Source organism: Microbulbifer maximicatervae (SeqCode), from assembly GCF_052467225.1.
Window position 1 is genome coordinate 20001 of record NZ_CP174303.1, and the last position, 230686, is coordinate 250686.

Annotated in this window: 182 protein-coding genes and 2 tRNA genes (2 of these 184 only partly in view); 84 read left to right on the top strand and 100 right to left on the bottom strand. The window is 51.5% G+C overall.

Annotated features, from left to right (window positions below; translation table 11 throughout):
• A protein-coding gene (gene tyrS, locus ACJJIZ_RS00110) for a tyrosine--tRNA ligase (RefSeq protein WP_444912061.1) crosses the window boundary here: on the bottom strand, window positions 1–554 show its 5' portion. 751 nt of this gene lie to the left of the window's left edge; only the first 554 of its 1305 coding nucleotides appear in the window; the start codon lies at window positions 552–554; its stop codon lies off the left edge, out of view.
• 276 nt (window positions 555–830) lie between these two features.
• Here tyrS and ACJJIZ_RS00115 point away from each other — a divergent pair, with 276 nt between their 5' ends.
• Both ACJJIZ_RS00115 and ACJJIZ_RS00120 read left to right on the top strand, forming a co-directional pair.
• Entirely contained in the window at window positions 831–2210 is a 1380-nt protein-coding gene (locus tag ACJJIZ_RS00115; protein WP_444914838.1) for an OapA family protein, read from the top strand.
• Window positions 2211–2225: 15 nt separating this feature from the next.
• A complete protein-coding gene (locus ACJJIZ_RS00120) occupies window positions 2226–3335 on the top strand; it encodes an anhydro-N-acetylmuramic acid kinase (RefSeq protein WP_444892707.1) in 1110 nt (369 codons plus the stop codon).
• Between the two features lie 23 nt (window positions 3336–3358).
• Here the strand turns inward: ACJJIZ_RS00120 and erpA are convergent, their stop codons facing one another.
• The 4 genes from erpA to argC form a co-directional block, all read right to left on the bottom strand.
• A complete protein-coding gene (erpA, locus tag ACJJIZ_RS00125) occupies window positions 3359–3712 on the bottom strand; it encodes an iron-sulfur cluster insertion protein ErpA (RefSeq protein ID WP_108731633.1) in 354 nt (117 codons plus the stop codon).
• Between the two features lie 162 nt (window positions 3713–3874).
• Window positions 3875–4318 carry a bactofilin family protein gene (locus tag ACJJIZ_RS00130; protein ID WP_282934417.1) on the bottom strand — a complete coding sequence of 148 codons (444 nt, stop codon included), beginning with the start codon at window positions 4316–4318 and terminating at the stop codon, window positions 3875–3877.
• Window positions 4319–4351: 33 nt separating this feature from the next.
• Window positions 4352–5095: a DUF6776 family protein gene (locus tag ACJJIZ_RS00135; RefSeq protein ID WP_413664271.1), complete on the bottom strand. Its 744-nt coding sequence runs from the start codon at window positions 5093–5095 to the stop codon at window positions 4352–4354.
• A gap of 53 nt (window positions 5096–5148) precedes the next feature.
• Window positions 5149–6195 (bottom strand): N-acetyl-gamma-glutamyl-phosphate reductase, encoded by a 1047-nt coding sequence (gene argC / locus ACJJIZ_RS00140; protein ID WP_444916171.1) that lies wholly within the window; start codon window positions 6193–6195, stop codon window positions 5149–5151.
• 176 nt (window positions 6196–6371) lie between these two features.
• Here argC and ACJJIZ_RS00145 point away from each other — a divergent pair, with 176 nt between their 5' ends.
• The 7 genes from ACJJIZ_RS00145 (at window position 6372) to hemB (ending at window position 13996) form a co-directional block, all read left to right on the top strand.
• On the top strand, window positions 6372–8117 hold the full coding sequence (locus tag ACJJIZ_RS00145; RefSeq protein ID WP_444914839.1) for a chloride channel protein: 1746 nt from the start codon (window positions 6372–6374) through the stop codon (window positions 8115–8117).
• A 33-nt stretch (window positions 8118–8150) separates the two neighbouring features.
• A complete protein-coding gene (gene hemJ / locus ACJJIZ_RS00150) occupies window positions 8151–8573 on the top strand; it encodes a protoporphyrinogen oxidase HemJ (RefSeq protein ID WP_282934420.1) in 423 nt (140 codons plus the stop codon).
• 82 nt (window positions 8574–8655) lie between these two features.
• A complete protein-coding gene (gene thiD, locus ACJJIZ_RS00155) occupies window positions 8656–9441 on the top strand; it encodes a bifunctional hydroxymethylpyrimidine kinase/phosphomethylpyrimidine kinase (protein ID WP_413664269.1) in 786 nt (261 codons plus the stop codon).
• A gap of 180 nt (window positions 9442–9621) precedes the next feature.
• Window positions 9622–10905 (top strand): glutamate-1-semialdehyde 2,1-aminomutase, encoded by a 1284-nt coding sequence (gene hemL, locus ACJJIZ_RS00160; protein WP_282934422.1) that lies wholly within the window; start codon window positions 9622–9624, stop codon window positions 10903–10905.
• A gap of 159 nt (window positions 10906–11064) precedes the next feature.
• A complete protein-coding gene (locus tag ACJJIZ_RS00165) occupies window positions 11065–12237 on the top strand; it encodes a benzoate/H(+) symporter BenE family transporter (RefSeq protein ID WP_444914840.1) in 1173 nt (390 codons plus the stop codon).
• 9 nt (window positions 12238–12246) lie between these two features.
• Window positions 12247–12873 (top strand): GntR family transcriptional regulator, encoded by a 627-nt coding sequence (locus tag ACJJIZ_RS00170; RefSeq protein ID WP_444895298.1) that lies wholly within the window; start codon window positions 12247–12249, stop codon window positions 12871–12873.
• A 112-nt stretch (window positions 12874–12985) separates the two neighbouring features.
• Window positions 12986–13996 carry a porphobilinogen synthase gene (gene hemB / locus ACJJIZ_RS00175; RefSeq protein WP_444912057.1) on the top strand — a complete coding sequence of 337 codons (1011 nt, stop codon included), beginning with the start codon at window positions 12986–12988 and terminating at the stop codon, window positions 13994–13996.
• A 43-nt stretch (window positions 13997–14039) separates the two neighbouring features.
• Here hemB and mrcB read toward each other — a convergent pair whose 3' ends face one another.
• Entirely contained in the window at window positions 14040–16622 is a 2583-nt protein-coding gene (mrcB, locus tag ACJJIZ_RS00180) for a penicillin-binding protein 1B (RefSeq protein WP_444912056.1), read from the bottom strand.
• Window positions 16623–17007: 385 nt separating this feature from the next.
• On the opposite strand from mrcB, the gene ACJJIZ_RS00185 reads away from it, so the two are divergent.
• Entirely contained in the window at window positions 17008–18006 is a 999-nt protein-coding gene (locus ACJJIZ_RS00185) for an adenosine kinase (protein ID WP_444914841.1), read from the top strand.
• Window positions 18007–18057: 51 nt separating this feature from the next.
• Here ACJJIZ_RS00185 and ACJJIZ_RS00190 read toward each other — a convergent pair whose 3' ends face one another.
• The 4 genes from ACJJIZ_RS00190 to ACJJIZ_RS00205 all read right to left on the bottom strand — a co-directional run bounded on the left by ACJJIZ_RS00190 (window position 18058) and on the right by ACJJIZ_RS00205 (window position 21822).
• Window positions 18058–19851: an EAL domain-containing protein gene (locus tag ACJJIZ_RS00190; protein ID WP_444914842.1), complete on the bottom strand. Its 1794-nt coding sequence runs from the start codon at window positions 19849–19851 to the stop codon at window positions 18058–18060.
• 179 nt (window positions 19852–20030) lie between these two features.
• Entirely contained in the window at window positions 20031–20600 is a 570-nt protein-coding gene (locus ACJJIZ_RS00195) for a YajG family lipoprotein (RefSeq protein WP_444914843.1), read from the bottom strand.
• 35 nt (window positions 20601–20635) lie between these two features.
• Entirely contained in the window at window positions 20636–21097 is a 462-nt protein-coding gene (locus ACJJIZ_RS00200; protein ID WP_413664261.1) for a copper chaperone PCu(A)C, read from the bottom strand.
• Window positions 21094–21822: an N-acetylglucosaminyltransferase gene (locus tag ACJJIZ_RS00205; RefSeq protein ID WP_444914844.1), complete on the bottom strand. Its 729-nt coding sequence runs from the start codon at window positions 21820–21822 to the stop codon at window positions 21094–21096. Before ACJJIZ_RS00205 ends, ACJJIZ_RS00200 begins: the two co-directional genes overlap by 4 nt.
• A gap of 129 nt (window positions 21823–21951) precedes the next feature.
• Between ACJJIZ_RS00205 and ACJJIZ_RS00210 the strand changes: the two genes are divergently transcribed.
• From ACJJIZ_RS00210 to coq7, 11 genes are all read left to right on the top strand, one after another.
• Complete coding sequence (locus tag ACJJIZ_RS00210) at window positions 21952–23745, top strand: protein-disulfide reductase DsbD family protein (protein WP_444914845.1); 1794 nt, start codon at window positions 21952–21954, stop codon at window positions 23743–23745.
• A gap of 259 nt (window positions 23746–24004) precedes the next feature.
• Window positions 24005–24460 (top strand): type II 3-dehydroquinate dehydratase, encoded by a 456-nt coding sequence (gene aroQ, locus ACJJIZ_RS00215; protein ID WP_444914846.1) that lies wholly within the window; start codon window positions 24005–24007, stop codon window positions 24458–24460.
• A gap of 22 nt (window positions 24461–24482) precedes the next feature.
• Window positions 24483–24950: an acetyl-CoA carboxylase biotin carboxyl carrier protein gene (gene accB / locus ACJJIZ_RS00220; RefSeq protein ID WP_282934436.1), complete on the top strand. Its 468-nt coding sequence runs from the start codon at window positions 24483–24485 to the stop codon at window positions 24948–24950.
• A 15-nt stretch (window positions 24951–24965) separates the two neighbouring features.
• Window positions 24966–26306 (top strand): acetyl-CoA carboxylase biotin carboxylase subunit, encoded by a 1341-nt coding sequence (gene accC / locus ACJJIZ_RS00225; RefSeq protein WP_444914847.1) that lies wholly within the window; start codon window positions 24966–24968, stop codon window positions 26304–26306.
• Between the two features lie 150 nt (window positions 26307–26456).
• A complete protein-coding gene (gene prmA, locus ACJJIZ_RS00230; protein ID WP_444914848.1) occupies window positions 26457–27338 on the top strand; it encodes a 50S ribosomal protein L11 methyltransferase in 882 nt (293 codons plus the stop codon).
• A gap of 75 nt (window positions 27339–27413) precedes the next feature.
• Entirely contained in the window at window positions 27414–28649 is a 1236-nt protein-coding gene (locus ACJJIZ_RS00235) for a DUF3426 domain-containing protein (RefSeq protein ID WP_444914849.1), read from the top strand.
• A 205-nt stretch (window positions 28650–28854) separates the two neighbouring features.
• Window positions 28855–29847 carry a tRNA dihydrouridine synthase DusB gene (dusB, locus tag ACJJIZ_RS00240; protein ID WP_444914850.1) on the top strand — a complete coding sequence of 331 codons (993 nt, stop codon included), beginning with the start codon at window positions 28855–28857 and terminating at the stop codon, window positions 29845–29847.
• Complete coding sequence (fis, locus tag ACJJIZ_RS00245; protein ID WP_020411495.1) at window positions 29844–30152, top strand: DNA-binding transcriptional regulator Fis; 309 nt, start codon at window positions 29844–29846, stop codon at window positions 30150–30152. Before dusB ends, fis begins: the two co-directional genes overlap by 4 nt.
• A gap of 143 nt (window positions 30153–30295) precedes the next feature.
• Window positions 30296–31867 (top strand): bifunctional phosphoribosylaminoimidazolecarboxamide formyltransferase/IMP cyclohydrolase, encoded by a 1572-nt coding sequence (purH, locus tag ACJJIZ_RS00250; protein ID WP_444914851.1) that lies wholly within the window; start codon window positions 30296–30298, stop codon window positions 31865–31867.
• A gap of 191 nt (window positions 31868–32058) precedes the next feature.
• Complete coding sequence (gene purD / locus ACJJIZ_RS00255; RefSeq protein ID WP_444914852.1) at window positions 32059–33363, top strand: phosphoribosylamine--glycine ligase; 1305 nt, start codon at window positions 32059–32061, stop codon at window positions 33361–33363.
• A 56-nt stretch (window positions 33364–33419) separates the two neighbouring features.
• Window positions 33420–34064 carry a 2-polyprenyl-3-methyl-6-methoxy-1,4-benzoquinone monooxygenase gene (coq7, locus tag ACJJIZ_RS00260; protein WP_108731610.1) on the top strand — a complete coding sequence of 215 codons (645 nt, stop codon included), beginning with the start codon at window positions 33420–33422 and terminating at the stop codon, window positions 34062–34064.
• 84 nt (window positions 34065–34148) lie between these two features.
• Here coq7 and ACJJIZ_RS00265 read toward each other — a convergent pair whose 3' ends face one another.
• Entirely contained in the window at window positions 34149–34556 is a 408-nt protein-coding gene (locus tag ACJJIZ_RS00265) for an OsmC family protein (RefSeq protein WP_282934442.1), read from the bottom strand.
• Window positions 34557–34857: 301 nt separating this feature from the next.
• On the opposite strand from ACJJIZ_RS00265, the gene crp reads away from it, so the two are divergent.
• Complete coding sequence (crp, locus tag ACJJIZ_RS00270) at window positions 34858–35508, top strand: cAMP-activated global transcriptional regulator CRP (protein WP_051089460.1); 651 nt, start codon at window positions 34858–34860, stop codon at window positions 35506–35508.
• A 78-nt stretch (window positions 35509–35586) separates the two neighbouring features.
• Here the strand turns inward: crp and trpC are convergent, their stop codons facing one another.
• From trpC to ACJJIZ_RS00310, 8 genes are all read right to left on the bottom strand, one after another.
• Window positions 35587–36384: an indole-3-glycerol phosphate synthase TrpC gene (trpC, locus tag ACJJIZ_RS00275; RefSeq protein WP_444916172.1), complete on the bottom strand. Its 798-nt coding sequence runs from the start codon at window positions 36382–36384 to the stop codon at window positions 35587–35589.
• Window positions 36378–37427, bottom strand: a complete 1050-nt coding sequence (trpD, locus tag ACJJIZ_RS00280) for an anthranilate phosphoribosyltransferase (protein WP_444914853.1) — start codon at window positions 37425–37427, stop codon at window positions 36378–36380. The genes trpC and trpD overlap by 7 nt, the downstream gene beginning before the upstream one ends.
• 73 nt (window positions 37428–37500) lie before the next feature.
• Complete coding sequence (locus ACJJIZ_RS00285; protein ID WP_444914854.1) at window positions 37501–38079, bottom strand: anthranilate synthase component II; 579 nt, start codon at window positions 38077–38079, stop codon at window positions 37501–37503.
• On the bottom strand, window positions 38076–38939 hold the full coding sequence (locus ACJJIZ_RS00290) for an ion transporter (RefSeq protein WP_444914855.1): 864 nt from the start codon (window positions 38937–38939) through the stop codon (window positions 38076–38078). The genes ACJJIZ_RS00285 and ACJJIZ_RS00290 overlap by 4 nt, the downstream gene beginning before the upstream one ends.
• Window positions 38926–40437 (bottom strand): anthranilate synthase component I, encoded by a 1512-nt coding sequence (gene trpE, locus ACJJIZ_RS00295; protein WP_444914856.1) that lies wholly within the window; start codon window positions 40435–40437, stop codon window positions 38926–38928. The genes ACJJIZ_RS00290 and trpE overlap by 14 nt, the downstream gene beginning before the upstream one ends.
• Window positions 40438–40668: 231 nt before the next feature.
• The gene (gene rpe, locus ACJJIZ_RS00300; RefSeq protein WP_444892691.1) at window positions 40669–41331 is read right to left on the bottom strand and encodes a ribulose-phosphate 3-epimerase; all 663 of its coding nucleotides are present in this window, start codon (window positions 41329–41331) and stop codon (window positions 40669–40671) included.
• 19 nt (window positions 41332–41350) lie between these two features.
• On the bottom strand, window positions 41351–42058 hold the full coding sequence (locus ACJJIZ_RS00305; protein ID WP_444914857.1) for a nucleotidyltransferase family protein: 708 nt from the start codon (window positions 42056–42058) through the stop codon (window positions 41351–41353).
• Between the two features lie 29 nt (window positions 42059–42087).
• Window positions 42088–43170 carry an aminoglycoside phosphotransferase family protein gene (locus tag ACJJIZ_RS00310; RefSeq protein ID WP_444914858.1) on the bottom strand — a complete coding sequence of 361 codons (1083 nt, stop codon included), beginning with the start codon at window positions 43168–43170 and terminating at the stop codon, window positions 42088–42090.
• Between the two features lie 295 nt (window positions 43171–43465).
• Between ACJJIZ_RS00310 and ACJJIZ_RS00315 the strand changes: the two genes are divergently transcribed.
• From ACJJIZ_RS00315 to ACJJIZ_RS00335, 5 genes are all read left to right on the top strand, one after another.
• On the top strand, window positions 43466–46075 hold the full coding sequence (locus tag ACJJIZ_RS00315) for an LPS-assembly protein LptD (RefSeq protein WP_444914859.1): 2610 nt from the start codon (window positions 43466–43468) through the stop codon (window positions 46073–46075).
• Complete coding sequence (locus tag ACJJIZ_RS00320; RefSeq protein ID WP_444916173.1) at window positions 46075–47415, top strand: peptidylprolyl isomerase; 1341 nt, start codon at window positions 46075–46077, stop codon at window positions 47413–47415. Before ACJJIZ_RS00315 ends, ACJJIZ_RS00320 begins: the two co-directional genes overlap by 1 nt.
• Window positions 47416–47491: 76 nt before the next feature.
• Window positions 47492–48475 carry a 4-hydroxythreonine-4-phosphate dehydrogenase PdxA gene (pdxA, locus tag ACJJIZ_RS00325; protein WP_444914860.1) on the top strand — a complete coding sequence of 328 codons (984 nt, stop codon included), beginning with the start codon at window positions 47492–47494 and terminating at the stop codon, window positions 48473–48475.
• 149 nt (window positions 48476–48624) lie between these two features.
• A complete protein-coding gene (rsmA, locus tag ACJJIZ_RS00330; RefSeq protein ID WP_444914861.1) occupies window positions 48625–49425 on the top strand; it encodes a 16S rRNA (adenine(1518)-N(6)/adenine(1519)-N(6))-dimethyltransferase RsmA in 801 nt (266 codons plus the stop codon).
• Window positions 49426–49452: 27 nt separating this feature from the next.
• The gene (locus tag ACJJIZ_RS00335; RefSeq protein WP_444914862.1) at window positions 49453–50265 is read left to right on the top strand and encodes a symmetrical bis(5'-nucleosyl)-tetraphosphatase; all 813 of its coding nucleotides are present in this window, start codon (window positions 49453–49455) and stop codon (window positions 50263–50265) included.
• Between the two features lie 114 nt (window positions 50266–50379).
• Here ACJJIZ_RS00335 and ACJJIZ_RS00340 read toward each other — a convergent pair whose 3' ends face one another.
• From ACJJIZ_RS00340 to galE, 3 genes are all read right to left on the bottom strand, one after another.
• Window positions 50380–50946, bottom strand: a complete 567-nt coding sequence (locus ACJJIZ_RS00340; RefSeq protein WP_444914863.1) for a hypothetical protein — start codon at window positions 50944–50946, stop codon at window positions 50380–50382.
• A complete protein-coding gene (locus ACJJIZ_RS00345) occupies window positions 50943–51704 on the bottom strand; it encodes a hypothetical protein (RefSeq protein ID WP_444914864.1) in 762 nt (253 codons plus the stop codon). Before ACJJIZ_RS00345 ends, ACJJIZ_RS00340 begins: the two co-directional genes overlap by 4 nt.
• 350 nt (window positions 51705–52054) lie before the next feature.
• Window positions 52055–53083 carry a UDP-glucose 4-epimerase GalE gene (gene galE, locus ACJJIZ_RS00350; RefSeq protein WP_444914865.1) on the bottom strand — a complete coding sequence of 343 codons (1029 nt, stop codon included), beginning with the start codon at window positions 53081–53083 and terminating at the stop codon, window positions 52055–52057.
• A 339-nt stretch (window positions 53084–53422) separates the two neighbouring features.
• Here galE and ACJJIZ_RS00355 point away from each other — a divergent pair, with 339 nt between their 5' ends.
• The 3 genes from ACJJIZ_RS00355 (at window position 53423) to ACJJIZ_RS00365 (ending at window position 58450) form a co-directional block, all read left to right on the top strand.
• Window positions 53423–55345: a PrkA family serine protein kinase gene (locus ACJJIZ_RS00355; protein ID WP_413664238.1), complete on the top strand. Its 1923-nt coding sequence runs from the start codon at window positions 53423–53425 to the stop codon at window positions 55343–55345.
• A 238-nt stretch (window positions 55346–55583) separates the two neighbouring features.
• Window positions 55584–56861, top strand: coding sequence for a YeaH/YhbH family protein (locus ACJJIZ_RS00360; protein ID WP_413664237.1), 1278 nt, complete (start codon window positions 55584–55586; stop codon window positions 56859–56861).
• On the top strand, window positions 56861–58450 hold the full coding sequence (locus tag ACJJIZ_RS00365) for a SpoVR family protein (RefSeq protein ID WP_444912041.1): 1590 nt from the start codon (window positions 56861–56863) through the stop codon (window positions 58448–58450). Before ACJJIZ_RS00360 ends, ACJJIZ_RS00365 begins: the two co-directional genes overlap by 1 nt.
• Window positions 58451–58526: 76 nt before the next feature.
• Here the strand turns inward: ACJJIZ_RS00365 and ACJJIZ_RS00370 are convergent, their stop codons facing one another.
• Window positions 58527–59099, bottom strand: a complete 573-nt coding sequence (locus ACJJIZ_RS00370) for a helix-turn-helix domain-containing protein (RefSeq protein ID WP_413664235.1) — start codon at window positions 59097–59099, stop codon at window positions 58527–58529.
• Between the two features lie 532 nt (window positions 59100–59631).
• On the opposite strand from ACJJIZ_RS00370, the gene ACJJIZ_RS00375 reads away from it, so the two are divergent.
• From ACJJIZ_RS00375 to ACJJIZ_RS00395, 5 genes are all read left to right on the top strand, one after another.
• Window positions 59632–60852: a multifunctional CCA addition/repair protein gene (locus ACJJIZ_RS00375; protein ID WP_444914866.1), complete on the top strand. Its 1221-nt coding sequence runs from the start codon at window positions 59632–59634 to the stop codon at window positions 60850–60852.
• Complete coding sequence (locus ACJJIZ_RS00380; protein WP_444914867.1) at window positions 60836–61573, top strand: pteridine reductase; 738 nt, start codon at window positions 60836–60838, stop codon at window positions 61571–61573. Before ACJJIZ_RS00375 ends, ACJJIZ_RS00380 begins: the two co-directional genes overlap by 17 nt.
• A gap of 87 nt (window positions 61574–61660) precedes the next feature.
• Window positions 61661–62356: a response regulator transcription factor gene (locus ACJJIZ_RS00385; RefSeq protein WP_444914868.1), complete on the top strand. Its 696-nt coding sequence runs from the start codon at window positions 61661–61663 to the stop codon at window positions 62354–62356.
• The gene (locus tag ACJJIZ_RS00390) at window positions 62340–63584 is read left to right on the top strand and encodes a sensor histidine kinase (RefSeq protein WP_444914869.1); all 1245 of its coding nucleotides are present in this window, start codon (window positions 62340–62342) and stop codon (window positions 63582–63584) included. Before ACJJIZ_RS00385 ends, ACJJIZ_RS00390 begins: the two co-directional genes overlap by 17 nt.
• Before the next feature lie 205 nt (window positions 63585–63789).
• The gene (locus ACJJIZ_RS00395) at window positions 63790–64848 is read left to right on the top strand and encodes a type 1 glutamine amidotransferase domain-containing protein (protein WP_444914870.1); all 1059 of its coding nucleotides are present in this window, start codon (window positions 63790–63792) and stop codon (window positions 64846–64848) included.
• A 21-nt stretch (window positions 64849–64869) separates the two neighbouring features.
• Here ACJJIZ_RS00395 and ACJJIZ_RS00400 read toward each other — a convergent pair whose 3' ends face one another.
• On the bottom strand, window positions 64870–65331 hold the full coding sequence (locus ACJJIZ_RS00400) for a winged helix-turn-helix transcriptional regulator (RefSeq protein WP_444914871.1): 462 nt from the start codon (window positions 65329–65331) through the stop codon (window positions 64870–64872).
• Between the two features lie 415 nt (window positions 65332–65746).
• Between ACJJIZ_RS00400 and ACJJIZ_RS00405 the strand changes: the two genes are divergently transcribed.
• A complete protein-coding gene (locus tag ACJJIZ_RS00405) occupies window positions 65747–66859 on the top strand; it encodes an NADH:flavin oxidoreductase (protein ID WP_444914872.1) in 1113 nt (370 codons plus the stop codon).
• 68 nt (window positions 66860–66927) lie between these two features.
• Here the strand turns inward: ACJJIZ_RS00405 and folK are convergent, their stop codons facing one another.
• Genes folK through tsaD form a run of 3 tightly spaced genes read right to left on the bottom strand, consistent with a single transcriptional unit; the run spans window position 66928 to window position 68890 of the window.
• Window positions 66928–67419 carry a 2-amino-4-hydroxy-6-hydroxymethyldihydropteridine diphosphokinase gene (folK, locus tag ACJJIZ_RS00410; RefSeq protein WP_444914873.1) on the bottom strand — a complete coding sequence of 164 codons (492 nt, stop codon included), beginning with the start codon at window positions 67417–67419 and terminating at the stop codon, window positions 66928–66930.
• A 2-nt stretch (window positions 67420–67421) separates the two neighbouring features.
• Window positions 67422–67811, bottom strand: coding sequence for a dihydroneopterin aldolase (gene folB / locus ACJJIZ_RS00415; RefSeq protein ID WP_020411528.1), 390 nt, complete (start codon window positions 67809–67811; stop codon window positions 67422–67424).
• Window positions 67812–67840: 29 nt separating this feature from the next.
• Window positions 67841–68890, bottom strand: a complete 1050-nt coding sequence (tsaD, locus tag ACJJIZ_RS00420) for a tRNA (adenosine(37)-N6)-threonylcarbamoyltransferase complex transferase subunit TsaD (RefSeq protein ID WP_444914874.1) — start codon at window positions 68888–68890, stop codon at window positions 67841–67843.
• Window positions 68891–69063: 173 nt separating this feature from the next.
• Here tsaD and rpsU point away from each other — a divergent pair, with 173 nt between their 5' ends.
• From rpsU to ACJJIZ_RS00465, 9 genes are all read left to right on the top strand, one after another.
• On the top strand, window positions 69064–69279 hold the full coding sequence (gene rpsU / locus ACJJIZ_RS00425) for a 30S ribosomal protein S21 (protein WP_020411530.1): 216 nt from the start codon (window positions 69064–69066) through the stop codon (window positions 69277–69279).
• Window positions 69280–69476: 197 nt separating this feature from the next.
• Window positions 69477–69923 (top strand): GatB/YqeY domain-containing protein, encoded by a 447-nt coding sequence (locus tag ACJJIZ_RS00430; protein WP_108731584.1) that lies wholly within the window; start codon window positions 69477–69479, stop codon window positions 69921–69923.
• Window positions 69924–69938: 15 nt separating this feature from the next.
• A complete protein-coding gene (gene dnaG, locus ACJJIZ_RS00435) occupies window positions 69939–71903 on the top strand; it encodes a DNA primase (RefSeq protein WP_444914875.1) in 1965 nt (654 codons plus the stop codon).
• Between the two features lie 195 nt (window positions 71904–72098).
• Complete coding sequence (gene rpoD, locus ACJJIZ_RS00440) at window positions 72099–73967, top strand: RNA polymerase sigma factor RpoD (RefSeq protein WP_444914876.1); 1869 nt, start codon at window positions 72099–72101, stop codon at window positions 73965–73967.
• Between the two features lie 90 nt (window positions 73968–74057).
• On the top strand, window positions 74058–74477 hold the full coding sequence (locus ACJJIZ_RS00445) for a diacylglycerol kinase (protein ID WP_444914877.1): 420 nt from the start codon (window positions 74058–74060) through the stop codon (window positions 74475–74477).
• A gap of 284 nt (window positions 74478–74761) precedes the next feature.
• A tRNA-Ile gene (locus ACJJIZ_RS00450) sits at window positions 74762–74838 on the top strand.
• Between the two features lie 258 nt (window positions 74839–75096).
• A complete protein-coding gene (locus ACJJIZ_RS00455) occupies window positions 75097–75636 on the top strand; it encodes a Tse2 family ADP-ribosyltransferase toxin (RefSeq protein ID WP_108731580.1) in 540 nt (179 codons plus the stop codon).
• A complete protein-coding gene (locus tag ACJJIZ_RS00460; RefSeq protein ID WP_444914878.1) occupies window positions 75620–75862 on the top strand; it encodes a hypothetical protein in 243 nt (80 codons plus the stop codon). Before ACJJIZ_RS00455 ends, ACJJIZ_RS00460 begins: the two co-directional genes overlap by 17 nt.
• A 363-nt stretch (window positions 75863–76225) precedes the next feature.
• On the top strand, window positions 76226–77239 hold the full coding sequence (locus ACJJIZ_RS00465) for a zinc-dependent alcohol dehydrogenase family protein (RefSeq protein ID WP_444914879.1): 1014 nt from the start codon (window positions 76226–76228) through the stop codon (window positions 77237–77239).
• Window positions 77240–77297: 58 nt separating this feature from the next.
• Here ACJJIZ_RS00465 and ACJJIZ_RS00470 read toward each other — a convergent pair whose 3' ends face one another.
• Window positions 77298–78242: a GlxA family transcriptional regulator gene (locus ACJJIZ_RS00470; protein ID WP_444914880.1), complete on the bottom strand. Its 945-nt coding sequence runs from the start codon at window positions 78240–78242 to the stop codon at window positions 77298–77300.
• A gap of 511 nt (window positions 78243–78753) precedes the next feature.
• Here ACJJIZ_RS00470 and ACJJIZ_RS00475 point away from each other — a divergent pair.
• Window positions 78754–79842, top strand: coding sequence for a hypothetical protein (locus ACJJIZ_RS00475; protein ID WP_444914881.1), 1089 nt, complete (start codon window positions 78754–78756; stop codon window positions 79840–79842).
• Between the two features lie 128 nt (window positions 79843–79970).
• Complete coding sequence (locus ACJJIZ_RS00480; RefSeq protein WP_444892674.1) at window positions 79971–80246, top strand: hypothetical protein; 276 nt, start codon at window positions 79971–79973, stop codon at window positions 80244–80246.
• Window positions 80247–80308: 62 nt separating this feature from the next.
• On the opposite strand, the gene ACJJIZ_RS00485 is transcribed toward ACJJIZ_RS00480, so the two are convergent.
• The 5 genes from ACJJIZ_RS00485 to pepB form a co-directional block, all read right to left on the bottom strand.
• Window positions 80309–81025, bottom strand: coding sequence for a CARDB domain-containing protein (locus ACJJIZ_RS00485; protein ID WP_444914882.1), 717 nt, complete (start codon window positions 81023–81025; stop codon window positions 80309–80311).
• A gap of 293 nt (window positions 81026–81318) precedes the next feature.
• A complete protein-coding gene (locus tag ACJJIZ_RS00490; RefSeq protein ID WP_444914883.1) occupies window positions 81319–82365 on the bottom strand; it encodes a DUF3667 domain-containing protein in 1047 nt (348 codons plus the stop codon).
• Between the two features lie 67 nt (window positions 82366–82432).
• The gene (locus ACJJIZ_RS00495; RefSeq protein ID WP_444914884.1) at window positions 82433–83587 is read right to left on the bottom strand and encodes a DUF3667 domain-containing protein; all 1155 of its coding nucleotides are present in this window, start codon (window positions 83585–83587) and stop codon (window positions 82433–82435) included.
• Window positions 83588–83819: 232 nt separating this feature from the next.
• Window positions 83820–84974, bottom strand: coding sequence for a DUF3667 domain-containing protein (locus ACJJIZ_RS00500; RefSeq protein ID WP_444914885.1), 1155 nt, complete (start codon window positions 84972–84974; stop codon window positions 83820–83822).
• A 232-nt stretch (window positions 84975–85206) separates the two neighbouring features.
• Window positions 85207–86496 (bottom strand): aminopeptidase PepB, encoded by a 1290-nt coding sequence (pepB, locus tag ACJJIZ_RS00505; RefSeq protein ID WP_444912019.1) that lies wholly within the window; start codon window positions 86494–86496, stop codon window positions 85207–85209.
• Window positions 86497–86661: 165 nt separating this feature from the next.
• Here pepB and ACJJIZ_RS00510 point away from each other — a divergent pair, with 165 nt between their 5' ends.
• Complete coding sequence (locus ACJJIZ_RS00510; protein WP_444914886.1) at window positions 86662–88080, top strand: hypothetical protein; 1419 nt, start codon at window positions 86662–86664, stop codon at window positions 88078–88080.
• Between the two features lie 57 nt (window positions 88081–88137).
• Here the strand turns inward: ACJJIZ_RS00510 and ACJJIZ_RS00515 are convergent, their stop codons facing one another.
• The 11 genes from ACJJIZ_RS00515 to ACJJIZ_RS00565 form a co-directional block, all read right to left on the bottom strand.
• The gene (locus tag ACJJIZ_RS00515; RefSeq protein ID WP_444906538.1) at window positions 88138–88503 is read right to left on the bottom strand and encodes a thiol-disulfide oxidoreductase DCC family protein; all 366 of its coding nucleotides are present in this window, start codon (window positions 88501–88503) and stop codon (window positions 88138–88140) included.
• A gap of 35 nt (window positions 88504–88538) precedes the next feature.
• A complete protein-coding gene (locus tag ACJJIZ_RS00520) occupies window positions 88539–89006 on the bottom strand; it encodes a cupin domain-containing protein (RefSeq protein WP_413664211.1) in 468 nt (155 codons plus the stop codon).
• A gap of 53 nt (window positions 89007–89059) precedes the next feature.
• A complete protein-coding gene (locus ACJJIZ_RS00525; protein WP_444914887.1) occupies window positions 89060–90463 on the bottom strand; it encodes a rhomboid family intramembrane serine protease in 1404 nt (467 codons plus the stop codon).
• 138 nt (window positions 90464–90601) lie between these two features.
• Complete coding sequence (locus ACJJIZ_RS00530) at window positions 90602–92764, bottom strand: mechanosensitive ion channel family protein (RefSeq protein WP_444914888.1); 2163 nt, start codon at window positions 92762–92764, stop codon at window positions 90602–90604.
• Window positions 92765–92863: 99 nt separating this feature from the next.
• Window positions 92864–93448 (bottom strand): DUF6515 family protein, encoded by a 585-nt coding sequence (locus tag ACJJIZ_RS00535; protein WP_444914889.1) that lies wholly within the window; start codon window positions 93446–93448, stop codon window positions 92864–92866.
• 116 nt (window positions 93449–93564) lie between these two features.
• The gene (locus ACJJIZ_RS00540; protein ID WP_444914890.1) at window positions 93565–94821 is read right to left on the bottom strand and encodes a PepSY-associated TM helix domain-containing protein; all 1257 of its coding nucleotides are present in this window, start codon (window positions 94819–94821) and stop codon (window positions 93565–93567) included.
• 77 nt (window positions 94822–94898) lie between these two features.
• On the bottom strand, window positions 94899–96998 hold the full coding sequence (locus tag ACJJIZ_RS00545; RefSeq protein ID WP_413664207.1) for a TonB-dependent siderophore receptor: 2100 nt from the start codon (window positions 96996–96998) through the stop codon (window positions 94899–94901).
• Window positions 96999–97236: 238 nt separating this feature from the next.
• Window positions 97237–98355 (bottom strand): efflux RND transporter periplasmic adaptor subunit, encoded by a 1119-nt coding sequence (locus ACJJIZ_RS00550; RefSeq protein ID WP_444914891.1) that lies wholly within the window; start codon window positions 98353–98355, stop codon window positions 97237–97239.
• Window positions 98352–101447, bottom strand: coding sequence for an efflux RND transporter permease subunit (locus tag ACJJIZ_RS00555; protein ID WP_444914892.1), 3096 nt, complete (start codon window positions 101445–101447; stop codon window positions 98352–98354). The genes ACJJIZ_RS00550 and ACJJIZ_RS00555 overlap by 4 nt, the downstream gene beginning before the upstream one ends.
• Before the next feature lie 232 nt (window positions 101448–101679).
• Window positions 101680–102495 (bottom strand): LytR/AlgR family response regulator transcription factor, encoded by an 816-nt coding sequence (locus tag ACJJIZ_RS00560; protein WP_413664204.1) that lies wholly within the window; start codon window positions 102493–102495, stop codon window positions 101680–101682.
• Window positions 102496–102499: 4 nt separating this feature from the next.
• Window positions 102500–103588 carry a sensor histidine kinase gene (locus ACJJIZ_RS00565; protein WP_444914893.1) on the bottom strand — a complete coding sequence of 363 codons (1089 nt, stop codon included), beginning with the start codon at window positions 103586–103588 and terminating at the stop codon, window positions 102500–102502.
• A gap of 121 nt (window positions 103589–103709) precedes the next feature.
• On the opposite strand from ACJJIZ_RS00565, the gene ACJJIZ_RS00570 reads away from it, so the two are divergent.
• The gene (locus ACJJIZ_RS00570; RefSeq protein WP_444914894.1) at window positions 103710–104180 is read left to right on the top strand and encodes an EVE domain-containing protein; all 471 of its coding nucleotides are present in this window, start codon (window positions 103710–103712) and stop codon (window positions 104178–104180) included.
• Here the strand turns inward: ACJJIZ_RS00570 and ACJJIZ_RS00575 are convergent.
• The 7 genes from ACJJIZ_RS00575 to ACJJIZ_RS00605 form a co-directional block, all read right to left on the bottom strand.
• Window positions 104177–104368, bottom strand: a complete 192-nt coding sequence (locus ACJJIZ_RS00575; RefSeq protein WP_413664201.1) for a DUF3094 family protein — start codon at window positions 104366–104368, stop codon at window positions 104177–104179. The genes ACJJIZ_RS00570 and ACJJIZ_RS00575 overlap by 4 nt on opposite strands.
• A gap of 109 nt (window positions 104369–104477) precedes the next feature.
• Window positions 104478–106259 carry an acyl-CoA dehydrogenase C-terminal domain-containing protein gene (locus ACJJIZ_RS00580; RefSeq protein ID WP_444914895.1) on the bottom strand — a complete coding sequence of 594 codons (1782 nt, stop codon included), beginning with the start codon at window positions 106257–106259 and terminating at the stop codon, window positions 104478–104480.
• 175 nt (window positions 106260–106434) lie between these two features.
• Complete coding sequence (locus ACJJIZ_RS00585; RefSeq protein WP_444914896.1) at window positions 106435–106800, bottom strand: HIT family protein; 366 nt, start codon at window positions 106798–106800, stop codon at window positions 106435–106437.
• A 118-nt stretch (window positions 106801–106918) separates the two neighbouring features.
• Entirely contained in the window at window positions 106919–107233 is a 315-nt protein-coding gene (locus ACJJIZ_RS00590; RefSeq protein ID WP_413664198.1) for an HIT family protein, read from the bottom strand.
• Between the two features lie 142 nt (window positions 107234–107375).
• Window positions 107376–108383 (bottom strand): S66 family peptidase, encoded by a 1008-nt coding sequence (locus ACJJIZ_RS00595; RefSeq protein ID WP_444914897.1) that lies wholly within the window; start codon window positions 108381–108383, stop codon window positions 107376–107378.
• A gap of 83 nt (window positions 108384–108466) precedes the next feature.
• Window positions 108467–109357 (bottom strand): hypothetical protein, encoded by an 891-nt coding sequence (locus tag ACJJIZ_RS00600; protein ID WP_444914898.1) that lies wholly within the window; start codon window positions 109355–109357, stop codon window positions 108467–108469.
• Window positions 109354–110451, bottom strand: a complete 1098-nt coding sequence (locus tag ACJJIZ_RS00605) for an amino acid--tRNA ligase-related protein (protein WP_444914899.1) — start codon at window positions 110449–110451, stop codon at window positions 109354–109356. The genes ACJJIZ_RS00600 and ACJJIZ_RS00605 overlap by 4 nt, the downstream gene beginning before the upstream one ends.
• Window positions 110452–110611: 160 nt before the next feature.
• Between ACJJIZ_RS00605 and ACJJIZ_RS00610 the strand changes: the two genes are divergently transcribed.
• Window positions 110612–111211 carry a 3'-5' exonuclease gene (locus ACJJIZ_RS00610; protein ID WP_444914900.1) on the top strand — a complete coding sequence of 200 codons (600 nt, stop codon included), beginning with the start codon at window positions 110612–110614 and terminating at the stop codon, window positions 111209–111211.
• A 65-nt stretch (window positions 111212–111276) separates the two neighbouring features.
• On the opposite strand, the gene bioD is transcribed toward ACJJIZ_RS00610, so the two are convergent.
• Window positions 111277–111975, bottom strand: a complete 699-nt coding sequence (gene bioD / locus ACJJIZ_RS00615; RefSeq protein ID WP_413664193.1) for a dethiobiotin synthase — start codon at window positions 111973–111975, stop codon at window positions 111277–111279.
• A gap of 181 nt (window positions 111976–112156) precedes the next feature.
• Between bioD and ACJJIZ_RS00620 the strand changes: the two genes are divergently transcribed.
• Window positions 112157–112696, top strand: coding sequence for a L,D-transpeptidase family protein (locus tag ACJJIZ_RS00620; protein WP_413664192.1), 540 nt, complete (start codon window positions 112157–112159; stop codon window positions 112694–112696).
• 46 nt (window positions 112697–112742) lie between these two features.
• On the opposite strand, the gene bioC is transcribed toward ACJJIZ_RS00620, so the two are convergent.
• The 3 genes from bioC to bioB are packed head-to-tail and all read right to left on the bottom strand — an operon-like array spanning window position 112743 to window position 116523.
• Window positions 112743–114287 carry a malonyl-ACP O-methyltransferase BioC gene (bioC, locus tag ACJJIZ_RS00625; protein ID WP_444914901.1) on the bottom strand — a complete coding sequence of 515 codons (1545 nt, stop codon included), beginning with the start codon at window positions 114285–114287 and terminating at the stop codon, window positions 112743–112745.
• A complete protein-coding gene (gene bioF / locus ACJJIZ_RS00630; RefSeq protein WP_444914902.1) occupies window positions 114284–115477 on the bottom strand; it encodes an 8-amino-7-oxononanoate synthase in 1194 nt (397 codons plus the stop codon). The genes bioC and bioF overlap by 4 nt, the downstream gene beginning before the upstream one ends.
• Window positions 115474–116523: a biotin synthase BioB gene (bioB, locus tag ACJJIZ_RS00635; protein ID WP_413665834.1), complete on the bottom strand. Its 1050-nt coding sequence runs from the start codon at window positions 116521–116523 to the stop codon at window positions 115474–115476. Before bioB ends, bioF begins: the two co-directional genes overlap by 4 nt.
• A gap of 180 nt (window positions 116524–116703) precedes the next feature.
• On the opposite strand from bioB, the gene ACJJIZ_RS00640 reads away from it, so the two are divergent.
• Together ACJJIZ_RS00640 and ACJJIZ_RS00645 are read left to right on the top strand one after the other, a co-directional pair.
• Window positions 116704–117396 carry a ComFC family protein gene (locus ACJJIZ_RS00640; protein ID WP_444906553.1) on the top strand — a complete coding sequence of 231 codons (693 nt, stop codon included), beginning with the start codon at window positions 116704–116706 and terminating at the stop codon, window positions 117394–117396.
• Between the two features lie 159 nt (window positions 117397–117555).
• Complete coding sequence (locus ACJJIZ_RS00645; protein WP_444906554.1) at window positions 117556–118701, top strand: beta-ketoacyl-ACP synthase III; 1146 nt, start codon at window positions 117556–117558, stop codon at window positions 118699–118701.
• Between the two features lie 135 nt (window positions 118702–118836).
• Here ACJJIZ_RS00645 and ACJJIZ_RS00650 read toward each other — a convergent pair whose 3' ends face one another.
• Window positions 118837–119325, bottom strand: coding sequence for a DUF1203 domain-containing protein (locus ACJJIZ_RS00650; RefSeq protein WP_444912000.1), 489 nt, complete (start codon window positions 119323–119325; stop codon window positions 118837–118839).
• A gap of 96 nt (window positions 119326–119421) precedes the next feature.
• Window positions 119422–119967: a PadR family transcriptional regulator gene (locus ACJJIZ_RS00655; RefSeq protein ID WP_444906556.1), complete on the bottom strand. Its 546-nt coding sequence runs from the start codon at window positions 119965–119967 to the stop codon at window positions 119422–119424.
• 242 nt (window positions 119968–120209) lie between these two features.
• Between ACJJIZ_RS00655 and alaE the strand changes: the two genes are divergently transcribed.
• The 5 genes from alaE (at window position 120210) to ACJJIZ_RS00680 (ending at window position 124820) form a co-directional block, all read left to right on the top strand.
• On the top strand, window positions 120210–120707 hold the full coding sequence (gene alaE / locus ACJJIZ_RS00660) for an L-alanine exporter AlaE (RefSeq protein WP_413664185.1): 498 nt from the start codon (window positions 120210–120212) through the stop codon (window positions 120705–120707).
• A 40-nt stretch (window positions 120708–120747) separates the two neighbouring features.
• On the top strand, window positions 120748–121449 hold the full coding sequence (locus ACJJIZ_RS00665; RefSeq protein WP_444906557.1) for an aspartate/glutamate racemase family protein: 702 nt from the start codon (window positions 120748–120750) through the stop codon (window positions 121447–121449).
• A 374-nt stretch (window positions 121450–121823) separates the two neighbouring features.
• Window positions 121824–123197, top strand: coding sequence for a response regulator (locus tag ACJJIZ_RS00670; RefSeq protein ID WP_444914903.1), 1374 nt, complete (start codon window positions 121824–121826; stop codon window positions 123195–123197).
• Between the two features lie 168 nt (window positions 123198–123365).
• Window positions 123366–123719 (top strand): DUF4870 family protein, encoded by a 354-nt coding sequence (locus ACJJIZ_RS00675; protein WP_444914904.1) that lies wholly within the window; start codon window positions 123366–123368, stop codon window positions 123717–123719.
• A 381-nt stretch (window positions 123720–124100) separates the two neighbouring features.
• Window positions 124101–124820, top strand: coding sequence for a cysteine hydrolase family protein (locus ACJJIZ_RS00680; protein ID WP_413664181.1), 720 nt, complete (start codon window positions 124101–124103; stop codon window positions 124818–124820).
• A gap of 562 nt (window positions 124821–125382) precedes the next feature.
• Here ACJJIZ_RS00680 and ACJJIZ_RS00685 read toward each other — a convergent pair.
• On the bottom strand, window positions 125383–126690 hold the full coding sequence (locus ACJJIZ_RS00685; RefSeq protein WP_444914905.1) for an NAD(P)/FAD-dependent oxidoreductase: 1308 nt from the start codon (window positions 126688–126690) through the stop codon (window positions 125383–125385).
• Between the two features lie 1119 nt (window positions 126691–127809).
• Entirely contained in the window at window positions 127810–129684 is a 1875-nt protein-coding gene (locus ACJJIZ_RS00690; RefSeq protein ID WP_444914906.1) for an MFS transporter, read from the bottom strand.
• Window positions 129685–130006: 322 nt separating this feature from the next.
• Here ACJJIZ_RS00690 and ppc point away from each other — a divergent pair, with 322 nt between their 5' ends.
• Window positions 130007–132670, top strand: a complete 2664-nt coding sequence (gene ppc / locus ACJJIZ_RS00695; protein WP_444914907.1) for a phosphoenolpyruvate carboxylase — start codon at window positions 130007–130009, stop codon at window positions 132668–132670.
• A 71-nt stretch (window positions 132671–132741) separates the two neighbouring features.
• Here the strand turns inward: ppc and ACJJIZ_RS00700 are convergent, their stop codons facing one another.
• Window positions 132742–133986, bottom strand: coding sequence for a DUF945 family protein (locus ACJJIZ_RS00700; RefSeq protein WP_444914908.1), 1245 nt, complete (start codon window positions 133984–133986; stop codon window positions 132742–132744).
• A 683-nt stretch (window positions 133987–134669) separates the two neighbouring features.
• On the opposite strand from ACJJIZ_RS00700, the gene ACJJIZ_RS00705 reads away from it, so the two are divergent.
• From ACJJIZ_RS00705 to ACJJIZ_RS00715, 3 genes are all read left to right on the top strand, one after another.
• Complete coding sequence (locus tag ACJJIZ_RS00705) at window positions 134670–135056, top strand: hypothetical protein (RefSeq protein WP_282934530.1); 387 nt, start codon at window positions 134670–134672, stop codon at window positions 135054–135056.
• Between the two features lie 135 nt (window positions 135057–135191).
• Complete coding sequence (locus ACJJIZ_RS00710) at window positions 135192–136130, top strand: NADP-dependent oxidoreductase (RefSeq protein ID WP_444914909.1); 939 nt, start codon at window positions 135192–135194, stop codon at window positions 136128–136130.
• 47 nt (window positions 136131–136177) lie between these two features.
• On the top strand, window positions 136178–136777 hold the full coding sequence (locus ACJJIZ_RS00715) for a DUF1287 domain-containing protein (protein WP_444914910.1): 600 nt from the start codon (window positions 136178–136180) through the stop codon (window positions 136775–136777).
• A gap of 27 nt (window positions 136778–136804) precedes the next feature.
• On the opposite strand, the gene ACJJIZ_RS00720 is transcribed toward ACJJIZ_RS00715, so the two are convergent.
• The 3 genes from ACJJIZ_RS00720 to ACJJIZ_RS00730 form a co-directional block, all read right to left on the bottom strand.
• Window positions 136805–137659: an AraC family transcriptional regulator gene (locus tag ACJJIZ_RS00720; protein ID WP_444914911.1), complete on the bottom strand. Its 855-nt coding sequence runs from the start codon at window positions 137657–137659 to the stop codon at window positions 136805–136807.
• 80 nt (window positions 137660–137739) lie between these two features.
• A complete protein-coding gene (locus ACJJIZ_RS00725) occupies window positions 137740–138042 on the bottom strand; it encodes a DUF1330 domain-containing protein (RefSeq protein ID WP_444906562.1) in 303 nt (100 codons plus the stop codon).
• Between the two features lie 58 nt (window positions 138043–138100).
• Window positions 138101–138532 (bottom strand): DUF4345 domain-containing protein, encoded by a 432-nt coding sequence (locus ACJJIZ_RS00730; protein WP_444914912.1) that lies wholly within the window; start codon window positions 138530–138532, stop codon window positions 138101–138103.
• Window positions 138533–138741: 209 nt separating this feature from the next.
• Between ACJJIZ_RS00730 and ACJJIZ_RS00735 the strand changes: the two genes are divergently transcribed.
• The 3 genes from ACJJIZ_RS00735 (at window position 138742) to ACJJIZ_RS00745 (ending at window position 144428) form a co-directional block, all read left to right on the top strand.
• Window positions 138742–139656: an SDR family NAD(P)-dependent oxidoreductase gene (locus tag ACJJIZ_RS00735; protein WP_444914913.1), complete on the top strand. Its 915-nt coding sequence runs from the start codon at window positions 138742–138744 to the stop codon at window positions 139654–139656.
• 117 nt (window positions 139657–139773) lie between these two features.
• Window positions 139774–141681 (top strand): multicopper oxidase family protein, encoded by a 1908-nt coding sequence (locus tag ACJJIZ_RS00740; RefSeq protein ID WP_444914914.1) that lies wholly within the window; start codon window positions 139774–139776, stop codon window positions 141679–141681.
• Window positions 141682–142277: 596 nt separating this feature from the next.
• Window positions 142278–144428: an FG-GAP repeat protein gene (locus ACJJIZ_RS00745; protein WP_444914915.1), complete on the top strand. Its 2151-nt coding sequence runs from the start codon at window positions 142278–142280 to the stop codon at window positions 144426–144428.
• A gap of 281 nt (window positions 144429–144709) precedes the next feature.
• Here ACJJIZ_RS00745 and ACJJIZ_RS00750 read toward each other — a convergent pair whose 3' ends face one another.
• The 7 genes from ACJJIZ_RS00750 to ACJJIZ_RS00780 form a co-directional block, all read right to left on the bottom strand.
• Window positions 144710–145609 carry a hydroxymethylglutaryl-CoA lyase gene (locus ACJJIZ_RS00750; RefSeq protein ID WP_444914916.1) on the bottom strand — a complete coding sequence of 300 codons (900 nt, stop codon included), beginning with the start codon at window positions 145607–145609 and terminating at the stop codon, window positions 144710–144712.
• On the bottom strand, window positions 145609–147609 hold the full coding sequence (locus ACJJIZ_RS00755) for an acetyl/propionyl/methylcrotonyl-CoA carboxylase subunit alpha (protein WP_444914917.1): 2001 nt from the start codon (window positions 147607–147609) through the stop codon (window positions 145609–145611). The genes ACJJIZ_RS00750 and ACJJIZ_RS00755 overlap by 1 nt, the downstream gene beginning before the upstream one ends.
• A gap of 5 nt (window positions 147610–147614) precedes the next feature.
• Window positions 147615–148412, bottom strand: a complete 798-nt coding sequence (locus tag ACJJIZ_RS00760) for an enoyl-CoA hydratase/isomerase family protein (protein ID WP_282934596.1) — start codon at window positions 148410–148412, stop codon at window positions 147615–147617.
• Between the two features lie 72 nt (window positions 148413–148484).
• A complete protein-coding gene (locus ACJJIZ_RS00765; protein ID WP_444914918.1) occupies window positions 148485–150092 on the bottom strand; it encodes a carboxyl transferase domain-containing protein in 1608 nt (535 codons plus the stop codon).
• 118 nt (window positions 150093–150210) lie between these two features.
• Window positions 150211–151380, bottom strand: coding sequence for an isovaleryl-CoA dehydrogenase (locus ACJJIZ_RS00770; RefSeq protein WP_444914919.1), 1170 nt, complete (start codon window positions 151378–151380; stop codon window positions 150211–150213).
• Window positions 151381–151490: 110 nt separating this feature from the next.
• A complete protein-coding gene (locus ACJJIZ_RS00775) occupies window positions 151491–151907 on the bottom strand; it encodes a MerR family transcriptional regulator (RefSeq protein ID WP_444914920.1) in 417 nt (138 codons plus the stop codon).
• Window positions 151908–152005: 98 nt separating this feature from the next.
• Complete coding sequence (locus tag ACJJIZ_RS00780) at window positions 152006–153118, bottom strand: hypothetical protein (RefSeq protein ID WP_444914921.1); 1113 nt, start codon at window positions 153116–153118, stop codon at window positions 152006–152008.
• A 310-nt stretch (window positions 153119–153428) separates the two neighbouring features.
• On the opposite strand from ACJJIZ_RS00780, the gene serB reads away from it, so the two are divergent.
• Window positions 153429–154538: a phosphoserine phosphatase SerB gene (gene serB / locus ACJJIZ_RS00785; RefSeq protein ID WP_444914922.1), complete on the top strand. Its 1110-nt coding sequence runs from the start codon at window positions 153429–153431 to the stop codon at window positions 154536–154538.
• A gap of 427 nt (window positions 154539–154965) precedes the next feature.
• On the opposite strand, the gene ACJJIZ_RS00790 is transcribed toward serB, so the two are convergent.
• Window positions 154966–156909 (bottom strand): M1 family metallopeptidase, encoded by a 1944-nt coding sequence (locus ACJJIZ_RS00790; RefSeq protein ID WP_444914923.1) that lies wholly within the window; start codon window positions 156907–156909, stop codon window positions 154966–154968.
• A gap of 311 nt (window positions 156910–157220) precedes the next feature.
• Here ACJJIZ_RS00790 and ACJJIZ_RS00795 point away from each other — a divergent pair, with 311 nt between their 5' ends.
• On the top strand, window positions 157221–158882 hold the full coding sequence (locus ACJJIZ_RS00795) for an alkaline phosphatase D family protein (RefSeq protein WP_444914924.1): 1662 nt from the start codon (window positions 157221–157223) through the stop codon (window positions 158880–158882).
• A 69-nt stretch (window positions 158883–158951) separates the two neighbouring features.
• Here ACJJIZ_RS00795 and ACJJIZ_RS00800 read toward each other — a convergent pair whose 3' ends face one another.
• Window positions 158952–161039, bottom strand: a complete 2088-nt coding sequence (locus ACJJIZ_RS00800; RefSeq protein ID WP_282934550.1) for a GGDEF/EAL domain-containing response regulator — start codon at window positions 161037–161039, stop codon at window positions 158952–158954.
• Between the two features lie 381 nt (window positions 161040–161420).
• Complete coding sequence (epmB, locus tag ACJJIZ_RS00805; protein ID WP_444914925.1) at window positions 161421–162461, bottom strand: EF-P beta-lysylation protein EpmB; 1041 nt, start codon at window positions 162459–162461, stop codon at window positions 161421–161423.
• Between the two features lie 1017 nt (window positions 162462–163478).
• Here epmB and ACJJIZ_RS00810 point away from each other — a divergent pair.
• The 4 genes from ACJJIZ_RS00810 (at window position 163479) to epmA (ending at window position 167078) form a co-directional block, all read left to right on the top strand.
• Window positions 163479–164189, top strand: a complete 711-nt coding sequence (locus ACJJIZ_RS00810) for an iron-containing redox enzyme family protein (RefSeq protein WP_444914926.1) — start codon at window positions 163479–163481, stop codon at window positions 164187–164189.
• A gap of 202 nt (window positions 164190–164391) precedes the next feature.
• Window positions 164392–165186, top strand: a complete 795-nt coding sequence (locus tag ACJJIZ_RS00815) for an aldolase (protein WP_444911975.1) — start codon at window positions 164392–164394, stop codon at window positions 165184–165186.
• Window positions 165187–165498: 312 nt separating this feature from the next.
• Complete coding sequence (efp, locus tag ACJJIZ_RS00820; protein ID WP_108731510.1) at window positions 165499–166071, top strand: elongation factor P; 573 nt, start codon at window positions 165499–165501, stop codon at window positions 166069–166071.
• 53 nt (window positions 166072–166124) lie between these two features.
• A complete protein-coding gene (gene epmA / locus ACJJIZ_RS00825; RefSeq protein ID WP_444914927.1) occupies window positions 166125–167078 on the top strand; it encodes an EF-P lysine aminoacylase EpmA in 954 nt (317 codons plus the stop codon).
• Here the strand turns inward: epmA and ACJJIZ_RS00830 are convergent.
• The 13 genes from ACJJIZ_RS00830 to ACJJIZ_RS00890 form a co-directional block, all read right to left on the bottom strand.
• Window positions 167065–167877, bottom strand: coding sequence for a GNAT family N-acetyltransferase (locus ACJJIZ_RS00830; RefSeq protein ID WP_444914928.1), 813 nt, complete (start codon window positions 167875–167877; stop codon window positions 167065–167067). The two genes, epmA and ACJJIZ_RS00830, sit on opposite strands and share 14 nt — an antisense overlap.
• Before the next feature lie 92 nt (window positions 167878–167969).
• On the bottom strand, window positions 167970–168782 hold the full coding sequence (gene cysE, locus ACJJIZ_RS00835) for a serine O-acetyltransferase (protein ID WP_444914929.1): 813 nt from the start codon (window positions 168780–168782) through the stop codon (window positions 167970–167972).
• 16 nt (window positions 168783–168798) lie between these two features.
• Window positions 168799–169785 carry an SrkA family protein kinase gene (locus ACJJIZ_RS00840; protein WP_444914930.1) on the bottom strand — a complete coding sequence of 329 codons (987 nt, stop codon included), beginning with the start codon at window positions 169783–169785 and terminating at the stop codon, window positions 168799–168801.
• Between the two features lie 159 nt (window positions 169786–169944).
• Window positions 169945–170415 carry an ankyrin repeat domain-containing protein gene (locus ACJJIZ_RS00845; RefSeq protein WP_444914931.1) on the bottom strand — a complete coding sequence of 157 codons (471 nt, stop codon included), beginning with the start codon at window positions 170413–170415 and terminating at the stop codon, window positions 169945–169947.
• Window positions 170416–170471: 56 nt separating this feature from the next.
• Entirely contained in the window at window positions 170472–171971 is a 1500-nt protein-coding gene (locus tag ACJJIZ_RS00850) for a catalase (protein WP_444914932.1), read from the bottom strand.
• A gap of 165 nt (window positions 171972–172136) precedes the next feature.
• The gene (locus ACJJIZ_RS00855) at window positions 172137–172523 is read right to left on the bottom strand and encodes a DUF6632 domain-containing protein (RefSeq protein ID WP_444914933.1); all 387 of its coding nucleotides are present in this window, start codon (window positions 172521–172523) and stop codon (window positions 172137–172139) included.
• A 25-nt stretch (window positions 172524–172548) separates the two neighbouring features.
• Window positions 172549–172926, bottom strand: a complete 378-nt coding sequence (locus ACJJIZ_RS00860; protein WP_444892625.1) for a VOC family protein — start codon at window positions 172924–172926, stop codon at window positions 172549–172551.
• Window positions 172927–173072: 146 nt separating this feature from the next.
• Window positions 173073–173489, bottom strand: a complete 417-nt coding sequence (locus ACJJIZ_RS00865) for a hypothetical protein (protein ID WP_444906581.1) — start codon at window positions 173487–173489, stop codon at window positions 173073–173075.
• Window positions 173490–173686: 197 nt separating this feature from the next.
• A complete protein-coding gene (gene acs, locus ACJJIZ_RS00870) occupies window positions 173687–175624 on the bottom strand; it encodes an acetate--CoA ligase (protein WP_444914934.1) in 1938 nt (645 codons plus the stop codon).
• 216 nt (window positions 175625–175840) lie between these two features.
• Complete coding sequence (locus tag ACJJIZ_RS00875; RefSeq protein ID WP_444914935.1) at window positions 175841–176206, bottom strand: cupin domain-containing protein; 366 nt, start codon at window positions 176204–176206, stop codon at window positions 175841–175843.
• A 40-nt stretch (window positions 176207–176246) separates the two neighbouring features.
• Entirely contained in the window at window positions 176247–176477 is a 231-nt protein-coding gene (locus ACJJIZ_RS00880; protein WP_444914936.1) for a 2-thiouracil desulfurase family protein, read from the bottom strand.
• A 56-nt stretch (window positions 176478–176533) separates the two neighbouring features.
• Window positions 176534–178342: an Ig-like domain-containing protein gene (locus ACJJIZ_RS00885; protein WP_444914937.1), complete on the bottom strand. Its 1809-nt coding sequence runs from the start codon at window positions 178340–178342 to the stop codon at window positions 176534–176536.
• A gap of 288 nt (window positions 178343–178630) precedes the next feature.
• On the bottom strand, window positions 178631–179101 hold the full coding sequence (locus ACJJIZ_RS00890) for a 2-thiouracil desulfurase family protein (RefSeq protein WP_444914938.1): 471 nt from the start codon (window positions 179099–179101) through the stop codon (window positions 178631–178633).
• Between the two features lie 178 nt (window positions 179102–179279).
• Here ACJJIZ_RS00890 and ACJJIZ_RS00895 point away from each other — a divergent pair, with 178 nt between their 5' ends.
• Entirely contained in the window at window positions 179280–180197 is a 918-nt protein-coding gene (locus tag ACJJIZ_RS00895; protein ID WP_444906585.1) for a polysaccharide deacetylase family protein, read from the top strand.
• Window positions 180198–180241: 44 nt separating this feature from the next.
• On the opposite strand, the gene panD is transcribed toward ACJJIZ_RS00895, so the two are convergent.
• The gene (gene panD, locus ACJJIZ_RS00900; RefSeq protein ID WP_413664143.1) at window positions 180242–180628 is read right to left on the bottom strand and encodes an aspartate 1-decarboxylase; all 387 of its coding nucleotides are present in this window, start codon (window positions 180626–180628) and stop codon (window positions 180242–180244) included.
• A gap of 13 nt (window positions 180629–180641) precedes the next feature.
• On the bottom strand, window positions 180642–181490 hold the full coding sequence (panC, locus tag ACJJIZ_RS00905) for a pantoate--beta-alanine ligase (RefSeq protein ID WP_444914939.1): 849 nt from the start codon (window positions 181488–181490) through the stop codon (window positions 180642–180644).
• Between the two features lie 293 nt (window positions 181491–181783).
• Here panC and ACJJIZ_RS00910 point away from each other — a divergent pair, with 293 nt between their 5' ends.
• The 6 genes from ACJJIZ_RS00910 to ACJJIZ_RS00935 all read left to right on the top strand — a co-directional run bounded on the left by ACJJIZ_RS00910 (window position 181784) and on the right by ACJJIZ_RS00935 (window position 188902).
• Window positions 181784–182482 carry a DUF6515 family protein gene (locus ACJJIZ_RS00910; protein WP_444914940.1) on the top strand — a complete coding sequence of 233 codons (699 nt, stop codon included), beginning with the start codon at window positions 181784–181786 and terminating at the stop codon, window positions 182480–182482.
• Between the two features lie 231 nt (window positions 182483–182713).
• Window positions 182714–184636, top strand: coding sequence for a biosynthetic arginine decarboxylase (gene speA / locus ACJJIZ_RS00915; RefSeq protein WP_413664140.1), 1923 nt, complete (start codon window positions 182714–182716; stop codon window positions 184634–184636).
• 72 nt (window positions 184637–184708) lie between these two features.
• Window positions 184709–185902 (top strand): saccharopine dehydrogenase family protein, encoded by a 1194-nt coding sequence (locus tag ACJJIZ_RS00920; protein ID WP_108731494.1) that lies wholly within the window; start codon window positions 184709–184711, stop codon window positions 185900–185902.
• 69 nt (window positions 185903–185971) lie between these two features.
• Window positions 185972–187165 carry a carboxynorspermidine decarboxylase gene (gene nspC / locus ACJJIZ_RS00925; protein ID WP_108731493.1) on the top strand — a complete coding sequence of 398 codons (1194 nt, stop codon included), beginning with the start codon at window positions 185972–185974 and terminating at the stop codon, window positions 187163–187165.
• Window positions 187166–187228: 63 nt separating this feature from the next.
• Window positions 187229–188101 (top strand): agmatinase, encoded by an 873-nt coding sequence (gene speB, locus ACJJIZ_RS00930; protein ID WP_413664138.1) that lies wholly within the window; start codon window positions 187229–187231, stop codon window positions 188099–188101.
• Between the two features lie 111 nt (window positions 188102–188212).
• Entirely contained in the window at window positions 188213–188902 is a 690-nt protein-coding gene (locus tag ACJJIZ_RS00935; protein WP_444914941.1) for a DUF6515 family protein, read from the top strand.
• Here ACJJIZ_RS00935 and ACJJIZ_RS00940 read toward each other — a convergent pair.
• From ACJJIZ_RS00940 to rpsF, 6 genes are all read right to left on the bottom strand, one after another.
• Window positions 188892–189983 carry a winged helix-turn-helix domain-containing protein gene (locus ACJJIZ_RS00940; protein WP_444914942.1) on the bottom strand — a complete coding sequence of 364 codons (1092 nt, stop codon included), beginning with the start codon at window positions 189981–189983 and terminating at the stop codon, window positions 188892–188894. The two genes, ACJJIZ_RS00935 and ACJJIZ_RS00940, sit on opposite strands and share 11 nt — an antisense overlap.
• Window positions 189984–190037: 54 nt before the next feature.
• Window positions 190038–191480 carry a replicative DNA helicase gene (gene dnaB / locus ACJJIZ_RS00945; protein WP_108731490.1) on the bottom strand — a complete coding sequence of 481 codons (1443 nt, stop codon included), beginning with the start codon at window positions 191478–191480 and terminating at the stop codon, window positions 190038–190040.
• A 109-nt stretch (window positions 191481–191589) separates the two neighbouring features.
• A complete protein-coding gene (rplI, locus tag ACJJIZ_RS00950; protein ID WP_282930238.1) occupies window positions 191590–192036 on the bottom strand; it encodes a 50S ribosomal protein L9 in 447 nt (148 codons plus the stop codon).
• A 36-nt stretch (window positions 192037–192072) separates the two neighbouring features.
• Window positions 192073–192915 (bottom strand): YybS family protein, encoded by an 843-nt coding sequence (locus ACJJIZ_RS00955; protein ID WP_413664135.1) that lies wholly within the window; start codon window positions 192913–192915, stop codon window positions 192073–192075.
• Window positions 192916–192958: 43 nt separating this feature from the next.
• Window positions 192959–193189, bottom strand: a complete 231-nt coding sequence (gene rpsR, locus ACJJIZ_RS00960) for a 30S ribosomal protein S18 (RefSeq protein ID WP_108731487.1) — start codon at window positions 193187–193189, stop codon at window positions 192959–192961.
• Between the two features lie 12 nt (window positions 193190–193201).
• A complete protein-coding gene (rpsF, locus tag ACJJIZ_RS00965; RefSeq protein WP_282930240.1) occupies window positions 193202–193645 on the bottom strand; it encodes a 30S ribosomal protein S6 in 444 nt (147 codons plus the stop codon).
• Between the two features lie 353 nt (window positions 193646–193998).
• On the opposite strand from rpsF, the gene ACJJIZ_RS00970 reads away from it, so the two are divergent.
• Both ACJJIZ_RS00970 and ACJJIZ_RS00975 read left to right on the top strand, forming a co-directional pair.
• Window positions 193999–194826 carry an alpha/beta fold hydrolase gene (locus ACJJIZ_RS00970; RefSeq protein ID WP_444914943.1) on the top strand — a complete coding sequence of 276 codons (828 nt, stop codon included), beginning with the start codon at window positions 193999–194001 and terminating at the stop codon, window positions 194824–194826.
• Between the two features lie 223 nt (window positions 194827–195049).
• A complete protein-coding gene (locus ACJJIZ_RS00975; RefSeq protein WP_444914944.1) occupies window positions 195050–195856 on the top strand; it encodes an isocitrate lyase/PEP mutase family protein in 807 nt (268 codons plus the stop codon).
• A gap of 457 nt (window positions 195857–196313) precedes the next feature.
• Here the strand turns inward: ACJJIZ_RS00975 and ACJJIZ_RS00980 are convergent, their stop codons facing one another.
• The 3 genes from ACJJIZ_RS00980 to rnr all read right to left on the bottom strand — a co-directional run bounded on the left by ACJJIZ_RS00980 (window position 196314) and on the right by rnr (window position 202555).
• Window positions 196314–198254 (bottom strand): RCC1 domain-containing protein, encoded by a 1941-nt coding sequence (locus tag ACJJIZ_RS00980; protein ID WP_444914945.1) that lies wholly within the window; start codon window positions 198252–198254, stop codon window positions 196314–196316.
• Between the two features lie 794 nt (window positions 198255–199048).
• Window positions 199049–199804 (bottom strand): 23S rRNA (guanosine(2251)-2'-O)-methyltransferase RlmB, encoded by a 756-nt coding sequence (rlmB, locus tag ACJJIZ_RS00985; RefSeq protein ID WP_444914946.1) that lies wholly within the window; start codon window positions 199802–199804, stop codon window positions 199049–199051.
• A gap of 12 nt (window positions 199805–199816) precedes the next feature.
• Entirely contained in the window at window positions 199817–202555 is a 2739-nt protein-coding gene (gene rnr, locus ACJJIZ_RS00990) for a ribonuclease R (RefSeq protein ID WP_444914947.1), read from the bottom strand.
• Between the two features lie 246 nt (window positions 202556–202801).
• On the opposite strand from rnr, the gene ACJJIZ_RS00995 reads away from it, so the two are divergent.
• A tRNA-Leu gene (locus ACJJIZ_RS00995) sits at window positions 202802–202888 on the top strand.
• 164 nt (window positions 202889–203052) lie between these two features.
• Here ACJJIZ_RS00995 and ACJJIZ_RS01000 read toward each other — a convergent pair.
• The 3 genes from ACJJIZ_RS01000 to ACJJIZ_RS01010 form a co-directional block, all read right to left on the bottom strand.
• On the bottom strand, window positions 203053–222483 hold the full coding sequence (locus tag ACJJIZ_RS01000; protein ID WP_444914948.1) for a filamentous hemagglutinin N-terminal domain-containing protein: 19431 nt from the start codon (window positions 222481–222483) through the stop codon (window positions 203053–203055).
• 59 nt (window positions 222484–222542) lie between these two features.
• Window positions 222543–224480, bottom strand: a complete 1938-nt coding sequence (locus ACJJIZ_RS01005; protein WP_444906598.1) for a ShlB/FhaC/HecB family hemolysin secretion/activation protein — start codon at window positions 224478–224480, stop codon at window positions 222543–222545.
• Window positions 224481–224584: 104 nt separating this feature from the next.
• Window positions 224585–227206: a bifunctional serine/threonine-protein kinase/formylglycine-generating enzyme family protein gene (locus tag ACJJIZ_RS01010; protein WP_444914949.1), complete on the bottom strand. Its 2622-nt coding sequence runs from the start codon at window positions 227204–227206 to the stop codon at window positions 224585–224587.
• Window positions 227207–227795: 589 nt separating this feature from the next.
• Between ACJJIZ_RS01010 and ACJJIZ_RS01015 the strand changes: the two genes are divergently transcribed.
• The 3 genes from ACJJIZ_RS01015 to ACJJIZ_RS01025 form a co-directional block, all read left to right on the top strand.
• Window positions 227796–228284, top strand: coding sequence for an Hcp family type VI secretion system effector (locus ACJJIZ_RS01015; protein WP_413664127.1), 489 nt, complete (start codon window positions 227796–227798; stop codon window positions 228282–228284).
• Between the two features lie 164 nt (window positions 228285–228448).
• Window positions 228449–230356, top strand: a complete 1908-nt coding sequence (locus ACJJIZ_RS01020; protein ID WP_444914950.1) for a type VI secretion system Vgr family protein — start codon at window positions 228449–228451, stop codon at window positions 230354–230356.
• 13 nt (window positions 230357–230369) lie between these two features.
• Window positions 230370–230686 carry the 5' portion of a DUF6931 family protein gene (locus ACJJIZ_RS01025; protein ID WP_413664125.1) on the top strand. Its footprint extends 262 nt past the window's final position, so only the first 317 of its 579 coding nucleotides appear in the window; the start codon lies at window positions 230370–230372; its stop codon lies off the right edge, out of view.

The following is a 230686-nucleotide window of genomic DNA, read 5'->3' on the forward strand; positions in this document are numbered from 1 at the left end:
GAAAAGTCCATCGATTGGAGCAACATGTAGGAAAACTCAGTAAAGGAAATACCTTCACCTTCACGCTGGATACGCTGCTTAACGGACTCTTTGTTAACCATATTGTTAACAGAGAAATGCTTACCGACATCGCGCAGGAAATCGAGCACATTGAGGTCGCGAGTCCAGTCGAGGTTATTGGCGACAATGGCACTATTTTCCCCACAATCGAAATTGATAAATTGGGAAACCTGGCTTTTCAGCTTGTCTACCCAACCCGCAACAATATCGGGGGTATTCAAACTGCGCTCCTGAGCCTTAAAAGAGGGGTCACCAATCAGCCCCGTGGCACCGCCAACCAGTGCAATTGGTTTATGCCCTGCCGCCTGAAACCTCTTCAAGGTCAGCAACGGTACTAGACTGCCTATATGAAGGGAGTCTGCAGTGGGATCAAAACCGCAATACAGGGTTCGACTCTCCGACAAATGCTGCGTCAGTTCGCCGTCACCAGTCGCTTGATTAATTAATCCGCGACGGTCCAAGTCTTCAAGCAGTGTCATGTCGACCCCAGCCATGCTTTCCCCTCATATATAGGCTTGAAATTAGCGCCACCAAGCGGCGGCAAAATGCGCTGCAACATTACCGAAGTTTGCGGCAAATACAAGCGTGCAGCAGCCCAGCATCCGCACTAAAAACAAAATTCATGAGGAACCAAACCGTGCAAAGACGTGTCAATTATCTCGTGAACCAAGGCGGCTTTTTTGCTATAAAGCCCCTCCAATGCCTGTTTTTTAGACACTCAGTTTTTCAAGCGCAAATAACAACGACCGCCAGTACCATCCGCTAACGCCATGCAAAACCATCGTAAATCGAGTACAGGCCTCCGTATTGGCGGCTTACCCAAGCATTTTCCCCGCGTTCATGCGCTGACCGCTGGCATCGCAGCCTTTGTCCTTATACTGGCCGTTCTGATTCCTTCACCGGAGATTTCCTCTAAGCGCACATCCCTACCAGTCAAACTTTCAGAGGTCACAAGCGGCGACAGCACTGAAGCCAAACCTGCTCTCACTTATACGCCGGCGGAAACGCCACTGCTTAACGTCAGTGTCGAGGCGGTCAAGTCGTTGAGCCTTGAAGTACGTAACGGGGATACCCTGTCAGACCTATTTCAACGTGCAAAAATCAGCGCCAAAGAGATGTACCAGCTTCTGGGTAGCGGCAAAGAGGCAAAACAGCTGGCACGTCTAACTCCGGGCGAAGAGCTGACCTTTCAAACAAATAATGATGGCCAGCTGCAGTCCCTGAAATTGCAGCGAGATCGACTCAATCAAATTGAGTTTACCCGCACAAATGCAGATAAGTTTGAACACGCACTGATAACTCGTGAGCCCGACAGCCATCCGGCTTACCGACAGGCCCAGATCGATAGTTCCCTATTCCTGGCCGGTAGCGATGCTGGGCTGAGTGACAGCCTGATAATGGAGATGGCGGATGTATTCAGCTCCGATATCGACTTTGCCCTCGATATTCGCAAGGGCGACAACTTTAGTGTGATGTTCGAAGAGTTGTTCCTGGATGGGGAGAAAATTGGCAACGGTCCTATCCTTGCGGTCAGTTTTACCAACCAAGGAAGAACTTTTAGCGCTGTACGCTATGTGGATAACAGTGGTGATGCCAATTACTACACGCCTGAAGGCAAAAGTATGCGCAAGGCATTTATCCGCACACCACTGGACATAGTCCGCATCAGCTCTCACTTCAACCCGAGCCGCCTGCACCCAGTATTCAAGTCACGCCGACCTCATAATGGCACCGACTATGCCGCTCCAAGAGGCACCCCCGTTTACTCTACTGGCGATGGTCGGGTTATCGCGTCCGGCTATAGCAAGCCCAATGGCAACTACGTATTTATCCAGCACGGCGAACGGTATGTAACCCGCTATCTCCACCTGACCAAGCGCAAAGTCAAAAAGGGCCAGCGCGTTAAGCAGCGCCAGGTTATTGGCACTGTGGGGTCTACCGGTTATGCCACCGGCCCGCACTTGCACTACGAATTCCTGGTGGATGGTAGACATCGCAACCCCGCCACCATTGTGCGCAAATTGCCCAAGGCAAAGTCGGTACCGACTTCTGAGATGATCCGTTTTAAAAACCAGACCCAGCCACTTCTGGCGAAACTAGAAAACTTCCAGGGGCCGGCTCTGGCTCAACTGGATGAAGAAAGCCCCTAACAAGCGCCAACGAATATGCCCGATCTGTTTATCGGCCTGATGTCCGGCACCAGCGTTGACTCCATTGACGCGGTGCTGGTCGATTTTGGCGATGAAGAAAAAATAAACACCCGTATCCTGGCTGCGCTAGCCCACCCGATTCACAGCGGCCTGCGCGAGGCTATCCTCAGCCTCTGTGCCCCCGGCCCTTCAGAGTTGGATCGCGCCGGACAGTTAGACCGGCAACTGGGACAGGTTTTTGCCGAAGCCACCAATACCCTGCTAGCCCGAGCCGGTGTTGAGGGTCAGTCTGTTACCGCCATTGGCAGTCACGGCCAAACCGTACGCCACCGCCCCCCAGGCACAGTGACTTCTCCCTTTACTTTGCAACTCGGTGACCCCAACACCATCTCAGCACTGACGGGCATCTGCACCGTTGCGGATTTCCGTCGCCGGGATATCGCTCTCGGTGGTCAAGGAGCGCCTTTAATGCCGGCGTTTCACCAGGCCGCTTTCAAAACTGATGGAAGCCGTGCTGTGGTCAATATTGGGGGGATGGCCAATATCACTGAGCTGACGGCAGATGGCCAGGTTTACGGCTATGACACAGGTCCAGGTAATGCATTACTCGACTACTGGGTGAACCTACACAAAAACCAGCCCTACGATAGAAATGGAGACTGGGCCGCGAGCGGTCGCGCCAATGCTGAACTTCTCAACCGCCTGCTTTCAGATCCCTATTTCTCCGCCGAGCCACCCAAGAGTACTGGCCGTGAAACTTTTAACCCCAGCTGGCTCGAACAGGCCTGCGCCGGTTTGGAAGTGGCGCCGGTAGATGTGCAGGCGACCCTGTCTGAAGTGACCGCAGCCAGTATCGCCGACGCCGTGCATAATTTTGCCGAAGGCGGCGAGCTGCTCACTTGCGGGGGCGGGGCAAAAAACAAGGACTTGGTTACACGATTACAGCGCCGCTTGCCCACCTGGTCTATTACTGACACGGGCAGTTACGGTATTGACGCAGACTGGCTCGAAGCCGTTGGATTTGCTTGGTTGGCCCGCCAGACATTGAGAGGGCTGCCCGGTAATTGCCCGGGAGTGACTGGCGCGCAGAAAGAGGCGGTTCTAGGGGCTATTTACCCGCCCTGATCAATAGGACGGGTTAGGATTTCTCAAATAGAGAAAGAGGAGCCGCAGCCACAGGTAGCGGACGCATTGGGATTTTGTACTACGAAGCGCGACCCCGAAAGGCCTTCTTCGTAATCAACATTGGCGCCAACCAGGTAGGGGTAGCTCATCGCATCCACCAAGACCTGAATGCCATCCTTTTCTATGATGGCATCATCTTCGGCAACCAATTCATCAAAGGTAAAACCGTATTGGAAACCGGAACAGCCGCCTCCGGTCACGAACACCCTGAGTTTCAGCTCCGGGTTGCCCTCCTCTTCCAACAGGCTTTTTACCTTGGCCACAGCCTTGTCTGTGACCACGAGTGGCGCGGGAGAAAAGGATACAGCTTCTGACATAAGTCTCTCTCAACTCATCGGGACATTCACCGCTCGTATAAAAGTTATAACGAGTGCAGCCCCGGGGGCGTCATCTTGCTTAAACCCAGCAATTCAGTCAAGTATTAACCGGCAGGTGGGCCGGTACAACAAAGTACCAGCGCCAGCCAATACTACCCGGACTTAAGAGGCTTCAATGACAGTTTCATCTTCGGAATAGCCGAGCATATGGGGCTCACCCGCGCTACTCAAGTCGGCACTGGATACCAGGGCACCGTTTACCTGGGCACCTTTCAGCATCTCGATCAGCTTATAGTGTACATTGCCTTCTACCATTGCCTTGGAAGCGAGCTCCAGGTGGCGCGCAGCAAACACATCCCCTTTGACATTGCCATTGATCACTACCTGAGGCACACGAATTTCACCCTCAATGATGCCGCCATCCACAATTTGCAGGCGCGCATCACTATCACTGTGAGCGGTAACATTGCCACGCACCTTACCTTCGATGACCAGGTTGCCACGGAAGTGGATATCACCGCTGATCTCAGTCTGACGAGCGATCAAAGTCGTGTGGTTACTACCGGTATTGGCCATAGTTATCTGTTTCTCTTTTTTTCTTAACATAATCCCCAAAACCTCGTGCCTTTGGCACCTATGCTAACTTTCCTGTACTAACCAACCGTAGCGCTGCTCAATATTAAAGCCCTTGCGCCCAGAAGATTTAAGTGACAACTCCACACCTTCGGGCACAAATCCCTCCGGCAAGCGCAGCTCTCCCTCGATATTCTGAAAATATTTAAAACGCAGCTGAATCGACTCACTATCCACCTGCTCCGACAGTTCCTTCAGAGGGTAACTCTTCGGTTCCCCATCCTGACGGCCCACTACGGTAAATGTGGCCGTGCCTTTTACAACATCCCGACGCGCTGCGGACTGTTTGATCTGTAACTTGTACTGGTAACTTTTTGGATCGCCGGTCTGCGAGAGGATAAAGCGTCCAATGGACACCCCCTCACCCCCATCTTCAGGGGCCATGACGCCGCGATAGAAAGAAATTTCCTGCTTTAGCTCTGCGATCTGGCTCTCTTTCTGCACCAGTTCCGCACGCACCGACTCACTCGCCTGCTCACCGATAGTCAGCGACTGCTCTGCAGTGGCAACCCTCATTCGCAGGGATTCATTCTCACTCTGAAGCGCGGTAACACGATCGAGTACTTGAGTATGCTCCAGTGTCTTGCGATCGAGGCTCTGGCGCAGCTGATACTGCCCGGCGAAATAGGACCCGGCCGAGGTCACTAATACCAAAAAAACGACCCCCACTACGGCAATGACACCAGAGAAGGGTTTATGAGGCACCACTTTCATGCGGTACTGCTTGCTGCCTTTAACTTTGAGCACCATGAAATCTGCTAAGTCTTATCCGGGATTTATCGATTGTCGGGAAACACCCGATTCTAAGGCAGCAGTGCCGGGCTATCCAGGCCCAACGTCTCAGTTAAGCCAAACATAATATTCATATTCTGGATTGCCTGGGCGGACGCGCCTTTGGCCAGGTTATCAATGGCCGATAATACCAGTACCGTATCCCGCTCCTGGGGTTGCAATACCGAGATGCGGCACATATTGGTCCCTCTAACCGTACGAGTCTGAGGGTGGCTGCCCGCCGGCATCACATCTACAAAAGGCTCATTTTTATAGCGGTTTTCAAAGATCTGTTGAAGCTCATCGGCATCAACCTTCCCCACTGACCGGGCAAATAAAGTAGCGTGGATACCGCGAATCATGGGAAGTAAATGCGGTACAAAAGTCACCTGCGCGGGAGAGGATTCAGTGGCCTGCACTCGACAAAGCCCCTGTTCAATCTCGGGTAAATGACGGTGCCCGGCGGCAGAATATGCGCGGAAGTTGTCGCTATTCTCAGCCATAATCAAGTCAGTCTTACCCTGTCGCCCCGCACCACTGATACCACTGGCAGCACTGGCGATCAGCTCACCAGGTTCTACCAGGCCCTTTTCCAAAAGCGGTATCCATCCCAATTGAATCGCGGTGGGATAACAGCCCGGGCAGGCTATCAACTGCGCATTGGCAATCTGTTCCCGATTAACTTCTGGCAAACCATAAACAGCGCTTTGAGCTAATTCCGGAGCGGCGTGGGCCTGACCGTACCACTGCTCCCAGGTAGGTATATCTTTCAAACGGAAATCGGCGGACAAATCGATCACTCGAACTCCGCGTTCAATAAGTGCCGGTACCTGGGCCTGGGCAACGCCATGAGGTGTAGCGAAGAATACAACGTCACAATCCGCCAGCTGTTCGAGATTGGGGCTACAGAAAGACAGCTGCGAGTGCCCTCTCAGGCTAGGGAAAAGCTCGGCAACCGGGGTACCATTCAACGAACGGGAGGTGATTGCGGTAACTTCCGCTTGTGGATGTGTTGAGAGAAGCCGAAGTAATTCCACCCCTGTATAGCCGGTGCCCCCGACAATCGCTACTTTTATCACCTTGCTAAAATCTCCGGTATATCCGCCAACTGAGACGATAATCGTAAAACCAGACAGGCACTCTACCACAAGCCCCAGCATTTTAAGGATGTGCGGTGTCACAGCCCCCAAGGAACTCGCTAAAAAAGTCATTTTCGCGTTATTTAGTTAGGCCTGGCAGCCTCGAAAATATACGCTTGCAGCTTTCCTCCAAAGACGCGCTGGCGCCTTTGCTGGGGATGGCCCTGATCACCGGCATCCTGGCCGGAGGGGTAACTGTACTTTTTCGGCTGGCGATGGAGTGGCCGACCACGCTGTTTTTATCAATCCCACAAAATTACGAATCCCTTTCCCCATTCTGGCGCTTCGCATTGCCAGTCATCGGCTCTCTGGTAGTGGGATGTATCTATTTATTTCTAAATCCCAGACGCCGCCAGGTGGGAGTGGTCCATGTCCTGGACCGGCTCTACAACCACCAGGGGCAAATGCCAATGCAAAATGCCCTGCTACAGTTTTTTGCCGGCGCAATAATTTTAATTAGCGGCCACTCGGTGGGGCGGGAAGGCCCAGCTGTACACCTGGGAGCAGCCAGTGGCAGCTGGTTAGCTAGGGCGCTGAAGCTCCCCAATAATTCCGGTCGCAACCTACTGGGGTGTGGTGTAGCCGCAGCAATTGCGGCCTCCTTTAATACCCCGCTGGCGGGCGTGGTATTCGCGATGGAAGTCGTGATGCTGGAATATACTGTGGCAGGTTTTTTACCGATAATTCTCGCGGCTGTTGCCGGTAGCGCCATTACCCAGCTGACTTTCGGTAGCCAGCCTGACTTTAATGTACCCGCGATTCAACTCAATTCCCTTGCCGAGCTGCCGCTACTTTTCGTTTGCGCACTGGTTATTGGGGTTCTCGCCGGATTATTTATCCGCTCCCAGCGTATTTTGATTCCCCAGCAGCGTTATTCCCCACTTCTTCGATTTCTCTTAGTTGGCCTTGTTACTGGCACCTTGGGTATCTGGGTACCGGAAATCCTGGGCGGTGGATATGACACTTTGCAGATGGCAATGCTGGGGGAGTTGGGGGTAGCGACACTCATTGCTATTGTCGCCGCGAAATTAGTCGCAACCGCTTTGGGGGCAGGGCTCGGAATTCCCGGTGGGGTAATAGGCCCCAGCCTGATTATCGGTGCCTGTATCGGTGGTATTGCCGGTGGCCTGGCTAACTTGTGGCTGGGTGAGCACACCGCGAGCCCCGGCTTTTATGCCATGGTGGGTATGGCGGCAATGATGGCTGCCATGCTCAATGCGCCTCTAGCTGCGCTACTCGCTATCTTGGAACTTACCTATAACCCACATATTTTATTCCCTGGAATGATGATGATCGTGGTGGCCACATTAGTAAGCCGCCAACTCTTTTCCACTATCGGTCTCTATCACGAAACGCTGCGAGCCCTGAATAAAGCGGGAATGCCGAGTTGGCGACAGCAAATGCTGAGCAGTGTCGGAGTTGCCAGCGAAATGAATCAGAGCTTTGTTGTGACTCCTAGGGAAATTACCCGCGCCGCGGCAACAGAATTAATTAATCAACATCCCGAGTGGATTCTTATCGACTTACCCAAGGAGCCGGCACCGCAACTACTGCGTGCAGCAGACTTGGCAACTTTTCTTCGCGGTGGTGCGAAAGAGGCGGCCGAGAGCGAAAAACAAGTTTCCTCCGCATCAGATAAATTACTAGACCCGGGAGAAATGATCGATTTATTGAGACTACCCGGCGAACGCAAACAGCTGGCGTCCCTAAGCTGGCGAGCGACAATGCTGGAGGCCTCGCAAAAGCTGGAGAGAAGTGGCGCGGATGGCCTATATGTCTGCCGTCATAAAAGCGGTTCGCTGGACAATCGCACGGCGGGCATTATTCTGCCGCTACAAATTAACAACTTTTACCGGAAGTAATTTTTCTTCCCGTTTCTTTTAAGGGGACTTTCAATGCTGTGGATCAAGGCTTTTCACATTATTGCGATGGTGTGCTGGTTTGCCGCACTTTTTTATCTGCCACGACTGTTTGTCTACCATGTCGATGCCACTGATGCCGTTAGTCGCGACCGCTTCTGTATTATGGAACGCCGCCTTTATCGCGGTATTGCCATTCCTTCCATGCTGGCCACCGTTGCCTTGGGCATTTGGCTCTACAGTTTGAACCCGGCCTACTACACCTCCGCTGGCTGGATGCACGCAAAACTGACTTTTGTTGTTCTCCTCCTGGGCTATCACCATATCTGTGGCGCCTATGTTCGCAAGTTTGCCCGGGGAACCGTTACCCGCAGCCGCCGCTACTTCCTAATATTTAATGAGTTCCCAGCAGTTGCACTTGTCGCCATCGTCATTTTGGTTGTCGTAAAGCCATTTTAATTTGGCGCGTATTCATTCCTTGTCAAAGGCGCTCAGCAACTAGAATTAGGCGCACAGCTAATGGCCGTCATGTAGAGCACTTATGGATACACCTCAGCCCGTTATTCTGACCGTTACTCACCACGACCCCAGCGGCAGCGCCGGAATTGCCGCAGATACTGAGACAGCGGTCAGTCTCGGCTGCCATGCGGCCTCGGCAGTTACCGCCATCAGCGTGTGTAATACCGGTGAATTGCTGGGTGTCGCCCCAGTCGACGACAGCCTGCTAATTGAACAAACCCGAGCCGTTTTGGAAGACATGCCGATCGCCGCGATCAAGGTCGGCTACCTGGGCTCTGTGGAGAATGTGCGCGCGCTTCACAGCGTACTCCACGACTACCCGGATATTCCCGTCGTTATCGACCCCGATGCCACACTGGCTGACAAAGATAGCGTACTCGCCCCGCCTCTGTGGGAGGCTATGGTGTCGCTGTTGTTGCCCAAGGCAACCATGGTGTGCCCCAACCGCAGGGAAGCTCGCGCCATGGCTGTGGAGGCCGATGTCCTCGACGCCATGGCCCAGGAAATCCTCGAATCCGGCTGTCGCTACCTGTTGCTGACTGGCGTGCCCCACGAGCAACAATTACAGAACCGGCTCTACGATGAGCGCGGCCTCATGCGAGAGTTCAAGTGGGAGCGCTTGCAGCCAGCGGCCTATGGCGTCTGCGGCACCCTCGCTACTGCCATTGCCTGCCATATCGCCCACGGGCTGACCATTATCGAAGCGGTTACCCGCAGTCAGCAATACGCCTGGAGTGCGATCAAAGACAGCCGGCGCCTGGGCATGGGAAGGCCGATTCCCAACCGGCTGTTCTGGTGCGAACGCTAAACCTGGAGCTGCTGACACAAATTTCGCCCCTGCCCCGATCAGTCTCACCGTCCCCATGACGGTGAGATCTTCTGTCTACACAGTCTGTGACCGGTCGTCGCCAATCTACACATTGTCCTCAGGCGCCACCCCCGCGATAATGCTCCCCAGGCCCTTTATGCAGAACCTGAATATAAGTTTATGAGTAAATCCGAGCAGCTCTTCGCAGAAGCACAGCAGTACATTCCCGGCGGCGTTAACTCTCCGGTACGGGCTTTTCGCGCAGTCGGCGGTACCCCGGTGTTTATCCGCCGTGCCGAGGGCGCCTACCTCTACGATGCAGACGAGAAACGCTACATCGACTACGTACAGTCCTGGGGCCCCATGGTGCTGGGCCACGCACACCCGGAAGTTATTGAAGCCGTGGTGGAACAGGCCCAATCGGGACTGAGCTTCGGTGCGCCAACTGAATTGGAAACCGAACTGGCCGAAGAACTCTGCCGCCTGTGGCCGAATATGGACCTGGTGCGCTTCGTCAATTCCGGTACCGAAGCCACCATGAGCGCGATTCGCCTGGCCCGTGGATTTACCGGGCGCGACAAGATTGTGAAGTTCGAGGGCTGCTACCACGGCCACTCCGACTCCCTGCTGGTTAAGGCCGGCTCCGGGGCCCTGACCATGGGTGTACCCTCCTCTCCCGGCGTTCCCGCCGCCCTGGCAGATCACACCATCACCTTGAGCTACAACGATGCTGATAGTGTGCGCAGCTGCTTCGATGAGCTGGGCGATCAAATCGCCTGTATCATCGTCGAGCCTGTTGCCGGCAATATGAACTGCATTCCGCCGGTACCCGGCTTCCTGGAAACCCTGCGCGAAGTTTGCGACCAGCACGGTGCCCTGTTGATTCTCGATGAGGTGATGACCGGCTTCCGGGTGAGCTTGACCGGGGCCCAGGGCTTCTACGGTATCGAAGCGGATATCACCACCCTCGGCAAAGTCATCGGCGGCGGTATGCCCGTTGGCGCCTTTGGCGGTAAACGCGAGATCATGGAACAAATTGCACCCCTGGGTCCCGTTTACCAGGCGGGCACCCTGTCCGGTAACCCTGTAGCTATGGTCGCGGGCTTGGAAACCCTGCGTTTGGTGGAAGAACCCGCCTTCTACGAGCCTTTAATTGCCAAAACTGACCGTTTGGTGGAGGGCATCCTGGCGGCTGGTAAAGCCGCAGGTATCCCAATCACCGCCAATAAGGCCGGCACCATGTTCGGATTCTTCTTCACCGAAGAACCTAAAGTAACTAACTATCAACAGGTAATGGCCTGCGATAACGAGCGCTTTAACCGTTTCTTCCACGGCATGCTGGAAGAAGGTGTCTACCTGGCACCGGCCTCCTATGAGGCAGGGTTTATGTCCGCAGCTCATACCGATGAGGATATTGAGGCCACAATCACTGCCGCTGAACGCGTCTTCGCCCGCCTCGGCTAATTGCCCGCCTCTCTCCAGCACCCGCAGCCTGCGGGTGCTGCTTCTATACACGTTTTACTTTACCCCCTCCAATAAAGCCCCAGTCGCTTCACCGCAAAGTTATTGCGCTGAAAAAAGCTAACAGCTAAAAATGTATACAAAATATAAAAGGTATACATTTTGAAAAGCTCAACGTTTTCAGATACCAGCTTGTCCGCCATCAGCGCAGGCTTTGTCGCCGTGCTGGTTGGAGTAGCCAGTTCCGCCGCCATAGTCTTTGAAGCCGCGCGTGCAGCTGGCGCAAGTGAAGCAATGATCACCTCCTGGATTGGCGCCCTGGGCCTGGGAATGGGCATTACCTGTATTGCCTTCTCTTGGTATTACCGCGCCCCGGTAATCACTGCCTGGTCGACTCCAGGTGCTGCACTTTTGGCCACCAGTTTAAGTGGCATCCCCATTGCAGAGGCGATTGGTGCTTTTGCGTTTAGCGCCCTGTTAACACTCCTCGTGGGCTTGTCCGGAGCCTTTGAGCGGGTAGCGCGAATGGTGCCGGCACCGATTGCCAGCGCTATGCTCGCAGGCATACTGCTGCAATTTGGTCTCTCAGTATTTACTTCTCTGCAGGCACAACCGCTATTGGTCGGCATCATGTTACTGACCTATCTAGTCGGGCGCCGTTGGGCGCCTCGCTATGCCATTATTTTGGTACTAGCGGCTGGAGTGGTGACTTGCTGGAAGTTGCAACTCATTGCATCGGCCCAGATCGGCTGGCAAGCGGCACACCCTGTTTGGGTAACGCCAGAATTCCGCCTCTCCACTTTAATTGGCATTGGCCTTCCTCTTTTTATCGTCACTATGACCTCTCAGAACCTGCCCGGAGCGGCAACCCTGGCCGCCAGTGGCTACAGTAGAGTGCCTATATCTCCTGTTATTAGTGGCACCGGCCTCACCTCTTTATTGCTGACACCGTTTGGTGGCTTTGCATTTAATCTGGCGGCTATTACCGCTGCTATTTGCACCGGCCCGGAAGCCCATCCCAACCCCGACAAACGCTATACCGCCGGCATTGCCGCCGGTATTTTTTATCTGCTGGTGGGCCTCTGCGGCTCTAGCGTTGTGGCATTATTCAGTGCCTTTCCCCAGGCACTGATTGCTGGCCTCGCCGGCTTGGCACTGATTGGCGTCATTGGTAGCAGCCTGGCTGGAGCAACAGCCGAGGCCGACAGTCGCGAAGCCGGAATTATCACTTTTCTGATCAGTGCTTCCGGTATCAGCCTCTTCGGCATTAGCTCTGCCTTTTGGGGCCTGCTGGGGGGACTGATGTGTTACTGGTTTTTCAAGCGCAGGAATTAATAAACATCAATGGGCCTCTACGAAAAAATTAAGTCGGACTTGCAGCATGGGCGCTTCGCCGCCGGCCAGGTGCTAAAGCAAGCCGAACTGGCAGAGCTTTACGCCGTGAGCCGTATTCCGGTTAGGGACGCTCTACAAAGATTGAAAAATGAGGGCTGGTTAACCGGACACGGAAAACGCGGCGTCGCAGTGCCGCAGTTTGACCCTATTGAAGTGGAAGACCTCTACCTGATGCGCATGCGCCTGGAGCCGCTGCTGCAATCCCTGGCACTGGAAAACCTTAATAGAGAGATTCTGGGGCGGGCCAGAGATATTCTGGAATCCATGCAAGCCAAACCTGAACTCTCCGCCGAGCAGATCGGAAAAATGAATTGGGAGTTCCATGCCTGTATTTACCGGGCAGCTGCAAGACCCACGCTATTTAGTACCGTCGAGCAACTGCACCGGCAATGTGAGCGTTATATCGGTTACCAATCCCACGGTCTGAATTACCAGGACAACAGTCAGGACGAGCACTTTGCAATACTCAATGCACTCCAAGAGGGAAACGGGGACCAAGCCGCCGCACTGCTGGCAAAGCATATAGAAGCCGCCGGCAAACTATTGGTAAGGCACTTACATCAGCCCCATTTTTAAACCGCTTTCCCTCAGCAATCGAAAATCACCCACTGCGGCAATTTGATATGATGGCTGCCAATTGCGGCTGCGGGGTTTCTGCGGCCCTATGGATAGCCGGAGTAATTTCCCGATGAGCCAAAGATTCGGCCGTGGTGCCTACCCCAACACTCGCCTGCGTCGCCTGCGTGCAAAGGATTTTTCCCGTCGACTGGTGCGGGAAACCCAGTTGAGCAGTGACGACTTGATCCTGCCACTGTTTGTTATTGAGGGGCGTAACGAAACCCAAAAAGTCGCCTCAATGCCGGGTGTTGAACGCCTGAGCGTAGACCTGTTGGCCAAGAAAGCGAAGACAGTTCAAGAGTTGGGAATCCCCGCAATAGCCCTGTTTCCGGTAGTCGACCCGTCGGCAAAGTCCGATTGCGCCAGTGCCGCCCACGACGCCGATGGCTTGGCACAAAGGGCTGTTCGCGAGCTGAAAAATGCGGTACCGGAATTGGGAGTTATCACCGATGTAGCCCTGGACCCCTTTACCAGCCACGGCCAGGACGGGCTGATGGACCACAGCGGTTATATCGTCAACGACGAAACCGTTGAGGTATTGGTACAGCAGGCCCTGTCACACGCTGCAGCCGGTGCCGATATGGTGGCCCCCTCGGATATGATGGATGGCCGTATCGGAGCCATTCGCGATGCTCTCGAAGGCGCGGGCCACAGCAATACCCTGATTATGTCCTACGCCGCTAAATATGCCTCCGCTTACTACGGCCCCTTCCGCGATGCAGTGGGCTCTGCCGGGAACTTGAAAGGTGGCAATAAAGCAAGCTACCAAATGGACCCCGCCAATACCGATGAGGCATTGCACGAGTGCGCCCTGGATCTGCAAGAGGGCGCAGATATGGTGATGGTGAAACCCGGTATGCCCTACCTGGATATAGTGCGTCGGGTAAAAGAAGAATTGCGGGTTCCCACTTTCGCCTATCAGGTGAGCGGGGAGTATGCGATGCACTGCGCCGCCTTTGAAAATGGCTGGTTGAAGCGAGAGGCGGTTATTCTGGAGTCCTTACTGGCCTTTAAGCGCGCCGGTGCCGACGGCATCCTCACCTATTTCGCCGAAGAAGCCGCACAGTTGCTGCAAGACTGATAGCCGGCGATAAAGCGCGCGATTCAATCGCGCGCTACCTTCCCTAGGGCCACTGATCTTCCAGGTCAGGCCCCACCGGCTGGGCTTCCTCTACCGGTACGCTGTGAGCCCTCCCGCCAAAAGTATTATCTCTTGGCAGCTCCAGGGGCTCCTCTTCATAATCGGAGCCATACTCGGGATCTACACCAAACTCTTCCGCATCGTCACCTCGAAGTTGTTCCTGCAATTGTTGGCGGCGCTGATCGCGCATCTGCTGCTCACTGGTATCCACCCCCCAACCGGGACTCATCTCCTCTCTGGGAGCCGCTTCGTCGCGACCATTGCCAAATAGATTGCGGAACCAGCGCCAGCGGTTCTGCCCCCGACATTCCGGCGCCGGTTGCAGCTGGCTCTCGTAGGAGAAAGGAATCTCATAACCACCGCGACAGTAATCCGGGTCCATAAACTGCCCCCGGGAGTTCACTGACTTAAGCTCCACTCCTCGGGGCATCTCTGCCGGTCCATGTTGATGGGGCAGCTTGCGCATAATCTCCGTCCAGATCGGCAGTGCGCCGGTGGAGCCAGTTAGGCGCGTGCGCTCATTGTCGTCGCGCCCGAGCCAGACTACAGCGGTTACTTCCGGCGAGAAGCCCGCAAACCAACTATCGCGGTTATTGTTAGTGGTTCCGGTTTTCCCGGCAAAGGCGATGCTACTTGGCAAGCGCTTGGCAGAGCGGCGTCCGGTACCCTCACGCATGGCCTGCTCCAGCCCCCAGCGCAACAGGTAAGCTGGAACGGGGTCGACACCGCGATTAGCCTTGCGGCGGAAGTGCTGTACACGGCCGCCCTGGGCATCGGAAACCGCCAGCAGTGTGCGCGGCTGTACCGTCTCACCATTGTTCGCGATGGTCTGGTACATACCGGCAACTTCGAACGGGGTCATCTCCACAGCACCAAGCAACATCGCCGGCACTCGGGGGAGCCTGGATTCAACACCCAGGCGGCGAATCGTCTGGCGCACATTCTGCAGGCCGAGATCCAATCCCAAATGGGCCGTCGCCAGGTTATAGGACTTGGCCAGAGCGATATATAGCGGTATCTGTCCGTGAGCGCGCTTATCGAAGTTCTGCGGCATCCATACATCGCCATCCGCCTCTTCAATTCTCACCGGGGCATCATCGATCAGGGTGGCCAGGTTGTACTCTTCCGGTCGCTCTAGAGCAGTGAGAAACACAGCCGGCTTAATCAGGGAGCCCACCTGGCGGCGGGCTTCCAGCGCCCGGTTGAAGCCTGGGTAGTCCGGGTTCCGATCTCCCACCATGGCGAGCACATTGCCGTTGCGATTATCCAACAATACTGTCGCGGCCTGGAGTGAATTGGCTTTGATCCCTCGGTCTTTCTCCAGCTGGCTAACGCCCTGACTGATGGACTCCTCCGCCAACTTCTGCACCGAAGGGGCCAAGGTGGTGTAAACCCGTAAACCCGAAGTGCGCAATTCCTCGTAGGAGTAGTAGGGACGCAATTCAATCAACAGCCGCTCAGTAAAGGCCGGGTAAGGATTCTGCGCACCGACACCACCCTTGACCACCCCCAGAGGCTTGGCGGAATACTTCTGGAACTCCTCCTGAGTAATCAGCCCCTGCTCCAGCATCAATTCCAGCACGGTATTGCGCCTTTGCAGTGCTCTCTCGGGATTGCGCCAGGGGTTGTAGTAAGACGCACCTTTCGCCAGCCCCACCAACAGCGCTACCTGATGGGGTTCCAAGGTGTCCAGGGGCTGCTGGAAATAGAATTCAGAGGCCAACCCAAAGCCATAAATACCTCTGGCACCCTGCTGACCCAACCATACTTCGTTGATGTATTCCTGCAGGATATAGCGCTTGTCGTAGTGCACCTCCATCAGGATGGCCATCAGGGCCTCGTTGAATTTACGCCTCAGGCTGGGCTTATGGTCAAAAAAGATATTTTTGACCAACTGCTGAGTAATTGTGGAGCCACCCTGTACCAATCGTCCGGCTTTTGCGTTGGCCACCATGGCCCGGGCGATACCGCGAGGGGAAACACCAAAGTGATTGAGAAAGTCCTGGTCCTCAACAGCAATCAGGGTATTGGCTACCAAGGGAGGAATATCATCGAAACGCACTGGATTGCGGTCGTCACCTCCCCCTAGTAGAGAGCCGATATTAGCTGCGTCCAGGCGAAACTCTGCCAGGCTTCGGCCATTGTCATCACGCAGGCCGCTGATTTGATCATTGCGCAGACGGAAGGAGACCACCGCAGCAGGCTGGCGGCCATTGGCATGGATAAAGTCCCGGCGCCAGACCTTGTAATTCATTCCGTCCTGAACCCAGGAACCAGGCTCACTCAGAGTGCCCTGCTTGCGGTAATTCAAGGCAGCAAATTCGGACTCCAACTCATCCGGATGCATTGCCATACCCTCGCGCAGCACCAGCGGACGAGCGTAGACTCGGGCGGGGAGTTGGTATTGACGGCTATCCAGTCGCTCGCGCAGCTGCACATCCAGGTAAGCCATATACGCTGCCAGCGCCAGGGAGCCCACCAGGGCTAAAAGCACTAGCAGCTTGAGCCAGCGATATCGTCGTTTGGGCTTTGACGCTCTGACGCGCCGGCGTTTCGTTGATGCCATATGAGGATTCAGTCCCGCTGCCAACTCAGTACATCAAGCGACTCATGAGACCTAACCAGCCCCAATCGAAGAGTCGAAGGCAGGGTACCAGCAGGTGGCAGCTCCGCTGGTATCTTGCTGCCAGTGCCTTTCAGCACTGGCGGGCCCACTCAATTAGCGGGCTAAAATCCAGGCTTGGCAGTATCTATCACCTGGCGGTTTACGTGAAGGTGCTATTTACACCTGTGCGAGGATTGACCGCAGCAACCGCCTATAAGTTCACCAAGATGTAACAAGCGCCTATGTGAGGGTTTGCTGTCGCCAGCCCTCCCCAATGCCTTGCACTTGGCAAAATCACGTCCATAATGCGGCGGAAATGTAGACAATAAGCCCGAATAGGAATGATATGCAGCAATACGATCTCTACGGCATAGGTGCCGCCCTACTCGATACAGAAATCGAAGTGTCGGACCAGGATTTGAGCAGCCTTGGCGTGGAAAAGGGAATCATGACCCTGGTAGATGACGCCCGTCAGCAACAGCTGGTAGACGACCTTCAAAACCATATGGTCACTGCCAAATTGGCCTGCGGCGGCTCCGGTGCCAATACGGTCATTGCTGCCAGCTATTTCGGTCTCCGCACCTTCTATTCGTGCAAAGTTGCCGCTGACGAGAATGGTGATTTCTACAGAAACAACCTTAACAGCGCCGGGGTCGACTACCCCGAAACACTGAAGCAAGCTGATGAGGGCACTACCGGCAAATGCCTGGTGCTTATCACCCCGGATGCCGAACGCAGTATGAACACCTATCTGGGAATGAGTGAACAGCTCTCAGTCGCTGAGCTGGATAGCGATGCACTGTCCGCCTCCAAGTGGGCCTATATCGAAGGCTACCTAGTTTCCTCTGAAACGGGCCGTGCCGCAGCGATCAAGCTTCGCGAAGAAGCCGAAGCCCACGGAGTTAAAACCGCTCTCAGCCTGTCTGACCCGGCTATGGTTCAGTTCTTCGGCGAAGGGCTGCGGGAAATGATTGGCGGCGGTGTGGATATGCTGTTCTGCAACCGGGATGAGGCTCTGGGCTTTACCGGTACCGACTCTGTGGAGGACGCCGTTGAAGCGCTGCGCGATTACTGCCGCAGTTTCGCGATTACCCTGGGCGCCGACGGTGCACTGCTATGGGACGGCAACGACGTTCACCGCATAGAGAGTCCCGAAGTCCGCGCCATCGATACCAACGGCGCAGGCGATATGTTTGCCGGTGCTTTCCTCTACGGTATCAACCGCGAAATGAGTTTTACCGAAGCCGGCGAACTCGCTTGCCGCGCTGCCGCCCAGGTGGTGAGCCAATACGGCCCGCGACTAGAAGCCGAGCAGCACTCCGAATTACTCGCACCGGTTGTTTAATAGCAATTGCCTAATAGCAGTTATCTATAGGCACATGATTTCCAGGGGCCCCTAAGGCTTGGGCCCTCTGGAATGGTGGAGCATCCCCGGGTAGCTATCCAGCTCCGGCAGCCCCGTCGCTGCGGAAATACCGAACCCCTGGGCATAGTCCACTCCCATCTGGCTCAACTTTTCCATTAACTCCGGGCTCTCTACATACTCGGCGATAGTGCTGATACCCATTCTCTTCGCCAAGTGATCAATAGTGCTCACCATTGCGCTATCAATTTCATCCTCGAGCATATTCCGCACAAAGCTTCCGTCGATTTTAAGAAAATCTACCGGTAGCTGACGCAGATAAGCCAGGGAGGAAACACCGCGACCAAAGTCATCCAGGGCAAAGCTGCAACCGGCGGCTCTCAGCTTGTGGATAAATATCAGGGCTCGTTCAAGATTATTGATGGCGCTAGTTTCTGTAATTTCAAATTGAACCCGTGAAGGCGTTACACCGGCATCGGACAGAGACTGCAGCACAAAATCAGCAAAGGTCTCATCCCCCAGGCTGATACCGGAAATATTGACCGCATAATTAATTCCGACCATCCCCAGGCGCTGCTCCTGGGCCATATAGTCAAAGACCCGGCGAATTACCCAGCGGTCCACTTCCTCGATCAAGCCGTAGCGCTCTGCGGCTGGCAAAAACAGCCCCGGTGAAATCACTCCACCATCACGGCCGCGCATCCGCACCAGGATTTCATAGTGGTGGACATTGCGGTCCCCCTTTAGTGAAACCACTGGCTGTCGGTACAACATCAGGCGATCTTCCCGCAAAGCCGCGTGAATTTCCGCAACCCAGGTGGTCTCGCGACGCTTCTCCAATACCTTGCGGGAGTCACCAAACAGCTTAACGCGATTTCTGCCCTGCTCCCGGGCACTGCAACAGGCATCATTGGCCGACGCCAGTAACTGACTGGCACTGGGGGTAAAGTGATCGACACCAACAACACCAATCGACACCGCGACCCGGTTGTCATTCCCCTCCCAGAAAAAACTGAAGTTCTGCACAGAGTCGCGCAGCCGAGCCACCACACGACCACCCTCTTCCAGGGTGCAGTCGCGCAATAGTATCGCAAACTCATCACTACCGACTCGGGCAAACAGATCGTCGCTGGAGAGGCAGCGCTTGATTAACTCCACCAACTGAACCAACAACTGGTCCCCGGCAACAAAGCCCAGTGTGTCGTTAATAACTTTGAATTGATAAACATCCAGGTAGAGCAATACATGGTGCTGGCGTTTATCGACACAGAGGCTGAGTTGACTTTGCAGCTCACTCTCAAAGAATTGTCGGTTGGGCAGTCGGGTTAAGGCGTCGTGGCTGCTCTGCCACATAAGGCGGGTGGAAACCCGGCGCGCGGCAGAGGTATCCCGCAGCACCAAAACATAATTTTTTAGCACCCCCATATCCCAAAGAGCCATTACCTGCACGGTCACTTCAAGCGGGACATGCTCTTCCCCTGGGCGCTCAATACAGGCATTAAACTCTCTGGTTCTGGGTACTTCACCCAGGTCACTGGATGCCGGCAGTATCGGCTCTATCGCATCGCCCCGGCTATTGCACAGGCGCAAACCTTCGCTGAGTGGCTGGCCGGGCAGCAGTCCAACCAGGTCCCCAGTCATTTCGTTGACCAGGGGGTTGGTGTAAACCACCGTACCCGCAGCATCGGTGACAATGACACCATCGGCAACTTCACCGAGAGCCGCCTCCGCCGCCTGTAAACTGATCTGCTCACAGGGGCGCAGCCCCTCTTCCAACTGGGCGAGGGGGCCGAGGTAACTTGCGGCCTCTGGATTAAACAGCGTCACGGGAAAACTCACTCAAAACACAACAGAGCAAAGCGCAAACCTTTCCCAGTAGCGGGGAGGTGCCTTGCGACAGGCCATAACCGAAAAAGGTTACCGACATCATCGCCCACGATCGCCGATTTTATTCAATTATCCAGCCTCCCAGCCGAGTTTTTTCTACAAATGTATAAATTGCACATTCACAGATTGCTGCGCAAGAAATTTTTTAATTTCTCGTCTTCAAATACTCGTTGTAGAGTTGTGCTGAGCAGTCCATTCACACGGCTTTGGACTTCTTCACGGCTGGGCTTAACCAGGTTCCGATCTTTGCCGGAAGCGCTGTAAGTGCCGAAATAAGTGCGAGGACCAATTTTCACTTCCAGGTGAATTTCAGCAGAGGTGTCAATCTCGGTGGTATAAACCGTATTTGGACTGTTGTAGGTGAGTTTTACCAATTTTGCGATCACCTGAACTTCCGGCGCGCTATCGGTAATTCGGAATGACCAATTTGAAAAACCCTCACGCAATCCCGCCGCAATAGCCTCACCAGCGTCATTGCCAATACTTACCTGAGCAGTATCCGCATAAACACCACCCAATGATCCCAAGCCGCCAGAGGGCAGTTCATTAACTCCCATCACACTCATACTAAAGCCTTCGCCTATCGCTTCAGGAGCAACCTGAACCTGAGGCTGCAGCCAAATTTGCAGCGGGCTGTGAGCACAAGCGCTGAGTAGCAGCGCACCGGCAAAAACCAATAACTTCTTCATGTTTAATTCCCCCTCACTTCAAAAAAACTGCCAATTCAGCCATGGTGATGGTGGTGGTGCTCCCCCTCATCACTCATCCGAACTATTGGCACAAGAATATCTACACTGCTGCCATCGGCAAAAAGCAGTCGCAACGGCAACTCTTCCCCCGCCTGCAAGCGCAGACCTTTAATCATTAAGTGAACTCCACCGGGAGCCATATCTACACTTGCCCCGGCGGCAATCGTCAGCTGATCCAGCGGGCGCATCCGGTTTATTCCATTCTCCGATATTGTGGTATGCAGGTCTGCCGAAGCCTGTTCAACACCCGGCAACTCCACACCCGTGAGTACCTGACTCGAATCACCAGTGTTGTGCAGCGACACAAAGGCAGCGCTCATCGAAGGTCCCGGAGGAGTTTCCCGGGCATACCCCTCCGCTGTAATTCCTATGGAATAGGCGCCTTTAGACACAAGGAGTGCGGTGATTAAAAAGGCAAATGCCAATACTTTTTTCATGGTGCCCCTCCGCTGGGCTTAATCAGAATCAGTTTCGCCGGATTCCCGACTTTGATATCTCCACGCACCCGATACCCGGGTACAGCCTCGCGCAGTTGCTGATAAACCCAACGGCCCTCAGCATCAGTGCGCGCTACGATAATGACGCGCAGCTGCTCGCTGCGAATCCTGCCCGCTACTCGCTGCAACTGTTCCACCAACCCGGCAGACCTTGTTGCGAGTTCACCGGCTGGCAGACCTATCACCTCCCCTTGTGGTAAATCGAGCTGCGCTCTCCCCCGCTCGCGGACCAACTGTGTACGCACTTCAGCCACCAGCGGATTGGCCGGGGCCAACATCTCGGCCCGTTTCAACAGGGTATTCACCGCCCCAAAATCCCTGCGACGCAGGGCGTCCCGCGCCCGCTCAACATAGGTGACCACAATGGTTTGAATACCGGTTTCTGCCTTGCTGTTATCCGGTTGCAGTTGCAATACACGCAGGTAATAGTCGTAGGCACTGGCACCGGCAGGCTGGGTTAGATGCCCTTTGCGTAGCGCCTGTTCCGCACGACTCAAAAAAAAGGAAATATTGTTGCGCCGAACCTGGTCTTGGGATGGCGTCTTTTTAGGGGCGGGAGGAGGGACAACCGTTTTAGGTGCGGGCTTATTGGATGAGCAGGCCCCCAGGCAAAATGCCAGTAGCAGTAAAACCCCAAGGCTGTGAAGGCGTTCAAATGACGGCAAAACAATCCCCTATTGTTGTTTTTTTGTACCACTGGCGTCGCTATACTGCTGCGGCGACTGAACCCCCGTCTGGTGCAGCAGTCTGAACTATGCGCCCGACTATAATGAATTTTTTCATCTATGGCTGTGATGACCAAAAGTTTCCGAAAAAATTTCCTCGTTCTGCTGACAATCCTGCTGGCCATAACCAGCATTGGAGCTGCAGCGCAGAATTCCGATAACCCTTTTGCCTCGCTGAGCAGCGCCCAGGAAAACTCTTTCCTGCCGGTCGATGAAGCTTATCAGCAGGATCTGCTCTTTGATGCCAACGGCCTCAGTGCACTCTTCCAGATTGCCCCAGAGTACTACCTCTATCGCGAAAAACTGGCGCTGTACAGAGTCGATAATGGTGAAAAAACTCCCATCCCCCTGAACCTGCCAACCGGTGAAGTCATTTGGGACGACTATTTCGAGAAAGAGACTGAGGTCTACCGAGGCCAGCTCGAATTTGCCCTGGATATCCCTGAAACCAGCGGTTCCACCCAACTGGAGCTCCACTATCAAGGCTGCGCAGATGCTGGCCTTTGCTATCCACCTCAGACCCGATACTACAGTGTGGATTTTGCCAGTCAGGATATAGAACCGCAGGACAGCGCCTTAATTACAGGCGCGCCCACTCCGCCAGCGAGTGCTGGCGGTGCCGCAGGCAGTAGCAATGTCACCTTATCACTGGCGCTGCTTCTCGCATTTGCCGGTGGCCTGATCCTGAACCTGATGCCCTGTGTCTTCCCAGTACTGTCGATTAAATTACTGGCAGTGAGCCAGGCGGCACAAAATGCAAGCCAAAGGCACCACCACGGCTGGGCTTATACACTGGGCGTAGTTTTGAGCTTTGTGGCTATCGCCGCTGTGATGCTCGCCCTTCGCGCCGGCGGAGAAGCTGTCGGCTGGGGCTTCCAGCTTCAATCCCCCTGGTTGGTGGCAGCACTCGCCTACCTGTTTTTTATCATGGGGTTGAGTCTGTCCGGAATGACCGAGCTCGGCAGTAACCTGATGGGTATTGGCGGCAACCTGAATAAACGTCAGGGATTGTCGGGCTCTGTGGCATCCGGCGCGCTGGCAACCCTGGTGGCCAGCCCCTGTACTGCACCGCTGATGGGCTCCGCACTGGGGTTTGCTGTTACGCAGCCCGCGCTAATTGCGCTAAGTGTTTTTGCCGCCCTTGGCGCCGGTATGGCGGCCCCCTTCCTGTTGTTGACCTATATCCCCGCTCTGGCGGAAAAGCTGCCCAAACCCGGCCCCTGGATGGATCGCCTAAAGCAGTTGTTGGCATTCCCGATGTATCTCACTGCGGTATGGCTACTGTGGGTTCTGGGCCGACAAGCCGGGGGGGATGGAGTTGCCCTGGTACTGGCTGGTGCTGTAGCCATTGCATTTTCCCTGTGGCTTTGGCCGCGTCCGCAATGGCACTGGCTGCGCGGTTCCCTGGCCCTGGCCTCCCTGGCCTTGGCCGTTTTTCTACTTCCGCAACTGAAAACCATCAATCAGTCTGAACAATTGTCCAGCAGCGATTACTGGGAGCCCTATTCGGCAGAGAGACTGGAGACTGCACGCAGTGAGGGGCGTGCAGTTCTGGCCAATATGACAGCGGCCTGGTGCATCACCTGCCTGATGAATGAGAAAGCTGTGCTGTCGAGCACCGAGGTCAGTGATGCTTTGGAGCGCCTCAACGTGGTCGCGCTGAAAGGAGATTGGACCAACCAGGATCCGCGAATCAGCGAATTATTGGCCAAATACGGGCGTACCAGTGTGCCGCTGTATCTCCTCTATCCCGCCGATGGGGGCGACGCAAAAATACTGCCGCAAATACTTTCTCAAGATGATTTACTACAGGAATTGGAGAACGCTGTGGACTCCCCTTTGAGCACTGGGGTGACTCAGTAAAGTTTTTGACGCCTTTGTAGCCAATAACCCAAGGTAAACAGGCCACAGCCCGGATATTTTGAACTAATTTTTTGCCCAATATCGCCGAACTGCTGCTAACTTCGATAAACTCCGAGTCTGGCATGGACAGGGAGTCACTTTTGCGGCAGACTCGGTTAATGAGTTCGGGCAGCTAGGCCGAAATTTCGAGTTTGCCCGCAAGATAGCCAATTTTAACCCACTTTATATGGGTTTTCGGCAACTTTCTTCAGGGCGAATTATGGCTAAACTTCTTCTCCTTCACGGCCCCAACCTAAATCTTTTAGGCAGTCGCGAACCGCACATCTACGGGTCTACCACCCTGGCGGATATCAATAAAGCCGCCGAGCGCCAGTGCGACGCCGCCGGCCACGAACTGGAAGTCCTGCAGAGCAATAGTGAATCAGCCCTGCTCGAACGAATCCACTTGGCGGCGACCAGTGGGGTCGACTTTATCGTGATCAATCCCGCTGCGTTCACCCATACCAGTGTCGCCTTGCGCGATGCCCTGGCAGCCGTTGCCATCCCGTTTATTGAGCTTCACCTGTCCAATCCCCACGCCAGGGAAGCTTTCCGACACCATTCCTATCTTTCAGATCTGGCCTGCGGCGTAATCTGTGGCTTTGGCGCCAACAGCTACACCCTGGCTCTACAGGCAGCCATCCATCAACTGGATGCCACACCTGCACAACAATGAATCAAACTGCGAGTAAATAACTATGGATATCCGCAAAATTAAAAAATTGATTGAGCTGCTCGAAGAATCGGATATCGGCGAGCTGGAAATCAAAGAAGGCGAAGAGTCCGTGCGCATCAGTCGCGGCGTCAGCAGCGCAGCCCAACCCGTTGCACCGATTTACAGCGCGCCTCCCGCACCGGTTGCCGCCCCCGCTGCTCCGGCGCCCAGCGCTCCTGCTGCCCCAGCTGAAAAAGAGTCCAAACCGGCTATCAGCGGACACGCGGTGAAGTCCCCGATGGTAGGCACCTATTACGCTGCCCCCAGCCCTGGCGCCGAGGCATTCGTGAAGGTGGGCCAGCAGGTCAAAGTTGGCGATGTTGTGTGCATCGTCGAAGCGATGAAAATGATGAACCAGATCGAAGCCGACAAGGCCGGTACCATTGAGTCGATCCTGCTGGAAGACGGCCAACCGGTTGAGTTTGACCAGCCCCTCGTGACCATCGTCTGAGTGGGGTAAGTCACAATGTTCGACAAAATCCTAATCGCCAACCGCGGCGAAATCGCATTGCGGATTTTGCGCGCCTGTAAAGAGATGGGCATCGCCACTGTGGCGGTGCACTCTTTGGTAGACCGCAATCTCAAGCATGTACGCCTGGCCGACGAATCTGTATGTATCGGCCCCAACCCATCCCCGCAGAGCTACCTAAATGTGCCGGCCCTGATCTCCGCCATGGAAATCACCGATGCAGTAGCCGTGCACCCCGGCTACGGCTTTCTTGCAGAGAACGCCGACTTCGCCGAACAGGTGCAAAAGAGCGGCTTCACCTTTATCGGCCCTGATCCCGATGTGATCCGCCTGATGGGTGACAAGGTGTCTGCAATTGCCGCCATGAAAAAGGCTGGCGTTCCCACCGTTCCAGGCTCTGACGGCCCACTGCCCGATAATAGCGAGCGCTGCATGGAGATCGGCCGCAGCATCGGTTATCCGGTCATCATTAAAGCTGCCGCCGGTGGCGGTGGTCGCGGCATGCGTGTGGTGGAAAAGGAAGAGGAGCTGGTGAACGCGATTGCCGTGACCAAGTCCGAAGCCCAAGCGGCCTTCGGTGACGGCACCGTCTACATGGAAAAATTCCTGCAAAATCCCCGCCATGTTGAGATCCAGGTAATGGCCGATGGCCAGGGCAACGCCATCCATCTCGGCGATCGCGACTGCTCCCTGCAGCGCCGCCATCAAAAGGTTTTGGAAGAAGCCCCAGCTCCAGGTATTCCCGATAAGGTGCGCGAGCAGGTACATGAGTCCTGTGTACAAGCCTGTATCGATATCGGCTATCGCGGCGCGGGTACTTTTGAATTCCTGTATGAAAATGAGCGCTTCTACTTTATCGAAATGAACACCCGTATCCAGGTGGAGCACCCCGTTACCGAAATGGTAACCGGCGTCGACCTGATCAAAGAGCAAATTCGGGTTTGTGCCGGTGAGAAGCTATCCCTGAAGCAGGAAGATATCGTAATCAAAGGTCACGCCTTTGAGTGCCGTATCAATGCCGAAGATCCGCAGACCTTCTTCCCCAGCCCCGGCAAGGTAAACAACTTCCATATGCCTGGCGGCTTGGGTGTGCGAGTCGACTCCCATCTCTACTCCGGATACTCGGTACCCCCCAACTACGATTCCATGATCGCCAAGCTGATCACCCATGCGGAAGATCGTGAAACCGCGTTGGCGCGTATGCGTGTAGCTCTGTCGGAACTGGTGGTGGACGGTATCAAAACCAACATTCCCCTACAGGAAGAGTTGGTACGAGATGAAAACTTTGCCAAGGGTGGGGTCAATATCCACTACCTGGAGAAGAAGTTAGGTCTTTAAGCGCTCGCCAGCCGGGGCAAAGTTAGCGAGAATTGCGGCAAACATAACGACACTGAACCTTGCCAAGGATGGCGTGGCAACCGTCGTTATCTGAGTGCGGCCCAGCCGCAACAATGCCGTAAACATCGCTATAACAATTCCGGAATAATTATGCCCTGGCTACAACTCCGCGTGGACACCGACCGTGATCACGCGGAAAAAATCGAAGACGCACTGCTTTTTGCCGGTGCCGTATCTGTCACCCTGCAAGACAACGCTGACCAACCGATCCTTGAGCCCGGACTCGGAGAGGTGCCCCTATGGGAGCAAACACGGGTTACCGGGTTGTTCGATGCGGAAGTCGACACCGCGGTTACCGAGGCAAAGGCAGCTTCCTTCCTATGCGAAATGTTGCCCAATGCCCGCTGGGAGCAACTTGAGGACAAGGATTGGGAGCGGGAGTGGATGACCCACTACAAACCCATCCAGTGCGGCCCCAATTTGTGGATCTGCCCCAGTTGGTGTGAGCCACCACAACCGGACGCCGTGAACCTGCTGCTCGATCCGGGCCTAGCCTTCGGCACTGGCACGCACCCAACTACTTTCCTATGTCTGCAATGGTTGGCACAGCAGGAGCTTGCAGGTAAGAGTGCCATCGACTTCGGTTGCGGCTCGGGTATTCTGGGGATTAGCGCACTTCTACTGGGAGCAGAGCGAGTTCTCGGCACCGATATCGATCCCCAGGCATTGCTCGCCAGCCGCGACAATGCCCAGCGCAACGGCATAGACCCCGATCGCTTCCCGGTCTACCTGCCAGAACAAATGCCGAGCGAAGCCGCCGATGTTATGTTGGCCAATATCCTCGCCGGTCCCCTGGTAGAACTCGCCCCTCAACTGATACAGCTCACTCAATTGGGCGGAAAAATCTGTCTGTCCGGCATCCTCAGCTCCCAGGCAGAGCAGGTGAAAAATGCTTACAGCGAATGGATTGAGTTCGATCCTGACGGCGAACACGAGGGATGGGTCAGACTGACAGGCAAGCGGGTGCGCTAAATGCGCTCCCGAGCACTACGCGGGACCCCTTTGGGCTGATAAACTTGGCTGCTAAATAAACTGCGCTCTAGTCGAATGTCTCAACTGGTAACCCGCTGCCCTCATTGCAGCACATCATTTCATATTAATGACCAGCAACTGCGCGCTGCCCGCGGCGCCGTTCGCTGTGGGTCTTGCCTGCAGGTGTTTCGCGCAGACGAAAATATCGTTTTCTCAGAAAGTGATAGCGAGAGCCGCAATGATTTGGAAGCTTTGCTGGAAGACGATGACTTCCTGATTCACGACGATATCGAGCTCGACGAGGACGAACCCGCCACCCCGCCATCTCCACCAGCTGTGGATCAAACTGCCGGTCGGGAGAGTGCAACCAATGAGAGTGCACCTGACAGCGCGCCCAAATCTGAACCCAAAGAATATAGTGCAGCAGCGCAGGAATTAATTGGTGACGCCTTTGGCGACCATGAGTGGCAGGAGCTGGAAGCATCTCACACTGAAGAGGAAGCGGAACCCGAAGAGGACCTGGATAAAATCCTCAAGCCGGACTGGGAAGAACTTCCTGATTTTGATTCTGACCCTTCGCCCGAGTACAACGGCCAACCTGAAGTACCGGAGTTTGAAACTTCTAGCTCCCTCGCTGAGAAATCGTCTTGGGACAACAATGAGCCTGCAGTATCAACCGAGTCTGTAGATACACCTCCCCCCACTGAGGAAAGCCGCCAGGAGCCTTACTTCGGTGGCGAATCTACCACTGCCGAAGAGCCGCAGCGGGAGCAATTGATCTCAGCCATCCAGCCCGCGCCTGTGGAGATGTCGTGGGGAATCCCCAAAAAGAAACGCACAGCCTCTCCCTGGCTGTGGCGTGCATTGATTCCCCTATCGATCCTCGGCATAGTGATTCAGGTTGCATACTTCCAGTTCGATAGCCTCAGCCGCAAACAGCCCTGGCGCGACTTCTATGCTGCCGCCTGCCCACTATTCGGCTGCACTTTACCCCAACTAAAAGATACCCGGGCGATCCAGGCCACAAACTTAATGGTGCGTACCCACCCGCAGCTGCAGGGCGCCCTGGTAGTGGATGCAGTGCTACTAAATACCGCTCCCTACGCACAACCCTTCCCCAACCTGTTGCTGAACTTCAGCGACCTGAAGGACAAGGCTGTGGCCAGTCGCCGGTTTACCCCGAACGAGTACCTACAGGGGGAGTTGGCTGGACGCAAACTAATGCCCCAGGACAGCCCCATTCATATCGCGATTGAGGTGGTTGACCCCGGTGCAGAAGCGGTAAACTACGAGCTGAACATCACTCACTGAGCGCACACAAGCACCCCGGGCAAGTTTTTAGCAAAGGGGATTTGGCGCCATAAACAACCAAACCTGCGCATTCAGCAGGCTAAATGAACAGTGTTCGATCAAATTGCCCGCTTTTTCGCTTTGCCATTAACGGGCCAGCCGCTATCATAGGCGGCTGTTTTGCCGGGGCACAGATTGCCCTTCCTACAGCCCAAATGGAGCTACCGTGTCTACTGCCATTGGCCCCTATATTATCGACAACCCGGTAATTCTGGCGCCCATGGCCGGTGTCACCGACCGCCCCTTCCGCCAGCTGTGCCGAGAACTCGGCGCCGGATTGGTGGTTTCGGAGATGGTGACCTCGGACACTCGCCTGTGGAACAGCCGCAAGTCCCGCTTGCGCCTGGATCACGGTGGCGAAGCGGCGCCCATATCGGTGCAGATCGCCGGCGGTGATCCTGAGATGATGGCGGAAGCCGCTCGGGAGAATGCTCGTCGCGGCGCGCAAATCATCGATATTAATATGGGTTGCCCGGCAAAAAAGGTGTGTAAGAAAGCAGCGGGCTCCGCCCTGCTGCGGGATGAAAAGCTGGTAGCGGATATTCTTCAAGCCGTGGTCCAGTCTGTTTCCGTCCCGGTGACGCTAAAGATCCGCACCGGCTGGTGCCCGGATTCCCGCAATGGCGTCACTGTAGCCAAAATGGCCGAGGATTCCGGGATCGCTGCACTGGCGGTTCACGGTCGCACTCGCGCCTGTGGCTACCACGGACAGGCTGAATTCGATACCATTGCCGAAATTGTATCCAGGGTAGAAATCCCGGTTTTTGCCAATGGCGACATCTGCAGTGCTGAGAGAGCCCGAGAGGTGCTCGATTACACTGGCGCATCGGCGGTCATGATTGGCCGTGCAGCACAGGGACGACCATGGATTTTTCGGGAAATAGCCCACTATCTCGCCACTGGCGAGCGGCTACCCGAACCGACATTGGATGAAGTCAGGAATATTTTGCTCGCCCATTTGGGCGAGCTACACCGATTCTACGGTGAGGTGATGGGGGTCCGTATCGCTCGCAAACATGTGGGCTGGTACTTGAAGACGCTCGCGGATAGCGAGTCCTTCCGCAAGACCTTTTTCCAAATAGAGAGTGCAGAAGTACAACATGCCAGCGTTCACGAGTGGTTTGAACGCCGAATAACGAGAGGGGCACAAGCGGCATGAACAACGAAGTATTAATTCCGGATACTGGCAATGAAGAAGTATCCTCCAGGGGACAGACTCAACTGGCTCAGCCACAGCAGCAGTCCCTGCGCGATGCCGTCGAGCATGCAATGGAGAACTACTTCCGCCACCTGGATGGCCAGATGGTAACCGATGTCTACGACATGGTGCTGTCGGAGATCGAAGCGCCCATGCTCGAAGTGGTGATGAAATACACCCGTCACAACCAGACCCGCGCCGCGCAATTACTGGGTCTCAACCGTGGCACCTTGCGCAAGAAGCTGAAGCGCTACGGCCTACTGTAAGCTTCCCACCGAGCGAAATTTTGAAGGGGGATGAGGTAACTCATCCCCCTTCGCTATTTTCCCGGCAGCGTTTTTGTTGCCACAGTGGACAACCGCTAAAACCCTTTAAACATCCTTTTCGAAAACCAGTTGGATCAAGTGCAATGACAGACAAGGTTTCCATCCGCCGCGCTCTAATTAGTGTCTCTGACAAGAGTGGCATTGTAGAGTTCGCTCAACAGCTCTCCGCAATGGGGGTTGAGATTCTTTCCACCGGCGGAACCCACCGCCAGCTCAAGGAAGCGGGTATTCCCGTGGTAGAAGTTTCCGACTACACCGGCTTCCCCGAAATGATGGACGGCCGTGTCAAAACTCTGCACCCGAAAGTACACGGTGGCATTCTAGGGCGCCGCGGTACCGATGATGCCATCATGGGCGAGCACGGTATCACCCCGATCGATATGGTGGTGGTTAACCTCTACCCCTTCGCTCAAACCGTTGCCAAGCCCGACTGTTCCCTCGAAGACGCTATCGAGAATATCGATATCGGCGGCCCCACCATGGTTCGCGCTGCCGCCAAGAACCACAAAGATGTCACTATCGTGGTCAATGCCAGCGATTACGGCAATATCATCGAGGAGATGAAAGCTAACGATGGCACCTTGAGCCACGCCAGCCGCTTTGACCTTGCGGTAAAAGCCTTTGAGCACACGGCGGGCTATGACGGCGCTATTGCCAATTACCTGGGCACCATTAAAGGCGAAGAAAAGCAGCTGTTCCCGCGTACCTACAACAGCCAATTTATCAAGAAACTGGACCTGCGCTACGGTGAGAACCCGCATCAGAAATCCGCTTTCTATACCGAAGCCAACCCAGCTGAGGCCAGTATTTCCACTGCCACCCAGCTGCAGGGCAAAGAGCTGTCCTACAACAATATCGCCGATACCGATGCCGCACTGGAGTGCGTTAAGTCCTTCGAGCAACCCGCTTGCGTGATCGTAAAACACGCCAATCCCTGCGGTGTGGCGATCGCTGAAGATATTCATAAGGCCTACGACCTGGCCTTCGCTACCGACAGCGAATCGGCCTTTGGCGGTATCATCGCCTTTAACCGAGAGCTGGATGGCACCACTGCCCGCGCTATCGTCGAGCGACAGTTTGTTGAAGTCATCATCGCACCGTCAGTCTCCGAAGAGGCCAAACAGGCCGTTGCCGAAAAGAAGAACCTGCGCCTGCTGGTATGTGGCCAGTGGAGCAGCGAGCGCACCCCGGCACTGGACTACAAGCGCGTAAATGGCGGCCTGCTGGTTCAGGACCGCGACGACGGCCTGATCACCGCTGCCGACCTGAAGGTGGTCTCCAAGCGCCAGCCCACTGAAGAAGAAATCCGCGATCTGCTGTTTACCTGGAAAGTGGCCAAGTTCGTAAAATCCAATGCCATCGTATACGGCAAAGACGGTCGCACTGTGGGCGTAGGCGCCGGCCAGATGAGCCGCGTAAACTCCGCTCGTATCGCCGCGATCAAGGCCGAGCACGCCGGCCTCGCCGTTGCAGGGTCCGTTATGGCTTCCGATGCCTTCTTCCCCTTCCGCGACGGCATCGATAATGCTGCCGCTGTGGGAATCCAGGCGGTCATCCAGCCCGGCGGTTCCATGCGCGATGAAGAAGTGATCGCCGCAGCGGACGAGCACAATATGGCCATGGTATTTACCGGCATGCGCCACTTCCGCCACTAAGATTGTGCGCCCGCAAATGCATACTGTTGCGGGCTATGATCAGCGGGCTGGGAAGTATCGATACTTCCCAGCCCGCACAAATCATTGGAATCCAGGGGCGAGACTCAGGCCTCAGAATCAATTCCACGTTAAACTAGCACACCTATAACCTGTGCAATGGACCGGATCGGTCGACTTAGGGGGATTTAAGAATGAACGTATTGGTTATCGGATCAGGTGGCCGCGAGCACGCTCTGGCGTGGAAAGCAGCGCAAAACCCAAATGTCGGCACCGTCTATGTTGCCCCAGGCAACGCCGGCACTGCCCGCGAACCCAAGCTGGAAAATATCGCGATCGGTGTGGATAACTTCGCCGCCCTGGCAGATTTCGCCGAAGAAAACGGCGTAGAACTAACTATTGTCGGCCCGGAAGCACCGCTAGTAGACGGCGTTGTCGATTTCTTTAATGCCCGTGGCCTCGCCATTTTTGGCCCCAGCAAAGGCGCCTCCCAACTGGAGGGCTCCAAAGCCTTTACCAAGGACTTTCTCGAGCGCCACAAAATCCCCACCGCTGCCTACCGCAATTTCACCGAAGTGGAGCCGGCGGTTGCCTACATTCGCGAGCGCGGCGCGCCCATCGTGGTTAAAGCCGACGGCTTGGCTGCGGGCAAGGGTGTAATCGTTGCCGAAACCGAAGAGCAGGCTGAGCTCGCTGTACGCGATATGCTGTCTGGAAACGCCTTTGGTGAAGCCGGCTGCCGCGTGGTTATCGAGGAGTTCCTCCAGGGTGAGGAAGCGAGCTTTATCGTGATGGTGGATGGTGAAAATATCCTGCCGATGGCCACCAGCCAGGATCACAAGCGCGTTGGCGATGGCGATACCGGCCCTAATACGGGCGGTATGGGTGCCTACTCCCCTGCACCGGTGGTGACTGACACCATTTACCAGCGCATTATGCAAGAGGTAATCGAACCCACCGTTAAAGGCCTGGCCTCTGAGGGTACGCCCTACACCGGTTTCCTCTACGCCGGCCTGATGATCGACAGCGACGGTACTCCGAAGGTTATCGAGTACAATTGTCGCTTTGGCGATCCGGAAACCCAGCCAATTATGATTCGCCTGAAATCAGACCTGGTCGACCTGTGCATGGCTGCTCTGGACAAGAAACTGGACACTGTCACTGCTGAGTGGGATCCCCGCCCAGCCCTGGGTGTGGTACTTGCCGCGCACGGCTATCCCGGCAGCTACCGCAAAGGCGACGCCATCAGCGGCCTGGACAAAGCAGACAGTGACAACGCCAAGGTCTTCCACGCCGGTACCGCACTGGATGGTGAGCGCGTAGTCACCAATGGTGGCCGGGTGTTGTGCGCCACAGCATTGGGGGATACCGTCGCTGAAGCTCAGGAAAATGCCTATGAATCAGCTCGGGCTATCTACTGGGACGGCGTGTTCTTCCGGAAAGATATCGGCTACCGCGCTGTCGAAAGAGAAAAGGTTTCTGCAGAGCAGCAGGACTAACAGCTGGCATCGGCGGCCGCTCATCAGCGGTCGCCTCCCACAGGGAGCAGATTACTATGAGTAAACGCAGCCTCAGTGGACTCGACCGCCTGTTAATTCAAGCGGATCGGGCTCTGCGCACCCTGAGTCCCGGCGAACCCTGCCACGGCCGGGCATCCCCGGCGAAGGGTGAAGCCGAGACAGACCTCACCGATAGCGAACGCAAACACGCCGCTGGCCTTATGCGGGTCAACCATAGCGGTGAAGTCTGCGCCCAGGCGCTCTACCAGGGCCAGGCCCTGACCGCCAAGCTGCCCGAGGTGCGGGGGGAAATGGAGCGCGCTGCCGATGAGGAGATCGACCATCTGGCCTGGTGTGAACAACGCTTGAAGGAATTGGACAGCCGCCCCAGCCTACTCAACCCGCTTTGGTATGGCATGTCCTTTGGGCTCGGCGCCGCCGCCGGGAAAATCAGCGACCGAATCAGCCTCGGTTTTGTGGCCGCTACGGAAGACCAGGTGTGTAAACATCTTGAGAGCCACCTCGAAAAGCTTCCCGCCGACGACAAGAGAAGCCGTGCGGTAGTGGAACAGATGTTAATTGACGAAGACGAGCACGCCCACGCCGCACTGGCCGCCGGTGGTGCCCGCTTCCCCGCTCCGGTAAAAGGAGTGATGTCTCTGGTATCCAAAGTGATGACCTCGGCCAGTTATAAAATCTGACCGTTACTCTTCACTCATTAAAACGACTTGGATTTTAGGGAGGTTACGCCCAGTATCCTCCCTCCCTTCCCAGCTAATTTCTCTTCAAGCTTCTTCAACGCTGTAGCTGTGCACAATCTCGACACCCGCATTGCGCAACATGATGGAGCCTGAGCAGTATTTCTCTGCGGAGAGTTCCACTGCACGGGCAACATGGGATTCCTTCAATCCGCGACCGCGCACTACAAACTTCATTTCAATTCGCTCAAACGGCGATGGGGTTGTATCCGGGCGCACACCTTCCAGTTCACAATGACAGGAAATAATGTCTTGTCTCGCCTTCTGTAAAATACTCACCACATCGTAAGCCGCGCAGCCACCGACGCCCAGCAAAATCATTTCCATCGGGCGCACACCATTATTTGTGCGGCCGCCTTCCATCACTACCGAATTACCACTGCCGGCTTCACCGACAAAGGTTAAATCATTTACCCAGGTTACTTTCCCCTGCATCACTCCACTCCCATTAAAACTTCAGCGGCGAAGCTTAGCATATTGGCGAAGTCTATCCCGGCACCTGTATGTTTCCGGTATAGTGTCTGGTACGCCTCCGCGCGAAAGCCGAATGACGCATGATCAAATGCTTTTTCTATGAACGCATCGTGGTTTATGAAGTCCAAGCGACCCAGTGCCATAGTGTCACAGGTCACACTGCGGAACTTTGCCGCGGTCAGCCCCTGTTGGGGATTTTGTTTTCGCGCGATAATTCAATAGTGCTCAGCTGCTAAAGCCGGGATAGAGCACAAGACAAAAAATGAGGAATAAATCCGTGACGGTTGCTATCGAAGACCCCATGACTATCGGCAATATTGAAGACTTTCTGGCCCACTGCCACCGGCGTCGCTACCCGGCCAAGAGCACAATTATCTATGCTGGCGACCGCTGTGAATCCCTTTATTTCATTATGCGCGGTTCCGTTACAGTTCTGATTGAGGACGATGAAGGCCGCGAGATGATCGTTGCCTACCTCAACGACGGAGACTTTTTCGGTGAGATGGGCCTGTTCGATCAGGACACCCGCAGTGCCTGGGTCCGCACCAAAACCGAGTGTGAGGTGGCAGAAATCTCCTACACCAAGTTCCAGGAACTCACTCGCCAGCACCCAGAGTTTCTTTTTGCCCTGGCCACCCAAATGGCAGGCCGCCTGCGCAACACCACACGCAAAGTTGGTGATCTCGCCTTCCTGGATGTCACCGGGCGTGTCGCTCGCACCCTGCTCGACCTCTGCAATGAGCCGGATGCAATGACTCACCCCGAGGGCATGCAAATAAAAATCACCCGCCAGGAAATTGGCCGTATCGTCGGCTGCTCCCGGGAAATGGTGGGCCGCGTATTAAAAACCCTGGAAGAACAGGGCCTGGTTTCCGTTAAAGGTAAAACCATGGTGGTGTACGGTACCCGCTAGTAACCGAATAAATACACCGCATAAAAAAAGGGCGATTTTTACATCGCCCTTTTTTATTTCTACTACTGGAGTAAGCGGTCAGTTAAACATTTCCATCAATTTTCTGCCCGGCTCCTCCTCCCGCATAAAGGCCTCTCCCACCAGGAAAGCATTGACGTTATGACCACGCATCGCCGCAACATCATCTGTGGTATGAATACCACTTTCCGTGACCACAAGACGGTCGTCGGGGATCAAGTCCAGTAACTTAAAGGTATTTTCCAGCTGCACATCGAAAGTGTGCAGATTGCGATTATTGATGCCGATTAAGCGGTTAGGTAATGCCAGGGCCCTCTCCAACTCCTTGTGGTTATGCACTTCCACCAAGACATCCAAACCCAACTCCAAAGCGAGCCCGTTGAGATCCGCCATCTGTGGATCTTCCAGGCAGGCTGCAATCAGCAAAATACAGTCGGCCCCAATCGCGCGAGCTTCATAGATTTGGTAGGGATCAACGGTAAAGTCCTTGCGCAGCACCGGTAGGCGTACGGCATCTCGGGCCTGCTGCAAGTAATTATCTGCACCCTGAAAAAAGTCGACATCGGTTAGTACTGACAGACAAGCCGCGCCACCTTTTTCATAGCTGGTAGCAATTTCTGCAGGAAGGAAATCCTCGCGAATCACGCCTTTACTGGGAGAGGCTTTTTTAATTTCGGCAATTACTGCAGCCTCACCAGTGGAAATCTTGCGATCCACTGCATCGACAAAGCCTCTCACCGGTTCCTGATCCCTGGCGCGAAGGCGAACTTCGTCGGTGGAGCACTCAGCCTTGCGCTCAGCAACCTCTTGCCACTTGCGCTCGACAATTGTTTTTAAAATGGTCGGTGTACTCACGATTGAATTTCCTCTGGGCGAAACGCACTGGTAAACGCGGCAAGATCGTTAATTTTCTCTCCGGCGAGACCGCTGTCGATAGCATCTTGTGCCATAGCGACACCTTGCTCTGCAGAGTGCGCAACGCCGCTGACATAAATTGCCAGGCCTGCGTTAAGCGCAATAATATCCGCGGCTTTTTGCCCCGCCTCAGTATTGCGCTTACCCAGCGCATCGCGAATCAGGGCCAGGGAGTCCTCGGAACCAGAAACACTAAGATCAGAGAGGTCACGGCGCAGCAAACCAAAGTCTTCAGGTTTGAGGGTATATTCCTGCAAGGCACCATCCTTTAATTCCACAGCAAAGGTATCCGCAGCAATACTGGCTTCATCGAGCCCGTCATCACTATGTAAAACCAGCACATGCTCTGAACCGAGCTTTTGCAAAACTTCAGCCAATAAGCGGCAGTAGCGCTTGTCATACACACCGATTACTTTTCGCTTTACCCCCGCCGGATTTGTCATCGGCCCGAGTAAATTGAAGATGGTACGCAGTCCCAGCGCCTTGCGCGATGGGCCAACGTGGCGCATCGCATTGTGAAAGCTGGGCGCAAACATAAAGCCAATACCGATAGTCTCTACACATCGCGCCATCTGCGAGGGACTCAATTCCAAAAATACGCCGGCGTGCTCAAGCAGGTCCGCAGAACCACTACTGGACGACACCGAGCGATTGCCATGCTTGGCTACCTTAGCTCCGGCGGCAGCTGCCACAAAGCTGCTCGCACTGGACACGTTAAACAGATTGGCGCCATCACCGCCGGTGCCGACAATATCAACCGTGTTTTCCAGATCGAGCTCAACCTTTACCGCCAGCTCACGCATGGTTTCCACAGCGCCGACAATTTCATCGACTGTCTCTCCGCGAATGCGCAGTGCTATAAGGAGTGCGCCTATCTGTGACTCCAGCGCTTCGCCACACATAATCTGGCCCACGGTTTCGCGCATTTCTTCACGAGTAAGGTGTTCGCCATCCACCAGTTTGGCAATGGCCTGTTGAATATTCATTTTTCCCCCTTTGCCCCGCTCTGGTTATTGATTCTGGCGGGGCCTGCCCGCCGCACACTTGCTCTTCCAGTCCTCAAGACTCGATAAAGTTTCTCAACATATCGTGACCGTGCATGGTGAGAATCGACTCAGGATGAAATTGCACCCCTTCTACCGCTAATTCCCGGTGCTTCACGCCCATGATCTCGTCAATTTCACCATCCTCTGTCTCAGTCCAGGCGGTGACCTCCAGACATTCCGGTAAACTGCTTTTCTCCACTACCAATGAGTGATAGCGAGTCGCCTCAAATGGGTTGGACAAACCGTGAAACACCCCCAAATTGTTGTGCACTACAGGAGATGTTTTGCCGTGCATAACCTGCCGGGCACGAACTACCCTGCCACCGAAGACCTGTCCAATACTCTGGTGCCCCAGACAAATACCCAAAATAGGGATACTGCCGGCAAAACGGCGAATGGTATCGAGCGAAATACCCGCCTCATTGGGGGTACAGGGACCCGGCGAAATCACAATTTTCTCTGGCGCCATTGCCTCGATTTCATCCAGGGTAATTTCGTCGTTGCGTTTTACCACCACTTTTGCACCCAGCTCTTCCAGGTACTGCACTACATTCCAGGTAAAGGAGTCGTAGTTATCGATCATTAAAATCATTGTGCGGCCCCCTTAGCCTCTGGTTGATAAGTGGATTCTTCCATTCTTTTTTGTAGGCGTGCGAGAGAGGCCTGGGTTGCGCGGAGTTCGCGCAGGATTTCGGTCTGGCTTGGAGGCAGACACATTTCATCCATTCGTCGCAATTTGGCCTCTTCCAGATTATTCAAGACTACACCGATAAAGAGGTTAATCATTACGAACGCCCCCATGACCACAAAGCTGACGAAGTAAAGCCAGGCCCAAGGCATCGAATCCATCGCTGTATACATAATATCCGTCCAGTCCTCAAAGGTGACTATGCGGAATAAACTCAAAAATGCGATGGGTAAAGTGCGCCAGTGAGTTGGATCAATATCGTGAAATAGGAAATAACCCGCTACACCATAGATATAGAAAATGATGCTCATCAACAAAGCAATGTGCATCATGCTTGGCAAACTGCGCAAAAGCGTGTCCACCAGTGTGCGGAGTTCCGGGAATGCAGACACCAGCCGCAAAACCCTTAATACCCGCACCAAGCGCGCCAGGGTAGCTAGCGGCCCTGTAGCAGGAATCAAACTCAGTGCAATAATAGTAAAATCAAAGCAATTCCAACCACTGGCAAAGTAACGCCAGGGACGGGCCCCATGGGCAAAAATTTTAACCAGCGCCTCAATAACAAATGAGGCGAGAATCAGTTGATTAATAGCGCCCAGCAGCGTACCAAAGCGCTCCGTCACCCAAGAGGAAGTCTCCAACCCAACAGCGACAGCATTGAGCAGAATCATTCCGATAATGATTTGGTTAAATAACGGCGCTGCGACGACTCGCTCGCAGCGTTCAGCCAGGGTCAACTTTTGAGAAATACTAACTTCGCTCATCTTGCTCGATCTTTAAAGGGTCACTACTCTTGGCCAGCGCCATACCGGCAGCGCGAAAAAGCGCTCGGGCCTTATTCATTGTTTCATTCCACTCTGACTGTGGATCTGAGTCCGCCACCAGGCCAGCCCCCGCCTGCACATATAGTCGGCCATCCTTGATAACTGCGGTACGAATGGCGATCGCGGTATCCATATTGCCATTCCAAGCCAGGTAGCCAACCGCCCCACCGTAAATGCCACGCTTTTCTGGCTCCAGCTCATCGATAATTTCCATAGCGCGAATCTTGGGGGCGCCCGACAGGGTACCGGCCGGCAGTGCCGCGCGCAGAGCATCCATTGCGGTGAGGCCCGGCTTTAACCGGCCGACAACATTGGAGGTGATATGCATCACGTGGGAATAGCGCTCGACAAACATTTGGTCGGTGACTTTAACACTGCCAGTATCAGCCACCCTGCCGATATCATTGCGCCCCAGGTCAATCAGCATCAGATGTTCGGCGAGTTCTTTGGGATCTGCCAACAGCTCTTCCTCCAGGGCAAGATCCTCCTCCTCAGTGGCTCCCCGATGGCGGGTTCCCGCCAGAGGTCTCACAGTCATTTCTCCCTCTTCTAAATGCACCAAAATTTCTGGGCTGGAGCCCACGACATGGTGGTCACCCAGATCGAGGAAATACATATACGGCGAAGGGTTCAAACTGCGTAAAGCGCGGTAAAAATTGAGTGGCGGCGCCTCGAAAGGCGCAGACAGGCGCTGGGAGGGCACCACCTGCATCACATCGCCGGCAAGCACATACTCTTTAACCCGGTCTACTGCGCGCTTAAAGTTGTCCTCGCCAAAGTGGGACTGGAATTCGCTCTCATCAATGCCGCGCCCATGCAAATCGAGGGGTACAGTATCCGGCAGCGGTTGTGCCAACTGGCCAACCAATTGGTCCAGACGCTGCTGGGCTTTTTTATAGGCTGCTTCTTCAGCGGTATTTGCGTGGACAATCAGAATTACCGCACCGGCAAGATTGTCAAAAACCACTAATTCATCGCTGACCATCAACAGGATATCCGGGTTTCCCAGGGTATCCGGCGGAGTACTGACGGCCAGACGCGGTTCGATATAGCGCACGCAGTCATAGCCAAAATAGCCCACCAACCCGCCGTTAAAACGGGGCAGATCCACTAATTCAGGCACCTGATAGCGCTGCTGAAACTGTTCAACAAACTCCAGAGGGTCGGCGGCGCTGTGGCTCTCTACAACCTCACCATCAGTTTCCACGGTGATGTCAGTGCCCTTAACCCTGAGCAGAGTCCGCGCAGGTAAACCAATAATGGAATAGCGTCCCCATTTCTCCCCGCCCTGAACCGATTCCAGCAAATAGCTGTAACGGCCTCCGGCCAGTTTCAAATAGGTGGACAGTGGCGTTTCAATATCCGCCAGTACGCGCCTTACCAGGGGGATACGGTTATAACCCTCAGACGCAAGTTGAGCGTATTCAGTAGGGGTCATGGAGACTCCGATCAATTTTTCATTCTTTATGATTGGCGCCAGAGTATAAGCAGCGCCCACGGGAAAGGTGCCTCAATCGCCAAACTCGATTGGGCTTCAGCAGGTCAGTGGCGCCATCGCCAACTGTTTGTCAGGGAGAAAGAGTGGTTCACGGAAATTCCCTCAGTGCAGGCGCACAAGTTAACAAATCCCGTCTATGGCGGGCAAGAGATTGCCCGCCAGTTTTGTAAATTAAGCCAAACTCTTACGCATAGCTGCAATCACTTCAGCGTAGTCCGGAGTATTGAATATGGCAGACCCAGCGACAAAGGTATCTGCTCCAGCTGCAGCAATTTCGGCAATATTGTCGCGATTAACACCGCCGTCGATCTCAAGGCGAATATCAAACCCAGACTCATCAATCAACTTGCGGGCTTCTTTTAACTTGGTCAGGGTATTGGGGATAAACTTCTGCCCACCAAAGCCCGGGTTCACCGACATCAGCAGGATCATATCCAGCTTATCCATTACATATTTGGCCGCATCGAGGCCACTGGCTGGATTGAACACCAGCCCGGCTTTACAGCCGAGACTGCGGATCAATTGTAGGGAGCGGTCCGGGTGACGAGAGGCTTCTGGGTGGAACGTAATATAGGTGGCTCCGGCATCGGCGAACATGCGAATCATTTCATCCACCGGCTCCACCATCAGGTGCACATCAATCGGAGCCTCAACACCGTGTTTGCGCAGGGCCTGGCATACCATAGGGCCAATCGTGAGATTTGGCACATAGTGATTGTCCATCACATCAAAATGCACCCAGTCCGCTCCGGCTGCCAACACATTGTCCACTTCCTCACCCAAACGTGCGAAATCTGCGGAGAGAATAGAGGGGGCGATCTTGTAATCTGACATCAAAATATCCTTTGGTAACTCAACTTTCGCCAGTCAGTCGGCGATCTAAATTTTCCAGGCGCTCGGGGGTTCCCACATCGCACCAGTCCCCCTCATAGAGTTCAACTTGTAGCTTATCCTCATTAAAGGTGAACACTTCCCCAAGCCCAAAGCATTCGCGACGCTTAGGGTATTCAGTTAGGGTTTCAGCTCGCAGCCAGCTAATACCCGCAAAGGTATAGCGGGGCTTGGCTGTACCCGACAGCAAGCCACCTTCTATGCCAAAATCTCCATCGGGGTTATGGGGAGGATTAGGGACCATCAAAAGACGCCCAGGGCAAGACTCCGGCAGCGGCCTCTCGATCCATTGCGACAGGTCATAGTCACACCAGACATCACCATTAACCACCAAAAACGATGAATCGCCGATCAGTGGCAGTGCCTTGAGAATCCCACCGGCAGTTTCCAGTGGCTCCTCCTCATGCTCGACGGAGTAGTGAATATCCACCCCCCAACGGGAACCAGAACCGAGCTGTTGACGAATCTTGGGTCCCAAGTAGCCCAGGTTAATCACGACCTTTTGCACACCAATAGCTGCCAAGCGCTCAATTGCATATTCAATCAGGGGCTTACCGGCAATCGGCAACAGAGGCTTTGGAGTTTGATCCGTCAGTGGGCGCATACGGCGCCCAAAACCTGCTGCCAATACCATGGCAGTCAAAGGGGAATTCTCTTTGGGTTTGCTCATTAAATTAATCTGTACAGTTTTCGTACGGCCTACTTCGGCTGGTCACCGGCACAGCGGTAATCGGTGTACCAGGGCAAAGGCTCTATCTGCGGCAGCAGGGTGCCGCTGAACCAATCAGTAAACGGCTCCAGCTCTGGGTAGCGCTCAGAGGTTTCCAAAACATAGCGAATCACCAGCGGCAGGTGCTGCAAGTATCCCTGCTTTCCATCACGCAGACTGAGGCGCGGGAACAGACCCAGCACTTTAATATGACGCTGTAACCCCATCCAGTCGAACCAACGAAGATAAAGTTGTGGGTCCACAGGCTGCATAACACCCGCCGCTTCAGCAGTCGCGACGTAAGCCAGCACCCAGCGCTCTACCCGCTCGCGGGGCCAACGGATATAGCAATCTTTGAGCAGAGACACCAGATCGTAGGTGGCGGGCCCCCACACTGCGTCTTGAAAATCGACAATCCCCGGCCTTTCCCCGTCGCGGATCATCAGGTTGCGACTGTGGTAATCCCGGTGAACAATAGTGTGAGGCTGCTCCTCCGCACTGTTAAGCAACAATTCAAAGGTTTGCTCCAGCAGCTTTTCTTCCCGCTCTGAAAGCTGGTAGCCAAGTAGCTCTCGCACCAGCCACTCAGGCATAACCTGCATTTCCTTAAGAAGTAGTTCCCGACTATAAGTTGGGAATAATTGTTCCTCAAAAGGGATTTGCTGCAGGCATAAAAGTTCACTCATTACCTCTGCGTAGAGTCCCTCAACACTGTCGCTGTTGAGCACGCTATATAACTGGGTATCCCCCAAATCTTCCAGCAGCAGGTACCCCTCTGCGGTGTCTGCAGCAACCACCATCGGCGTATGGATACCGTTGCGGCGCAAGTAATCAGCCAGAGCCACAAAGCGGGCGGGGTTAGTCAATTGGGGGGGAGTATCTACCGCTATCAGTGACGGCTCGGTTAGAGTGCGAAAATAACGGCGAAATCCAGCATCTCCCGCCAGGCTCGATAAATCAGCCGGAGCCTCCATACCCAGGGCCACGCCAACCCACTCACTCAAGGCATTGCGTCTGGGATCGGTGTCGATCTCGCACCCTTGCTCAACTTCACTGCTCGATCTTAGGCTCATCTTATATTCCAACTGTTTCTAGCTGCATTTTAACCCCGAGCCTCTCTGCGTCCAGAGACGCCATCACTATTTATTGGAGCCCCTACTTTGCCTCAGCTAAAAACAGAACACGAGTTCCAGGTAATTTGCGTTTCGAAGCTGAGCCTTTAGCTAAACATTACGACTTCAGTACGGCTATTAACCACATCTACATTCAAGTAGAATCGGACGATGATTTTGCGCGCCCCGGCTCGAAAGCTGTCGCACGTATCCATCGATAAAGAAACACTAAAAGATAGCTGGAACATATCGTTTGATGCTTGAAGTCTCCCGGTGGCGTCGCCTCGCTCTGGCGATTGCTAATAACTCCCAAGCCCGCTCCATCGCTCTCGGCCTGATCGCTGCTCAGCCCTTGTGGGCGCAAGCCAATCAGGGCGAACCGTATCCTGATCCCGACTACAACCCCTATTTGTACTTGGACTGGTTGCCCCGCTCTGAGCTAACCCCGGAGGAGCTAGCCAATTTACCGGCGGTGTGCTCTGGCGCCTTTGTGGCCCCTCCGCGTAACTATCCTGGTTCTGACCTGCCCCCTGGGGAGGCCCCGCTCAGAGCCACTGCTGAGAAATCCCAGTGGCTGGAAGATGGTTCAGCCGAGCTGAGCGGGAATGTACATATTACCCAAGGTTACCGACAGCTCTTCGCCGACCAGGTCAAACTGAATCGCCCGGAAAATATCGCTACTTTAGATGGTGCGATTGAGCTTCGAGAGCCCGGTTTGCTGATCCGTGGTTCCTCCGCCGAAGTTCATACCGAGAGCGAAGCAGCCTCTGTAGAGGATGCCACCTATGTGGTGCACGATGCTTTTATCCACGGCGGGGCCCAGCTAGTAGCGCGTCAAACCAGTGGTGAGTTAACCCTGACCGAAGGGACATATACCCGCTGTGAGCCCGGCCGTGAGTTCTGGCAACTCACGGGCCGCGAGATCAATATTGATGAAGTAGAAAGCCAGGGTACTGCACGGGATGTGCGCCTGAAGATTCTGGACGTACCTATCTTATACCTGCCGTATTTTCGCTTTCCTGTGGGCGATGCGCGCATGTCCGGCTTCCTGTTTCCCACACTCAGCAACAGCGATAAGAATGGCTGGGACCTCGCCATTCCCTATTATTGGAATATTGCCCCGCAGATGGACGCCACCATTTCCCCGCGTTACATCCAATATCGCGGAGCCGGGTTAGAGGTTGAGTTCCGGCATCTGGCAGAAATGTTTAGTACTGAAATCCGTCTGGCCGATCTCCCCGACGACGATGGCGGCAATAATGACCTTGCCCAGGACCTGATTGATGAGGGCTTCCCCGAGGACCTGGTGCTCCCCTATAAAGGCGAAGACCGCTGGCTGATCAGTCTAGAGCAGCAAGGCGGTTACAGCGACAGTGTCTGGCGTACCGATATCGACTACACCAAGGTCAGCGATCCGGACTATTTCCGTGATTTAAGCACGGCCAACCTCGATATCAATGCGGAAACTCAAGTCGGCCAAAAATTCCAAGGGCTACTGCGCAATGAACATTGGCAAGCTACTCTGCGCACCCAAGACTACCAAATACTCGAAAACGACGCCTTCGATGAGTTTGCCCAGTACCCTCGTTTTGATGTTGACGGAGCTTATCGTTGGGATGATTGGCTGCTGACCATGCAGAACGAAGTCACCAGTTGGGATCACAGCGATACGCAGACCATCAGGTACATTAGAGATACTGACGATCCCGATAGTGTCGAGACTCGAACAGAGGACTTTATTACCGCAGATCGATTGCGCCTCGACTATGAGTTCTACTGGGATAAAGAGTGGCTCTGGGGATATTTCAAGCCGGGAATAGCAGGGCGCTACCTGGCATATAGCGTCAGCGATCTATTCCTACCCGAGGATGCCAATGACACCCCGGATGCTGCTGCTGCCCAGTTTATTCTGGACACTGGGCTCTATTTTGAGCGGGATAGCCACCTATTCGGCCGAGACTTTATCCAGACTTTGGAGCCACGGCTGTTTACCCTGATTAGCAGCAATGCCGATCAAAGTGATTTCTTTGATATCAGCGGTCGTGCCAACGAAGACAATCCTGAAGTTAGGATCGACCCTGACAGTAACAACCTGCTGTACGACACGTCCCTTTATACTTTCAGTTACGACCAGCTATTCCGAGATAGCCGCTTTGCTGGAAATGACCGAATCGACGATGCAGACAGACTTGCCCTTGGCCTGACAACCCGCTTTCTAGATCCAATCAGTGGCCGGGATCTCTTCTCAGCCAGTGTCGGACAGGTCTACTACTCCAGTGACAGGCAAATTGGCCGCACCGCTTACATTGAGGATACCCAACGGTCAGAACTGGCTGCACGAATCGAGAGTCGCCCTTTCGAATCCCTTCGCTTGGGGACTGAGCTGGTCTATGAAGATAGTGAGCACAATATTAATCGCGGTAATTTCAGCCTGCGCTATCTTGACGACGACTACCGCATCTTTAATTTAAGCTATTACTACGAGCGCCCAGACTCGACGGATGATGAGGATGAGGACGAAGATGAAGATGAAACCGTGAGTCAACTAAATGCCTCAACTGTCCTCCCACTTGGTACTCATACCTCACTCATGGCTGGTGCCAGCTATGATCTTACTTTGAATCGGGAACTGGAATACTTAGCAGGAATCGAATATGACGACTGCTGCTACCGTACCCGACTGGTATGGCGACGCACACTGGACAACGATCTCGCAGGGGTTGTATCTGCTGAAGACCTTGAATACGACGAGGGCATCTATCTTGAAGTCGAACTCAAAGGATTAGCAGGCTTTGGTTCAACCGTGACAGAAATGCTGACCCAGGGGATTGCCAACTTTGATCAGAGAGAAGAGCTGAAACAGTGATGAGAATAATTAAGAAATTCGTACCGAAACTGGGCCTGGCACCCGTACTGGCAGCTGGTGCTCTGATCGCCGCCACTGCCACAGCACAAGTCAGAACCCTTGACCGGGTAGTCGCTGTTGTTGACGACGATGTTGTAATGGCCAGTGAACTGGCCCAGCGCATGAATACCATCGCCAGCCAAATCCAATCACAACAGGTTCAAGCTCCTCCTGTGGATATTTTGCGTCGCCAGGTCCTCGAACAACTGATTATCGAGCGTTTGCAGCTGCAGATGGCCTCTCGCGCAGGGGTCACCGTCTCTGAATCAGAACTGGACCAAGCTATCGCTCGTGTCCAGCAAAATGCCGGAGTCAGCCCCGAAGAATTCCGCCAACGCCTGCTCGCTGACGGTATGAGCATGAAGAGCTTTCGTCAGCAAATTCGCCAGGAACTGATGATTCGCCGGGTCGAGCAAGGCAGCGTTAACCGTCGGATCCAGATTACCGACCAGGATATCGATAACTTCCTGCGCTCCAAGGAAGGTGAGTTTTGGAAGTCCCCTCAATTTGAGCTGGGTCATATCCTGATCCCCGTGAGTTCCAGCGCTCCCAGCAGCGAAGTTACCCAGGCACGGGAAAAGGCTGAAGACCTAGCTAAACAGGCCAAAGAAGGCGCTGACTTCCGCCGCCTGGCAATCGCAAACTCTGCCGGCCAGAATGCCCTCTCCGGTGGTGACCTGGGTTGGCGCAAGACCGTCGAGCTTCCGACTCTTTTTGCTGATGCCCTCACCGACTTAAAAGCCGGCGATGTTACCGAGCCTTTCCGCAGTGATGCAGGCTTTCACCTGTTAAAGATTCATGCACAGAAAGGTGCTAGTGAGCAGTTGGTAGAACAGACAAAAGTTCGCCATATCCTGCTTAAGCCATCCGCTATTCTTACCGATGACCAAGCTTACAATAAGCTGATTGAGCTGCGTGAAGAGGCCATGGCCAGCGATAACTTTAGCGAGCTCGCGCGCGAAAACTCAGAGGATATAGGTTCTATGCTATCCGGTGGCGACCTTGGCTGGTCTATGCCCGGGCAGTTTGTGCCAGAGTTTACCCAGGCTATGGATGCAACTGAGATTGGCAGCATTAGCCTGCCTTTCCGCAGCCAGTTCGGCTGGCATATCCTGCAGGTTGAAGATCGGCGCAAACAGGATATGACCGACAAATATATCCGCAATCAGGCAGCCAATTTGCTGCGCAACCGCCGCTATGAAGAGGAACTGCAAAACTGGCGCCGTGAGATTCGCGACCAGGCATACGTTGAGATCAAATTGCCGGACTCTGAGACCACCGAGGACTCAGGAAACCAATAGTAAGCCGCTTTTTCAGCGGGAAAGACCGGGCCCTGTGCCCGGTTTTTTTTTGTAGCTACAGGAAAGTTATATAGCAATGGCTCCTAAAATTGCCTTCACCCCCGGAGAACCTGCAGGTATTGGCCCTGAGCTCGCTGTGAAGATTGCACAAGAGAGTTCTCCAGCACAGATTGTCGCAATTGCTGATCCCCAGCTACTGACAGAGACCGCTGCGGCATTGGGGTTGCCTCTTCAGCTCCTTCCTCTGTCCACAGCAGGCACAGAGGGGACACCTGCCGGTGCTCTCTACATACTACCGGTCCCCATAGCCGAGCCTGCTAAACCAGGCCTACTGAATGCAGTCAATGCACCCTATGTATTGGAAACTCTTACAGTTGCGGCAGAGGGGTGCCTGGCCGGCCAGTTTGATGCCGTGGTTACAGGGCCCGTACACAAAGGCATTATCAATGATGCCGGTACTCCATTTAGCGGCCATACAGAGTTCTTTGCTGAAAAAGCCGATGTTGAGCGTGTCGTTATGATGCTAGCAGCAGAGGACCTTCGAGTTGCTCTAGTGACAACTCACCTGCCCCTCAAAGAGGTGAGCGCTGCTATCACCCCCCCGCTTCTAGAGCAGATTATTACCATCCTCGACGCCAGTTTGCGGGAACATTTCTGCATCTCCAATCCTCGTATTAGCGTTTGCGGCCTCAACCCCCATGCTGGAGAGGGGGGACACTTAGGCCATGAGGAAATAGAAATAATTGAACCCACACTCGAACACTTGCGCCACCAAGGTATATCACTGAAAGGTCCACTTCCCGCAGACACTCTTTTTACCCCGCCGCATTTGTCGGAATGTGACGCCGTTTTAGCTATGTATCACGATCAGGGGCTTCCAGTGTTAAAATTCAAGGGTTTTGGCCACGCCGTCAATATCACTTTGGGGCTACCCTTTATCCGCACTTCAGTAGACCACGGCACAGCTCTCAATATCGCGGGCACAGGCATTGCAGACTGCGGCAGCCTCAAAGCCGCACTGTCTCAGGCTGTGGCGATAGCTAAATTGCGCAGTTCCTAACCCGTGCCTAAAACTTGCTTGGAGAAAGTGTAAACCATGCCCTCACCACGTGAGCGCGGTGAAAGGCCCTAAAGGGTATCCAACTGAAATGCTCACTAGCACCCCAAGGCTTAACCGCAAAATTAATCATCCAGGTTACAGATATATCAATGGATAACTTCTTTCAACACAAAGCCCGCAAACGCTTTGGACAAAACTTTCTCGTCGATGAAAATATTATCGAGCGCATTGTTCGTGCGGTAGGCCCTAAAGAATCAGATACACTAGTAGAAATTGGCCCGGGCCAAGGGGCAATTACAGAATTACTACTAAAACGGTGCCCATCTCTAACCGCTGTCGAACTGGATCGCGACCTGATTCCAATGCTGGAATTTAAATTCAGGGAATACCCGGAATTTAGCATCATTGAAAAGGACGCACTGAAATTTGACTTTGGCACTTTTGCTGGAGATAAGCAGCTACGCATTGTCGGTAACCTTCCATATAACATATCCACACCGTTACTGTTCCATCTGCTCAGTTTTCGCGGGCAAGTCCAGGATATGCATTTTATGCTGCAGAAAGAGGTGGTAGATCGGCTCAGCGCAACGCCTTCGACTAAATCTTATGGGCGACTTAGCGTGATGGTTCAATATTACTGTCGCGTACAGGGCCTATTCCCTGTACCCCCGCAGTCTTTCCGGCCCGCCCCTAAGGTGGATTCTGCCATCGTGAGATTGGTTCCCTACAGCACTCTGCCATTTACCGCAAAAGATGAAGGATTATTGGAAAGAATCGTCAATATAGCCTTCCAGCAGCGCCGTAAGACCCTGCGCAATGCTTTAAAACCCCTATTCCCGGATCTCGACCCCGAGCTGCTACCCATTGATGCCGGCCGCCGACCAGAAACCTTAAGCGTCGAGGACTTTGTTAAGCTAGCCGACTACTGTACAAACTTGCAACAACAATAATTATTTTTCATATTTTTGGGGGAAATCTTGGCAACTTACGCCATCGGAGATATTCAAGGATGCTTTGCAGCTTTTCAAAGCCTTCTCAAGAAAATCAATTTTAGTGCTGACCGTGACAAACTCTGGCTTGCCGGAGACTTGGTTCACCGGGGTGAGGATAGCCTGAGCACCCTTCGCTATCTCTATGAGCACCGCCAGCAGGTTACAGCAGTGTTGGGCAACCATGATCTCCATTTACTGGCGATCGCCCATGGCGCTAAATCTCTGTCTGAAAAAGAGCACGACCTTGCCAAGGTTTTAAAAGCAAAAGATTCTGATAAGTTACTGGAGTGGCTACAAAGCCTACCCCTTCTAGTACATAAGAAGGGGTACACCATGGTGCATGCGGGTATCCCTCCCATTTGGAGCGTTACTAAAGCGCAAAAGCTCGCCACTGAAGTGCATAAGGCCCTCGCCGACGAAGCTATGGCAAAGGCATTTTTTTATGGCATGTACGGTAATGAGCCACACTGTTGGGATGATCATTTGATCGGCATCGAACGCCTGCGGTCCATTACCAATTACTTCACAAGAATGCGATTTTGTAAGGCTGATGGCACTCTGGATCTAATCAATAAAAAGGGGGTCCAGGCCTCTCACGGTGAATACCAGCCATGGTTTAGCTTTCCCAATCGAAAAACCAGAAATGACAAGGTTATTTTTGGGCATTGGGCTGCCCTGGAAGGCCGCGCAGATACTGAGAATATCTATGCTCTAGACACAGGTTGCGTTTGGGGAGGGTACCTGACTGCAATGCGATTAAGTGATGAAGAATTTTTTTGTACAGACTGCAGCTTATAAAAATCACTTCGCCCTGAAGCCTAAAAGAAGAATTTAAACCGACCGAATCTAAAAAAATAAACTGACAGTTATCACCTGGGAGTGTAACTGTCAGTTTACCTAGCTTGAATAACCTTATAAGCCATAAGTTAATTGATCCAAAGCAACTCCTACACTCGACGGTTTCCCATCAAGTAAAAGCTCAATAGAGTTAACAAGTTCCGCTGCTCCTTCCCTCTGGCTGAGAAGCACCAAGAAAGTATCAACGCCTTTTTCTCCGCCGCCCTCGACCTCTTGACGAAAACTGCTCCACATTGAAAAAATATTTGACGGATCAGTATTTTCACCTTGCAGAAACAGGTCAATTGCTCGATGTATGAGCAGACCACAGCTATAATACAGATCAAACCTGCCCCTGTTAGCAGCCTCAACCAAAGGAATCTCTTTTACACCTTTTGTGCAACTTTCCTTAAAAGCCTTAATTTTATTAGAGACATATTTTGATGACTCGGGATACAAATCTAATAAAGCCAGCGCGGCCAACCAATCCGCATTCCCTTCATGTAACCACGATTCATTTGCATCACCATACAATCCTGTTTCACTACCCTGCTGGTATAAATGTGCGACCTCATGAGCAAAAAACCAAATGGTTTCATTAATAAAGTTAGGGTCGGAAAATTTCCCATCAAGTTCATTCATATTCCAATGCATAAAAACCTGATGTGGCAAGCCCCCCCCTGCCAAGAGTTATCATCGACATTCGCATATGATGCATACAAAGCAGGCTTTGTTCCACTTAGTGCCCCAAGCCTTTGCTCAAAATAACTCATTAACCTGGGAATATCTGATTCTAAAGACAATCTCAATTTTTCTGGCAAACCGTTATCAATAACAGCTACAACACTAGCTGTATTTATAGGTTCTTGAGTTCCAACATAGACATTCATTCCATTATCACGATCAATCCAGCTGTCGGTCCCAACATTTATCTTCCCGTTAATGATCATATGCTCACCTGGGGGAACTTGCATAGTTATTCGCCAGGCTTTTACTTTATCATCACAGTTGTCAATACAAGCAAAAAAGCGGCCTGTGTATATCAGGCTTCCACCATCTGAATAGGGGGAGAAAGGTGCATAGTCTTTGGGAAGAGATATATAGCTAGGCGTCAAATAAATTTCAATGTGTTCGAATGAACTTCTATCTTTTCTAACCAGAAACTCTTCACCATCCATAGAAACTAATTCAAATTCTGGTGACACAGGCTTCCAGCGTTTTATACGAGAGGCATCCGGGTTACGTACAAAGCTAATCCGGCTTGCCGGCCTATCCATTTGATAGGTAAGCTTCCAGAGCTTATCGCCCTGCTTCTCAATCGCGATATCCACCCCAGATATATCTTCAGCTAAAGCTGAAAAACCAGTTAAAACTAACAGTAAAAACTGAATATATTTCAATCTTAACTCCTTTTAGATTGAGAAAAATAAACAAAAATTGAAGTAATAAATGCTTCCATATATTGATAACTATCAATAGAGCGTTATACATACAACCAGACAGACAAATAATTCTTATTCTTCGCTAATCAGAAACGTTCAAGTCAATCAACAGGATTGTATCTATCGGTAGTATAATGGCCCCTTAACGCAGGTACTGTTGATATAATTTTATTTAGAACATGAAAGAAACTCATTGCCTGCAATATCCGCATGGAGCTGCGCAAGCAATGAGCATTATCAGGTTGATAGAAAAACCTAACCCTCTGTGAGGCAAAAAATAGGATCAAATTTCCTTAACTTAATTTTGCCTAATCTGCACTGTACCCTTTAGGATTTTTATACTGCCAACGCCAGGTATCTTTCACCATACGTACTAAATCATACTCAGCTTTCCACCCCAGCTCTGTTTCAGCCAGCTCTGGATCTGCGTAACACTCTGCAATATCTCCGGGTCTCCGCGGAGCAATGTTATAGGGAATTTCCTTCCCGCTGACACTCTCGAAAGCACGAACGACTTGTAAAACAGAACTGCCCTGTCCCGTTCCCAGATTATGGGTATAACAACCCTCAGAAATTTCTTCTTTACATATTAAGTTTAGCGCCGCCAAGTGTCCGCGAGCCAGATCAACTACATGTATATAATCTCGAACCCCAGTACCATCGACGGTATCATAATCACCACCAAAAACCTGTAGCTGCTCCAATCTACCTACTGCCACTTGGGAAACATAGGGTAGTAAGTTATTGGGGATACCACTGGGATCTTCACCAATAGTCCCACTTTCATGGGCCCCAATCGGATTGAAATAACGCAACAAGCTCACTTTCCACTGGCTGTTCGGCGCAGCACAAAGATCTCGCAACATGTTTTCCACAATCAACTTACTTGAGCCATAGGGGTTGGTTGCGCCAGTAGGAAAATCTTCTTTAATTGGTACTGTTTCAGGATCACCATAGACCGTTGCCGACGAACTGAAGATCAGGCGGTGAACTCCAAACTCCTCCATCACCTCACATAAAGTTAAGGTCCCAGCTACATTATTCTGGTAATAGCGCAGAGGCTGCGCAACAGATTCACCAACTGCTTTCAACCCCGCGAAGTGAATTACGGCGTCAATCTTATGATCAGAGAATACTTTGCGTAAACCTTCCTTATCACTAATATCCAGATGGTGAAAAGGGATATTTTTGCCAGCAATTAACTCGACCCTCCGTAGGGCTTCCTCACTGCTGTTCGATAGGTTATCCACAACTACAGGCTCAAAGCCGGCAGCAAGCAACTCGATACAGGTATGACTGCCAATATATCCGGCACCTCCAGTCACCAAAATCGCCATTTATGTTCCTCAATATTTCTCTAATACCCAATATGGGCTGTAGTAAAGCGTAAAACAGCCGCCCAATTCAACCTATATAAGTGACATTCCACTGTCTCATTCAAAGGGAAAGCTATGCTGGAAAAGCTGGAGAGCATTCAACACTTACTCCAGCAAAGAACAAGGTTCACAACGGCAATAACGATAGTGCTTCACGCCAAGCGTATCCCAAACACGATCTGGACTTTACAGCTCATACATCGCTCGTCACATTTGGGCAAGAGAAGCCAAGGGCGTACGACATCCTAACCAAAGCAGGAAACTGAGCTAAATCCAGTAGGCTACAGGGAGGTAGACACCATGACAATTTTCAATCACTACTTGGAAAGATACGAATCTATCCAAGACGAGGAACTCAGTATTCAGGAATACCTGGAGCTGTGTAAGACAGACCGCAGTGCCTATGCGTCACCAGCCGAGAGGATGCTGATGGCCATCGGCGAGGCCGAACTGGTAGACACCTCACGGGACCCGCGCCTGTCACGTATTTTCTGTAATAAGGTTATTAAGCGATACAAGGCCTTCAGTGAATTCTATGGTATGGAGGAAGCCATAGAGCAAATTGTCTCTTTCTTCCGACATGCCGCACAGGGTCTGGAAGAGAAGAAGCAAATCCTGTACTTGCTAGGTCCTGTTGGCGGCGGAAAGTCATCCCTTGCAGAGCGGCTAAAAGCCTTGATGGAGCAGGTGCCCATCTATGCAATTAAGGGATCGCCAGTATTTGAATCTCCCTTGAGCCTTTTCTCTCCTACTGAGGATGGCCGCATCCTTGAAGAGGACTACGGCATTGCACGTCGATACGTCAACACTATTATGTCTCCCTGGTCTGTTAAGCGATTGCATGAATTTAAAGGGGACATCAGTAAATTCCGTGTCGTAAAAATTCGTCCATCTATTCTCGATCAAGTTGCCATCTCAAAAACAGAGCCCGGTGATGAAAATAACCAGGATATTTCATCACTAGTTGGCAAGATCGACATTCGTAAGCTTGAGGATTTCCCCCAGAATGACCCTGATGCCTATAGTTTTTCTGGTAGTTTATGTAGGGCCAACCAGGGACTGATGGAGTTTGTCGAGATGTTCAAAGCGCCTATCAAGGTGCTTCACCCCCTACTAACTGCAACACAAGAAGGAAATTACAACAGTACAGAGGGATTGGGGTCAATTCCGTTCAACGGTACAATCCTCGCTCATTCCAATGAATCAGAATGGCAATCCTTCCGCAATAATCGCAACAATGAGGCTTTCCTGGATCGTATTTATATCGTCAAGGTGCCCTACTGTGTAAGAGTGCAGGAAGAAATACGAATCTATCAGAAACTGCTAGAAAATAGCTCCTTGTCAAAAGCGCCCTGTGCACCAGACACCCTGCGGATGTTGGCGCAATTCTCTGTATTATCGAGAGTTAAAAACCCTGAGAACTCCAGCCTTTATTCAAAGATGCGTATCTATGATGGTGAAAACCTAAAGGATACCGACCCCAAAGCAAAAACCATTCAGGAGTACAGGGATAATGCAGGGGTAGACGAAGGCATGAACGGACTATCCACCCGTTTCTCCTTTAAGATCCTCTCAAAAGTTTTTAATTTCGATGCTACTGAGGTGGCGGCAAATCCAGTCCACCTACTCTATGTTCTGGAACAACAAATAGAGCAGGAGCAATTTCCACCAGAAGTGCAAGAGACTTACCTCGGGTTTATCAAGGAATATTTAGCTCCAAGATACGTAGAATTTATCGGTAAGGAAATCCAAACAGCTTACCTGGAATCCTACGCTGAATACGGCCAAAACTTGTTTGATCGCTATGTCACTTACGCTGATTTTTGGATACAGGACCAGGAATATCGCGATCCCGAAACCGGTGAAATACTGGATCGCGGCGCCCTTAATGAAGAGCTTGAAAAGACAGAAAAACCTGCAGGAATTTCCAATCCAAAAGATTTCCGCAATGAAATAGTCAATTTTGTTCTCCGCGCCAGGGCTAACAATCAAGGAAAAAACCCCGACTGGAGATCTTACGAGAAACTACGTGCCGTTATCGAGAAAAAAATGTTCTCCAATACGGAAGATCTTCTGCCAGTTATATCCTTTAATACCAAGGCGTCAGCAGATGATAAACGCAAGCATGCAGACTTCGTTGCGCGTATGGTTGAACGGGGCTATACCGAGAAGCAGGTTAGACTGTTATCCGAATGGTATCTACGCGTGAGAAAATCTCAATAGTAAGATTTTCCTCCATTAAGGTCACAGGAAAAACACGAGGAAGCCAAACCCGGATACTGATTAGATCATTAACTTTTAGTGAGCACTTGAATGATTTCACAGCATCTCATCGGAACTCTCAGTGGCTCGCTATAGTGAAGATACCAATAATTGTGTTTGGTGGATTCAGCAGGAAATATTCTGAATAGATTTATGGCGATGGATGCCTGTGAGCTTTATTCAGAACAAAGGCAGAAATATGAGCTATATCATCGACCGCCGCTTGAATGGAAAGAAAAAGAGTACCGTTAATCGGCAGCGATTCTTAAGGCGCTATAAGGCTCACATTAAGAAAGCTGTCGGCGACGCCATGAATAGCCGCTCTATTATGGACATGGATAAGGGAGAGCAAATCAGTATCCCTACTCGGGATATCAGCGAACCCTTATTTTCTCACGGTAGCGGTGGGCACGTAGAGCGAGTTTTACCCGGAAACAAGCAATTTACTGCTGGTGATCGTATCCCTCGTCAAGGTCAGCGAGGCGGTGATGGAAATGGTGGTGGTGCCAGCGATAGCGGGGAAGGGGTTGATGAATTTGTCTTCCAGATATCACAAGAAGAGTTTCTGGACTTTATGTTTGAGGGGCTCCAGCTGCCCAATATGATCAAGCAACGCCTGGCCGGCAACGAGTCTTTTCAAATAGTACGTGCCGGAATTAGTAATGAAGGAACTCCAGGTCGTCTCAATGTGATCCGCTCACTCAGGGCTGCCCATGCAAGACGCATCGCCTTGACCAGTAATAAGCGAAGAAACCTGCGCAATTTAGAGGAAGACCTATCCCAGGAAGAAAACAAAGATACTGCTCTGCGAGACCAGCGCAAAATTGAGGCTCTTAAAAACCAAATCGCCGAACTTCGCAGCCGTATCAATCGAGTCCCTTTCCTCGATGATTTCGACCTGAAATATAACCTGCTGATTCGACAACCAAAACCTCGATCTAGGGCGGTGATGTTTTGCCTGATGGATGTATCCGGCTCGATGAACCAAGCCACAAAGGATATGGCCAAACGCTTCTTCTTACTTTTATATTTGTTCCTACAGCGCAGTTATGAATATACAGAAGTCGTTTTTATTCGACACCACACTAGCGCTAAAGAAGTTGATGAAGAGGAGTTTTTCTATTCACGGGAAACTGGCGGCACCATTGTCTCAAGCGCGCTCAAATTAATGCGACGTATTATAAGAGATCGCTACCCCGCCAGCGAATGGAATATCTATGGAGCCCAGGCCTCAGATGGTGATAACTGGAACGACGACTCCAGTACCTGCCACCGAATCCTTATCGACGATATTATGCCCCATGTGCAGTATTACTCTTATGTGGAAATTACTCCCAGAGATCACCAGGCCCTGTGGGAAGAGTATGAAAGTGTCCGCACTTTATTCCCCGATCACTTTGCTATGGAGCAGATTGTCGATGTACAGGATATTTATCCGGTGTTCCGACAACTGTTCCGCCAAAAGGTGACTGCCTGATGCTCGACAAATTTGCCAGTGGCGCTGAAGCATCTGAATCTGAGTCGCGTCAGCCCATATCAACAAGCTCAGAATGGACTTTTGAATTAATTCAGGAATATGATCGCGCCATCGGCGCACTGGCAGAAGAGTTTGGGTTAGATACTTACCCAAATCAGATTGAGGTTATCTGCTCAGAGCAGATGATGGATGCCTACTCCTCGGTAGGAATGCCAGTGGGTTATCACCACTGGTCTTTTGGCAAGCAATTTATCAGCGTGGAAAATAATTACCAGCGCGGATTGATGGGGCTGGCTTATGAAATAGTCATTAATTCTAATCCCTGCATCGCTTACCTCATGGAAGAAAATACCATGACAATGCAGGCTTTGGTGATTGCTCACGCCTCCTATGGGCACAATTCTTTCTTTAAAGGGAATTACCTGTTTCGCTCCTGGACAGATGCCAGCAGTATTATTGACTATCTGATCTTTGCCAAAAATTATATTTCCCGCTGTGAAGAGCGCTACGGGCTTGATGAAGTCGAGGCCATTCTCGACTCCTGTCATGCCCTAATGAACTACGGTGTAGATCGCTATAAACGCCCTTACCCAATCTCGGCTATTGAAGAAGAACGCCAACAGCAAGAGCGAGAAGAGTACCGCCAGAGACAGCTCAATGATTTATGGAGGACCATCCCAAAACTCGGTGACGGTATAGAGGAGACAAAGGAGAAACGTTTCCCCGAAGAGCCTCAGGAAAATATCCTGTACTTTGTGGAGAAAAATGCCCCTCTACTGGAAAACTGGCAACGGGAGCTGGTGCGTATTGTACGTAAGCTGGCCCAATATTTTTATCCACAGCGGCAAACCCAAGTAATGAATGAGGGCTGGGCTACCTTCTGGCACTACACTCTCTTAACCGAGCTGTACAAGCGCGGGCGGGTGACTGAAGGCTTTATGATGGAGTTTCTACAAAGCCACACCAATGTTATCTACCAACCCTCTTTTGACAGCCCTCACTACAGCGGTATCAATCCCTATACCCTAGGCTTCAGTATTTTTACTGACTTACGGCGTATCTGTGAAAGCCCCACTGAAGAGGATCGCCGCTGGTTCCCAGACATTGCTGGAAGTAATTGGCGTGAAACCCTTCAATTCGCCATGCGCGACTTCAAAGATGAAAGTTTTATTTTACAATTCCTGTCTCCCAAGGTTATGCGAGACATGAAACTGTTTTGTATCAGCGACAACGATAAAGAGAACGATATCATTGTCAGCGCAATTCACGATGAGAGCGGTTATCGCCAGTTAAGAGAGAACCTTGCGGGACAGTACAACCTGGGCAATCGGGAACCGAACATCCAGGTATATTCAGTAGATACCCGTGGTGACCGTTCACTGACCCTGCACCACACACAGCACCGCCGTCGCCCTCTTGGTAAAGATACAGCAGAGGTATTAAGGCATCTTCACCGGCTATGGGGCTTCGATGTTCACCTGAATAGTTTGAACGGGGATCAAATAACGGCCAGTTGTCACTGCCCGGAGCAAGGTCGGGACCGACCGGAGGGTGAAGAAGAGTCTATGTTAATACCAAAACCCATTTAGGTTTCAGCGCGGGAACTGTTGAAATACCAGCCCCGCACAGAATGGGGAAATAATACCCACTAGCGAATCGCGCTACTTAGGCATCAGCTTCCAACAAAAGCTTGGCCTTTGCAGAAAGTTCACCGTGCTCAGAACGGTGAGTTAAAAGAGCATCAGCTCCAGCATCCAGCCAACGGGCTTTCTCGCCATCGTCATCAGAAGGCACAACCAGAATGCTCAAATTTGAATATTCACTGCGGGATCTGAGGTAGTCCAGCACCTGAAACCCACTCTCCCCAAGCAACCCAGTGTCAACCACTAACAACGCCGGCTTGGCACTCGCCATCAAGATACCGGCGGAAAAACTATCACTAGCTACTTCTACTTCACACCCCATCTGCTGAAGCGCCTGGCGTCCACCTGAAGTCAGCTCAGGATCAGTCGTTAACAAAAGCACTTTTCGACTGGGAACTGCCAGGTCGTTCGGAACTGGCATTGAGTTGTCCCGCAGGAAGCCCACGAAATCCTCAACACAGATACGGTGGTCACCACGCCCTGGAAGTTTGTATGCCTTGAGCTGGCCACGCTCAATCCAGCGAATCACCGTTCGGAAGTTAACACCGCAGTACCTGGCTGCTTCCCCGGTGGTTAGCACATGTAATTCGCTCATCTTTATTCTCCCCAACAACTGCGATTAAAAAGAAGAACAGTCAACTTCCCGAAAGTATCCTCTGCCCCACAGAGTTACACGTGAAATTATCCTGCCCAGCTGAACCGCCCCTATAAATTATGCTGTTTAATGCTGCAAACCCAGCCCGAAATTCGGTCCATGTAATTTATTAACGAACAGCGGAACAACCCCCTCAAAAAATACTAATAGATATAGTTGACAGGTAAGACAGGTTTCTTAGAATGACACTAGATTCGTGACTTGGGACTTGTCACGGGATCCTTTCCAGTGGTGTGGCCGTTAAGTCAGAGCCCCCACAGTTGGCAAAAAAATGTTTGCTAAGCGAATACCCTAAGACCCTGGGCCCCCTTGTTTTTTCGGGGCCTTTTTTTTATCTTGCCGAAGCTTCTTACACTCCTACCGCTCATCCTCCGTCCAGCAGACAAACCTGGAACAACGCCGGAACAAATGGACTTATGGCAGTACAATCACCTATCAGATCACTGGTCCCTCCAGCTCTGGAGCAAATGCTTTGAAGATCTACCTTGTTGGCGGCGCAGTGCGCGACAGCCTTTTGAATCGCCCAGTCACCGAGCGTGACTGGGTAGTGGTTGGGGCAGATGCAGATAGAATGCAGGACCTCGGATACAGCCCAGTCGGCAAAGATTTTCCAGTATTCCTACACCCTGAGACCGGTGAAGAATACGCGCTCGCTCGCACCGAAAGAAAGAGCGGACACGGCTATGGCGGATTTACCGTTAATGCCGATGCCAATATCACCCTGGAAGAGGATCTTCTGAGGCGAGATCTCACTATTAATGCCATTGCAGAAGACACCAACGGCAATCTAATTGACCCCTACGGTGGGCAGGAAGATCTTGGAGCTCGGCTTTTGCGCCATGTTTCCCCTGCTTTTGCAGAAGACCCCCTAAGAGTACTGCGAGTGGCCCGCTTTGCCGCCCGCTACCATCACCTCGGCTTTAGCGTTGCTCCTGAGACCATGATACTCATGCGCCACATGGTAGAAGCAGGTGAAGTGGAATATCTGGTGGCCGAGAGGGTCTGGAAAGAGGTAAGCCGGGCACTTACCGAGCCAGACCCCGATATTTTTATTCGGGTACTGCGAGACTGCGGCGCCCTATCAGTACTTTTACCAGAGTTAGAGAATTTGTTTGGTGTTCCTCAGCCGCCCAAACACCATCCCGAAGTGGACACTGGAGAACACGTACTACTAGCCCTGCGCGCCGCACCGGCAGAGCTCCCCTTGCGTTTTGCAGTACTGCTACACGACCTGGGCAAAGGACTGACTCCCGAGGAGATTCTCCCCAGCCACCACGGCCACGAGGCCGCAGGCGTACCTCTTGTAAAGGCCGTCTGTGAGCGCTGGCGTACCCCAAAAGACCTGACAGCACTAGCTGTCGGGGTCTGCGAATATCACCTGCATTGCCACAGAGCCTTCGAATTGCGCCCACAGACCATTATGAAGATGATCCGCAGTCTGGATGCCTTGCGACGTCCCGAGCGATTTGAAAACTTTCTTCGCGCCTGTGAGGCTGATGCCCGAGGTCGTGAGGGACTGGAGAATCGAGATTATCCACAGGTGGACTTTTTGCGCGCCGCTCGAGATGGGGCAGCGGCAGTAACTGCTGAGGAGTTGATTAAACAGGGCTACCAGGGTGCGAAACTCGGGCAAGCACTGGACCGGGAGCGCATCAAGGCAATCGCCAAAGTAAAGGATGACTACATTGCGTAATGTGCTAATTACCGGTGCCGCTGCACGCCTGGGTCGTGCTATTGCTGAAGAACTACATAGAGATCACAGAGTTGTTATTCACTATCGCAACTCGGCTGATGCTGCCAAGGCACTGGCAAACGAGCTGAACCAACGTCGTCCCAACTCTGCCATAGCGTTGCACAGTGAGTTGAATAGCGCCGAAGCCTGTTCCAATCTGGCCCAACGTGCACAAGAGGCCTGGGGCGGTATTGATGTTTTGATCAACAATGCCTCAGCATTTCACCCCACGCCTGTGGGGAAGGCGACCGAGGAGGACTGGGATCGGCTGGTAGGCAGTAACCTCAAAGCCCCCTTCTTTCTCACTCAGGCCCTGAAAGAAACACTCAGCCAACAACAGGGTTGCGTTGTTAATATGGCGGATATTCACGCCGAGCGCCCGATGCCCGAGCACACTATTTACTGCGCCGCCAAGGCTGGGCTGGTAATGCTGTCAAAAAGCCTCGCTCTGGAGCTGTCTCCCCAGGTCCGGGTCAATGCAGTCGCCCCCGGTGCCATTCTTTGGCCGGAGCAAGAGGCAACTAACGAAGCCAAGAAAGCACAAATCACCCATCGTATTCCTTTGGCCCGAACCGGTGACCCCAGCGATATCGCCAAAACTGTGCGCTTCCTGGTCTGTGACGCCCCCTATATCAACGGCCAGGTTATTGCTGTTGACGGCGGCCGCAACCTCAATATCTAAAACAGTCCAACAACGGGGCTTCACTTCAATTTCACCGGCACTCTGTCAGAATGCTTTGTAACTTCCTCTGCCAAAAGAGATTTGCCGGTGCACTCACTGAAGATATTGTTGATTGAAGATAACCCCACTATCGCCCGCCAGCTTGCCGAATTCCTGCACGCTGAGGGCTGGCAGATAGATTATGCCCAGCGGGGCCGCCAGGGCTTACAGCTGGCCCTGGAACAAATCTTCGACCTGATTATTCTCGACCTGGGCCTGCCGGATATGGACGGCTTAGAGGTCTGCGAAAAGATCAAGGCACAAGCGCCAGTTAACATGCCAATTCTGATGTTAACTGCCCGAGATGCTCTCGCAGATAAAGAACGCGGATTTGGTATCGGTGCCGATGACTACTTATGTAAGCCCTTCGAACCAAGGGAACTGATACTGAGATGCCGCGCCCTGGCACGTAGACACCAGCTGCATACCAGTGAAGAAATTAAGGTCGGTGATTTACAGATAAACCAGCGCCAGCAAACGGCCTACCGGGATAAACAACCTCTGCCCCTGACAACTATCGGTTTTCGCATTCTCACTATGCTCGCCCAGGCGTCGCCAGCACCAGTAAGCCGCTCGGCAATAATCCACCATATTTGGGGTGATGAACCCCCAGAAACAGACGCCTTAAAATCCCACATTTATAGTCTTCGCCAAACACTGGATAAGCCTTTCCAGGCCCCTATGTTAAAAACCATCACCAATCTCGGTTATCAGTTGGAAACTCCCAATGCGCGAAACCAGTAATTTACAGAGGAAGGTCTTCGCTATTTTTGGCAGTTTTACCCTGCTGTTATGCTTGGTGTTTTTTGCCATTTGTATGATGGTCGCCTATGTAGTTGAAGACCATTTACTCGATAACTTATTGGCCGGAGAAGTCCGCTACCTCGAACAGCAGGCAAGACTGACTAATACGACCCCAGAGCCACGCCTACCCTATTTAACGCTATACACTGAAAGCAAAATAATTCCGGCCGAACTGCGCACTGCCCTACCAAGCTATGCAGAAAAGGCTGAGTGGTTTAGTGATACTGAACATCACTTCCATTTACGCAGAGTACATTTTCCGGACAACCATTCCGCCGTTCTCGTAGCTGAAGTCAGTGAATTGCTCACTGTTACGCGACAATCTTCAAAACTTCTTTGGCTCTTTGCCAGCGCCTGTATCTTGACCCTACTCTTAGCCCTCTATTGTGCTTTTCGTATTTCCCGTAAAACCATCGCTCCTGTAGTAACCCTTGCTAAAGCAGTTCAGCAGCAGAGAAACTGCGATTCTCAAATTTCCCTGCCCTATAACAATGAACAAGATGAAATCGGTTATCTCGCAAGTACGTTGCAAGATACACTTAACCAGCTCAAGCTAACATTGCGCAGGGAAACTGAGTTTACCCGGGATACGAGCCATGAGTTGCGCACCGGGCTAACCATTCTGAAAAGCACACTGGCTCTCAGTCAAAATCGGGAAATGACTTTAGCTGAGAAAAATGAGCTATTAGAAACTGTTACCGGTATGGAAAAAACCGTTAAGACACTATTAGCCCTCGCCCGCTCTGAGTCTCTACAGTCGGAAGATATCCCATTGTGCGCTTTACTAGAGGAACGTCTTTTAGCTCAACACCAGTTAATTGTACAAAAGCATTTTAATGTTGATTTAAAGTTAGGGCACAAAGTCGGAGTCCTGGCCAATCGACACCTGGTAAGTCTGCTCTTCGACAACTTGATCAGCAATGCATTACAGCACGCTACCAGCCCTGAATTGGTTATTACCTATAAGGGGGACACACTCTTTTTTGAGAACGCCACAGACAACCAATTAGATCTAGAAACCTCCCTCTTACCCGGCCAAAAAAGGGAAGGCAGTGACGGTATTGGTCAAGGCCTTTTCCTGGCCAAGAGAATCTGTGAAGCCTTAAATTGGACCATCTCTATCCAATGTCGGAACAATATTTATCAGTGCGCTCTATCTTTTACATAGTAGCGTTCTAAGATTCAAATTTTTACCGTATGTGCTCGAGATGCATAGTGAATCGGCATCCATACCTTATACAATCTCGAGTGCAGCTTTTTCTTTCTTCCCAAATAGCAATTACAATCTCACCTGAATTTCACCTTCCATCCCTTATTCTCCTACGAACTCACTTGAAGATTTTCCGTCTGCTACTGCAATTTTGGAGATTAATATGTTGAAGAAAATTGTTATTTCCCTGGCACTGACTTTGTCCGTATTTTTTGGTTTTATTATTTGGATTAAGGGCCTAATTCCACCCCAAGAGCAGGACTTTTCCACTACGACAGTAAGTGACTTGCCGTATTTACAACAATTACCCAGGGAAAGCCGAGGAAAAATCTTAGCTGTTGTCACCAGTACTGAAACGATGGGAGGTAGTGGCAAGGCAACTGGTTATGAATTAACTGAACTGGCACGCCCCTATTACATCTTTTCAGCCAACGGATTTATTGTCGATATTGCCAGCCCCAAAGGCGGCAAACCGCCTGCGGTGATCGATAAAGATGATCTGGGGCCTTTCGATTATGCCTTTCTCAATGACCCGGAGGCACAACAAAAGGTCAACAACAGTATTCCTATCGATCAAGTATCAGCAGAGGATTACCAGGCCGTATTTTTTGTCGGCGGTAAAGGCACCATGTTCGATTTCCCCGACAATCCCCATATCCAGTCCCTGGTGCGGGAAATCTATAGCAGCGGCAAAATTATCGGAGCGGTATGCCACGGGCCAGCAGCCCTTGCCAATGTCACCCTGGATAATGGCAAGCCCTTAATCGCCGATCGGCAGATCAGTGCTTTTACTAACGAAGAGGAGCTTTTTCTTATCCCTGATGCCGAGCAACGATTTCCATTCCTGCTTGAGGATCGCTTACGTGAGCAAGGCGCGTTTTTTCAGGCTGGGCCCACTTACCTGGAACAAGTCAGTGTGGATGGCCAGCTTATTACCGGGCAAAACCCCTGGTCCACCTGGCTGGCGGCAGAGAGTATGGTAAGCGCGATGGGGTATACCCCTGTTCCACGCCAAATCACTCCGGCGGAGCAGACCGTCAAATTACTACTCACTTATGAGCAGCGCGGCTTTACCGAGGCCACAGAGAAATTACACAAGCTGCAGGAGAAAGGGGAAATAGACCAGCGCCTACTGGCCATGCACGGCGTTGTCTCTGTTATGCGTTGGGAGCCGGGCAGGGCTCTGGACATAATCAGACTGCTGTCCAAGAGCCAGGATTGATAGAGCCCCTCAAAAAGCCAGCTAGCCAGCCTGCTCTAGGGGCTGGCCATTTTCATCCACAAATAATACATCGCGAATACTGAGTTTTTGTCCCTGGGCATTCTGAACAGCCACTTCGGAGATAGGCTCACCACTGTTTTTATCGACCAGATGCATCCCATCTTTATTGCCGTTCCAGCGCAGATTCCACTGGCGCAGGGCGATTACCACCGTAAACAGGTCCCGGCCTTTTTCCGTTAAGCGGTACTCGTAGCGAGTACCGTGTTCACCCGCATCAAAGCGTACCAGCACCTCGTTATCCACCAGACGTGATAACCGATCCACAAGGATATTTTTGGCAATTCCCAGGTCTCTTTGGAAATCCACAAAACGGCGGGTACCCAGCATCGCCTGCTTAATTATCAGCAGGGACCACCAGTCCCCCACTTCATTCAGAGCGCAAGCCAGGGAGCAATTGAGATCATCAAAGCGTTTACGTGACATATAGGGAGCCTCTAAATAACTCCGTGATACCTCTGGCATGCAGAGCGGTTCACAATCAAGGCGCGGCTTCGCAGGAATGTCTAGACCTTTCAAGAAGTCGCAACGCGGAGTGTGAATCGCTCTGCAAGCCCCGAAGGGCGGGCCTTGAAGGCCACAGCTGCTGCGTTGCAGCTCTTGCAAAGGACTGAGCCATTCGCGGCGAGCTGCGCCTAACATCTGTAGCCTTCATGGCCCGCAGAGGCATTACGGAGTTATTCAGAGGCTCCCTAGACCAGTATACCGGCAAAAAGGTTTCAATACGAAACCAAATATTGAACTCAACTTCAAAATAAGGTCTTATAACGCAACCATTTTAATTGTGACCGAGCGGGACCAATAAGTCCCAGTGTTGAATCGAGACATTCAGGAGAGAAATATGAGTGGTTCCCTGGACAACCTACTGCGTCCTTTCGAGCATAAATCCCTAAAGCTGCGCAACCGGGTCGCAATGGCCCCCATGACCCGCACTATGTCACCGGGCTACGCCCCCAATGACCAAGTGGCCGGCTATTACCGCCGCCGCGCCGAGGGCGAAGTGGGACTAATTATTACCGAAGGCACCTTCGTTAATCATAAAGCCGCAAACGGCTACGAGAATGTTCCGGCAATCTACGGTGAGGCCGCTCTCGCCGGCTGGAAAAAAGTGGTAGACGAAGTACACGCTGCCGGTGGCCAGATTATCCCGCAGTTATGGCACGTAGGCTCCGTGCGCAAAGAGGGCATAGGCCCGGATAAATCAGTGCCCGGCTACTCCCCCTCAGGCCTGTTCAAACCCGGCAAGCCCAATGGCCAGGCGATGAGCAAAGAGGACATCCAGGAAGTTATACAAGCTTTTGCAGACGCAGCCAAAGCAGCCAAGGAAATTGGGTTTGACGGTGTAGAGATTCACGGCGCCCACGGCTACCTGATCGACCAGTTTTTCTGGGAAGGTACCAACCAACGCGATGACGAGTACGGTGGCTCCATCGAAAATCGCACCCGCTTTGCAGTGGAAATTATCAAAGCGGTACGTGAAGCCGTAGGCGAAGATTTCGCCATAGTGCTGCGCTACTCCCAATGGAAGCAGCAGGATTACGAAGCCAAGTTGGCGCAAAACCCGGAAGAACTGAAACGCTTCCTAACACCGCTAGTTGAAGCCGGCGTTGATATTTTCCACGCCTCTACAAGACGCTTCTGGGTGCCAGAATTTGAGGGTTCTGATCTCAACCTGGCAGGCTGGACCAAGGAATTGACGGGAAAACCGGTAATTTCTGTCGGCAGTGTCGGCCTTGACGATGATTTTATCGGCGGCAATAACCAGGGCATGGGTGGCACGGCCAATCCTACCGATTTAGGCGAACTGACCCGCCGTATGGGCAACCAGGAGTTCGACCTGATTGCCGTTGGCCGCGCGCTATTACAAGACCCACACTGGTTCGCCAAGGTGCGGGAAGATCGCGCGGAGGAAATCACTCCGTTCACCAAAGAGGCGCTAATGAGCCTAAGTTAATTATTCCCAACAAAAAAGCAGCCTCAAAGGGCTGCTTTTTATCTACATTTTTTAAAAATTTATTGGAATCACGGCCAAATAAATTCTACCGGCCACAATTTTTGCGAGTCCTGGTCGTACTCATTCCACAGTTGACGGTAAGTTTTCTGCTCGACCGGATGCAATACTTCCGGTGCTATCTCTGCCAGGGGCTGTAAAACAAAGGCATTTTTTACAATCTCACCTCGCGGTAATTTCACCCCGTCGACAGTGCCAATCAGGTGATCATAGGTGAGAATATCAATATCCAGGGTTCGTGCGCTGAACTTGGGCCCGGAGCGCAAGCGGCCATTGGCATCTTCGATACCGCGCAGACACAGGGCCAGCTGCCCTACCGGCAAGTCAGTTTCCAACCCCACCACCAGGTTGTAAAAATTATCACCCTGGAAACCCACCGCTTCACTTTCGAAGACCCGGGACACCTGTAATTCGCCAAACCGCCCTGCCAGGGCATCCAGCGCTGCGCGGATATATTGCGCACGATTGATATTACTGCCGAGGCTGAGATACACCTGAGCCACGTTTACACTCCCGCAGACATCGCTGCTGCACCTTTTGCCGGCCTCTCGCCGCGCTCAATAATGACACCCACATCCCTGGACCCTCTGACCGCACCCGGCTTGGACAAGCGCAGTCGCAGCCAGCTTACAGAAAACTCTTCCCTAACAATTGCCGCAGCCTGCTCTGCCATGGTCTCCACCAACAGAAACTCACTGCTTTCAATAAAAGCGATCAAGCGCTTGGCCACCGCTTTATAGTTAAGTGTGTACTCGATATTGTCTGTGCGCGCCGCCTCACTAATATCGAAGGCCATCTCCAAATCGAGACTAACCGTCTGGCGCACTTCCCGCTCCCAATCGTAAATACCAATAATGGTATTCACCTTTAAATCCCGTATATAAACAATATCCATTTATCGGCTCTTTTCTTTTTAATGCCAGGCTATCCCTGGGATTTTTTAAGTTCGGTCTTGGGCAACTCTGTCATGGGCCAGCGCGGGCGCACATCCACCGCAAGGCTCGTCTGCTCCCCTGCTTTTAAACGTAAACTACCGGCGTAGGCGATCATGGCGCCGTTATCAGTGCAGAATTCATGGCGGGGATAGTAGACGCTGGCGTTATCCTTTCGCAGGCTCGTTTCCAAACGCTCACGCAATAATTTATTTGCGGAAACTCCACCGGCAATCACCAGGGTTTTATAGCCAGAAGCCTTAATAGCGCGACGGCATTTAATCACCAGGGTATCCACTACCGCCTCCTGGAAAGCCGCAGCAATATCTGCGCAAGTCTGCTCGTCCGGCAAACCATCCTCCAGGGCGTGCTTGCGCACCGTCGTCAGGGTGAAGGTTTTTAGGCCTGAAAAACTGAAATCCAAGCCCGGTCGATCAGTCATAGGACGCGGGAAAGTAAAACGTTTGGGATCTCCTTTCTCCGCCAGGGCAGCCAAACGCGGGCCACCGGGATAATCCAGGTCGAGCATTTTGGCGGCCTTATCAAAGGCTTCGCCGGCTGCGTCATCCAGGGATTCACCCATCAGTTCGTAATCACCGAGCCCCCGCACCTCCACCAGCTGGGTGTGTCCGCCGGAAACCAGCAGGGCCACAAAAGGAAAGGCGGGCGGATTATCCTCCAACATTGGGGCCAGCAGGTGGCCTTCCATATGGTGCACCGCCACCGCCGGGATATCCCAGCCATAGGCCAGTGCACGGGCCGCGCAGGCCCCGACCATCAGCGCTCCCACCAGACCGGGGCCCGCGGTATAGGCGATACCATTGAGGTCTGAAGGGCTGGTCTCGGCCTTCTTCATTACCTGGCGAATCAGCGGCAAGAGTTTGCGCACATGATCGCGGCTCGCCAGCTCGGGGACTACACCGCCATAATCGGCATGCAGGTCCACTTGACTGAACAGGGCATGGCTGAGCAAACCGGACTCAGAATCGTAAATAGCGACGCCAGTTTCATCGCAGGAAGTTTCTATACCAAGGACGCGCACTTGATTTCATTCTCGTGACTTCTTCGAGGGGCGGTTATCATACTGGAAAATGGGGTTGCGATCCCGTATAGGAGTGTTTAGAATTTGCGCCCTCGCTGTGAACCGGCCACCGGATGCAACTGCGAGAGCATTGCCGGAATGGCCGAGAGAAACGAATTTTAACAGGTATCCTAATGCCCTCTGTACGAATCAAAGACAACGAACCTTTCGATATCGCCCTGCGCCGTTTCAAGCGCTCCTGTGAAAAAGCAGGCGTACTGTCTGAAGTACGTCGTCGCGAGTTCTACGAGAAGCCCACCGCTGTTCGTAAGCGCAAAGCTGCTGCCGCTGTTAAGCGTCACGCTAAAAAGCTTCAGCGCGAAAACCGCAAGTTCCAGCGTCTCTACTAAGAGCCGCAGGCTGCATAAGCCTGTCGCAGCGAGGCGGCCGGACGGGCTTAGCCCGTAGCGGAGCTATAAAGAACGGCGTGCGAGCCATACTCGCACGCCGTTTTTCGTTTGGGCTAACGCATTTCCCCCGCCCAGCAGACAAGCTATCCTAAGCCCCTGATCCCAAATTCATTGCCAACAATCCCGGAACACTCATTATGAGCACTCTCAAGGAAACCCTGACCCAAGCCACTAAAGACGCAATGAAAGCGCGAGACAAAGAGCGCCTGGCCACCCTGCGCCTGATCAACGCCGAGATCAAACGCGTTGAAGTCGACGAGCGCATCGACCTGGATGACGCCCGCATCCTCGCCCTGCTGGACAAAATGACCAAGCAGCGCCGCGACTCCATTACCCAGTACGAGAAAGCTGGCCGGGCTGAACTGGCAGCAGTAGAGCAGGCAGAAATTGAAGTTATCCAGGAATTCCTGCCGAAGCAGCTGAGCGAAGCTGAGATCACCGATATCGTTGCCTCCGCCGTCAAAGACACCGGTGCCAACAGCATGGCGGATATGGGCAAAGTCATCGCCCAGGTTAAACCCCAGGTGCAGGGCCGTGCAGATATGGGCGCGGTGAGCAAACTGGTGAAGGCCCAATTGGCCTAAGCTGAGCGAATCCCCATGGCCGGCAAGATACCCCAGCACTTTATTGACGATCTGCTCGCAAGGGCAGATATCGTCGAGCTGGTGGACAGCCGGGTCAAGCTGCGTAAAACCGGCAAAAACTACTCTGCCTGCTGCCCCTTCCACGACGAGAAAACCCCATCGTTTACCGTGAGTGCGGACAAGCAGTTTTATTACTGCTTCGGCTGCGGCGCCAATGGCAATGCCATCGGCTTCCTCATGGAGTACGACCGTCTGCCCTTCCCAGAAGCGGTGGAAAAACTCGCGGCCACCCGTGGACTGGAAGTCCCCAGGGAACAACTGGCACCGGGGCAAGAAAAGCGCCAGCGGGAGAGTCAATCTCTCTACCAGCTCACAGAGAAAGCCGCCGACTACTACCGTGAACAGCTGCGCAACCACCCCGCCGCAGGCAATGCGGTAGCCTACCTGCGCAATCGCGGTCTCTCCGGTGAGATTGCCCGGGACTTTGGTATCGGCCTTGCACCCCCGGGCTGGGACAACCTGCTCAATGCATTAGCCGATACTCCCGAGAAAGCGGATCAACTGGAACTGGCAGGCCTGGCCATTCGCCGCCAGGACAGTGATGGCAACACCAAGCCCAACGCGCGCCATCACTACGACCGCTTCCGCAACCGTATTATTTTCCCGATCCGCGACCAGCGCGGGCGCGCCATCGCCTTTGGCGGGCGGGTACTGGGCGACGACAAACCCAAGTACCTGAACTCCCCGGAAACCCCGATTTTCCACAAGAGCCGCGAACTCTACGGCCTGTGGGAAGCGCGCCAGGCCAACCGCAATTTAGAGCGCCTGATTGTGGTTGAAGGCTATATGGATGTGGTGGCCCTGGCCCAGTTCGATATCCGCTGCGCCGTCGCCACCCTGGGCACCGCTTGTGGCGAAGACCACATTCAACTCGCCTTCCGCCACACCACGGAACTGCTGTTTTGCTTCGACGGCGACCGCGCAGGCCGCGCTGCCGCCCGCCGCGCTCTGGAGTCGGCCCTGCCGCAGATGCAGGACGGGCGCAGCCTGCGCTTCCTGCTGCTGCCGGAAGGCGAGGACCCGGACACCCTGGTACGCCAACTGGGCGGTGAACGTTTCCAGCAGTTAATTAAGGAGCAGTCCCTACCGCTGGAAGATTTTCTCTTCGACCTACTGAGCGAAGATATCAACCTGCAGACCATGGACGGCCGCGCGCGCCTGTCCAAGCTCGCCGCTCCCCTGCTGGACCTGCTGCCCGATGGCGTCTACCGCCAGCTGATGTTCCAACAACTGGCCTCGCGCACCGGGCTCGATAAGGAAACCCTGCAAGAGGTTATCCGTACAGAAAAAGCTCGCACGCCGCAGCAGCCTCACCCACAACCTACAGCTGCACCGGGAGAGCCAAACCAAGCACCCTCCCCTCACGAGGAGCTGGAGCACCGCACATCGCCGGAACCCTGGCAGCGCGAAAGCAACTTCAGTGAAAGTGCAGCACCGAGTTACGACAGTCCGCGCCGCCAGAGCCAATATCTCCTGCCGCCAGAGCGCATGCTGATCGCCCTGCTATTGCACCACCCGGAGCTGGCAGCACAAATCGAAAATCCACAGCAATTCCCCATCGACGGCAATGCAGACCTGGCATTGTTTGTCCAGCTGGTAGAGCTGTACAAAAGCCGCCCCCAATTAAATTTCTATCAATTGATCGGCCACTGGCGTGCACACCACAGCGCAGAATCTTGCGATACCCTGGCCAAGCTCGCTATTTCTCCACTGGTATCGGTCGCGCGGCAACTCGCCCAGGATGACAGCAACCTGGAATACGATCCGCACACCGAATTTAACGACTGTCTGCTGCGCCTGAAACAAGCTGCAGACAAACAGCGCAACCGCGATTTACTCGATCAACTCAGGAACAGCGCCCAGTTGAGCCCCGAAGAACAACTGGCTCTATTAGCCAATTGGCGAAAAAAGCAGAATTAATAAGCGCCAACCCCTTGAAAACTGCGGGCTCAGCACTATATTCACTCACCCCGCCGGGCGGGATCGGGAACCCCAGCACCCTAAACATCGCACCTATGCCGTTACTTGACAGCTAGAGTGGTTATTGCTAGTGCAAATACGCTATAATCCCGCGTCTTTGTCCCGTATTTTCATTCCCAGAATTCAGGGTTGTGCATGACCGACAAAACCCAGCAACAGTCCCGCATTAAGGAACTGATCGCCCGCGGTAAAGAGCAGGGCTATCTGACCTATGCCGAGGTAAATGACCACCTACCGGAAGATATTTCCGATCCCGATCAGGTGGAAGACATTATTGGCATGATCAACGACATGGGCATCAAGGTGTTTGAAACCGCACCGGATGCCGAAGAGTTGTTGATGGCTGAAGGCGACAGCTCCGCTGATGAAATCGCCGCAGCCGAAGCTGCCGCTGCCCTGGCAGCCGTAGAGTCCGACGTAGGCCGAACCACCGATCCAGTACGCATGTATATGCGCGAAATGGGCACCGTAGAGCTGCTCACGCGCGAAGGCGAGATCGCCATTGCCAAGCGTATCGAAGAGGGCCTGCGCGAACTGATGGCCGCCCTGGCCTACTGGCCGGGTGCAGTGCAGCAGATCATCGATGAGTACGCTCTGATCGAGAAAGAAGAGCGCCGCATCCCCGATATTATCTCCGGTTGGCTCGACCCCGCCGACGAGGTTCCGCCCGGAGCCCAGGCCGGCCAAGCCGCCGCCGCTGCCAGCGCGCCGGAGTCATCAGATTCCGATGACGACGCCGAAGACGACGATAACGAAGACGACAGCAGCGACGAGGAAGAGGAAGCTACCGGCGGTATCGACCCCGAAGAGCTCGCCGAACGCATGAACGCGCTGATCGCCGCACAGAAAGCTGCCGACGAAGCCATCGCCGCCCACGGCCGCGACTCCAAAGAAGCTGGCCAGGCCCTCGAAGCCGTTGGCGATGTATTCCGCTTCTTTAAACTGGCTCCCCGCCAGTTCGAACCACTCTATGGTGAAGTTCGTTACGTACTCGACAGCGTACGCGAGCAAGAACGCGTGGTTATGGCCATGTGTATCAAACGCGCCCGCATGCCGCGCAAGACCTTTATCAAGGAATTCCCCGGCAACGAGACCAATGATGATTGGATTCCCGCAATCATCAAGAAAAAGCGCGATTACTCCGATGCCCTGCGCCACGTCGTAGACGAAGTTGTTCGCGCCCAGCGCAAACTGGCTCAGTTCCAGGAGCGCGCCAAGTTGGAAGTGGGCCAGATCAAAGAGATCAACCGCCGTATGTCCATTGGCGAGGCCCGTTCACGCCGCGCCAAGAAAGAGATGGTCGAAGCCAACCTGCGCCTGGTTATCTCTATCGCCAAGAAGTACACCAACCGCGGCCTGCAATTCCTGGACCTGATCCAGGAGGGCAACATCGGCTTGATGAAGGCTGTGGATAAGTTCGAATACCGCCGCGGTTACAAATTCTCCACTTATGCCACCTGGTGGATTCGCCAGGCCATTACTCGCTCTATTGCGGACCAGGCCCGCACCATCCGTATCCCGGTGCATATGATTGAGACCATCAACAAGCTCAACCGTATCAGCCGCCAGATGCTGCAGGAAATGGGTCGCGAACCCACCCCGGAAGAACTGGGCGAGCGCATGGAAATGCCGGAAGACAAGGTGCGTAAAGTCCTCAAAATCGCCAAAGAGCCGATCTCTATGGAGACGCCCATCGGCGACGATGAAGACTCCCACCTGGGTGACTTTATCGAGGACCAAAACCAATCCTCGCCGGTGGATACCGCCACTCAAACTGGTCTGCACGACGCTACCCGCTCTGTACTCTCCGGCCTCACCGCCCGTGAAGCCAAGGTACTGCGTATGCGTTTCGGTATCGATATGAATACCGACCACACTCTGGAAGAGGTGGGCAAACAGTTTGACGTAACCCGCGAGCGTATCCGTCAAATCGAAGCGAAAGCACTGCGCAAACTGCGACACCCCTCCAGGTCGGAGCATTTACGCAGCTTCCTCGACGAGTAAGCGCTAGACTAAAGCCCGGTTCAACCGGGCTTTTTTTTGTGACATAAAGATGACCTCCCCGCGCAGGCTTAGTGAAAGCAGGAGATAAGCATGCAAAAAGAAATGGCGAATAAGCAGGAAAAATCTGACGAGCTTGCCAACAAGCCCGGCAAGAAGGGGTTTGCTCGCCTCCTGGCTGCCACTAGCTACTCCAGTCAGGGGCTCGTCGCTGCATGGCGCAATGAGGAAGCTTTTCGCCAGGAAGTAATTGCTGCCTGCCTAATGGTGCCTCTCGCACTCTGGGCCGGGGAGACACCTACTGAGCGCGCCATATTGATTGCAGCCGTGATGTTTGTCCTCCCAATAGAACTTATCAACAGCGCTATTGAGGCGACCGTGGACCGCATCGGCCCCGAGAAACACCCGCTGGCCAAGATTGCCAAAGACACAGGCTCCGCCGCCGTGGCCGTCGCCCTCTTCGCTGCTTTCCTGGTTTGGTGCTGTATCCTTATCCCCAAACTGCCGATTTAAATACTTTAGTATGGGGTTTTAGCCTCCATTTCACATAAACAAGACAGCTGTACCAATTACAATCTCTAATTAATACTATCGAACCAATTAAGGTATTTGGCAGCTTTCGCAAGGTGGGTATCTATTCCATAAAGATCAGTTGTTGGCGAAAGCTTGAGCAATAGGGAAAGAAGATTTCTAGAATTTGCCCATATCGGCTTTGAGTGCTAACAAAGGCATTGATTTGCAAGGGAAAATCTTGTACTTTTCCCAACCGCTTGCAACGATCCTCGCAAGCAATGTGTGGGCCCTTAGCTCAGTTGGTTAGAGCATCCGACTCATAATCGGCAGGTCCTGGGTTCGAGTCCCGGAGGGCCCACCATTTTCCATCAACTAAATGTGATTAGCCTCACTAACCTTCTCAAGTTAGCTTGACTCCCGATTTTAACCAACGACTGACCTGTCGTTTATTCCCTCTCTGGCATTATCAATTTATCAACCTCTTCGCTTTGGCAAGTGATATAAATTGTAATTTCCCTCACTTTACTCGTTAAAATGCTAGAAGGATAATGTAGATCTTCAGCCTTAAACGAAAGTATACAAACTACTTTCCTGCAGCCAACAGACAAAGGAATTAACTTTGAAGGAACAAAAAATTAGGGATGGCAATGTAAAGACTTTTTTTGCCAAAATTGACGCTTTAGAAAGAATTTACGACAGTGAAAAAGACTTATCATTGTTCTTATGGCGAGCTTCACGCACTGATCAACCCTGCGAAAACCCCCTCTACCCAGACTTTACTCGCAGAGAAATAAGGAGTGGGGAATTCAGACCCGCCGATGTTACAGTAGAAAATCAAAATGGCGTAGACTTTATTATTCCTAAAGTTTATCAAAAAAACTCCTCAAGTATGTGGAAAGCCCAAGGTACATCTTTATTTAATAAACCAAACACATTCAAAGGGAAAAAATGGGAATATATTGAGATTCCAAAAGGCACAAAAATTCCATTAGGCATCCTTATCATCCAAGACGACTACAATGGCGCATTTGATGCTATTCATTATTCCATAGTTCCAGACCGCCCAATGTCAGTACAAAACTTTAAACTGTTGCTCAACCAATTAATGATAAACATTGAAAAACAGAGAAGTAAAATTAAAAATGCCAGTTATCGATAATGAAACTCTACTTGCCTCATTGCAGGCAGTCTTTAAAACTGTAAACCATTATAAAGCGCTACTTGATTCTGAAACGCTGAGGGACCCGGAGAACGTTTCAGAGTTGCTATTTTTCTACAACGAAGCTTTAGAAGCGTTAAAGGGTGTATATGAAGAAGAGGTAAGTAAAGGGGAGGACCTCCCTCCACTTCAAGCAATTATCAACCCCTCCAAAAAAACCTATTAACACTTACCTTCCAAGTGGGTGATATACTGAAAGCTATCACCCCATCTTTATTTAAGAGCATTCTTAATGCTTAATGAAACTCAATATACTTTTGAACCATCTGATGGTCAGCCCCAACTTCCTATAAATTTCAAAATTAACACATAGTTATATCACAATACACATAACTATAATTCTGTAAAATTTATCGTGTTAATATTTTTGAGCAACGATGCCTTCAAATTAGCATTATCTAGCGAACTCAATTGAGTAGTCAAAAGGCGTATTTTTTTCAATTAAATTTATCACTTTCCATATCTATCAAGCATACTAAAAATATTTAGCCCCTAAAGGATTAATGAATTAAGAAAAGGAAGGAAAACTATGAAAGCATTGACACTAAAAGCACCAGGCGGACTAGAAAATATTTCAGTTAGCGACATCGATGACCCGGGAGCGCCCGGCCCTGGCCAAATCCGTGTTGCAATTAAAGCCTCCTCCCTCAACTTCCACGATCTTTTGGTTGCCAACGGCGGTATTCCCACAGAAGACGGCCGTATTCTGATGTCTGATGGCGGCGGTATCGTGGATGCAGTTGGTGAGGATGTTACCGATTTTCAGGTTGGCGATTCTGTTGTGTCGTGCTTTTTCCCACAGTGGCCAGCAGGTACACCTATGGCTTCCGTGGGTAACTTTGCCAATACGCCTGGTGACGGTATCGATGGGATGGCCGCTGAGTTTGTTGTGCGCGATCAGAGCGCTTTTACCCTTGCCCCAAAAGGCTGGAGCCACGCTCAGGCAGCAACCATTACTACCGCTGGCCTTACTGCTTGGCGGGCATTGGTAGTAAACGGCAAGGTAAAACCTGGCGACACAATATTGACCCTAGGCACTGGCGGAGTATCTATTACGGTAATTCAGATTGCCAAAATACTGGGGGCCAAAGTTATTGTTACTTCTTCTTCCGACGAGAAACTGGAGCGCGCTAAAAAATTAGGCGCCGATCATGGCGTCAACTATCGCACCCATACACAGTGGTCAAAAAAGGTTATGGAGCTTACGGAAGGCAAAGGTGCGGACCATATTATTGAGCTCGGTGGCCCCGGTACACTAGAGCAATCGATCCATTCAGTCAGAGTTGGCGGCCATATTTCATTAATTGGTGTTTTAACGGGCCGCTCGGGAGAAGTGCCCACTGCACTGTTGATGGCCAAGCAGGCCCGGTTACAGGGCTTGATCGTTGGAAGCCGTAGGGATCAACGGGAATATGTCACCGCATTAGAAGCCAACCAGATACAGCCAGTGATTGATAAGACTTACCCTATGGAGGAACTGGCTGCAGCATTTGAGTACCAGGCCAGCGGGTCGCACTTTGGCAAGATCTGCGTCGAGTGGTAATGGAATAGCTCTCAATCTCGCCGCACTCTTAAAGCTAAGACACTTGTGAGAGCGCGGATTAACGATTCCTACTGAAATATGAGGGGGACACACCAAATTGGCCATAAAAAGCCCGGCGAAAGCTATCATAGCTTGCAAACCCTACCTGCCGAGCCACCTGAACAAGACTTGCTGATTCACAGGTGATTAAATCCCGCGCCCGGTTTAAACGGAGTTGGTTCAGATAATGTCCGGGGGTGCTATTAAGATGTTGCTTGAACAAGCGAGTTAACTGGCGATCGCTAACAGAAATACGCTCCGCCATATCGGAAACGCTGATTGATTTCTGGTAATTCTCCGACAGCCACTCCAATAGAGGATTGAGCCTCATACTGTCACTGGATTGCACTTTAAGCAGATCAGAGTACTGGGACTGCCCTCCCCTGCGTTGCAGATAAACCACCAGGTCTTTAGCCACACTGGCCGCAATAGTATTGCCATAATCCTGGCGAATCACTTCCAGGGCCAAGTCGACTCCAGATAGAATTCCCGCTGAAGACCACAGTTTTCCGCTTTCAATAAACAAAGGGTCCTGCTCAACCTGATAATTGACTGCTTGCTCGGCAAGCTGCCGGCAATGCCGCCAGTGAGTGGTAATACGGTGCTTTTGTTCCGGAAATATATCTGCTAGTAAGAATGCACCTGTACAGATACTCAAGACACGCTCTGCTTTGTCTGCGATTGCACGCAGCGCATTTACCTGCTTAGGACTTAAGCGCAGCTGCCGCATCCCAGTACCGCCAGTAATGACCAGGTAATCAATTTCCCTATCCTGGTAAATATCAAAATCCACTGATAGGGCTTGGCCGTACGCGGTTTTAACTGATGCATTGGTTAAACCTATCAAACGACTTGTATAGGCCTCACTAACGAAACTATTAGTCTCCATAAAGGCATCCAAGGGCCCAAAAAGGTCTAACGCCTGGAATCCATCTGCAACAAAAAAACCTATCCTCTTGGTCATAGCATCTCCTCCACACAGGGAATTGTACTCCAGTGGGCGCGTCTGCTATGACACATTTACGACACAAAACGACATTGGTACTTCACCTGAACTAGCTCAACATAGAACTACCTCCATGAAACTGAACCAGCCAATCTCATAAGGCTTGCAGAAGATCAGCTAGTCAGTCCAAATCCCACAGCAATTAAAACTCTACCATTCAGCTGTTCAATATTTGTAAGGTTCGTATTATCTAAATCATTTGTACCAAATTGGTCAGCTCTTATCCTAAGTAGGAAGTTTTACTTAATAAAAAATAATTTTTAAGAAAATACTCAATATGCAAATGAACCAACCATGATGCCGGTCAAGTAATAAAAATTAATTTAGAGTTAACCTTCAGTTTTATTCACCAAACAAACTGCAGTTATATTTTGCACCCACACCAAGTTCCCAATCTATAAAAAAAACAACTTATTACTCCAAAAGTACCAATACCTAAAGCACAAGAAATACAGTAAGGATGTATTAAATGGCGTTACAGAAGTCCCCCGGACAAAAAAGAAAATCAATGGTGCGTACAGTATGTATTTTAGTTTTCCTTATTCTGACTTACTTTCTGTCAAACTATTATTCTCGTGCCAACAATGAATCATTAAGTTGGGTCGAAAATCATCAAGCTCTAGATGCTGAAGTAGTAGCGTTAAGAGAGGAGGAAGAAGAGTACCGGGGCCGCAAAGGTAAAAAGCGCTATCGTACAAATTACTATATTGACTACCAGTTTAACTATGAAGATGAGGACTTTGAATCCTCCGCAGAGGTTTCAAAAGGAATTTATAGTCAATATGAACAAGGTCAACCTATCGAAGTATGGTTTCCAGAGGGCGACATCTACGGTCATGTATTGGCGCAGAATGCTCAAAGAGATGTCGAAAGTAACACACCTGTAGGAAACCTGATTCAAGCAGCACCTATCACTATAGGTATCTGCCTCGTCTTATATTGGATTTTAAGCTTCTTGTTTGTAAGGGAATCAAAAAAAGCACTACCCGAGGGCTTTTATACTGAGACGTCCTGGCTTGATATTGATGATAACTACCTCGTCGCCTTAGAAGGAGATGAACTCGTCTATTTTGATATCCCGAAAAAACAGGCTTTAACTGCTCAATCCGCCTATCAAGCGGGGAAATCCCCTGAAGAAATATATCATTTGTGTAAACCTGATACCGCAGCACGAATCCCTCTCAATGAAATAAGTTCACTTAGCAGTGACCACAATTCAGATGTAATAACTATCAAGCACGGGGATAAGACCCATTCTGTTGAGTTCTTAAATCAAACAGTAAAAGCGCACGCATTAGAACGTATCGAGAAACAACTACCTGAGACAATGGATTATCAGCATATTCAGCGGTCTCGTTTGCAAGCCACTCTACCGTCACTTGTGATAGCAATACTGTTAATAGGCCTTATCTACTGGCTTGACTCATTTATTTTCCGTGCGATAGTTGGTTTTATTGGGCTAACCTCTGTTGCCCCGAATCTTTTGTCCAAATTAATTAGTCCGACAGAGACACGCCTCTGGGAGAAAGTCGAAGAAACCTCTGTAGAGCACGCATAGTGCAGAAGATGGCCAGCTTCGGCTGGCCGCTTTTATAGAGCTATCTGTTGCTCATAATCAAGCTCAGCTATACTGTCCCCAGAATAAACATAACGTCAGTCTGAAGACCCATTGGGATAGCAGAGATTATGAACTTCTCTTCATTAGCTTTTGCCATGCTCACCACAGCTACTACTCCTAATAGTTGCACAGATGGTATCGCTTTACTCCGTGGAGTAACAGCCATCGCCGCTGAATACCCTTGGCTGAGTGCAGATAAAAAAGATTATATAGTCCGAGACTATCCACGAATGTACCTCGTGCTACCTAAAATACCAGGGGAGCAAACAGTCGGTAATGAACAGCCTAATGCTGCGGTGGATAAAGAAAGCTGCCAGGTTATTAATGTGTTTCTTTCGAGCTGATCTTATTTAGTATCTCAAAGCTCCCTACGGCTTAGTTCCGGGAGCTCTCCCCCTATCTACTACTACCCTTGCTCGGCATAAGTCAGTGTATTGTTATTTTCGTTACACTCATCGACGAGATTGGTAAAGTCAGCAGTTACCTCTAAAACCGCATCCGGATCAAAAACCCAGTAACCCAAAGTAAATACAATACTTACAGTGCCACCTGCTGGAATTGCAGGCGTCGCCTGTACATCGTTGGCTAGTGTATCAATATCTAAAAGGCGAGCCTGGCTGATTGGCGCTGCCAGAGCACCTATATTAGTGATATCGACCACGATAATGGATTGCCCGGTTCCAGGATTCCAGATCGGATCATAGATTTGGCTCACTATCAGGTCAGGTTTATTACATACACACAGACACATATAGTGATCATCTTCTTTGACACCATAAGGAGTTCCGACATAGCAAACCGACTTATCGTCAAACTGATTGCCATAGAGCCAGTGAGATGATGGGTCATTGACAGGTTTCTCGATTATTTCAGGGTCGCGAGTTACCTTACAAACACTGGTAGATTCAAAATCATCTATCAGGTCAGTAGCAGCCTCTGACTCAGGCACCCCTCCAACCCAAATTGCACAAGTCCGACGACATGTCAGTGGACCCTGCCCCTGCCAATAATTTGGAAACCAACCCGCTTCATAGTTTTGCATACTTAAATCTTGAATTGGATCTGCATAACTACTAGAAGCTAAAACCCCTAAAATAACTACACGCAATATAACTTTAAACATAACGCCCTCCATTTAAGTGAATACACCCTGCAAATTTACCCATTCCAGCTTCATGTAACTGAGACTGAATTTATGGGCAGAGCGATTGTAAACTGCGCTTAATGAATATCTATGGAGACAGCAAAATTCTGGCGGGCATTAATTTTGCTTGCTATTGAATGCAAACAAAAAATAAACACCTTCAAACCATGTATTTCTAATAACAATTAAAATAGAAAGCCACCTATCATACAAATATAAATAGCAAAATAACACAGCTGGAGCCAGAATAACAAATTGGAATAACCAGAAACTTATAATTCAGCCAAACTATAAAATGCTGCCATTACCGTACCGAGCATGATTAGTGGCAGATAAACAAAACTTAAAACCGAGCATTTAATACAGGTCGAAACCCACCCCTCTTTATAAATATTCTTTTGCATTACTAGTAAGTTTATTGGCATCCAAAGGAAAAGCAGTAGCAAAACCCCATAACATAAAATTTCTGCCCAGAACAAGGGCTCAACAGATTCTTGCAAGAGAAAAATAGCAGTTCCTAGCAACAACGTTAGGCTCACATAGGCATGACTATGGAGCGACACAATAACATGCTCCATATATAATTTTTCTCTACACGCATAAAGTAGCCACAATATACCTGAATATATTGGCAGCATAAGTAATAGCATTGTAGGGAGAGATCCGAAAAAAGCCTTGGCAAAGATTGTAGGATTTTCCGATACTCGATCAATATTACTCCTCGCCTTTTCGAATTCGACATCAAACCAATGACGCCATGCCTGTGGCATAAATTCTACAGCATAGACTTTTTCTTCAACAATTGAGAGTACCCAATTAAAAGATATCGACCATACTTCTTGCTTATTTTCTGCTCCACGAATTTTCAATTTCCTGCCACCAGGTAAATCCCAGTCAAATTGTTTCTCTGTATCACCTGTGGAAGACGGAGCCACTTTGGCGGCAACATTCTCGCTAGTGCGGATAGGCTGCTCTTGAGCAATACTCCAATCACTACTAATACGAATCAGAAAAAAGGCGCTTACGCAAAGAAAGATAAACAGCTTTACCGGGCTTACATATCGTGCTCGCCTTCCAGATAAGTATTCTATCGTTAAAAATCCTGGGGATAACAATAAAGCCGGCAGTGTTTTCCACAAGCGTGAATCAAATGCCACAAGGGTATTTAGAAAGTCTCTAATTACACTTGATAAGCGTCTCACAATACCTTCTGCTGACTGTCCACAGCCATAACAGAAATGCCCCAATAAAATTGTATTACAGTTAGAGCAATAATCTTGCCTCTCTACCGACGTTTCCTTTCGATTTCTAATACTCACTATATCTTCCGACTATATATAACTGTATACTTTAAATGTCCATCAATTTATATCGCTAAAATCGTTATTACAATCCAGCCAAGCTCCAAACAATGGCAAAAACCGCCCCAATTGATAATAAACACAAGTAAGCCATCCCCAATACTGAATATTTACAAAAGGTTACAAACCAGCCTTGCCTATATATACGCTTTTGCATCCAAAGGAGATAAACCAGAACCCAAAAAATCAATAAGGTTATCAGGGCCTCTAAAGCTAATGTTATAGCAGTATACCCGGCCATGTTAACACTTAGTATGTATAAGATATTTCCAATCAGGATACTTAGAAATATAAAAGCATGACTATGTAAAGCTACAATTAAGTGTTCCATATATAGTCGACGCTTAAAGATATAGAGCGCCCATAACATCATGGCAAACATTGGCAACATGATTAACAGTGCATAAGGAAGCGTCTTAAGAAATACTTTCTTGAACCGATTTGGATTTTCAGTAACTTGTTTAATATTCTGGTTGGCATTTTCAATCTTTGCATCCATCCAGTCTTGCATGGGCTTTGGCAGGCCTTTGATATCCATTCTTATTAATTTATTATCTGGATCATTGGCTGATGACTGCCAAACTGGCTCCGAATCCTCTTGGAAAATTATTCGCCCCTCATTACTGCCTTTAGCAATCTCATTTTTAATACCTCTTTTAATACCCTTTTCAACCACCTCTTTAGCTTCGGTAAGACTTATTTCAGCCTTCTTAATTTCTCCTAGCAGGCCTTTTTGTTCAGGAATTTCAGTATGTACTGGCCGACCCCCCTGCAAAAGGAGGTCGACACCCGATGCTTCTAACTGAGGTCCTTCTTTTGAAGCATCAGAACCCATAAAATTGATTGTCCAGTCTCCACTCAAACGGGTTACAAAAAGACTGGTGATACAGAGAAAAATAAATAGCCGTACAGGGCTTACATATCGAACACGACGACCAGAAAAATACTCTGTTGTTAAAAATCCTGGTCGGAAGAATAGCGCAGGTATGGTTTTCCATGTTCTGGAGTCAAACGCCAACAAGGTATCTAAGAAATCACCGATTACAGATGAAAAATGCCGCACCATACCTTTAACGGGCTGACCACAAGCATAACAATGGGGACCTAACAACTGTGTACAGCAGTTTGCGCACTTATTATCTTCATTACAAACACTTGCCATTGATGTCGTACTACTCAAGACCTACTTCCTTCGACATTCCCTTAAACTACTTACCACCAGTAATCGAAAGTCCAATTTTCTGAACAGAATTACGGATATAAAAATTTGCAATACAATATTCTGAATATAGACGGTGCTGCGAGCAAACTCTTTAGCTTAAATAACTTAACATCCAAGCAGCATAGCTTCACCAACACCAACCATTAAACGCTTATGCGTTTAATGGTTGGAATCCTATTAGGATATATCCTTATAACTCTGCCAAACTCCAAAATACAGTAAGAGCCGCACCAACAGATAATAAAACTAGATAGGCTAAACCCAAAAAAGAATACTTAAACAGGGTCATGATCCAACCCTGCTGATATACACGCTTTTGCATCCAAAAAAGATATATAGGAACCCAAAGAATTAATAGTGCCATCAAGCTGTTAAGAGATGAGGATATAAATGCGTACCCTTCCAGTTGACTACTTATACTATAAAACAGGTTGCCAATCAGAATACTCAGGCAGATAAAAGCCTGGCTGTGTAACGCTACAATCAGGTGCTCCATATAAAGTCTGCGTTTAAAGACGTAAAGCACCCACAGCATCATGGCAAATATTGGCAGTATGACTATAAGAGTTGACGGAAGAGCTCCCAAGAATGCTTTTTTGAAACGATTTGGATCATCGGTCACCCTTTCTACATTTTTATGGGCGTTCTCTACTTTACGGTTAACCCAATCTTCTAATGGTTTGGGAAGCCAATCAACTTGAAGAAACTCTCTATCTAACTCACTAATAGTCTCATTCAATCCTGAGGCCAGTTCCTCTTTAGAAAGGTTTTCCGATCCATTCTGGCCTCCATCAATCTCACTTAAATCTTCATTGAGTTTATGCAAACCACCGGTAAGCTTCTCTTGTTCGCTAATCAGATTTTTCTCAACATCTTCCAAAACAGCGACAGCATAACTATTGTTAACGTGCTTTTCTTTGCCTTTTCGAATATCTTCGATGGCGTCGTTATAACCTTGGCTCGCTTTTTCAACATCGACTGACTCAACGTCAACATTTCCAAAATTAATAGCCCAATCACTATTTATCTGGGTTACAAAGAAGCTGGTGATACATAGAAAGATAAACAAGCGTACAGGGCTGACATAACGGACCCGTCGACCAGAGAAATACTCAGCGGTTAAAAATCCAGGTCTAAAAAACAGAGGGGGTATTGTTTTCCATGTGCGGGAATCAAATGCAAGCAGGGTATCAAAAAAGTCTCCAATTACTGAGGAGAAATGACGAACCATGCCTTTAACCGGTTGACCACAGGCATAGCAATGGGGCCCCAATAGCTCTGCATGACAATTGGCACAATGGTTTGGATTATAATCCGAATTATTTGTAGAGGTTGCAGTGCTCATTACCGCTCACCGAATCACTGATTATCTTATTTACCTGGCAAAAGCTTCCAGGCCCAAGTATCTGCTAACGAACCAGAACCGAAATACCTCAATTAGCAGAACTCTACTAATATCCCGAATATCAGCTGGAGTACAATTTTTTTAATGACTTATAGGTATTAAGGGAGAAGTAAAAGAAACGCGCCGACTATTAGGCGCGTTTCGAAGGGAATTTGGCATAAATTGCCGGTTGCTAATTATCCAAAAGGAAGCGTGCAATTGTACGCAGGCCGTGCCCTTTAGCACCTGGCGCCCACTGATCATTGCCACTGGGCTGGTAAGAGCCGGAAAGGTCCATATGCACCCAATTGCGCCCTTCATCCCGTACAAAGCGCGCCAGGAAGGAGGCTGCCGTAGATGCACCAGGACTTCCCTCAATACCAACATTGGCGATATCGGCAAAGTTGGACGGGGTTTGCTCAAGGTGGAAACGCTCTAAAGGCAGTCTCCACGCCTTTTCATTTTCCTCAGAAGCTGCAGACAATACCTTTTGGGCTGCTTCATCTTCAAAACTAAAGACAGAGTTGAAATCCCGACCTACAGCCATCTTTGCTGCACCGGTCAGAGTAGCGGCATCCAATAACCAGCGAGGATCTTCTTCCGAAGCTGCAATTAAACCATCGGCCAGCACCAGGCGCCCTTCAGCATCGGTATTCAGTATTTCTACACTCACTCCGTTTTTATATTTAATAATATCGCCCAATTTAAAGGCATGACCGGAGATCAGGTTTTCTGCGCAGCAGAGATAGAGTTTAACCCGCTTGTTGAGACCTCTGGCTATTGCAAGAGCCAAGCCTCCAGTTACCATGGCCGCGCCACCCATATCGGATTTCATTGTGGCCATGTTGTTGGACGGCTTAATGCTGTAGCCGCCGGAGTCAAAAGTAATTCCTTTACCCACCAAACACATATCAACCGGCGCCTGGTCATCACCCGTCGGGTTGAAGTCCACTTGTAACATCACGGGCTCACGTACACTACCACGCCCAACGTTGTGGATACCGACAAACCCTTCACGCAGCAGGTCATCCCCGGCAACTATACGGTAAGTTACCGCACTGGGAGCCAGCTTTTGCAGCATTTCTGCAGCGCTCTCCGCCAATACACGCGGAGACACATCATCAGGAGTACCATTAGTAATTTCACGAACCCAGCGACTGGCATTTTCACGGGCGGCGAGTTCTTTTAACTCGGCGCTGTCATCAGTCCCCCAGTCAATTTTGTTGGATTTACGCGGGTTAAAAAAACCTGCCCAAAATGCCCAGCGGCTTTCAATGCTCCACCCTTCTCCTTTGAGGACAACATCGTTGACCCCCATACCATCGAGCTTTCGGGCAGCTCGCTGCGCTGCAACCAACACAGCGCCTTTCGCAGCGCTAATATGAATATTGGCAGCGCTACCATCAAAGCTCAGCAGTGCTGATTCTCCCCAGGGTTCCGGCGCAAAGCCCTCAACCAAATGAATATGCATAGCCTTTGTCATACAACACCTATTTTGAAACTTGTGTACCAATTTTATCGGTATTTCTCCTGCATTCTAACAGGACATTAAAAATACTTGATGATTGCACCGCCACCGAGTCGACAGATAAACTGTGAACCAAGACAAAATAACTATTAAGTAGAGAAATTCGTTAGGGAAGAATAAATGGCTGATTCCTGCCACTATCACACTAGCAAGACTGCATCCTGGCAGTGCCAGCCCTGCAACCGTCAGTTCTGTGGCGAGTGTATTCCGGGTTCGAGTACCAATTACCATGGGCAGGGCCCCGAATGCCCGCTCTGCCGCGATAGCCTGGAATATATTGGAGCCAGTAACAACGCCAAGCCTTTTTGGCAAATGGGACTATTTTACTTTCTCTATGCTTTTAAGCCTGGCCCTCTAACAATCATGGCTGTTGCAGCAGCTGGCAGTATGGCAATAACGTCAATGGGTCTTCTGGCCCTTGTCGCTTTGGTAGCCATTGTAGCTGTTGTATCCCGCTACAATCTCTTGGTCATCGAAAGACTCGCAGGAGGCCAACTGGAAGCCCCTCCGCTGGCAGATGCACTTGATGGCAATGGTGCAATGTTATTTCTGAAAGTCATTGGAATGACATTGATCGCCGGTTTTGTTGGCTACAAGCTTGTACAATTTACTGGAAGCCTCAATGTCATAATGATTTATGCGGCCGCCCTGTCATTTTTAGCGCCGGCTGCAATGATTGCCTTAGCGCTTACCCATAGTTTGAGGTCCGCAATCAACCCACTCAAATTATTGGAATTTACCCTAATCATTGGCTGGCCCTATTGGTTGCTGTTAATTATTACCAATATCATTTCTTTCGCACCCAATATACTAATGGCCGTGGTCAGCGATAAACTGCCGGCTTGGGCAATTTTCCCGACCACAGCAGCCATTGTCTCTTACTTTTCCATCGTCTCAAGTGCTGTGATGGGGTATATCTGCTTAACTCGACAGCAAAAACTGGGAATAGCCTCAATACAAGAAGATGATGAAAATTACTTAGAGGAAAATGAATTCCTGTGTAAGCGCGCTCGGGCTGAAGCGCAAATATTTTTACGCGAAGGGGACTTCAAGGGCGCTCGCCAGGCTTTGGTTGAAGGGTTGCGCCGCTTCCCTAACGACGAAACTCTTAATGAGCGGTACTACCGCCTTTTACTTGCTACTGACGATAAAAAAGCCCTTCAGGAGCTGGGGCCACATCTATTAGAAAAATTTGTACAGATAAATCGCCCACATAAGGCAGCTGAACTGTATTTGGCCACAGAGCCCAGCCCGCCTGTGGCTAAGCCGGAGATACGCCATGCACTAGCCAAAGTGCTATACCAACAGCATAAGTACCAATTGGCAGCACAGCTGCTCAATAATTTACATAAAGAGGCCTATCCACAACTCGATGCTGCCTATCTGTTATTGGCACAAGTGTATATGGATGGATTGGGTAGAGAAGACTTGGCAAAAAAACTACTGCACTTTGTCCGACAGAAATTTCCAGAGAGTACTTTGCGTTCTGAAATCGATACCCTGTGGAAAGTACTTAACAGCACTGCCGAAGTTCACTAAATAGCAAAATATGGGTAGCCATCTATAGTGGCTACCCTAAACCTAGCCCGATATTCGCTACCAATGCTTTAGCGCCCGATTCCATAGATACAAACCTCGCGCAAAAACGTTGTAACCTTTATTCAAAAACCACCTAAGGCCGGCTAGCTTCGACACCCTAGCCTTCCATTGCTCCTTGGGAGAGTTCTCCCAAATTGTAATAAAAGCTTCGTAGCCTACTTTCAGATTTCCATCCGCATCCAATACATGCAACCGCTCACGGACAAACTCTAAATCTGTATTCAGTTCCTTCGCTTTATCTTCATCAATATGAACATCCTCCCAATCCACTTGGCAGGAGACGGACTTTTTCTTTTGTGCTGAAATTCCTGCGTTACAAACTGGACAAGCAGAATTATAAAAAACCCGAATCTTTTCAGGCATAAGCTAAAAATCCATTCTTTTTCTACCAGCGAAAACTACTTAGGGTGGTCAATGTCATCCCGATTCACCAACTCCCAGGGTAAACCACTATTTCGGTAGATCCGCTGATTTTTTTCTGGGTAGTCGGCAACATCATGTTGCAGTCGCTGGCCTACAACTATGCAGCGCAAGGTCACTTCCCCCACATTGCGCATCACATGAGCCGGGCCGCCAGCGGGGTAGCCAATAAAATCCCCTGCAGAAACCTGGTGGTGATCGTCACCAATACGCACCTCGGCCCTACCCTCCAAGATATAAACACATTCGTCTTCAAAATAGTGACAATGGAATTCTGTGGATTCATAACCTGGCTCGATTTCAATCATATGGAAACCAAAGCCGGATATGCCGGTAAGATCACCCAGGGACTTGTTTTTACGCACCGCATTGGCATTGAGGAAATGTACCTTGCGCTCCCCCTCCATCCCAGCAATTTCGGTCCCGGTCAAAATATAGCGACTCACTCTGCCCCCAATACATTACTTAATTATTTATAAGACATACCGAATTATGTTCTTCAACCTGAGGCAGCCATATCTTGGGTCATCTCTTTCACCTCGCGCGCGCGGCCTTCCTCACCCAGGCGACGATAGTAATTGACCAGAACCATTCCCAGCTTCGGAATCAAGGGGTGATTCACTCGCTGCTGTTTCAAGTGGCGCAGTAATTCCTCTAGCCACGGCCAGTCCTTTTCCTCCGCTGCACGCCGTGCCATCAATAAGTTTGCCTTTCCGGTGAGCGCCTTTGGACTTTTTGTTGCCGCCAAGTAGCGGCGATAGCCACTTGCCAGGGTATGGCCATCGATCTCCAGATTTCCTGCCTGGGCAAATAAAGCGAGATTGGCCCGGTGGTAACCGTCACTCTCTGGCGCCGCCGAGGTCAGTTCTATATAGCGCTCAATCAGTGTTAACGCCTGTGGATATTGCCGCACCGCTGAGGCTGCCGCTTCAGTGGCTTCCAGGATTTTTCCCTCTTCCAAAAAACGATCAATCCGCGCCAAGGCTACCCTTTGGGGGGACGGGGCCTCCTCTTCCTCCGGCATAGGTTCCACCATCGGGCGCCAGTACAACACCGCCAAAGTCAGGGCAAAACCCGCAAGTAAACCACCAGTATGGGCCCAGTAGGCAATGCTGGCATCTCCATACAAATAACCGAAAATCTCTTTACCCAACCACAGCGGTAACACCAGCAGCGCCGGTGCACTAAATTCGCCAAACATAAAACCAATGGTGTAAAAGAAACGTAGCCGGCGCACACCGTAAACCGCGACGAACATGCCCATAATTGCCGAGACCGCACCGGAGGCACCCACCATCGGTACATGACTGCCGGATTCCACCAGTACATGCAGACCTGCTGCCGCCAATCCTCCCACCAGGTAGAGCCCTATAAACCACAACCCTCCCAGGGCCAACTCAACAGACAAGCCAAACAACAGCAGAAACACCATATTGCCGATAAGGTGATCCCAGCTTCCGTGTAGAAACATATGGCCAAAGGCCCCAGCAATACTCGGGTCTGCCGGTATCAGCCCCAGTGCGTTGCTACTGACCCTATCCCGCAGCTGGGCAAACTCCTGCCTCTGTCGTAACCACTCGGTCTCACCCTCTGCTTCGAGCTTCGGCAACAGCCAGTGGTGGAATTCAGGGTTACCGAGGGATTCCCGGTAAAAAAACTCTTCCCCTTCCACACCCATCTGCGCTCTCCACTCTGGGTGCATTTCATTGACATACACAAGAAAGCGTTGCTCTTCGAGGTCCGGTAAGTCACTCTCAAAGTAGTAATCTTCAGCTTCCTGCCAGCGAGCTTCATCCCCCCCTTGATAGAAAACAAACATCAGCAAGTTAAGGGCAATCAACGCAAAACACATTAATGGCGGCCGGCGCCAGTCGGGTTTGTTTTGGATGGGGATGATCAGCACGGGCTTCCCTTATTGTGATTTCATCAGCGCCCTGTGAGAAAACGCAGTAACACCGGTAAATGAACTTGCACCGACACAAAGGCCAGTAGGCTGAAAATACTATGAAATCCCGGAGGTGTCATGCCAGCCGGACCTCACTTACTTCCTGGCGGTACGGCCAATGATCGCCGGAACATCCCAACTGCGCAGATGCAGATCTCTTTGAGGGAAAGGTACCTCAATACCCTTATCGCGAAATTCCCGCAACAACTCCAAGTTGTACAGGGCATAGGAGTCTCCCAGGGAAGTCACCATATTGCTGTTGACCCACACCACCAATTTGAAGTCGAGGGCATTATCCCCGAACCCCATCAGCCACACCTCAGTTTTTCGCTTCCAGTCGGTATGGGTGATATTGACTCGAGCAGCAGCTTCCAGGGCAGCTTCCCGCACCAAATCTGGGTCCGAGGCATAAGACACACCAAAGGGTACATGAATACGGCGCACAGGATCATCCAGTGTGTGGTTAATAACCCGGCCCGCAACAAACTCAGTGTTGGGCACCAAGATATCCACATTGTCCCGCGTGGTAATACGGGTTGAGCGCACGCTGATATCGCGGATGCGGCCAAAAACGCCCGACTCCAGCTCCACCAGATCACCCACTTTGAGAGGGCGCTCAAACAGCAAAATCAAACCGGAGATAAAATTCGAGAAGATCGCCTGAAGCCCAAAGCCAATACCTACCGACAGGGCTCCAGCGACCAGGGCCAACTTGGAGGTATCCAGGCCCAACATGCTGAGCACCACAATCAGGGCCGCGGAAATAAAGATGTAATGCAACACCCGCCCAAGATTGTACATGGAGGATTCACTGGCATGCTCCCTGCGCACAAGCCGGCGCAGGAAGGCCTGGGTGAGTCCAGACAATAGCCAGGCCCCCACCAAGACCACAATCATCTTGGCGATCAACCGCAGGGTTATCGGGTTCTGGGCAACAGTAAATAGCTGATAATCCGCCAACTTACGCCAGCGGTTATAAGCTTGTCTTGCGCCCAGTGCGACTCGTTCGCGCACTGTTGCCCACCAACCCTGGCGCTCCTTGTAAACCTCCAGCTGGGCCTTTTCATAGCGCTGAATATCCTGCTCGAGGTCATTGGCGCGGGCCAGGCCACTGCCAATACGCTCAAAGTAAGACCACCAGCGACTCAGGTCTTCGTTCTCTTCATCTTCGCGCCAGGCCACCACTTGACGCTGGCGCACCGCCAACTCCCGCGACGCACTTTCAATCACAGAGTTGGCGTTTTCCAATAAATCCCGACTGATAATCAGGGGGCGCTCTTCGCCCTCTTCATTCAGGACCTCATTGATGGATTGCAGCAACTCACTTTTGCGTTTTTCCAGCTGCTCCTCCAACAAGTCCACTTCAAGCTGCATCAGGGTGAGGTCTTTCTGCATATTGATGGTGGGGTCAGTGGAGGGTTCTGTAGTGCTTTGAATACTGGTGCGGGTCGCAGAAATACGTTCGATTTTCTTTTCGTTCGCGGCAATATCCTTATCTATTTCCTCTGCATCTTTACTGGAGTAGACGAGGGTATCCAGAAGTCTCCGCAATTTAATTTCTGCGCTGTTAATCTTTTCCCGCCAGGTTCCCAGGAAAGTATTAACGGTACTCAGCTGCTCAATAATATTCAGGTGATTTATTTGAGCTAAAAGTAGGGCCTGCGCCGCCTCATCCTCCTCTCGTCCACTGGAATCGCGCAGTACAATCACTTGTTTACGCAGTAAAGATAGAGACTGGGACTGGGTTGATTTAAGTTGGCGAGCCTCCAGTTCTACGCCTTTCAACCTACGTCGGCCACGGCTGATGGCAGAATCGGCCTTGGCCCAGTTCAATACCGTTGGGTTCTCTGGAAAATCCACATCCGGCATTAAAGGGACTTTCAGGTACTCCTCTCGTTTTTTCCAGGTAATTGCGATCCCTTGTAAACTTTGGCTAATCTTTTCTGCACCTTCCTGTAAGGCCTCATCCTCCGGCAAATCCTTTTCCCAATCCTCCCAGCTCTTTGTGACCAAGCTAAGCCATTCTCGTCGCTCTTCGGGAGAGGCACTGGTCCATCCAGTCCACCAATCGGCAGAGGGGTCAGCAAAATCTGGAACCTCCGGCTTAAACTCCTTGGGTTTACTACCGGGAAGCTGGGCGACACTGGAAACAGAGACACAGGCGACACTAAAGAAAAGGAGAAATGAAAGGGCGAGGTGAAGAAAAGAAAATTCTTTGCCGGCACTACAACGAGGGATAAAAAGGCTGGCACCCGGCATAAAATACTTCTATCCGTGAAAAAATCCGGCACTAATAAAATAGGCGCCTACTGGGCCATATTGTTCAGTGTAGCCCAGGGACTTCCCTGCCCCATGCATTTACCTGAAGCGCCGACTTTGACGCAAACATTTTCTGTATACCTTGCGATATTCACGCATAGCCTGCCTGGTTGTTTTACCAGGCTCATCCGTACGGCGCAGCAAATTTGCCGCCCGGGCTTCACAGTAAATATCCCAATCCTTACGATCGACTCGTTTACCCTCTGAGCGGTGCCGCAAATGGCGGGGCGGATACGCTCGGGGGTATATTTTCTTTTTCGGAGCTAGGGGATTGCGATTAACATGCTGCCAATTGGGAGGGGGCGTGACCACCACATATTGATTGTCCCTGGGGTCTAATAAGAAAAAGGTACCATTACCCGCAAGCATATAATGCTTGTTACCCAAGTTAATGGGGGTTCCAAAAGGTACTCGGGAGACCCGAGCTCCCAGAGGCGGCTCAATCCGGGTATAGGCGTCGGGGCCTTTGCGGTAGAAATAACCATTTTTATAAAAAACTGTCTGGTTATTCACTTCGACAGGCTCAGCTCCGGGAGGCAGGTGGTCCGATCGAACCTGAGACTCCGAAACAGAACAGAACAGTACAAGAAATAGGGTAAGCAGGGATCGCATGGCTAATGTCATCAGCAAATTGCAATCCGCTAAGGGTATGGTGCGAACAAGTCATCCCCAAGGCTATCCCAAGCGGTAACTAGAGCGCCATTAAATTGCTCCAATTACCACTGGTCTAACCAATAGAATTATACAGCTGTACTCGGCAAGGGAGACCTGCTATCCATCCGACTACTGACTGCCACACGACGTTTACGTAACCAGATTAAAACTCCAGTCACACTCAACATCGCAATCACCACCCCCATAATTGAAATCAGTATGCGACCAGGGAGACCGAGGATCCTACCGGAATGCACTGGGAATTGCGCCTGTACAAATAAGTCTGCTGCCGTCCCTTCCCAGGGGATAAAGTCTCCGAGATATTCGCCGCTGTGGCCATCAAAAAATAGAGCCTTGTGACCAACCCCCCCGGCACCATGCCCTGCGCTGGCATCAAAAAATTCAGCCCGATATATCCCCCACTCCTGGGCATACCATAGGGAATTCAACGGTTGCTGCCAGCCAATCTGCGCAGCTTGGTTTTCTCCAATCGCGGCTATATCCCGAAAAGACAACGAGGGGGTAATTGGATTGCTGTGATCGTTAGGTGTGCGCTCTTCCAAGGGCGACGGAGTCACATCTGATACCAGCGACATCAGGGGAAAAAACACTTCTCGATAGAGATTCAGTGAGAAGGCCGTAAATGCAATTGTCAGCAGCAACGCCCAGGTCCACAGGCTGAACGCACGATGTAAATCAAATGTGAGCCTGGCACGCCCAGCGCCGGCCTTAATCATCCATGCGGGCTTCCATCGCTGCCACCAAGTCCGAGATGGCTTTCGGGTGGATTTCTTGCGACGAGGTAAAGTCACCGCTAGCCCCACAAAGCAATCGATTGTCCATACCAGTGCAATAACGCCCAGCAGCCAAATCCCCCAGTGATCAGTGCCCCAAAATTCGGGTATATGAAAACTGTAATGCAGCTTGTACAAAAACGACATCAGGGTTTCAGTTGTTATTGGCCAGACACGTCCCCACTCGCGCTTACCAATAATTTCCCCATTGGTCGGATCGACAAATACCTGGTTGTAATCCACCGCAAAGAATTTACCGGTAGCCGGGTCAATTCGAGGCTCTACCCAGAAATACTGGGTATGCCCAGGCTCCTGTACCAATTCAAAATAGGATATTTGGACTTGCGGCAAGGACTCTTCAAGCCGTTCTGCCAACTCGATAGAGGCTAAGGGTTCGCCGCTGGAAGTAGTTTTATATAAGTGGGGATTGAGCCACTCATCCAGTTCGTGATCCCAGGAGATAATAGCGCCGGTTAGCCCGGTGACTATCAGGAAGACCGCAGTAGCAAGCCCCAGGTAACGATGTAAAAGAACCAGGGTTTGACGCATAACATTTACCTAAAACTAAAAAACAGAAAACCCGGCACAAGTACCGGGTTAAACTGCAACGGAGTTAACTAGGCGCCTTAGTAGCGCCAGCTCACACTCAACTGTGCCTGACGCGGAGCGCCGTAATAGCCCTGGGTCCAATAGAGGCTGTTGATATATTTCTCGTTGGTCAGGTTATCAATATTGAGGCCAACCGTTAAAGCATCAGAAATATCGTACTTGGCAAAGGCGCTGAGCAACGCATAGCTATCCTGCTCTACACGAACACCCTCGGCAGGCTCAGTGTAAATATCATCCTGCCAATTGATACCGCCGCCGAACTTCAAGCCTTGAACTTGAGGTAAATCGTAAGCCACGGCCACCTTCAGGGTGTTGCGCGGAATATAAGTGCGATCTTCCTCACCGTCTTTATTGACTACTTCACTTAAGTGGGTAAAGCCAAAGCTGATATTGAAATTCTCGGTAATTGAACCGATTAGCTCCAGCTCAACGCCCTTTGTAGTGAAATCACCACTCTCGTAAACATTCTTTCCATCAACCTTATCTAGGTATTCACCGAGATTATTCAGGTTGGATTCAAATAGCCCAACACTAGCCGTTGCTTGTCCACCCGCAAGGGAGTACTTAAACCCCACCTCGGAACTGTCTCCCTCTGCGGCGCCCAGTGGTTTAAATTCAGGGTTAACCCAAGACTGCGGAGTAAAGACTTCGGTAAAGCTACCATAGAGGGAGAAACTATCGTTCAGGTCAAAAGTGGCCCCCACATAAGGAACAGTTTCATCCGCCGAAGTGTCAGCATCAACGCCATAACTGTAGCCGGATTGTTCCACTTCCATTTTGCGCGCACCGGCCAACAGGGACAGTCTATCAGTAACGTTCAGGCGAGTAGCAAAGTATAAAGACTTGTGCTCTTGATCGTCGTAGTGGCCAGTGTAATAAGCATCGGTATCGACAAAGTCAGGCCGCGCCGTTGTGCCATTAGCCCAGTCACTGCCAAGAACCGGATAGCCATCGGAGTAGCTGTAGAAAGATTGGCCGGTTAGTTCGATATCTGCATAGTTGGCACCCACCACCAATTCGTGATCGCGGCCGAACAAATTGTAGGTTCCTGACAGGAATACATCCGCAATCTTTTGCTTTTCATCCAACTTGTAGCCAAACGCATATCCATATAAACCCAGTTCGGTCTCTCTGTCTGGAGTGCCGTAGACATACATCTCCTCGACATCCATATCGATTTCATTCTGGGTCAGTAATGCAGTGACGGACCAGTTTGCGGAAAGATCCTGTTTCAGTTCAACAAAAGTCTGGATTCTGTCTACATTGCGGAAAGCCCAGTCTGGTGCCGTACTTGTGGAAACATCGAAATCGGTAGCGCTGCCATTGGTATAGAAAAGTGGCAGGGCACCAGACATACTGCCATCGGCTTCACTGCGATTTTGGCTGTGGCCTAAGGTCAGGGTGGTGAAATCAGTCAAATCTGCTTCCACAATACCGTAGTAGACACTGCCGTCAGTTTCGTAGCGGTCAAGATAAGAGTCAGCCTGATCCTCTGCAACCACCAACCGTCCTCGGACGTTATCGCTGATAGAACCTGAGATATCTCCCTGGGTGCGCAAACGTCCCTCTTCACCGACAACCAGATCTACACCCGCCTTGAACTCTTCTGTCGGACGCTTGCGGATAAAGTTAACCGTCGCTGAGGGGTTAGCCAGACCTGTGGTCAGAGCTGCTGCGCCCTTCACCACTTCAACCTGGTCGAATATCGCGGTGTCTTGATGCCCATGGGATAAACCAGAGGAAAAGGGAACACCGATTCCATCGTATTGGAAGTTCACAATATCAAAGCCGCGAGCGGTGTAATAAGTACGATCCGTCTCTACGTTCTCTACGGTTACCCCTGGGGTATATTTCAGCAGCTCATTAATATCCTGTAGGGCAAAGTCCTGGATTTGAGCTTGGGATACAGTTGTTACCGTTTGCGGAGTATCGTAAACAGATAGGCTTAGGCGAGAGGCAGTACTGGTCTCTTCCTGCTCTCCGTAGACACTGACTTCTTCCATGGTTTCAGCAGTTTCGCTTTCAGCAGACCAAGCAGAACTTCCCAGCGGGGCGAGCACGGCGGCAGCAATCCAGGCTGACAGCGCTTTTTTCTTCATTAAGCCGTTAATTTTCATCGGCTAAAACCTCATTCCAAATCAGTGAACGGTGCAGGGGCACCATAAACGGAGCGGATGATATTTGAAGAAATATACGTCAGTCAATGCGAATGATTATTATTTAGTCGATGTACCCACAAATAGTTTGGATGGGGAGGGAACATCATTACTTGGTGAAAGATTAGGAGGGCCAGGGCGATCACAAGCAGCGAGTCACCCTGTATTTGATCAGAAGGCCTTCAGGAAAAATCAGGAATTAGCCACTGCCCGCCTGTAATGGCTCTTTATCTCGCACCACTTCCGACAGCACTTTAACTTCCTGTCCAGGCTGCAAGCGCTCAGCACCACGCACTATCACACGATCGCCCTTGGTGAGATCACCGCTTACCGACACCCATTCACCATCGCCACTGCCGATACGCACAGATAATCGCTCAGCCTTATCCTCCTCGCCCACTCGATATACGAAGGTATCGCCATTTCTTAAAACCAAGGCATCCCTTGGCACAGACATGGTGGCCTGCGCCTGCGCAATGGGCACAGAGACCTGTACCGGCATACCGACAATCCAGTCCCACTGCTCCGGCGCACTCTGTGGCAAAGTTACCATCAGCTTAACTCGCCGGGAGCGATCGCTGGCCACAGGCACAAATTGACGTACCCGGCCGCTAAATAATTGATCATCCACCCGTGCCTCTCCCGGCAGAGAGACAGAATCACTGCGCAGCGCCACTGTGTCACCGATGCGAATCAGCGGCAGAGCCGTCAAGGGAATATCCGCCTCCACTTCCATCTGTGACATATCCAGGGCTCGCAGTAATTCCGAACCGGTGCGCACATATTCTCCCGCCTGTAATTCGCGGCTCACCACTAAAGTATCAAAGGTTGCATCAATGGCTGTTTTAGATAATTCATAGGCCCGGCGGTCGCGCTCAATTTGAGCCGCAATCAGGTCCTGAGCCATTGCCTCGCGCTCAGCCTGCTGCTCTTCCAATGCGGCTCTGGAGGTACTATTGGTTTCCGCCAACTTACTCAGTCGATTTAACTGAGCATCCATATAGGTCAACCGCGCACGCAATTGTGCAATACGGCTGTCACTATTTCGCAGCTGTAATCGCCAATGAGTACTGTCCAGCTCGGCCAGGCGCTCACCCTTTTTAATAAAGCTGCCGGGCTCAGCGACAAATTCCAACACACCATCCAGTTCAGAAGAAACCAGGATATCCCGTCGGCTCACCACCTCACCTGCAGACCACTGGCTCGGAGCAATTTCCCGAACTTGGGCCCGATCCACCAATACCGCAATAGGATCGCCCTGCGCCCAAACGCCATTAGCGCCCAGAGATAAAACGATACCTGCGAGCAATTTCTTCATTGTGAACTCCTCAGGGCAAACCTTTCGCGCATAGCCGTAAATTTGGGTAGTGGCAGGCTGCCGGTTTGCAGTAATGCCGGCAATAAAACCAGGGTAAAGAGCGTGCTCACTGCCATGCCGCCCACAATCACTGCGGCCAGGCCACGGTAGATAACACTGCCCTCACCGGGAGCAACCAACAGTGGCAACATGCCAAACACGCTGGTCAAGGTACTCATAAAAATAGGGCGCAAGCGCAGGCGCAAGGCCTGCTCTACAGCGTCGACCCGAGTGCTACCCGCCATTTCTGCCGCTCGCGTCTGGTGTACCAGCAAAATAGCATTATTCACCACCAGGCCTAGCAGTATCACAAAGCCAATCATGGTGAGCAGATCCAGTGGTTGGAAATCGATCAAGTTTAAAATTTGTAGCGCCAACACGCCGCCCACTGTCGCCAGGGGCACGGTGAGCAATACCAGAGAGGCATCCCGCAAGGAGCGGAACAGTGCACTCATCAGCAGGAATAAAATTAGCAGCGCTAACAGGAAATTCTTGGAAAGCGAAGCCAACGCCTTATCCAGGTCACTGGCATTCCCTCCCACCAAAATACTCCCATCAGCGGGCAGAGCTTCGCGAATCTTCGGCAATACATCCGCCTCCAGCTGTGCGCGCACCTCTTCGAGGGACACATCTTCCGGCGGTACTATATTCAGTGTAATAGTGCGCCGACCATCGACCCGGCGCAAACTGCCCGGCCCCACAGTCCGCTCCACACTGGCCAGCTGACTGAGTGGCACCACTTCTCCACGGGGCGTTACCAAAGGCGTATTTTGCAGTTGTTCGGGAGTACTCCAGGGCTGCGCTTTAAAAATAATATCCAGGCGCTTTTCACCGTCAAAATACTCGCCAACATAGAGACCATTGCCCAGCGTTCGAACCAGTCCGCCCATATCCTGGCGATTCCAACCCTGCTCCAGCATTGCGCGATCATTGGGGCGCACTGTCAATTCAGGTTCCGATAAAGATAAGCCCGGGTTGGTCTGCACCGGCGTTCCCGGCATCACCTCTTCAACAACTTCAACCCCAAGGGCAGCCGCACGCATCAATGCTTCGGCATCACGGGATTGCAGATGTAAAGCAATGTTGCGGTCGCCACCGAACTGGCCAAACAGATTACCCCGCGCGGCGAATCCCTGGAAATCAGGAATATCCACCAGGATTTCTTCCCGCAGGATTCTCTCCATCTCTTTGGCTTGATCCATATCCTTAACCCGCACTCCCATAGTGCCGCCATTGGGCCAGGTGATCACGTAGTAGTTCTTTAGGGCTGGCTCGCGCTCACCACTCATGTAGGGTGCCATGCGCTTATCCAACTCGTTGACGATTTCTGTTTCTAAAGTTTTGGTATTAGTGGATGCGGGGAAATTCATCCACACATCGACTGCATCCCTTTTTACCGGCGGTAAATAATCCAGGTTTGGTAAGAATAAATAAGTCGCAACCATGGGCATTAATAAAAGCCCCCCGATCACCTGCCAACGGCGGGTCCTGGTACTCGTCAAAGCCATTACCCGCGCAGTTATTTTTTCCCACACTCGGGAGAGACGATCTTCAGTAGAGACAGAGGGTAGCCACAGACGCGCAGCCAGGGGAACCACAGCCACCGCAACCAACAGGGAAAACACCACAGCCACAGCAATAGTCAGGGCCAGGTCACCGAAGACCTGCCCTTCGACACTGTTAAGGAAAAATACAGGAAGGAATATCGCAACGGTTGTCGCAGTACTGGCCAACAGTGCACCCCACACCTGGCCTGCACCCTGCTCCGCAGCCTCCTCTGCCCCCCGGCCTTTTTCTCTCAGGCGCACAATATTCTCCAACACTACTATCGCAGCATCGAGCACCATACCGGTAGCAAAGGCCAGTCCCGCCAGAGAAATTACATTCACGCTGCGGCCTGCGGCCGACAGCACCACAAAGGTTGAAAGTAATGAAATTGGAATCGCTGCGGCAACGATCAAGGTCGCACGCATGCGCCGCATAAACCACCAGAGCACTCCGACAGCTAATACGATGCCTAAAATCATATTACCGCCGAGCAGATTTAAAGCCCGATAAACAAACACCGATGCATCAAATGATTGCACCAGCACAAGCTGCTCAGCTTTCAATTTAGTTTCATTCAGCTCAGCGACTTTTTGCTTAACCCGCTCCAAAGTAGCCAGCATATTGGCATTGTTGGTACGGTTAATACGGAGAGAAACTGCCGGATTGCCATTTTGCGTGGTGACACCGCGGGATTCAGAAGGCCCCACCTTGACCTCGGCAATATCGCCCAGGCGCACCGGCTGTCCATTGCGCCATTCCAACACTAATTCGGATAAGTCTTTGGGTTCATACTCGCCGACAAAGCGCAGGGTATAGCGACGACGCCCCACGTCGGTAAATCCGCCGGAGACATCCCTGGCAGACGCCAGCTGCCGACTCACTGTAGGCAGCTCTACTCCCAGTTCAGCTGCTTTCCAGGGATCAAAAATAATCTGTAACTCTTCCTGTGCCGCACTCCCAGACTGGGCCTGGACACTGGCAACCCCGGGCACCGACTCCAACTCCGGGCGCAGTACATCTTCGATCAGGCCAGCGTAGTCATCCAGGTTATTCTGGTTATCAGGTAATTTTTGCAGAAAGAAATAGGTCAGTGCTGTGGCATCGCCACCCCAGCCACCCAGCATTACTCGCGGTGGCTCCGCATCCCGGGGCAATGGCGGCAGGCTGCTCATACGACTGATAACATCAATCAGCACCTTGTTCATATCGGTGCCCATGGCAAATTCCAGATTTGCCCAGGCGCCACCGCGACCGGCGTTGACTTGCATCATTTCCAGACCGGTGAGGCCCTGTAATACGGATTCGATCGGCTCGACAATTTCCGCCTCCACCTCTTTCGGTGCGGCCGCTCTCCAGCCTGCCTGGATAGCGATACGAGGATTGTCGATATCGGGGAAAAGTTGAACCGGCAGCTGGCTGGCGAGGAAAGCTCCAAGCAGAACAGCCATAACCACTGCGACCCCCGCAGCAGCGGGATTTTTTAAAGCGGCGCGTGTTAATGCCATTACTTCAGCCCCAGTTTTTTATTGGGACTGAAGGCTAGCGGAATATGAATTCCTTACAAGGCAATTGCGACTAGTTGCCAGGAAAATTCGATCAGGCCATGAAGAGCCCGTTTATTCGCCGGAAATAAAATACAAATTCACAAAATGAAATCCATGTATTTAGAGGCAGCGCTATAGCTGAAAAACCCAGCTGCTTTGCTGCCTCAACCGAGAGCCATATAAAAGTTATGAATCAGAGGAAGTGCTGGACTTTATTTTTATAGCTGCGGCTCATTTTTAAACATTCACCGCTATCTAACACCAGATGGTATTCGCCATTAATATGGGCACGTATTTCCCTTACCCGACTTAAATTGACGATGGTTGAACGGTGTATGCGCTGGAAAAGTTTCGGGTCCAACTGCTGCTCCAGTTCTTTCATGGTGATACGCATCACATGGGTCTCACCCCGAGCGTGAACGCACATATAATCACCGGCAGCATCGATCCAGTCGATTTCACTGGAGGGCACCAAAGTTATTTTGCCCGCATCTTTCACTGCAATTTTGTCCGGATAGGCACTGCCGGCAAATTGCCCGCTAACCAGCTTCTGCTCCAGCACCTCAGGGGATTCCTTGGTCAAATCGGCAACAGCTTCAAGTAATTGCTCTCGTTGGTTAGCGATATCAGCGTTAGCTCTCTGTTCCCTGACTCGGGTAAGAGCCAACTCCAAGCGCTCTTCTTCGATGGGTTTTAATACGTAGTCCACCGCATTGATTTCAAAAGCCTCTACCGCATACTGGTCGTAGGCCGTGACAAAAACGACATGAGGTAGAGAGTCCACCGGAATCAACTGAACCAGTTGCAAACCGTTTACGCCAGGCATCTGGATATCCACAAATGCTACATCGGGCTTCAGCTCCAGTATTTTGTCTAACGCATCGCGACCATTGCCGCTCTCTGCAACCACCTCGATATTAGCCATCTGCTCCAGGCGCAGCCGCAAACCGCGACGAGCCAGGGGTTCATCATCGACAACGATCGCCCTCAGGGTCTCTACTCCACTCATCTCTTTATTCCTGTTCAAAGGGAATACGAATATTTACCGACAAGCCCCCTTCTGGGCGGTTGCGGAAACGCACTCTCTGGTCATCGCCATAAAGGGCCTTAAGGCGCTCACAGGTATTGCGAATACCCACTCCGTAGCCTTTGCCAATCAGGCGCAGCTCCTCTTCCGACATGCCGGGGCCGTTATCGCTGACCTCCAATAACAATTCGCCGGCGAAAACCCGTGACTTGATGCCAATCTCACCGCCCCACTCCAGCTGTGAAATCCCGTATTTGATCGCGTTTTCAACCAGCGGTTGCAGTAGCAGGCTCGGCACCAGAGCCTGGGGCGACTCCCCCTGTAAATCCAGGTTCACCCCTAAACGATCGGCGAAGCGTACCTTCTCAATGTCCAGATACAACATCAGCGCCTCAACTTCCTTCGCCAAGGTGACCTTCTGCATAGGGTCATTATCCAGAGAGTGGCGCAAGAATTGGGACAGGCGCGTCACCATATTGTTGGCCGTACGCCCGTCATTATCGAGGATCAAAGTAGAAATTGCGTTGAGTGTGTTAAACAGGAAGTGAGGATTCAACTGGTAACGCAGCATTTTTAATTGAGCCTGATGCGCCATTGATTCCGCCCGCAACGCCTTCTCCTGCTGCGCCTGAGAGGAGCGGTAATACTTGATGCCGTAATAGAGCGCCGCCCAGGTCATCAGAATCAGAAATGAATAGGTGAACCAATAGATGGCCAGGAGTGCCGGGTGCTCATCACCATCGTGACCATACAGCCACAGGGAGCCGCTGAACTTTATTGCCGCCCAAATCACCGCCGCCATCACTACCAGCAATAAAGAACCTATTAATCGCAGCGCTGGAGGCTTACTCCACAGGCGGTGAAAACCCAAACGCATGCTCTCGCTGAGAACAACTCCCGCAGTAGTGGCAACTATGATGTAGCCAGAGTGAATCCAGTGGTCATTCACCCAAAAAAAACTACCTACAAAGGTCAACAGCGTATAGCCCCCCCAACCAGAGAGCTGCAGGGCCCAGTATTGTGAACGACGACTGGCCAGCTTCTGTGAGAGCCACTGAAGTGTTTTGCTTCCCATAATCTCCCGCTTATTGGGTAAAAATCTATGCGCCGATTTGACACTAATCGGCAGCTTCATACTAAATGGCGCCGAAAGCCGGCGAAACACCACCCGGCGCAGCAAAGAGACAAACTGCCGCATGACGTACTGGTTATTTAAATCTGAGCCCGATGAATACAGCCTTCAGGACCTCGCTGCCGAATCCAGCGGTTGCGGTCGCTGGGATGGTATCCGCAATTACCAGGCACGCAATTTTTTGCGCGATAAGGTGAAGGAAGGAGATGGCGTGCTGTTTTATCACAGTGCCTGTAAGGTGCCGGCAGTTGTGGGCTCCGCCGAAGTGGTTCGCTCTGCCTACCCCGATCCGGCCCAGTTCGACCCAGAAAGCAAGTACTTTGACCCCAAGTCCAGCGAGGATAAACCGCGCTGGTACTGCGTCGATATTCGCTGGCGAAGTGAGTTCCAGCGGCCGGTGCCCCTCGCAGAAATCAAGGGCATCCCCCAGTTAGCAGAGATGGTGCTGGTAAAACAGGGGCGCCTGTCTATCCAGCCAGTTTCCGGTGACGAATGGCAGCTACTCCAGCACTTGGGAAGCTCCACGCCGCGCTAGACGATACCTTTTGTCTGGGCGATGTACAGGCTCAGCAACGATAGCAGCGTCAATAACGCTAACAAGCCTAGTAACAATACCCAGGGACGGAAAGGCTTGCGTTCGACACTGTTGATGCCGGACTGCAGGTATTTATCGACCTTGGCTTGGTCTTCATCGGAGAGTTTCTTTTCGGAGGGATCTAACATGGGCACTTTCGCTCGTTATTTTTGTGCCCTGAGTTTAGGAGAAAGCTTTCTACAGCTCCACAAAAAAGCCCCGCGATGCGGGGCTTTTTAACACTTTCTTTGGGGGCTGTTAGAACAGCTCTTCCTCCAAGTCCATCAAGCTAGCGCTGCCTGCATTGACACTGCCGGCCAATGCCTGGGTACGTGGCAACAGGCGAGCAAAGTAGAAGCGCGCTGTCTTTATCTGGCCGCTGTAGAAGCTATCCGCTTCCGCTTTCGGCAGCGCCGCAGACACAATTTTCGCCCACATAAAGGCGTAAGCGACGTAGCCGAACAGGTGCAGGTACTCTACAGAGGCAGCACCCGGTGCGTGGGGGTCTTGCTGAGTGGCGGCAACCATATTCTCAGTTGCTTCACCCAGGCGTTGCATCTCAGCGATGAGCGGCTGGATAAACTCTGCCATTTCCTCTCGATCAATCTGGGCATCGATAAAGCCCTGTACATCTGCAGCAAACAATTCGAATAGAGCACCGCCAGTGGCTACAGTCTTACGGCCCACCAGATCCAGAGCCTGGATACCATTGGTTCCTTCATAGATCTGGGTAATACGCACATCGCGTACCAACTGTTCCTGGCCCCATTCGCGGATATAACCGTGGCCACCGAAGACCTGCTGACCGAGGATCGTGCAATCCAATCCCATATCGGTAGTAAAGGCTTTGGCTACCGGGGTCAGCAAGGCAACCATATTCTCCGCGTTCCTTTTCTCTTCACCCTCGCCGAACTTGGAAATATCCAACCACTTGGCCACGTAAGTGGACAGGGCGCGGCCACCATTCACCAAAGCTTTTTGGGTAAGCAGCATACGGCGCACATCCGGGTGCACAATGATGGGGTCTGCGGCTTTCTCCGGCTGCTTGGCGCCCGCTGGAGAGCGGCTTTGGATACGGTCGCGAGCGTATTCAACAGCATTCTGATAGGAGCGATCTGAAGCGCCGAGGCCCTGGATACCGACACCCAGACGCTCGTAGTTCATCATGGTAAACATGGCCGCGAGTCCTTTGTTCTCCTCGCCGACCAGCCAGCCTTGGGCGCCGTCGAAGTTCATCGCACAGGTAGCGGAGGCCTTGATACCCATTTTGTGCTCGATCGAGCCACAGTTCACATCATTGTGCTCGCCGATGCTGTTGTCTTCGTTCACCTTGTATTTGGGCACCAGGAACAGCGAGATGCCTCTCGGTCCCTTGGGTGCGTCTGGCAATTTTGCCAATACCAGGTGAATTATGTTTTCGGACAGATCCTGATCACCGCCGGTGATAAAGATCTTGCTGCCGCTAATGCTAAAGCTGCCATCGCCACGGGGCTCGGCCTTGGTGCGGATAATACCCAGGTCTGTACCGGCGTGAGGCTCGGTAAGGCCCATGGCACCAGCCCAGGTTCCCTCATACATCTTGGGCAGGTATTTTTCTTTCAGCGCATCACTGGCGTGGGCATCAATTGCCAGGCAGGCGCCGTTAGTCAGAACCGGGTAGAGTGCAAAAGAGATATTTGAAGCATTGATCATCTCCTCAACCTGAGCGCCCAGCATTTTCGGCATACCCATGCCGCCGTATTCCGGGTTGCCCAGCAGTCCACCCCAGCCGCCTTCACAGAAGGTGGCATAGGCTTCTTTAAAGCCTTTCGGCGTGGTCACCACACCGTCATTCCACTGGCAGCCCTCTTCGTCGCCAGTGCGATTGATCGGATCCAGGGTGTTGGCAGCCAGCTTGGCCATCTCTTCGAGAATCGCATCTGCGGTCTCACGATCTACCGCTCCAGCCAACCCGGGCAATTCCGCCCAGAGTTTTTCCGCAGCAAATACCTCGTGAAGTAGGAAGTTCATCTCCCTTAGTGGCGCCTTATAGTCGGCCATGCTCCCGGTCCTCATTCAAGTGTTTCAAACGCTCGTTTGAATCTAGGGCCGAAGCGCCCTAATGTCAACAGTCTCGGGCTTTGAGGAACCTGACAAGCACTCAGTTCTAAAGAGTGGGAACAATCTGTTGAATGGATGCTGTACCGCTCACTAGAGCCGGCTGAAAAAACTGCTGCTAGTCTACATTGGCGCTCCTTCGCAGTAGAACGCTGACGAGTTCGGCTAACTTATCCTCAGCTAATAGTGGAATCTCATCACTGGGTACAAATGAATAGGGCTCATCTGCATATCGCGGGATGATTTGCACATGCATGTGATCTTCAGACTGGCCTGCGGACACTCCAGAATTGCAGAATGTATGAATACCATCTGGCTGAAATGCCTCTCGCAGAATATCAACACCCGTTAGGATCAAATTGCTGACATCTGATAAAACTGCCGAGTCACAAGCGGTAAAATGATTCGTGTGCCAAGAAGGGATTACTAACAATGCGCCTTTACTGCGCTGCCTCGGATTTACCGCCAGGCAAGCGTGCTTCATCTCCTTTACCAGCGGAACATTCGAATGCATCAGTGTACATAGCGGGCACGGCCTTCGAACTCGAAACGTATAAGGCACAGCAAACTCAATACAAGTTATGATCGTTTTATAATAGGGGTTATTTCGAGAAATTGAGAGCACCGCGTAGACGTGCAGCTTCCTTCGCCCTCTCCGGCGAACTCCATTGCGGACACGAAAAAATATCCGTATAGCGATATTTTCTACCCGCTTTCCTGTCACTCCTGGGGACAATCTCCCAAACTAAGTGAAGATAGGATCGCCCCGTAATTTCCCCCCAATCACACCAGACATTGGTGCCATCAGGATCATAGAGGTTTTCTACTGCAAAAGTAGACTCCCTGACACACTTAAATAGATCGCGGAACTCACTCTGATTGAATGTGGAAAAATCCGTATGATAGACGTGAGGCACCACCACCACATTCCCCCTAATTCTCGGCCGTATCGGTATTAGTGCGGTCGCAACATCATTTTGGCAGACAATAAATTGCGACCTCTCCCCCGGGGTACTCAAGCAATAACCGCATGGGCATCCCTGTTTTGATAAAAGTAAGTTAGACAATTGTGATACGGGCCTCACTACCTTTCATTACACAAACATTAGCCAAAACACCGATTGGTAAAGTCAACATGGGATCTGTGTGCCCAAAGCTTAGATTCGCCACTATTGGAAAGTCGAAATCCGCACAAGCCTCAAGAACCGTATCTTTTAGCGTGACGCCGGCTATATCAGTGCAATATGGCGAGCGTCCAATAAGCATACCTCTAACGTGAGAGAGTATCCCTGATTGACGCAAATGGGTAAGGGCACGACGAACCCTCTCTAGTCGCGCTTCTTCAGCGTGGGCCTCCCAGAAAAAAATAATATCTGAGGGGATATTAAGATATGGCGTACCCACAAGCATATTTAGCGTCTCTATATTCCCTCCAAACAATATCCCCTCACCCAGCCCTTCTCGATAAACTATTCGGTGACTGTCTTTTCCCATCAAACGACGCCGTTGCGGACTTTCACCCCAGTCAGTAAATTCACGAGTCCATGCAGCAGGATCTCTTAGCTCTGTCAAGGTCTCATTATTACCGATGGCAGAAAAAAGGTTCTCGATCGTAAAAGCAAAAGGCTGAGGGTATTCGCCAAACTGGGGTAACAGCGTGGGGCCAAAATAAGTAGTCCATCCACTCAAACTAAAAATACCTAAAATCAAGGCTGTCGCATCGCTGTTGCCAATTAACACTTTGGGGTATCGGCAAACAATATCTCGATTCAAGTGTTCTAATATTTCAGCTGAGTTGAATCCTCCAATTGAACACATGATTCCCGCAATCGAGTGATCGAGTAATAAACTCTCAAACGCCTGAGCCCGCTCCAATGCAGTCCCTGCCGTAAATCCTCTTGAAAAGCACACCTGCTCCGGCAGTACAACCTTTGTATTCAAGGTTCGCTCCAAGGCTTTGACGCTCCGAATTAATCGGTCAGGATATTCACTTGCTACATTTGAAGAGGGTGAATATATTGCTATCGCCTTTCCCGGTATTAACTTAGGATAAAACCTGTTATTCATATTGATAGCGTGAACTTTTCATTTCGAACATTGTTTCTCTGGGCTTATGCCCAGAGCGCCCAAAGTTTACCGACATTGCATCATTATTCAGGCCAGTCAATGGTTAGCCCCTGCCGTCGTAACACATCAACAAGCTGATTATATTTTTGCTCCTCTAGTAACAAATCAGACTTTCCTATTTCATTAACCGCTCGCAGGAAAATTTGATGAAGGCTAGCTTGACTCAAATAAAGATCCTCAGGCTTCAAAGTACGAGGGTGAGTGTTATGAAGTTGTTCTACCCAGTCGGTCGGCAATCGCTGCTCTAATCGCCGATCCCCCTGTAATTTAACACCTGTAGCCTGTTGAATAAGTGGGATAATGGCATGTTTACGTGTAAAGGCGAGAGAGTCACAAGCAGCCAGACTCTCACCTCTTTTAATTTTTGCAAATGTATACCAAAGCCATCCACAATAACGAGGAATAATATCCTGCACTGACATTGATTCCGTATCAGGCATGGTGTTTTGGTTGATAGGAATATCTTTACGCAAGACGATGAATGGTTCTTGGATACAGCAGGGAGGATCTGCACAATACAAAAAACTTATATCTAACTTTACAATCCAGTCATCTTGTCGAGTATAGAAAACAAGTAAACTTGGAATTCCTGCATGCACAGCAGAGAATGTCACGCAAATATTAAAATGCTGTGTGAACATCTGCTCAAATTCAGCTCTGGCCCTATTGAGTGGATTAGTCGACATATAGACTGCCGTGACATCCAAATCACTAAAAGCATCGGCTTCGCCAGATGCGATGCTTCCACCAATAGTTATAGTCACTGGTGCATCTTGTCCATTTGCCCATGAATTGATAAATGAAAGTATGGGGTGTAAGTGCTGAGGTACTCTATCTTCAGCTAATCCCAGTGAGCTAATTCTTACCTGATTAGAAATATTGTAACTTGAAGGGTCCCTATCGGAAGAACTCATGGTGACAATTCAAATCCGTTTCTGCGAGGCAATATTTGAAGATCTCGAATATCATCGTGTTGGAGCACCCACATTAAAAATCGTTCAACACCCATGCCAAACCCAGCAGTTCTCAATGGATAAACCCGCTTCATATTCGTATACCACTTATAGGATTCTGGATTTACCCCATGCACCTTCATAGCTGTGAGAACAGCCAAATCGTCAACATGTCTCTCGCCACAACCGACCACTTCGCCACACCCAAATAAGAGATCACTATTTAATGCGCTATAGCCATTTTTATCCATGGCTTGATAAAAGGGAACAACCCCATGATCCCACTTGGTAACCCAAACAAAGGGGCCAATAGTTCTGATAAGCTCTCGCTCTCCCGCTCTAGTAAGATTTCGCCCGTAATCAGTTTTATCGATAAACTCAGGCTTGTCCTGAAGAAGCTTGGCGGCCTCATCAAAAGTAACAGAATTAAAAGTTAAATCTCCGTTTGCCACTGACTCTAAGTGACTTAGACTGCCGGCTGCTCGTGTAATCGACTCAGCTTGCTCTCTAAGCATCGCTTTGCTGAGCGCGCGGATATACCCCTCAGCCAAAGACATAGCCTCAGCCAAGTCCCCACTAATTTCTACCTCGCTGTGCATAAACTGGCAGAGATGTGTAGCGTCCCAGTCCTCCCCACGAAATGACGGCATTAGATAATAAGCGCCTCGGGGCTTCATTCGACAACACAACTCAAGCTGAAACTGCATGGAGTCGGCTAGATATGTTTCCTGACCATTTAATTGAATACTCACAGGAATTGAGTCACTTCCCAGCCCAACTGGGCTCGAAATACTACCAGTCGTAACAGGTAAGTGAACGGTTCCAATTCCCTGGCCTCGCCAGAACATTGCTGTCTCTCGAGTAAGTATGTCTTGCAAATCTACCAGCAAGTTAAACCAAGGATTATTTGCTAGTTTCAAGTATCTGCTGGGATCTTCAAGAATCGGTGGTTGCCAGCCATTTGTATGCTCATTCGTAGTCAATTTCCCAACCCCAATCAAAGAGATATCCCCATAAGAATATATCCATCTACTTTTTACTGCTGGACGATACAAATTTTTGCTGCGCGTTTTGTTTCCCCCTTTAATAAATCAATAACGCAAATCCAATAACGGCAATAACCGAGTCAGGAAATAATGAAAAATTAGAGAAAATCACGCCAGCTTTATCCAAATAACTACATAGACTATAAATTAAACATTGTCATGAATATTCTTGCAAAAAGCTTCTCAATTAACGATGAAGAATCAAACCTGTATCCTTTTGGTTGATCTCGAATGTACTTGTGATAACGAGCCACCCCTCCCTCCAGAGGAAGCCGAAACCATAGAGTTGGGTGCGATAGTGGGAAGTTTGACACAAAAAGCTTTTGTTCAATTAGATGAAAGGCAGCTTTACGTAAAACCCTTTCTTCACAGGAAATTGACACTATTTTGTACCGAATTAACGGGTATTACTCAGGAGCAGGTTGATAAGGCCTCGTTGTTACCCGGGGTACTGGATAAATTCAAAGATTGGCTTTCCAACTATGAATTAGCCGCATGGGGCAGCTGGGGAAATTTTGATGCATGGCAATTGCGCATGGAAACAGGCAGAAAGGAAATAGCAAACCCCTTACAGTACCTGCCTCACATTAATGTGAAGCAAATATTCGCTGACAATAAAGGACACCGGGTCAACCTAGCCAAGGCTATTAAATTATCGGGGCTTACATTTAGAGGGCGACTGCATTCCGGTATCGATGACACACGAAATATCGCCCAACTTTTGGAAAATGATATCGCCCTACGAACTAGTTTTTTAAATCAGATATAATCAGGCCTAGTAATATCACCTTGTAAGAACAGCATTCTGCGTCTTCTCCTTACCCTACCGCCCCATCAGTGATCGGCTTGGGCAATTAACCCATCGATATCCAGGTACTGGGCAGCATTGCGATAGTTCGCGGCGCTATCGAATGGAAGGGAGCCTAGAAGAGGAGCCGGCAGTAGAGCCTTAAGGGTATGCAGATTCTCCTCTGCGCGAGCCATACCCTCACCACGCACAAAGTTGGCTACCCAACCCACTAACGGAAGCCCATCGCGGCGGATTGCCTCTACCGTGAGTAATGCATGGTTGATACAGCCAAGTTGCATGCCCACCACGAGTATGACCGGTAGGTTTAGTTCCCGGGGCAACTGGGACAGAAAGCTTCTTGGGCCCAACGGGGTGCGCCAGCCACCAGCACCTTCGATCAAAACCAGGTCGGCCCCTGCAGACATCACTCCCCGGCAGACGCCAGCCATCCGCGCAACATTTAACTGCTTACCCACCTCTGCGGCCGCTATATGCGGAGCAATAGCGGGCTCCAGGGCAAAGGGGTTTACTTGCTGGTAAGGCAGCTTCAGAGTCATCGCTTCCTGGAGCAAAAGGGCATCTTCATTGCGCAGGCCATCATCCGTGTGCTCACATCCAGATGCCACAGGCTTCACTGCCGCCGTTTGCAAGCCTGCCTCCGCCGCTGCCGATAGCAGTGCGGCGCTCACATATGTCTTGCCGACCTCGGTGTCAGTACCGGCGATAAAATAGGTTTTTGCCAAGGCCTAACCCCCTCCTCCAATAAAAGTTAACTTTTTTCATAACGTGACTTTTCACGCCACTCAGATGGTGATAAATTAACCCGGTAGCGCAAATTTTGAACAGATCAAGCCGTACATCGATAAGAAGGCACGGGGTTGCGCTCACACAATAACCCCCTCTTAAAGGGGACAGACAGCAGGGATGCGGTGTCATTGCGAAATAACCGACAACTACCCGAACTGCTTAAAGACCATGCGATACCTGACCTTTGCCCTGCTCCTGCTGGTGCCAATCTTTGCTTCAGCGAAAGTCGATCCCGTTGACCACGTCGTAGTTTATAAGTCCAAGAAACTCATGCAGCTGATACGGGACGGCCGTGTCGTGAAAAGCTATACCGTGTCTTTTGGGGATAACCCCAGGGGACACAAAGTTCGCCAGGGGGACGAGCGCACCCCTGAAGGCCGCTACACACTGGACTGGAAGAATCCCAACAGCCGCTTTTACCGTTCAATCCACGTGTCCTATCCCAACAAGCAGGACCGTGCACGGGCAGCCAAAATGGGGGTCAGTCCCGGCGGTGACATTATGATCCACGGTATCAAGCCCCAGTGGTCCTACATGGAAAGGCACCTGCGCCGCACCAACTGGACCGATGGATGTATCGCCGTGGCCTCCAATCGTGAAATGGACGAAATCTGGGCTCTGGTGAAGACGCCAATCCCTATCGACATCTACCCCTGATCTCTTCAATCTTGCACCCGGCTCCCTGCGTTGCGATAGGCGCAGGTCAGCCGGATTTTTTTGCCCTGCAAGCGGTGAGATTCATATAGATCACCTCGTAAGTTACCGGCAATCCACGCTCTTCCCGCTTATTTTCATAGGCTACGGACAAGTGCTGCAGTTTGCGACGACCTGTCATACCTTTATCAGCCGCCCGGTTAATATTGTGTGCACCCACTCCCTTAAGCTCCCGCATCAACTGCCGCAGGCTATCAAAGTGCAGTAGGCGCAATTCATCCGTAACCAATCCGCTGAGACCACTGTGCAGCGCCGCTTCACGCCACTGCTCGGCGGGCAGGAACTGATTCACATGTACACCCCCATCCACTTGAGCCCAACTCTGTTTCAATTCCACCAGGGTTTTAGGGCCAAGGGTGGCAACCAGGCACCGCGCTTCGGGAGCCAGTATTCGTTGCAACTCTGCAAACAATTGCGGCAGACGGTAACACCATTGCAGCGCCATACTTGAAAACACCAAATCAATACTACCCGCCGCCAGGGGTAACTGTTCGGCATCGGCCGCAACGTAACCATCAGCTTCGGGTCTTTGCGTCCGGGCAAATTTCAGCATCCCCTCCGCCAGATCCAGGGCAATAATTTGCGCCTTAGGAAAATGCCGCCGCAACAGTTCAGTACCGAATCCGGTGCCACTGCCCAAATCGAGGATCGTACGGGGTGCCCAGCTGTCATCGGCTTGGGCCAACAGTTGCCGGCAGACTGCCCGCTGCAGATGAGCGCAATCATCGTAGCCCTGTGCTGCCCGGGTAAAAGAGCGAGCTACCGCAGCCTTATCAAACGGCTCAGCCGGGGGATTTCCAATAGACTCGAGAAGCTCGAATAGATATTCAGCGACGATGTCAGCCTTGGTGCAATGGGGTAAATGGCCCGTCTCGGGTATGACTTTGACGGTGTCCCCACACGCCTCAATGGACCGAGCAGCTTCAATGGGAACCAGGGCATCCTTGCTGCCAAACAGATGCTGTGCCGGCACGGACAGATTTTCCAGGTATTTGCGATTATCCAACTCTGCCAGACAGCACAATGCTTCCCGCCAGGCATCACTATTTATTTGAGGTGTTTGTGCCTTAAGGTCTTTAAGTAAAGAGCGCATGGCGCTATCACCCCGCGCCTGCAGCGAGCAAAATCGCTCCCAGGTACTCTCCGGAGATGATGTAAAAGCATCGAAAAATGCCTTGAAAGTGCTCTCGGCCATGCCCGGCCAGCCATCTCGTTCCACAAAGCAGGCATTGGCAGCTATGGTCATTAACCCCAGAACTTTGTCCTGCTTCGCTATAGAAGCCAGGCGAACGGCCAGCATACCGCCGAGGGAGTGGCCAACCAGGATACAGCGAGGGGGAAGTTGCTGGTAAAGCTTCTGCAGCAAAGCTTCTAGTGGGGGCCAGTCTTCAGCGCCCTGTGTAGCAAATCCAGGTAACTCAATACAGTGGAGTTGCACTTCTGTACGACGCGCCAGGGATTCTATAAGCGGCTGCCAAAGGTCTGCACTCCCGCCCCACCCGTGCAGGAAAACCAAGTGTTCAACCCGTATCACTTATCCAGTACCCCTGCGTCCTGCAAAATCTGCTGCAGCGCGCCTAGTAGGTCATCGATATTCTCGGCCCGGTGAGCCGCGCTCAGGGTAATGCGCAAGCGTGCAGTGCCCAGCGGCACTGTAGGCGGGCGAATGGCACCCACCAGGAATCCGCGCTCCTGCAATTCTCTGGCAACCGCCATCACAGTACTTTCACAGCCCAACACCAGCGGCTGTATCGCACTGGCTGACGCCTGAAGAGGTAGACCGAGCTGTAGTGCCCTGCGGCGGAAATAAGCGATATTTACCCGCAAGCGCCCTTGCAACTGAGGCTCATCGCGAATCAATTCGATAGCAGCCAAGGCACCGGCAGCCACTGCTGGCGTCATTCCGGTGGTATAGATATAGGGCCGCGCAAACTGGGTGAGGAAATCTATCAGTGCCCGGGAGCCCGCAATAAAGGCACCGGCATTGCCAACCGCTTTACCCAAGGTACCCATCACAACCGGGGCTTGTTCCTGGGTCAGCCCCGCCAGGGCACAGCTGCCCGCCAGCGGGTATGCTTCACTACCCATTACGCCAAAGCCGTGGGCCTCATCAACCATTAACCAGGCGTTGTATTGCTTACACAGAGTGGCAATCTCAGCCAGAGGGGCCAAATCACCATCCATGCTGTAAACGCCATCCACCGCTACTAAAGTAGCGCCACCCCGGCTAGTAGCGCGCTGCAATTGGCGTTCAAGGCCAGCGAGATCGTTATGGGCAAAGCGCAGACTGTTGGCGCCACTCAAGCGGGCACCGTCAATCAGTGAGGCGTGATTAAGCCTGTCCGAAACAATATTGTCGGCTCGCCCCAACAGGGCACAAATAGTGCCGATATTCGCCATGTAGCCACTCGAGAATATCAGCGCCGCTTCTCGCCCGCTTACTTCGGCGATGCACTGCTGCAAGCGGTGATGAATATCCAGGTGACCATTAACCAGGTGAGAGGCTGTGGCGCCTGCACCACACTCTGCTCCCGCCTTCTGTGCTGCGATGACTTCCTCGCGGCTGGCAAGCCCCAGGTAGTCGTTACTGCTAAATACCAGTAGCTCCCGCCCGTCGACCCGGGCTCGCGGCCCGGGTGCGCGATCGAGGGTTTTTAGCTCCCGGTACAGATTCTGCTGGCGGCGCTCGGCGAGGCGCTGTTGCAGGACTTCATTCAGGGTCATTTGGCCGCGTCGTAGAAGAAAGCATCATTTTGCTGTTCGGTGATCTGCGCGTTCAATTCCGCTTCCACCTCAGCCTCATCGGCGTACTGCTGATACTCTTCTGGCTTAATACCCAGGCGACTGAACAACTGCATATCTTCGTTAGCTTCCGGATTCGCAGTTGTCAGCAGTTTTTCACCGTAGAAAATAGAGTTGGCGCCGGCAAGGAAGGCCATTGCCTGCATCTCATCGCTCATCTGCTCGCGACCGGCGGATAGGCGCACATGGGATTTCGGCATCATGATACGGGCCACAGCAATACAGCGAATAAATTCGAAGGGGTCCAGGTCCTTTTGTTCTTCCAGCGGGGTACCGGCGACTTTTACCAGCATATTGATGGGCACTGATTCGGGGTGCTCCGGCAGGTTCGCCAATTGCATCAATAACCCGGCGCGATCTTTATCGCCTTCACCCATTCCCACAATGCCACCAGCACAGACCTTCATTCCCGCTGAGCGCACTCGCCCCAAGGTTTCCAGGCGATCCTGGTAAGTGCGAGTGGTAATAATCTCACCGTAATATTCCGGCGAAGTATCCAAATTGTGGTTGTAGTAATCGAGGCCTGCATCCGCCAACTCCTGGGCCTGATCATCATTTAGCATGCCCAGGGTCATACAGGTTTCCATACCCAACGCCTTTACTTCTCGTACCATCTGGGTCACGTAAGGCATGTCTTTTTTCTTGGGGGAGCGCCAGGCGGCCCCCATGCAGAAGCGGGTAGCACCGCCGGCCTTAGCTGCCCTTGCCTCCTGCAACACCTTTTCAACCTTCATCAGTTTTTCCCGCTCCAGCCCGGTGTCATAGCGGGCACTTTGGGGACAGTAGGCACAGTCCTCAGGGCAAGCACCGGTCTTGATAGAGCAAAGGGTACTGACCTGTACCCGATTGGCATCAAAATAAGCTCTGTGCACTTGCTGCGCGGTAAACATCAAGTCGCTAAACGGCATGGCGAAGAGGTCCAGTACCTGCTGGCGGGTCCAGTCGTGGCGGATCTCTGCGGCGGGCATTTGCTGGGCGGCAGTCACAGGGCGTACTCTCTCTGTTGCTTATTAAAATCGGATACTCACAGCCTGTTAGCAGGCTCTAGCGGCATCGATCAGCGAGCTATAATTCAGCGCCTGCCGTTCAATCCACCAGACTGGCCAGTTTAGCCACGGCCAAACCGCTGTCAACTCGGAAGAGACGATATGGTTTACAAGCTTTTCAGTAGAAAACTTGCCCAAAGTCTGGCCCGCTGCCTGCTGTGCGGCGGAGTATCGGGAGAGGTTGGAATCTGTTCTGCCTGCACTCAGGAACTACCGGCGCTAGGCCGCGGCTGCCGCTACTGCGCCCTACCCTTGGCGGCGGCAAAAGATAATATTTGCGCGGCCTGTTTACAGAGGCCACCCGCCTTAAAGAAGATCAGTGCTGCCTGGCAATACGCTTACCCGATCAACCACTTAATCCAACATTTCAAATACCACCGGGACCTGGCCGCCGGACACAGCCTTATACAGCTAGCAGCCCGCCAATTGGGGCTTCCAGAGGATATGCCTGACATACTTACCCCGGTTCCTCTGCACTGGCGTCGCTATTGGCAACGCGGTTACAACCAGGCTCAACTTATTGCCAGTGGTCTGGGGCAAAACTGGTGCCTGCCAGTAGATCTGCAACTACTGCGCAAAACAACTTCCACCAAAACCCAGTCTCAACTCAGCCGCAACCAACGGCTGAAAAACCTGTCTGACAGCTTTGCCGTGCGCGGAGAAATATCGGGTGCCCATATCGGCCTGGTAGACGATGTTGTAACCACGGGAGCGACCCTAGAAATCATCACTCGCCAGCTACTCACAGCCGGGGCAAAACAGGTCAGCGCCTTCGTTTTGGCCAGAACGCCATGACTGTTCGGCGCGACTACAAATAGACCCATAGTCACCCCAACGTCACAATAGCTTACCTTGCCGTTCTGGCGCCTCAGTCCCTCACCTGCCAGCACTGCTAAGGTTCTAACAGCGACTAAATTGCCCGCATTTCTGTTGTCGCGGGCCAGGAATTCAGCGATGAGTGAATACAAGTTGCCACGGGGCATTGTCATCAGCGGCACAGGCCTGTGGACCCCACCGGAATCTATTAGCAATGAAGAGTTGGTAGATGCCTATAACACCCATGCCGAGCAGTACAATCTTGAGCATGCTCAAGAGATCGAGGCCGGTGAGTGCGCGGCAAAACCTTTCTCTTCTGCAGAATTTATCGAGAAGGCCTCAGGCATCAAGAGCCGCTATGTGGTGACCCGCGATGGCATCCTTGATCCGAAGCGCATGCGCCCCCTTATTCCCGAGCGCGCAGATGACGAGCTGAGTGTACAAGCCGAAATGGGCTTAAAGGCCGCCAGACTAGCTCTGGAGAAAGCCGATAAGCAGGCGTCTGACATTGATTTGGTCATTGTCGGTGCCTCCTATATGCAGCGCGCCTACCCCGCTATTGCTATTGAAATCCAAGGTGCACTGGGTATCGATGGTTTTGCCTTTGATATGGAAGTGGCCTGCTCCTCAGCCACCTTCTCACTTCAGCGTGCGGTGGATGCGATCTGCTCAGGCTCAGCCAAAACTGTACTGGTCATCAATGCCGAACTGGCCTCACCACAAGTGGATTACACCGACCGAGACAGCCACTTTATCTTTGGCGATGTAGCCGTAGCCAGCATTATCGAGCGCAGAGAAACCTGTACTGTCGAAAGCGCCTGGGAAATTCTCGGCACCAAAGCGAAAACCGTTTTCTCCAACAATATCCGTTCGAACTTTGGCTACACCGCTCGCGCCGCCGATGTGGACCCTTTTGGCCCCGGTAAGTTGTTCCGCCAGAATGGGCGAAAGGTATTTAAAGAAGTTTGCCCCATGGCGGCGTCCCATATTGAGGCCCACCTGCAAGAGACAGACACCGATCCTCACAGCGTGCGCCGCTACTGGCTCCATCAGGCCAATATCAATATGAACAACCTGATCGCCAAGAAGCTAATGGGTGACAATGCAAGCGTTGAACGCGCGCCCATCGTTCTGGACCGCTACGCCAACACGGCAAGTGCCGGCTCAGTTATCGCATTTAATTTGCACAGCGATGACTTGCAGGTCGGTGACCGGGGAATTATCTGTTCCTTTGGTGCAGGCTATTCTATTGGCAGCTTGGTATTGGAAAAAATCTCCATTTAATTTTGAAATATTTTCGGAGTTCGGGAATAAATACTGAACTCCGAAACCACCACCAAAAAGACCGGTGGTTCTCACTACCACTAACACCAGGATTTTATTAACCGGCGACCTGGCCTTCACAAATATCTATTAAAACTATGCGCGATCCAGCCGCAGCGCATAGCAACCATAAGCAGCGAAGCGCAGCAGAGCGAAATCAATCTGATCCTGCATAAAATATTCACTCACTTCTGTTTTTATTTGTTCAGGGCCCACCAATTTCGCAGACACGATATGCTCTTCAGCGCTATAGGCGCGAAGCACTAGTGGCACACCATTCTTGAAATAATCTTCCGCATTATTATTTAGCGGGGGGAAGCTGTTCTGTACTCTGAAGTTTTGTTCCGGCTGTGGCTGCGCCAGTACAAATACAGGCCCGTACTCCCGATAAGGACCGGCAAAAGAGAAAGGGCAGTAGCTGGCCAGGAGGATTTTCTCCCCGGGCCGTGCGCGCCGCCGCACATCACGACATGGCTCACCGCCCTGGGCGCTCAGCTGCCGTACCGGCTGCCCTAGATCATCTAGACCTGCTTGACGAACCTTTTCTAAAAAATCTTCGCGGATAGGTGTTACGGTAAAAGTCATGGCTAAGGTCACCCCACTTGCTAAAAGAGCGAGGTTACTGAACACCAAACAGCATCGCTGGCCAGATTCGGGCGCGTCATTCCAAGTGAGTAGCAGTTATTTTTTTGCGGACTCTTCAAGCTCACTCAACAGACCTTCCGCCCAACTGATCCAGGTCTTTTCCGCCTCAATACCCAAAAGCAGGGTTTGATGTGCCAACCAGTAGCGCTCCTGGAGCGCTGTATCACTCTTTAATACGCGCTCATTTTGCTCCTGGTAACTTTCCAGAGAGCTGCGATGTTGGCGCAGTTGGCCCTCCAGAGCATCTCGCATTTCATCCTTGCTCAGGTTGTGACCGGCGAACATACGCACCAGAAAAGGCTCGCGAATCTTCTGCGGCGCACTGGGCTGAATGACCCAGTCACGCAGCTCGGCGCGGCCTAGATCCGTGAGGCTATAGACCTTCTTGTCCGGCTTGCCTTCTTGGGCCTGCTCCTCACAGTCCAGCAGGCCCTCCTCATGTAACTTGTGCAGCTCGCGATACATCTGCTGATGGCTGGCACTCCAGAAGTGGGAGACGCTGCGCTCAAAGCGCCGCTTAAGGTCATATCCACTGCCGGGCTCAATATCCAGCAAGGTGAGAACGGCAAAGCGCAGAGACATGAAAACTCCAACTCATCTTATGCAAAGAGTTGCATATTAACCGGAGCCAGCCATTTATGACCAGCTGCCGGGTTTTCATAACAAGATAATTAGATTAATAAAACATTAAAAAATAGGACAAATGTATCGACAGAAACTAACAGTCGAGATGTAAGGCTAGCTTTTATGCAAATTGGAGATATAATCGCCGGCTTGTCGCCAAAGTCGTTTAGGCGGCCACTGTCTACGAGGTTGTTTGCCCAATGTCCGCGCCCGCACTATCCCCATCCAGTCCAGATGCCCCAGATGAAAAGGCTTCTGGTGCGCGCCGCTGGGACTTTATGCTGGACATCTTCGCCATGAATAGCTTCTCTTGGGCTGTAGCGATCCCCATCGAGCTGGTTCTGGCGGGTATGAGTTGGAACGAACACCTGAAAGTTCGCCTGATGGCCCTGGTATTCAATACCCTTATCGCCCGCCCATTCAGTATGTATCGCAACTGGATTGTGAACCGTTTTGGGGGTGGCGGCTTTATCAATGCCTACCTGGTAGACACCTTTGTATTTCTCAGCTTCCAGTTCCCGCTATATATGGCCAATATGCGCCTCGGTGGGGCCAGCTGGGACGAAATTGCCACCGCCAGTATTACTTTTATGCTCATCGCGGGAGCTCTTGGCCGCCCCTACGGAATTTATCTCGACTGGGTGCGCCGAGTATGGATTAATACGCTTGTCCCCCTGTGGAGCAAACGCGCTGCCTGAGGGGTCACCGATACTCGATTAGGCATTACGAGAGAGGAACATGACTGTGTTGACCGATAACGCCATTGAAAACAGTTCCATGACCGTTGGCGTGGTCGCCGGCACCCCCACAGATACCCGCTTCGGGTTGGACTTCCTCGCCGCGCGCCAACTTCGTGGCGTGGGCCTGTCCCTATCTTCCTCTCCCCAGGCCCAGACTCAATTGCAGGCGCTGGAGCGCGACGCCCTTACCCAACAATTGATCGAAGCCATTGAGCAGCTGTACCAGGCCGGTGCAGAAGCGGCCATGATCTACTGCAACTCTCTTTCCGGTGCTGTGGATATGACGGTGGTAAAAGCTGCCTCCCCCATTGAGGTGGTATCCCCTCTTGAGGTCTACGCTGAGCTTACCCAGCGCTATCGCAACTTTGGACTGTTGGCCGCCAACTGCCAGAGCTGCGCCAATATCGAGCGGGAAATACTCGAGCGCAATACAACCGCCAAAGTCATCGGTATTGGCAACTTGCAAATTGTGGAAGATATCGAGGACGGCCTCGCCGCAGAAATGATTGTTCGCCAACATGCCCTTGATGACTTGGTCGCGGCACTGGTGAAAAGCGGCGTACAGATCCTGATTTTGGGCTGCACCCATTTCGATTATTTTTATCGGGAACTGCTCGCACACTGCGATGGCATTCGCCTTTTCCTTCCCTCAGAGCGTATGTTGCAATTGCTGCAAGAGCGCATTCCCCAGGCTGCCTGAATACTATTTCCTCGCGACAGCTCCGGCGTAATTTGTTCTGAAGCTGTCGCTAGACTACCCATTCAACCTAGTAAATTGCTGCTAGATCCCTGTATGTAATCAGATGCAATCTGTGGATTAACTTCATGCCCAGCAACCCGGCCGCTCAACCTCAAGGCAGAACAGACGGGGCCAGCCGGCAACTCTTCTATCGGCAAGTTAACTGAAGCGCCTCTGCTCCCCCCACAGCAGAAGGAAAATTTTTCTTGTACCAAAAGCGGGCTTATTGCAGTATCAAAAATCTCCGGTGTGCCTGGGTATTCATTACAACAAGTCGTATAAACCCTTTTTGGACTGCAGGATTTAGTCCAATTCAAATAACGTTGGTTACAAGGATGATAGAAACCACTTTGTCTGGGGGGATTCCCTCTCGTCACGTATTCTTGCGTGCCATATGCCTCGGCCTATTGGTCTCGGGTTCGGTATTTTTATCGAGTACTGCACAGGCCGATGTTATTACCACACTAAAAAGTCAGGTCCCGCTCTTTTGGGTGGGAATACCCGCTGTACTTGTACTGCTAATTTGTGCGTTTGCAATAAATAGGCAAGTTAAATTACGCCAACTAACCCTCGATACCAATGCTCGGCTTAAAAATTTGAGCAAGGAAAATAGCAATCTTTTCCAACAGGTACACAGTCGTAACAGCGAATTTGTCGCACTGGAAAAACAACTTGCTGATGCCCTTAGTGAGCTTGAACAATTGCGCCAGGAAAAATCTGATCTCCTCACCATAACCCGGCACCACTTACAACATCCCTTGGATACACTTCTCGGCACTTTGAATTTATTGGCTCGCAGCGAAGACAACAATACGCGCGCCCTGGTAGAAATCGGGAAAAGACAATTAAACAGCGCCCTTAAATCCCTGGAGAACTTACATCAGTACGGTAATGTTGAGACAGTAGAATTAAAACTCCCCACTGAAAGCCATCGTGCGCCCGGCAAACAGCTCTCTGTTTTACTCGTTGAAAACAGTAAGCATGACTCCCTTCAACCCACCCTGGAAACCATGGGCCATAACGTACAGCGGGAGTGCAATGGGATCGATGGGAGCAGCGCTGCACTGCAAAAAAACTTCGATCTTATTTTGGCAGACACCCATCTTCCGTTGATGGATGGTGTTGAAGCAGTGCGGGAAATCCGTAGGGAAAGAGGTGCAGAACTACCTATTTTTGCCCTTTTACAAAATGCCAGCTCTGGCGATAAGGAGCGCTACCAGGCCAGAGGCTTTACCGGGGTATTGACCCACCCGATCGGCGACCGACAGCTGATGCAATTATTGAGCTGGGCTGTTCGCCGAAGCCAGGGCATTGCAGGCCCCCAGGGAGCAAAGCCCACTCGACTGCTGAATACCAATACCCTATTTCGCCTGCGGGATACATTGGACCACCATACGTTTGCCGAATTACTCAGCGAGCGCACCGCTACCCTGCCAAAACAAATAACGTCATTAACCAGCGCTATCACTGGACGCCACTGGCTTGATGCAGAACAGCAGGCACAAAGACTGGCTCGCTCAGCTATTGAGGTCGGCCTCGAAACAATAGCTTCTCGCTTACGTACCCTGGCCGCAAACCTCTCTATCGATAGTGAAAGAGAACATTGTCGCCAACAGCGCACAGAGCTGTTACAGCTTATGCGCGAATCTGTGCGCCAGCTAAAGGCCTGGCGCGAGCGCAATGTTCACACTGAGTGGGCATTAAAATGAACCACCCTACTGTGGCCCGATTTCGAGTTACAGTACTCTTACTGGGAAGTAGTGGGGCGGAAGAGGCGTCTGCGATCCACCGCACAAATAACACATCCCAGCGCAGCTAAGTTGAAATGCACTATTTGCACCACACTATATTGGAGTGAATAGTAGAGAGAACAAGTTATGTCAGAGCAGTATCCCGAACGCAGTCAGGAAGCCCGAGAACAAAGCGGGCGCGACCTGGCCATTATGGTTTACCTGATCCAGGCGATCAGCTTATTTACCGCAGTGCCATTTTTTATCGGGGTATTAATCAACTACTTTAAGCGCAGCGATGTTCGCGGCACCCTGGCCGAGTCCCATTTCCGCTGGCAGATTCGCACCTTCTGGTTTTGGCTGCTGTGGACCATTGTTGGCTCCCTAACCATTTGGGTACTGGGGCTGGGCTACCTGATTCTGGCAATTAACTGGGTATGGGTAATCTATCGGGTTATTCGCGGCTGGCTGATGCTGGTAGACAGACGTCCGACCTATTAAAAGTAAGCCTTCAATTTGGGGCCCGAGTGATTGTGGGCCCTTATAAAATTCTGAGTTATTTAAATAAGTTCCCCGCTTCGAATATTTAGTCCACTTTCACACTTCAATACTTCGGGCAGTTTTAAGAGATGAAATGGGTAGGAATTATGGGCGAGTATTGCCTAACGTCTCATGGACACAACTTTCAACGACTTAGATCTAGGTCTAAGATGTAGAAAAGTTGCCAGTATTTATGAGCGGTATAGTGACTACGGGGCTATAGCTGGATAAAGCCTTCCGAAGTGTTACGATTTAAGAATTACAAGATAGTACTGCTGTGGTTCTGTGGGGCTGCTATAACGGTTTTGTCTCATCGATAACCCCAAAAACTAAGACTTGAGTATGGCTGATGATGGAGATGACAATGTGGTAAATTATCTGTCAACGAATATCAGCGCGGCTCTGGTTGTTGTCGACATGCAAAACGATTTTTGTTGCGCGGGGGGCTATTACGACCGTAGGCGACAGGGTTCCAGTAATATTGAGCTTGAAACTCCGTCACCAAGTAGAGATTGGAGTCCGCGGATCATCCGCAAAGGTGATGATCTGAAAAAGGTAGTTAATAATATTATTTTATGTATGAGGGTTGCCAAAGAGAGAGAGATTCCTATTCTTCTGTTAAAGACAGTTATTAAGCCAGATCATAAATATCTTAATTCTTTTCTTCGTGGCGAGGAAAATAGAGGTAGGTGTTACTATCCGTGTAAGTTAGGTACTTGGGGTGCGGAAATTATAGAGCCTATTTGGCAGATGGCAGAAGAGGGGGTAATTGTAGTTGAAAAGCATGTTTATAACGGCTTTGTTGGTACCTCCCTGGAAGAGGAATTACTAAGTTTAGGGGTTGATACAGTTTTTATTGTCGGTGTGGAAACACACATATGTGTCCTGGCTACTGCACAAAGTGCTTCATTTCGCTTCAAGACGTATGTTTTTGAAGATGCTGTTTGGAGTGCCAATTGTGAGCTTGCTAAGCATGCACTTTCAATATTTAAAGATGGTTATGGTTATATCGCTGACCACAAGATTTTGTATTTTGTGGGGGTATCACATGGCTCTCCATAAACAATATTTTAGAGTTGGTTTATCTTGAATTTAGTTTTCTGTCTAAACTATTTCGAATAGCTTGCCATATCCTAAAAATTTCGCGCAGTTTTAGGCTGTAAAACAGGCCGGCCCTTGGGTAGACCCTGAGGAAAATAAGGTTCGACCCTTCCGGGTATCTCGCTAAGATAGTAAAACTGTCAAGCGAGGTTAAGTATGAAAACAAAAAGTACACGAAGGAAATTCAAGCTGGAATTCAAGAAAGGGGTCTGAGCTCTAGTCTCTGAGCAAGGATATTCATTTTCTAGGACTGCAGAGGCTGTAGGAACCAATACCTGCGACGTGAGGTAAAGCAGTTGTGTATGGAGAAAGAAATCATAATTTTTTTCATGGGGAGGTTGTCTTCCTGTCGATATTACTAATAAGCCAACTCCCCGATCTCTGAAGACCTTTTGCCCTGCTCGCGCCTCAGTATCCTATGCATTGTCACTACTTCAGTGCCCCCCGGTGAGGATTAACCTTAAACAGGGCGACTTCGGTGTGTAGTCATCTTTTTGTCATGATAGTTTTTTATTTATCCTTATCAGTGCATTTTAAGACCGGGATTCAATGCTCGATTGGCTTGACTAAGTAAATAGAGCAGTATGGCCTTGGGCCAGCCGTGGATTGCCGCCAAGTGCATTTGGTAAAGGGAGTGGTAGGCCAAACTGGCAATACGGCCCTCAAGAGTAAGGTTTCTTCTTACAAAAGACCCCCTTAAGTTTCCTACAGCAGTGTTTGTACTAAGAGAAACCAGCGAACCACGATCCCGGTAATAGAAGTGCCCCAGGGATTTTTTTTCTATCAGGGCGATCAGGTTGGTGGAACAGAGCTTGGCCATCTGTTGTGCGGCGAGTGCACGTGATGGTACACGCCGTTTGTTACCGTCGATGCAGCTGGCACAATCCCCTATAGAAAAGACATGGGGGTCATTTTTACTTTGCAGGGTGGTTTTCACCTCTATCTGGTTGAGTTGGTTGGTGAAGAGACCATCCAACTGAGTGAGTAACTCCGGTGCCTTAACCCTGGTGACCCAGGCTCGAATTGCTGCGGGGATCTCTTTGCCGTCATCGGTAGTGAGGCTGTTGGCACTTGCAGTCTTAATATGGCAGTTGGTAAGTATACGAACCCCCATTTTAGATAGTTCTCGCGCGGCGCTGTTGCCTAATCTTGCCGGTAATCCCGGTAGTAACTGAGGCTCGGCCTCGACTAATGTAATGTCAATGGCACCGGTTCGGATACGCCCATATTGACTAACCTGTCTACTAGCAGCCATCAGCTCCGCAGAAAGTTCCACCCCAGTACAGCCACCGCCGATAATGGCAATTTGTAATGTTCTATCGGGGTGTGTTTCTAGGCATAAAAAGTAATCGAGCAGTTGCTTGTGAAATTTGTGTGCCTGCTCAATGCTGTCGAGAGGAATGCAGTGCTCGCGCACTCCTTGTGTATTGGAGTCATCGCTTATGCTGCCAACGCAGATCACTAGATAGTCGTACTCTAGCTCGCGCGGAGGTATTAGTTCGCAGCCTTTGTCATTCAGCACCGCCCCTAGGGTCAAAATCTGGCGCTTCCTGTCGAGGGATTGTAGTGAGCCGAGCTGGAATTCATAGCCATTAGAGCTGGCGTGAATTTGGTAGTTAAGAGCATCCATGCTGGTATCTAATGTGCCAGTGGCCACCTGATAGATTAGGGGCTTCCAGATATGGGTGCGATTCTTATCGACTAAAGTGATCTGAGCAGATGGGGCCTTACGCTTAAGCCCAAACATCCGAGTAGAATTGAAATGGCGTCCAAGTCGAGTTGCTAAATGAAGGCCGCTGGCTCCGCCACCGATGATCACAATCTTTTTCATGAAGGTTGGTCATCCTGTTTATTACTTAAAAAGTTGACTCACTAATCTTTTTATAACTCTTGTTGTATATAGGTGCTTGTCGGCGCCAATTTTGACGTCATAAAACTCAGAATTAACGGCGATAAAGTAATTTAGGCTAGTACGGGATTATCACACTTGGCTGTGTTCCGCTTCGTTATCGCGGGTAAGTAACTGCCGTCATTAGCCATTTCTACGCAGGTTTACCTTTGGGTGTGGCTTCTCATTGCTACTGATCACATCAATGATAGAGGCTTGGCTGCAACTCTCTACGGTAGTGCGCACACACAGGGCTCCACTTTGTCTGCCGCCTCTGCAGCGAACAGGCCACCACAGTCCTATGGATCTATGAACAGGGCCCAATGTCGCAGGGATTGCCATTCTTGCAGGTTTTATACAAAAGCCGCGATACAGGTGCGCGCCCGGCAACGGATTAGTAGCCCACATTTACAACGCTATGGCGTGGGCGTGGGAAATCTATCTCTATTGAGTAGACGCCAACCTTTTGGATAGGGTAGGAAAAAAATGGTGAAAATACAGAGTGAAGAACATGTATATTGAATACACAAGAGATTTAAAAGTTATAGTGGTAGTTCTCATTAATCAACTGAAAGTAGAGAAGGCAAATTGGTCGAGAGGCCCAGCCGTAGAATAAGTATGACAAAGACAGCGAAATCTCAATCTCAATCTCAAAATGGTGATAATGAGATAAAATGTTTAAGAAAATAGGTTAAGAAATTATATAAGGAGGAAGCTTCCCTAAAAAGTGGGAAGTATTTCTGAAAGATTCGCGTGGGCAGCCCTTAATCCGTAGGGCATTGGTGTCAGGTACCTATGTAGATATTTGAGCGATTCACCCCAGGAGTTTTATAAGTAGCTTCACCGTGATGAGAGTGATCGAGACATAGAAAATTGGCGAACTCTAGAAAGCACTTTCTCTCATGAGAATGCTATAGAAGGAGCGCGCGTAGCTTCCTACTGTGAGTATGAGTCAGTTAAATATACAACTTGGCTTCAGGTAATATAAAGAAATTATTGATTTTCTGAGCTAAGAATAACTAAGCCTCTGTACGCATTCTCGTTTCCATCGTTCCTTCCTTATTAATTTTCCTTAAGATCTCGCATTTGTTTTTGTAGGCTTTCCGAATCTGTATTAATACTTTCTACCGGTTGCCCTGCGATAACAAGAACTTCGGAAAATAAGCGTCGTTTTCTTTTCTTTTTAAACTGCTGCACTGAATTCTCGGCTTGGGAACCGGCTCCATGTAAGGCAATGGGAATAACCGGAACAGACTTGCGCTTTAAAATTTCCTCAAGGTCTTTCAGAAATGGCTGCAACTCGCCATCTTCGCTGATTTTTCCCTCAGGAAAAATACAGAGTAATTCCCCATTTTCAAAACTCTCCACTATGGTTTTGTAAGTGCGTTCACGGCTGTTTGGATCATCGAGATCCAAACCTATGGGAATAGCATCGCTCATATGCAATATACATCGCAGTAAGCGGGATTTATAGATTTTAGGGTGTGCGATAAAGCGCACATAACGCTCGATGGTGTCCGCTAATATTACTGGATCTAGAAAACTGATGTGGTTACTGATAATGAGGGCGGGTCCCTCTCTGGGGATTTGATCCAATCCTTTTAGGCTGACCCGATAGAGGATTCGTGCAGGCAGCAATAGCAGCCCGCGCATGATGAACTCTGGTAGCTTGGCGAAAATCAGGGCGACCACAATCAGGTTTAGTAAAGCGATAATGATGAAATATGTGGGGATAGAGATCTTTAGGATATCCAGGAAAGTGATACTCACGAGAGTAGCGGCCACCATAAACAGTGCATTGACCATATTGCTGATCGCGATAATCTGCGAGCGGATCTTTACACTTGAGCGGTCTTGGATCATTGCGTACAAAGGAACAGTAAAAATACCGCCAAAAATACCAAGGAGCGCCATATTGAGAAGGATCCAATAGGAACCATGATGATTAAAAAATTGAGTCAGGTTTGCGTTGGGAAGTGTATGAAAACTATTGGATTGGAGACCCAGCGCCAATCCAGCGCAAGTGATGCCAATAGCACCCAATGGCACTAAACCCGATTCGATACGACCTCGGGATAGCCAGTTGCACAGCAACGACCCCAAGGCAGTGCCCACAGTGAGGCTGCTCAACAACAAAGTGATAACATCTTCATTTCCACCAAGAGTATCGCGGGTAAAGTTGGGAATCTGCGCAAGGAATGCGGTGATTGTCAGCCAGAACCAGGAAATAGCGAAAATGGAGTAAAACACTGGAGGTGTCTGCCATGCCAAGTACATGACACGCACGACGTGTGCCACCGGGTTCCAATTGATGTGCAGTTTTGGAGATGAAGGCGGGGCCTTAGGAATTGCACAACTTGCCAGAAAACCAATGACGGCCATGAATACCAAAATGACCGCGATAAATGTCAATCCGTGTTGGCCGGAATGGGTGAATCCGACCAATATAGTACCGACAATTGTTCCGGTCAGGGTACCAATAAAAGACCCCATTTGGATTAACGCATTGCCAGCGAGTAGCTCACTTCTATTTAATTGCTGGGGTATCAGGGAAAATTTTGCCGCACTGAAAAGTGTAGAGGAAGTGCCATAGCAGAAAAAGACCACCATGCTCAGGGCATAATGCTGGGTAAACATAGCAATAATACCCACGATACCTATGCCTATTTCGGCCAATTTGTAGATTCTGATGAGCTTACTTTTATCGAACTTATCGGAGATTTGGCCTGCCAAGGAGGAAAAGAGGAAGTAGGGCAGAATCATCAGGCTAAAGGCAATATTGATCAGCGTGTTAGCTTCTTCTTCAGCCATACGGAATGCGAGTAGAACTATTAACCCATTCTTGTACATATTACGACTGAAAACTGCAAGAACCTGGGTTACAAACAGCGGTAGAAAACGCCGCGTACCGAGCAGCTTAAACTGGTTTTGAGCCATTACTTATCGCTCTTGTGGGCAATGCTCCGCATGGTGGCTGTGGCGCTATAGATTGCTGCTTAAAGATCCAATGATGCTTATGCAGCTATGGATCTATCGGCTGAAATCCGAATCTGTACCTGAATATAGCGAATTCAGTAAACTGTCCGAAATGTTGACACTTTAAAACCGCCACAATCTGGCTGGACATTAACGCACCGATATTTCCCGTTATTTTTCCGCCAAAAGTTGCAGCTGCAACATTGCATGCTTCAGCGCAAAGTGTGCGAATATGCCTATCCGATTGACTTTCACCGCGTTGTTAACAGGGAGAAATAGATTCGTGAACCAGGACCAGAATGCCCCCTTGCGGGAAGATGTACGCCTGCTGGGTGACGAGCTCGGCGCAGTATTGCGAAACCAAGTTGGCGAGCCACTATTTGATACCGTTGAGAATATTCGTCAGGCGGCCGTTGAAAGCCGCAGCAAAGGGGCTATGCAGGCCGATCACTTGCGAGAGCTACTCGACCCCCTGGATGATGCGACCCTATTGGAAGTTGCCCGGGCATTCAGCCAGTTTCTAAACCTGGCTAATATTGCCGAACAGCGCCATCGCGAGAGACTGCACCGCCAACACCAGCGCTTTCCCGGAGATCCCGATACAGACCGCGGCCTGCGACAGGTACTGGCAGAGCTAAGCAAAGCGGGTAAGTCTCCCGAGGAAATCCACGGGACACTTAATGAGTTATCCGTAGAACTGGTCCTAACCGCTCATCCCACCGAAGTGACACGCCGTACCCTAATTCGCAAATACGATCGAGTTGCAGACCTGCTCAACACACTGGACAGGCCCGACCTGACCCCAGAAGAATCCCAGGATTTACGTCGCCACCTACAAGAGCAGATCCTTTCTGCCTGGAGCACCGACGAGATCCGACGCTCCAGGCCCACCCCGGTTGATGAAGCCAGGTGGGGCTTTGCCACCATCGAACAATCCCTGTGGCAGGCAGTTCCGAGGAGTATGCGGGAAATAGACAGTGAATTGGCCCTGGCCAAGCTTCCCCCTCTGCCGGTTGACTGGGTTCCCATCCACTTTGCCTCTTGGATGGGGGGAGATCGGGACGGTAACCCCAATGTCACCGCCAGCGTCACCCGGGAAGTCCTGCACCTAGCCCGCTGGATGGCCGCCGACCTCTATCTGCGCGATGTGGAAAACCTGCTCGCAGACTTGTCCATGCATCGCGCCAGCGAAGAACTTTTACAGCGCACTGGCCCCAGCCACGAGCCCTATCGCCTGGTGCTGCGCCAGGTTCGCGACCGTCTCAAAATAACCCGGGAAAAAATGGAGGCCCGCATTGGTCGACGTGCAGAGCCTTCCGGCCTCGCGTTTACCAGCAGCGAGCAGCTGGCCGACGAGCTGCGCCTGATCGACCGCTCCCTGCGCGATGTGGGCCTCTCAGCCATCGCCGATGGCCAACTTAAAGATACCCTGAGGCGACTCAACTGCTTCGGCATCACTTTATTGCGCTTGGATATACGACAGGAATCCACCCGCCACGCTGACACCCTGGATGCCATTACCCGCTATCTGGGTATGGGCAATTACAGCAGTTGGAGTGAAGAGGAGAAACAGGAGTTCCTGGTGTCCGAGCTGGACAGCCGCCGCCCACTGGTGGACGAGAGCTTTTACCGCAGTGATTTCTGTGACGAAGAGGTAAGTGAAGTCTTACAGACCTGCAAGGTCATTGCCGAACAGGGTCCCGAGGGATTAGGTGCCTACGTTATCTCAATGGCGACCACACCTTCCGATGTTCTCGCTGTAATGCTGCTGCAAAAAATTGCCGGGGTGCAGGTGCCAATGCGAGTGGTTCCCCTGTTTGAAACCCTCGACGATCTCGATGGTGCAGCTACCACTATGAGTACCCTGCTGAATATCCCCCTCTACAAGCAGCGTGTGCTCGATGGCCAGGAAGTGATGATCGGCTACTCGGACTCCGCCAAGGACGCCGGCTTCCTGGGCGCCGCCTGGGCCCAGTACCGCACACAGGAAGCTCTCACCGGAATATTCCGCAACCACGGTATCCCCCTAACTCTGTTTCACGGCCGTGGCGGCTCCATATCCCGGGGCGGCTCTCCTACTCGTATGGCCCTGCTGTCGCAGCCACCGGGATCAATAGCCGGGCGTATTCGCGTTACCGAACAGGGAGAAATGATTCGCTTCAAATACGGCCGTCCCTCTGTAGCCGCCTACAACCTGGAGCAGTATGTCGCCGCAACTCTGGAGGCGACACTGATGCCCCCGGCAGAGCCGCGTTCGGAGTGGCGCGCGGAGATGGACCGGCTCACGGAAGTCTCCGTCGGCAACTATCGGGAAGTCGTGCAGGATGATCCAGCCCTAGTGGCTTACTTGCGCACTGTCACCCCGGAAACCGAGCTGAGCCGCCTGGCCCTGGGCAGTCGCCCGGCAAGGCGTAAACCCGGTGGCGGAGTCGAATCACTGCGGGCGATTCCGTGGGTGTTCGCCTGGACCCAGATACGACTGATGCTACCAGCCTGGCTGGGCACTGGCGCCGCCTTGGAGAATGCCCTTAAGCACGCAGATGAAACTGATATCTTGCGGGATATGAGTCGCCAATGGCCCTTTTTCCAAGGCGTTGTGGATATGCTCGAAATGGTACTGGCCAAAGCCGATCCCCGCGTTGCCTCCTGGTACGAAGAGCGACTCACCCAGGATGCAGAACTAATCCAACTGGGTGTCAGTTTGCGAGATCGACTGGCCCACACCGTAGAGGCCCTAAAACAGCTTACCGGACGGGAGAGCTTGTTGGATAACAATCCCGTGATGCGCTGGTCCATCCGCGTGCGCGATCCCTACACTGACCCTTTGCACCTATTACAGGCCGAGCTGATGGCACGTTTGCGCGAACGGGAAAGTGATGCGGTATTGGAAAGCGCGCTGATGGTCACTATTGCGGGGATTGCAGCGGGCATGCGCAATACGGGTTAAAACACCCCGGCAGCTGTGATGATACCGGGATTTGAGGCCTGCTTCTTTCACTGCAGCAGGCCCCAAGGCAATCAGAACCTGCCGGTAAGTGCCATCACGAACAGGTCTGCCGGCAACTGCTCTCCATTCACCTCCAACTGGCCACGATTGACCTTGAGGTACATTTGCAGCTCGCCATTGTCTTCGATCAGCAGTCCATAATCTCGCAGAAGCATTGCCTGACCTACCAGGGGGGACTGCAAGAGCGCCTGCTCTGCAGCGCTAACGGTCATACTACCTACCAGCGGTTTGAGCCACTGATCGATCTCACTGGCACCTCGGCGGGAGGATTTGCGCATACCCCGCCAATCGATATCAGCATCTACTAACACCGGGCCATTGCGAGATTGAATCGCCAGCTGTTGCTCCAGGCGCAGCGGGCGGCTCATTTCACGGGCCCAATTCCGCTCAGGGGCCGGCAACAATACGCGCAGGTAGTGCCCCAGATCCGCAGTCTTAATTCTCGGCAAAGTCATCTGCTGGCGCACAGAGGTAATCGGTGTTGCCGAGTCCACGGTGGGGAGCTTCAGGTCACTGATGACTTTCAGGGTCTGTGCCGCCAATTCTTCCAAGGTCAGGTCCAGGGTAACATCGCGCAATTGAACCGGCCCGGAATCTGATTCTGCCCTCAGCAACGACAAGCGCAGCTCCGCATTACCGCCCTCGCCGGGCATATATTCAAACTCGCCTTCAAGGGGCTCGGTAAACAGTACTTCGATACCTTCGCGAATATGGCGCAAGCTTCCCAGCTCCACGACACCGTTCAGCACAGCACCGCTGTAATCCGTAGATACGGCAATCTCCCCACCGTCAAACTCCAGCTCCCCGAGTGGGCCAGTATTTTTGAAAGGGTCTAAGCGGAGGGTATTCAGCACCCGGTTGTCGGCGGTAACCAGGGTCTCCAGAACTACCGGACTCGCCTGTAAAGCGCCATAAATGGACTCCAATTGAGCGCGCAATTCAGTCTGTAGTTGATCCAGCTCCAGCCGGGTCTCGGTATAAACCACACCCAGGCGCGGCCCCTTGGAGGTAAGCAACACCGGCCCATGATGGATCTCGGTATTGAGCTGGGTAGTGCCATCCGGCAATGCCACTTCAGTATTGGTTTCAGCACCAAACCATCCGCGTTCGTAACCCGTGGAATTCCCCCCCTGCAAGCGGCCCAACTGCTGCTTCCAAATTTCCTCTACTTTGGGGCCGATAAAACCCGGCGCAGCCAGCGCAGATATCACCATTAGGGCAAGCACAATAAATAGAAGTGAACGCAGTAGTTTCATAAAAAATCATCTAGCGAAGGGGTTTGCGCCGATGGTATCAGATTATGAGGCTATTAGTGCGACAAGAGCCTCGTTACTTGGTACGAATGCTGAACATTCATCAACCACGGCATAAGGACCTACGACCCATCTCTAAAGAGCAGAATCTCGGCTTGTAAAGTAGTAAATCTAATATTTCAAAAGCTCTGATCAAGCCTAAGAAGAGGGGGTTGTAAGCGGCCATAAATTGAAATTGACCATTATCGCTAGAGATCAGCTCACAAGTCTCTTGATCTCCTGTGGCACGCCTGAGTAATTTTATGGCTCGATGACAGCTTTAAACAACAATGTAATTTTTTAAACCACCCTTTAACTTCCCCTTAATCAGAGCAATTTAAAATGGTAGGTAACAATCTATTTTTCTTGTATTTCAATCTAACCCAGATTCTTATCTCCACGATTTAGCTTTCTTACAAATACCTCCGCAAAATAAAGGTCCTGATTACTATAAGAAAACCGCTATCTAGGAAATTTTTTTGTTTTCTACCTATTCATGTAAAAAATAATTATTGAATTCATAACCGTTATCTCGATCGGATCTTAAAAGATACCTTTACAACAACCGAAACTTCCATTACCGCACGTTGGGACACTCCCCCAGTTTGAGTAGACTTGTGGCCAAACTAGGAGAAGGAGAAGACGTTATGCGATATCTTGTTTCAATGGTGCTCTTGTGTTCTCTCGCAGGTTTCAGTTATGCAGATGACCGCATGACGCGCCTCCCATCCAACGCTGAACCCGTGCAAATTCTCGGCAAGACTTATTATCAAAGTGGTAATACTTTCTATGCCTTTAATGAGCAGGGCCGTTATTTCTACAGAGTACAGCCCCCCACCTCTATTCGTAGTTATGAGAATCCCCGGGATATGTATATCCGCGGCTCACAACCTCGCCCCCAAACTTGGGGTCTGACTAGAGACCAGGTAGAAGGCTGTATGAATGCCGCTGCAGATATGGCAAATGCTAACCCTGCGGTAGGTGGTAAGATTTATATTCGCGAATATAACCGCTGTATCAGTAACTTGCGCTAGCCATTGTGGCTATATTTACTGCTACAAGGGGCCTTCGGGCCCCTTTTTTCAATCGTTATTTTTTTACAGTTACTAAACTAGCAAGTCTTTCAACACACTAAAGCTATCAATCCTCTAATTTTAGAGCTGTGAAATATGCAAGCCGCTATTATCAGGTCTTATGGCAGCCCGATCGAAATTGCACAGATGCCTAAACCTTCACCGGATAAAAATAGTATTTTAGTAAAGGTACAATCGGCCAGTATCAACCCCCTCGATAACTGGGCAATATCAGGGGCTTTACAAAATGTAATGCCTGTAAAAATGCCGCATATTGTCGGGTACGATGTTACTGGGAAAGTAGTAGAAATTGGCAGCGCTGTCAGAAATTTTAAAATTGGCGATCTGATATTTGCACGCCCCGATACAAATCAAGCAGGTACGATTGCCGAATACACTTCAATCAAAGCAATGGACGCAGCTATCCGCCCCAGCAATCTTTCTAACAATGAGTGTGCCGCTTTCCCTCTCGTGGGTTTAACAGCCTGGCAATCTCTCGTTGAAGTGGGAAAGTTACAGAAAGGACAAAAAGTCCTTATTCATGCCGGCTCTGGCGGAGTCGGTACTATCGCTATTCAAATTGCCAAATATATAGGCGCCTTCGTAGCCACAACCACCAGTGATGCCAACTTTGCACTAGTCAAAAGACTCGGTGCCGACACTGTTATCAATTATAAAACCGAAAATTTTGAGGAGTTACTCCAGGATTATGACCTTGTACTCGACTCTTTAGGCGGAGAAATATTAGAAAGGTCTGCCAAAGTTCTTAACAAACATGGCCTATTAGTATCAGTCTCCGTCAAAGCTAAAGACTCAGGTACCTTAATTGAAAGGATGGGACAGCGCCTTCAACTCGTCTATTCATGGCCAAGTGGCACTACTCTCGCAGAACTTGCTTCACTACTTGAGAAAGGATTTTTGAAACCGGTTATTGATCGGGTCTACCCAATACATGAAACTCAAGCCGCACTCGACTACCTAAATAAGGGAAGAGCCAAAGGTAAAATAGTTATTGATGTGTTGCAGGGTAAATAAACGATAGTATAGGATTTCAACCTAGACTCAAAAAAACTGGAGCCCTAGTGAAACGGATATTTCTATTTTTGGGTACCCTGATTTCTGCCGCCAGTTATGCACAAAATATAACTTTGGCCGAAGCTGCTCTGGAGCGAACCTATCATAAGGTACGCTACGATCCTGCTTATGTGTCTATCCCCTATCCAAATGGAGATGTGCCGGCTGATACCGGTGTTTGTACCGACGTAGTGATTCGATCATATAGGAAGCTGGAGATCGATTTGCAAAGAGAAGTTCACGAGGATATATCGGGTCATTTTCAAGCCTACCCGTCTAAACGCATTTGGGGACTTTCCAGGCCAGATAAAAATATTGATCATCGGCGAGTACCCAATCTACAGGCTTTTTTTACTCGAAAAGGGCAATCGCTCTCAATAAGTGACAAGGCAGAGGATTATCTACCAGGAGACATCGTTACCTGGATGCTGCCCGGTAATTTACCCCATATCGGTATTGTGACTGCGAAACGCTCTCAAAAAACCAACCGGTACTTGGTCGCACACAATATCGGGGCTGGACCCGTGCTCGAAGATATGCTGTTTTCCTTTAAAATTACCGGGCATTACCGATACAACGCCGGCCAGGCAACCGAAAAGATTGAGTAACGAAAAAACTACGCTATTGCCAAGTGATTACAGCCTTTCTTTGACCGGAATATGGAGAAACATTTCCGCTGTCGGGCTGGTAACCTGATATCTGGGTGGGTACAGCTCAAAGTCTGGCCTCTCAATATAGTCGTAATTGGACTTTGGCAACCAGCTTCCCCAAATATACTTCAATGTCTGTTCCAGGGTGGTAATAGATCCGCGGTGAAAAAATTTTGCATATAGCTGCTCCGGTAGTTCCCGCGCCACCATTCCCTCGGGTACCTGAGTCAGGTCGGCAACCGGCGCACAGCAGACATACTTAAACTGAATTTCATCACCCGCTTCCTCATAACATTCATAGATACCAAAAGATTCATCGCTGATACGATTGGGGATTTTATCCCTGTAGGGCCGAAATGCAGACCAGAGCTTTGGCAAGCTGAGATTTTCATGGTCGTATTCCTGCGCTACCCCCACCAATTGCATCGCTGGCCGCGAAATAATTTGTGGCTCCATGGACAACTCATTTTGCAAGAAGTGCAGCATATGAGGGCTAAATTGATCCTTATACAACAACCGAAAAGGATCCTGCTGCTTTCGATACTGTGCCGGGGTTACGTTAAATAAAGCTTTAAACGCGCGAGTAAACGCTTCTTGAGAGTCAAATTGGCACTCCATGGCAAGCTCAAGAATACCAATATCTTCACTCAACAACCTCTTTGCGGCGACGGTCAATCGGCGCTTACGCAAATACTCTTTCGGTGAGTCCCCCACTAATGCCTTAAAAATACGGCTGAATTGGTAGGTGGAGTAATGAGAGGCAGCAGCAATTTCGTGAACAGAAATTTTGTCGTATAGATGCTGCTCTACGAAGTTGATACTTTTAAAAAATCGCTGCATGAGAGGCTCCTTTACTGCCTGTTTACGTTGGGACGGTGAGATTTTCGAGCAACACCTTCCCGCATTAGCTTGCCTTTAAATCAAATTCGCTCACTAGTGATAAAAAAGCGTAAATGGGTAAATGCCTTGTGCCTCAAAGGAATAATTGCCTGGTAGGCTGGATCATTAAAGAATGCATAGATCGCCTCCCGATCCGGAAAAGATACCACAACAAATGCCTTTGGTGACCGACCTCCGTCCAAGACCTCTTCCACATCATAAGAGGCAATAGGCACTCCTCCATACTGTTGCATTAATTGCGGTGCCAGACCTATATACTGATCAAATGCCTGCGATTCTTTCAGGTTTGGTGAAGACTCTATATGTAAAAATACTGGTAACAAAGCAATAACCTCTTAAGCGTAAATAACTTTTAGTTGCTTAACTAATAGCTTCTAATGACTAACCTTGAGAGGCTACTCGCCTATGCCAAAAAACCAGAAGTGGAACTATCGCAAGCTCAATAATCGTAGGGGGTAAGACCTGATCATCCACCAATCCAAATTCCAGAATATTGCTTAAGCGGCCCAGACCGCCAATAAAGAGGGATAAAGCCACGAAGTAAAACAATGCTTTATGTTTTTCGATATTGCTCAGGAAATACAGTAGAACCAACCCCTGGGCAAAGAAAACACCAAAGGCAAATCGATATTGATTATCCCCAAATCCTCTCAAGGGGCTATCCGGGCCAAAAATCATAGCACCACCAATCAGAGCAGCACTGCCATTCAGCCCTCCAAATGCACTGATACCACCGGGTACAAAACAGATCACCGCTAGCGCTACCACTAACAATTGGAAAATTTTTCTTTCTATAGAACTCGCCTGATTCATAGTGTCACCTTAGTTTGCCGTATTTGGAGTGATGACCTAATCATATTGGCCAGTAAGGCCCTATTTTTGATATTTCTTGCGGTCTTGGTATCCCACTAAGACAGCAAGAAATGTCAAAAGACGAGGCGCTTAACCGCTTATCTTTCTCTCCAACAGCCGGGTATATCCATATCCGGGCACCAGTTCCCAATATCCACAGAGACAGAAAGATGATTAAGAGTGTTTTGATTACCGGAGCGAATGCAGGCTTAGGCAGGGAATGCGCCAAGCAACTGGCGGAATACCAGCAGATTAACAAGATCTATCTCGGCTGCCGCAATCTGCACAAAGCCAAGGAAGCCCAGGCCGAGCTGGTGTCGGAAACAGGCAGGAATATCTTCGAAGTATTGCTGATCGATGTCGCGGATCAACAATCCGTGAAAGAGGCAGTTAACAACCTAGGCTCCCCAGTTGATGCGCTGGTTATGAATGCTGGCGGTACCGGGGGGAAAGAGTTTTACAACAAGACCCCCGAAGGAGTCACACAAATTTTCGCCGTCAACCTGCTTGGGCATGCTCTACTGACTAACGAGTTACTGAAAGCCAATAAATTAACCCAGACTGCTATCTATGCCGGCTCCGAGGCCGCTCGCGGCGTAGAAGAGATGGGTATGAAGCGACCAGACCTGAAAAGCGCCTCTGTGGAGGAATTTATGCAGATCTGCGAAGGAGAGCTCTATGCCAGTACCAAAGACGCTACTGTACCCTATGGTCCGATAAAGTATATGGGCGCCCTATGGATGTCTTCCATGGCACGGGAATTCCCCCATATCCGCTTCGTAACCATGAGCCCCGGGGCTACGGTAGGCACAGAGGGCTTCAATACACTGTCGTTATTCAAGCAATATATGATGAAGGGCATGATGCGGATTATGCTGCTACTTGGCAAAGTCCACAAAGTAGAAATAGGCGCCAAGCGCTATATCGATGCCCTACTGGATACAAGATCCTTCCGCACAGGTGTTTTTTACGGCAGTGAACACGGATTAACTGGACCTCTTGGTGAACAGCGAAAGCTTTTCCCGGACCTGGACAACCCTACCTATCAGGACAATGCCAAAACGGGGATCAATCGCTTTATCTAATGAAAGTTCGCATCAGGGAAGGGCCCTGTACACCCTTCCCTGCCCCCAAGTTAACGCCACCGATACCGCTTGTTTACCTATACTTGACTGTTAAATACTTACTGCTAAAAACAGCCAATGTTTCGGGTAATCTTTTCCCTGCTGTTGTTAATTCCCCTTGCCCTGACTGCTGCTGAAGATGTAGCTAAAGCAACTCCCCTGCGGCTGCTGGATCCAGCAACTGTGGATAAGTTCGTCAATGAACTGCCAATACCCGCAGAAATCCGCCCTCAGGGCTCAGCCTCGATTAAACTACCCGCCCGCCCCACTGAAGTTTGGATGGGGCTACGGGATAAGGAAGGCAAACGTTTAATGACAAAAGCCTGGGGTTTTGAATATGCAGGTCGCATCCACTCTCCTGGCCCTACTATTCGCGCCCGAGAAGGCCAACCGGTATTTGTACACTGGGCCAATGAGCTACCGGGTCCACATCTATTTCCTGTGGATCGATCCATTCACCTCGCCGACGTAAAAGATCCAAAAGCTGTACCTATGGTTATCCACCTTCACGGCGGGCATACAGAGTGGAAAAGTGACGGCAACCCCCTCGCTTGGTACACCCGCAATTATCGTGAGACGGGACCATTATTTGAGAAAAAGATTTACGAATACGACAACTCCCAGGATGCCGCCACTATCTGGTATCACGACCACACCCTGGGCATGACGCGCCTTAATGTTTACGCAGGTCTATTCGGTTTTTACCTGGTTGGCGATGACAATGAAGACCGTCTGATACAGGAGAAACTGCTCCCTGCAGAAGAGCGCACTTTTGTAGCCGCTATTACAGACAGCTTGTTTAGCTCCGATGGGCAGCTGTATTTTCCTGGCTGGAGGGACCAGCCTCCATCACCGGTTTCCCATGAGGTGGTTAAGGCCAATTGGCCCAATCCATCCCATCTCGACGAATTTTTTGGCAATATTATTCTGGTAAACGGCATGACCTGGCCCAAAGTCAGTGTCACTCCACACGTCTATCGATTTCGGTTACTCAACGCATCTGATACCCGCACACTGATACTCAGGATCGACGAAAATACACCCTTTGTACAAGTCGGCGGTGACGGCGGATTTCTCGATTACCCTGTAAAATTGAACGAGTTGATATTGGCACCCGCAGAGCGAGCAGATGTTTTAGTAGATTTCAGTGGTTATGAAGAGCGTGAACTAACACTGCGGAACTTTGGGCCGGATGTCCCTTTTAAAGGATTTGTAGAGGCCATTGATCCAAAGAGTTCAATTCCACTTGTCTATAACCCGGATGGTAAACGCGTATTAAGCGATGGGCGCGGCGGCATCACACCAGCTACCGATCCAAATACTACAGGCAAGATTCTACAATTTCATATTGCTTCAGCACCGATCCCCCCCCCTTCTAATAAACAGAAATCAGAGATTAAAAATACCACTGGAGATTTAAAACTCAGCCTAAATACTCCCTTGCGCACCCCACTTAATAGGCTTAACCAAGCCAGTCGCACACGACAACTTGCCACCTATCGGTTGGATGACCCCTATGGCCGCAATCTGCTCATGTTAGGTCCAGTAAAGGAGGGCTCCCTATTTTTTGAAGATCCTACTACAGAAATAATCCAACACAACGCCGTTGAGATCTGGGAAATATACAACCCTACAGTATCGGCTCATCCAATCCATATTCATCTGGTGGAATTCCAGGTACTGGATCGCCAGCCTTTTAAAGGAAAACTTATTGCCAAGCAGCAGAAATTTATGCATACAGATAAGATATTTCAGGGTGCACGCCTGGAAATAGAATCTCTACAGGGAAAACCCCTTCCACCACAACCAGAAGAAAGCGGCCCCAAAGATACGGTCATCGCCCTTCCTGGCCAAGTAACACGGGTAATAGCCCGCTTCGACCGCGAAGGCCTTTATGTATGGCACTGCCATCTACTCTCCCATGAGGATTACGATATGATGAGGCCGTTTAGGGTATTGGCACCAAAACATTCTGCCAACGATTAATCTTCTTCACGAACGAAGGACACTATCTCGAAATATAAACTACGTAACAGAGGAGCTCCTTGCCATGCTAATTGGGTTCTTCTAAAGACTTAATCTTTATTTGAAGAACATCTAGAGAAGGTTGCTCGGATATTGATCATAGACAAAATCTGGATAGCTTAAGGCTCTACTGAATAAGCAATACAGCGATATATCTATACCAAGTTTGAACCGGCCACAAATTTCACGTTAATGGATTACAACAACCTGAATGTGAAGAGATAGTAAAGCTAGCCACAACAAATCCCAACACCGGGGCATACCTATGTACATGCAGGCGACACGGAAAATCGAATAACCTGATGATCACTTTTATTTACCTAATCGAAAAATTTAATAGCCGTGGGGGTTCCATAATTTGACGACTACAACGAAAATACCGTCACATAAAGTATGCTAGTAAACAACCACAGATAAGTCACCCTGTCACCTTTAGCCAAAAGTGGCTTGCCTGTTATTTCATAGCCTTGAGGAAAGGTTCATTTGAAAAAGAAAAAATCATACCTGGCAGCTTTTGTAGAGTTTAGTATTTTCGATTTGTACATGAGGGAAATTAAATGAAAGGTTGGGAGAAACCTTCAAGGAGCATATTTAGCAGCGGAATTTTCTGCATTACATTAGCACTATCCGCATGTAGCGGCGGCGGGGGATCCGGAAGTAACGACACAACAAATCAAACCACTACGGAATATAATATAACTACGAGCCTTGGCGATGGAGGGGATATTGAGCCGAAGTCTGTAAAAGTGGGGCCAGGCCGCAATGCTCAATTCAATATTACATTAGAGGAAGGATATGTAATCGAGTCTGCAGCTGGCTGTGGTGGGAACTTGGTTGGAACAACTTATACCACAAGTGTTATCACCAACGATTGTGAAATCTCTGTTATTTTTAAACAAGAGTTTTTTAGGGTGACAACCGTCGCAGGTCCTGGAGGAAAGTTTCAATCTGATTCTCTGATCGGTAAAGGATCTATATCACTACACCTAATCCCGGACTCTGGATATGTAGTTGACCAAGTTAGCGGCTGCTCCGGCACACTAGATGGCAATATTTATAAGACAGGTCAATTAATAAAAAACTGTGAAGTCTCAGCCACATTTAAACGAGGAACAACTTTAGATGTATCTGTTGAGCCAACGAAATCATTATATTTCACTTGGGTCGATACTCCTGGCGCCTCTCACTATAAATTACATGAAAATGTAGATGGACAAACAGGGTTTGTTCAAGTTGGCGAAGATATTACTCAGGGTACACAAAACTACAAGCATATCGTTCCTCTCTTCGCACGTGTTAACGCCTCATATTTCTTAGAAGTTTGTTTTGGGCAGGTTTGTGAAAGTAGTAACACCGTATACGTAAGAGACTTATTAGCTAACGGTATTGGAGAAATATACCCAGAGAATTATGACCCTGTAGATGGCTATCTTTGTGACATGCAAATAAGCTCAGATCACTCAACCTTGGCAATTAGCCCATGCACAGAGAGTAGTTCTGCTGCAGGTATCAACAGCGATAGTAGTGACGAATATTTTTCGCAAGCCGGAGCCGTGTATATTTTTTCTCTTAAAGACGGAGAATGGTTACAAGAAGCATATATAAAGCCTACTCACCCAGGTAATTATGATCACTTTGGTTACTCCATCGACCTCAGTGCAAATGGTTCTAGGTTAGTTGTTGGAGCTCCTGGTGAAAATAGCTTATCAACAGGCATCAATGGCGACGGCAGTGACGATTCAGGTTCAAGCGTAGGAGCAGCATATATATTCGAGAGGGAGCATTCAATCTGGTCACAGGTCGCGTATCTTAAGCCCGATATAGCACCACCAAATAATGAAAGAAGGTATTTTGGTAGATCAGTTTCAATCAATGATACTGGAACTCGAATTGCCGTCGGCTCTCCTTTTTCTGAAGGGTATGAGAGTGCAACAGGTAATGTTTATATTTTTGAACTAGCGAGCAAAGCTTGGGTGCAGTCTACTAAGATTTGGGCTAAAAAGAGTGACTCGCTGGATCAATTTGGTGAAAGCTTAGAGTTTGACTCATCTGGTAACATCCTGCTGATTGGTGCAATAGGGGAAGACAGCGCATCTGGTGGGGTAAACGGTGATGAGAGCAACAATTCAGAAAATAGCTCAGGAGCTGCGTATATCTTTAAATACGACGGAATAGAATGGTTGCAAAGAGCATATTTAAAACCAACTAGAGCCCGTGAATATGAGCATTTTGGAGAATACCTAACTATAAGTGGCAACGGGAAGTATATCGCCATTGGCTCTAAGGAAGAGAGCAGCCGGTATCAAAGCGCCGGAGCAACATATGTATACCATTTTGATGGAGAGACGGCTTCACAAGCTGGGCTGTTACGAGCATCCAATCCCGATGAATATGATAAATTTGGAAGCAGTGTAAGCCTGAATTACGATGGTTCAAAATTGCTTGTGAGTGCTCCCGGTGAGGATAGCTATAGCAGTGCATTTTCAGGAAATCAAAATCACAATTACTATAAACTTGATGCTGGTGCACTCTATCTCTTTTCGCGGGAGGGCAATAGTTTTACTCAATCATCTTATATAAAATCTAAAAATGTCGATGAGTTTAAGATTATAAACTCCATTATTAGCCAACATAATGAGTCGATATTTACAGATGCATATAAACTAAACCAGGAAGATAGAGGGCGGCCTCTGATCTTAGTCTATTGATTTCCCACTAGTGGCAAAAAGCTCATGAAGAGTATAGAAACGATAAACTGTAATTATCAATGATAGAACTTGATACTTATTATGTAACTGGCGTCCAGTATTTCAGCCGGTTATCCTCAGTGTTCTGTCATTACTTAATCTCTTGCCAGAAAAGAAGTTCTAGATGCTATCTTCAACTGGCAGTTTTTTTCTAAGTGATTGATTAAGGTAATTCAAAACTAAATGCAGGAATTCACATCAGGACCATATATAGTCCTGATGTGAATAAATCAAAACCGCACTCAGCAGGGCGCCAAAGCCTTAGCCACACGGGAGTTGGTCTCCCGCCCCAGCTGTTCAGAAATAAAGTTCCCAGCCTCTGCCAGCAACTGTATATCTACGCCGGTTTCAATACCCATGCCATTGAGCATATAAAGCACATCCTCACTGGCAACATTACCAGAAGCGCCGCGGGCATAGGGACAGCCGCCCAGGCCGGCTACGGCGGAATCTACTACTGCGACCCCCATTTGTAAGGCCGCGTAGATATTGGCCAACGCCTGGCCGTAGGTATCGTGGAAATGCACCGCAAGTTTTTCCACAGGCACGCGGGTCATTACCTGCTCCAGCATACGCTTGGCGGATTCCGGGGTGCCGACACCGATGGTGTCGCCGAGGGAAATTTCGTAGCAACCCATTTCCAGTAGAGCGGCACTAACTTCTGCCACTTTGGCCGGATCAATATCACCTTCATAGGGGCAACCAAGTACGCAGGATACGTATCCGCGCACGGGTATACCGTCTTGCTTCGCTTTTTCCACCAGTGGACGGAAGCGCTCAAGACTCTCAGCAATACTGCAATTAATATTTTTCTGGGTGAAGGCTTCTGAGGCCGCGCCGAATACGGCGACCTCATCTGCTTTGGCTTCCACTGCGCGCTCATAACCTTTTAAGTTTGGCGTGAGCGCGCTGTAGATAACACCGTCTTTGCGCTGGATACCCGCCAGCACTTCCTCGCTGGCGGCCATTTGCGGTACCCACTTGGGGCTGACAAAACTGCCGGCTTCAATAACCGACAGCCCACTGGCACTGAGCTTGTCCACCAGAGCGATACGGGTCTCCACAGAGATAGGCTGCTTTTCATTTTGCAGCCCATCGCGGGGGCCCACTTCGACGATTTTGACCTGTTTGGGCAAAGTCATTATTGCTCCTCCCCGGCAAAATCCACCAGCAGACTACCGCCATCCACTAGTTCACCTTCGGCACAGAAGAACTGCTGCACGGTGCCAGCGGCTGGAGCCCGCAGGGTGTGTTCCATTTTCATGGCTTCCATTACCAGTAGCGGCTGGTCTTTTTCCACCGTAGAGCCGGCCTCAACCAGCAGCGAAATTATGGTGCCGTTCATGGGGGCATCGAGGCCGTGGGCCTGGTCATTGCTCTCGCCCATATCCGGTGGCAACAGCTTGAATTCCACCTGAGTGCCATCGATAAATACGGCACCGCCATCGCGGGTATCCACGGCAGAGAAACTCATGCGACGGCCATCCACCAGCATCAAGTCGCGTCCCGGCAGAAGGCGAATCTCACCGCTGTTTTGTTCCTCAGGCAAAGCATCGCAAGTCCAGCGCAGGCTATCGCCTTCCGCAACAAAGCGAATTTGAGCGTGCTGGCCACGGTAGTCCACCGTCTGGGTGCGACTGCCAGCCAGAGCATTGCGCCAGTTATCGCCATTATGCCAAGGAGAGAAAGGATCCCGCTGCGGTGCGCTATTGCGTAGATCGCGTTCTTCACGCTGCTGTAAATAACCGGCAATAGCAGCGCATTTCAGCGGCGTCAGTGCCTGCTCCTGATGCAGTACTTCCGCCTCGTAGTCCTCGATAAAGTGCGTCGAAATACAACCGCTGGCAAATGCCTGGTGATTGATCACTCGGCGCAGGAATTCGATATTGTGGCGCACACCGGCAATCTGATAATCACGCAGGGCGCGATCCAATTTGGCCAGGGCTTCTTTGCGGGTGCGGCCGTGGCAGATCAATTTGGCGATCATCGGGTCGTAATGCACGCTGATTTCATCGCCAGTCTGCACACCGGTATCCACCCGCACACCCTCGCCTTCCGCCGGGGGCTGGTGGCGCACCAACACGCCGGTTGCCGGCAGGAAATCATTGTCCGGGTCTTCGGCGTAGATGCGCACTTCCATGGCGTGGCCGTTGATCTGCAGCTCATCCTGGCTCATGGGCAGGGTATCGCCAGCGGCAACTGACAGCTGCCAGGCCACCAGATCCTGGTCGGTGATCATTTCCGTAACCGGGTGCTCCACCTGCAGGCGGGTATTCATTTCCATAAAGTAGAAGGCACCGCTGGCATCCAGCAGGAATTCCACCGTGCCGGCACCCACGTAACCAATCGCGTGGGCCGCGCGCAGGGCTGCTTCACCCATGCGGGCGCGCAGCTCCGGAGTCATGCCCGGTGCGGGAGCTTCTTCCACTACTTTTTGGTGGCGGCGCTGCACCGAGCAATCCCGTTCAAACAGGTAGACACCATTGCCCTGCTGATCACAGAACACCTGGATTTCCACATGGCGGGGACTCACCACATAGCGCTCTAGCAACATAATGTCGTCGCCAAAGGCATTCATGGCCTCACGCTTGGCAGCGGCCAGAGCTTCGTGGAATTCATCGGCACTGTCGACACGGCGCATGCCCTTACCACCGCCGCCGGCAGCAGCTTTCAGCAATACCGGGTAACCGATGCGATTGGCATGGCCTTCCAACAGCTCTTCATTTTGATTGGTGCCATGGTAACCGGGCACCAGGGGCACATTGGCCTCTTCCATAATACGCTTGGCTGCGGACTTGGAGCCCATCGCCTCAATCGCGCCGGTGGGTGGGCCGACAAAAATAATGCCGTTGCTATCGCAGGCGCGGCAAAACTCCGCGTTTTCCGACAGGAAGCCATAACCCGGATGGATGGCATCGGCACCAGTCTGCTTGGCAGCACCCAATACTTTGTCGATATCCAGATACGAATCCCTGGCCGGGGCCGGACCCAGGTGCACCGCTTCGTCCGCCATCTGCACATGCAGAGCGTCGGCATCCGCATCGGAATAAACGGCGACAGTAGCCACCCCCAGGCGGCGCGCGGTCTTGATAATGCGACAGGCAATTTCGCCGCGATTAGCTATTAACAGTTTGCGAATCATAAAAATTACCCTTCGCTACCATTCATCCAACTGGGTGCACGCTTTTCCAAAAACGCACTCAACCCTTCCTGTCCTTCCGGCGACACACGCACGGCAGCGATCAGCGCGCTGGTCTGGCCCTGCAATTCATCATTGATAACCCGGTTGGACATGGACATAGCCAGTTGCTTGGCCATGGCGACTGCCTTGGGGCCATTGTCGGCAATGGCATTCACTAATTTCTGCACATGCAGGTCCAGATCAGCCTCGGCACAGACTTCGGATACCAAACCGATCTGTTCCGCGCGTTCAGCGGGGAAACGTTCCGCTGTGACAAAGTAACGACGCGCATGGCGAGTGCCGATAGCATTGATGACATAGGGACTGATGGTGGCGGGCAGCAACCCGATTTTGACTTCGGACAAACAGAAGCTGGCGCGCTCAGAGGCCACGGCCATATCGCAACAGCTCACCAGGCCCACGGCTCCGCCAAAAGCGGCGCCCTGTACTCGCGCAATGGTGGGCGCAGGAAAAGTGTCGAGCTTGTACAGCATGGCGGCGAGCGCAGCTGCGTCGCGGCGGTTTTCCTCTTCTGAATAAGTCGCCATGCGCTTCATCCAGTTGAGGTCGGCTCCGGCAGAAAAGCTCTTGCCATTGGAGGCCAGTACCAACACACGTACAGCGGGGTTTTGCGCCAGGGTGTCAAAGGTGGTGGCCAGCTCGTGGATCAGTTCATCATCAAAAGCGTTGTGGATTTCCGGCCGGTTCAGGGTGACCGTGGCCACGCCCTCGCTATCCACTTCGCACAGCAATTTATCGCTCATTGTAATTCCTCGATTGGGGCGTCTATCACAAGCGGCACCGGAACATTTCGCTGGCGCCGCAACCACGGTTCCTTACATGCGGAACACGCCGAACTTGGTCTCTTCCGGTTCCTTGTGGCTGGCCGCCGCCAGACACAGACCGAGCACGCGGCGGGTATCCGCCGGATCGATAACGCCGTCATCCCACAAGCGCGCGGAGGCGTAGTATGGGTGCCCCTGGTGTTCGTAGTTATCCACAATCGGCTGCTTAAACTGGCGCTCTTCCTCTTCGCTCCAGGATTCACCCCGGGCGGCCATCTGGTCGCGCTTCACCTGGGCCAATACGCCAGCAGCTTGTTCCCCCCCCATAACCGAAATGCGCGCATTGGGCCACATAAACAGGAAGTTGGGATCGTAGGCGCGGCCACACATACCGTAGTTACCGGCGCCGAAAGAGCCGCCGATAAGGATGGTAATTTTGGGCACCTTGGCGGTAGCGACAGCGGTCACCATCTTGGCGCCGTGTTTGGCGATACCGCCCGCCTCGTACTGCTTGCCCACCATAAAGCCGGTGATATTTTGCAGGAACACCAGCGGGATCTTGCGCTGCGCACACAACTCAATAAAGTGCGCGCCCTTCTGCGCACTCTCCGCAAACAGGATGCCGTTATTGGCAACAATTCCCACCGGATAGCCCTGGATACGGGCAAAACCGGTTACCAGGGTGGTGCCGTACAACGCTTTAAATTCATCGAACTCAGATCCGTCCACAACCCGCGCGATAATCTCGCGCACGTCAAACGGCTGGCGCGAATCTTTGGGCACCACGCCGTAAATGTCTTCCGGTGGATAAATCGGCTCCACAGGCTTTTGGATATCCAGGCCAGGATTTTTGATACGGTTCAGGCGAGCTACAGAGCGGCGCGCTAACTGCAGGGCGTGTACATCATTATTGGCGTAGTGATCGGAAACCCCGGAAGTGCGACAGTGCACCTCGGCACCGCCGAGTTCCTCAGCAGAAACTTCTTCACCGGTGGCCGCTTTCACCAGGGGCGGGCCCGCCAGGAAGATGGTGGCCTGCTCTTTCACCATAATGGATTCGTCTGCCATAGCCGGCACATAGGCTCCACCGGCGGTGCAGCTACCCATAACCACCGCGATCTGCGGAATATTCTGTGCAGAGAGATTGGCTTGGTTAAAGAAGATGCGACCGAAGTGCTCACGGTCTGGGAAAACGTCGTCCTGGCGCGGCAAATTAGCACCACCGGAATCCACCAGGTAAATGCACGGCAGATTGTTCAGCTCGGCGATGGTCTGCGCGCGCAGGTGTTTTTTTACTGTGAGGGGATAATAGGTTCCACCTTTTACAGTGGCATCGTTAGCCACTATCACACAGGGCTGACCGGAAACGGTGCCAATGCCGGTAATAATACCCGCGGCCGGAACATCCTCACCGTACACCTCGTGAGCGGCCAGCTGGGAAAATTCCATAAAAGGGCTACCCGGATCGAGCAGCGCATCGATACGGTCCCGTGGCAATAATTTTCCTCGCGCCAGGTGTTTTTCCCTTGCGCGCTCGCCGCCGCCCTGGGCGATGGCTTCCACTTTCTCACGCAGGTCTGCCACCAGCGCCTGCATCTGCTCGCGGTTTTCGCCAAAGGCGGTATCGCGCGTGTTTATTTTGCTCTGCAACTGATTCATAAAGTCCGATTCACTTTCCCGGAGAAAAGACCTCCACAGGGCGCAGCTTATTGCCGCAGTGCCCGGCTGGAGACAGCTGCCGCCGGCAGGCGCCGGCGGCGAGAAGAAATGCCCAGCCTTAGCGGGTCTCTTTAAACAGCTCGCGACCAATCAGCATACGACGCACTTCAGAAGTGCCCGCGCCGATTTCGTAGAGCTTGGCATCGCGCAGCAGACGACCAGTGGCGTACTCGTTGATGTAGCCATTGCCGCCCAGTGTCTGGATAGCCTGCAGGGCCATCTGTGTTGCGCGCTCCGCAGTAAACAGGATTACAGCGGCGGCGTCCTTGCGCGAGTCCTCACCGCGATCACAAGCCCGGGCCACAGCGTACAGGTAAGAGCGGCTGGCATTCAGGTCAGCGTACATATCGGCGATCTTGCCCTGCATCAGCTGGAATTCACCGATGGCCTTGCCGAACTGCTTGCGCTCGTGAATATAGGGAACCACCACATCCAGGCAGGCCTGCATAATTCCGACAGGGCCTCCAGAGAGAATCGTGCGCTCGTAGTCGAGACCGCTCATCAATACGCGTACACCGCCGTTCAGTTCACCGAGGATATTTTCTTCCGGCACTTCACAGTCTTCGAACACCAGCTCACAGGTGTTGGAACCGCGCATGCCCAGCTTGTCGAGCTTTTGCGCCTGGGAGAAGCCGGCGAAACCGCGCTCAACGATAAATGCAGTGATACCACCGGAGCTGATGCCCGGCTCAGTGCGAGCGTAGATCACATAGGTATCGGCATCGGGACCGTTGGTGATCCACATTTTATTGCCGTTCAAAATAAAGCGATCACCGCGCTTCTCGGCGCGCAGTTGCAGACTTACCACGTCGGAACCGGAGTTGGGTTCACTCATGGCCAAGGCGCCTACATGTTCACCGGAACACAGCTTGGGCAGGTATTTGAACTTCTGCTCGCGGGTACCATTTTTACGGATCTGGTTTACGCACAGGTTGGAGTGGGCACCGTAGGACAAGCCCACAGAAGCAGAGGCGCGGGAAATCTCTTCCATGGCCACAGCGTGTGCCAGGTAACCCATATTGGAACCGCCGAACTCCTCTTCCACGGTCATGCCCAGCAGACCCAGCTCGCCAAACTTTTTCCACATATCCGCTGGAAACAGGTTCTCTTCATCGATCTGCGCCGCGCGCGGGGCCAGCTCCGCCTGGCAGAACTTGTAAACCATGTCACGGAGCATATCGATGTCTTCACCGAGACCGAAATTCAGGGTTGGGTAGGAGGTGTTCATAACGGCTCCACTGATATTTAAAAATGTCTTTAATTCAAATAACCGCCTTGGCGGTTGTTCAATACCACATGAGGCAACTGCGCCACTCTTGGCACAGTGCCGAAATCTGTTTAGGAAACGCTGCTGTCATCGCTTTGCGCCAGGGACTCACGGGCCCTGGATTCAGCTTCATCCAACTCTTCCATCAGGCTTTCGATATCCCGCAGTTGCTGTTGTAACTGCAGTCGCTTTTGCGCGATGCGCTCCAATAGACGGTGCAACTGCTCTACATTGCCGTGGGCCGGGTCGTACATATCGATAATTTCGCGGCTCTCATCCAGGGAGAATCCCAGCCGCTTTCCGCGCAGAATCAGCTTTAGGCGCACACGCTCTTCGGGACTATAGACGCGGGTCTGGCCGCGACGCTCCGGATTGAGCAGGCCCTTGTCCTCATAGAAGCGGATGGCGCGAGTAGTGATATCGAACTCCCGCGCCAACTCGGAAATGCTGTAACTATGGGGCTCAATTTGGCTTGCTTCTGCTTTCATAACGACTTCCTCAAGATGCCATCAAGCCTAGCAAGAGTTTACGTTAACGTAAACGTAAAGCACGCGCCAAAAAAGAACCCTAAGGCACTTCCAGTCACTTAGCCCACGGGGGTCCTGTGGGGAGTAGCCTCAGCGCCGAGCAGCTGTTGTAGCTGATTGTTGAGAAGTTTTTGATAGGAAGGGGTTAGGCCAGTCACCTCCAATGCCCAACCGGCACCGTGGTGCTCAATTCGCCCCACCAGGGAACTGTCCTCAAGAAGCTCCGGGTGCAAAAACAAGCCGCGGGACTGGTTGAGTAGCTGATCGGCACAGAAATCCGGACTCTGTGGCTGGGATGGGACTACCGCCAGAGCCAGCTTCAAACCGGTCGCACGGCTAACGCTCTGCATCTCCCGCAGCAATAAACCACAGCAGACTGCGCGGAAGGCCGCATCAGTTCCAGTGAAATCCAGGCCGATCTGTGGCCCGGCGCAACTCAGGGGGGTGGCGCCGTATATGCGCTGCAACAAACGCATACGTCCATCTAGCTCCCGCTGCAAACCCTCCAGGGCACTGCGACTTAACTGGTTGCCCAACTGCGCCCAGTTGAGGGGGCGAAGATAAAGCCCAATGCTGGGCTCGGTAACTTCAGCTACAGCTTGAGCAGACTCAGTAACTTGTGCGGGCAATTTGCGCTCCCGGGACAAGCTACCGGTAAGCAGGGCCGCAGCTGCACTAAATGGCAGGGCAAAAACGAGGGTCAGCAACAAGCTGGCCCAAGGGAAGGTAACGGAATTACCAGGCTCAAACGCTACGGTAATATTGCCGGCAATACTATCGTGCAGGACCACTGGCTCGGTGATCGTCTCCCCCTCTTTCAGGTCCCCCACTTCGGCCAGGGAATTCGATTCCACATCCTCAATTAAAATGCCGGAAACCATTGGAAGCTCCAGCAGTTGGCGAGCGATGAGCTGTAAGCTGATACGATCCCCCGCAACAATACTCTCCAGGCTCTGCCCCGCGAGAATAGTCGCTGCCGCCTTCGCGGTAACTCTGTCTCGCTCTATCTGGCCGGTGCGCTGCTGACCATAAAAATGCCCCAGTGCCGCCGCACAGAATATTGCCAGTGTTAGCCAGATAACCAGTGCCAATAAACGCTGACGGGCGCGTTTGGACAACTGTGCTAATTGAGCCGGTATTTTGCGAAGAATAGATACAATGGAAACTGACATAAACGGCGGCAGACATCTTGCGTATTGTTTTTTTACTATTGCCCCAGCTGTTTTGGAGCAGCGAGCATTTTAACGGTAGGCACCAAAATTGTGCATACCCAATTAATTCCTGAGCGATTGGTAAAGCAAACGACGAAATAGTTCAATTCAACTCGCACAATTCGAAAAGGAATTTTACTCTCCATTCGAACTGAGCCCATTAAAAACCCTGCTGACCGGCAGTCAATGAAATTAAAGCCCGGCAATTTTAGCGAAGAATCTCATAAGAGCTATAATGCGCCGGACATTTAATTCAATCGGGACAGAGCTTATGGGTGATCAAATAAATTCACAGGAATTCCACCTCTCCCTGAAACAGATTTCCCAGGCGTCAGGAAGTGGCACCCTGCGCTACCTGAGCTATCGAGATCAAGTCGCCAAGCTCGGCCTGGAGTATTCCGGTGAAGCCCCTTTTCCCGGTGAGGCTACGGACTTTACCCCGCCCCCCGAAGAACCGAGTGCACTTGAAGCCATTTGGTGTATCACCCTGCTGAGCCCCTCTGTCTCCCTGGCTCAACTCCAATACCTTCTGCGATTTTTTGATGAACAACAGTGGAGCCTATTCGCCGCTGATACTTTGGCACAAAGATGCGATCGCACCGTAATCCGCTTCCAAATTGATGGCGACCTCGATTTTGACAGCGCGCGCCTAGCCTGCCTTGGAGTGGCCGATGAGTTGGAAGTAGACCTAACCATCCAGGCTTCTGTTACCCAGAGGGTGCCAAAGCTGGCCGGCTTTGATATGGATTCAACCCTGATTGATGCTGAAGTCATTGACGAGCTTGCAAAAATTACTGGTATCGGTGATCAGGTTGCCGCTATTACCCAGGCCACAATGGCCGGGGATATGGATTTCTGCGAGAGCTTTAAACGACGCATGGCTCTGCTAAAAGGGTTTTCCGAGCAGCGTTTGGCTGAAATTGCCCGGGAACTGCCGTTAAAAGAAGGGGCCTATGAATTACTGGCAGCATTGCGCGCGCTGGGCTGTAAAACGGCACTGCTTTCTGGCGGCTTTACTTACTTTGCGAAATTCCTGCAGCGAGAGCGCCTGCCCCTGGATTATATCCATGCCAATGAACTGACATTTTCCGAAGGGGCCCTCACCGGCGAAGTGGTGGAGCCCATTATTGATGGCGATCGCAAACGCAAGTTACTGCAGGAAATTGCCGGAAGCTTAGATTTGGCACTGGAAAGTGTGGTCGCTATGGGTGACGGCGCCAACGATATTCCCATGTTGAATTTAGGGGAACTGGGTATCGCCATTCACCCCAAGCCCAAGGTGAGGCTACAGGCCCCCCAGGCCATCAATCTGTTTGGCCTGGACGCCGCCCTCTACTTATTTGGTCTCAATGACCAACAAATTGCCAAGCTCGGGGTATAACCCGGCTTAGCTCTTAAAGCATCGCGTGAGGAAAAGGGAAACTCGGCCGCTTATTGTGATCCGTGCAAGCACTGGGCCCGGGTTTCTGCCCACAACTGGCAAGAAAAAGCCCCAGGACGACTATTAGTAAAGCCCGTTTATACATAGGTGCCTCCCTTCCTGAGTAAAATCTCTGGGCAGCAGAGTACGCAAAGGCAATCCATTTGAACAGCCGTTTAATGATTTTTATGCCAGAAATCTGGCGTATTAATCACGCTATCGTACCAGTTCACTTAGCTATAAAAACAAACTGAAAGAATGCCCATAAAAAATATTTTGTGGAGCAAACTTTAGCATTAGCCAAAGTGGAAGGGAAAAAGAAAAGGGAGAGTTGCCGCAACTCTCATATTGATCTATGGGAATTGCGACAACTGGGAAAAGAGAGCGATTAACTCTCTTTTTTACCGTAAATAACCAGGCTATTTACTTTTACCGTCAGCGGGTGATAACCCACCTTGGCGCGCTCAAAAATGCGTGCAGCCACGTCTTTTTTACCAGTCTCAACCATATTGCGATATAGCGGGCGCAGGAACTTATTGCGGCCGATACTGGTGAGGAAATTCTCAAGGCGCTCGAAGGCCGGCTCGTAGTCGTTGCGCACTGCAATCATCAGCCAGCTGAAAGCCACTTCGTTATTGCGGGATTCGGTCAGGCCAAAGGCGCCGTCCAGTTCCTTCAACTGCGCTTCCGTCAGTTTCTCCGGCATACCATCGAGGAAGTACTTCCACTGGTGGAAAGTCCAACCTTTGGTATCGACATCCTTCGCCGCCAGCTTGCCGTCCAACCACTGTTGACGCACTGGATCCAATTTAGTGAAGGCATCGGACTGCGGATGCGGCGCACCTTCGGGAATACCCGGATCGAAGATCCACTGAAGGATACGATCGCGGTCCAGCTTGTCAGCGTGCTCAACCAGCAGGGTTTTGTCGAGGTACTTAACGAAGTCTTCGGTGGTGATGCTCTGGAAGGAGAAGTGGTTGAAGTACTCCATCAGGAAGCGGTCAAACGCTTCACGACCTACTTTCTGCTCCAGCTCATACAGGAACAGGGAGCCTTTCTCGTAGGGAATATTGGAGAAGACTTCATCGGGGTCACGTCCGCGCAGGTCGATCGCCATAATCTCATCGCGAGGCTCTTTATCAGCCAGATCCGCTTGCAGGTCGTCATAGCCCAGGGCCATTTCCATCTGGTAGCGCTCATCACCGTAGACGAACTGCATAATGCGGTTAGTCAGGTAGGTGGTGAAACCTTCATTCAGCCAAAGGTCTCGCCAGCTGGCATTAGTCACCAGGTTGCCGGACCAGGAGTGGGCCAGTTCGTGGGCAATCAGGGCCACCAGGCTCTTATCACCGGCGATCACCGTCGGAGTGATAAAGCTAAGGCGCGGATTTTCCATGCCACCGAACGGGAAGCTGGGAGGCAAAATCAGCAGGTCGTAACGATCCCAGTGGTAGGGGCCATAAGCCTTTTCGGTCACTTCCAGCATGGATTCGGTATCGGCAAACTCAGCCGCTGCAGATTCCAGCATGGAAGGCTCAGCGTAGACACCGGTGCGCTCACCCATAGGCTTGAACTGCAGATCGCCAACCGCCAGGGCAATCAGGTAGGAGGGAATGCGCTGGGGCATTTCAAACTCGTAGACGCCATCTTTGGCTGACTGCGGATCATTGTTCGCACTCATGACTGCGCGCAGTTCTTTCGGTGTGCGTACAGTGGCGTTGTAAGTGATGCGAACTTTCGGGGAGTCCTGCAGCGGAATAAAGCTGCGCGCATGGATCGCCTGAGCCTGGGTAAACAGGAACGGATGCTTTTTACCAGCAGTCTGCTGAGGCTCCAGCCACTGAACGCCGGAGGCGCCCGGCGCTGTACGGTAGCGGATAGTAATGCTGTCGGCATCTTCCGGCAGCTCAATATTCAGCGGAGTGCCCAGGTGACTGTCTTTCTCGCCCATGGAGAATTTTACTGGCGCGCCATTGGCGGATACAGAAACCACTTCCAGCTCGCGGGTATCCAGCACCATCGGCAGGTTCTTGTCGTTGAGACGCTTGAAGTCCAACTTGGCTTCACCTTCAAGAACCTTGCGGGAGAAGTCGACAGTCAGGTCCAGATCCAGGTGTTGAACCTGGTAATCATTGCTGTTGGCAAAAGAGTGGTAATCCACTCCGGACTGGGGCGCTTTTTCAACACCCGGCTTCTTCTCGATCACAGCGGACGCCTTCATCGGCGCGCTCGCACTGTCTAATTCGGCCTTGGAAGGCTCCGACTTGGAACAGCCACCGGCAACGGCAAGGCCGCCAACGATCAGACTGGTACACAGTAAACGGGGCAACATGGGTCTACTCCCTGAGTTCAGCTTTTCAATTTGCGCCACAGGATACCTGACAGAGCGCAGATGAGAAACGACAGGGGACTCTGCACCCGACGTAAGCGGGCACACTGATCACCCGCTTTAGCCACAGCTACCGACAGTCATGCCGCGTTTTGCCAATAAACCAGATTAATGTCTCAGTTTCGTCGCCTTAGGACGAATTTCGTGACTAATAGCAGCAAGGGAAGAAAAATACTGACCGGGAATTAATACATCGTTCACTTTCCAGATTCAGACTGCGGTTCTTTTATAACAAGCACTAAAAGGAGAACCCCATGTCCCTGTCCCGGAGGCGGTTTCTACAATTTTCTGGCGCAAGCTTGGCGGCCATGCCCCTGCTGAAAGCCTACGGTTCCGGCCAAGAGCCCTTCCAGCACGGCGTAGCCAGCGGTGACCCCCTGGCAGATCGCGTAATTCTCTGGACCCGTATTACTCCGTCCGCCGATCCGGAATTCCAGTCCATGGTGCCCTACACCTGGCAGGTCGCCCTGGACCCGGAAATGGCCATGGTGGTCAATAGCGGCAGCGGTATTACCGGGCCCGATGTGGACTACACCATCAAAGTGGATGCCAGCGGTCTGCAACCCGGCACCAGTTACTACTACCGCTTCTACTCCAACGGTATCGACTCGCCCATAGGCCGCACCCGCACCCTGCCCATCGGCCATGTGGATAAGCTGCGCTTTGCGGTTACCAGTTGCTCCAACTATCCCATGGGTTATTTCAATGTTTACCGGGAAATTGCCCTGCGTGCAGACCTGGATGTGGTACTGCACCTGGGGGATTACATTTACGAGTACGGACCCGGTGGCTACGGTACCGGCACGGGCCTGGGGCGAGAGCCAATCCCCGCCAAGGAAATGGTGGATATCCAGGATTACCGCCTGCGCTACGCCCAATACCGCTCCGACCCGGATTTACAGGAAGTACACCGCCAACACCCATTTATCTGTGTCTGGGACGACCATGAAACCACTAACAATGCATGGGCTGGCGGTGCTGAGAACCACAATGTCCAAGATGGCGAGGGCGACTGGTTTGTACGCCGCTCGGTAGCCAACCAGGCCTACTTCGAGTGGATGCCCATCCGCGATAACGGCATCTTTGATCTATTTGGTGACAGGGCCATCTACCGCAGCTTCCGCTTCGGCAATCTGATGGACCTGATGATGCTGGATACCCGCATCGCCGCGCGCTCCGAGCAGGCCAACTGGTTCGATCAGCAGACCGCCGACGACCCGGAGCGCAGCATCCTTGGTACCCAGCAGGAACAATGGCTGCACAACAGCCTGACCCAGTCCCAGTCGGATGGCGTGCGCTGGCGGGTATTGGGGCAACAGGTAATGATGGCGCAACTCACCCTGGCCAGGGATTTGTCTGTGAATATGGACCAGTGGGATGGTTACACCGCATCCCGCGAGCGCCTGTTCGACCACATTGCCGACAATAATATCGACAATTTTGTCGTCCTCACTGGAGATATCCATAGCTCCTGGGCCTGGGACCTGGCCAGCAATCCTTTCAGCATCTTGAAATACGGGCGCCTGACCGGACGCGGTGCCCTCGGCGGTGAGTTTGTCACTCCCGGAGTAACCTCCAGCTTCCTGGACAAATCCCACCTGACGGATGTTGCAGCGATTGCTATGGACGGGTTGATACCACACCTCAAGTGGGTGGAGATAACCCGGCGCGGTTACCTGCTGATGGATGTTTCCCACTCCCGCGCCAAGGCCCACTGGTATCACGTGGATACAGTCACCAGTCAGAATTACAACGCCAGCCTGGCAAGGATCTATAAGCAGGAAGCGGGGCAAAACCATATTCAGCGCGCCTGGAGTGAAAGCACAACTGATGAGTTGGTACCGGCACCGGCACCGCAGTACGGCGCCCTGGCGCGCAATACCATCGCCGCCCTACGCAGCCGCTACAACGTCTAATTTGCAGGCAATAAAAAACCGCACCCCTGTTAAGGCGGTGCGGTTTTTTAAAAAGCTTACAGAAAGAGATTATTCGAGACTGAAATCGAAGTTCATATCCTCCGCCGGTGCCTGCACATAGTACCCCTGAATATAATCAGTACCGGTCTGCCACAAAGTCGGCAGCATACTGGCCTGCTCAATATGGGGCACTATCACCTTGGTATCCGCCTCACCCAAGCGCTGTACCAATCCTGCCAGGGAGTCACTGCTCTCGCCTTCATCCTGGACCTCGCGCACGAAGGAGGGATCGATCTTGGCGATATCCACTTTCACATGCTCAAGAGCCTTGAACGGATTGAGTCCGGTGCCGAAATGACAGACCGAAACGCGACAACCCAATTGCTGGACCTGAGTGGTAAAGTCCCGGGCCGCGTGCAGGTTGCTGTTGATATCCTCCTGACGCAACTGGAAGATCACCGTTCCCGGCGCCACCTTGGCAGCTTTGAAGGCAACCCCCAGCCAGCCGGGTAAGCTGCTGTCCACCAGTGAAGCAGTGGTGATATGCAGCATCAAAGAAATATTCTTGCCCTCAGCCCTGGCGGCTGCGGCGGCCTTGATCGCGGTAATAATTACCCAGCGATCCATTTTCGCCGACAGGCCCGCATCGCCGAGTTCCTGCAGGAAGGCCAGCGGCGCCAGCTCTTCCTTGTCATCGAGCATACGCACCAATACTTCGTACAGTTGCTCGCCAGTTCCCTGCAAACTGAGAATTGGCTGGTAGAGCAACTTCAGGCTGCCGGCCTCCAGGGCCTGAACCACCCGTGCACGATGATAGGTATCGGCGTCGGCACCACCTTCAGTATCCGGCTCGTAGAGCGCAAAATTCCCACCTTTCTTTTCTTCACCCAGAGCCTGCTTGTGAGCAGATAGCGCTTGGTCCAGCACTTGTTGCGCACCGCTGGAGGCCTCACTCATCAGGGAAATACCGATAGAGGCAGTAATTTGCAGGGTTTTGCCATCTGCATCGAAGATGGTGTCGGAAATCTTCTTCAATATATCCTGCGCGCGTTGCTCGATGCTGTCCGGAGTTGTATTCGGGCTGAGCAGGCAAAAGGCATCTTCACTGTACCGGGCCAGGGTATCGCCACTGCGTTGACAGGACTTGAGTAATTCCGCCATGCCTTTTTGCAGGGCGTCGGCACCTGCCACTCCAACAACTTTCAACACTTCATCTTCAAAGCGATCCACTTCTATCAGCATCAGACCGCCAGTATTGTGGGAGTCCGCTGCAGATTTGATGCTGGAATCCAGTACCTGCAGGAAGTGCTGACGATTGAAAAGCCCGGTCAGCGGATCGCGGTTCTTGATATCGCTGAGCTGCGCTTCCAATTGCTCCGTATCACCCCGGCGCGAGGCAATACGCACCTGCAAACAACGCTCATCGTCGTAGGTGGTACTGAGTACTTCTGCGCGAGTGGGCAGGGATTCGCCAGAGGCGGTCTTAGCGGTAAATTTCCACTCTTTCGCCTCCAGCTCATTGTTATCGATAGCGCAGCTTTTGAGGAATTCACGCCCCTCTTCCTGCTCATTTTCAGCCAGCATATCAATCAATGGCTGGTATTCAATGTCCTCGCCAGAGTCGTAACCAAAGCGCTCTGCAAGGGAGTCATTGGCGTAGACGATCAAACCATCAGATATATAAGCGATGGCATCTTTGGAGCTATCGAGTAGCTCCTTGGCACGGTTAAGGGTCGCGTGATAGCGGCGGTCGTGTAGGCGAGCCTGACGGCGATTGGCGAGCGCCCCCAGCTCCCGCTGTATCACAAAGAGAAGGTGTTGGTCTTCATCCACCACTACGACATCGCGGGCTCCGAGCTTCAAACCTTCCACCACGGGTTGGGCACCGGTGCGCTCGGTCAGCATAATTACCGGGACATCTTTTTGCAGCTTGCTGATGGTACGTAACGCCACTGAGGGGGGCACCTGAGTACTGCTTTCAGCCGCAATCACTAAATCCCAGGTTTTATCCTGGAGTAGGCGGTTAAACACAGCCTCGCTGGCCACATGCTGTGCTCGGTTGGGACGGCCTGCGTTGTGCAGCATACTCACAAGGCGCTGGGCTTCCGACGGGGTATCGTGAATCAGGAGAAGTCGTATTGTGTCGTTGCTACTCATTATTTGCTCTATTTTTTTAATGGCGGCACACAGCTACCGCTGGCGGTAATTTTAGGGGGCGTCAAGGATGGCATACAAGGGTAGATCAAACTGGTACCTGTGATCTAAATCACACAACGCTCCCCTATAAAAGCTTCCGCCTTTCCCATTTGCGAAACCACAGTCGCTAACCAAACTTTCCCAACCTAAGAAGCCCCTGAATACAGCGCTATAAAGCGAAATAGCAGCTGCTGAATAGGTCGACCGGCCAACTATATCTGGCACGGGCGTTACGGGGTTAGCCTAGATCAATTTGGCGGTATTTATTCGCCTAACCCATATCTCTTTATAAGAATCCCTGTCGAATATACAAAGATAACCCTTACAGCTATCAGCTGAGGTTTAGCTATGTTCAGCAACTATCGGGGATTTTGATGGGACGCCGGGGATTTCACGCACCAGTTTTGGTACCAGATAACCGGGTAACTGCTGGCGGAGATGTTCGATTAGCTCCAGCGCTTTCGCATCAGAGACTTCAAAATGTGCGGCACCATTTACTCGATCCAGCTGATGCAAATAGTACGGAAGTACTCCTGCTGCAAAGAGGGCTTCGCTCAACGCACCCAGCGCCTCGCGACTATCATTGACGCCTTTTAATAGCACCGCTTGGTTGAGCAGGGTGACCCCTGCGCTTCGCAACTTTTGCAGAGACTCCCGCACCTCACTATCAATTTCATTGGCGTGGTTGCAGTGCAACACCAGCACGGGCTTCAAGCGGGAACCGGTAAACCAATCCAACATTTTCTGGTTTACCCGGCTGGGGGTAACTATCGGGAGGCGGCTGTGAATTCGCAGCTTATCCACATGGGGAATCTCGGCCAGCTCATCGGTGAGCCAGGCCAGTTGACGGTCACTCATTACCAAAGGATCACCGCCGCTCAGAATCACTTCGCGCAGCTCAGTGCGCGCGCGAATGTAGTCTAGAGCTGCCAGGCTCTGTCTGCGAGTTAGGTGGTTGTCACCGTAGGGGAATTCACGTCGGAAACAGTAACGACAATTGACCGCGCACTGGCCCGCAGTGATCAGCAGTAGGCGCCCGTGGTATTTGTGAACAACTCCAGGTAGAGGGTTAGCTTCTGCCTCTTCAAGGGGGTCTGAACTAAATCCCGGCACTCTCTCCAACTCATCCGCACCGGGTAAAACCTGTAACAACAATGGGTCTTCGGGATCGCCGCAACGCATGCGCCGGACAAAGGGGCGCGGCACGCGCAGGGAAAAGCCAGAAGCTGCTTGCAAGGCCTTCGGGAGGTTACGCGGGTCTAGCTGTAGTAATTGAATCAACTCTGCCGGATCAGTGACCAGATCAGACAATTCATCCTGCCAGCAGCGGGATTCCTGTGTGTCGATAAGCTCTATACCGGGGGCCGATGATGACGCCATCATGGAGATACACTACAAAATAAGAGATTGTATCAGATCCCCCACAGCAATCTCCCGCCACCACTGACAGTGATGCCCCACAAAGGGTTCAGTGACCAGGTAGACATGGTAATTCGCACAAACCCATTAGAGAAATGGCATCTGTTTCAGACCCTATCTAGTGAGTTAGTTGAACCCTCAAATCGATTCCCTAGGGTAATTACATAAACTGAATTTATTTTTGCAGAAACCCTATCAACATAATCAAAAAATCTTCACCAATCTTCTGTGGAAAAATATCGGATAGTTGGACTGTATCTTTAAGCAGCCAGAGCCTTAAGGAGCCTCTAAATAACTCCGTAATGCCTCTGCGGGTCTTGAAGGCTTTAGATGTTAGGCGCAGCTCGCCGCGAATGGCCGTAGCCCTTTGCAAGAGCTGCAACGCAGCAGCTGTGGCCTTCAAGGCTCGCCCTTCGGGGCTTGCAGAGCGATTCACACTCCGCGTTGCGACTTCTTGAAAGGTCTAGACATTCCTGCGAAGCCGCGCCTTGATTGTGAACCGCTCTGCATGCCAGAGGTATCATGGAGTTATTTAGAGGCTCCTTAACTCTTCTTTACCTGAATTTAGGAATAGACTCATTATCGGCGAAGCAAGTATTCACTCTACCTACCAATAAAAACCCTTACCCCACAAAACACTCCACTGCAACAAAGAAAATCTACACAGTCGACATTTCCACAGTGAATTCAGGGAGCAAAAAACATTTTCCTTAAGAAATTCGGCAAGGATAAAGCAAAGCAAAAATTCTTTATTAATAAAATTTTTATCACTAGAAAAAACATCCCCCAAAAACCATCAACAAATATCAAAAAATTCATAATTCCCTTATTCACAATAGGGATAATTCAGTGTTAATTTAAACGCCGGCAAAGAAAAACCATTTTGCCGACCCCGCCAAAGGCGGACACTATCAAGAAATAAATAAAACACCTAAAAGGTGTTCAAACAGTAAGTTTAGAATTACAAAAAGGAATTACCTAATGGAAATGCAGCTTGAATTGCTTGAAGCCAATAAAGACCTACTGATTGAGCAAACTCGCGCACATCCTTTCTTGAAGCGTTGCCGTGAAGGCTCCATTACGCTGGACGAATTAAAAATATTTTTGGTTCAACAAGGGATCTACAGTGGATTTTTTGTTAGATATCTCTGTGCAATGATGGCAAACCTCCCGAGTAACCACGAAGTCCTGGAGCTTGCCGAAAATCTAATGGAAGAGCTGGGCCTGGAACCAGACAGCCCCAAACCCCACGCAGAAATCTATCACGAAACCCTCGAGCATTTTGGTTTGACCCTGGAAAACGCAGAAGTTTTACCAGGCACTCAGCACCTGATCGATACCATGTTCAAAAACTGTCGGGACCTCAGGGCCAGCGCAGGATTGGGAGCCCTATGCCTGGGAGCCGAAGCCCTGGTACCCGATTTATATACAGATATTGTTGCCGGATTTCGCTCTTGCGGCGTAACCGATGCAGAAATGCAATTTTTCCTGCTGCATATTGAATGTGATGACGGCCATGCAGAAACCATTCGCGATATTATGGTAGATATCGGCTCCAAGGATCCCAGCCAACTGGACATAATGCTTGAAGCCGGGCGCCACCTTGTAGAGGCCCGCTTACAATTCTTCGATTCTATTGAAACCGCCTACCACTCCACTAAACATAAAAAAGCTGAAGCTGTTACAGCTTAATGAGCAAGCACTTATCAACCCACTCACAGGTGTTGTTGGAGAAAGCACGGGCATAGGGAAATGCCACCAACATAAATTCGACAGAGATCGAATCATTTTGAGTTAGGCTTTTAAAAATTATTCTGCGATAAGAAAATAAAAAAGGAAAATTTATTAAATATCGCAGAATTAATATGACTTGCTGTGAGAATTGGAGATAACAATGGCTGAAACACTATCACTGGCAAAAAACGAACTGGTTGAACGGGCCAGTGAAGCAATGAAACAGCACCTCAGCACGCCCGAGTGGTCTCTGAGGGAAAAGCTTGCACTGACTTGCCGAATTTTATTTAACGATGGCCACGATTCCGGTCTGGCTGGGCAAATTACCGCCCGCGCGGAAAAGCCCGGCACTTATTACACCCAACGCCTGGGTCTCGGCTTCGATGAAATTACCTCATCCAATCTATTGGAGGTCAACGAAGACCTCGAAGTACTGTCCGGTGAAGGGATGGCCAATCCGGCCAACCGCTTTCACTCCTGGATCTACCGGGCGCGCCCCGATGTGAACTGCATCGTGCATACCCACCCCATGCACGTATGTGCGCTTTCCATGCTGGAGCGCCCGCTAAAGATTTCCCATATGGACGCCTGCATGTTGTATGAGGATATTGCCTTCCTCAAAGACTGGCCGGGTGTACCCGTGGGTAACAGCGAGGGCGAGCTGATTTCCGCCGCTATTGGGGACAAGCGCGCAATCCTACTGGGACACCACGGCCTGATTATGGCCTGTCGCTCTGTAGAGGAAGCCTGTGTAATGGCGGTTCAGTGCGAGCGCGCTGCCAAACTGCAAATATTGGCTGAATCAGCCGGCACCATCCAGGATATTGATCCCGAACTGGGCCGCGAAGCCCACGACTGGATCCTCCAGGAAAAACGCACGCAAGCGACTTTTGCTTACTTTGTGCGCCGCATGCAGAGAAAAGGTTATGGCGGCGGGGACGACCCATTAAGTTAAGTGCTTTTGTGCAATGGGCTAAAGCCCATTGCACTGCCGGCTGTCCCAATAATTACAGCTTGGCGATAACAACCGGAACACCTCCCCTCCATTTCTCTCTGGTATTCGTTCAAGCTCCCACCCTCCTGTATAATCCCGCTCCATCATGCAGGGCTGGCGGTGAAGTCTCTTTTCCCCAGCCAGACGAGTTACCTGCGGCTACCATTTGTGGCGGAAGCGGAGGGCGTTAGCCCAGCCTTGGCCGGAATCGGCTAGAAACAAAAAACTCGTTAAAAATCATATAGATAAATGACTTAAAGGGCTCTATTTGCTATGGCTAGTTACTCCACTAACGAATTCAAGGGCGGCCTCAAGGTGATGCTGGACGGCGACCCCTGCTCAATCGTGGAAAACGAATTCGTCAAACCTGGTAAGGGCCAGGCGTTCAACCGCGTGAAGCTTCGCAACCTGAAAACCGGTCGTGTATGGGAACGCACCTTCCGCTCCGGTGAAAGCCTGGAAGCGGCGGACGTGATGGATCGCGAAATGGAATACTTGTACAACGATGGCGAGTTTTACCATTTCATGGAGCCCGAGACTTTTGAGCAGCACCAAGCCAGCAGCGATGCTGTGGGCGATGCTTCAAAATGGCTCAAAGAGCAGGATATCTGCACTGTAACCCTGTACAACGGCTCTCCGCTGGCAGTTACTCCGCCCAACCACGTTATCCTGGAAATTACCGATACCGATCCGGGCCTGCGCGGAGACACCGCCCAGGGCGGCACCAAGCCGGCCACTTTGGCTACCGGCGCCGTTGTGAAGGTTCCTCTGTTCCTGGAAATCGGTGAAACCATCAAGGTAGACACCCGCACCGCCGAATACCTGGGCCGTGCCAAGGAAGACTAAGTACCTCCTCCCCTCGAGCGGCCTACGGCCGCTCACCTCCAGAGCTACCCCTCATGAGCACAGATACCTGGCGCCCCACCGCCACTATTGCAGCCCTGCGCCAACGCGCTGCGCTACTCGCTGAAATACGCACATTTTTTGCTGAGCGAAATGTTGTAGAAGCCGAAGTTCCGGTGCTATCCCAGCGCGCCACCAGCGACCCCCATATCGAGTCCATCACCACCGAATGCCGGGGCGAAAGCGCCTACCTGGCCACCAGCCCGGAATTTGGTTTAAAGCGTTTACTCGCCGCAGGATTGGGAGATTGCTACTACTTGGGCAAGGCTTTTCGCCAGGGCGAATCCGGCGGTCGACACAACCCCGAGTTCACCATGTTGGAGTGGTACCGCTGCGGTTGGGACGATCACCAACTGATGGAGGAGGTCGCCAAGCTGCTCTGCGGTATTTTGGCGACGGACCAGGTTCAGTCCCTCAGTTACCGGGAATTGTTTTTAAGGGAGCTGCAACTGGACCCCCACAGTGCCAGCGAAGCCGAGCTGATTTCCTGCGTTAAGCGGGAAATGGAATTGTCTTTTGTACCCCGTGAACGCAGTGAGTGCCTGGACCTGCTGATGAGTCACCACCTGGAACCCACCATGAGTGAGGGCATCACCCTGCTCTACGACTTCCCCGCAGAGCAAGCGGCACTGGCAAAAGTGGTGACGGACGAACAGGGGACCCCCGTAGCCAGGCGCTTCGAAGCCTATGTGGGTGGATTGGAACTGGCCAATGGCTATTGGGAGCTGACAGACAGCGCAGAACAGCAGCGCCGCTTTGAAAAAGATCTGGAATACCGTCGTACTAACCAGCGCCCTGTACACCCCTTTGAAGAGCGTCTGGTTGCGGCCCTGGATCAAGGCATGCCCGAGTGCGCCGGGGTCGCGCTGGGAGTCGACCGATTGCTGATGTTAAAAGACGGTTACCGATCGATAGAGGAAGTTATCGCCTTCCCTTTCAGTCGGGCTTAGGGGCCGCCGGCGCCGGAGTGTATTGATAGCGGGCAACCTCGCCAACTGCAAAAAAGCCACTATCGAGCAGTAGCTGCTGACGATCCGCCGGCACTAAAGCTACAAGATTTTTATGGTGGCTACCCTGGGCAGCGGTTAGCAGATGCTTGAACAGGGCCCGACCAATCCCGCGACCCCGGTAATCCGGAAGTGTCACCAGGTCATAGAGCCCCAGTGCATCCGCTGCCGCAAACAGGCAACCGGCGGCCACCGGCACACCATCCAGCTTAGCGAGAAATAATTTCAGTCGCCCGCGTCGCTGCTCGGGGATTTCCTGCAGGCCCTGATAGAAGTGCGCCAACTGTGCCCCTTCCAGCTCCCCTGCCGCCGCTGCCTGCACCGCGCCGTAATCAGGCAAGACCTCCTTTTTCACCGCACTAATAGTCAGCTGTTCCACTACCGGAACCTCGGCAGCGCTGAGTCGGGGTATCTCGGCGGCCATAGCTACCAGGGACTGGCGCCGCTTTAGCCCAATCTCATCCAAAGCGTCATTGTCCAGGGGTTTGGTGGCACTGTGCCAAAGGGTAAAGGGGCTGTGCCGCTCGGCAAAATAATCCAGCGCAAAACGCTGAATAATGCGCGGCGGCATTACCATATTGGAAATCACCTGATTGAGCCCAATGGAAGGCAGGCCGCTATCACTGCGGACAATACCTGTAATTTCCTTGGTGCAATCTGGAGTTACCAGGCTCGCGCGGTAATCCGCATAAGCCTCCAAATTTCGGCAGGTAAGATTTTTAGCGCTGAGACTATATTTCATGGGTCAAAGGATAGTGCCAAGAACAGTGCCGTTGCATCATTTCCCCAGTGATCCCAGCCCCGCAGCCGGTGTTCGCTACGGGGCGACAAGCCTTACTTCTGTACTTGCGACAGGGCACACTGATCCATGGATAATGCCGGTTCAGCACAGGTGGCTGCCCCGACAACTTTTGCCGGCACTCCGGCCACTAACACCTTTGCCGGTACCGTTTTAAGAACCACACTTCCGGAAGCAATTTGGGCGCACTCGCCAATTTCAATATTGCCCAGCACCTTGCTGCCCGCACCGATTAAAACCCCGTGGCGGATTTTCGGGTGGCGGTCCCCGCTCTCTTTGCCAGTGCCGCCCAGTGTAACGGACTGCATGATGGAAACATTGTTTTCCACTACAGCCGTTTCACCTATAACGATACCGGTCGCGTGATCCAGCAATATACCGTCACCCATACGCGCAGCCGGGTGAATATCCACACTGAATACGACAGAGACACGGTGCTGTAAGAACATAGCCAGGGAGCGGCGCTGCTGCTGCCACAGCCAGTGGGCCACACGGTGAACCTGCAAGGCGTGAAAGCCCTTAAAGTACAGGAAGGGCTCGTGCAGGGAGTGGCAGGCGGAATCCCGCAGGTAAATTGCGTTCAAATCCGCTCGCGCCGCATGCCCTATGGAAGGGTCAGCTTGTAGCGCCTCATCGATAACCTCGCGAATTAACAGCGCCGGTGCCACCGCATTGTCCAGCTTGTTGGCCAGGTGAAAGCTGAGCGCCGCCTCCAGGGAATTGTGGTTCAGGATGGTCGCGTGTAGAAAGCTGGCCAGGATCGGCTCCCGCTCTACCTGCTGCGCCACCTCTATACGAATCTTCTCCCAGATCAGATCCGCCTCAGCCTCGGTGCATGTCGCATTCATTATTGCTTTCTCCATGTTACACAGCCCCCAGGGTCAACGGGGGCTCCAGCAGCGCCGACTGCTGCTCGCGCAATGCCAGTATATGCTCTGCCCAGTAACGGGCAGTATTAAACCAGGGAAACGCCTGGGGAAAAGCCGGGTCCTGCCAGCGTCGTGCCAACCAGGCAGCGTGGTGCATCTGCCGCAGGCAGCGCAGAGGCTCCACCAACTGCAACTGCTGGGGATCAAAACTATAGAAGGTTTCATAGCCTTCCAACACTGCATCCAGGTAAGCGGTTTGCTCTGCGCGATTGCCGGAAATCAACATCCAGATATCCTGGATCGCCGGCCCCATCAGGCAGTCGTCCAAGTCCACAAACCAGGGAGTCTCATCCCGCCACAGGAAGTTGCCACTGTGACAATCACCGTGCAAGCGCAGCATACCCCAGTCCCGCTCAAACAGCGGGGCTATCTGTTCGATAATGTGGCCCGTGACGGAAGCGTAAGCCTCGCGGTTCTCACGTGGCAGGAAATCTCCATTCAGGATAAATTCCCGGCTATCGATTGCGAATCGCTGCAAAGTGAGGGATGGGCGATAGCTGAAAGGTTTGGCGCTGCCGGCCGCATGAATACGACCCAACATGGTCCCCACCTGTTCCAGGTGATCAAAGTTATCCAGCTCCAACTGGCGACCGCCCCGTCGGGGGAAAAGCGCAAAACGGAATCCAGCGGACTCCATCAGGGTGCGCCCATCAAACTGTATCGGTGCCACCACAGGAATTTCGGCCTCTGCCAGCTCCAGGGTGAACTGGTGCTCCTCCATTATCTGCTCATCACTCCAGCGCCCCGGGCGATAGAACTTGGCAATCAACGGCTCGGCATCCTCAATACCCACCTGATAGACGCGGTTTTCATAACTGTTTAGAGGGAAAATACGCGCATCGGAAATCAGCCCGGTAGTCTCGACACAGTCGATCACCACGTCCGGCGTGAGGGCTTCATAGGGATGATGATTCGACGTCATAGCGGGTACCAACTGGATTGCAGCTGGCTATGCTAACGCGGTCGCGGGGGCCGGGACAAACTGAGAAATGTGCCGCAAGCTAAAGCGGCCAACTCAAGAGGATTTCACGCAGGACAGGAGCGGTGACACCATCCAATGCCAACCGCACAAAAAACTGTCTTAGTCGCCATCTGCCCGCTGTTGCTGCAATAGCTGAACCATTTGGTCACGACCAAAAACTTCGGCAAAATCCTCTGCGGAGTGGCCGGCCGTATTCACCTGCTGCGAATCGCAATCCTGCTTTAGCAGGGTTCGTGCAAGGGCAAACTCACCGCGAAAAATCGCTGCCATCAGGGCAGTATTGCCACGGCGATCCTGGGCACAGGCATCTGCACCTCTCTGCAACAGATAGTCCACAGCCTCCCCGTTGCCGTTGTAAGTGGCAATCATCAGTGCCGTATAACCTTTCGGGCTGCGTACATCCAGGGGGAAACCCGCTTGCGAAAATTCACGCAGCACCTCGGTATCACCAATCCTGGCTGCGGCAAAATAATACTGGGAGAGTTCGATAAAATCAGATTCCGTTTTTTCCGGCTCCCCTGCCTGAACCCCCAGGGTGAGAAAGAGTAGTGCGAATAAAAATGATCTCATAATTTCACCTGTATAAATTTAGCGGGCGACCTCTGTCGCCCGCACTTGGGTAAAAATTACCGGGCCAGTTTTTTCACGCGATCCAGATCTCCACCAACTGCTTTGGTTAAGCGCTGTCCGTAGTCCTTGTCCGCTTGATAGAAGTGGCTCAGCATAATGTGCTTAGTGTTTTCATCACTCACTTTACCCAGATCACCAGCGAGGTTTTCAATCAGGTTCTGACGCTCTTCAGGACTCAGGCTGCGGTAGAAAGCACCCGCCTGGGCAAATGGCAGTTTCTTTTCAATGGCCTTTTGCTGGGTGCTGCCATTCAATGCCTTGTTGCTATAAAGACCTTTGGGGTCCTCGTTGCGCGCATCGATGCGGCTCGGCTGATAGTTCACATCTGAAGTCTGCTGGCCGTAGTTACCCGCTCCATCCTGGTTCCAGTTACTTACTGCAACGAGGGGCCGGTTGATAGGCAATTGCTGGTGATTGGCCCCCAGGCGATACATTTGCGTATCGGAATATGAGAACACGCGGCCCTGTAACAAGCGGTCTTCCGAAGGCTCAATACCCGGAACAATATTGGCCGGCGCAAACGCGGATTGCTCAGTTTCCTGGAAGAAATTAGTGGGCACACGGTTGAGTGTCATGGTGCCGACTTTGGTTTCCTTCACGTCCAACCACATTTTGGTGGCGTCCAGGGGGTTGTAATTAAAGCTGTTAAGCTGGGAGGGCTTCAGAACTTTAATAAACAGATCCCACTGGGGGTGCTCGCCTTTTTCAATCGCGGCATACATATCGCGAGTTGCGTGGCTGAAGTCCTTGCTCTGAATTTCTGCTGCCTCTTCCGCAGTCAGGTTCTTGATACCCTGACGGGTTTTCCAGTGGAATTTCACATAGTTCACTTCACCCTTGTCATTGATAAATTTATAGGCGTGAACACCCCAGCCATCCATCTGGCGCAAGTTAGCCGGTGTTCCGTAATCGGAATAGACCCAGCTCAGCATATGGGTGGATTCCGGCACATGGCTAAAGAAATCAAAGAAACGGTTGGGGTCCTGTTGATTAGTCACCGGGGAAGGCTTCAGGGAGTGAACCATATCCGGGAATTTAATCGCGTCGCGGATAAAAAATACCGGCAGGTTGTTACCCACCAAATCCCAGTTACCCTCTTCCGTATAAAACTTGGTGGCAAACCCACGGGGATCACGCAGAGTTTCCGGGGAACCTTTTGAGTGGATTACTGTTGAAAAACGCACAAACACTGGCGTTTTACTACCGCGCTCAAACACCGCTGCGCGGGTTAAATCACTGAGGTCAGCCGTCGCAACAAATTCACCGTGAACACCAGTTCCACGAGCATGAACTACACGCTCGGGAATACGTTCACGAGCAAAACGCTGCAATTTTTGAATCAGTTGAACATCTTGCAGCAAATTACCGCCATTTTCTCCAGCAGTTTGTGCGTTCTGGTTGTCTCCGACAGGTGCGCCATTATCGCGAGTCAATGTCTCTGCATTGGCACCGCCTATCAGACTGATAGTTAATGCAAATAAGGGTAAGTATTTCATGGGATTATTTATCTCTACTGCCATCTCTATTACAGGAGTAGAGCTTATAGGGGAGAACAATAAGCGGGAAATTAGACCTTGTTATCGCTCTTATAGCAGGGATCAATAACGGTGAGTCAGAAAGAGCAATTCAGATTTTTTAGCAAGTCAAAATAAAGTAAATGCTCAATCAGATTTTTTTCGCCTGGGCATAAGGTACCAAAGCACAGCGGCAATCAAAAAAAGTGCGGGAATATCTCCCATCAAATTGATTCGCTCTGTTTTATCCACCAATGCCTGCACCAACATAATGACGGCGTGTACAAGGCTGGACCATATAGTGAACCAAATTAAACTGACATTTGCGGCGGGATTTTTTGCAGCGCGTATTAAAAACACCCCCAAGGTGACATAAATACCGATAATCATTTGCTCGTATTCTGGCTGCCGCGGAGTCCAGCCCCACCCTTCCGGCCAAATCCACATCATCATCGGGTAAATCGCCAGAATAAAAAGCACTCCTACAACGACCAGCGCTATTGGCAGGTATTTTGCTCGGGTTACCTCGTTCATAAATGACTCCCAAATCTCAATCGACTTATTCCTGTAAGTCCCCTGGTAAATGACACACCACTTCCAGGTTATGTCCATCGGGATCAAGTACGTAGGCGGCGTAATAATCCGGGTGATATTGTTCGTAGACAGCCGGTGCGCCATTGTCTTTACCCCCGGCCTCCAGGGCCAAGCGATAGAACTCCCTGACCACCTGCCGCTCTTCAGCGCGAAAGGCGATATGCAATTGTGGAGTGGTGCTGGTCCCTCCACGAATCCAGAGTTCCGCTTTATCTGCCCAGCCAAAGCCCGCCCAATCCTCAAACTCCATCACTAACTGGTATCCAAGCGGCATCAGCGCCTGCTGATAGAAGTCCTTACTGCGTTCATAGCTGTGCACATAAAGGCGAATATGATCAAGCATCGTATAAACCTCGGGAGGGAAGCGGATACTTCTGCAAGATAGCCTAGAGAGGCCGGCAGCGCTGACTTTTAAACGTACGAGACAAAGAGGAGGTTGTGGCAGGTGGTTCACTTCATGCAATCATACCCGCCACTGCAAGGTTGGGATTAGGGGGAGATATACCAGTGATAAATACCGTAAGAAGCGACGCCCAGACCAAAGAACAGCTGCCCCACCAACAAAACCCTGAAAGCGAAAGTGTAACGGGCCAAGTCACCTCGGCGAATGGCATCGTTGGAAAAAATTCTCGCTTCCTCCGGGAATCCCATTTCCAGGGTTTTCAGTGCCGGAACTGCAAGCTTGAGAAGCTGGCGGCTGCGAATGTCCATCAGCCAAAATACGGTTACCAGTATGACCACAAACCCTCCCAGCAACGCCAGGATTAGAGGGTGGAAGTCTTTCTCCATGGCAGTGAAAATTCCGCCCTCAACAAACATGGTTAACACAACAAAAAAATTAAAAACCTTGAGGCGCTGATCGGCGGCGAAGCGGTAGTGATCGCAGAGGTACTGTCCCTGTTCCAAACGGAATCTCCTTAGCTGTAAATACCCTTAAAACAATATCCGGAGTTAGAGGGTTACTAACTGTGCAAAGCAGCAGGCATTTACTTGTCTATTTAGCTGAAAATGGCGCAAAAACCGGGGAGGAATTTAACCTCTTGCCCCAATGAAAAGGCCGGGCTATGCCCGGCCAATAAAACCTTCACGCGCCACACCTATGGTCAGCGATTTTCGCGGTGATCAATCAATGCGTCAACCACAGTGGGATCGGCAAGAGTGGAAACATCTCCCAGATTATCCAGCTCATTGCAGGCAATCTTCCTCAAGATACGCCGCATGATTTTGCCGGAACGCGTTTTTGGCAGTGCAGGCGCCCATTGGATAAAGTCAGGCTTGGCAATTGGCCCTATCTCCTTACGGCAGAGCTCAATTAATTCAGCCTTCAGCTCATCACTGGGCTTATGGCCAGATTTGAGCATTACAAAGGCATAAATCCCCTGCCCTTTGATATCGTGGGGATAACCTACCACCGCTGCCTCCGCTGTATCATTGTGCAGTACCAGGGCGCTCTCAATCTCAGCTGTTCCCAGGCGGTGTCCAGAGACATTTAACACATCGTCAATGCGCCCTGTAATCCAGTAATAACCGTCACTATCGCGGCGGGCACCATCGCCAGTAAAGTAATAGCCGGGGAATGCGGAAAAATAAGTATCCAGCATTCGCTGGCGATTGCCGTACACATCCCGAATCATGGAGGGCCAACTCTTTTTAATCACCAGAGAGCCCTCGCCCTCCCCTTCAATCTCCCGGCCTTCACTATCCAGCAGCGCGGGCTGTACCCCAAAGAAGGGCCGGGTTGCCGACCCGGGTTTCAGAGCCATGGCACCGGGCAGTGGAGTGATCATCTGCGCACCGGTTTCAGTCTGCCACCAAGTGTCCACAATCGGGCAGCGCTCATCGCCCACCACGCTGTAATACCACTCCCAGGCCTCCGGGTTTATGGGCTCACCCACGGTGCCTAAAAGTCGCAGGGAGCTGCGCTCGGTGGCTTTTACAAACTCGTCACCCGCTCCCATCAACGCCCGAATCGCTGTCGGCGCGGTGTAGAAAATATTGACCTGATGCTCATCCACAACCTGCCAGAAGCGTGAGGCATCCGGGAAAGTGGGCACGCCCTCAAACATCAGACTGGTGGCCCCGGCACACAATGGTCCATAAACGATATAGCTGTGCCCAGTGATCCAGCCCACATCGGCAGTACACCAGAAAATCTCTCCCTCGCGGTAATCAAAGGTATATTTGAAGGTCATGGTGGCCATCAGCAGATAGCCGGCAGTGGTATGCAGGACCCCTTTGGGTTTACCGGTAGAGCCCGAGGTATAAAGGATAAACAGAGGATCCTCCGCTCCCATTACTTCAGGCGCGCAGTCCGGCTCCATCTCACCTATGGATTCGCCATACCAGATATCCCGCTTACTATCCCAGTCTACCGGTGTGCCCGTGTGTTTAACCACAATGACCGTATGCACATTGGGGCAGTCCACCAGCGCTTTATCCACATTGGCTTTAAGCGGTACTCGCTTACCGCCGCGAACCGCTTCATCAGCAGTAATCACCAGGCGACAATCGGAATCGAGAATACGGTCTTTCAGGGACACCGGGGAGAAACCACCAAATACTACCGAGTGCACAGCACCGATACGGGCACAGGCGAGCATGGCGTAGGCCGCCTCGGGGATCATCGGCATATAAATACACACCCGATCTCCCTTTTTAACCCCTCGGGATTTCAGCAGGTTGGCCAAGCGGCACACATTTTCATAAAGGCTCTGATAGCTGATTGCCTTACTATCAGCGGGATCATCTCCCTCCCACAGAATCGCAGTCTGCTCGCCACGGCTTGCCAGGTGCCGATCGATGCAGTTTACGGTTACGTTCAACTGGCCATCGGAGAACCAGGCGGTATGACCTTTGTGCAGATCCTCCTCAAGAACCTGGGTGAACGGCTTGTCCCACTGCAAAAAGTCCTTGGCCTGTTGTGCCCAAAACGCCTCTGGGCTCTCTACCGACTGGCGGTACATTGTCTCGTAGTCTTCGGCGCTAATAAGCGCGTTAGCGGCAAAACTTGGGGGAACGGGGCGGACATGCACTTCAGACATCATCTTCTCCTTTATTATTAGCGTGGCATGGCTAGCCTAGAGAAATCTGAGTTTATTAGAGCTTTATTCTTGTCACTTTATAACATAGCCGCTGCGAAACAGTCCCCTCATCTCAAAATTTGGCATGGGGCGAAGACAATCCAACGCAGGCCCTGAAAGGTGCAAGTTAATCAGACAAGCAAACAGTAAAAGAAAGTTGATTAACAGCTCAATCACTTAGATCCAGACATCATTTTTCGCAGTTAGATCTCCACCGGCATCGCCCGTATTAACGACCCCTTTAGGCTCAATCAATAGTACTTCACATTCCTGTTCAGCTCTGGGTTTATGCTCCACACCCTTTGGTACTACCGTCATCTCACCAGGTCCAAGGGATATGACACTATCGCGAAACTCGATCTGCATATGCCCGGAAATTACAACAAACACCTCATCGGTATCGGGATGATCATGCCAGGTAAATTCACCCTGGATCTTAACCAATTTAAACTGGTAATCGTTCATCTCGGCAATCACTTTAGGGGACCAGTGCTCCGAGAACAGGTTCAATTTTTCTTTAAAATTGATAACTTTAGAATTCACTTTTATACCTACCTTTAATATGACTATATATCTGGAAAGCTTAGTTATCTCTGGATACTTCCAAAAGTTTCCTAAGCCTGCCCACAATATTCTGGTTAAATACCTGTATACCCTCCCTCCTCAGTAGTGCAGACACAACGCCAGAACCAACTATTTTCGCACCAGAAAAACTACCATCGTAAATATAATCACTACCACATGATGGGCTATTTTCCGTAAGTACTGCGTATTTAATATTGTGCTGGGGCCAGACCGCAACAATAGAAAACAAATCAACTTAAGTTTGCCTGTACCGGGTTACCAGCCCGGTACATTTAGCAGAAAAAACTAGCGAGATTGGAAAATAAGAAAGCGGTTATTACCCGAGTCGTTGATAATCAACTTATCTTCATAAGCGGTAATTCCGTCGGGCCATTTCAGCGTAGCAGCACTTGGCAACTCCCCCTCGTCAGCAACCCCATTCTGGTTGCTGTCGTTGAAGGCACTGCGATCAAAATCTTCCTGACCCAAGACAACATCTGCCGGAGCGAAATTTTCCTGTGGCCACTGGTTCCAGATCAATACTCGGTGATTTTCACTGTCCGCTACAAATAGCTGAATGCCGTTCGACCAGATACCCCGTTCGAATAAACTCAGGGTTTTTCGACTTGGGGGCTGGCTTTCATTGCTGACAAAATCTGCTTGCCCCAGAACTATATCCGCCGGAGCAAAGCTACTAGTAGGCATTGAGTTCCACAGAAGTACCCGGTTATTTTCTGAGTCGGTGATGGCTAACTTTTCTCCATCGCTCCACACATCTCCGGGCGCAGCCAATGTGCGAGCACTGACCTGCTCAGTCGAGCCATCTTGCTCATGGTCGTTAGGGGTGCAATTATCCAGTGTGGACTGGCCCAGCAGCCAATCCGGTGCCGCATCTTCCATTGAGGGCAAGTCATCCCATACCACCACTCGAGCCTTAGACCACGAGGCCGCGAATACGCGCCCCTCCGCAATCATCGCACTGGTATATATGGAGTGGTTACCCTGGCAGTTGTCCTTCGATAGTTTGGCACTAGGCAGTGCCCGACCATCTTCGGGAATAGTATCGTAAACATAAATACTGTGGTACTCGGGGCCCAAAAAATAATTTATTAAAAGTTTTCCGCTATCAAAACTGATATTTGTGGGCCCGCGACCAAAATCTCCCACGCTGATATCGTCGAGACTATCTTTATTGAGCGCCGCATTGGCCGGTGCTCCATTGCTTGTGGGGATCGAATTAAAAATTAACACCCGATTATTTGTATAATCGGGTACGAACAACTTCCCCTCATCAGTAACGGCACCGGAACCCAGGGGCCCCTCGCCAAGATTTTTTGCACTGATGGCCGTCAAAGTACTGGAAAAATCATCCTGGCCTATCACGACCTGCGCACTGTCAAAATTCTCAAAGTACAATGGCACAGTAAAATTGTGCTGTTCAGCGGGGATATCCAGGCCAGCGAGGTCTTTGGCTTCAAGTTGCAGACTGCGATCCTGCCCGGACAGCCAGCGGCTCTTGGGAGCTATCACCAAGGTGTCGTCGTTAAAACGCGACTGGGACCAGGTCAGAGTGTATTCATCATCCAGCAAGGAACCGCTAATTTGCAGACTGTCGCGATCTATCGACTCGGAAAACTGTATCGTGATTGCGCCATCCTTCTCCAAACGCTCCTGTGCTGGAGATACACTGACTACGGAAGGGGCAATTTCATCCACGGTATAGTGAGCATCAACCTCTGCCATCTGGTTGCCGGCTGCATCCTGCGCGGCAATTGTCAGGGAGAGTTCTAGCCCCTTTGCCCACTCCGCTATCGGGGTTAAGATCAGGGTGTCCTGATCGACTTGAGAGAGCTCTCCCATTTCCTGCATGGCGCCACTTAGGGACACATCCTCCAATGCCACCGCTTCGCTAAAATCCAGCAGTAGGGTGTCGGTTGCTGCAATAGAGGCCCCGCTGGCGGGAGTCAGTGTCAGGCTCGGCGGAGTGGTATCCACAGGCGCAGGATCTTCACCACCACCGCTGCCACCGCTGCAGCCATAAAACGCGGAACTGATCGCCAGTACCAATGCGGCTTTGATAAACTTGCTATCGGCTTTAAAAAACTTGCCTTCCACCACTGCCTCCTGCAGCCATTTAAATAGCCGACAGGGTATTCAGTCTTACCTGTTTATTGCCACAGCAGTCACTGCCAATCTGGACCCTAAAAATGACAAAACCTAACAGGCTGGGTGCTGCGTCACAAAAGGAGAATTTTCAGGGACACTGCGCTAATCGTACTGACATCTGGGAGCCACCGGCTTCGCTGGTATTAATCAACCTATAGGGCCTAATTGTGACCAATGCCCTTTTTACCGATCTAATTTTATTGATGCTAACAACTTAGTTAGCTTTGGATACACTTATCAATTTTCTAAGTTGCCAACAGTGTGTTGACTAAAAACTATTATTCCCATCCTTTGAAGAAGCGCAGACACAACACCAGAGCCCATTATTTTCGTCCCTGAAAAACTGCCATCGTAAATATAGTTACTTCCGCAAGAGGGACTATTTTCCGTAAGCACTGCATACTGGATATTATGTTTCCTGCATAATTCCAGAGCCAGTTTGGCCCCCAGCATAAATTGCTCAGTTAGATCTGTTCTATCGCTACCTATAACCCAGGCAGTTCCATCTAACACCTCTGTTCCATTTGCGCCACAGATCTCAGCCGGCACCCTCGGAATAGGCATTCCCGCCGCCACTTCCGGACACAAGGAAACAATTTCCTGAGTATCCACAAGCCACTCAAAATCATCGCTATTGGCCTCAACACTACTACCGTCATAGCGCACGGCGCAGTTCAAAAGGCAGGAGCTTACAAGTATTTTGGCCATATACATCTGAAGCTATAGTGGACACAATAGGAAGCCGTACTCTACCGCAACTGAGTCTAGGCTACTGGACAACGCAGGTTTTCTGACAAGTAAATTAAGACAGAAAACCTGAATAGAGGGACAACTAAATCCTAGCCTGACGAACAGCTCGTAAATAAACTCATTAGAGTAATATACCATGCAGCGTTCATTCATATTATTGATAATTTACTTGTTGGCAATCCCAGTCGCTAACGCCAAACAACTAGCAATTACTTTCGATGATGCCCCCCGTAAAGCCGATGGTTATTTTGATGGACCAACCCGGGCCAAAACGTTAATTGAAAACATAGAAGAATATAAAGTTGGCAAAGTATCCTTCTTTTCCAATACTCAATCCTTCGATAAGGAAGGGTTGGAGCGGATGAACCGCTACGATAAGGCTGGGCATATTATTGGCAATCATACCCATAGCCATCCCAATTTTCTGGAAACAGGGCTATCCACTTATCAAGCGGATTTTTTGCAGGCCCACCAGCTGCTTCAACAATTTGACAACTTTAAACCCTATTTTCGCTTTCCCTATCTGCGCGAGGGCGAAACTGTCGAAAAGCGCGATGGTATCCGGGATCTACTACAGAAAAATAACTATCAAAACGCCTATATCACCTTAAATAACTACGACTGGTATATCGAGGAACTCTTCCAAACGGCAGTAAAAGATGGGAAAGCAGTTGATATGGAAAGACTCTCCAACTTTTATGTCGACGTTCTTATGGCGAGTATTAAGTACTACGACGATATGGCAATTAAATATCTCGGGCGCTCCCCAAAGCACGTCATACTGTTGCATGAAATGGATATTTCAGCCCTGTTTATTGGTGATCTGGCTGAACGACTGAGGAAGGAAGGCTGGGAGATAATTCCTTTAGAGGAGGCCTATCGGGACCCCATCGCCAAATACCAACTCGCCCAACCGATTAAATATAATCCTGGCAGAATCGGCGAAATCGCTTTAGCTAAGGGACAAAAGAAAAATCTCTGGCATTACACCCTGGACGAGTCCTACCTGGAAAAGAGGTTTAATCAGGAAGTGTTATTAATGTCTGATCAATAAGCGGCGGGGATGCTACAGGGCACAACGCCCTGTAGCGAAAAGAATCAGGCTTCGGCTAGCTGAACCGGAATAGTATTAGTGCTGCGCTCTACCTTGTTGTTCTCATCCAGGTAGACCAGCTTGGGCTTGTGGTTATCGGCTTCGCCCTCTGTCATCTGCGCATAGGAAGCGATAATAATGCGGTCACCCACCTGCACTCTACGTGCAGCGGCGCCGTTCATGGAAATAATACCGGAACCGCGCTCGGCGAGGATCACATAAGTGTGGAAGCGCTCACCATTGCTCACATTGTAAATATCGATCTTCTCGAATTCGCGCAGGCCAGCCAGCTCTACCAGGTCCTCATCAATTGCACAGGAACCGTCATACCAGAGTTCGGCCTGAGTCACTGCGGCCATGTGCAACTTGCACTTCAACATTTCAATTTGCATAGTTGGATGCCCCTCAGAGTTCCAGGGAAACATTGTCGATCAGGCGCGCTGCACTGGTGTACATAGCTCCCAGGATCGTGATTTCTTTATCGTCATCTGCCGCTGGCTGTAAATCCTTGCTGTAACAGATGGAGAAGTAGTCAACTCGAAAGCCACTCTCTTCAATTCGCTTGCGCGCCTCTGTCTCGAGGTCGGCGAAATCCCGGCGTCCAGCCACAATTTCATCCTTGGCCCAGTTAAGTAACTGGTTGAGCACGGCAACCTTCGGTCGCTCTTCCGCAGTGATATAACCATTCCGAGAGCTCATTGCCAAGCCATCTTCCTCACGGTGCACCGGCGCCGCCACAATTTCCACCGGCATACACAGGTCTTCCACCATACGGCGGATCACTGCTAACTGCTGGAAATCCTTAATCCCGAAAATAGCCTTATCCGGCTGCACAATGTTGAAAAGCTTCGAAACTACGGTGGTGACCCCTTCAAAGTGACCCGGTCGGCTGGCGCCGCACAGGACATCGGTCATCGCCGGACAAACCACGCGGGTCTGCTGGTCCATGCCGTTGGGGTAAATCTCACTCTCATCCGGATGGAACAGGAAGTCACAGTCCGCTTCCCGCAGGCGGGCCATATCCCGCTCCATAGTGCGCGGATACTTATCCCAATCCTCATTCAAACCGAATTGCAGTCGGTTGACGAAGATGGATACCACAACCAGATCGCAGTGTTGCTGGGCGATTTTGACCAGTTCTATATGGGCATCGTGCAGATTGCCCATGGTTGGCACAAAGCCGACGGTCTTGCCGTCTTTGCGGGCCTGGGCCAGCGCCTCGCGCAGACTTGCTACGTGGTGGAAGACTTGCATCTTGCTACCGCTCACTATGAATCAGCGCGGCATCATACTCGCTGAGACCAGGTGTCTCAACATAGCAAAATTGCCGCTCTCAATAAGATTTCGCCGCAGAATCCAGCCTGTGGCCCCGCCAGACAATCTCTGCCCATATCTGAACTATTAGTCACAATCTACGCCGTCGATTGCCGCCGAATTTTACCCCATTCAGTTCAGGAAGTGTTCAGACCCGCCAGGGCAAACTTCACGCCAAGATACACAAAAGACCTGATCTGAAAGAAAAGAGCCCCACGCTCGGGAGAGATGTTATGAAACACCTCACTACTGCCATCGCCACCCTAAGCCTGATGCTGATCGCAGCACCCGCCCTGTCCGAGTCACATCGCGGGCACCAGCGCGCCATGGACGACCACCACAAATATGGAAGAGCCGAACGCGAGCAGCGCCACTTAAAGAAACAGCACGACAAGCATCACGACCGCCAGCAGGAAAAGAAACGCCGCAGACAAGAGCGCAAGAAAGAAGAGCGCAGACGTGAACGCAGAGAGGAGCGCCAGCACCGCCGCGAAGTTCGCCACGCCTATAAAGAGGGCTACAACAAAGGCTATAACAAAGGGCATAGAAAAGGCCACAAGCAGGGCCACCGCCACGAATATCGCGCGGCACACAGACCGGTTTACCGCCACGGTTATCGCGGCCACCGCCCCCACTACCGTCCCTCGCACTACGGTTATGGCTACCGCTGGCGCCACCTGCCGCGTAATTTCGTCAGTATCAGTATCGGAACAGCGGGCTTCTACTATAGCGATGGAATTTTTTATCGCCCGGCTTCTCACGGCTACGTAGTAGCCCAGGCCCCCCACGGCGCTATCGTGCACAGCCTGCCAGCATCAGCACTGACCGTGGTAGCCGGTGGACACAATTACTACGTGGCCTATGACACCTACTACCTGTGGGACCATAGCCACCGCGGCTACCGGGTTGTCCCCAAGCCGACCTATTACTGATTACCCAATCCCCCCCTCCCTGCGGCCCTCGGGCCGCCTTTTTTACTCAAATTTGCGCAGATCAATCACCTTCTTAAGCCCCCTGTCGCAGAGTGCAAAAGAGCTGGCCATCCACTCGCTCCCCATTTACTTTTCAGTGCGCAAAAATTAGCGTTTTTTTATCTATAGTTATTGCTTTCCGGCCCTGCTGGGCCCAAGATTCGCGCCCGCCAATATCAACAGAAAGGCGCCATGAAAAAGCAACAAGTAAAAGACTGGACTTGCGAAGATTCGGCCGAGCTCTACGGCATCCGCAATTGGGGCGCCGGATATTTCGATTTGAACGAAAATGGTGAAGTTTCACTGCAAGTCGACGGCCCCAACGGGGTAACACACAGTGTTTCGCTGATGGACATTGCCCGAGGCGCCACCGAGCGCGGCCTGGGTATGCCCCTGCTATTGCGTATTGAGAATTTACTCGAAGCGCAGATCGCCCGGATTAACGAATCCTTTGCTCGCGCTATCGACGATTGCGGCTACGGCAATGTTTTTCGCGGCGTGTTCCCCATTAAGGTGAACCAGCAGTGTCAGGTCATTGAAGAAATTGCCAATGCCGGCCGCCGCTTTAACCACGGCCTGGAGGCGGGCAGTAAAGCAGAACTTATCGCTGCCCTGTCCATTCTGGATAACACCGAATCCCTGATCGTCTGCAACGGCTATAAGGACGAGGAATTTATTAACCTCGGACTGCAGGCCCAACGCCTGGGTGTACAGGTTTTCTTCGTCGTGGAAACGCCCTCGGAAGTGGAGACCATTATCCGCTGCGCCGAGCGCGAGCAGGTGCGCCCAAATATCGGCGCACGGGTAAAACTCGCCTCCAAGGTGGGCGGCTACTGGAATGCGACCAGTGGCGACCGCAGTATTTTCGGTCTGGGCAGTAACGACCTGATCGCCATGGTCGATCAACTGCGCAACCACGATATGCTCGACTGTCTCAAGTTGTTGCACTATCACCTGGGCTCGCAGGTACCGAATATCCGCGACATCCGCACCGGAGTTTTGGAAGCCTGCCGCTACTACGCCGATCTGGTGGAAGAAGGCGCACCCATGGGCTACCTGGATCTGGGCGGTGGCCTGGCGGTTGATTACGATGGCAGCAAGACCAATTACACCCACTCAAAGAATTACTCCCTGGACGAGTACTGTGTCGATGTAGTGGAAGCCATTATGGGCACCCTCGATAGCGAGGGAGTCGAACATCCGGTGATTATCACCGAATCCGGCCGCGCCACTGTAGCCTACTCCTCTGTACTGCTATTCGATATTCTCGACACTACCCGTTTCGAGCCGGTGGAACTGGAGCACACCAAGATCAGCGAAGGCGACCACCAGATGCTGCTCAACCTGCAGGACGCAGTGCGCAGTATCACCCCCAAAAACCTGCAAGAGAGTTACAACGACGCACTCTACTACCGCGATGAAGTGCGCTCTCTGTATCTGCACGGCCAGGTGAGCCTGCGCGAACGCGCCAATGCGGAAAACCTGTTCCTGCAGAGCGCCCAGGATATTCGCAAATTACTGGATGAGGCCGAAGAGATTCCCGCAGACCTGCAAGCCCTGCCGGAGGTACTGTCGGATATCTACTACGCCAATGTGAGCGTATTCCAATCGGTACCGGACATCTGGGCTATCGATCAGGTATTCCCACTGCTGCCGATCCACCGCCTGGACGAAGCTCCGACGCGCTCCGCCATCATCGCCGACATCACCTGTGACTGTGATGGTAAGATCGACCGCTTTATTGGCCGGGAAAAAGAGCAGAAAACCCTGCCTTTACACGAGCTAAAGGATGGCGAGGACTATATTCTCGGCACTTTCTTAATTGGCGCCTACCAGGAAACCCTGGGTGACCTGCACAACCTGTTTGGGGACACCAATGTCGTGAGTGTGCGCATCCAGGAAGACGGCAGCATAGACTTCAGCCACGAGATTCACGGTGACAGTATTTCTGACGTGTTAAGCTACGTGGAATACCAGCCCAAGGCGCTGTTTGAGCGCTTCCGCCGCCTGGCGGAACGCGCCGTCAAGCAAGGGTTGATTACCGCTGCCCAACGCAAACAGATTTTGCAAACCTATACCGCCAGCATGAGCGGTTACACCTACTTTGAAAAATAAATTTTAAAAATGAGGCGCCAACGCCTTTGAGAATATAGCGGTAACATTAGCCGCAGATTTAAGGAGATCTTTATGGCCAACGTACTGATCATCGGCGCCGGCGGTGTCGGCCAGGTGGTTGCGCACAAGTGCGCACAGGTTGCTGAGGTATTTGAAAATATCACCCTGGCAAGCCGCACCAAAAGCAAGTGCGACAAGATTGCCGCTATGCTGCCGCGCAAAATCGACACCGCTGAAGTAGATGCGGACAATGTGCCTGAATTGGTAAAGCTGATCGAAAAAGTGAAACCGGACCTGGTCATCAATGTGGCCCTGCCCTACCAGGATCTGCACATTATGGATGCCTGCCTGGAAACCGGCGTGCACTACCTGGATACCGCCAATTACGAGCCGCCGGAAGAGGCCAAGTTCGAGTACAAGTGGCAGTGGGCCTACCAGGAGAAATTTGAGAAAGCCGGCCTGATGGCACTGCTGGGCAGCGGCTTCGATCCCGGCGTCACCAGCGTATTTACCGCCTACGCCAAGAAGCACCACTTCGATCGTATCCACACCCTGGATATTCTCGACTGTAATGCCGGCGACCACGGCCTGCCGTTCGCCACCAACTTCAACCCGGAAATTAATATCCGCGAGATCACCGCCAACGGTCGCTACTGGGAAAATGGCCAGTGGGTTACCACCAAGCCGATGGAAGAGAAGCGCGTATTCAACTTCCCCGAAGGCATTGGCGATAAGGATATCTACCTGCTCTACCACGAAGAGCTGGAATCCCTGTCCAAGCACTTCCCGGAAATTGAGCGCGCGCGTTTCTGGATGACCTTTGGCGAGAGCTACCTGAAACACCTGGAAGTTCTGCAGAACGTCGGAATGACTGGCATTGAGCCGGTGGAATTCCAGGGCCAGGAAATTGTACCTATCCAGTTCCTTAAAGAGCTGCTGCCAGACCCCGCCAGCCTCGGCCCGCTGACCAAGGGCAAGACCTGCATCGGCAACATTATCCGTGGCACCAAAGACGGCGAAGAGAAAATCTACTACGTCTACAACACCTGCGACCACCAGGACTGCTACCAGGAAGTTCAATCCCAGGCGATCTCCTACACCACCGGTGTCCCGGCCATGATCGGTGCCAAGATGATGCTGGAAGGCAAGTGGATGAAGCCCGGCGTTTGGAATATGGAGCAGATGGATCCAGATCCATTTATGGATGACCTGAACAAGTACGGCCTGCCCTGGCAGGAAACCTGGTTGGATAAGCCCTTCCAGTAAATCGCTTCTTTCCCGACCTAGCGGGGCGGACTCCAGTGCCCGCCCCGCCGCACCAGGATATAACGCACCATGGACCTCACTCCCCCCGTTGACTATTTCGGCAGCTTCGATCCCTACCGCGTTCCCTCTCCCTGTTTTGTGATCGATGAAATTGCCCTGCGCAATAATTTGGCATTGCTCGCCGATGTACAGGAACGCAGCGGTGCCAAGGTACTGGCAGCGCTCAAGGCCTTTTCCATGTTCAGCACCGGGCCCATCGTGGCTGAATATCTATCCGGGACCTGTGCCAGTGGCCTGCACGAAGCCAAACTGGGGTTCGAAGAGTACGGCGGTCGCGACAAAGGCAAGGAAGTTCATGTCTTCAGTGCGGCTTACAAGGATGAGGAACTGCGGGAAATACTGCAATTTGCCCACCATGTAATTTTCAATTCCTTCTCCCAGTGGAAGCGTTTTCGGGAGTTGTGCCTGGATATGCAACAGCAGCGGCCAGAGCTGCGTTTTGGCCTGCGTATCAACCCCGAGCACTCCGAGGGCCACACCGATCTCTACGACCCCTGCGCCCCTTGTTCGCGCCTGGGCATCGTGCGCTCGCTGTTTGAAGGGGAGTCCCTCGAGGGCATCAGCGGCCTGCACTTCCACACGTTATGCGAACAGGATTTCAAACCTCTGCAGCGCACAATCGCTGCCGTGGAGGAGAAGTTTGGCGATCTGATACCACAAATGGAATGGATTAATTTCGGCGGCGGCCACCATATTACTCGCCGGGATTACCAGGTGGATGAGCTGGTCGAAGCGGTGCGCAGCTTTTCCGACAAGCACAATGTACAGGTCTACCTGGAACCCGGTGAGGCCATCTCCCTGTTCGCCGGAGTCCTTGTGGCTGAGGTAGTGGATATCGCCTGGAATGGTGAAAACCAAGCCATCCTCGACGCCTCTGCCACCTGCCATATGCCCGATGTGCTGGAAATGCCCTACCGACCGGAAATTACCGGTGCCGCTCGCCCCGGTGACTTACCCCACACCTATCGCCTGGGCGGACAGAGTTGCCTGGCCGGCGACAGCATCGGCGAATACAGCTTCAGTCAACCACTGCGGATTGGCGAGCGACTGGTATTTGAGGAAATGGCCTACTACACCATGGTGAAAACCAATACTTTTAACGGTATCCCCCTACCGGCTATCGCCCTGTGGAATTCGGATACCGACGACCTGAAGATGATCAAAACTTTCGGCTACGAAGATTTTAAGGAACGCCTCTCCTAAACAGTGCCGATAGAGATAGATGCGGCAGGCAATGAGTTATTGCCTCCGCCAGAGGACCAGTAGATGTTGTCAGAAAACGAATACCCCATTTTTCTCGGCTCCGAAATCGAGCAGCCGAAGCCGGAAGACGCCCTCTTTCACATTATCCCCATCCCCTATGAGGAAACCGTCTCCTACGGTGGCGGCACCGGCAAGGGCCCGGCCTCCATCCTGGAAGCATCCTGGCAACTGGAAACTTTTGACAACTTCTCCAACCCCTGTGACCTGGGCATCTATACCCGCTCGCCGGTCTCGGTTTCCGGCCCTGCAGAACAGGTGATGGAGAATATCGCCGCCGCCACCAAAGAAGTGTTGGCTCTTGGCAAGATGCCGGTGGGTATTGGCGGTGAGCATTCGGTGACCTGGGGTATTATCAAGGGGCTACTGGATGCCGGTGAAACAGATTTTGGCGTAGTGCAGATCGATGCCCACGCCGACCTTCGCGATCGCTATGAGGGCCACAAACACAGCCACGCCAGCGTAATGCGTCTAGTGGTAGAAGCCGGTGTTCCCCTGTTCCAGCTGGGTATCCGCGCCTATTGCGAAGAGGAAGTGCAGGCCCGCAAGGACCACAACGTAGGCTACCTGGATGCCCACCAACTGGTACCCAACAACGTGCAGGAATTCCAGTTACCGGAGAATTTCCCCAAGAAAGTCTTCTTTACCCTGGATGTGGACGGTATGGACCCATCGGTCTTCCCTTCCACCGGCACCCCGGTACCCGGCGGTCTCGGCTGGTACCAGACCCTCAACTTATTCGAATCTGTTGCGCGACAAAGAGAGATAATTGGCTTCGATCTGCTGGAATTTGCGCCGATCGAGGGCTTTCACGCCTATGACTTTGCCGCCGCACAGCTGATGTACAAGCTGATGGGAATCATCCAGCGCAACCGCTGACCACTGATCCAGCCTCCGGCACTTTGACAATTCTTAACCAATTAACCTGTCTTTAATGTCAGGATAAGGGTTAGTATGTCAAATGTGAGTAATCACTTCGCTGGAGAGACTGTGAATAAACTGAATGTCGTAATTGGCGCCAGTGCGTTCCTGGCGCTGGCCGCTTTTGCCTTTAGCCCACCGGCCGATGCGCGCGGTTATGAGCGCGGGGGAGATCATCGCCACCACCACCGTGGCGGTGTTTATCGCGGACCACGTGTTTCGATCGGATTTGTTGCGCCCGTACTACCCGTTGGCCATGTGCGTGTGGCAGTTGGCGGACGTCCATTTTACTACCATGGCGGGCACTTCTACCGCCACGGTCCCCGTGGTTACGTCGTTGTCGCTGCCCCTCTGGGCGCCTCGGTAGTCACCCTGCCAACTAGTGCTGTCAGAGTCCATGTAGGCGGAATTACTTATTACCAGTACGCCGATGCCTACTATCAGTGGCACCCGGCTACCCGAACTTATGTCGTAGTAGCACCACCTGCAGTGGCTGTAGCTCCAGCACCCGTAGCCGTTGTTCCAGCGCCTGCGCCGGCTGTCGCCGTTCCTGTTGCAACGGCAGCAGCTCCCGCTACTGTGCCTGCAACCCCGAACCCGGGCCCTCAGGGTTTCCAGCCCGGACAAGTGGTGGAAACCCTACCCAATGGCTACGCCGCTGAAATTATCAACGGCATCCAGTACTACCGCTATGGCGGCAATTACTTTATGCCAACCCAGCGCGATGGCCAGGAGGTCTACGTAGTCGTCAAGCTGTAAGCGCGGCTTCGCTTTCCAGCCCGTGAAAGCGGGCAAACTGCCCCAGAGCCCGGTGGTAACTCGCCTCCAGCGAGACACCGGGTTTCTTGTCCCAGTGCAGGGCCTCTACCCGCAATACACCCGCATCCCGGTCTGCCTTCAAGTCCACCTGCCCCACGAATTGATCGCCGTATAAAATCGGCAGGCAAAAATAGCCATAGCGGCGCTTGGCCGCCGGTACATAGCACTCCAATTGATATTCAAAATCAAACAGCCGGCGCAGGCGTTTGCGCTGCAATATCACTGGGTCGAATGGGGATAACAGGCGCACTTTGCGCGATGGTCGTACCGGCTCCCAGTCCAGATGCTCGGTGAGCATCAGCTCTTTCCCCCACTGAGTGAGTTCACCGGTTGCCAACATGCGCTTAATTGCCAGCTGGATAAGGGGTTTGTCGTCCCTGCGCAGGTAAGCAATTTCCTCCGCTCGGCCAATCCCCTGGCACCCCAGGAAAGTGCGCACCAGATGGCTACCATACTCAATTTCCGAGGCAGCATTGGTCGAGATTTTTGCTGGCAGTATCCGCTCCGGGAGATCGAAGACTTTTTGAAAGCCCTCCCGGTGGCTGACCATCAGCTCACCTTCATGAAACAACTGCTCCAGGGCTTTCTTTTCATCGGACCACTCCCACCATCCACTCTTGGTGCGCACAAAATCACTGGCCCGCAGGGCGCCCTCCTCTCGCACACGATCGAGAACATAGCGACAAAGCTTGGCATTCTTTTCAAACCAGTGGCGCTGACCGGCGCGGATACGATCCATACGCACCCGCGCATAGGGGTAGTGGGCCATTGGCAGGTAGGCAGCGGCGTGGGACCAGTACTCGAAAATTTCGCGGCGCTCTTCAGCTTCAGCCAGGTGTGACTCGCGGTAACGGGGCAGGCGATTGTAGAGCTGGTGGTGGTGGGCCCGGGTAATTCGCTGGATAGCATCCAACTGTAGGGCGCCAAGATGTTGCAACAACCCCGACAATCCTTCAGTCCAGGAGCTGTGGATAAATTGGCGTTGCAGCACCAGTGCGCGGATCTTTTGCTCGGATAACAAGAAGTGGCTCCCCTAGGCTCGGATATTCGACAGCCGCGAACCTAGCAGAAAGGCTTATTCGCCCTGGTAGTATTCCGGCGCCAGATTATCGAAGCGAGTGTATTTGCCCACAAAGGCTGCGCGGCAGGTGCCGATCTCACCGTTACGCTGCTTGCCGATAATCAACTCGGCCATGCCTTTATCCGGGCTGTCCTCGTTGTAGTATTCATCGCGGTAGATAAACAGGATCACGTCAGCATCCTGCTCGATCGCCCCGGATTCCCGCAGGTCCGAGTTCATCGGCCGTTTGTTGGGGCGCTGCTCTACTCCCCGGTTGAGCTGCGACAGGGCAATCACCGGGCATTCGTATTCTTTCGCCAGCGCCTTGAGAGAGCGGGAGATCTCGGAGATCTCCTGGGTGCGGCCCTCAGTAGACCCCTTCACCTGCATCAGCTGCAAATAGTCCACCATAATCATGGCGGGCATACTCTTGGCCTCGGCGTCCTCGCGGCTTAACTTGGGGTTCTCGCGCATCAATTTGTTGATGTGATCGCGCACTGTGCGCTTGGTACGGGCGCGCACCTCGCTGGGACTCAGTGCCGGCGTATCATCGATATACAGGGCCTTGCCCTTCATCTTCTGCACAGCGCTGGACAGCTTGGGCCAATCCTCTTCCTGCAGCTTGCCATTCCTGATACGCCCCTGGTCGATACGACCAATAGAGGACAACATCCGCATCACCAGGCTGTCCGAGGGCATCTCCATACTGAAGACCAGTGTCGGACTCTCCTGGCAGAGCATGGCGCTCTCGATAAAATTCAATGCCAGTGCGGTCTTACCCATGGAGGGACGCGCGGCGAGAATAACCAGTTCGCCCGGCTGCCAGCCGGAGGTGCGCTGGTCCAGCTCGGTAAGACCGGTGCTGATACCGGTGATATCACCCTCGGTCTTGAACAGCTCATCGATGCGCTCGACAGTCTTTTTCAGCAGCGTATCCACGCCGACAAAGCCGCCCTCTTTGGCGCGCCCCTCGGCGATTTCCGCCACGCGGCGCTCAGCCATCTGCAGCAGGTCGGCGGAGGCAAGGCCACCGGGATTAAAACTGGTGCGGCTGATCTCACCGGCAGCGGCGATCAGCTGGCGCAGCATGGAGCGCTCACGCACGATCTTGGCGTAGGCGACGATATTCGCTGCGGAGGGAGTGTTTTCGGCCAATTCCGCCAAGTAGGCGGGGCCACCCACTTCACCGAGCAGGTCGCGGCTGGCGAGGCCTTCGGCGAGGGTAACGATATCCAGGGGCTGTTCGCCATTGCTCAGCTCGCCCATAACCGCAAAGATCTTGCGGTGACTGGCGCTGAAGAAATCCTCTTCACTCAGCTGTTCGGCAACGGCGTCAATACGGCCCGGGTCCAGCATCAGGCCGCCGAGCACAGACTGCTCCGCCTCTACCGAATGCGGCAGGGGTGAACTCTCTTCGCTGTGGATCTCTTCTTCAGGGGCGGCGTATTCGTCGATCATGGGACTTTACTGGATAGTAAAAACAAAACAGGCGCTGGACCCGATAGGGTGCAGCGCCCGATTGTAGCGCGGCTGGCGCCCGAAGCACCAACCGTTCGTCAGCAAAACCTTACTCGGCTTCGATAACGACTTTAACTGCAGCAATTACGTCGGAGTGCAGCTGTACGTCTACGTCGTACTCGCCCACTTCGCGCAGCGCGCCTTCCGGCAGCTTAACTTCAGCTTTAGCTACTTCAACGCCACCAGCGGAGATCGCTTCAGCGATGTCGCGAGTGCCGATAGAACCGAACAGCTTGCCTTCGTCGCCAGCGTTAGCAGCGATGGTAACAACCAGGTCGGCCAGCTTGGTAGCGCGGCTCTCAGCTTCAGCCAACTTAGCGGCAGCAGCGGCTTCCAGTTCAGCGCGCTTAGCTTCGAACTCAGCAATGTTAGCGGCGGTAGCAGCAATTGCCTTACCAGTCGGCAGCAGGAAATTGCGGCCAAAACCGGCTTTAACATCAACGCGGTCACCCACGTTGCCCAGTTTGCCTACTTTATCGAGCAGAATAACTTCCATCTCGGTTTCCTCAATTTCTGTATTGTGCGGGCGCGCTTATTTGGAAGAGCGTCCGCGAATATCTATCCAGCTATCTACCAGGGCCAGGCCGCAGAGGAAGCCCGCCAGGGGCAGCCCTCCAATCACCAGCATGATGTACATCGCCACCAGGGGACCTACTCCCCAACCGCGACTGGCAACCAGCCAGTGGACCAGGGCAATACCAGCTACCACCATCGGGAACGCAATCACAGCTCCCCAAAATGCGTAGCCTGGGGTTACCAAGCTGACTACCCACAACAACATGCTTGTCGCTGATAGCCACAGGGGCAGGCGCAGCTGGTGGAACTCCTGGCGGAAACCGCCGGGGTTGTACAGCAGGGCCTGCCAGTAACGCCCCAGTACCAGAGCCAATGTGGCGCTCATCGCCGATATCAGGCCCAGGTAACCGGTAATTTGCAATTCACCCGAAAATATCTGCTTCAGTTCATCCATTGGAACAGTATTGGGCTGTTCCGCTGCATTCTCGACTGCCTGCAAGAACCCTTGCATCAGTCCTCCACTGAAGAGAGAGGTCAGCAATATGCCTGCTGCCGATGCCGCCGTTACAGCCACCAGGCCAGCGGCCCAGGAGCGACTGCTGCGCAATGCCATGGCGCCGCAAAAAACTGCAACAAAATGGCCTGCGGATATACCAGTCACCAGTGGTGGTACATGACCACTCATACCCATAACGACAATCGGCAACAGAGCCCAGGCCAAAACCATCAGGCCGTCACTGCTGCCTCGGCGCAAACTCACCAGAGCGAGAATTGCCGGGCTTATCAGCGGAATCCCCAACATGGTGAGGATTACCGCCCTGACGCGTCCGCGCATAATAAATTCAGCTACGGCGCGCATATCTAGATAGCTTCTCTATTAATGAGTCTAAGCAAACTGCGGCTTAGGCTTCGTGGCTGTCCGTGTACGGCAGCAGGGCCAGGTAGCGAGCGCGCTTGACCGCAGAGGCCAGCTGACGCTGATACTTGGCTTTGGTACCGGTAATACGGCTAGGAACAATTTTGCCAGTCTCGGAGATGTAGGCTTTCAGGGTATCGAGATCTTTGTAGTCGATACGCTTAACACCTTCAGCGGTGAAACGGCAGAACTTGCGACGACGGAAAAAACGTGCCATCTGATAATCCCCTTACTCTTCGCTTTCAGCGTTATCGGAAGAAGCTTCTGCAGCGTCGGAAGAAGCTTTCTCTTCTCCGGCGCGCTCGCGACGCTCGGTGCGCTCTGCACGGGCAGCTTTGCGCTCACGGCTTTCTTTTTCCGCTTTCATGATCGGGCTCTCTTCAGTGATCGCCTCGTCTTCACGAATTACCAGATTACGGATAACCGCATCGTTGTAACGGAAGTTGGTAGTCAGTTCCTCAAGGGCTTCTTCAGAACATTCTACGTTCATCAGAATGTAGTGAGCCTTGTGGATCTTGTTGATCGGGTAAGCCAGACGGCGACGGCCCCAGTCTTCCAGACGGTGAACCTGTCCACCGCTCTCCTTGATGGACGCAGTGTAGCGCTCCACCATGCCAGGTACCTGCTCGCTCTGGTCCGGGTGAACCAGGAATACAATTTCGTAATGACGCATTTTAGCTCCTTACGGGTTAATCAGCCTCTCGGACAGTCCGATGAGGCAAGGAGTACAACGGGCACGGATAAACCGGGCCCATTGCGGGCGGCGTATTCTAGGCAGTTGTGGGATTGGTTGCAAGTTGATCAATTACTTCAGCCCAATGCCTTCGCTAACCCGGTTGCAAGTTAACCAGTTGCATCAGGCCCTGTGCCTTCGCCCACCCGGTTGCAAGCTGATCAAAATGACTACCCTGCCACTCGCCTTGTCTCTGAGATTTGGCGGATTGGGACACAGCACTGCTCGGTCTGGTCATGGGTTTGGCAAGCTGGCTTCGCCTATGATGCCGGACTGTTAAAGGGAGAAGTACCATGCCCCAACAAACCCACCAATTAGAATTTGGCGCCTTCCAGGTACCAGTAACCACAGTACACAACGGCGAAGGCCCCCTGGTATTGGTACTTCCCGCGATGGGCGTACCGGCCAACCGCTACCGCCTGCTTCTGGAAGAGCTGCAAAAGCTCGGTTACAACACCTCCATCAGCGAATTGCCCGGCACCGGGGAGAGCCTGCCGCGCCCCCACCGAAATGCCGACTACGGTTACAACGATCTGGTGTTTTCGTTTATCCCACAGTTAATCCAACTGCTGGAACAGCAATTCCCCCAGGGGCCAGCACTGATTCTCGGCCACAGTATCGGCGGTCAAACCAGCACCCTGGCAGCCCGCGCCGGCCTCACTGGCAACGCCAAGGTTGTCAGCATCGCCTCCGGCCATGTGGACCACCGCAGCTGGAGTGGTCTGCACAAATACGCCATCCTGCTCTTCGCCTCAATTGCCAGTGTGACCTCAAGCCTGCTGGGTTATTTCCCCGGTGCGCGCATGGGGTTCGGCTGGCGCGAAGCGCGCAGGCTAATGAAAGACTGGGCCCGATCCATATTTAGCGGCCGCTTTGCTCCAGAGGATCGCTTTGGGCAAATGGAAAAGACAAGCCAGCCCACCCTGCATATTGCGCTGGACGGCGACCCCTTCGCCCCTATTCAGGCCGCCCGTAAATTAGCGGCGATCGTCGGCGGCGAAACCCGGGAGATGAAACCCACTTATCCCAAGGGCAACCCTCACCTCAGCTGGATCAAGAATCCCGCCCCCGTAGTTGAGGCAGTACAGCAGTGGCTACACAAAGATCCCGCTCTCAACTGATTTTCCTTTTTTCTGTCTTTCCTGCATGGCCAAGAAAGCAATTCACAGCTTTCTTAGCCATGTATTAATAAAAACTGCCCGCTCCACCTCCCTCCCACATCGCAGCCAACAATCTTATTTGTCTTTCCGGTTTTCACGGTTCAGTTCCGATTGTGGCCAGTGAACCAATCTCTTGAGCGGTAAATTCACCACTCAAACGACATCGCTAAAGTAGGTTATCCCGATGAACAACAGCCCATTCAATACCTTCACCCAATTGCATCGTGCCGCAGCCCCATTGATCCTGCCAAATGCGTGGGATGCTGCCAGCGCTTTAATCTGCCAAAACACAGGCGCCCAAGCGGTAGGTACCAGCAGTGCCGCCGTCGCCTGGTCACTGGGTTATGCCGATGGCGGCGCGCTACCCGTTGAGGAACACTTGAACGCTATCGCACGGATTGCCCGCGTAACCTCATTACCGCTAACCGTGGATATTGAGGATGGTTACTCCCAAAACCCCGAACAGGTAGCGGAGCTGGCCTGTAAAATGGTCGCGCTGGGAGTTGCAGGCATCAATATTGAAGATGGTAACGACGCCCCCGAATCTCTCGGCGAAAAGATCGGCGCTATTCGCCAAGCACTAAACGGCCGCCCGCTTTTTATTAATGCCCGTACCGATGTTTATCTCAATGCACTCGCCAGCGGTGAACAAGCGATCAATATGTGTATAGAGAGGTTAGAGCTTTATAAAAGTGCCGGAGCTGACTGCGGCTTTGTGCCTGGGCTCTCTTCAGTTGAGGAGGCAAGGAGTCTAGCAGCGGATATCAATCTGCCAATCAATATTATGCTGCTTCCGGGAATAGCCCCTATATCGGAGTTTTTTGCCGCAGGCATAAAGCGCTTTAGTACCGGACCAGCATTATTCCAGTCAGTCTACGGCCATTTAAACAAATCATTAAAACAGCTGGCAGCGGTTAAAATTGACACTAATTTGTTTAGTAAGGCGTTGGACTACGGCACACTGAACTCAGCCTTTATTAAAGAGGCATAGAGAGAGGCAATATAGCCGGGGCATATCGATGCCCGCCTTGTTGCCATCTACGAAAGTTCCGCAGGCAAACCTTTTGAGTGACTCTTATAAAAAAACAAGCATAGACCAGAAAAAATATTGAGATAAGAAAAACCCAACATGAAATTAAAATAAAAAAGTTCAGTAGGGCTCCAGAAAAACCACCACTGCTTAAATAGCTAATACTGGAATGCCCAATAAAGAAATATAAAATAGTTGCTTAGGTGTTAAATTGTAAAGCAATAGTGCTGAAGTGCACTTAATACAAAAGGTGAGTATTGGAAAATCCACTCATTTATTAAGGTAAGAGCCGACAACCAAGACTTGCTTTGATTGACGGCTCAAGATTTACCTACGCTGCAATATCTACCAGGTCAACAAGTGGCATTTACATCAGCGATGGATAAATATTTCTCGCTCTTGCCGATATACTTATCACTTAATAAAAGTCGATACCACTGCTATCACCTCCATTAAGCTCATCGCCCCAGGTTACGACAGACTTGTCGTCTTTTAGCACCACAAAGGCTCCATCACCCCTGGAAGGAATGTAAATTGTAAAATCTTCTACCAATGCAGAAACTGTTAATACACCACTCTCCAGTTGTTCACTAACACTACTGCTATCAGTTCTGCCCCCACCCCAGGTGATTAAAGATCCACTCGTCGTTAATGCCGCAAAGCCCTCATTAAGGGAGTAGACCGCTTCTACATTACCAGTTAACTCAGAGCTGACCTCGCTACTATCGCCTCCAAATTCACTATCCCCCCAGGTGACAACAGAACCATCGGATTTAACAGCAGCAAAAGCACGGCTCGATGCAGAGATGGTATCTACATCACTCACAAGCTGGTCACTCACACTACTGCTATCACCACCCCAGTCAGCATTGCCCCAGGTAACAACCGAACCATCAGATTTCAGGGCAGCAAAAGCCCCGCCACTCCCAAAGACCTCCACAACACCGCTGGCAATTTCTGCACTAACCTCACTGCTATCGCCACCCCAATTACTACCTCCCCAAACCACAGCAGAGCCATCTGACTTGAGTGCGACAAATACTGATCTTGATGAAAAAACAGTTTCCACATCACTGGAGATTTCTGTGCTTACCGCACTACTATCCCCACCAGTGGCAGAAGACCCCCAAGTGACAACCGAACCATCGGACTTGAGTGCGGCAAAAGATGTGCTTGTTGAATAAACAGTATCCACATCACTGGAAATTTCTTCACTTACAGCACTGCTATCGCCTCCGTCAGAAGAATCCCCCCAGGTCACTAAGGAACCATCCGATTTTTGCGCAGCAAAAGCTGATTTAGTTGCATAGACAGCCTCAACTCCACTGGCTAACTGAGCACTAACATCACTGCTATCACCTCCCCAATTACTATCCCCCCAAGTCACAATAGATCCATCAGACTTCAATGCAGCGAATGCCTTCGCGCTTGGATAAACCTTAACGACACCATCCGCCAAGTAGGCACTCACGGAGCTACTGTCCCCACCATAAGTTCCCCCCCAAGTAATAACAGAACCATCAGATTTCAATGCAGCAAAAGCACCCTCTGTAGTAAAAATTTCTACTACACCGCCGGTCAAGTTGGCACTCACCGCATCAAAAGTATGCGCAGCAAAACCGTCATCAGGCCATGACACGACCGAGCCATTATTTTTTAAAGCTACAAAACTAAATGCTGTGGAAACAACCTCACGCACATAGACAAGGTGCTCAATCTCCATTTCCGCAATTTCGCCCTCAAATGAGGCGCTCAGAGTTGCTGAGCCACTCTGCAGGGCGGTAATAAGGCCAAGCTCTACGGTTGCCAAACTGGTTTCACTGATCGACCACTCGGCCTCTTCGGTAACATCCACTGAGGTGTCATCGTTATAGTGGGCCGTGAGATAATATTGATCAAAATTAGTGGAATCCCTACTCATCTGCAAACTTTCAAGAAGGACGGGCAACTCAATATCTACTTCTGAACTCATCCCTTCATAAACTGCTGTTAGGGTGAGTGAGCCTGCTTTCAGTTGTGTGATTACCCCAGCATCAACAGTGGCCAGATTACTATCACTCACAGACCAGTCCGCATCCTCAGTAACATCGGCAGAAGAGTCGTCACTGTAATAGGCCGTTAAGAAATACTGGTATTCATTGGTGCTATCTTGTTCCAGCCCTACACTTTCCAGCGTTACGGTATCTGTCCCACCACTACCACTGCCATCACCGCTCCCATCGCCATCACTGTTGCTGTTATTACTACCCCCTCCGCCACAAGCACTGAGTAGGCCAATAGTGAGTGTGAATAACCCGAAACGTAAAATGTGCAAAATGTGCAAATGCCAAGATTGATATTGGCCCGTAACTCCGTTCATATAAACCCCCTCCAGTAAAGCCGACATAATAAAAAGCCAAGTGCCATATAGCAATTCAAATGGCCTTCAAATTACAAATATTTCAGCCGACTCCAAATCTACAAAGGTATTAAAATACGATTCACCAATGAATAAGACCTAATATTATTATTTAAATAAAAACGAACAAAATATTTAGATACATGAGTACTAATTAAAAGGAACCAGACCTAAAACTCGGTGAAGCTATACTTATCTTTGCAATCAGCAGACACCCTTAAATCCACTTTTGAATTTATAGCTCTGCTAGGGATTTTTATCATCAGCAATTGCAACATTTCCAATTACTTATATTTAAATTCTCACCGTTCTAAAAACTACAAAAGAACGGTTACCTTACAAGACCGATAAAACTTAAATGATCATTCGCGCCAGCAGATCAAGTGGGCTTTAGATCCAATTATTTAGAGAGCACTTCCGCATTTTAACGGCAATAAGTTAACTGCAACTGGCTTTATGGTTGCTTTGATTAAACAAAGCCATCGAATTTGAGAATAAACCAAAACCCGATGATCCACACTAAAACCATATTATTACTGCAGATTAAAAATATAGCGGAAGCTATTATCGCAGCAATGTTGCAAAAACCTTGCTTTTTGCGATTCGATTTAGTGACAGGAAGAATTAGGGGAATTTATCGATAGCTCGCCAAAGGCTATCTGGAAATAACGTTAAGGATATAATGGATATTATAAGCACCGACCTGTACGCCCAGAGATAAATTCTCCCCAGCCAGTACAGGTCATACCGGCCCCTTAACCGTTGCGCTGGCGCACGGCCTCAAACAGGCAAACACCCGTGGCAACAGAAACATTTAAGCTGCTTACCTCTCCCGCCATGGGAATTTTGATCAGATGATCGCAGTGTTCCCTAGTCAGGCGACGCAAGCCGCTGCCCTCGGCACCCATAACCAGCGCCAGGGGGCCGGTTAACTGGCTTTGGTATACATCCTGTGTCGCCTCACCGGCTGCACCATATATCCACACTCCCGCCTGTTGCAGCTGCTGCAGTGCGCGAGCCAGGTTAGTCACGGTAACAAAGGGCAATACTTCAGCTGCACCACAGGCCACTTTGCGAGCTGTTGGCGTCAGTCCGGCAGATTTGTCTTTTGGTGCAATCACTGCATGGACTCCGGCAGCCTCGGCCGAGCGCAGGCAGGCTCCCAGATTGTGGGGGTCAGTCACGCCATCCAGCACCAATAAGAAGGGCACTTCGCCGCGCTGATCCAGTTGTTTTAGCAGGTCGAACAGGAACTTTTCATCGTGTACCTTTGTTTTGCCAGAACAGATGGCAACAACACCCTGGTGGTTAGCACCATCCTCAACCTTTTCATCCAGCGCTCTCCGGTCAATAAAGCGCACGGCAATATCATTTTTTTCCGCCTGCTGGATTATTTTTTGCAGGCGCTGATCCTTGCGGCCACGCAGTAACAGAAGCTCCGATACATTCTGCGGAGAACCTTTTAGAAGGGCCTGCACCGCGTGCAGGCCATAGATAACTTCCTGACTCAATTTATTCCTCGATCACTTTTTCTTTTTACTGCTAGAAGAAACCTTTTTCTTCTTTTTTAATTTACCCGAACGGGTTTTGGTCTTTTCAGCCTTTTGCGCGGCTTTACGAGCCGCCACTGCAGGCCGCTTTCCGCCCTTGCGTGTCGGGGTACGCTTTTTAATCTTGCGTTTGGGTTGGGCATCTTCGCCTTGCCCGCCTTCACCTCGCCTATTGAGCAGCTCTTTTTCCGGTTTTGCTACAGGGGCTTCAACACTGGCCTCTACTGGCACAGCCTCATCTGAGCCTACCTTGCGCTTGCGGAAAGGCGAGGGCTTGGCTGTGGTCTCGGTATGCTTGGCCCAGGGGTTAGCACTGGTATTGCTGGGCTTTTCTTTTTTATCGCGGCCCCGGCGCTCGCGTTCCAACTGATGTTCTACTGCCATTTCCATAGCGCGGGCACTCACCCGCGTACTCTCTTTCTTTTTCTTCGACTCACGCTTGGCGCGTGGGACCAGTTCATTCAAGGTGAAATCCACCTTGCGCTCTTCGAGATCTACCCGTGCAACCTGCACGGTGACAGAGTCGCCCAAATGGTAACGTTTGCCACTGCGCTCCCCGATAAGACGCTGGTGCGCCTGCTCAAAGCGATAATAGTCTTTGGGTAGGGCGGTGACATGAATCAGTCCCTCCACGTAGAGATCATCCAACTCCACAAATAATCCAAAGCCTGTGACCGCACTGATAACGCCGGAATAGGTTTCGCCCACATGATCCTGCAGGTATTCACATTTAAGCCAGCTGAGCACATCCCGGGTCGCATCGTCGGCGCGCCGCTCGGTCAGGGAACACTGCTCCCCAAGTTGCAACATGGCCGGCATGTCGTAGGGCAAAATCTGCTCGCGAGCAATCGGTTTGGCGCCGGGCACCGAGTAAACTTTTTTTGCCACCGCAGCTTGGTTGGCGCTGCCGTTGCGTAATAACCAGCGCAGCGCCCGGTGCAGGAGCAAATCCGGATAGCGGCGAATCGGGGAGGTGAAATGGGCATAGGCCGGGTAATCCAAACCGAAGTGTCCGCGATTCTCCGGCTGGTAAACCGCTTGGTTCATAGAGCGCAGCAGCATCACCTGAATAATATGCGCATCTGCACGGCCCTCAATCTGCTCCATCAGGTCCTGGAAGTCTTTGGGCTGGGGCTCACCACCACCGGGAAGGCGCAATCCCAATTCACCCAGGTACTCGCGCAAATTACTGAGTTTTTCCTCTTTGGGCGCATCGTGTACCCGGTAGAGTGCGGGTAGTTCCGATAGCTCCATCAGACTCGCCGCGCAGACATTGGCCGCGAGCATACACTCTTCGATCAGCTTGTGAGCATCGTTGCGCACCACCGGAATAATTCGCTCAATTTTTCGCTGGGCGTCAAATATTATCCGGGTCTCAGTCGTCTCAAAGTCAATAGCACCCCGGCGCTCCCGCGCTTCGCGCAACGCCAGGTAAAGATCGTGGAGGTTATCCAGGTGCGGAGTCAGGGTCGCAAATTGCTTGCGGGCACCACTATCGCGGTTATCCCGCTCATCGAGTATTTGCCCTACCTGGGTGTAAGTCAGGCGCGCGTGGCTGCGCATAACCGCCTCAAAGAAACGGTAATCCTGAATTTCACCGCTTCGGTTGATGTGCATTTCGCACACCATACACAGCCGATCGACATCGGGGTTTAGGGAGCAAAGGCCGTTGGACAATTTCTCCGGCAGCATGGGTACAACAAAATCCGGAAAATAAACCGAGTTTCCACGGCCGTGCGCTTCCTCATCCAACGCACTGCCCGGGCGTACATAGTGGGAAACGTCGGCAATGGCTACCAGCAATTTCCAATTGCCATCGGGTAAAAGTTCGCAGTAGACCGCATCATCAAAATCCCGCGCGTCTTCACCATCAATAGTAACCAGCGGCAGCTGACGAAGATCCACCCGGGATTTTTTGTGATCCTCAAGCACTTCATCGGCGATTTCATTGACCTCGGCCGTCAGTGCACTGGGCCAGGTGTGGGGAATTCCGTAGTTGCGAATAGCAACATCGATCTCCATACCCGGTGCAAGGTGATCACCGAGAATTTCGCTGACCTTACCTTGCGGCACTTTATCCCGGCCCGGTTGGGTAACTATTTTTACTACAACATACTGGCCGTGATCAGCTCCGGCGGTATCCTCAGAGGCCACCATAATATCCAGGTTAATACGCGGATTATCCGGGCGCACAAAACAAATGCCGTTTTCCCGATACAAACGCCCGGCCAGCTGCTCGGTATTGTGCTTGATCACCCTAACAACAGCGCCCTCGCGTTTACCGCGAAAACCTCCGGGGGTTTCTCGCACTAATACCTCGTCACCATCAAAGACTTTACGCATCTGTCGATGGGATAAAAATAGATCGGTGCCACCATCACTGGGGATAACAAAACCAAAGCCATCCCGGTGCCCCATAACCCGGCCGCGTATCAGGCTCATTTTATCCAGTACACCAAAATCACCGGCGCGGTTGCTGGCAATCTGCCCATCCCGGGACATGGCGATCAAACGGCGCCTTACCCCTTCGCGACGATCCTCATCGGTTATTTCCAGTAAATCGGCCACCGCTTCCCAGGGCACAGGTTCCGCCTGATTCTCAAGAACTTGTAACAAGTACTCCCGACTGGGCACGGGCTTTTCATATTTCTCCGCCTCGCGCTGGGCATGAGGGTCAATATTGAAGGGGTCTGAGGTATTTTTCTGAGTCAAAACAGCATCCGTTGTTGGGCAGTTGCCAAGTTTGGCAACCTCCGGAGATTATCCGGCCATAAAGAAAGGCGGCGTTGGTGGTGGTGGATTTCTGGTCAATAATTCGCCGCTATTGCACGCATTATAAGCGATTTCGCCAATTTTCCCGACCTAAGAAAAAAATGATGAAAAAAGCGCAACGCAGCCGTTGACACAGGGGGGGCAGATCTCTATAGTTCGCGTCCTCAACGGAGCACACGTTGATTTGCCCAGGTGGCGGAATTGGTAGACGCGCTAGCTTCAGGTGCTAGTGACCTAACGGTCGTGGAGGTTCAAGTCCTCTCCTGGGCACCAATTCCAAAAAGGCTGACTCGCAAGAGTCGGCCTTTTTTCGTTTGGGTGATTTAATTTTCCAGCCCTCGCTTTTAACTCTTTCCTTCTAAAACCCAGCCAAAAAAATTCCGGACATAAAAAAAGCCGGCCCCTAAAGACCGGCTTTTTTGCAAAGGGAGTTTACTTTAGTGCCCTGCACTACCTCCATTAAACTCCCCAAGATCTACAGTAATGTCGCTGGGCGCATCGCTGGTGCCCAGTTCGAGTTCAGCGTCAAACTTAGGTGCAGCTTCAACCTCCTCAGCAGCTGAAGCTACAGCCGGACTCAATTCCCCGGACCTGAGACGCATCTCAGGGGAGTTCACCGCATCGACACCACTGCTGTAGGGCTTCACAGCGCTAAAGATCGCAGGGTCTACATGACTGAAATCTTCTACTGCATTTTGAACTGCTGACTTGAGGCCCTGGGATGCCTGGGCACCGGCAACGGACTGCAGCTCGTCACCAGTGCTGGTAACCGTCGGGATCTGGCCAATAAAGTCAGGCTCATAGTAACTGACGGAATAGATATCCACTGTATTGGTAACATCCATACGGAGAGGGTTAGTCGCCTCACCAATAATGGTCCACAGCTCAGTTTCCGTTCCCAAGGTCACAGCGGATGCTGTGATATGGGTATCTCCATAAGTTTCAGCAGTCAGGGTGCCAAAGCTGGAGCTGGCCAGGGAAACTGTGCCCCGCCCTGCATCGATCTCATCGATAACGAGATCCCCTGCAGCCTGCACACTGATATTGATATCCGCACCCGAGGTGGCAACAGCCAAGACACTCACATCTGTCTCAATATCTACATCGCCACCAACAACCAGTTCGGCACGATCGGCCGTCAGGCTGCCACCGATAGTATCTGTTGAGCTGCTGGTAACATAAATATCGCCCTCGCCATCGTAGCCCAGCCGCATATCGCTGAACTGGAGCCCGGCACCATTTTTATTGAAGCTTTCAGATCTACTTCCACCATCTTCAAAATCAAATGCCAGATCGGTCAGGACGGTAATACTGTCAGAGGTGTTGTCCAGGTATTCGAAACCAGCAAAACTGAAGTTACCTACCTGATTGCCACTGCTATAAAGCTCCCAGGTCGCACCGGACAAGTTGTATTGGAAATCATCAGATCCGCCACCACCAGCAAGCTCTACCTCCTGGCCAATATCAGTTTCTACCGTCAAGAAATCATTGCCAGCACCAAGGGAAATACTGTCAATCACAGTGCCGGAGAAGGTGACGATATCGCTGCCAGCTCCAGTATCAATCCCTGCGAGCTCACCACCATTTAAATTAAACTCGTCAGCACCTGAACCGGCAGTAATAGACTCGATACCAGTAATCGTGAGTGATGCTCCACCACTGGAAACAGTGTGTTCAGAGTCATTGATATCCCAGACAGCATCAATATCTGCACCATAAACGGTATCTGTGCCAGAACCCGCAGCAACACTATCCAGGTCGGCAAAGGTGACTCCGCCAATCGTCATGGTATCCAGAGCACTAAACTCATATTCACCATCGATATCCTGGCCAGTATAACTTCCCGCCCCCTCTACGAGTTCGAGGTTATCAAAGTAGACGGTCAGGCCATTAACTTCAGCCTCCACACTGCCTTCAACAAGGGAGTTACCGGAGCTGGTGGAGGTCCAGGTAGCTCCATCTGCACTAACCGTGTCGCTACCACCTGCGCCATCCACAGTTTCCAGCCCACTGAAGTCGATGCCTGCAACGCTGATATCGCCATCGGAGTTGAGGGTAAAGTTATCGTCACTGTCTGTAGCCACCAAGGTGTCATTACTGCCCGAAGTATTCACTTCTTCAAGGCCAGTAAAACTGATACCTGCCGTTGCTAATGCCTGGTCACCCTGCAATTCGAACTGAGCAGAATCATGGGTGTTTGTCAGGATAGAAGTGGCCGCACTGGAAATGCTATAGAAAGACAGTGAGCCGGCATCGACTTGATTATCAGTACCAGTTAAAGAAAGCCCATCGCTGTAGGCACTGGCATCCAAGCTGTCGTCACCGCCATTACCATCGACTGCAGACATGCCGGATACGGTCATGCCATTCACTTCGACATCACCTGTGGAGGTCAGGACGAAATCTTCTACACCGGCAGTGCCTTGAAGGTTAGCGCTGGTGGCAACCAGGGTTTCTACACCGGTAAAGCTAATTTCGCTACTTTCGGCTTCCTTATCGTTGGACGTCAGAGTCCAATCCGCTCCACTGGCACCAGTCACCGTATCGCTACCGCCGCCTGTGGCAACATCGTCAACCTTGGTAAAGGCAATACCATTTGCCGTGACTGCATTGTCCCCGTTCACGGTGAAACTTTCGTCGTCACTGGTGCCGGTCAACGTTAAGGTCACTGCATCCGTAATGTTGTAAAACGCCAGGGTGTCGGCGGTGACTTTATTATCTGTATCGGTGAGCGTCAGGCCATTGGAAAAGTCCGTGGCATCCAGGCTGTCATCGCCGTCGTTGCCATACACCTCTGACATGCCGGAAACCGTCATGCCATTCACTTCGACATCACCTGTGGAGGTCAGGACGAAATCTTCTACACCGGCAGTGCCTTGAAGGTTAGCGCTGGTGGCAACCAGGGTTTCTACACCGGTAAAGCTAATTTCGCTACTTTCGGCTTCCTTATCGTTGGACGTCAGAGTCCAATCCGCTCCACTGGCACCAGTCACCGTATCGCTACCGCCGCCTGTGGCAACATCGTCAACCTTGGTAAAGGCAATACCATTTGCCGTGACTGCATTGTCCCCGTTCACGGTGAAACTTTCGTCGTCACTGGTGCCGGTCAACGTTAAGGTCACTGCATCCGTAATGTTGTAAAACGCCAGGGTGTCGGCGGTGACTTTATTATCTGTATCGGTGAGCGTCAGGCCATTGGAAAAGTCCGTGGCATCCAGGCTGTCATCGCCGTCGTTGCCATACACCTCTGACATGCCGGAAACCGTCATGCCATTCACTTCGACATCACCTGTGGAGGTCAGGACGAAATCTTCTACACCGGCAGTGCCTTGAAGGTTAGCGCTGGTGGCAACCAGGGTTTCTACACCGCTGAAAGTAATTTCGCTACTTTCGGCTTCCTTATCGTTGGACGTCAGAGTCCAATCCGCTCCACTGGCACCAGTCACCGTATCGCTACCGCCGCCTGTGGCAACATCGTCAACCTTGGTAAAGGCAATACCATTTGCCGTGACTGCATTGTCCCCGTTCACGGTGAAACTTTCGTCGTCACTGGTGCCGGTCAGCGTTAAGGTCGCTGCATCCGTAATGTTGTAAAACGCCAGGGTGTCGGCGGTGACTTTATTATCTGTATCGGTGAGCGTCAGGCCATTGGCAAAGTCCGTGGCATCCAGGCTGTCATCGCCGTCGTTGCCATACACCTCTGACATGCCAGAAACCGTCATGCCATTCACTTCGACATCACCTGTGGAGGTCAGGACGAAATCTTCTACACCGGCAGTGCCTTGCAGGTTAGCGCTGGTGGCAACCAGGGTTTCTACACCGGTGAAAGTAATTTCGCTACTTTCGGCTTCCTTATCGTTGGACGTCAGAGTCCAATCCGCTCCACTGGCACCAGTCACCGTATCGCTACCGCCGCCTGTGGCAACATCGTCAACCTTGGTAAAGGCAATACCATTTGCCGTGACTGCATTGTCCCCGTTCACGGTGAAACTTTCGTCGTCACTGGTGCCGGTCAGCGTTAAGGTCGCTGCATCCGTAATGTTGTAAAACGCCAGGGTGTCGGCGGTGACTTTATTATCTGTATCGGTGAGCGTCAGGCCATTGGCAAAGTCCGTGGCATCCAGGCTGTCATCGCCGTCGTTGCCATACACCTCTGACATGCCGGAAACCGTCATGCCATTCACTTCGACATCACCTGTGGAGGTCAGGACGAAATCTTCTACACCGGCAGTGCCTTGAAGGTTAGCGCTGGTGGCAACCAGGGTTTCTACACCGGTAAAGCTAATTTCGCTACTTTCGGCTTCCTTATCGTTGGACGTCAGAGTCCAATCCGCTCCACTGGCACCAGTCACCGTATCGCTACCGCCGCCTGTGGCAACATCGTCAACCTTGGTAAAGGCAATACCATTTGCCGTGACTGCATTGTCCCCGTTCACGGTGAAACTTTCGTCGTCACTGGTGCCGGTCAACGTTAAGGTCACTGCATCCGTAATGTTGTAAAACGCCAGGGTGTCGGCGGTGACTTTATTATCTGTATCGGTGAGCGTCAGGCCATTGGAAAAGTCCGTGGCATCCAGGCTGTCATCGCCGTCGTTGCCATACACCTCTGACATGCCGGAAACCGTCATGCCATTCACTTCGACATCACCTGTGGAGGTCAGGACGAAATCTTCTACACCGGCAGTGCCTTGAAGGTTAGCGCTGGTGGCAACCAGGGTTTCTACACCGGTAAAGCTAATTTCGCTACTTTCGGCTTCCTTATCGTTGGACGTCAGAGTCCAATCCGCTCCACTGGCACCAGTCACCGTATCGCTACCGCCGCCTGTGGCAACATCGTCAACCTTGGTAAAGGCAATACCATTTGCCGTGACTGCATTGTCCCCGTTCACGGTGAAACTTTCGTCGTCACTGGTGCCGGTCAGCGTTAAGGTCGCTGCATCCGTAATGTTGTAAAACGCCAGGGTGTCGGCGGTGACTTTATTATCTGTATCGGTGAGCGTCAGGCCATTGGAAAAGTCCGTGGCATCCAGGCTGTCATCGCCGTCGTTGCCATACACCTCTGACATGCCGGAAACCGTCATGCCATTCACTTCGACATCACCTGTGGAGGTCAGGACGAAATCTTCTACACCGGCAGTGCCTTGAAGGTTAGCGCTGGTGGCAACCAGGGTTTCTACACCGGTAAAGCTAATTTCGCTACTTTCGGCTTCCTTATCGTTGGACGTCAGAGTCCAATCCGCTCCACTGGCACCAGTCACCGTATCGCTACCGCCGCCTGTGGCAACATCGTCAACCTTGGTAAAGGCAATACCATTTGCCGTGACTGCATTGTCCCCGTTCACGGTGAAACTTTCGTCGTCACTGGTGCCGGTCAGCGTTAAGGTCGCTGCATCCGTAATGTTGTAAAACGCCAGGGTGTCGGCGGTGACTTTATTATCTGTATCGGTAAGCGTCAGGCCATTGACAAAGTCCGTGGCATCCAGGCTGTCATCGCCGTCGTTGCCATACACCTCTGACATGCCGGAAACCGTCATGCCATTCACTTCGACATCACCTGTGGAGGTCAGGACGAAATCTTCTACACCGGCAGTGCCTTGAAGGTTAGCGTTGCTGGCTACCAGAATTTCTACACCGGTAAAGGTGATGCCGTTATTAGTCGCTTCCTTAGCACTGCTTCCTAGTAGCCAGTCTTCACCGCTGGCCCCAGTTACATCGTCTGTGCCACCCATGGCATCAACACTATCAATATCGCTGAATGCAATCTGATTCGCCTTTAAGGCTTCAAACCCTGTTACCTCAAACGTATCGTCCCCTGATGAAGCCACCAGGTTACCTCCGCTGACACTCTCAATATCACTGAAAGTTATTAAGTTTGAAATCGCTTCATAGTCAGTGTCGGTGAGGGCCACTGTGCTGATCGCGGTAACGCTGTCACTGCCAGTTCCTTCATCTCCAGCATCGACCGTATCTACCTCTGTGAAGCTGATACCTGCAGCATCCAGAGCCTTATCACCAGTGATTGTGAAACTATCCGCGTCACTGGTACCAGTCAGCGCGGAGGTCGCTGCATCCGTAATGTTGTAAAACGCCAGGGTGTCGGCGGTGACTTTATTATCTGTATCGGTGAGCGTCAGGCCATTGGCAAAGTCCGTGGCATCCAGGCTGTCATCGCCGTCGTTGCCATACACCTCTGACATGCCGGAAACCGTCATGTCATTCACTTCGACATCACCTGTGGAGGTCAGGACGAAATCTTCTACACCGGCAGTGCCTTGAAGGTTAGCGCTGGTGGCAACCAGGGTTTCTACACCGGTGAAAGTAATTTCGCTACTTTCGGCTTCCTTATCGTTGGACGTCAGAGTCCAATCCGCTCCACTGGCACCAGTCACCGTATCGCTACCGCCGCCTGTGGCAACATCGTCAACCTTGGTAAAGGCAATACCATTTGCCGTGACTGCATTGTCCCCGTTCACGGTGAAACTTTCGTCGTCACTGGTGCCGGTCAACGTTAAGGTCACTGCATCCGTAATGTTGTAAAACGCCAGGGTGTCGGCGGTGACTTTATTATCTGTATCGGTGAGCGTCAGGCCATTGGCAAAGTCCGTGGCATCCAGGCTGTCATCGCCGTCGTTGCCATACACCTCTGACATGCCGGAAACCGTCATGCCATTCACTTCGACATCACCTGTGGAGGTCAGGACGAAATCTTCTACACCGGCAGTGCCTTGAAGGTTAGCGCTGGTGGCAACCAGGGTTTCTACACCGCTGAAAGTAATTTCGCTACTTTCGGCTTCCTTATCGTTGGACGTCAGAGTCCAATCCGCTCCACTGGCACCAGTCACCGTATCGCTACCGCCGCCTGTGGCAACATCGTCAACCTTGGTAAAGGCAATACCATTTGCCGTGACTGCATTGTCCCCGTTCACGGTGAAACTTTCGTCGTCACTGGTGCCGGTCAGCGTTAAGGTCGCTGCATCCGTAATGTTGTAAAACGCCAGGGTGTCGGCGGTGACTTTATTATCTGTATCGGTGAGCGTCAGGCCATTGGCAAAGTCCGTGGCATCCAGGCTGTCATCGCCGTCGTTGCCATACACCTCTGACATGCCAGAAACCGTCATGCCATTCACTTCGACATCACCTGTGGAGGTCAGGACGAAATCTTCTACACCGGCAGTGCCTTGCAGGTTAGCGCTGGTGGCAACCAGGGTTTCTACACCGGTGAAAGTAATTTCGCTACTTTCGGCTTCCTTATCGTTGGACGTCAGAGTCCAATCCGCTCCACTGGCACCAGTCACCGTATCGCTACCGCCGCCTGTGGCAACATCGTCAACCTTGGTAAAGGCAATACCATTTGCCGTGACTGCATTGTCCCCGTTCACGGTGAAACTTTCGTCGTCACTGGTGCCGGTCAGCGTTAAGGTCGCTGCATCCGTAATGTTGTAAAACGCCAGGGTGTCGGCGGTGACTTTATTATCTGTATCGGTGAGCGTCAGGCCATTGGCAAAGTCCGTGGCATCCAGGCTGTCATCGCCGTCGTTGCCATACACCTCTGACATGCCGGAAACCGTCATGCCATTCACTTCGACATCACCTGTGGAGGTCAGGACGAAATCTTCTACACCGGCAGTGCCTTGAAGGTTAGCGCTGGTGGCAACCAGGGTTTCTACACCGGTAAAGCTAATTTCGCTACTTTCGGCTTCCTTATCGTTGGACGTCAGAGTCCAATCCGCTCCACTGGCACCAGTCACCGTATCGCTACCGCCGCCTGTGGCAACATCGTCAACCTTGGTAAAGGCAATACCATTTGCCGTGACTGCATTGTCCCCGTTCACGGTGAAACTTTCGTCGTCACTGGTGCCGGTCAACGTTAAGGTCACTGCATCCGTAATGTTGTAAAACGCCAGGGTGTCGGCGGTGACTTTATTATCTGTATCGGTGAGCGTCAGGCCATTGGCAAAGTCCGTGGCATCCAGGCTGTCATCGCCGTCGTTGCCATACACCTCTGACATGCCGGAAACCGTCATGCCATTCACTTCGACATCACCTGTGGAGGTCAGGACGAAATCTTCTACACCGGCAGTGCCTTGAAGGTTAGCGCTGGTGGCAACCAGGGTTTCTACACCGCTGAAAGTAATTTCGCTACTTTCGGCTTCCTTATCGTTGGACGTCAGAGTCCAATCCGCTCCACTGGCACCAGTCACCGTATCACTACCGCCGCCTGTGGCAACATCGTCAACCTTGGTAAAGGCAATACCATTTGCCGTGACTGCATTGTCCCCGTTCACGGTGAAACTTTCGTCGTCACTGGTGCCGGTCAGCGTTAAGGTCGCTGCATCCGTAATGTTGTAAAACGCCAGGGTGTCGGCGGTGACTTTATTATCTGTATCGGTGAGCGTCAGGCCATTGGCAAAGTCCGTGGCATCCAGGCTGTCATCGCCGTCGTTGCCATACACCTCTGACATGCCGGAAACCGTCATGCCATTCACTTCGACATCACCTGTGGAGGTCAGGACGAAATCTTCTACACCGGCAGTGCCTTGCAGGTTAGCGCTGGTGGCAACCAGGGTTTCTACACCGGTGAAAGTAATTTCGCTACTTTCGGCTTCCTTATCGTTGGACGTCAGAGTCCAATCCGCTCCACTGGCACCAGTCACCGTATCGCTACCGCCGCCTGTGGCAACATCGTCAACCTTGGTAAAGGCAATACCATTTGCCGTGACTGCATTGTCCCCGTTCACGGTGAAACTTTCGTCGTCACTGGTGCCGGTCAACGTTAAGGTCACTGCATCCGTAATGTTGTAAAACGCCAGGGTGTCGGCGGTGACTTTATTATCTGTATCGGTGAGCGTCAGGCCATTGGCAAAGTCCGTGGCATCCAGGCTGTCATCGCCGTCGTTGCCATACACCTCTGACATGCCGGAAACCGTCATGCCATTCACTTCGACATCACCTGTGGAGGTCAGGACGAAATCTTCTACACCGGCAGTGCCTTGAAGGTTAGCGCTGGTGGCAACCAGGGTTTCTACACCGGTGAAAGTAATTTCGCTACTTTCGGCTTCCTTATCGTTGGACGTCAGAGTCCAATCCGCTCCACTGGCACCAGTCACCGTATCACTACCGCCGCCTGTGGCAACATCGTCAACCTTGGTAAAGGCAATACCATTTGCCGTGACTGCATTGTCCCCGTTCACGGTGAAACTTTCGTCGTCACTGGTGCCGGTCAACGTTAAGGTCACTGCATCCGTAATGTTGTAAAACGCCAAGGTGTCGGCGGTGACTTTATTATCTGTATCGGTGAGCGTCAGGCCATTGGCAAAGTCCGTGGCATCCAGGCTGTCATCGCCGTCGTTGCCATACACCTCTGACATGCCGGAAACCGTCATGCCATTCACTTCGACATCACCTGTGGAGGTCAGGACGAAATCTTCTACACCGGCAGTGCCTTGAAGGTTAGCGCTGGTGGCAACCAGGGTTTCTACACCGGTGAAAGTAATTTCGCTACTTTCGGCTTCCTTATCGTTGGACGTCAGAGTCCAATCCGCTCCACTGGCACCAGTCACCGTATCGCTACCGCCGCCTGTGGCAACATCGTCAACCTTGGTAAAGGCAATACCATTTGCCGTGACTGCATTGTCCCCGTTCACGGTGAAACTTTCGTCGTCACTGGTGCCGGTCAGCGTTAAGGTCGCTGCATCCGTAATGTTGTAAAACGCCAGGGTGTCGGCGGTGACTTTATTATCTGTATCGGTGAGCGTCAGGCCATTGGCAAAGTCCGTGGCATCCAGGCTGTCATCGCCGTCGTTGCCATACACTTCTGACATGCCGGAAACCGTCATGCCATTCACTTCGACATCACCTGTGGAGGTCAGGACGAAATCTTCTACACCGGCAGTGCCTTGAAGGTTAGCGCTGGTGGCAACCAGGATTTCAACCTCGGTGAAAGTAATATCGCTATTTTTGGCTTCTTCATCGTTGGACGTCAGGGTCCAGTCTTCACCACTAGCGCCAGTAACACTATCATCACCGCTTCCTGCATCAATCGAGGTGCCAAACCCAGTCACACTGATTCCATTGGCTGTGACTTCTGTATCGCTCACCACTACAAAAGTATCGTCATTTACAGAGCCTACAAGGCTGCCAGCAGCAGTAACACTTTCAATATCGCTAAAGGTTATGGAGCTTGAAGTCGCCTCATAGTCACTATCGGTCAGGGTCACTGTGCTGATCGCAGTAACGCTATCGCTGCCTGTTCCTGCACCTCCTGCATCGACCGTATCTACCTCTGTGAAGCTGATACCTGCAGCATCCAGAGCCTTATCACCAGTGATTGTGAAACTATCCGCGTCACTGGTACCAGTCAGCGCGGAGGTCACTGCATCCGTAATGTTGTAAAATGCCAGGGTGTCGGCGGTGACTTTGTTGTTGGTATCGGTAAGCGTCAGGCCATTGACAAAGTCCGTGGCATCCAGGCTGTCATCGCCGTCGTTGCCATACACCTCTGACATGCCGGAAACCGTCATGCCATTCACTTCGACATCACCTGTGGAGGTCAGGACGAAATCTTCTACACCGGCAGTGCCTTGAAGGTTAGCGTTGCTGGCTACCAGAATTTCTACACCGGTAAAGGTGATGCCGTTATTAGTCGCTTCCTTAGCACTGCTTCCTAGTAGCCAGTCTTCACCGCTGGCCCCAGTTACATCGTCTGTGCCACCCATGGCATCAACACTATCAATATCGCTGAATGCAATCTGATTCGCCTTTAAGGCTTCAAACCCTGTTACCTCAAACGTATCGTCCCCTGATGAAGCCACCAGGTTACCTCCGCTGACACTCTCAATATCACTGAAAGTTATTAAGTTTGAAATCGCTTCATAGTCAGTGTCGGTGAGGGCCACTGTGCTGATCGCGGTAACGCTGTCACTGCCAGTTCCTTCATCTCCAGCATCGACCGTATCTACCTCTGTGAAGCTGATACCTGCAGCATCCAGAGCCTTATCACCAGTGATTGTGAAACTATCCGCGTCACTGGTACCAGTCAGCGCGGAGGTCGCTGCATCCGTAATGTTGTAAAACGCCAGGGTGTCGGCGGTGACTTTATTATCTGTATCGGTGAGCGTCAGGCCATTGGAAAAGTCCGTGGCATCCAGGCTGTCATCGCCGTCGTTGCCATACACCTCTGACATGCCGGAAACCGTCATGCCATTCACTTCGACATCACCTGTGGAGGTCAGGACGAAATCTTCTACACCGGCAGTGCCTTGAAGGTTAGCGCTGGTGGCAACCAGGGTTTCTACACCGCTGAAAGTAATTTCGCTACTTTCGGCTTCCTTATCGTTGGACGTCAGAGTCCAATCCGCTCCACTGGCACCAGTCACCGTATCGCTACCGCCGCCTGTGGCAACATCGTCAACCTTGGTAAAGGCAATACCATTTGCCGTGACTGCATTGTCCCCGTTCACGGTGAAACTTTCGTCGTCACTGGTGCCGGTCAACGTTAAGGTCACTGCATCCGTAATGTTGTAAAACGCCAAGGTGTCGGCGGTGACTTTATTATCTGTATCGGTGAGCGTCAGGCCATTGGCAAAGTCCGTGGCATCCAGGCTGTCATCGCCGTCGTTGCCATACACCTCTGACATGCCGGAAACCGTCATGCCATTCACTTCGACATCACCTGTGGAGGTCAGGACGAAATCTTCTACACCGGCAGTGCCTTGAAGGTTAGCGCTGGTGGCAACCAGGGTTTCTACACCGGTGAAAGTAATTTCGCTACTTTCGGCTTCCTTATCGTTGGACGTCAGAGTCCAATCCGCTCCACTGGCACCAGTCACCGTATCGCTACCGCCGCCTGTGGCAACATCGTCAACCTTGGTAAAGGCAATACCATTTGCCGTGACTGCATTGTCCCCGTTCACGGTGAAACTTTCGTCGTCACTGGTGCCGGTCAGCGTTAAGGTCGCTGCATCCGTAATGTTGTAAAACGCCAGGGTGTCGGCGGTGACTTTATTATCTGTATCGGTGAGCGTCAGGCCATTGGCAAAGTCCGTGGCATCCAGGCTGTCATCGCCGTCGTTGCCATACACTTCTGACATGCCGGAAACCGTCATGCCATTCACTTCGACATCACCTGTGGAGGTCAGGACGAAATCTTCTACACCGGCAGTGCCTTGAAGGTTAGCGCTGGTGGCAACCAGGATTTCAACCTCGGTGAAAGTAATATCGCTATTTTTGGCTTCTTCATCGTTGGACGTCAGGGTCCAGTCTTCACCACTAGCGCCAGTAACACTATCATCACCGCTTCCTGCATCAATCGAGGTGCCAAACCCAGTCACACTGATTCCATTGGCTGTGACTTCTGTATCGCTCACCACTACAAAAGTATCGTCATTTACAGAGCCTACAAGGCTGCCAGCAGCAGTAACACTTTCAATATCGCTAAAGGTTATGGAGCTTGAAGTCGCCTCATAGTCACTATCGGTCAGGGTCACTGTGCTGATCGCAGTAACGCTATCGCTGCCTGTTCCTGCACCTCCTGCATCGACCGTATCTACCTCTGTGAAGCTGATACCTGCAGCATCCAGAGCCTTATCACCAGTGATTGTGAAACTATCCGCGTCACTGGTACCAGTCAGCGCGGAGGTCACTGCATCCGTAATGTTGTAAAATGCCAGGGTGTCGGCGGTGACTTTGTTGTTGGTATCGGTAAGCGTCAGGCCATTGACAAAGTCCGTGGCATCCAGGCTGTCATCGCCGTCGTTGCCATACACCTCTGACATGCCGGAAACCGTCATGCCATTCACTTCGACATCACCTGTGGAGGTCAGGACGAAATCTTCTACACCGGCAGTGCCTTGAAGGTTAGCGTTGCTGGCTACCAGAATTTCTACACCGGTAAAGGTGATGCCGTTATTAGTCGCTTCCTTAGCACTGCTTCCTAGTAGCCAGTCTTCACCGCTGGCCCCAGTTACATCGTCTGTGCCACCCATGGCATCAACACTATCAATATCGCTGAATGCAATCTGATTCGCCTTTAAGGCTTCAAACCCTGTTACCTCAAACGTATCGTCCCCTGATGAAGCCACCAGGTTACCTCCGCTGACACTCTCAATATCACTGAAAGTTATTAAGTTTGAAATCGCTTCATAGTCAGTGTCGGTGAGGGCCACTGTGCTGATCGCGGTAACGCTGTCACTGCCAGTTCCTTCATCTCCAGCATCGACCGTATCTACCTCTGTGAAGCTGATACCTGCAGCATCCAGAGCCTTATCACCAGTGATTGTGAAACTATCCGCGTCACTGGTACCAGTCAGCGCGGAGGTCGCTGCATCCGTAATGTTGTAAAACGCCAGGGTGTCGGCGGTGACTTTATTATCTGTATCGGTGAGCGTCAGGCCATTGGCAAAGTCCGTGGCATCCAGGCTGTCATCGCCGTCGTTGCCATACACCTCTGACATGCCGGAAACCGTCATGCCATTCACTTCGACATCACCTGTGGAGGTCAGGACGAAATCTTCTACACCGGCAGTGCCTTGAAGGTTAGCGCTGGTGGCAACCAGGGTTTCTACACCGGTAAAGCTAATTTCGCTACTTTCGGCTTCCTTATCGTTGGACGTCAGAGTCCAATCCGCTCCACTGGCACCAGTCACCGTATCGCTACCGCCGCCTGTGGCAACATCGTCAACCTTGGTAAAGGCAATACCATTTGCCGTGACTGCATTGTCCCCGTTCACGGTGAAACTTTCGTCGTCACTGGTGCCGGTCAGCGTTAAGGTCGCTGCATCCGTAATGTTGTAAAACGCCAGGGTGTCGGCGGTGACTTTATTATCTGTATCGGTGAGCGTCAGGCCATTGGCAAAGTCCGTGGCATCCAGGCTGTCATCGCCGTCGTTGCCATACACCTCTGACATGCCGGAAACCGTCATGCCATTCACTTCGACATCACCTGTGGAGGTCAGGACGAAATCTTCTACACCGGCAGTGCCTTGAAGGTTAGCGCTGGTGGCAACCAGGGTTTCTACACCGGTGAAAGTAATTTCGCTACTTTCGGCTTCCTTATCGTTGGACGTCAGAGTCCAATCCGCTCCACTGGCACCAGTCACCGTATCACTACCGCCGCCTGTGGTAACATCGTCAACCTTGGTAAAGGCAATACCATTTGCCGTGACTGCATTGTCCCCGTTCACGGTGAAACTTTCGTCGTCACTGGTGCCGGTCAGCGTTAAGGTCACTGCATCCGTAATGTTGTAAAACGCCAGGGTGTCGGCGGTGACTTTATTATCTGTATCGGTGAGCGTCAGGCCATTGGAAAAGTCCGTGGCATCCAGGCTGTCATCGCCGTCGTTGCCATACACCTCTGACATGCCGGAAACCGTCATGTCATTCACTTCGACATCACCTGTGGAGGTCAGGACGAAATCTTCTACACCGGCAGTGCCTTGAAGGTTAGCGCTGGTGGCAACCAGGATTTCAACCTCGGTGAAAGTAATATCGCTATTTTTGGCTTCTTCATCGTTGGACGTCAGGGTCCAGTCTTCACCACTAGCGCCAGTAACACTATCATCACCGCTTCCTGCATCAATCGAGGTGCCAAACCCAGTCACACTGATTCCATTGGCTGTGACTTCTGTATCGCTCACCACTACAAAAGTATCGTCATTTACAGAGCCTACAAGGCTGCCAGCAGCAGTAACACTTTCAATATCGCTAAAGGTTATGGAGCTTGAAGTCGCCTCATAGTCACTATCGGTCAGGGTCACTGTGCTGATCGCAGTAACGCTATCGCTGCCTGTTCCTGCACCTCCTGCATCGACCGTATCTACCTCTGTGAAGCTGATACCTGCAGCATCCAGAGCCTTATCACCAGTGATTGTGAAACTATCCGCGTCACTGGTACCAGTCAGCGCGGAGGTCACTGCATCCGTAATGTTGTAAAATGCCAGGGTGTCGGCGGTGACTTTGTTGTTGGTATCGGTAAGCGTCAGGCCATTGACAAAGTCCGTGGCATCCAGGCTGTCATCGCCGTCGTTGCCATACACCTCTGACATGCCGGAAACCGTCATGCCATTCACTTCGACATCACCTGTGGAGGTCAGGACGAAATCTTCTACACCGGCAGTGCCTTGAAGGTTAGCGTTGCTGGCTACCAGAATTTCTACACCGGTAAAGGTGATGCCGTTATTAGTCGCTTCCTTAGCACTGCTTCCTAGTAGCCAGTCTTCACCGCTGGCCCCAGTTACATCGTCTGTGCCACCCATGGCATCAACACTATCAATATCGCTGAATGCAATCTGATTCGCCTTTAAGGCTTCAAACCCTGTTACCTCAAACGTATCGTCCCCTGATGAAGCCACCAGGTTACCTCCGCTGACACTCTCAATATCACTGAAAGTTATTAAGTTTGAAATCGCTTCATAGTCAGTGTCGGTGAGGGCCACTGTGCTGATCGCGGTAACGCTGTCACTGCCAGTTCCTTCATCTCCAGCATCGACCGTATCTACCTCTGTGAAGCTGATACCTGCAGCATCCAGAGCCTTATCACCAGTGATTGTGAAACTATCCGCGTCACTGGTACCAGTCAGCGCGGAGGTCGCTGCATCCGTAATGTTGTAAAACGCCAGGGTGTCGGCGGTGACTTTATTATCTGTATCGGTGAGCGTCAGGCCATTGGAAAAGTCCGTGGCATCCAGGCTGTCATCGCCGTCGTTGCCATACACCTCTGACATGCCGGAAACCGTCATGCCATTCACTTCGACATCACCTGTGGAGGTCAGGACGAAATCTTCTACACCGGCAGTGCCTTGAAGGTTAGCGCTGGTGGCAACCAGGGTTTCTACACCGGTAAAGCTAATTTCGCTACTTTCGGCTTCCTTATCGTTGGACGTCAGAGTCCAATCCGCTCCACTGGCACCAGTCACCGTATCGCTACCGCCGCCTGTGGCAACATCGTCAACCTTGGTAAAGGCAATACCATTTGCCGTGACTGCATTGTCCCCGTTCACGGTGAAACTTTCGTCGTCACTGGTGCCGGTCAACGTTAAGGTCACTGCATCCGTAATGTTGTAAAACGCCAGGGTGTCGGCGGTGACTTTATTATCTGTATCGGTGAGCGTCAGGCCATTGGAAAAGTCCGTGGCATCCAGGCTGTCATCGCCGTCGTTGCCATACACCTCTGACATGCCGGAAACCGTCATGCCATTCACTTCGACATCACCTGTGGAGGTCAGGACGAAATCTTCTACACCGGCAGTGCCTTGAAGGTTAGCGCTGGTGGCAACCAGGGTTTCTACACCGGTAAAGCTAATTTCGCTACTTTCGGCTTCCTTATCGTTGGACGTCAGAGTCCAATCCGCTCCACTGGCACCAGTCACCGTATCGCTACCGCCGCCTGTGGCAACATCGTCAACCTTGGTAAAGGCAATACCATTTGCCGTGACTGCATTGTCCCCGTTCACGGTGAAACTTTCGTCGTCACTGGTGCCGGTCAGCGTTAAGGTCGCTGCATCCGTAATGTTGTAAAACGCCAGGGTGTCGGCGGTGACTTTATTATCTGTATCGGTGAGCGTCAGGCCATTGGAAAAGTCCGTGGCATCCAGGCTGTCATCGCCGTCGTTGCCATACACCTCTGACATGCCGGAAACCGTCATGCCATTCACTTCGACATCACCTGTGGAGGTCAGGACGAAATCTTCTACACCGGCAGTGCCTTGAAGGTTAGCGCTGGTGGCAACCAGGGTTTCTACACCGGTAAAGCTAATTTCGCTACTTTCGGCTTCCTTATCGTTGGACGTCAGGGTCCAGTCTTCACCACTAGCGCCAGTAACACTATCATCACCGCTTCCTGCATCAATCGAGGTGCCAAACCCAGTCACACTGATTCCATTGGCTGTGACTTCTGTATCGCTCACCACTACAAAAGTATCGTCATTTACAGAGCCTACAAGGCTGCCAGCAGCAGTAACACTTTCAATATCGCTAAAGGTTATGGAGCTTGAAGTCGCCTCATAGTCACTATCGGTCAGGGTCACTGTGCTGATCGCAGTAACGCTATCACTGCCTGTTCCTTCATCTCCAGCATCGACGGTATCTACACTACTAAAGCTGATGCTATTGGCGGTCAGGCTATTATCACCGGTTATGATAAAGGTATCTGCTGAGTCAGAACCTTCAAGGCTATCAGCAGTGACACTTTCAATATCACTAAACGTAATTAAATTCGTTTCAGCTTCATAGTCATTGTCGGTCAGGGTCACGGTGCCGATCGCGGAAACGCTGTCACTACCTGTTCCCGCATCCCCAGCATCGACCGTAGCCACGCTAGTAAAGCTGATATCTGCAGCATCCAAGGCATTATTACCGGTGACGGTGAAACTATCCGCATCGCTGGTACCGGTCAGTTTTGTGGTCTCGGCATCCGTAATACCGGAAAAAACTAAGGTGTCGGCGCTGACTTCATTGTTATTCCCTGTTAGAGTCAAGCCATCGTCAAAGTTGGTGGCATCCAGGCTGTCATTACCGTTACCAACCACCGCTGACATGCCGGAAATCGTCATCTCATTGACTTCAACATCTCCGTCGGAGGTTAGGACGAACTCTTCTGCACTGGTAGTACCCTCAAGGTTGGCATTGACGGTAACTAGGCTTTCCACATCGCTGAAAGTAATCCCGCTATTTATCGCTTCGTTATCCCTAGCGGTCAGGGTCCACTTTTCGCCACTGGTGCCTGTGACTTCATCACTGCCAGTTCCTTCACCTCCTGCATCAACCGTGTCCACATCACTAAAGCTGATACCATTAGCAATTAGACTGTTATCACCGGTCACCTCGAAGCTATCGGCTGAATCAGAGCCTTCAAGGCTATCAGCAGCCATACTGCTAATATTGCTAAACGTGATTAAGTTCGTTACGGCCTTGTTATCTGTGTCAGTAAGGGTCGCAGTGTTGATTGCTGTGATACTATTTTCACCACCTCCCAGATCGACCTCTTCAATACCCGAGAAGGAGATTGCATTGAGGGTAAAACTGTTATCTCCAGTAATGCTTATTGCATCATCACCATCTGAAAATAAAAAAGAGTCTGCATCACTGTTGCCTGTAATAGTGCCGTAATCAGCTACAGTAATATCACCCAAAATATTGTCTGTTGCATCAGCTTGGATAATAACTGACATATCACTCGATTCGAAATATCCAACAGACAATTCGAATACATTAACACTGATTGAGCCTAAATTAGTAAAAGCTCCACCTGTATTAACAATGAGATTACTGCCATTATTAGTGGCATTAATACTGACATCCTCACCGACTTTTACACCATTAAAAGACGCTAACGTTAATGACTTTCCACTACTCCATGCTAAGTCGCCACCAACAAAAATACCCTCCGAAGCAACATCGGAGTCAGATAGCTCTATGGTGATTGATCCACCAGCCAAAGCACCAGTTAATGTTCCAGTTTCTGTACAGTTGCTTACTACACCTGTGCAATCCTCCAGGATTTCCATCCACTCTGGATCTAATAACCAAAGACCTGACTCTCCATCGCCGTAACTCAAAGTGGAGACAGACAAGCTATCATTATCCAGGATCAGATAACGCTTACCGGAAGTTTCTATCAGCCCTCCATCACCACCATCCTTGCCTGACTCGGCGAGAATCGTACCGCCAAAATTGGTGGTTTCATCGGCCCAAACAATAACGGTACCACCATCAGAATCGCCGACACCACTGGCATCGATTGTAGATTCCGCCGTAACCGTGGTGGTTTCGGCATTGCGAATATCCTCGTTACTCCCCCGGTAGTCACCGCCGATAAGAACTTCGCCACCGGCAGAAGTGCCGCGGGCATCAATATTCCCGCTGACAACAACTTCATCACCCAAAGCAGCAACGTAACCGCCACTGCCAGAGTCAGCTGCTACTGAAATATCTCCGCTGTGCTCGGCAAAATCGCCCTCCAGGACAACCTCACCACCGGCACTGCCGGATGCATCCAAAGTTCCGCTATTCACAACTCCGGAACCCGAGCCAAACAGGCGGATTTTGCCCCCGCTGGTATCAATACCGCGTGCAGTTACTGTGCCTTCATTATTTACTGCAGCAGTAAACAGGTCACCGGAAACGCTGGCTTCCATCAAAACCTGAGCGCCTTCGATGGCCCCTTCATTTAGCACAGCACTATCTAGGCCGAGGTCATTCTCCATAACCTCTTTGGTGACCTTAACGCCAATCATTCCATCGGCATCAAAAGTTAATAAGGCTTCATCGGCTGCTGCCAGGCTGACGAGTTCAGCGCTGATCAAGCCGGTAGAGGCATTTGTAACCTGCTTACCTACCAGAACCGCGCTGGATGCATTAATCACACCTCGGTTAACAACAACCCCTGAAGAACCCGACTCGCCTTTAAAGGCAAAATCACCATTCATAAAGTCTTCTGGACTCATATCGAGCCCGGACGCGGTTATGGCGCCGACATTAACCGTGGCTGTCTCAGTAAAAAGAACTCCTCGCGGGTTCACCAGGATAACGTGGCCATTGGCCTCTATCGCACCTTGGATGGTAGTGACATCCTGGTCCAAGATTCGGTTAAGCACGATAGAAGACGAGTCTGGCTGCAGGAATTGGACCAGCTCTTCTTCACTTAAATTAAAAGAATCCCAGTCGATTGATAACAGGTCTGTTACCTGGTCGACTGTGGTTGTAGCCCCGTCAACATCAATAGTGCCGCTACCGCCGGTTACCACTCCGCCTTCAGGTCCAGCATGAACCATGGGACTAATCAGCCCTGCAAACAGGCCGGCATAGGCAAAACTTGACACCTTAATGGCACTTGCTAATTTTCTTAACTCAAGCTTTTTATTTTTGGCTTTCATACCAGCACCTTGCGAAGAGGAACCTTGCTACTTTTAAGTATTCAGGAAACAGTAATTATTCAGTTATAAAAAATCGAAAAGTCAGCGTAGACGGTGGGCTCGTCTTCACCAACTCCAGTATTTACTATCGAGGAGCTAGACATAATTGGCCAAGCAACAGAGACTTTACTCGAGAAACTGTCACTCCAATTCATCTTAAACAGCATTCCGCCACCGGAGAATCGAGCCCAGTCATCCTCCACGGTATCCTCATAGTTATTCACATAGCCATATCCAACATCGGCAATCAGTGCTACTTGGAAAATGTCATTTAAACGCTGATTAAACAGGATGGGGTTCATAAATTCAGGGAAGTTTACATACCACTCTGCGGAAACAACTGCGCCCATATCTGCAGAAAAATCTCTTGCAGAAAAAGCACGCACACCATTGGCTCCACCCAGTGACAATTGCTCAAATCCAGGCAGGCTGCTCTCACTATATTGAGCCCTTCCTTTTACTATCAGCCTTGAGTGGTCATCGGTAAAAGGCATAGGCAGGAAGATCAGAGAACTGGTGTTAATGGCCAGCTTATTGAAGTCATCTCCCCTACCCGGTTCAACCGCATTTTGATGCTCACCATACTGTGCGGTAGCACTTACTATATTCAGCATTGAAAGGAAGCCATTAGAAAGGCTATCCATATAAATACCAACTTCCCCGCCATAAACGTGGTCATTGGTAAACTCGATAACGCCATCCAGGTCTGATTTTTTTTCTGTCAGGCCGAAGGATCCGGTGAGGTTGAAATCCCTTGAGCGTCGAAACTTATGATCTAAAGACAGTGCATAAGTTTTGTTCACACCTGATATTTCCAGCCGATTAACTAAGTCACTATCATCTTCTTCATTGAAAAGACTAAATTCATTGTGATCTGCTGATATTTCCAACCGGGTGCGGGGGCCAAACAGAGGGAAGCTGTATCTGAACTGCCCGAGATCAGAACCATAATCCTCATCTGATTCAGGGTTGGATTTCAAATAACCCAATGTTAAAGCATCACCGATTCCAAGGGGATTCAGCCAGTCAACAGTCGCATAAACTCTTTCGCTACCGGTATAGAGAGAACCGTGATTATCGGCCCTAAATGAAGCGCGCCAGGAATCCGTTTCACGTACTTTTAAATTAAGCTTGGTTTCACCAGGGTTGTCACCCGCACTGAAATACCCGGTAACGTTTAAGCCTGGCAGGTCATTAAGTAAATATAATCCTTCCTCGATATTCTCATGATTTACCAGATGGCCACGCTGGTCTTCAAAGGGTTCTGCCAGTTTTTCGTCTGTGTATTCTTCGTTATCTTCGGCAACAACCTGCCCGAGAAGCCCCTCTTGTACTGTAAGAGTGACCACTCCATTTTCCACATCTTGAGCGGGAATTTGCACTTGGGCTAAAAACAGCCCTTGGCGACGATAGAAGCTTGTCAGTTCAGCAGCAATCTCTTCGAGATCGCCATAACTTAAGCCCCTCTCTTTATTTTGTTTTTCAATTACACTTACCAGCTTCTTAAGCTCAGCGGGCCCCAAGCCACCAGGATTAAATTGAGCATTCATATTGCCCAGTAATATTGCAAGCTCTTCCAGGTTGTCTACGGTATAACCGCTAGCGAGGATTTGATCCTCTTTCATGAATTTAGCCCGAAGTTCCTCTGCCATTTCCTCTACGGTTTCTCGGGAAATACCAAATTCGGGATATTCTTCTAAACGATGAAACTTAAATTCTTTTACAGTAATCCGCGGCCCCTGATTTCTCTGGGAGATTTCAGGAATTTCTGTATTTAAGTTGGGGTCTTCAGCTTCATAAGTACGCTGGAGAAAGTCTTGGGTTACATCCACTTCATTAATAGTAGACGTATCCTGATTAAAGGCTTCCCGCACTCGGTTGCGAAAATTAGATCCATCTTCCTGGGCAAAAGCCGGCACTTGCGATACAAGAAAGCCAGCACCTATAAATAATGCCAACTTACTTTTTCCTAGCCCAAGCATATTTCCCCCAGTTTTAATCTCTTAATCTTTAATCTAACCAACTCAACTATCGTATCGATATTCGCTGGTAATTGTTTAATCTAGTTAACATCTCTAACGACACGGAAACCGGTAAACTCATCGGGCTGGCCATTATGAAGCTTCTTGGTTGTTGCCAGACAACGGCTCATTGGATCAATGCGGCTACCTCCCAAAGCGAGCAACTCGCCCTCTGTGCCTAATCCCCACTCCTGGACATTACCTACAGCATTAAGTAACCCAAATCCGTTAGAGGAGCCAGCTCGGGCAGGTACTAACTCAGCACCTTTTTCAATACCGCCATACTTCAAATGACAGTTTCGATCCGCTACTTCGTCTTCCCCCCTGGCACTTGCAGCAGCAAACCACTCCTGCTCAGAAGGTAGGCGGTAGCGGTAGCCGGTCTCATCACTGAGCCAACTTAAATAAGCCTCTGCAGTTGCCAGGGATAAGTTATTTACCGGCAAGTCCGTTGCTTCTGGAGTCTGCTCTCCGCACTGACCAGCAATGCGGCAGAATTGAGCCAACTCAGTACTGCTCACCTCATATTTACCCACAGCCAGTGGCCTGCCACTCAAACCTTTAATCACCACCATTGCCGGCCCCTTGCTGCCATCCGCAAGACGGTCACGACAGGTGTAGCGATCACCACGTCGGCCGCTGCCAGGAACCAGGTGCCCACAAAAATCCAGCTTAAAGTCTTTCAATGGTTGGTATGCGGGCAGTAGAGCCCTGAATTGATCAACCAGGGCTTCCGTCTGTATCGGATCCTTAGTGCCAAGATTAGATGCGCAATTTACCAGCTCTTCGCCCACCACCGGGCGGATCTTCAAGGCTTTTGCACTATCCAGCTTTGCCAGGCTGGACAACTGTGAACCTATTGCAGTGGCACTCATGGAGAAGCTGCAGGTGAGTGCTACTTCCATATCATCGAGCACAGCATCAATCTGCTGCTGCTTTTGCGCAGCCAGGCGGCGACGCTCTGCCCGCTCTTCCGCCAGGCGAATACGCTCGGCTTCGCGCTCTTCAGCGATCCGCTCCGCTTCAAGGCGAGCGCGCAGATTCTCTCTATCATTCGCCAGTTGAGTTTTGATAGCCTCAGCTTCTTTAGATTCACCATACCAGTTGGCAACCCCCGCCAGCATGACATCGGCCTGATCGAGGTTACCCAGGTTTAACTGACCGGTTGCAGCAGCCAGGAAAAGTTCTGATACCTGGCGACGGGAGGAATCCAGGAACTCTTTATCCGCAGGGTTCAGCTCAGAGTACTCCTCCAACTCCAGTTGAAGATCTCGCTCCCAGGCTGGAGTCAAAATACTCAGGCCAATCAACCGGGTGATAGCCTCTTTCTTATCAGCAATACGCCTGGCCAATAGCTCCTGTTCGTGCTTGCGCTCGAGCTCGATTCTGACTCGCTCTTGCTCTACGGCATTTTGCTGCTGCAGATGGCCATAACCCACTACAGCACCGCCCAACAACATGACAAACGCACTGCCTAGTACCCACTTCCAGGCATGGCTAACAAAGAACGCCTGTACAAACTTCTCTACGGTACTAGTGCGGTTTTCGCGCTTTAGCTCTAGCGCTGACTCAAGTGCGCGCCACTGCCTGCGATTAAGCCCTTTGATCCGCTTGGGGCGTAGGCCCTGCTCCATGGCTTTATCGGCAGGCGTTTTGTCATAAGGGTGGCGCCCGCAGAATAGTTCGTAGGCAACACAACCCAACGCAAATACATCATCACTCGGTGCCGGTTCAGCTCCCTTGAGCATCTCAAGGCTCGCATACGCCGGAGTCAAGGCTCCGAGAGTGCCCGCGTCAAATACTGTCGTTTCGCCAGCTTTATTTGCGATTCCCCCTTCAGAAACAGCTCGGGCAATACCGAAGTCAAATACTTTTGCACCTTTCTTATTGGTGACAAAAATATTGCCTGGCTTAAAGTCCGAGTGAACAATTTTATGGGAGTGGGCATATATCAGGGCTTGGGAGATATCCCAAAATACCGAGCGGGCACGCTCGGGCTCCAACCCAACATCGGCATGATCGCGCAACAACTTGTCCAATGGAGCACCCTCAAGGAACTCCATTGTCATAAATACGCGATCTCCATCGCGGTCAAAATCGTAAACCGTTACGATATTAGGGTGAGCAAGCGTTTGTGACTTGCGCGCTTCCCGCTGGAGAGAAATAAAAGCATCGGGGTGCTTTTGGAAATCATCATTAAGCAGCTTGATAGCAACATAGGGCTCGCTGTCACTGGCTTCTAATTTACGGCGGTCAAGGGCTTTGTAAACTGCCCCCATTCCCCCAACACCCAGGAGTTTGTCAAGCTCAAATCGGCCTTTGATTACAGTTTTGGTCACTGCATTTGAGCCGGAAGCTTCAAAGGGTTCAGGTATTACTGCCGAATCGGCAGAAACCCCACCCAAAACTTCATTGGCCCCAGCCCCACTTCCCATCCGATTAGGATTAGGGGAAGGCGCAAAGACAGTAGCATCTGAGCTAAAGCTGGCAGCAGCCGAAGGGATTACCGGTTGGGCACCTTTAACCGGGGGGTGATCATTTGCTCCAGTCTTATCCTGCTGCACAACAACGGTGATATCACCATCTTCTGTCAGCCCGCTGGTTGATTGGCCTGAGCCCGGCGGAGTGTCACTCGGCCGAACAATACGCGTCTTATCGTTCAATTCCGCCTCCATGGGAAACCATTACGACACATCCAAATCCGCAAAAACTTTGTTATTGATCTAATGGGCAAGGCAATATAGTAGGGTGCGAAGTATATCGAACAGCCTATGTGGCAACAATGAATCAATATTCAAATAAATTTGCCTTAACACGCCATCAAACTATTATTTTGATCCAGCCCCCGAAAACACTGAGTATCGCTCCGATATAAGGCTGAATTACATATTATTACAAAGCAAGCTTATCAAAAAAATACCAGTAAATGCTTTCAAATAGATATTTGACTGTCAATCAATATCCATGACTCAAACCACTTATTTATCCCCATTAGAGGTTTGTTACTTTTTAGCAATATTAAATTAGTGTCAGAGTCAATTAGGGCAAACGGGCATAAATCGTAACAGCATAAAATTGCCTCTCGAAATTAGTGCCAGAGTCGATTAAATAACTCGAAAATTAGTTTGTTTTTAGCTTTCTCTTTGTTTAAATCATCACAGTTGCCACCGCGACGACCACCTGAACTACTGCGAATCGCGGTGGTAAGGGATTAACCACCAACATCACACGCCAACTAATGAGGGACATCCCATGGCTATCTACATGAACTACAACAACAAAGCCATCAAAGGCAATGTTACTGCTTCCGGCTACGAGGACTGGATCGAAATTGACAGCTTCAACTTCGGTGTTGGCCGCGGCATTACCATGGAAGCTGGCGCCATGTCAAACCGCGAAGCTTCTCGCCCAAGCCTGAGCGAAGTAAGCTTCACCAAGCGCATCGACGCTGCTTCCGGCGGTCTGTTCAAATCTTCTGTAACCGGTGACGAAGGTGTTACCGTTGAGATCCACGTAGTACAAACCGGTGCTAACTCTGTAGAGAAGTACGCTGTTTACAAACTGGAAAACACCCTGATTTCCTCCTACAGCATCGGTGCTTCCGCTGGTGGCGCTCCGGCTGAGTCTGTATCCCTGAGCTACGCTAAAATCGAAGCGGACCTCAACCACGCAGACAAGACCAACAAGAACCCCAAAAATATGCGTGTTGGATACGACCTGGAAACAGCCAAGCCGCTGTAAGCCAGCAGAATCTGATCTGCATATACAATGGTCTGCAGGAAATTCTGCAGACCATTATTTAGCAGTTATTTAGCTGAGCGCTTATTGAGTTTTCAGCTAAATAACTGAATGTATAATAACTAGTACTATTCTCCAAGGCACCGTAGGGATAGTAGGGGCTGCCCATGACTACATTAAATCAAGATAGAAGACTGATTAAAGTCGACAGCCCGCTCGGCACGGATGCGGTAATCGCTACCAGCCTGCAAGGCGAAGAGCATATATCCAAACTCTTCCGCTATGAACTTCAGCTCCTATCCGATGACCATGCAATAAGCCAGAAAGATATCGTCGGCAAGGCTGTTACAGTTTCTGTACACCACTCAGAAACTCCTCGCTATATCAATGGTTACGTTACTCAACTGTCTCTGCGCGATGTTAACGCTGAGGGAGTGCGAAGTTATAGCGCCACAATTCAACCTGGCCTTTGGTTTACCAGCCTTGGGGGCTCCAACAGAATTTTTGAAAAGAAATCTGCTAAACAGATTCTTGAAGAAGTTTTGGGCGAGTACAGCAAAGTTATAAAGCTAAGCGTTAAATTAAATGCTGAATACATAACTCGTGAATATTGCGTGCAGTTTGATGAAAGCGATTTTGAATTCATCAATCGCCTTATGGCTGAAGAGGGTATCTCCTATTACTTCAAGCACTCAAATGGGCAACACGAACTTGTACTTTGTGATGATAGCCAGGACTTCTATGACTGTGAAAGCGAACAGATAGAGTACGATGGGAGCGGCAGTCATCCGACAAAAAATACTGTAAGTAGCTGGCAGCGAAATTTCAATTATCATGGTGGCGGATTTGAACTGAAAGATTATTGTGAGTTCACCGCAACAAAAGATAATAAACAGCAAGTTAAAACTACCAGCCAACTGAATGATGTCAGTAATTACATGCGCGGCCTTTATGGGCTAAACCATTTCCAGGCTGACGGTGAAAATAAGCACAAATTCACAGATAGCTACCATAAGGCTCTCGCCGAGCGTTCAATGGAAGCGCAAGAAGCTTTATTTGATGTGAGCCATGGGCGCAGTGACTGCCCCTCATTCACTGCTGGCGGCCGCTTTAATTTTGACCACACATTATCGTCAGAAAAAGGGAAGTACCTGATTACTTCCGTACATATCTCTGCTACAGACGGCAATAGTGCGGAAACACATTTCCACAATACTTTCAGTTGCATCCCATCATCAGTAACTCCAAGACCTGAGCCAAATATTTTTGCGAAGAAGGTACACTCTCCGCAAGTCGCACGCGTTCTTGAAGTTAAGGCCACCACTTCTGACAGTTCACAAGACCCCTACACCCAAATCAAAGTGAAATTCCCATGGAATTCGCAACAGAACAGCTGTTGGGTACGGGTGATGCAGTCATTTGCCGGAAAAAACTGGGGTGCAAACTTTGTCCCCAGAGTCAATCAAGAAGTTATTGTTACTTATATTAATGGTGATCCGGATAGACCGCTGATAACCGGAGCCGTGTATAACGGTGATAATCCGGGCCCCAATTACACTGCGACACAAAGTGGCTGGAAAACTGAATATGAAGGTAGCGCCTTTAACGAACTTCGGTTTGATGATAAAGGCGGAAGCGAAGAGCTTTATATGGAAGCCGGCAAAGACCATAACTTTGTCGTCCATAATGATCAAACAGGGAAGATAGAAAACAAACAAACCCTTGAGGTTAAACAAGACCGGACTATTACGGTTACCGACGGCAGTGAAGTTGTCACCATCTCAAAAGGTGATCAGAAACTCAATGTCAGTAAAGGCAATCAAGTTGTCACTATCGGGTCAGGAAATCACACACTCAAGGTCAGTAAGGGTTCTCAAACTACTGATGCAATGGGCGCAATTAAGATTTCCTCCAAAGCATCCATTGAATTAAAAGTCGGCGGTAGCAGTATTAAACTGACTCCAGCTGGTATCACCATCAAAGGAACAATGCTTTCCTGTAAGGGCGACGCTACTGCAGAAGTTAAAGGTGGCGGAATGCTGACCCTGAAAGGCGGCGTAACCATGATTAACTGATGGGGATATATCAATGACAGACCTCATTAAAGTAGAAGCTCTCACCGCAGATGAGCTACTTAAGAATTTTGAAGTTAGTGACGAGGCAGAAGATCATCTGGTACCGGATACAGCACCAGAAGTCAGCATAAACCGCCTTGTGGAAGCAGGCCTATTTCCAGACGCGATCAAGTTGCTTGCTCATGGCCTACCAAAGCGGGAAGCCGTGTGGTGGGCTTGCCTCGCGGCCCGAGATATCCAAGGCCCTCAAACTGACGATGACAATGTGAATGCGCTTAATGCAGCAGAGACTTGGGCCAAAAAGCCCAGTGAAGAAGCCCGCTTACGCTG

Bases quoted from the DNA above. Each gene is read 5' to 3' on its own strand.
- ACJJIZ_RS00115 (WP_444914838.1), top strand. From the start codon at position 831: ATGCAAAACCATCGTAAATCGAGTACAGGCCTCCGTATTGGCGGCTTA.
- ACJJIZ_RS00120 (WP_444892707.1), top strand. From the start codon at position 2,226: ATGCCCGATCTGTTTATCGGCCTGATGTCCGGCACCAGCGTTGACTCC.
- erpA (WP_108731633.1), bottom strand. From the start codon at position 3,712: ATGTCAGAAGCTGTATCCTTTTCTCCCGCGCCACTCGTGGTCACAGAC.
- ACJJIZ_RS00130 (WP_282934417.1), bottom strand. From the start codon at position 4,318: ATGTTAAGAAAAAAAGAGAAACAGATAACTATGGCCAATACCGGTAGT.
- ACJJIZ_RS00135 (WP_413664271.1), bottom strand. From the start codon at position 5,095: ATGGTGCTCAAAGTTAAAGGCAGCAAGCAGTACCGCATGAAAGTGGTG.
- hemJ (WP_282934420.1), top strand. From the start codon at position 8,151: ATGCTGTGGATCAAGGCTTTTCACATTATTGCGATGGTGTGCTGGTTT.
- thiD (WP_413664269.1), top strand. From the start codon at position 8,656: ATGGATACACCTCAGCCCGTTATTCTGACCGTTACTCACCACGACCCC.
- hemL (WP_282934422.1), top strand. From the start codon at position 9,622: ATGAGTAAATCCGAGCAGCTCTTCGCAGAAGCACAGCAGTACATTCCC.
- ACJJIZ_RS00170 (WP_444895298.1), top strand. From the start codon at position 12,247: ATGGGCCTCTACGAAAAAATTAAGTCGGACTTGCAGCATGGGCGCTTC.
- hemB (WP_444912057.1), top strand. From the start codon at position 12,986: ATGAGCCAAAGATTCGGCCGTGGTGCCTACCCCAACACTCGCCTGCGT.
- mrcB (WP_444912056.1), bottom strand. From the start codon at position 16,622: ATGGCATCAACGAAACGCCGGCGCGTCAGAGCGTCAAAGCCCAAACGA.
- ACJJIZ_RS00185 (WP_444914841.1), top strand. From the start codon at position 17,008: ATGCAGCAATACGATCTCTACGGCATAGGTGCCGCCCTACTCGATACA.
- ACJJIZ_RS00195 (WP_444914843.1), bottom strand. From the start codon at position 20,600: ATGAAGAAGTTATTGGTTTTTGCCGGTGCGCTGCTACTCAGCGCTTGT.
- ACJJIZ_RS00200 (WP_413664261.1), bottom strand. From the start codon at position 21,097: ATGAAAAAAGTATTGGCATTTGCCTTTTTAATCACCGCACTCCTTGTG.
- ACJJIZ_RS00210 (WP_444914845.1), top strand. From the start codon at position 21,952: ATGACCAAAAGTTTCCGAAAAAATTTCCTCGTTCTGCTGACAATCCTG.
- aroQ (WP_444914846.1), top strand. From the start codon at position 24,005: ATGGCTAAACTTCTTCTCCTTCACGGCCCCAACCTAAATCTTTTAGGC.
- accB (WP_282934436.1), top strand. From the start codon at position 24,483: ATGGATATCCGCAAAATTAAAAAATTGATTGAGCTGCTCGAAGAATCG.
- accC (WP_444914847.1), top strand. From the start codon at position 24,966: ATGTTCGACAAAATCCTAATCGCCAACCGCGGCGAAATCGCATTGCGG.
- prmA (WP_444914848.1), top strand. From the start codon at position 26,457: ATGCCCTGGCTACAACTCCGCGTGGACACCGACCGTGATCACGCGGAA.
- ACJJIZ_RS00235 (WP_444914849.1), top strand. From the start codon at position 27,414: ATGTCTCAACTGGTAACCCGCTGCCCTCATTGCAGCACATCATTTCAT.
- fis (WP_020411495.1), top strand. From the start codon at position 29,844: ATGAACAACGAAGTATTAATTCCGGATACTGGCAATGAAGAAGTATCC.
- purH (WP_444914851.1), top strand. From the start codon at position 30,296: ATGACAGACAAGGTTTCCATCCGCCGCGCTCTAATTAGTGTCTCTGAC.
- purD (WP_444914852.1), top strand. From the start codon at position 32,059: ATGAACGTATTGGTTATCGGATCAGGTGGCCGCGAGCACGCTCTGGCG.
- coq7 (WP_108731610.1), top strand. From the start codon at position 33,420: ATGAGTAAACGCAGCCTCAGTGGACTCGACCGCCTGTTAATTCAAGCG.
- ACJJIZ_RS00265 (WP_282934442.1), bottom strand. From the start codon at position 34,556: ATGCAGGGGAAAGTAACCTGGGTAAATGATTTAACCTTTGTCGGTGAA.
- crp (WP_051089460.1), top strand. From the start codon at position 34,858: ATGAGGAATAAATCCGTGACGGTTGCTATCGAAGACCCCATGACTATC.
- trpD (WP_444914853.1), bottom strand. From the start codon at position 37,427: ATGAATATTCAACAGGCCATTGCCAAACTGGTGGATGGCGAACACCTT.
- ACJJIZ_RS00285 (WP_444914854.1), bottom strand. From the start codon at position 38,079: ATGATTTTAATGATCGATAACTACGACTCCTTTACCTGGAATGTAGTG.
- ACJJIZ_RS00290 (WP_444914855.1), bottom strand. From the start codon at position 38,939: ATGAGCGAAGTTAGTATTTCTCAAAAGTTGACCCTGGCTGAACGCTGC.
- trpE (WP_444914856.1), bottom strand. From the start codon at position 40,437: ATGACCCCTACTGAATACGCTCAACTTGCGTCTGAGGGTTATAACCGT.
- rpe (WP_444892691.1), bottom strand. From the start codon at position 41,331: ATGTCAGATTACAAGATCGCCCCCTCTATTCTCTCCGCAGATTTCGCA.
- ACJJIZ_RS00305 (WP_444914857.1), bottom strand. From the start codon at position 42,058: ATGAGCAAACCCAAAGAGAATTCCCCTTTGACTGCCATGGTATTGGCA.
- ACJJIZ_RS00310 (WP_444914858.1), bottom strand. From the start codon at position 43,170: ATGAGCCTAAGATCGAGCAGTGAAGTTGAGCAAGGGTGCGAGATCGAC.
- ACJJIZ_RS00315 (WP_444914859.1), top strand. From the start codon at position 43,466: ATGCTTGAAGTCTCCCGGTGGCGTCGCCTCGCTCTGGCGATTGCTAAT.
- ACJJIZ_RS00320 (WP_444916173.1), top strand. From the start codon at position 46,075: ATGAGAATAATTAAGAAATTCGTACCGAAACTGGGCCTGGCACCCGTA.
- pdxA (WP_444914860.1), top strand. From the start codon at position 47,492: ATGGCTCCTAAAATTGCCTTCACCCCCGGAGAACCTGCAGGTATTGGC.
- rsmA (WP_444914861.1), top strand. From the start codon at position 48,625: ATGGATAACTTCTTTCAACACAAAGCCCGCAAACGCTTTGGACAAAAC.
- ACJJIZ_RS00340 (WP_444914863.1), bottom strand. From the start codon at position 50,946: ATGAATGAACTTGATGGGAAATTTTCCGACCCTAACTTTATTAATGAA.
- galE (WP_444914865.1), bottom strand. From the start codon at position 53,083: ATGGCGATTTTGGTGACTGGAGGTGCCGGATATATTGGCAGTCATACC.
- ACJJIZ_RS00355 (WP_413664238.1), top strand. From the start codon at position 53,423: ATGACAATTTTCAATCACTACTTGGAAAGATACGAATCTATCCAAGAC.
- ACJJIZ_RS00360 (WP_413664237.1), top strand. From the start codon at position 55,584: ATGAGCTATATCATCGACCGCCGCTTGAATGGAAAGAAAAAGAGTACC.
- ACJJIZ_RS00365 (WP_444912041.1), top strand. From the start codon at position 56,861: ATGCTCGACAAATTTGCCAGTGGCGCTGAAGCATCTGAATCTGAGTCG.
- ACJJIZ_RS00370 (WP_413664235.1), bottom strand. From the start codon at position 59,099: ATGAGCGAATTACATGTGCTAACCACCGGGGAAGCAGCCAGGTACTGC.
- ACJJIZ_RS00380 (WP_444914867.1), top strand. From the start codon at position 60,836: ATGACTACATTGCGTAATGTGCTAATTACCGGTGCCGCTGCACGCCTG.
- ACJJIZ_RS00390 (WP_444914869.1), top strand. From the start codon at position 62,340: ATGCGCGAAACCAGTAATTTACAGAGGAAGGTCTTCGCTATTTTTGGC.
- ACJJIZ_RS00395 (WP_444914870.1), top strand. From the start codon at position 63,790: ATGTTGAAGAAAATTGTTATTTCCCTGGCACTGACTTTGTCCGTATTT.
- ACJJIZ_RS00400 (WP_444914871.1), bottom strand. From the start codon at position 65,331: ATGTCACGTAAACGCTTTGATGATCTCAATTGCTCCCTGGCTTGCGCT.
- ACJJIZ_RS00405 (WP_444914872.1), top strand. From the start codon at position 65,747: ATGAGTGGTTCCCTGGACAACCTACTGCGTCCTTTCGAGCATAAATCC.
- folB (WP_020411528.1), bottom strand. From the start codon at position 67,811: ATGGATATTGTTTATATACGGGATTTAAAGGTGAATACCATTATTGGT.
- rpsU (WP_020411530.1), top strand. From the start codon at position 69,064: ATGCCCTCTGTACGAATCAAAGACAACGAACCTTTCGATATCGCCCTG.
- ACJJIZ_RS00430 (WP_108731584.1), top strand. From the start codon at position 69,477: ATGAGCACTCTCAAGGAAACCCTGACCCAAGCCACTAAAGACGCAATG.
- dnaG (WP_444914875.1), top strand. From the start codon at position 69,939: ATGGCCGGCAAGATACCCCAGCACTTTATTGACGATCTGCTCGCAAGG.
- rpoD (WP_444914876.1), top strand. From the start codon at position 72,099: ATGACCGACAAAACCCAGCAACAGTCCCGCATTAAGGAACTGATCGCC.
- ACJJIZ_RS00445 (WP_444914877.1), top strand. From the start codon at position 74,058: ATGCAAAAAGAAATGGCGAATAAGCAGGAAAAATCTGACGAGCTTGCC.
- ACJJIZ_RS00460 (WP_444914878.1), top strand. From the start codon at position 75,620: ATGCCAGTTATCGATAATGAAACTCTACTTGCCTCATTGCAGGCAGTC.
- ACJJIZ_RS00465 (WP_444914879.1), top strand. From the start codon at position 76,226: ATGAAAGCATTGACACTAAAAGCACCAGGCGGACTAGAAAATATTTCA.
- ACJJIZ_RS00470 (WP_444914880.1), bottom strand. From the start codon at position 78,242: ATGACCAAGAGGATAGGTTTTTTTGTTGCAGATGGATTCCAGGCGTTA.
- ACJJIZ_RS00475 (WP_444914881.1), top strand. From the start codon at position 78,754: ATGGCGTTACAGAAGTCCCCCGGACAAAAAAGAAAATCAATGGTGCGT.
- ACJJIZ_RS00480 (WP_444892674.1), top strand. From the start codon at position 79,971: ATGAACTTCTCTTCATTAGCTTTTGCCATGCTCACCACAGCTACTACT.
- ACJJIZ_RS00485 (WP_444914882.1), bottom strand. From the start codon at position 81,025: ATGTTTAAAGTTATATTGCGTGTAGTTATTTTAGGGGTTTTAGCTTCT.
- ACJJIZ_RS00500 (WP_444914885.1), bottom strand. From the start codon at position 84,974: ATGAGCACTGCAACCTCTACAAATAATTCGGATTATAATCCAAACCAT.
- pepB (WP_444912019.1), bottom strand. From the start codon at position 86,496: ATGACAAAGGCTATGCATATTCATTTGGTTGAGGGCTTTGCGCCGGAA.
- ACJJIZ_RS00510 (WP_444914886.1), top strand. From the start codon at position 86,662: ATGGCTGATTCCTGCCACTATCACACTAGCAAGACTGCATCCTGGCAG.
- ACJJIZ_RS00515 (WP_444906538.1), bottom strand. From the start codon at position 88,503: ATGCCTGAAAAGATTCGGGTTTTTTATAATTCTGCTTGTCCAGTTTGT.
- ACJJIZ_RS00530 (WP_444914888.1), bottom strand. From the start codon at position 92,764: ATGCCGGGTGCCAGCCTTTTTATCCCTCGTTGTAGTGCCGGCAAAGAA.
- ACJJIZ_RS00535 (WP_444914889.1), bottom strand. From the start codon at position 93,448: ATGACATTAGCCATGCGATCCCTGCTTACCCTATTTCTTGTACTGTTC.
- ACJJIZ_RS00540 (WP_444914890.1), bottom strand. From the start codon at position 94,821: ATGCGTCAAACCCTGGTTCTTTTACATCGTTACCTGGGGCTTGCTACT.
- ACJJIZ_RS00545 (WP_413664207.1), bottom strand. From the start codon at position 96,998: ATGAAAATTAACGGCTTAATGAAGAAAAAAGCGCTGTCAGCCTGGATT.
- ACJJIZ_RS00550 (WP_444914891.1), bottom strand. From the start codon at position 98,355: ATGAAGAAATTGCTCGCAGGTATCGTTTTATCTCTGGGCGCTAATGGC.
- ACJJIZ_RS00555 (WP_444914892.1), bottom strand. From the start codon at position 101,447: ATGGCATTAACACGCGCCGCTTTAAAAAATCCCGCTGCTGCGGGGGTC.
- ACJJIZ_RS00560 (WP_413664204.1), bottom strand. From the start codon at position 102,495: ATGAGTGGAGTAGAGACCCTGAGGGCGATCGTTGTCGATGATGAACCC.
- ACJJIZ_RS00565 (WP_444914893.1), bottom strand. From the start codon at position 103,588: ATGGGAAGCAAAACACTTCAGTGGCTCTCACAGAAGCTGGCCAGTCGT.
- ACJJIZ_RS00570 (WP_444914894.1), top strand. From the start codon at position 103,710: ATGACGTACTGGTTATTTAAATCTGAGCCCGATGAATACAGCCTTCAG.
- ACJJIZ_RS00575 (WP_413664201.1), bottom strand. From the start codon at position 104,368: ATGTTAGATCCCTCCGAAAAGAAACTCTCCGATGAAGACCAAGCCAAG.
- ACJJIZ_RS00580 (WP_444914895.1), bottom strand. From the start codon at position 106,259: ATGGCCGACTATAAGGCGCCACTAAGGGAGATGAACTTCCTACTTCAC.
- ACJJIZ_RS00585 (WP_444914896.1), bottom strand. From the start codon at position 106,800: ATGAAGCACGCTTGCCTGGCGGTAAATCCGAGGCAGCGCAGTAAAGGC.
- ACJJIZ_RS00595 (WP_444914897.1), bottom strand. From the start codon at position 108,383: ATGAATAACAGGTTTTATCCTAAGTTAATACCGGGAAAGGCGATAGCA.
- ACJJIZ_RS00600 (WP_444914898.1), bottom strand. From the start codon at position 109,357: ATGAGTTCTTCCGATAGGGACCCTTCAAGTTACAATATTTCTAATCAG.
- ACJJIZ_RS00620 (WP_413664192.1), top strand. From the start codon at position 112,157: ATGCGGTGTCATTGCGAAATAACCGACAACTACCCGAACTGCTTAAAG.
- bioF (WP_444914902.1), bottom strand. From the start codon at position 115,477: ATGACCCTGAATGAAGTCCTGCAACAGCGCCTCGCCGAGCGCCGCCAG.
- bioB (WP_413665834.1), bottom strand. From the start codon at position 116,523: ATGCCCGCCGCAGAGATCCGCCACGACTGGACCCGCCAGCAGGTACTG.
- ACJJIZ_RS00640 (WP_444906553.1), top strand. From the start codon at position 116,704: ATGGTTTACAAGCTTTTCAGTAGAAAACTTGCCCAAAGTCTGGCCCGC.
- ACJJIZ_RS00645 (WP_444906554.1), top strand. From the start codon at position 117,556: ATGAGTGAATACAAGTTGCCACGGGGCATTGTCATCAGCGGCACAGGC.
- ACJJIZ_RS00650 (WP_444912000.1), bottom strand. From the start codon at position 119,325: ATGACTTTTACCGTAACACCTATCCGCGAAGATTTTTTAGAAAAGGTT.
- ACJJIZ_RS00655 (WP_444906556.1), bottom strand. From the start codon at position 119,967: ATGTCTCTGCGCTTTGCCGTTCTCACCTTGCTGGATATTGAGCCCGGC.
- alaE (WP_413664185.1), top strand. From the start codon at position 120,210: ATGTCCGCGCCCGCACTATCCCCATCCAGTCCAGATGCCCCAGATGAA.
- ACJJIZ_RS00665 (WP_444906557.1), top strand. From the start codon at position 120,748: ATGACTGTGTTGACCGATAACGCCATTGAAAACAGTTCCATGACCGTT.
- ACJJIZ_RS00670 (WP_444914903.1), top strand. From the start codon at position 121,824: ATGATAGAAACCACTTTGTCTGGGGGGATTCCCTCTCGTCACGTATTC.
- ACJJIZ_RS00675 (WP_444914904.1), top strand. From the start codon at position 123,366: ATGTCAGAGCAGTATCCCGAACGCAGTCAGGAAGCCCGAGAACAAAGC.
- ACJJIZ_RS00680 (WP_413664181.1), top strand. From the start codon at position 124,101: ATGGCTGATGATGGAGATGACAATGTGGTAAATTATCTGTCAACGAAT.
- ACJJIZ_RS00685 (WP_444914905.1), bottom strand. From the start codon at position 126,690: ATGAAAAAGATTGTGATCATCGGTGGCGGAGCCAGCGGCCTTCATTTA.
- ACJJIZ_RS00690 (WP_444914906.1), bottom strand. From the start codon at position 129,684: ATGGCTCAAAACCAGTTTAAGCTGCTCGGTACGCGGCGTTTTCTACCG.
- ACJJIZ_RS00700 (WP_444914908.1), bottom strand. From the start codon at position 133,986: ATGAAACTACTGCGTTCACTTCTATTTATTGTGCTTGCCCTAATGGTG.
- ACJJIZ_RS00705 (WP_282934530.1), top strand. From the start codon at position 134,670: ATGCGATATCTTGTTTCAATGGTGCTCTTGTGTTCTCTCGCAGGTTTC.
- ACJJIZ_RS00710 (WP_444914909.1), top strand. From the start codon at position 135,192: ATGCAAGCCGCTATTATCAGGTCTTATGGCAGCCCGATCGAAATTGCA.
- ACJJIZ_RS00720 (WP_444914911.1), bottom strand. From the start codon at position 137,659: ATGCAGCGATTTTTTAAAAGTATCAACTTCGTAGAGCAGCATCTATAC.
- ACJJIZ_RS00730 (WP_444914912.1), bottom strand. From the start codon at position 138,532: ATGAATCAGGCGAGTTCTATAGAAAGAAAAATTTTCCAATTGTTAGTG.
- ACJJIZ_RS00735 (WP_444914913.1), top strand. From the start codon at position 138,742: ATGATTAAGAGTGTTTTGATTACCGGAGCGAATGCAGGCTTAGGCAGG.
- ACJJIZ_RS00740 (WP_444914914.1), top strand. From the start codon at position 139,774: ATGTTTCGGGTAATCTTTTCCCTGCTGTTGTTAATTCCCCTTGCCCTG.
- ACJJIZ_RS00745 (WP_444914915.1), top strand. From the start codon at position 142,278: ATGAAAGGTTGGGAGAAACCTTCAAGGAGCATATTTAGCAGCGGAATT.
- ACJJIZ_RS00750 (WP_444914916.1), bottom strand. From the start codon at position 145,609: ATGACTTTGCCCAAACAGGTCAAAATCGTCGAAGTGGGCCCCCGCGAT.
- ACJJIZ_RS00755 (WP_444914917.1), bottom strand. From the start codon at position 147,609: ATGATTCGCAAACTGTTAATAGCTAATCGCGGCGAAATTGCCTGTCGC.
- ACJJIZ_RS00760 (WP_282934596.1), bottom strand. From the start codon at position 148,412: ATGAGCGATAAATTGCTGTGCGAAGTGGATAGCGAGGGCGTGGCCACG.
- ACJJIZ_RS00765 (WP_444914918.1), bottom strand. From the start codon at position 150,092: ATGAATCAGTTGCAGAGCAAAATAAACACGCGCGATACCGCCTTTGGC.
- ACJJIZ_RS00770 (WP_444914919.1), bottom strand. From the start codon at position 151,380: ATGAACACCTCCTACCCAACCCTGAATTTCGGTCTCGGTGAAGACATC.
- ACJJIZ_RS00775 (WP_444914920.1), bottom strand. From the start codon at position 151,907: ATGAAAGCAGAAGCAAGCCAAATTGAGCCCCATAGTTACAGCATTTCC.
- ACJJIZ_RS00780 (WP_444914921.1), bottom strand. From the start codon at position 153,118: ATGTCAGTTTCCATTGTATCTATTCTTCGCAAAATACCGGCTCAATTA.
- serB (WP_444914922.1), top strand. From the start codon at position 153,429: ATGGGTGATCAAATAAATTCACAGGAATTCCACCTCTCCCTGAAACAG.
- ACJJIZ_RS00790 (WP_444914923.1), bottom strand. From the start codon at position 156,909: ATGTTGCCCCGTTTACTGTGTACCAGTCTGATCGTTGGCGGCCTTGCC.
- ACJJIZ_RS00795 (WP_444914924.1), top strand. From the start codon at position 157,221: ATGTCCCTGTCCCGGAGGCGGTTTCTACAATTTTCTGGCGCAAGCTTG.
- ACJJIZ_RS00800 (WP_282934550.1), bottom strand. From the start codon at position 161,039: ATGAGTAGCAACGACACAATACGACTTCTCCTGATTCACGATACCCCG.
- epmB (WP_444914925.1), bottom strand. From the start codon at position 162,461: ATGATGGCGTCATCATCGGCCCCCGGTATAGAGCTTATCGACACACAG.
- ACJJIZ_RS00810 (WP_444914926.1), top strand. From the start codon at position 163,479: ATGGAAATGCAGCTTGAATTGCTTGAAGCCAATAAAGACCTACTGATT.
- ACJJIZ_RS00815 (WP_444911975.1), top strand. From the start codon at position 164,392: ATGGCTGAAACACTATCACTGGCAAAAAACGAACTGGTTGAACGGGCC.
- efp (WP_108731510.1), top strand. From the start codon at position 165,499: ATGGCTAGTTACTCCACTAACGAATTCAAGGGCGGCCTCAAGGTGATG.
- epmA (WP_444914927.1), top strand. From the start codon at position 166,125: ATGAGCACAGATACCTGGCGCCCCACCGCCACTATTGCAGCCCTGCGC.
- ACJJIZ_RS00830 (WP_444914928.1), bottom strand. From the start codon at position 167,877: ATGAAATATAGTCTCAGCGCTAAAAATCTTACCTGCCGAAATTTGGAG.
- cysE (WP_444914929.1), bottom strand. From the start codon at position 168,782: ATGAATGCGACATGCACCGAGGCTGAGGCGGATCTGATCTGGGAGAAG.
- ACJJIZ_RS00840 (WP_444914930.1), bottom strand. From the start codon at position 169,785: ATGACGTCGAATCATCATCCCTATGAAGCCCTCACGCCGGACGTGGTG.
- ACJJIZ_RS00845 (WP_444914931.1), bottom strand. From the start codon at position 170,415: ATGAGATCATTTTTATTCGCACTACTCTTTCTCACCCTGGGGGTTCAG.
- ACJJIZ_RS00850 (WP_444914932.1), bottom strand. From the start codon at position 171,971: ATGAAATACTTACCCTTATTTGCATTAACTATCAGTCTGATAGGCGGT.
- ACJJIZ_RS00855 (WP_444914933.1), bottom strand. From the start codon at position 172,523: ATGAACGAGGTAACCCGAGCAAAATACCTGCCAATAGCGCTGGTCGTT.
- ACJJIZ_RS00860 (WP_444892625.1), bottom strand. From the start codon at position 172,926: ATGCTTGATCATATTCGCCTTTATGTGCACAGCTATGAACGCAGTAAG.
- acs (WP_444914934.1), bottom strand. From the start codon at position 175,624: ATGTCTGAAGTGCATGTCCGCCCCGTTCCCCCAAGTTTTGCCGCTAAC.
- ACJJIZ_RS00890 (WP_444914938.1), bottom strand. From the start codon at position 179,101: ATGGCCAAAATACTTGTAAGCTCCTGCCTTTTGAACTGCGCCGTGCGC.
- ACJJIZ_RS00895 (WP_444906585.1), top strand. From the start codon at position 179,280: ATGCAGCGTTCATTCATATTATTGATAATTTACTTGTTGGCAATCCCA.
- panD (WP_413664143.1), bottom strand. From the start codon at position 180,628: ATGCAAATTGAAATGTTGAAGTGCAAGTTGCACATGGCCGCAGTGACT.
- panC (WP_444914939.1), bottom strand. From the start codon at position 181,490: ATGCAAGTCTTCCACCACGTAGCAAGTCTGCGCGAGGCGCTGGCCCAG.
- ACJJIZ_RS00910 (WP_444914940.1), top strand. From the start codon at position 181,784: ATGAAACACCTCACTACTGCCATCGCCACCCTAAGCCTGATGCTGATC.
- speA (WP_413664140.1), top strand. From the start codon at position 182,714: ATGAAAAAGCAACAAGTAAAAGACTGGACTTGCGAAGATTCGGCCGAG.
- ACJJIZ_RS00920 (WP_108731494.1), top strand. From the start codon at position 184,709: ATGGCCAACGTACTGATCATCGGCGCCGGCGGTGTCGGCCAGGTGGTT.
- nspC (WP_108731493.1), top strand. From the start codon at position 185,972: ATGGACCTCACTCCCCCCGTTGACTATTTCGGCAGCTTCGATCCCTAC.
- speB (WP_413664138.1), top strand. From the start codon at position 187,229: ATGTTGTCAGAAAACGAATACCCCATTTTTCTCGGCTCCGAAATCGAG.
- dnaB (WP_108731490.1), bottom strand. From the start codon at position 191,480: ATGATCGACGAATACGCCGCCCCTGAAGAAGAGATCCACAGCGAAGAG.
- rplI (WP_282930238.1), bottom strand. From the start codon at position 192,036: ATGGAAGTTATTCTGCTCGATAAAGTAGGCAAACTGGGCAACGTGGGT.
- ACJJIZ_RS00955 (WP_413664135.1), bottom strand. From the start codon at position 192,915: ATGCGCGCCGTAGCTGAATTTATTATGCGCGGACGCGTCAGGGCGGTA.
- rpsR (WP_108731487.1), bottom strand. From the start codon at position 193,189: ATGGCACGTTTTTTCCGTCGTCGCAAGTTCTGCCGTTTCACCGCTGAA.
- rpsF (WP_282930240.1), bottom strand. From the start codon at position 193,645: ATGCGTCATTACGAAATTGTATTCCTGGTTCACCCGGACCAGAGCGAG.
- ACJJIZ_RS00970 (WP_444914943.1), top strand. From the start codon at position 193,999: ATGCCCCAACAAACCCACCAATTAGAATTTGGCGCCTTCCAGGTACCA.
- ACJJIZ_RS00975 (WP_444914944.1), top strand. From the start codon at position 195,050: ATGAACAACAGCCCATTCAATACCTTCACCCAATTGCATCGTGCCGCA.
- ACJJIZ_RS00980 (WP_444914945.1), bottom strand. From the start codon at position 198,254: ATGAACGGAGTTACGGGCCAATATCAATCTTGGCATTTGCACATTTTG.
- ACJJIZ_RS01000 (WP_444914948.1), bottom strand. From the start codon at position 222,483: ATGAAAGCCAAAAATAAAAAGCTTGAGTTAAGAAAATTAGCAAGTGCC.
- ACJJIZ_RS01015 (WP_413664127.1), top strand. From the start codon at position 227,796: ATGGCTATCTACATGAACTACAACAACAAAGCCATCAAAGGCAATGTT.
- ACJJIZ_RS01020 (WP_444914950.1), top strand. From the start codon at position 228,449: ATGACTACATTAAATCAAGATAGAAGACTGATTAAAGTCGACAGCCCG.